The 230,686-nt window shown below is 58.7% G+C and carries 201 protein-coding genes, 5 tRNA genes, 2 pseudogenes and 1 riboswitch (1 of these 209 running past the window's edge); of the genes and pseudogenes, 134 read left to right on the forward strand and 74 right to left on the reverse strand.

Annotation, left to right across the window (positions count from 1 at the left end; translation table 11 throughout):
• A protein-coding gene (locus tag I6L48_RS10960) for a hypothetical protein (protein WP_216987203.1) crosses the window boundary here: on the forward strand, positions 1-694 show its end. It extends 1,814 nt beyond the left edge of the window; the window shows 694 of its 2,508 coding nt (coding positions 1,815-2,508); its start codon lies off the left edge, out of view; it ends in the stop codon at positions 692-694.
• A gap of 429 nt (positions 695-1,123) precedes the next feature.
• On the opposite strand, the gene I6L48_RS10965 is transcribed toward I6L48_RS10960, so the two are convergent.
• Complete coding sequence (locus I6L48_RS10965; RefSeq protein ID WP_216987204.1) at positions 1,124-2,287, reverse strand: RNase H family protein; 1,164 nt, start codon at positions 2,285-2,287, stop codon at positions 1,124-1,126.
• A 154-nt stretch (positions 2,288-2,441) separates the two neighbouring features.
• On the opposite strand from I6L48_RS10965, the gene I6L48_RS10970 reads away from it, so the two are divergent.
• Both I6L48_RS10970 and I6L48_RS10975 read left to right on the forward strand, forming a co-directional pair.
• Positions 2,442-2,711: a helix-turn-helix domain-containing protein gene (locus I6L48_RS10970; RefSeq protein WP_216987205.1), complete on the forward strand. Its 270-nt coding sequence runs from the start codon at positions 2,442-2,444 to the stop codon at positions 2,709-2,711.
• 483 nt (positions 2,712-3,194) lie between these two features.
• Positions 3,195-7,625, forward strand: a complete 4,431-nt coding sequence (locus I6L48_RS10975; RefSeq protein ID WP_216987206.1) for a hypothetical protein — start codon at positions 3,195-3,197, stop codon at positions 7,623-7,625.
• Positions 7,626-8,080: 455 nt separating this feature from the next.
• On the opposite strand, the pseudogene istB reads toward I6L48_RS10975, so the two are convergent.
• The 3 genes and pseudogenes from istB to I6L48_RS10990 all read right to left on the reverse strand — a co-directional run.
• Positions 8,081-8,557: pseudogene (istB, locus tag I6L48_RS10980) on the reverse strand (IS21-like element helper ATPase IstB); the annotation flags it as partial.
• A 354-nt stretch (positions 8,558-8,911) separates the two neighbouring features.
• Complete coding sequence (locus I6L48_RS10985; protein WP_216987207.1) at positions 8,912-9,397, reverse strand: hypothetical protein; 486 nt, start codon at positions 9,395-9,397, stop codon at positions 8,912-8,914.
• Positions 9,398-9,599: 202 nt separating this feature from the next.
• Complete coding sequence (locus I6L48_RS10990) at positions 9,600-9,848, reverse strand: hypothetical protein (protein ID WP_216987208.1); 249 nt, start codon at positions 9,846-9,848, stop codon at positions 9,600-9,602.
• 210 nt (positions 9,849-10,058) lie between these two features.
• On the opposite strand from I6L48_RS10990, the gene I6L48_RS10995 reads away from it, so the two are divergent.
• Positions 10,059-10,502: a hypothetical protein gene (locus I6L48_RS10995; protein WP_216987209.1), complete on the forward strand. Its 444-nt coding sequence runs from the start codon at positions 10,059-10,061 to the stop codon at positions 10,500-10,502.
• A 47-nt stretch (positions 10,503-10,549) separates the two neighbouring features.
• A complete protein-coding gene (locus I6L48_RS11000) occupies positions 10,550-10,903 on the forward strand; it encodes a hypothetical protein (protein WP_216987210.1) in 354 nt (117 codons plus the stop codon).
• Here I6L48_RS11000 and umuC read toward each other — a convergent pair.
• A pseudogene (gene umuC / locus I6L48_RS11005) lies at positions 10,875-12,146 on the reverse strand (translesion error-prone DNA polymerase V subunit UmuC). The gene I6L48_RS11000 and the pseudogene umuC sit on opposite strands and share 29 nt — an antisense overlap.
• Complete coding sequence (gene umuD, locus I6L48_RS11010; RefSeq protein ID WP_244077486.1) at positions 12,143-12,574, reverse strand: translesion error-prone DNA polymerase V autoproteolytic subunit; 432 nt, start codon at positions 12,572-12,574, stop codon at positions 12,143-12,145. The pseudogene umuC and the gene umuD overlap by 4 nt, the downstream one beginning before the upstream one ends.
• A 154-nt stretch (positions 12,575-12,728) precedes the next feature.
• Between umuD and I6L48_RS11015 the strand changes: the two genes are divergently transcribed.
• The gene (locus tag I6L48_RS11015; protein ID WP_216987211.1) at positions 12,729-13,382 is read left to right on the forward strand and encodes an SOS response-associated peptidase; all 654 of its coding nucleotides are present in this window, start codon (positions 12,729-12,731) and stop codon (positions 13,380-13,382) included.
• Here I6L48_RS11015 and I6L48_RS11020 read toward each other — a convergent pair.
• Both I6L48_RS11020 and I6L48_RS11025 read right to left on the reverse strand, forming a co-directional pair.
• Positions 13,371-13,446 (reverse strand) — tRNA-Thr (locus tag I6L48_RS11020). The two genes, I6L48_RS11015 and I6L48_RS11020, sit on opposite strands and share 12 nt — an antisense overlap.
• Before the next feature lie 87 nt (positions 13,447-13,533).
• Positions 13,534-14,274 carry a phosphatase gene (locus I6L48_RS11025; protein WP_216987212.1) on the reverse strand — a complete coding sequence of 247 codons (741 nt, stop codon included), beginning with the start codon at positions 14,272-14,274 and terminating at the stop codon, positions 13,534-13,536.
• 468 nt (positions 14,275-14,742) lie between these two features.
• On the opposite strand from I6L48_RS11025, the gene I6L48_RS11030 reads away from it, so the two are divergent.
• From I6L48_RS11030 to I6L48_RS11045, 4 genes are all read left to right on the forward strand, one after another.
• The gene (locus I6L48_RS11030) at positions 14,743-15,396 is read left to right on the forward strand and encodes a TetR/AcrR family transcriptional regulator (protein WP_005324182.1); all 654 of its coding nucleotides are present in this window, start codon (positions 14,743-14,745) and stop codon (positions 15,394-15,396) included.
• Positions 15,397-15,443: 47 nt separating this feature from the next.
• Positions 15,444-17,768, forward strand: a complete 2,325-nt coding sequence (locus I6L48_RS11035; protein WP_042017491.1) for an acyl-CoA dehydrogenase — start codon at positions 15,444-15,446, stop codon at positions 17,766-17,768.
• A gap of 161 nt (positions 17,769-17,929) precedes the next feature.
• Entirely contained in the window at positions 17,930-20,992 is a 3,063-nt protein-coding gene (locus I6L48_RS11040) for an efflux RND transporter permease subunit (protein ID WP_216987213.1), read from the forward strand.
• 15 nt (positions 20,993-21,007) lie between these two features.
• Positions 21,008-22,051, forward strand: a complete 1,044-nt coding sequence (locus I6L48_RS11045; protein ID WP_180898804.1) for an efflux RND transporter periplasmic adaptor subunit — start codon at positions 21,008-21,010, stop codon at positions 22,049-22,051.
• Between the two features lie 68 nt (positions 22,052-22,119).
• Here I6L48_RS11045 and pyk read toward each other — a convergent pair whose 3' ends face one another.
• The gene (gene pyk, locus I6L48_RS11050; protein ID WP_041214849.1) at positions 22,120-23,559 is read right to left on the reverse strand and encodes a pyruvate kinase; all 1,440 of its coding nucleotides are present in this window, start codon (positions 23,557-23,559) and stop codon (positions 22,120-22,122) included.
• A gap of 160 nt (positions 23,560-23,719) precedes the next feature.
• On the reverse strand, positions 23,720-24,574 hold the full coding sequence (locus I6L48_RS11055; protein ID WP_029314760.1) for a MurR/RpiR family transcriptional regulator: 855 nt from the start codon (positions 24,572-24,574) through the stop codon (positions 23,720-23,722).
• Between the two features lie 348 nt (positions 24,575-24,922).
• On the opposite strand from I6L48_RS11055, the gene glk reads away from it, so the two are divergent.
• Positions 24,923-25,891 (forward strand): glucokinase, encoded by a 969-nt coding sequence (gene glk, locus I6L48_RS11060; protein ID WP_216987214.1) that lies wholly within the window; start codon positions 24,923-24,925, stop codon positions 25,889-25,891.
• A 369-nt stretch (positions 25,892-26,260) separates the two neighbouring features.
• Here the strand turns inward: glk and I6L48_RS11065 are convergent, their stop codons facing one another.
• Together I6L48_RS11065 and I6L48_RS11070 are read right to left on the reverse strand one after the other, a co-directional pair.
• Complete coding sequence (locus I6L48_RS11065; protein WP_216987215.1) at positions 26,261-27,643, reverse strand: ATP-binding protein; 1,383 nt, start codon at positions 27,641-27,643, stop codon at positions 26,261-26,263.
• Positions 27,643-28,317 (reverse strand): response regulator, encoded by a 675-nt coding sequence (locus I6L48_RS11070; protein ID WP_161470333.1) that lies wholly within the window; start codon positions 28,315-28,317, stop codon positions 27,643-27,645. Before I6L48_RS11070 ends, I6L48_RS11065 begins: the two co-directional genes overlap by 1 nt.
• A gap of 938 nt (positions 28,318-29,255) precedes the next feature.
• Here I6L48_RS11070 and rfbB point away from each other — a divergent pair.
• The 35 genes from rfbB to I6L48_RS11245 all read left to right on the forward strand — a co-directional run bounded on the left by rfbB (position 29,256) and on the right by I6L48_RS11245 (position 71,131).
• Entirely contained in the window at positions 29,256-30,341 is a 1,086-nt protein-coding gene (rfbB, locus tag I6L48_RS11075) for a dTDP-glucose 4,6-dehydratase (RefSeq protein WP_216987216.1), read from the forward strand.
• Entirely contained in the window at positions 30,341-31,207 is an 867-nt protein-coding gene (rfbA, locus tag I6L48_RS11080; RefSeq protein WP_109112227.1) for a glucose-1-phosphate thymidylyltransferase RfbA, read from the forward strand. Before rfbB ends, rfbA begins: the two co-directional genes overlap by 1 nt.
• A gap of 1 nt (position 31,208) precedes the next feature.
• Complete coding sequence (locus I6L48_RS11085; RefSeq protein ID WP_109112228.1) at positions 31,209-31,634, forward strand: FdtA/QdtA family cupin domain-containing protein; 426 nt, start codon at positions 31,209-31,211, stop codon at positions 31,632-31,634.
• Positions 31,615-32,082, forward strand: a complete 468-nt coding sequence (locus I6L48_RS11090) for an acyltransferase (protein ID WP_109112229.1) — start codon at positions 31,615-31,617, stop codon at positions 32,080-32,082. Before I6L48_RS11085 ends, I6L48_RS11090 begins: the two co-directional genes overlap by 20 nt.
• The gene (locus I6L48_RS11095) at positions 32,079-33,182 is read left to right on the forward strand and encodes a DegT/DnrJ/EryC1/StrS aminotransferase family protein (protein ID WP_202042260.1); all 1,104 of its coding nucleotides are present in this window, start codon (positions 32,079-32,081) and stop codon (positions 33,180-33,182) included. Before I6L48_RS11090 ends, I6L48_RS11095 begins: the two co-directional genes overlap by 4 nt.
• The gene (locus I6L48_RS11100) at positions 33,179-34,429 is read left to right on the forward strand and encodes an O-antigen translocase (RefSeq protein ID WP_202042261.1); all 1,251 of its coding nucleotides are present in this window, start codon (positions 33,179-33,181) and stop codon (positions 34,427-34,429) included. Before I6L48_RS11095 ends, I6L48_RS11100 begins: the two co-directional genes overlap by 4 nt.
• 39 nt (positions 34,430-34,468) lie before the next feature.
• On the forward strand, positions 34,469-35,425 hold the full coding sequence (locus tag I6L48_RS11105; RefSeq protein WP_202042262.1) for a glycosyltransferase: 957 nt from the start codon (positions 34,469-34,471) through the stop codon (positions 35,423-35,425).
• 72 nt (positions 35,426-35,497) lie between these two features.
• Positions 35,498-36,808 (forward strand): hypothetical protein, encoded by a 1,311-nt coding sequence (locus tag I6L48_RS11110; RefSeq protein ID WP_216987217.1) that lies wholly within the window; start codon positions 35,498-35,500, stop codon positions 36,806-36,808.
• A gap of 54 nt (positions 36,809-36,862) precedes the next feature.
• A complete protein-coding gene (locus tag I6L48_RS11115) occupies positions 36,863-37,648 on the forward strand; it encodes a glycosyltransferase (RefSeq protein ID WP_216987218.1) in 786 nt (261 codons plus the stop codon).
• An 8-nt stretch (positions 37,649-37,656) separates the two neighbouring features.
• Positions 37,657-38,412, forward strand: a complete 756-nt coding sequence (locus tag I6L48_RS11120) for a glycosyltransferase family 2 protein (protein WP_109112234.1) — start codon at positions 37,657-37,659, stop codon at positions 38,410-38,412.
• A 257-nt stretch (positions 38,413-38,669) separates the two neighbouring features.
• Complete coding sequence (locus tag I6L48_RS11125) at positions 38,670-39,941, forward strand: sugar transferase (RefSeq protein WP_216987219.1); 1,272 nt, start codon at positions 38,670-38,672, stop codon at positions 39,939-39,941.
• A gap of 5 nt (positions 39,942-39,946) precedes the next feature.
• Positions 39,947-40,864 carry a dTDP-4-dehydrorhamnose reductase gene (gene rfbD / locus I6L48_RS11130; protein ID WP_216987220.1) on the forward strand — a complete coding sequence of 306 codons (918 nt, stop codon included), beginning with the start codon at positions 39,947-39,949 and terminating at the stop codon, positions 40,862-40,864.
• 141 nt (positions 40,865-41,005) lie between these two features.
• On the forward strand, positions 41,006-41,545 hold the full coding sequence (rfbC, locus tag I6L48_RS11135) for a dTDP-4-dehydrorhamnose 3,5-epimerase (protein ID WP_109112239.1): 540 nt from the start codon (positions 41,006-41,008) through the stop codon (positions 41,543-41,545).
• 75 nt (positions 41,546-41,620) lie between these two features.
• Positions 41,621-42,787 carry a nucleotide sugar dehydrogenase gene (locus tag I6L48_RS11140; RefSeq protein WP_202042416.1) on the forward strand — a complete coding sequence of 389 codons (1,167 nt, stop codon included), beginning with the start codon at positions 41,621-41,623 and terminating at the stop codon, positions 42,785-42,787.
• Positions 42,788-43,491: 704 nt separating this feature from the next.
• Positions 43,492-44,586: an LPS O-antigen chain length determinant protein WzzB gene (locus I6L48_RS11145; protein ID WP_216987221.1), complete on the forward strand. Its 1,095-nt coding sequence runs from the start codon at positions 43,492-43,494 to the stop codon at positions 44,584-44,586.
• A 649-nt stretch (positions 44,587-45,235) separates the two neighbouring features.
• Positions 45,236-46,315, forward strand: a complete 1,080-nt coding sequence (gene wecA / locus I6L48_RS11150) for a UDP-N-acetylglucosamine--undecaprenyl-phosphate N-acetylglucosaminephosphotransferase (protein WP_216987222.1) — start codon at positions 45,236-45,238, stop codon at positions 46,313-46,315.
• 97 nt (positions 46,316-46,412) lie between these two features.
• Complete coding sequence (locus tag I6L48_RS11155; protein ID WP_216987223.1) at positions 46,413-47,648, forward strand: oligosaccharide flippase family protein; 1,236 nt, start codon at positions 46,413-46,415, stop codon at positions 47,646-47,648.
• Positions 47,649-47,652: 4 nt separating this feature from the next.
• Positions 47,653-48,180, forward strand: coding sequence for an acyltransferase (locus I6L48_RS11160; protein ID WP_042076719.1), 528 nt, complete (start codon positions 47,653-47,655; stop codon positions 48,178-48,180).
• 25 nt (positions 48,181-48,205) lie between these two features.
• The gene (locus I6L48_RS11165) at positions 48,206-49,654 is read left to right on the forward strand and encodes an O-antigen polymerase (protein WP_216987224.1); all 1,449 of its coding nucleotides are present in this window, start codon (positions 48,206-48,208) and stop codon (positions 49,652-49,654) included.
• 48 nt (positions 49,655-49,702) lie between these two features.
• A complete protein-coding gene (locus I6L48_RS11170; protein WP_216987225.1) occupies positions 49,703-50,767 on the forward strand; it encodes a glycosyltransferase in 1,065 nt (354 codons plus the stop codon).
• 34 nt (positions 50,768-50,801) lie between these two features.
• Complete coding sequence (locus I6L48_RS11175) at positions 50,802-51,965, forward strand: glycosyltransferase family 4 protein (RefSeq protein ID WP_216987226.1); 1,164 nt, start codon at positions 50,802-50,804, stop codon at positions 51,963-51,965.
• Between the two features lie 28 nt (positions 51,966-51,993).
• The gene (locus I6L48_RS11180) at positions 51,994-52,878 is read left to right on the forward strand and encodes an ATP-grasp fold amidoligase family protein (RefSeq protein ID WP_216987227.1); all 885 of its coding nucleotides are present in this window, start codon (positions 51,994-51,996) and stop codon (positions 52,876-52,878) included.
• A 19-nt stretch (positions 52,879-52,897) separates the two neighbouring features.
• Positions 52,898-54,007 (forward strand): glycosyltransferase family 4 protein, encoded by a 1,110-nt coding sequence (locus I6L48_RS11185; protein ID WP_216987228.1) that lies wholly within the window; start codon positions 52,898-52,900, stop codon positions 54,005-54,007.
• Positions 54,008-54,035: 28 nt separating this feature from the next.
• Positions 54,036-55,049: an NAD-dependent epimerase gene (locus I6L48_RS11190; protein ID WP_216987229.1), complete on the forward strand. Its 1,014-nt coding sequence runs from the start codon at positions 54,036-54,038 to the stop codon at positions 55,047-55,049.
• Between the two features lie 12 nt (positions 55,050-55,061).
• A complete protein-coding gene (locus I6L48_RS11195) occupies positions 55,062-56,228 on the forward strand; it encodes a nucleotide sugar dehydrogenase (protein WP_103859177.1) in 1,167 nt (388 codons plus the stop codon).
• 330 nt (positions 56,229-56,558) lie between these two features.
• Positions 56,559-57,674, forward strand: coding sequence for a polysaccharide export protein (locus I6L48_RS11200; protein ID WP_069652513.1), 1,116 nt, complete (start codon positions 56,559-56,561; stop codon positions 57,672-57,674).
• 63 nt (positions 57,675-57,737) lie between these two features.
• Positions 57,738-58,166: a protein tyrosine phosphatase gene (locus I6L48_RS11205; RefSeq protein ID WP_216987230.1), complete on the forward strand. Its 429-nt coding sequence runs from the start codon at positions 57,738-57,740 to the stop codon at positions 58,164-58,166.
• 54 nt (positions 58,167-58,220) lie between these two features.
• The gene (locus tag I6L48_RS11210; protein WP_216987231.1) at positions 58,221-60,398 is read left to right on the forward strand and encodes a polysaccharide biosynthesis tyrosine autokinase; all 2,178 of its coding nucleotides are present in this window, start codon (positions 58,221-58,223) and stop codon (positions 60,396-60,398) included.
• A 154-nt stretch (positions 60,399-60,552) separates the two neighbouring features.
• Positions 60,553-60,780 (forward strand): hypothetical protein, encoded by a 228-nt coding sequence (locus tag I6L48_RS11215; RefSeq protein WP_216987232.1) that lies wholly within the window; start codon positions 60,553-60,555, stop codon positions 60,778-60,780.
• 31 nt (positions 60,781-60,811) lie between these two features.
• Entirely contained in the window at positions 60,812-61,522 is a 711-nt protein-coding gene (locus I6L48_RS11220) for a YjbF family lipoprotein (RefSeq protein WP_216987233.1), read from the forward strand.
• Between the two features lie 47 nt (positions 61,523-61,569).
• A complete protein-coding gene (locus tag I6L48_RS11225) occupies positions 61,570-62,274 on the forward strand; it encodes a capsule biosynthesis GfcC family protein (protein WP_202042275.1) in 705 nt (234 codons plus the stop codon).
• Positions 62,271-64,355: a YjbH domain-containing protein gene (locus I6L48_RS11230; RefSeq protein WP_216987234.1), complete on the forward strand. Its 2,085-nt coding sequence runs from the start codon at positions 62,271-62,273 to the stop codon at positions 64,353-64,355. Before I6L48_RS11225 ends, I6L48_RS11230 begins: the two co-directional genes overlap by 4 nt.
• Before the next feature lie 156 nt (positions 64,356-64,511).
• Positions 64,512-66,161, forward strand: a complete 1,650-nt coding sequence (locus tag I6L48_RS11235; protein ID WP_254203210.1) for a PglL family O-oligosaccharyltransferase — start codon at positions 64,512-64,514, stop codon at positions 66,159-66,161.
• 261 nt (positions 66,162-66,422) lie between these two features.
• On the forward strand, positions 66,423-67,076 hold the full coding sequence (locus I6L48_RS11240) for a YceH family protein (protein ID WP_039040218.1): 654 nt from the start codon (positions 66,423-66,425) through the stop codon (positions 67,074-67,076).
• A gap of 218 nt (positions 67,077-67,294) precedes the next feature.
• Positions 67,295-71,131, forward strand: a complete 3,837-nt coding sequence (locus I6L48_RS11245) for a DEAD/DEAH box helicase (protein WP_216987236.1) — start codon at positions 67,295-67,297, stop codon at positions 71,129-71,131.
• A 78-nt stretch (positions 71,132-71,209) separates the two neighbouring features.
• Here I6L48_RS11245 and I6L48_RS11250 read toward each other — a convergent pair whose 3' ends face one another.
• Positions 71,210-72,103, reverse strand: a complete 894-nt coding sequence (locus I6L48_RS11250) for a DNA replication terminus site-binding protein (RefSeq protein ID WP_113070024.1) — start codon at positions 72,101-72,103, stop codon at positions 71,210-71,212.
• 530 nt (positions 72,104-72,633) lie between these two features.
• On the opposite strand from I6L48_RS11250, the gene I6L48_RS11255 reads away from it, so the two are divergent.
• The 7 genes from I6L48_RS11255 to I6L48_RS11285 all read left to right on the forward strand — a co-directional run bounded on the left by I6L48_RS11255 (position 72,634) and on the right by I6L48_RS11285 (position 78,475).
• Positions 72,634-72,843 (forward strand): DUF1127 domain-containing protein, encoded by a 210-nt coding sequence (locus tag I6L48_RS11255; protein WP_010675316.1) that lies wholly within the window; start codon positions 72,634-72,636, stop codon positions 72,841-72,843.
• Between the two features lie 269 nt (positions 72,844-73,112).
• Complete coding sequence (gene astE, locus I6L48_RS11260) at positions 73,113-74,132, forward strand: succinylglutamate desuccinylase (RefSeq protein ID WP_041213176.1); 1,020 nt, start codon at positions 73,113-73,115, stop codon at positions 74,130-74,132.
• Positions 74,133-74,403: 271 nt separating this feature from the next.
• Complete coding sequence (pdhA, locus tag I6L48_RS11265; RefSeq protein WP_041214862.1) at positions 74,404-75,492, forward strand: pyruvate dehydrogenase (acetyl-transferring) E1 component subunit alpha; 1,089 nt, start codon at positions 74,404-74,406, stop codon at positions 75,490-75,492.
• On the forward strand, positions 75,489-76,475 hold the full coding sequence (locus I6L48_RS11270) for an alpha-ketoacid dehydrogenase subunit beta (protein ID WP_139736365.1): 987 nt from the start codon (positions 75,489-75,491) through the stop codon (positions 76,473-76,475). Before pdhA ends, I6L48_RS11270 begins: the two co-directional genes overlap by 4 nt.
• Positions 76,476-76,569: 94 nt before the next feature.
• A complete protein-coding gene (locus I6L48_RS11275; RefSeq protein ID WP_216987237.1) occupies positions 76,570-77,670 on the forward strand; it encodes a dihydrolipoamide acetyltransferase family protein in 1,101 nt (366 codons plus the stop codon).
• 206 nt (positions 77,671-77,876) lie between these two features.
• A complete protein-coding gene (locus I6L48_RS11280; protein WP_005302803.1) occupies positions 77,877-78,086 on the forward strand; it encodes a cold-shock protein in 210 nt (69 codons plus the stop codon).
• 77 nt (positions 78,087-78,163) lie between these two features.
• Positions 78,164-78,475, forward strand: coding sequence for a hypothetical protein (locus I6L48_RS11285; RefSeq protein WP_089503662.1), 312 nt, complete (start codon positions 78,164-78,166; stop codon positions 78,473-78,475).
• Here I6L48_RS11285 and I6L48_RS11290 read toward each other — a convergent pair.
• Positions 78,462-78,710, reverse strand: coding sequence for a TIGR02647 family protein (locus I6L48_RS11290; RefSeq protein WP_010675310.1), 249 nt, complete (start codon positions 78,708-78,710; stop codon positions 78,462-78,464). The two genes, I6L48_RS11285 and I6L48_RS11290, sit on opposite strands and share 14 nt — an antisense overlap.
• 246 nt (positions 78,711-78,956) lie before the next feature.
• Between I6L48_RS11290 and I6L48_RS11295 the strand changes: the two genes are divergently transcribed.
• On the forward strand, positions 78,957-79,505 hold the full coding sequence (locus tag I6L48_RS11295; protein ID WP_045524136.1) for a hypothetical protein: 549 nt from the start codon (positions 78,957-78,959) through the stop codon (positions 79,503-79,505).
• A gap of 94 nt (positions 79,506-79,599) precedes the next feature.
• Positions 79,600-79,992, forward strand: a complete 393-nt coding sequence (locus I6L48_RS11300) for a DUF2750 domain-containing protein (protein WP_010675308.1) — start codon at positions 79,600-79,602, stop codon at positions 79,990-79,992.
• A gap of 89 nt (positions 79,993-80,081) precedes the next feature.
• Here the strand turns inward: I6L48_RS11300 and I6L48_RS11305 are convergent, their stop codons facing one another.
• Positions 80,082-81,932, reverse strand: a complete 1,851-nt coding sequence (locus I6L48_RS11305) for an extracellular solute-binding protein (RefSeq protein WP_041214867.1) — start codon at positions 81,930-81,932, stop codon at positions 80,082-80,084.
• Positions 81,933-82,022: 90 nt separating this feature from the next.
• Positions 82,023-82,916 (reverse strand): EamA family transporter, encoded by an 894-nt coding sequence (locus I6L48_RS11310; protein ID WP_010675306.1) that lies wholly within the window; start codon positions 82,914-82,916, stop codon positions 82,023-82,025.
• A 178-nt stretch (positions 82,917-83,094) separates the two neighbouring features.
• On the opposite strand from I6L48_RS11310, the gene I6L48_RS11315 reads away from it, so the two are divergent.
• The gene (locus I6L48_RS11315; RefSeq protein ID WP_042017535.1) at positions 83,095-83,283 is read left to right on the forward strand and encodes a hypothetical protein; all 189 of its coding nucleotides are present in this window, start codon (positions 83,095-83,097) and stop codon (positions 83,281-83,283) included.
• On the opposite strand, the gene I6L48_RS11320 is transcribed toward I6L48_RS11315, so the two are convergent.
• Complete coding sequence (locus I6L48_RS11320) at positions 83,280-84,470, reverse strand: HD-GYP domain-containing protein (RefSeq protein WP_041214868.1); 1,191 nt, start codon at positions 84,468-84,470, stop codon at positions 83,280-83,282. The genes I6L48_RS11315 and I6L48_RS11320 overlap by 4 nt on opposite strands.
• A gap of 172 nt (positions 84,471-84,642) precedes the next feature.
• Here I6L48_RS11320 and rsuA point away from each other — a divergent pair, with 172 nt between their 5' ends.
• A complete protein-coding gene (rsuA, locus tag I6L48_RS11325; protein WP_124244230.1) occupies positions 84,643-85,335 on the forward strand; it encodes a 16S rRNA pseudouridine(516) synthase RsuA in 693 nt (230 codons plus the stop codon).
• A 97-nt stretch (positions 85,336-85,432) separates the two neighbouring features.
• On the opposite strand, the gene I6L48_RS11330 is transcribed toward rsuA, so the two are convergent.
• The gene (locus I6L48_RS11330; RefSeq protein WP_010675302.1) at positions 85,433-86,335 is read right to left on the reverse strand and encodes a DMT family transporter; all 903 of its coding nucleotides are present in this window, start codon (positions 86,333-86,335) and stop codon (positions 85,433-85,435) included.
• A 290-nt stretch (positions 86,336-86,625) separates the two neighbouring features.
• Here I6L48_RS11330 and I6L48_RS11335 point away from each other — a divergent pair, with 290 nt between their 5' ends.
• Entirely contained in the window at positions 86,626-88,263 is a 1,638-nt protein-coding gene (locus I6L48_RS11335) for a peptide ABC transporter substrate-binding protein (protein WP_216987238.1), read from the forward strand.
• A 10-nt stretch (positions 88,264-88,273) separates the two neighbouring features.
• The gene (yfcE, locus tag I6L48_RS11340; protein WP_041214869.1) at positions 88,274-88,816 is read left to right on the forward strand and encodes a phosphodiesterase; all 543 of its coding nucleotides are present in this window, start codon (positions 88,274-88,276) and stop codon (positions 88,814-88,816) included.
• 43 nt (positions 88,817-88,859) lie between these two features.
• Here yfcE and I6L48_RS11345 read toward each other — a convergent pair whose 3' ends face one another.
• The 3 genes from I6L48_RS11345 to flgA form a co-directional block, all read right to left on the reverse strand.
• Positions 88,860-89,276 (reverse strand): flagella synthesis protein FlgN, encoded by a 417-nt coding sequence (locus I6L48_RS11345; RefSeq protein WP_216987239.1) that lies wholly within the window; start codon positions 89,274-89,276, stop codon positions 88,860-88,862.
• The gene (gene flgM / locus I6L48_RS11350; protein ID WP_010675298.1) at positions 89,273-89,593 is read right to left on the reverse strand and encodes a flagellar biosynthesis anti-sigma factor FlgM; all 321 of its coding nucleotides are present in this window, start codon (positions 89,591-89,593) and stop codon (positions 89,273-89,275) included. The genes I6L48_RS11345 and flgM overlap by 4 nt, the downstream gene beginning before the upstream one ends.
• A gap of 94 nt (positions 89,594-89,687) precedes the next feature.
• On the reverse strand, positions 89,688-90,293 hold the full coding sequence (flgA, locus tag I6L48_RS11355) for a flagellar basal body P-ring formation chaperone FlgA (RefSeq protein ID WP_039040281.1): 606 nt from the start codon (positions 90,291-90,293) through the stop codon (positions 89,688-89,690).
• A gap of 237 nt (positions 90,294-90,530) precedes the next feature.
• Here flgA and I6L48_RS11360 point away from each other — a divergent pair, with 237 nt between their 5' ends.
• The 14 genes from I6L48_RS11360 to mgtE all read left to right on the forward strand — a co-directional run bounded on the left by I6L48_RS11360 (position 90,531) and on the right by mgtE (position 105,064).
• Positions 90,531-91,442, forward strand: a complete 912-nt coding sequence (locus tag I6L48_RS11360; protein WP_010675296.1) for a chemotaxis protein CheV — start codon at positions 90,531-90,533, stop codon at positions 91,440-91,442.
• Positions 91,443-91,459: 17 nt separating this feature from the next.
• Positions 91,460-92,284: a protein-glutamate O-methyltransferase CheR gene (locus I6L48_RS11365; RefSeq protein WP_010675295.1), complete on the forward strand. Its 825-nt coding sequence runs from the start codon at positions 91,460-91,462 to the stop codon at positions 92,282-92,284.
• A gap of 61 nt (positions 92,285-92,345) precedes the next feature.
• Complete coding sequence (gene flgB / locus I6L48_RS11370) at positions 92,346-92,747, forward strand: flagellar basal body rod protein FlgB (protein ID WP_010675294.1); 402 nt, start codon at positions 92,346-92,348, stop codon at positions 92,745-92,747.
• Positions 92,744-93,163, forward strand: a complete 420-nt coding sequence (gene flgC / locus I6L48_RS11375) for a flagellar basal body rod protein FlgC (protein ID WP_005329775.1) — start codon at positions 92,744-92,746, stop codon at positions 93,161-93,163. Before flgB ends, flgC begins: the two co-directional genes overlap by 4 nt.
• Positions 93,164-93,253: 90 nt before the next feature.
• A complete protein-coding gene (locus I6L48_RS11380; protein ID WP_010675293.1) occupies positions 93,254-93,991 on the forward strand; it encodes a flagellar hook assembly protein FlgD in 738 nt (245 codons plus the stop codon).
• A 10-nt stretch (positions 93,992-94,001) separates the two neighbouring features.
• Complete coding sequence (gene flgE, locus I6L48_RS11385) at positions 94,002-95,348, forward strand: flagellar hook protein FlgE (protein ID WP_042017542.1); 1,347 nt, start codon at positions 94,002-94,004, stop codon at positions 95,346-95,348.
• A 146-nt stretch (positions 95,349-95,494) separates the two neighbouring features.
• Positions 95,495-96,241, forward strand: coding sequence for a flagellar basal-body rod protein FlgF (gene flgF / locus I6L48_RS11390; RefSeq protein WP_216987240.1), 747 nt, complete (start codon positions 95,495-95,497; stop codon positions 96,239-96,241).
• A gap of 14 nt (positions 96,242-96,255) precedes the next feature.
• On the forward strand, positions 96,256-97,044 hold the full coding sequence (flgG, locus tag I6L48_RS11395) for a flagellar basal-body rod protein FlgG (protein ID WP_010675290.1): 789 nt from the start codon (positions 96,256-96,258) through the stop codon (positions 97,042-97,044).
• Between the two features lie 16 nt (positions 97,045-97,060).
• Complete coding sequence (gene flgH, locus I6L48_RS11400) at positions 97,061-97,732, forward strand: flagellar basal body L-ring protein FlgH (RefSeq protein ID WP_010675289.1); 672 nt, start codon at positions 97,061-97,063, stop codon at positions 97,730-97,732.
• Between the two features lie 60 nt (positions 97,733-97,792).
• Positions 97,793-98,890, forward strand: a complete 1,098-nt coding sequence (locus I6L48_RS11405) for a flagellar basal body P-ring protein FlgI (protein ID WP_010675288.1) — start codon at positions 97,793-97,795, stop codon at positions 98,888-98,890.
• Positions 98,891-98,936: 46 nt separating this feature from the next.
• A complete protein-coding gene (gene flgJ, locus I6L48_RS11410; protein ID WP_113736223.1) occupies positions 98,937-100,037 on the forward strand; it encodes a flagellar assembly peptidoglycan hydrolase FlgJ in 1,101 nt (366 codons plus the stop codon).
• Positions 100,038-100,040: 3 nt separating this feature from the next.
• The gene (gene flgK / locus I6L48_RS11415; RefSeq protein WP_216987241.1) at positions 100,041-102,038 is read left to right on the forward strand and encodes a flagellar hook-associated protein FlgK; all 1,998 of its coding nucleotides are present in this window, start codon (positions 100,041-100,043) and stop codon (positions 102,036-102,038) included.
• 3 nt (positions 102,039-102,041) lie between these two features.
• Positions 102,042-103,250: a flagellar hook-associated protein FlgL gene (flgL, locus tag I6L48_RS11420; protein WP_201890785.1), complete on the forward strand. Its 1,209-nt coding sequence runs from the start codon at positions 102,042-102,044 to the stop codon at positions 103,248-103,250.
• A 177-nt stretch (positions 103,251-103,427) separates the two neighbouring features.
• Positions 103,428-103,597, forward strand: a riboswitch (M-box (ykoK) riboswitch).
• Between the two features lie 123 nt (positions 103,598-103,720).
• Positions 103,721-105,064: a magnesium transporter gene (mgtE, locus tag I6L48_RS11425; protein WP_041213161.1), complete on the forward strand. Its 1,344-nt coding sequence runs from the start codon at positions 103,721-103,723 to the stop codon at positions 105,062-105,064.
• Positions 105,065-105,123: 59 nt separating this feature from the next.
• Here mgtE and ppx read toward each other — a convergent pair whose 3' ends face one another.
• From ppx to I6L48_RS11440, 3 genes are all read right to left on the reverse strand, one after another.
• Positions 105,124-106,614: an exopolyphosphatase gene (ppx, locus tag I6L48_RS11430; protein WP_041214872.1), complete on the reverse strand. Its 1,491-nt coding sequence runs from the start codon at positions 106,612-106,614 to the stop codon at positions 105,124-105,126.
• Entirely contained in the window at positions 106,604-108,673 is a 2,070-nt protein-coding gene (ppk1, locus tag I6L48_RS11435) for a polyphosphate kinase 1 (protein WP_010675282.1), read from the reverse strand. Before ppk1 ends, ppx begins: the two co-directional genes overlap by 11 nt.
• 76 nt (positions 108,674-108,749) lie before the next feature.
• A complete protein-coding gene (locus I6L48_RS11440; RefSeq protein ID WP_010675281.1) occupies positions 108,750-109,262 on the reverse strand; it encodes a glycine cleavage system protein R in 513 nt (170 codons plus the stop codon).
• Positions 109,263-109,520: 258 nt separating this feature from the next.
• On the opposite strand from I6L48_RS11440, the gene I6L48_RS11445 reads away from it, so the two are divergent.
• The 5 genes from I6L48_RS11445 (at position 109,521) to I6L48_RS11465 (ending at position 115,432) form a co-directional block, all read left to right on the forward strand.
• Positions 109,521-110,360 carry a DUF2726 domain-containing protein gene (locus I6L48_RS11445; protein ID WP_216987242.1) on the forward strand — a complete coding sequence of 280 codons (840 nt, stop codon included), beginning with the start codon at positions 109,521-109,523 and terminating at the stop codon, positions 110,358-110,360.
• A 239-nt stretch (positions 110,361-110,599) separates the two neighbouring features.
• Positions 110,600-112,018, forward strand: coding sequence for a sigma-54 dependent transcriptional regulator (locus tag I6L48_RS11450; RefSeq protein WP_053288347.1), 1,419 nt, complete (start codon positions 110,600-110,602; stop codon positions 112,016-112,018).
• A gap of 105 nt (positions 112,019-112,123) precedes the next feature.
• Positions 112,124-113,158, forward strand: coding sequence for a PAS domain-containing sensor histidine kinase (locus I6L48_RS11455; protein WP_043153839.1), 1,035 nt, complete (start codon positions 112,124-112,126; stop codon positions 113,156-113,158).
• Between the two features lie 70 nt (positions 113,159-113,228).
• The gene (locus I6L48_RS11460; RefSeq protein ID WP_052815405.1) at positions 113,229-114,563 is read left to right on the forward strand and encodes a sigma-54 dependent transcriptional regulator; all 1,335 of its coding nucleotides are present in this window, start codon (positions 113,229-113,231) and stop codon (positions 114,561-114,563) included.
• Between the two features lie 107 nt (positions 114,564-114,670).
• Entirely contained in the window at positions 114,671-115,432 is a 762-nt protein-coding gene (locus I6L48_RS11465; RefSeq protein ID WP_010675276.1) for a Nif3-like dinuclear metal center hexameric protein, read from the forward strand.
• Between the two features lie 114 nt (positions 115,433-115,546).
• On the opposite strand, the gene purN is transcribed toward I6L48_RS11465, so the two are convergent.
• Positions 115,547-116,185: a phosphoribosylglycinamide formyltransferase gene (gene purN / locus I6L48_RS11470; RefSeq protein ID WP_216987243.1), complete on the reverse strand. Its 639-nt coding sequence runs from the start codon at positions 116,183-116,185 to the stop codon at positions 115,547-115,549.
• On the reverse strand, positions 116,182-117,219 hold the full coding sequence (gene purM, locus I6L48_RS11475) for a phosphoribosylformylglycinamidine cyclo-ligase (protein WP_216987244.1): 1,038 nt from the start codon (positions 117,217-117,219) through the stop codon (positions 116,182-116,184). Before purM ends, purN begins: the two co-directional genes overlap by 4 nt.
• A 176-nt stretch (positions 117,220-117,395) precedes the next feature.
• Here purM and upp point away from each other — a divergent pair, with 176 nt between their 5' ends.
• The 3 genes from upp to hda all read left to right on the forward strand — a co-directional run bounded on the left by upp (position 117,396) and on the right by hda (position 119,995).
• A complete protein-coding gene (gene upp, locus I6L48_RS11480; protein WP_005302745.1) occupies positions 117,396-118,022 on the forward strand; it encodes a uracil phosphoribosyltransferase in 627 nt (208 codons plus the stop codon).
• Positions 118,023-118,162: 140 nt separating this feature from the next.
• Positions 118,163-119,191 carry a DUF2066 domain-containing protein gene (locus tag I6L48_RS11485; protein ID WP_042864114.1) on the forward strand — a complete coding sequence of 343 codons (1,029 nt, stop codon included), beginning with the start codon at positions 118,163-118,165 and terminating at the stop codon, positions 119,189-119,191.
• Between the two features lie 102 nt (positions 119,192-119,293).
• Complete coding sequence (gene hda / locus I6L48_RS11490) at positions 119,294-119,995, forward strand: DnaA inactivator Hda (protein WP_010675272.1); 702 nt, start codon at positions 119,294-119,296, stop codon at positions 119,993-119,995.
• Positions 119,996-120,088: 93 nt separating this feature from the next.
• Here hda and aceA read toward each other — a convergent pair whose 3' ends face one another.
• The 4 genes from aceA to I6L48_RS11510 form a co-directional block, all read right to left on the reverse strand.
• Complete coding sequence (gene aceA / locus I6L48_RS11495) at positions 120,089-121,402, reverse strand: isocitrate lyase (RefSeq protein ID WP_041214877.1); 1,314 nt, start codon at positions 121,400-121,402, stop codon at positions 120,089-120,091.
• Between the two features lie 69 nt (positions 121,403-121,471).
• Entirely contained in the window at positions 121,472-123,079 is a 1,608-nt protein-coding gene (gene aceB / locus I6L48_RS11500; protein ID WP_216987245.1) for a malate synthase A, read from the reverse strand.
• Positions 123,080-123,771: 692 nt separating this feature from the next.
• Complete coding sequence (locus I6L48_RS11505) at positions 123,772-123,912, reverse strand: hypothetical protein (protein WP_010675269.1); 141 nt, start codon at positions 123,910-123,912, stop codon at positions 123,772-123,774.
• Between the two features lie 258 nt (positions 123,913-124,170).
• Positions 124,171-124,247 (reverse strand) — tRNA-Pro (locus I6L48_RS11510).
• Between the two features lie 385 nt (positions 124,248-124,632).
• Between I6L48_RS11510 and tadA the strand changes: the two genes are divergently transcribed.
• From tadA to I6L48_RS11555, 9 genes are all read left to right on the forward strand, one after another.
• The gene (tadA, locus tag I6L48_RS11515) at positions 124,633-125,181 is read left to right on the forward strand and encodes a tRNA adenosine(34) deaminase TadA (protein ID WP_080770013.1); all 549 of its coding nucleotides are present in this window, start codon (positions 124,633-124,635) and stop codon (positions 125,179-125,181) included.
• Between the two features lie 168 nt (positions 125,182-125,349).
• Positions 125,350-127,587 (forward strand): ABC transporter permease subunit, encoded by a 2,238-nt coding sequence (locus tag I6L48_RS11520; protein WP_216987246.1) that lies wholly within the window; start codon positions 125,350-125,352, stop codon positions 127,585-127,587.
• Positions 127,588-127,604: 17 nt separating this feature from the next.
• Entirely contained in the window at positions 127,605-129,254 is a 1,650-nt protein-coding gene (gene pstA / locus I6L48_RS11525) for a phosphate ABC transporter permease PstA (protein WP_045524164.1), read from the forward strand.
• A gap of 104 nt (positions 129,255-129,358) precedes the next feature.
• Positions 129,359-130,177, forward strand: a complete 819-nt coding sequence (gene pstB, locus I6L48_RS11530; RefSeq protein WP_010675264.1) for a phosphate ABC transporter ATP-binding protein PstB — start codon at positions 129,359-129,361, stop codon at positions 130,175-130,177.
• Positions 130,178-130,365: 188 nt separating this feature from the next.
• On the forward strand, positions 130,366-131,076 hold the full coding sequence (phoU, locus tag I6L48_RS11535; RefSeq protein ID WP_029314752.1) for a phosphate signaling complex protein PhoU: 711 nt from the start codon (positions 130,366-130,368) through the stop codon (positions 131,074-131,076).
• 241 nt (positions 131,077-131,317) lie between these two features.
• Positions 131,318-132,637 carry a hemolysin family protein gene (locus tag I6L48_RS11540; protein ID WP_041213150.1) on the forward strand — a complete coding sequence of 440 codons (1,320 nt, stop codon included), beginning with the start codon at positions 131,318-131,320 and terminating at the stop codon, positions 132,635-132,637.
• A gap of 18 nt (positions 132,638-132,655) precedes the next feature.
• The gene (locus I6L48_RS11545) at positions 132,656-133,198 is read left to right on the forward strand and encodes a hypothetical protein (protein ID WP_039040256.1); all 543 of its coding nucleotides are present in this window, start codon (positions 132,656-132,658) and stop codon (positions 133,196-133,198) included.
• 294 nt (positions 133,199-133,492) lie between these two features.
• On the forward strand, positions 133,493-134,395 hold the full coding sequence (locus I6L48_RS11550; RefSeq protein ID WP_216987247.1) for a homocysteine S-methyltransferase family protein: 903 nt from the start codon (positions 133,493-133,495) through the stop codon (positions 134,393-134,395).
• A 9-nt stretch (positions 134,396-134,404) separates the two neighbouring features.
• Positions 134,405-135,814: a basic amino acid/polyamine antiporter gene (locus I6L48_RS11555; protein WP_216987248.1), complete on the forward strand. Its 1,410-nt coding sequence runs from the start codon at positions 134,405-134,407 to the stop codon at positions 135,812-135,814.
• Positions 135,815-135,890: 76 nt separating this feature from the next.
• Here the strand turns inward: I6L48_RS11555 and I6L48_RS11560 are convergent, their stop codons facing one another.
• On the reverse strand, positions 135,891-136,730 hold the full coding sequence (locus I6L48_RS11560; protein ID WP_216988074.1) for a sterol desaturase family protein: 840 nt from the start codon (positions 136,728-136,730) through the stop codon (positions 135,891-135,893).
• A gap of 178 nt (positions 136,731-136,908) precedes the next feature.
• On the opposite strand from I6L48_RS11560, the gene I6L48_RS11565 reads away from it, so the two are divergent.
• Positions 136,909-137,280 carry a hypothetical protein gene (locus I6L48_RS11565; protein WP_041214885.1) on the forward strand — a complete coding sequence of 124 codons (372 nt, stop codon included), beginning with the start codon at positions 136,909-136,911 and terminating at the stop codon, positions 137,278-137,280.
• 123 nt (positions 137,281-137,403) lie between these two features.
• On the opposite strand, the gene I6L48_RS11570 is transcribed toward I6L48_RS11565, so the two are convergent.
• The 4 genes from I6L48_RS11570 to I6L48_RS11580 form a co-directional block, all read right to left on the reverse strand.
• On the reverse strand, positions 137,404-138,147 hold the full coding sequence (locus I6L48_RS11570) for an amino acid ABC transporter ATP-binding protein (protein ID WP_010675257.1): 744 nt from the start codon (positions 138,145-138,147) through the stop codon (positions 137,404-137,406).
• Complete coding sequence (locus I6L48_RS20895; RefSeq protein ID WP_257707084.1) at positions 138,131-138,253, reverse strand: hypothetical protein; 123 nt, start codon at positions 138,251-138,253, stop codon at positions 138,131-138,133. The genes I6L48_RS11570 and I6L48_RS20895 overlap by 17 nt, the downstream gene beginning before the upstream one ends.
• Positions 138,237-139,181 carry an amino acid ABC transporter permease gene (locus I6L48_RS11575; RefSeq protein ID WP_041201654.1) on the reverse strand — a complete coding sequence of 315 codons (945 nt, stop codon included), beginning with the start codon at positions 139,179-139,181 and terminating at the stop codon, positions 138,237-138,239. Before I6L48_RS11575 ends, I6L48_RS20895 begins: the two co-directional genes overlap by 17 nt.
• Before the next feature lie 99 nt (positions 139,182-139,280).
• On the reverse strand, positions 139,281-140,069 hold the full coding sequence (locus I6L48_RS11580; protein ID WP_010675255.1) for a transporter substrate-binding domain-containing protein: 789 nt from the start codon (positions 140,067-140,069) through the stop codon (positions 139,281-139,283).
• Between the two features lie 461 nt (positions 140,070-140,530).
• On the opposite strand from I6L48_RS11580, the gene I6L48_RS11585 reads away from it, so the two are divergent.
• Positions 140,531-141,658 carry a GGDEF domain-containing protein gene (locus tag I6L48_RS11585; RefSeq protein ID WP_111896762.1) on the forward strand — a complete coding sequence of 376 codons (1,128 nt, stop codon included), beginning with the start codon at positions 140,531-140,533 and terminating at the stop codon, positions 141,656-141,658.
• A gap of 108 nt (positions 141,659-141,766) precedes the next feature.
• Here I6L48_RS11585 and rnk read toward each other — a convergent pair whose 3' ends face one another.
• From rnk to I6L48_RS11610, 5 genes are all read right to left on the reverse strand, one after another.
• Positions 141,767-142,162 carry a nucleoside diphosphate kinase regulator gene (rnk, locus tag I6L48_RS11590; RefSeq protein ID WP_010675253.1) on the reverse strand — a complete coding sequence of 132 codons (396 nt, stop codon included), beginning with the start codon at positions 142,160-142,162 and terminating at the stop codon, positions 141,767-141,769.
• 233 nt (positions 142,163-142,395) lie between these two features.
• Positions 142,396-143,130, reverse strand: coding sequence for an ABC transporter substrate-binding protein (locus I6L48_RS11595; protein ID WP_182721638.1), 735 nt, complete (start codon positions 143,128-143,130; stop codon positions 142,396-142,398).
• A gap of 81 nt (positions 143,131-143,211) precedes the next feature.
• Positions 143,212-143,895: a hypothetical protein gene (locus tag I6L48_RS11600; protein ID WP_041215862.1), complete on the reverse strand. Its 684-nt coding sequence runs from the start codon at positions 143,893-143,895 to the stop codon at positions 143,212-143,214.
• A 50-nt stretch (positions 143,896-143,945) separates the two neighbouring features.
• Positions 143,946-145,313: an alkaline phosphatase gene (locus I6L48_RS11605; protein WP_216987249.1), complete on the reverse strand. Its 1,368-nt coding sequence runs from the start codon at positions 145,311-145,313 to the stop codon at positions 143,946-143,948.
• Positions 145,314-145,337: 24 nt separating this feature from the next.
• Positions 145,338-146,729 carry an alkaline phosphatase gene (locus I6L48_RS11610; RefSeq protein WP_216987250.1) on the reverse strand — a complete coding sequence of 464 codons (1,392 nt, stop codon included), beginning with the start codon at positions 146,727-146,729 and terminating at the stop codon, positions 145,338-145,340.
• Positions 146,730-147,070: 341 nt separating this feature from the next.
• Between I6L48_RS11610 and ylqF the strand changes: the two genes are divergently transcribed.
• Together ylqF and I6L48_RS11620 are read left to right on the forward strand one after the other, a co-directional pair.
• Complete coding sequence (ylqF, locus tag I6L48_RS11615; RefSeq protein WP_216987251.1) at positions 147,071-148,021, forward strand: ribosome biogenesis GTPase YlqF; 951 nt, start codon at positions 147,071-147,073, stop codon at positions 148,019-148,021.
• Positions 148,022-148,322: 301 nt separating this feature from the next.
• Positions 148,323-149,471 (forward strand): MFS transporter, encoded by a 1,149-nt coding sequence (locus tag I6L48_RS11620; RefSeq protein WP_216987252.1) that lies wholly within the window; start codon positions 148,323-148,325, stop codon positions 149,469-149,471.
• An 88-nt stretch (positions 149,472-149,559) separates the two neighbouring features.
• Here the strand turns inward: I6L48_RS11620 and I6L48_RS11625 are convergent, their stop codons facing one another.
• From I6L48_RS11625 to dinG, 3 genes are all read right to left on the reverse strand, one after another.
• Entirely contained in the window at positions 149,560-150,456 is an 897-nt protein-coding gene (locus tag I6L48_RS11625) for a histone deacetylase (protein ID WP_216987253.1), read from the reverse strand.
• A gap of 70 nt (positions 150,457-150,526) precedes the next feature.
• On the reverse strand, positions 150,527-151,186 hold the full coding sequence (locus I6L48_RS11630; RefSeq protein ID WP_039040268.1) for a DUF2057 domain-containing protein: 660 nt from the start codon (positions 151,184-151,186) through the stop codon (positions 150,527-150,529).
• Between the two features lie 213 nt (positions 151,187-151,399).
• Complete coding sequence (gene dinG, locus I6L48_RS11635; protein ID WP_039040269.1) at positions 151,400-153,472, reverse strand: ATP-dependent DNA helicase DinG; 2,073 nt, start codon at positions 153,470-153,472, stop codon at positions 151,400-151,402.
• A 382-nt stretch (positions 153,473-153,854) separates the two neighbouring features.
• Here dinG and I6L48_RS11640 point away from each other — a divergent pair, with 382 nt between their 5' ends.
• From I6L48_RS11640 to I6L48_RS11650, 3 genes are all read left to right on the forward strand, one after another.
• Positions 153,855-154,892 carry a porin gene (locus tag I6L48_RS11640; RefSeq protein ID WP_180911043.1) on the forward strand — a complete coding sequence of 346 codons (1,038 nt, stop codon included), beginning with the start codon at positions 153,855-153,857 and terminating at the stop codon, positions 154,890-154,892.
• A gap of 195 nt (positions 154,893-155,087) precedes the next feature.
• Positions 155,088-156,029 carry a hypothetical protein gene (locus I6L48_RS11645; RefSeq protein WP_216987254.1) on the forward strand — a complete coding sequence of 314 codons (942 nt, stop codon included), beginning with the start codon at positions 155,088-155,090 and terminating at the stop codon, positions 156,027-156,029.
• 135 nt (positions 156,030-156,164) lie between these two features.
• On the forward strand, positions 156,165-157,355 hold the full coding sequence (locus I6L48_RS11650) for an amino acid aminotransferase (protein WP_010675240.1): 1,191 nt from the start codon (positions 156,165-156,167) through the stop codon (positions 157,353-157,355).
• A 79-nt stretch (positions 157,356-157,434) separates the two neighbouring features.
• On the opposite strand, the gene I6L48_RS11655 is transcribed toward I6L48_RS11650, so the two are convergent.
• From I6L48_RS11655 to I6L48_RS11665, 3 genes are all read right to left on the reverse strand, one after another.
• Entirely contained in the window at positions 157,435-158,940 is a 1,506-nt protein-coding gene (locus I6L48_RS11655) for a helicase HerA-like domain-containing protein (protein WP_216987255.1), read from the reverse strand.
• A gap of 115 nt (positions 158,941-159,055) precedes the next feature.
• Positions 159,056-159,550: a DUF2062 domain-containing protein gene (locus I6L48_RS11660; protein WP_102948610.1), complete on the reverse strand. Its 495-nt coding sequence runs from the start codon at positions 159,548-159,550 to the stop codon at positions 159,056-159,058.
• Positions 159,544-160,062, reverse strand: a complete 519-nt coding sequence (locus tag I6L48_RS11665) for a DUF2062 domain-containing protein (RefSeq protein WP_010675237.1) — start codon at positions 160,060-160,062, stop codon at positions 159,544-159,546. Before I6L48_RS11665 ends, I6L48_RS11660 begins: the two co-directional genes overlap by 7 nt.
• Before the next feature lie 115 nt (positions 160,063-160,177).
• Between I6L48_RS11665 and I6L48_RS11670 the strand changes: the two genes are divergently transcribed.
• The 11 genes from I6L48_RS11670 (at position 160,178) to I6L48_RS11720 (ending at position 170,378) form a co-directional block, all read left to right on the forward strand.
• Entirely contained in the window at positions 160,178-162,313 is a 2,136-nt protein-coding gene (locus tag I6L48_RS11670; protein ID WP_254203211.1) for a DNA internalization-related competence protein ComEC/Rec2, read from the forward strand.
• A gap of 134 nt (positions 162,314-162,447) precedes the next feature.
• Entirely contained in the window at positions 162,448-164,217 is a 1,770-nt protein-coding gene (msbA, locus tag I6L48_RS11675; protein ID WP_010675235.1) for a lipid A ABC transporter ATP-binding protein/permease MsbA, read from the forward strand.
• Complete coding sequence (gene lpxK / locus I6L48_RS11680) at positions 164,217-165,215, forward strand: tetraacyldisaccharide 4'-kinase (RefSeq protein WP_113070053.1); 999 nt, start codon at positions 164,217-164,219, stop codon at positions 165,213-165,215. The genes msbA and lpxK overlap by 1 nt, the downstream gene beginning before the upstream one ends.
• A gap of 112 nt (positions 165,216-165,327) precedes the next feature.
• A complete protein-coding gene (locus I6L48_RS11685) occupies positions 165,328-165,525 on the forward strand; it encodes a Trm112 family protein (protein WP_010675233.1) in 198 nt (65 codons plus the stop codon).
• Positions 165,522-166,301, forward strand: coding sequence for a 3-deoxy-manno-octulosonate cytidylyltransferase (gene kdsB, locus I6L48_RS11690; RefSeq protein ID WP_049636856.1), 780 nt, complete (start codon positions 165,522-165,524; stop codon positions 166,299-166,301). The genes I6L48_RS11685 and kdsB overlap by 4 nt, the downstream gene beginning before the upstream one ends.
• 210 nt (positions 166,302-166,511) lie before the next feature.
• Positions 166,512-167,156, forward strand: a complete 645-nt coding sequence (uvrY, locus tag I6L48_RS11695) for a UvrY/SirA/GacA family response regulator transcription factor (protein WP_010675231.1) — start codon at positions 166,512-166,514, stop codon at positions 167,154-167,156.
• A gap of 110 nt (positions 167,157-167,266) precedes the next feature.
• The gene (uvrC, locus tag I6L48_RS11700) at positions 167,267-169,120 is read left to right on the forward strand and encodes an excinuclease ABC subunit UvrC (RefSeq protein WP_216987257.1); all 1,854 of its coding nucleotides are present in this window, start codon (positions 167,267-167,269) and stop codon (positions 169,118-169,120) included.
• A gap of 213 nt (positions 169,121-169,333) precedes the next feature.
• On the forward strand, positions 169,334-169,888 hold the full coding sequence (gene pgsA, locus I6L48_RS11705) for a CDP-diacylglycerol--glycerol-3-phosphate 3-phosphatidyltransferase (protein WP_010675229.1): 555 nt from the start codon (positions 169,334-169,336) through the stop codon (positions 169,886-169,888).
• A gap of 179 nt (positions 169,889-170,067) precedes the next feature.
• Positions 170,068-170,143, forward strand: a tRNA-Gly gene (locus I6L48_RS11710).
• 34 nt (positions 170,144-170,177) lie between these two features.
• Positions 170,178-170,251 (forward strand) — tRNA-Cys (locus I6L48_RS11715).
• Between the two features lie 40 nt (positions 170,252-170,291).
• A tRNA-Leu gene (locus I6L48_RS11720) sits at positions 170,292-170,378 on the forward strand.
• Positions 170,379-170,568: 190 nt separating this feature from the next.
• Here the strand turns inward: I6L48_RS11720 and I6L48_RS11725 are convergent.
• The 7 genes from I6L48_RS11725 to I6L48_RS11755 all read right to left on the reverse strand — a co-directional run bounded on the left by I6L48_RS11725 (position 170,569) and on the right by I6L48_RS11755 (position 176,534).
• Positions 170,569-171,858, reverse strand: coding sequence for a methyl-accepting chemotaxis protein (locus tag I6L48_RS11725; protein WP_161469689.1), 1,290 nt, complete (start codon positions 171,856-171,858; stop codon positions 170,569-170,571).
• A gap of 561 nt (positions 171,859-172,419) precedes the next feature.
• A complete protein-coding gene (locus I6L48_RS11730) occupies positions 172,420-173,403 on the reverse strand; it encodes an MDR family oxidoreductase (RefSeq protein WP_216987258.1) in 984 nt (327 codons plus the stop codon).
• Between the two features lie 48 nt (positions 173,404-173,451).
• Positions 173,452-174,087, reverse strand: coding sequence for a TetR/AcrR family transcriptional regulator (locus I6L48_RS11735; RefSeq protein ID WP_113070054.1), 636 nt, complete (start codon positions 174,085-174,087; stop codon positions 173,452-173,454).
• 157 nt (positions 174,088-174,244) lie between these two features.
• Positions 174,245-174,493 (reverse strand): GlsB/YeaQ/YmgE family stress response membrane protein, encoded by a 249-nt coding sequence (locus I6L48_RS11740; RefSeq protein WP_010675223.1) that lies wholly within the window; start codon positions 174,491-174,493, stop codon positions 174,245-174,247.
• Between the two features lie 128 nt (positions 174,494-174,621).
• Positions 174,622-175,347 carry a UDP-2,3-diacylglucosamine diphosphatase gene (gene lpxH / locus I6L48_RS11745; protein ID WP_216987259.1) on the reverse strand — a complete coding sequence of 242 codons (726 nt, stop codon included), beginning with the start codon at positions 175,345-175,347 and terminating at the stop codon, positions 174,622-174,624.
• A 13-nt stretch (positions 175,348-175,360) separates the two neighbouring features.
• Positions 175,361-176,047, reverse strand: coding sequence for a DUF4269 domain-containing protein (locus tag I6L48_RS11750; RefSeq protein WP_216987260.1), 687 nt, complete (start codon positions 176,045-176,047; stop codon positions 175,361-175,363).
• Positions 176,037-176,534 (reverse strand): peptidylprolyl isomerase, encoded by a 498-nt coding sequence (locus tag I6L48_RS11755; RefSeq protein WP_039041198.1) that lies wholly within the window; start codon positions 176,532-176,534, stop codon positions 176,037-176,039. The genes I6L48_RS11750 and I6L48_RS11755 overlap by 11 nt, the downstream gene beginning before the upstream one ends.
• A 191-nt stretch (positions 176,535-176,725) precedes the next feature.
• Here I6L48_RS11755 and cysS point away from each other — a divergent pair, with 191 nt between their 5' ends.
• A complete protein-coding gene (gene cysS, locus I6L48_RS11760; protein WP_216987261.1) occupies positions 176,726-178,102 on the forward strand; it encodes a cysteine--tRNA ligase in 1,377 nt (458 codons plus the stop codon).
• An 802-nt stretch (positions 178,103-178,904) separates the two neighbouring features.
• Here cysS and drt4 read toward each other — a convergent pair.
• Positions 178,905-180,533 (reverse strand): antiviral reverse transcriptase Drt4, encoded by a 1,629-nt coding sequence (gene drt4 / locus I6L48_RS11765; protein WP_216987262.1) that lies wholly within the window; start codon positions 180,531-180,533, stop codon positions 178,905-178,907.
• 1,319 nt (positions 180,534-181,852) lie between these two features.
• Between drt4 and I6L48_RS11770 the strand changes: the two genes are divergently transcribed.
• Together I6L48_RS11770 and I6L48_RS11775 are read left to right on the forward strand one after the other, a co-directional pair.
• Complete coding sequence (locus tag I6L48_RS11770) at positions 181,853-182,911, forward strand: sensor domain-containing diguanylate cyclase (protein ID WP_216987263.1); 1,059 nt, start codon at positions 181,853-181,855, stop codon at positions 182,909-182,911.
• 86 nt (positions 182,912-182,997) lie between these two features.
• The gene (locus I6L48_RS11775; RefSeq protein ID WP_042864058.1) at positions 182,998-183,285 is read left to right on the forward strand and encodes a hypothetical protein; all 288 of its coding nucleotides are present in this window, start codon (positions 182,998-183,000) and stop codon (positions 183,283-183,285) included.
• A gap of 102 nt (positions 183,286-183,387) precedes the next feature.
• On the opposite strand, the gene I6L48_RS11780 is transcribed toward I6L48_RS11775, so the two are convergent.
• The 7 genes from I6L48_RS11780 to I6L48_RS11810 all read right to left on the reverse strand — a co-directional run bounded on the left by I6L48_RS11780 (position 183,388) and on the right by I6L48_RS11810 (position 188,648).
• On the reverse strand, positions 183,388-183,666 hold the full coding sequence (locus I6L48_RS11780) for a hypothetical protein (RefSeq protein ID WP_029314742.1): 279 nt from the start codon (positions 183,664-183,666) through the stop codon (positions 183,388-183,390).
• Positions 183,667-183,946: 280 nt separating this feature from the next.
• Positions 183,947-184,669 (reverse strand): ABC transporter substrate-binding protein, encoded by a 723-nt coding sequence (locus I6L48_RS11785; RefSeq protein WP_039041220.1) that lies wholly within the window; start codon positions 184,667-184,669, stop codon positions 183,947-183,949.
• Positions 184,670-184,860: 191 nt separating this feature from the next.
• Positions 184,861-185,355, reverse strand: coding sequence for a GDYXXLXY domain-containing protein (locus I6L48_RS11790; RefSeq protein ID WP_042864057.1), 495 nt, complete (start codon positions 185,353-185,355; stop codon positions 184,861-184,863).
• Complete coding sequence (locus tag I6L48_RS11795) at positions 185,352-186,359, reverse strand: DUF4401 domain-containing protein (RefSeq protein WP_203764824.1); 1,008 nt, start codon at positions 186,357-186,359, stop codon at positions 185,352-185,354. The genes I6L48_RS11790 and I6L48_RS11795 overlap by 4 nt, the downstream gene beginning before the upstream one ends.
• Positions 186,352-187,290, reverse strand: a complete 939-nt coding sequence (locus tag I6L48_RS11800) for a DUF2157 domain-containing protein (protein ID WP_151028705.1) — start codon at positions 187,288-187,290, stop codon at positions 186,352-186,354. Before I6L48_RS11800 ends, I6L48_RS11795 begins: the two co-directional genes overlap by 8 nt.
• Positions 187,291-187,507: 217 nt before the next feature.
• On the reverse strand, positions 187,508-188,065 hold the full coding sequence (locus I6L48_RS11805; protein ID WP_010675206.1) for a TMEM165/GDT1 family protein: 558 nt from the start codon (positions 188,063-188,065) through the stop codon (positions 187,508-187,510).
• A gap of 253 nt (positions 188,066-188,318) precedes the next feature.
• Complete coding sequence (locus I6L48_RS11810) at positions 188,319-188,648, reverse strand: translation initiation factor (RefSeq protein WP_010675205.1); 330 nt, start codon at positions 188,646-188,648, stop codon at positions 188,319-188,321.
• A gap of 120 nt (positions 188,649-188,768) precedes the next feature.
• On the opposite strand from I6L48_RS11810, the gene I6L48_RS11815 reads away from it, so the two are divergent.
• Genes I6L48_RS11815 through I6L48_RS11825 form a run of 3 tightly spaced genes read left to right on the forward strand, consistent with a single transcriptional unit; the run spans position 188,769 to position 191,552 of the window.
• Entirely contained in the window at positions 188,769-188,996 is a 228-nt protein-coding gene (locus I6L48_RS11815) for a FeoA family protein (protein ID WP_010675204.1), read from the forward strand.
• Positions 188,993-191,263 carry a Fe(2+) transporter permease subunit FeoB gene (gene feoB, locus I6L48_RS11820; RefSeq protein WP_113070065.1) on the forward strand — a complete coding sequence of 757 codons (2,271 nt, stop codon included), beginning with the start codon at positions 188,993-188,995 and terminating at the stop codon, positions 191,261-191,263. The genes I6L48_RS11815 and feoB overlap by 4 nt, the downstream gene beginning before the upstream one ends.
• Before the next feature lie 46 nt (positions 191,264-191,309).
• Positions 191,310-191,552 (forward strand): FeoC-like transcriptional regulator, encoded by a 243-nt coding sequence (locus tag I6L48_RS11825; protein ID WP_039041210.1) that lies wholly within the window; start codon positions 191,310-191,312, stop codon positions 191,550-191,552.
• Positions 191,553-191,613: 61 nt separating this feature from the next.
• Here the strand turns inward: I6L48_RS11825 and tapW are convergent, their stop codons facing one another.
• Together tapW and I6L48_RS11835 are read right to left on the reverse strand one after the other, a co-directional pair.
• Entirely contained in the window at positions 191,614-192,750 is a 1,137-nt protein-coding gene (tapW, locus tag I6L48_RS11830; protein ID WP_029314740.1) for a type IVa pilus ATPase TapW, read from the reverse strand.
• A gap of 56 nt (positions 192,751-192,806) precedes the next feature.
• The gene (locus I6L48_RS11835; RefSeq protein ID WP_010675200.1) at positions 192,807-193,163 is read right to left on the reverse strand and encodes a DMT family protein; all 357 of its coding nucleotides are present in this window, start codon (positions 193,161-193,163) and stop codon (positions 192,807-192,809) included.
• 112 nt (positions 193,164-193,275) lie between these two features.
• Here I6L48_RS11835 and I6L48_RS11840 point away from each other — a divergent pair, with 112 nt between their 5' ends.
• From I6L48_RS11840 to I6L48_RS11850, 3 genes are all read left to right on the forward strand, one after another.
• Positions 193,276-194,007, forward strand: a complete 732-nt coding sequence (locus I6L48_RS11840) for an ABC transporter substrate-binding protein (protein ID WP_039041212.1) — start codon at positions 193,276-193,278, stop codon at positions 194,005-194,007.
• Positions 194,008-194,082: 75 nt separating this feature from the next.
• Complete coding sequence (gene btuC, locus I6L48_RS11845; RefSeq protein ID WP_039041213.1) at positions 194,083-195,090, forward strand: vitamin B12 ABC transporter permease BtuC; 1,008 nt, start codon at positions 194,083-194,085, stop codon at positions 195,088-195,090.
• Positions 195,077-195,850, forward strand: coding sequence for an ATP-binding cassette domain-containing protein (locus I6L48_RS11850; RefSeq protein WP_113070067.1), 774 nt, complete (start codon positions 195,077-195,079; stop codon positions 195,848-195,850). Before btuC ends, I6L48_RS11850 begins: the two co-directional genes overlap by 14 nt.
• Positions 195,851-196,080: 230 nt before the next feature.
• Here the strand turns inward: I6L48_RS11850 and I6L48_RS11855 are convergent, their stop codons facing one another.
• Positions 196,081-197,148: a 3-deoxy-7-phosphoheptulonate synthase gene (locus I6L48_RS11855; RefSeq protein ID WP_041213104.1), complete on the reverse strand. Its 1,068-nt coding sequence runs from the start codon at positions 197,146-197,148 to the stop codon at positions 196,081-196,083.
• 141 nt (positions 197,149-197,289) lie between these two features.
• Here I6L48_RS11855 and I6L48_RS11860 point away from each other — a divergent pair, with 141 nt between their 5' ends.
• Positions 197,290-197,670, forward strand: a complete 381-nt coding sequence (locus I6L48_RS11860) for a diacylglycerol kinase (protein WP_052816484.1) — start codon at positions 197,290-197,292, stop codon at positions 197,668-197,670.
• 78 nt (positions 197,671-197,748) lie between these two features.
• Here I6L48_RS11860 and serA read toward each other — a convergent pair whose 3' ends face one another.
• From serA to I6L48_RS11880, 4 genes are all read right to left on the reverse strand, one after another.
• Entirely contained in the window at positions 197,749-198,981 is a 1,233-nt protein-coding gene (gene serA, locus I6L48_RS11865; protein WP_039040384.1) for a phosphoglycerate dehydrogenase, read from the reverse strand.
• 265 nt (positions 198,982-199,246) lie between these two features.
• Positions 199,247-199,900, reverse strand: a complete 654-nt coding sequence (gene rpiA / locus I6L48_RS11870) for a ribose-5-phosphate isomerase RpiA (protein WP_216987264.1) — start codon at positions 199,898-199,900, stop codon at positions 199,247-199,249.
• Positions 199,901-200,042: 142 nt separating this feature from the next.
• A complete protein-coding gene (locus I6L48_RS11875; protein WP_039040382.1) occupies positions 200,043-200,639 on the reverse strand; it encodes a 5-formyltetrahydrofolate cyclo-ligase in 597 nt (198 codons plus the stop codon).
• 104 nt (positions 200,640-200,743) lie between these two features.
• A complete protein-coding gene (locus tag I6L48_RS11880) occupies positions 200,744-202,090 on the reverse strand; it encodes a Na+/H+ antiporter NhaC family protein (RefSeq protein WP_039040381.1) in 1,347 nt (448 codons plus the stop codon).
• Positions 202,091-202,406: 316 nt separating this feature from the next.
• Between I6L48_RS11880 and dapB the strand changes: the two genes are divergently transcribed.
• The 6 genes from dapB to I6L48_RS11910 all read left to right on the forward strand — a co-directional run bounded on the left by dapB (position 202,407) and on the right by I6L48_RS11910 (position 212,876).
• Positions 202,407-203,219, forward strand: a complete 813-nt coding sequence (gene dapB, locus I6L48_RS11885) for a 4-hydroxy-tetrahydrodipicolinate reductase (protein WP_010675190.1) — start codon at positions 202,407-202,409, stop codon at positions 203,217-203,219.
• Positions 203,220-203,878: 659 nt separating this feature from the next.
• Positions 203,879-205,015 (forward strand): glutamine-hydrolyzing carbamoyl-phosphate synthase small subunit, encoded by a 1,137-nt coding sequence (gene carA, locus I6L48_RS11890; protein WP_010675189.1) that lies wholly within the window; start codon positions 203,879-203,881, stop codon positions 205,013-205,015.
• Positions 205,016-205,031: 16 nt separating this feature from the next.
• Positions 205,032-208,256, forward strand: coding sequence for a carbamoyl-phosphate synthase large subunit (carB, locus tag I6L48_RS11895; RefSeq protein WP_010675188.1), 3,225 nt, complete (start codon positions 205,032-205,034; stop codon positions 208,254-208,256).
• A 503-nt stretch (positions 208,257-208,759) separates the two neighbouring features.
• Entirely contained in the window at positions 208,760-210,418 is a 1,659-nt protein-coding gene (leuA, locus tag I6L48_RS11900; protein ID WP_113070069.1) for a 2-isopropylmalate synthase, read from the forward strand.
• Between the two features lie 243 nt (positions 210,419-210,661).
• Positions 210,662-211,567, forward strand: coding sequence for a GGDEF domain-containing protein (locus I6L48_RS11905; protein ID WP_113070070.1), 906 nt, complete (start codon positions 210,662-210,664; stop codon positions 211,565-211,567).
• Between the two features lie 145 nt (positions 211,568-211,712).
• Positions 211,713-212,876 (forward strand): DUF1615 domain-containing protein, encoded by a 1,164-nt coding sequence (locus tag I6L48_RS11910; protein ID WP_180321002.1) that lies wholly within the window; start codon positions 211,713-211,715, stop codon positions 212,874-212,876.
• Between the two features lie 67 nt (positions 212,877-212,943).
• Here I6L48_RS11910 and I6L48_RS11915 read toward each other — a convergent pair whose 3' ends face one another.
• From I6L48_RS11915 to I6L48_RS11925, 3 genes are all read right to left on the reverse strand, one after another.
• Positions 212,944-213,186 (reverse strand): hypothetical protein, encoded by a 243-nt coding sequence (locus I6L48_RS11915; RefSeq protein WP_216987265.1) that lies wholly within the window; start codon positions 213,184-213,186, stop codon positions 212,944-212,946.
• 77 nt (positions 213,187-213,263) lie between these two features.
• Positions 213,264-214,121, reverse strand: coding sequence for a nuclease-related domain-containing protein (locus I6L48_RS11920; protein WP_180898916.1), 858 nt, complete (start codon positions 214,119-214,121; stop codon positions 213,264-213,266).
• Between the two features lie 243 nt (positions 214,122-214,364).
• A complete protein-coding gene (locus I6L48_RS11925; protein ID WP_216987266.1) occupies positions 214,365-215,333 on the reverse strand; it encodes an autotransporter domain-containing protein in 969 nt (322 codons plus the stop codon).
• A 333-nt stretch (positions 215,334-215,666) separates the two neighbouring features.
• Here I6L48_RS11925 and I6L48_RS11930 point away from each other — a divergent pair, with 333 nt between their 5' ends.
• From I6L48_RS11930 to I6L48_RS11950, 5 genes are all read left to right on the forward strand, one after another.
• Complete coding sequence (locus I6L48_RS11930; RefSeq protein ID WP_010675180.1) at positions 215,667-216,317, forward strand: DedA family protein; 651 nt, start codon at positions 215,667-215,669, stop codon at positions 216,315-216,317.
• Positions 216,318-216,562: 245 nt separating this feature from the next.
• Positions 216,563-217,858, forward strand: coding sequence for a DEAD/DEAH box helicase (locus tag I6L48_RS11935; protein ID WP_010675179.1), 1,296 nt, complete (start codon positions 216,563-216,565; stop codon positions 217,856-217,858).
• 115 nt (positions 217,859-217,973) lie between these two features.
• Positions 217,974-218,609: a DUF2913 family protein gene (locus tag I6L48_RS11940; protein WP_069652571.1), complete on the forward strand. Its 636-nt coding sequence runs from the start codon at positions 217,974-217,976 to the stop codon at positions 218,607-218,609.
• A 254-nt stretch (positions 218,610-218,863) separates the two neighbouring features.
• Positions 218,864-219,904, forward strand: a complete 1,041-nt coding sequence (locus tag I6L48_RS11945) for a M35 family metallo-endopeptidase (RefSeq protein ID WP_029314738.1) — start codon at positions 218,864-218,866, stop codon at positions 219,902-219,904.
• 44 nt (positions 219,905-219,948) lie between these two features.
• A complete protein-coding gene (locus I6L48_RS11950; protein ID WP_029314737.1) occupies positions 219,949-220,380 on the forward strand; it encodes a hypothetical protein in 432 nt (143 codons plus the stop codon).
• On the opposite strand, the gene I6L48_RS11955 is transcribed toward I6L48_RS11950, so the two are convergent.
• Positions 220,377-220,571: a hypothetical protein gene (locus tag I6L48_RS11955; RefSeq protein ID WP_113070075.1), complete on the reverse strand. Its 195-nt coding sequence runs from the start codon at positions 220,569-220,571 to the stop codon at positions 220,377-220,379. The genes I6L48_RS11950 and I6L48_RS11955 overlap by 4 nt on opposite strands.
• A 61-nt stretch (positions 220,572-220,632) precedes the next feature.
• Between I6L48_RS11955 and I6L48_RS11960 the strand changes: the two genes are divergently transcribed.
• The 5 genes from I6L48_RS11960 to I6L48_RS11980 all read left to right on the forward strand — a co-directional run bounded on the left by I6L48_RS11960 (position 220,633) and on the right by I6L48_RS11980 (position 224,145).
• A complete protein-coding gene (locus I6L48_RS11960) occupies positions 220,633-221,211 on the forward strand; it encodes an O-methyltransferase (RefSeq protein ID WP_216987267.1) in 579 nt (192 codons plus the stop codon).
• 24 nt (positions 221,212-221,235) lie between these two features.
• Entirely contained in the window at positions 221,236-221,460 is a 225-nt protein-coding gene (locus I6L48_RS20795; protein ID WP_225159958.1) for a hypothetical protein, read from the forward strand.
• A gap of 439 nt (positions 221,461-221,899) precedes the next feature.
• Complete coding sequence (locus I6L48_RS11970) at positions 221,900-222,673, forward strand: amino acid ABC transporter substrate-binding protein (protein WP_113070077.1); 774 nt, start codon at positions 221,900-221,902, stop codon at positions 222,671-222,673.
• Between the two features lie 57 nt (positions 222,674-222,730).
• The gene (locus tag I6L48_RS11975; protein WP_174217478.1) at positions 222,731-223,387 is read left to right on the forward strand and encodes an amino acid ABC transporter permease; all 657 of its coding nucleotides are present in this window, start codon (positions 222,731-222,733) and stop codon (positions 223,385-223,387) included.
• Positions 223,384-224,145 (forward strand): amino acid ABC transporter ATP-binding protein, encoded by a 762-nt coding sequence (locus tag I6L48_RS11980; RefSeq protein WP_010675170.1) that lies wholly within the window; start codon positions 223,384-223,386, stop codon positions 224,143-224,145. Before I6L48_RS11975 ends, I6L48_RS11980 begins: the two co-directional genes overlap by 4 nt.
• Positions 224,146-224,232: 87 nt before the next feature.
• On the opposite strand, the gene I6L48_RS11985 is transcribed toward I6L48_RS11980, so the two are convergent.
• Both I6L48_RS11985 and gltB read right to left on the reverse strand, forming a co-directional pair.
• Positions 224,233-225,648, reverse strand: coding sequence for an FAD-dependent oxidoreductase (locus tag I6L48_RS11985; RefSeq protein ID WP_103242941.1), 1,416 nt, complete (start codon positions 225,646-225,648; stop codon positions 224,233-224,235).
• 12 nt (positions 225,649-225,660) lie between these two features.
• Positions 225,661-230,118 carry a glutamate synthase large subunit gene (gene gltB, locus I6L48_RS11990; RefSeq protein ID WP_113070078.1) on the reverse strand — a complete coding sequence of 1,486 codons (4,458 nt, stop codon included), beginning with the start codon at positions 230,116-230,118 and terminating at the stop codon, positions 225,661-225,663.
• Positions 230,119-230,686: the final 568 nt, after the last annotated feature.

A 230,686-nucleotide genomic window follows, 5' to 3' on the forward strand; every position in this document is an offset into this window, starting at 1 on the left:
CCAGCGTCAGTACGTCAAAGACACACAGAAAGACTACAAGGAGAAGGTCGAATCTTTCCTTAAGGCCATGCAGGCTACTGCTGCCGCAGGCGAATTGTGTGCAGTGGACCGGTTGCGTCTGCGGGCATTCTTGATGGCAGTGCTGGGTGCTGGCAGTCTTAAAACGAGGTTGTTGCCCACCGAGTCGGGGGCTGTGGTCTCGCGTCGCCAAGTGCTGCCTAGCATGGGGGATGAGAGTTGGCAGAGGCTCGTGGGCCGGATGCTTTACGAGTTCTTCAACAAGGGCGCGTCACCGCTTGTAACACGTTTCAAGAACGAGGAAGCCGACACGACTGTCGCCGAAGATGTTGTGGAATGCTGGGCGACCTGTTGTTGGGCGGTCTGTGCAATACGCGTGGCGGTAAGCGACGAGCACACGCTAGGAGTGGACCTTGAGAAAACGCGCCTAATGGCTCAACGCGTCTACCTATTCTCATGGTTGGTGCTGGGGGCTGAGTTTGACGAAGGCATCGAGACAATGTTTGCAAGGCTCACACGAAGGTATGCCACACGCTTGGGAGTCGACGAGTTAGCCTTGATGCAGGAGCACCTGCGTCTGCGAGAGCAGGCTCTTCACGTGCGAAGATCGTTTGACAGTAAAATAACGCCTCCAATGGCCTCACATGAGGCCCACAAGGGCTCATTGGGATCTTAACCAATGGTCATTGGAGCCCATCTTCTGATAGGTAATTTCGGTCGCTCTTCTCATTTCTAGAGCCGTCATCCTGGCAAGTTGATGTCGCATATGCTCGAACCATTTTGCTTTTACTGATTCCCAATCATGGCGCGAAATTTAGCGAAAACCTACCGTAACTAAGGCGAACCAGGAACGACCAAACTCGCTTGATTCAACGGTTTATAACTGCCAATATCTGTCTATAACTGCTTTGCTGTGATTCAAAATCCGTCAGATGACCGGGATAGCGAAGGCAGAGGGCAAGGCGCTTGGGCGTGAAAAGGCAATTGACGATGCCGCCGTCGCTATCTGGCGTAAAGAGAATCAAATCGAGCGCACACTCTGAGACGGTACAAAGATGCCACGCTGGTGCAATCCATTATTGGCACTGACTTGGCCGGGAGTCGGTTAAAGGTCATCATTGAGTCTGGCGAACTCCGCTTCGTTGGCAGTGATCGCCAAGCTTGCTAGTTTGTCCGCTAACTCATTGCCTTCAATTCCTGCATGGCCGCGAACATGTTCAATTGAGACTTTATTTTTTATGCGTTCGAATGCTGAATACACTTCTTCGACCAACACCCTATTTCCTACTTGCTTACCACTTTTCAGTTTCCATCCTCTTTTCTTCCATCCCGGCGCCCATTTTGTCGCACAGTCTCGTGTATAGGTTGAATCTGTCAGGATACGGATCAGGCCGGTGGCTGGATGCTCGGTGAGATATGTCTGCGCCAGACTCAGGGCAAAATTGAGCGCCATCAGCTCACCGATATTATTTGTGCCGTGAAGCTGATAGCCGCCATACCACTGAGCTATAATTTTCCCTCTTTCATAGACCACCACGCCACAACCGCTTGGGCCGGGATTACCATCACAGGCACCATCACAGTAGATTGTCAGATCCGAAGGGTGTCCCTGTACTTCCCCCTCTACAACGGTGTTGCTTGGATCGTTCGATGTGGTGACTGGCAATTTTGGTACGTCAGCAAGGGACTTTTGTGGTTTTCTTCCCTCCACCAGTATCCTATTTAGCTTCTTACTGGATGTCGGAATTGAATTGGTGAAGACGACCTCGATCATATCGGCATATGGCTGATGCCTAAGTATTAGTGCTTCAATCACTTCCCTGTGTCGCACAGGAGTACCGCTCTTAGTGTGCCAGCCATTAGCTACCCAACCCTTATGCCATTGATTAATACAGTTTGTCGCGTACTCGGATGATGAGTAGATCTTGATCGGTGATGTGCCTACCGAACCATGCTGATTTATCAATGTTGCTGCTATTTCAATGGCATGTGACAGCGCGAATAGATCTATCTGAGGTTTGCTCGTTTCCGGCAATTCGATATTGGCGTAATAATGGATCTCTTTGAGCCCTTTTTGGCAGATAATAAAAGCCGCATCACCTCGTCTATAGTCGCATATATACTCAATTTTCGGACCATTAACATCAGGGTCCTTACGCTGAGTGTGCTTCTGAACGGTATTGCTCTTTTTGGGGGTTTTATGCTCTTGCCGTTTCCCGCGTTCCTTTCGTACTTGGCTCAGTGGTAGCGGTTTTTTCTCTGCTGGCATTACTCACAGCCTCGTATATGTATTTGGATATTTGCTACTTGTGCAGTCTTCAATGACGGCTTCTGTGGGTGAACACCGACTTCATGATTGAGATTCAAAAGCAGTAGATTGATGGTCTGTAGATGCTAACACGGTGAAGGGTGAGGATCTATGCATGACCAAGACCCTTACCAAACAGTCAGCTCGCCAACGTGTTTCCTACAATCTCAAGCGCTTGAGAAAAGCGCAGGGACTGAGTCAGGAAAAGGCCGCCGAGCTTGCCGATTTTCATCGGACTTACGTCTCTCAGTTAGAGCGCTGCGTAACCAACATCAGCATTGATGGTTTGGAGCGTTTAGCACAGGCTTTGGGGGTTGATATAATAGAGCTATTGAGCCCTTTTGAGACTGATCACCAAAGCGAGCGGCATCCAACTACTTTGTAGTTTCCCAACTGATATACATGTAAGCCCGAAAGGGTGCGGTGCCCCTAAAAAAGTTCTGATTTAGGGAAGATGTGAACAAGTCCCTGATGTGAGGTCATCAGGCCCTCTTGGCATCAGGAACAAGGCCCAACGCGAGCCACCAACTGACATTTGCTGACTGCGGGTTCAACGGAAAACGCCATCAGCTCGATATATAGGTTTTCCTGCCACAGATGGAGCAACAGCTCGCCATAGCCTGTGATGCTCTCCGTCATCGAGCCTGTCCATCCCAAGGCTGGATACGCCCACACTACCTACCAGTCCATCCCTGCCAACATCAGGGTTATTTCCAACAGAAAGTCTCTAGTCCTATGAATGCCTCATCCGCTAAAGTATTCGACTGAGCACGCACCCAACCGTAGTTGGAGCAGGTAGTACATATCGGAGGCGGAGTTGCCGTTACGCATAGATTTCACTGAAATTCGAGAGCACCGAGGTTCTCAGATGACAGGGTTCGAAGAGCTCTGCTGCCAACTGGCCGCTTTGGAGGACTCTGCCGAGGGCTCACGTTTTGTTCGGAAAGGCCCTGGAGCGGATCAGGGGCTGGAATGCTATCGAGTGTATGTGGACGGGAACGAGGTTGGCTGGCAAGCCAAGTATTTTATTAATGAGTTTGAATCGACCCAAGTAGAAAACCTTACCGATTCCTTGCAGCGCGCAATGGCCGCTCACCCGCAGTTGAATAAATTCATTGTCTGCTTGCCTATCGATCTCAAAGATAACCGCTCAGGTAGGAAGCTTAGCCAAGTTCAGCGATACGAGAACTGGCGCGATAAGAGCATCCTCGCAGCTTCGTTGCAGGGGCGTACTCTGGAAATTGATCTTTGGAGCGCATCAAGTATCACGGAACGGCTTTGTCGCGACACACCAGCCTATTCGGGACGGGCCCGGTACTGGTTCGACACCGTGCACTTCAGTTCGGCCTGGTTTCGCGAGAAGTTCGAGGTCCAGCGCCGTAATCTCGGCGAGCGTTACAGCCCCGAGAGTCATGTCGACTTGCCTATTCAACAAGCCTTGGGAGCTATTGCACGCGCCCCTGAACTGTTGCAAGAGCCAAACTCCTGGGCTGCAGAAATCACGTATCGGCTGGATGAAGCTGCCCGCAGCTTAGGGCGGGGAGGTTTGACATCCGAGGCTGATCAGATAAAGCAAGCTTGCGAGCGGCTAGTCGATGCCCTCACGGGTTTCTCGGCGACTCTGGATGCTTACATCCCCTTGGATACTTGGGCCACGTTGTCGGAGGTTAGCGTACAGAGTGTCTCAAGTGCACTGGCCAAGCTTCAAGATAAGGTCGCCGAAAATGACCGTGCTTTTGTTCGCCGGGACCTGTTCGATCTGTATTCATCGGTAGACCATGTTCGCCACGAGCTCGCAAGCGCGCGTTGGGGGGTGGTGAACAAGCGGGAGATGGTTATCTCTGGGCAAGCTGGCATAGGCAAGTCGCATCTGCTGGCTGACTTCGGAGTAAAGCAGCTCGAACTGACACGACCCTTCGTCCTAGTTCTGACCGGAACTCTGATAGAGGCCGACCCGTGGGAGCAAATTCGAGCTCAGTTGGACCTAGCGCAGATCAGCACCAACGAGTTTCTCGGAGCTTTGGATGCTGCAGCTGAGGCTGCTGGCTGCCGAGCGATGATAGCAGTAGATGCCCTGAACGAAAGGCATGGAGTTGACCTATGGGAAACACGCCTGCAAGGCTTCATTGCCCACATACACAGATTCCAGCGCTTGGCCTTGGTCCTGACTGTGCGCGACACATACCAGCGCTACCTCCCTCTGAAAGGAATTGAGCTCTTGGTTCACCGCGGGTTTGCTGGCCATGCCGGGGCTGCGGCCAAGACATATCTGGATCGACGTGGCATTGCACGACCCAGCTCGCCAAATCTGGCCCACGAGTTCGAGAATCCCCTGTTTTTGCGTACGTGCTGCACATACCTGGATTCGGAAAATCTCAAGCAGCTCCCCAAGGGCTTGGAAGGAATCACGGCCATTTTCAACTTCTACTTGTCGGCGGTCGCGAGGAAGGTGGAATCAGAGCTACGGCTTATGCCCCAGCAGAAGATTGCGCACAAGGCGCTTGATGGCTTTTTGGTTGCTTCCACTACTTACGGGGATGGCGGCAGTTTGCCACTTGATACTGCGATCGAGCTATTCGAACGCTTCCTCAATTCGGGGGGGCGAGTGGATAGTAGCCTTTTGTCGGCATTCCTCTCTGAAGGTGTGCTTACCCAGGAAATTGAGCGCCACGAAGGTAAAACTGTCGAAACCATCAGATTTACGTTCGAGCGAATGTCTGACCACCTGCGAGCTAGACATCTCATCGCTCAAATTGACCCAACCGACCTTCAGGGTTCGATCCAACAGGAGCCGTTGGCCACCTATTTTAGCCCCAAAGCATCTTGGCGCTTTGCTGGGGTCATCGAGGCCCTTGCGGTCCAGTTTCCCGAGAAGTTCGGGTACGAACTGTTTGATATGCTGCCCCAAAACGCAATCAACGATCAATCACTAGCTAACGCGTTTATAAGGTCACTTACCTGGCGCGCTCCTAAAGCATTCACGCAGCGGACAGTCGATTGGGTGTCCGTATTCTGTGAGCTGACCGGTCAGTCTTCGTATGGGCTGCTGCTACAGGTCTGCACCGATCCAAAGAATCAGTTCAATGCCGAATGGTTGCACCGTGACCTCTGGTTGCGCCCTATGCCTCAAAGGGATGTTGTGTGGTCTGTATTTTTGGCGGAAGACGACTTGAGTGAGGGGGGAGCCGTCGAGTCTCTCATCAGTTGGGCTTGGGAGGTAAATTCCTGTGAAGTAGAAGAACAGCGTCTATGGCTGGCAGCAGTCACGTTGACTTGGTTTTTGTCGACTAGCAACCGAGCAGTGCGGGACAGAGCGACGAAAGCATTGGTAAATCTACTGTCCTCCAGACTCAGGATAGCCTCTACCCTAATCAGCAAGTTCGTGGACGTCGACGATCTATACATCTCTGAGCGCTTGCTGGCTGCATGTTACGGAGCTGTTATGCAGGGAGACGATCGGAATGGGTGCAGTGCTGTCGCGTCAGCCGTGTGGAAAAACTACTTCGCTGGGGAGCATACCCCGCCGCTTCACCTGCTCGCACGTGACTATGCCCTAGGAATTCTCTTGTACTCCCAAACAGCTGGTCAATTGCCCTCAGAGGTTGACATAAACGCTTGTAAGGTCAAGCTCACCTCGCCTTGGCCTTTAGAGTCGATAACTGATGACGATATTAAGGCGTTTCGCAAGAAGGGATACGGCGACTCAATTTTCTCTTCGACTGAAGAACATGGAGATTTTGGCAATTACACCTTAAGTGCTTGGTTGCATAACATTATGAGTTTGCCGCGGCAGTTCGTGGGGTATACCACACAGCAACTTTATGAACGTTGGCAGAATGATTTCGAACGTAAGGCATCACCAGTTCAACTGCAGGCCTACATACGCCTATGTCGCGCGAGTTTGAACTACCGCAAGAGACTCGATTTTGACTTTTTTGATGAGAAAGGAAGGCAAGAATCAGAGACGCTATGGGAAGCGTTGATGCAAGAAAACATAGCGATGAAGGCCGAACTCTCCCCTGAGATGCTTGCTGAGTACAGCGGTTTTGCCGAACAGTATATGCTCGAGGCGACAAGGATGAACGACGATGATAGGCGTCCGCCTGAGTTTGATCATGCGCCGGTGAGGCGTTGGATATGTGCTCGTGCGCACGCGATGGGGTGGACTGAGGAACTCTTCGAGAAATTTGATGAGGGTCCCTACATCTCCCGAGATCGTATGGGAAATCACAGGGTTGAGCGTATAGGAAAGAAGTACCAGTACATAGCACTTGCAGAGGTCACTGCTCGGTTGGCCGACAACCTTGCTATGTGCTCTGACCATGATGGTGGCAAGTTACAGGCTTTCGAGTATGGACCTACCGGCCGCGCCATGAAGAAGGATATTGACCCGTCGCTCCTTATTCGCGGGACCCAAGAGATTGGTTGGGCCTCGACTCCAGTCACCTGGTGGACGCCATTCTTTCCTAAGCTGCCATCCGGTGACACGGAGCTACTTCTTGCCTGGGTTGCGGTGGATAGTGACCTGTGCAATGGTATTGAAGAGATTGAAGTAGTGAGCCCCGATGGTTGTCAGTGGCTTGTAGTCCACGGCTCTCGTCATTGGGAAATTCCAGGTCAGAGCAGGCGCAACCATGCGGAAGCTTGGTCCCACATAACTTGTTTGGTTACTCGCTTAGGAGCTGGTCCTGCCTTGGCCAAGGAGCTGTTGAGTAAACAACGCTGTGACTCGTCAAGACTCTCTGACGCTGGGCACTTGGAGACCTTCTTGGGAGAGCACGGCTGGCGTGACTCAAAGAACATTCACCTCGCGAAGAATACCTACATAGGCATTACCACTCCCTACGCCAGCATTGTTGAGACCCTTACTGCTGAGTACAACACCGAGGATAACTCGGTTGATACGTCGTTTACGCTCCACTTACCGTCTGCAGCCGTAATGAAGCTTCTTAATCTGCGTCTTCTCAGCGGGAAAAAGCCGGAATACGTTGATGATGCTGGTGTTCTTCGGTGGCAAGATCCGTCTCTACACACGCGTGGTGCTGGAGCCGGCGTCGTTTCTCGAGACTACTTTTTAGAGCACCTCGCTCGAGCCGGACTCGAGCCTGTGTGGGTTCTGGCTGGTGAGAAGAATGTGTATGCGGGCCAGGGGCTTACAGGTGGCAATGGGTTTGGGGGGCGTCTCTACCACACAACAGTGTTCACAGTTAGCGACGGGACTTTGAAGCCGGTTGGTCAGAAAATTGATTTTCTCCAGCCCAGCAAAGAACAGTTGAAAGCGCTCCGGAAGAATCGATAAAGCATTGAGGTCATGGTTTGGAGCCAAGCCATGGGGTACGCGACAGCAGTGTGTAGCGACTCTAAATTTGGGCCACTCTAATGTTGGTCCAGAAGCTATCAGTAGAGATCAAGAGGTTAGCCAGTAAGGAGACTAATAGACTTGATGGAGCATCTGGTTGATGGGGGCGCCGACGCCAGTCCCTCGCCAACAATGAACAAGGTCATTGTACGACCCTGTACCTGGCGGCAAAGCTATCATTGGAGCGCAACTACATACGGTCGAGTTCCCAAAGGCTGTCTGTTCCCCGCAGTTCTACCGGAGGAGCGATCCGCGATCTGGAATTGAGCCGCCTGCACGGGAAGGCCGTCGACAAGGTATGCCCGCGCTGTGGTGGAACCGGGCTACGCCCCATCCCCGGCATGTCAATCAGCATCGAAAAATGACCAGGGATCAGCGTCCAAAATTGACCAGGGTTAGCTGGCTGATTTCATCCTCTGTTTGAAGCGGTAGGAGTCGTTTCCTGTCTCGATGATCTCGCAGTGATGGGTGATCCGATCCAGCATCGCCGTTGTCATTTTCTCATCCGTAAACACCTTGCCCCATTCGCTGAAGGTCAGGTTGGTGGTCAGGATCAGGCTGGTGCGCTCGTACAGCTTGCTGATCAAGTGAAACAGCAGGGCTCCACCGCTTTCGGCAAACGGCAGGTAGCCCAGTTCGTCCAGGATCACGGCATCGACATTGACCAGCCGGTTGGCAAGCTGCCCGGCTTTGCCGGCGGCCTTCTCCTGCTCCAGCTGGTTGACAAGATCGACCACACCGTAGAAACGCACCCGCTTGCCCCGGCGCACGGCATTGCGCCCCAGGGCGATGGCCAGGTGGGTTTTACTCGTCCCGGTTCCGCCGATCAGCAGCAGATTGCGCTTCTGTTCCAAGAAATCCCCGGCACTCAGGTGCGCCGCGCCATCGAGCCATTGCTGGGTACGTTGTGTCGCGGCGAGTGGGAGCGGCAGTGGTACCCGCTCTATCAGGCGGTGTTGGCCTAGTGCCATGTGCAGGAAAGCGAGGTGGCGGCGTTCTACAAGCAGGTGACGGTCGCTTGATACGCCAACTGGTCGGACCACTTGTGTGATAGTATTCTATTATAATTTTCTCGTCGATACTGACCGGAACCCCTTGGGGGTATCGATGTCGGAGCCATAAATTTGTGGTTCTCCCAGCCTGTGAGCGGGGTAAATAGACTAGGCCGGATTACTTTCACTCCTTTTGAGTGGCAAACAAAGCGCTTTATGCGCTTTTTTTGTTTTCTACAATGCTGGTAGGTTATTATTTCTCCTACTAAGTATCCAGCTGACCCTCTTTGCTTTCCCCTTTGGAACTGTATCCTTCCCCCATTGGTCGAGGTCATATGCTGATACTACTTTCAGCTTCAACTTGTCTACAGTGCCTTCCGGTTTGTTGATATCAAAGAAGATCGCGTAGTTGTGGGCTTCCATGTAGTGGTATTGTTCATTCCTCTTCTTGTTAAGATATGGAATGGCATAAGAAGAAATAAAATTTGTCTCAATTAGGCCTCTCAATCTAAAGCTAGCTTGGTACCTTTCTTCTGACCAGTACCTTTCCTCATACCTAAATGGCATGCGAAATCCGCCTTTTTCATCTGTAAAACAATGACTTAAAAAGCTTACGGTAAGTTCTATATCCCTGCTATCAACATTTACAATCATGGTGAAGCTACCAAGATGTGACAGATCTTTGAACTCCCCATCGATGTCAAATCCCCTCCAAGCCACTGTTTTTAATCCCTTTAATCATCGTGTTTTGATATGTGCGCTAGTATATCTCAGGCTTGTTGCGCTGCGTAACTGCTGTTGGGTAATCGTGAGCATGGGCCTTGTACAGTCATGATGCCCCGTGAGCGGATGTGCAGAGGTAACATTCGCAGCAAAAAATGTGAAAAGCCCGCAATTGCGGGCTTTGTTTCATTTGTCACGCTTATAACTTCGCGTGGATCTTGACGGCAAACTGCCTAGCAGCGGCAGAAATGTCACTTGGGGTTCCGAGCATGGCAGGCAGATGCTCTACGCGTCTGATGATCACCTGTTCCAATTCTTCCACGCTAGGGGTCGTAGAGAGCTGTTTCAGTTGTCTCATGGCAAGGCTGAATTGCTGCTGATCTGATGGGTGGGAGCTGAACCAAGTTGGTCGGGATAACCAGGGTTCCAGTGCTTCTTCGATCGACATTTTCATCTCCTTTGGGGTGACACTGCTTCAGTTGCGCATACATACTACCCCCGTACTTGGTTGTGCAACAATTGGCTCCGGCTGTAGGTGATTGCCGCTATCTTAGTGCACAGTAATGATGTGCATTACAGCGCATAGATGGCCCGATTGGGTTATGCAATACGGCTGGCTATGGGGCGAGGGCTCCATCGTATGATCAGAGGAAAACGTATGTCTAAACGCATTGGATATGCAGTCTACAGTGAGATTGAAAGTGGGTATTTGGTCACTGCATCCCCAAGCAATTATCTCTGGGATCCGGCAGCTGCCCTGCTGTACGAGACTACGGCCAAGGCGTGGGCGTCGGCGAACCGCCGGGGCCCCGGATATGCGGTTGCAGTTGCCATCGTGCGCGATGAGAGCGGAAAGCTGCAACATGAGGAACTGCCTATTCCAATGAAGGCAGCACCCGGTAGCTGGATTGTCCGCATCAAGGATGAGGAACTACCGATCGGCCTCTTCTATATCTCAAGCCTGAGTCGAGATGGTAAAACTCGTGCATCCACAGAAATTCGCGATGCTAGAGGGTTTAGCCACGAACAGGCTGTTGAGTTAGCAGCCAACTTCGAAGGAAAGCAAGGTAGAAAGGCTAGTGTGGAGCAAGTACCGAGCTGAGTGGTGGTTGGTATTGGGCTGCAAGAGGGAGGGAAAGGCCACAACGCATGGATAGCAAGTTGAAAGAGCCTGCTCTGAAGATGGCTGGTTGGGGACTACTGCACGGAGATTTCTTCGACCTCTACGACGTCGCTGAGGTGCTTGAGATACCCAGTGGTCTGGCGGGTCAACTCATGATTTACCTGTGCACGATACACAGTGTGGAGCTGGTGGCCGAAGTCCATGCAGGGTTGAAGGAGCAGGGGAAAGCCCACAAACGGATTTTCATCAAGGTGCTCTGCATTCATCCAGAAGCTCCGCCAAGGCCTCAAAAATTGCCGCCAGCGCCAAAGTCGGCGTCTCTCCAGCAGCAGTTGACCAAGCTGGTCAAACTCATGCCTTCACCGCGGGGAGCTCGCTGATAGAGGTGGTGTAGCGGGGGCTGAGCTGCTCTCGCTTCATCATCTACGCCGTTGTGTCCCGGCCCCTGGCGGCAAAGTAGACTTTCCCCAACCGCCCTTGGTTAATCTGGTCGATCACCTGCATCAATGCCTCGCCGCGGGGATCCTGCTGCCGGTCAGCGAAAAGATCTCCCTGGTGCATGCTGGCCGGGGTGAAATCAGCCAGCATGACCCCTCCCTTCTGATAGCGGACATCATCCCGCCAGATCCGGCACAGCAGCGGCTCTACCAGGGCAAGCAGGTCGCGGGTGTCTGAGGTGGGGGCCGGCAGCCGGGTAGAGATCTGGTTGCCGTAGTCGGTTTCCCGCTCCGAAAAGGGGCTGCTGCGGATAAAAAGGGTCACATAGCAGCACCGTTGCCCCTCGGCTCGTAGCTTCTCGGCTGCCCGCTCCATATAGCCAGCCAGAGCCTCACGCATGGGGCCCATGGTGGTGATACGCTCGCCGAAACTCCGGCTGCAGATGATCTGTTGCTTGGCCTGGGCGAGCTGTTCCAGCTCGGTACAGGGTTGCCCCCGCAACTCCTGTACCGTTCGCTCGACAACGACACCATAGCGGCGCCGTAGACTTTTGGCATCGGCCGCGACCAGAGCGGCCACGGTGTTGATCCCTTGTGACTCCAGCTTGGCCGTGAGGCGCCGCCCGATCCCCCACACTTCCTCCACCGGCGTGATCGCCATCAGTCTGGCGCGGCGGCCCTCATCACGAAGGTCGACCACCCCACCGGTGGCCGGCCACTTTTTGGCGGCGTAGTTCGCCAACTTGGCGAGGGTCTTGGTGGGCCCGATACCGACCCCGACGACAAGGCCAGTCCACTGCTGTACCCGCTCGCGGATCTGGCGTCCGTACTCCACCAGGTCACCGGCCCAGCTTTCACTCAGTTCGATAAAGGCTTCATCGATGCTGTAGACCTCGACCGTTGGCGCCATGCCTTCCAGGGTGGTCATCACCCGGTTCGACATGTCGCCATAGAGGGCGTAGTTGGAGCTGAACCAGATGCCGCCCTGTGCTTCATATACCTCGCGGATCTGGAAGTAGGGGACCCCCATGCGAATCCCCAACCTCTTGGCTTCTGCCGAGCGGGCGACCACGCAGCCATCATTGTTGGAGAGCACAACAATCGGCACCCCCTTAAGGTCGGGGCGAAACAGTCGCTCGCAGGAGGCGTAGAAGTTGTTGACGTCGACCAGAGCGATCGATGTCATCGGGTCACCTTCAAGGAGTGCACCACGAAGGCAACCACTCCAAACATTTCGGCGTTGCTCCCATCATCGAGCAGGATAGGCGGGTAGTCGTCGTTCTCGGGCAGCAGCGCTGGCTGCGGCAACAGCTGCAAACGCTTGACAGTGAACTCTCCATCTACCGAGGCGATCACGACGGCGCCGTGAACGGCCCGCATGCTGCGATCGACAATCAGCAGATCGCCATCGTGGATACCGGCCCCCAACATGCTGTTCCCTTTGGCGCGCACATAGTAGGTTGCGGCTGGGTGGGAGACACAGAGTTGGTTGAGGTCGATGGTCTGCTCCACATAGTCTTGTGCCGGGGATGGGAATCCACACACGGCAGGGCTGAGAAACAGGGGAATCTCGACGAGAGGTGCATCGGCGTTGTGGGGAATCATGGTAAGCATCACTGTATGAACATACAGTTATTTTATCTGAGGTATCCGGAAAGATCACTGGTTGGCGATCGGGTCTTGGCAGGGCGAGTTGTGCAGTGGCGAATTATGCTTGGCAGAAGCCGGCCTGGTGAGCTTGAGCTCTCATACGATGGAGGCGCCGCGCATGTGCATCAACTACATACCGCCCACCAAAGTGGTGCTGATGGATTTTTTTCGAGTCGATGACCCTGATGATGATTGGAAAGAGGAAGCGTGGCAGGACTATCAGGCGCCGATTTTGATCCAGCGCGACGGCAAGCGCCAAACACTGATCGCCAACTATGGATTGGTACCAAAAAGCAAAATCCCGCAGGGTAGCAAGCACTTTTCAACGATGAACGCCAGGGCCGAGACGGTGGGTGAAAAGCCGACGTACCGCCGCGCTTGGCAGCATGGCCATCTCTGTCTGGTGCCTATGACCGGTTTCTTTGAACCCTGCTACGAGAGCAGCAAGGCCGAGCGTTGGCGGATCAGCATGGCCGACGGCTGCCCATTTGCAGTGGCCGGTATCTGGCGGGCATGGCAGGAGGAACAGGGTTACACCTTCAGCTTCTCCCAGCTCACCATCAACGCCGATATGCACCCTTTGTTGCGCCGGATGCACAAACCTGGGGACGAGAAGCGGAGTCTGGTCATTGTACCAGAGAAGGACTATGACACCTGGCTGGGATGCCGATGCCACTTGTACGCCGGGGCTAACGTTAGCCCAGTGTTAGCCCAGGCAAGAAATGAACAAGGCTCGCATCGCTGCGAGCCTTGCTGTATCTGGTGCCGATAAGAGGAGTCGAACCCCCGACCTTCGCATTACGAATGCGCTGCTCTACCAACTGAGCTATACCGGCGGCTTGATGTTCAGAGTCGTGAAAAAAGCCGGACAAGTCAATTGAGCCAACTCGATTTTATGAGTTGGCTCATGATGTTAAGGCATATCAGAGGTCAACGAACTCCGGGATGTGAGCACGGCCGCGGCTCTCGAGAAAATCGAGCAGGGCGCGGGGGGAGCGGGCCAGGATCCGCTCATGTGGGAAGTTGGCTTCGGTGACCAGACGATGGCAGTGATCAAAGTCGCCGAGGCTGAATGCCACGTGGGAGTCGGAGCCGAAAGTGAGGTAGGCACCCAGATCGCGCGCCGCCTCGACGATGGCGCGGCAGTTGCTTTCGCTGCCTGCACGAGAGTGGCTGAACGAGGAGTTGTTGACCTCCAGTGCCACTCGATACTCTGCCGCTGCCTTGACCACCGCCTGAATATCGATGGGGAAGGCGGGATTGCCGGGGTGGCTTATCATGTCGACCCGGCCACTTCGAATGGCGTTGATCATGGCCTGGGTATGGGTCGCCTGATCGCAGGGGGGAAACACCGGTTCGTGAAAGCCCGCCATGATCATGTCGAGCCGGGACTCGTAGCGCTCGGGGAAGTCTATTTCACCGTCGATGTTCTTGATGTTGGCTTCGATGCCGCGCAGGATGCCGACCCCGTCCACGACCCTGGGCAACACGTGCAGATTGACGAAATGCCAGTAATGCGGGGCATCTGCCATGTCCGGGCCATGGTCCGTGGTGGCGAACAGCCTGATCCCCTTGGCTTTGGCGATGGGCAGGTAATCGTGAATGGTACTGTAGGCGTGGGTGCTGGCGACGGTGTGCGTGTGGGTATCGACCGTATACTTCATCTTCTCTCCCCTCTGGCATGAGGCGACAGCATAGCAAGATTGGCGAAGCCGGGCCATGTGGCTGGTTGCCATACTTTGTCACAATTTGGGTCTGTGCTGACAAAGTCTGATGACGTTTCACTGCGAGGATGGCGACATCGATGCAAGCCTGAACACCCATCGATGGGTCGACACTGGATGGTCGGACCCGTTTTCCCCGCCGTCGCCCCTGCGACGGTTTTTTTTGGTTCTCTGTCGGCGCATCGGGTGACGGCAGGCCAAAAAAATGCCCAACTAGCATGACGCAGGTTGGGCGAGACTTAATGTTTAATTGCAGTGGCATAGATATAGAGTGCCGTCTCGCCGCGAAGTTCCCGCCATCTTCCCTCTTTTTTGATTAAAAACATTTAGCCAACACTTGTTCACATTCTCTTGACATGGGTGGGCGTGAAACGTACTTTTTAAACATTCGTTTAAGTGAGGTGTCCAGTGAGTAAAATCGATACCAAGAACCGTATTCTCGACGCCGCCGAGGTGCTGTTTGCCGAGCGGGGGTTCGCCGATACCTCGTTGCGTCTGATCACCAGCGAGGCCGATGTGAACCTGGCTTCGGTCAATTATCACTTCGGCTCCAAGAAGGAGCTTATCCAGGCGGTGCTCGACCGTTATCTGAGCCTCTTCATGCCGGCACTGGACGGGCGGTTGCAGACGTTGATGGCGCAGGATCAGCTGACCCTGTTGCAGGTGTTCGAGAGCTTTGTCGAACCCCTGATGAAACTGTCGGCCGTCAGGGCGAATGGCCCGGCGCTCTTCATGCAGTTGCTGGGGCGCGGCTATATCGACAGTCAGGGTCACCTGCGCCGCTTTATTACCACCCATTATGGGGCGACCCTGCACGGGATCACCCAGGCCATCTCCAAGGCCAATCCGGATTTGTCGCCAGCGGATCTCTTCTGGCGCCTGCACTTCACCCTGGGCACCGTCGTCTTCACCATGGCCTCTGCGGATGCCCTGCGTGACATCGCCCAGGCCGATTTTGGCCAGCAGCTCGATGTGGAAGGGCTGGTGCGCAACGTCATTCCTTATCTGGCGTCCGGTGTCGGGGCGCCCGTGGAGTCGACCAGGCTCTCCCTGGCCGTGTAACACCTAACAATAATCAACGGAAACAGTGAAATAGAAGGAACTTCGGTATGATCACATTGCTTGTCCTGCTGGTGCTGGCGATAGCCGTGGTGCTCGGTGTCCCCGCCATCCGTAAAAAGGTGGTGACCCGCCCCGTGTTCGGCATCTTCAAGAAGATATTGCCGCCCCTGTCGGCCACCGAGCGGGAGGCCATGGAGGCCGGCTCCGTCTGGTGGGACGGGGAGCTGTTTCGCGGCAACCCGGACTGGAAGAAACTGCACGGCTACGGCAAGGCCGAGCTGAGCGCAGAAGAGCAGGCCTTTATCGACAACCAGGTCGAAACCCTGCTCGCCATGGTTGACGACTTCAAGATCGTCAACGAGACCAAGGACCTGCCGGAGCCGGTGTGGGACTATCTGAAGAAGGAAGGCTTCTTCTCCTTGATCATCCCGAAATCCTACGGCGGCCGCGAGTTCTCGGCGATTGCCAACTCCACCATCGTCACCCGTATCGCCACCAAGAGCCTGAGCGTCGCGGTCACCGTCATGGTGCCCAACTCCCTCGGCCCGGGTGAGCTGCTGATGCACTACGGCACCCAGGCCCAGAAAGATTTCTGGCTGCCGGGGCTGGCCAACGGCAAGGAGGTGCCCTGCTTCGCCCTGACCGGGCCGGAAGCGGGCTCCGATGCGGGCGCCATCCCGGACAAGGGGATCGTCTGCAAGGGGATGCACAAGGGGGAAGAGGTGCTGGGCATTCGCCTGAACTGGAACAAGCGCTACATCACCCTGGCGCCGCGCGCCACCGTACTGGGGCTGGCGTTCAAGCTCTATGACCCGGAAAAACTGCTGGGTGACAAGGAAGAGATCGGCATCACCTGCGCGCTGATCCCGACCAGTCACCCAGGCGTGCGCGTCGGCGATCGCCACTACCCCATGGGGCTGGCGTTCCTGAACGGCCCGACCTTCGGCAAGGATGTGTTCATTCCGCTCGACTGGATCATCGGCGGCCCGGATTACGCCGGCCGCGGCTGGCGCATGCTGGTGGAGTGCCTCTCCGCCGGTCGCGGCATCTCGCTGCCTGCCCTTGGCACCGCCTGTGGTCACATGGCGAGCCGCACCGTGGGCGCCTACTCCTACGTGCGCAAACAGTTCGGCATGTCCATCGGCAAGTTTGAAGGGGTGCAGGAAGCGCTGGCCCGCATTGGCGGCCTCACCTATCAGCTCGAAGGCGCTCGTCGCATGACCGCAGGTTCCCTGGATTTGGGTCAGGCACCGGCCATCGTCACCGCGATCTCCAAGTACCACATGACCGAGATGGCCCGCCAGGTGATGGATGACTCCATGGACATCCACGCCGGTCGCGCCATCCAGCTGGGCCCGAAAAACTACACCGGCTACGCCTACATGGGCATTCCAGTGGCCATCACGGTGGAAGGGGCCAACATCCTGACCCGCAACCTGATGATCTTCGGGCAAGGGGCCACCCGCTGCCATCCGTATGTGTTTGCCGAGCTGGAAGCGGCGGCCGACACCGATGTGGAGCGCGGTCTCGAGAAGTTTGACGCCCTGTTGATGAAGCACATCGCCTTCGGTACCGGCAACTTCTTCGGTGCCCTGTTCCAGGGGCTGACCCTGGGCCAGTTCAACAGTGCCCCGGTGGCTGGCGAAACCGCCCGCTACTACAAGCAGCTCTCTCGCATGAGTAAAGGGCTGGCGCTGTGCGCCGACGTCTCCATGCTGATGCTGGGCGGGGATCTCAAGCGCAAGGAGATGATCTCCGCCCGTCTGGGTGACGTGCTGAGCCACCTCTATCTGGCCTCCGCCACCCTCAAGCACTACGAGGATCAGGGCCGCATGGTCTCTGACCTGCCGTTCGTGCAGTACGCGGTGGAGCGCAACCTCTACCTGATTGGCAAGGCGTTCGAGGGCTTCTTCCAGAACTTCCCGAACAAGGTGGTGGGTGCCGTACTCAAGCGGGTGGTGTTCCCGTTCGGCGTCGGTTACAAGATGCCGGCGGACGATCGCTGCCATGCCATCTGTCTGGCCATGATGACGCCGGGCGAGTTCCGGGATCGTCTGACCGCGCTCTGTTATGTGGGCAAGGACGAGGCGGATCCGGTGGGGCTGATGGAGCGTGCCTTCCAGGCCATGGTCTCGGTGCAGCCCATCGAGAAGAAGCTGGTGCAGGCCCAGAAAGAGGGCAGACTGCCCCGCAAGCTGGCGCTGCCGGAGCTGGTGGCTGCGGCCCTGTCCCAGTCCATCCTCGGCAAGGAGGAGGCGGACAAGCTGCTGGCCGCCGATGCCCTGCGCTACGAGGCTATCCAGGTGGACAACTTCGCTCCTGGCGAGCTGGAAGGATTGTCTCAACCGAACACGGTCGAGCATGCAGCCTGACCCCGAGCGTAAACCGACAACCGGCCCTAGTGGCCGGTTTTTTGTTGTTTAACCAGGCATTTACAAGGTCGATTAATTCCAGTTTAATGCAATGGCCCCCACCCTTGGGGCAGGAAGCAAGGCCATCGGAATGGCCGATAACAACAACTCAGGAAGAGTGAATGAACCTCGCCAAAACGGCGATCGAACGCCCCATCTGGGTGGCGGTCTCGGTCGTGCTGATTTTTTTGCTGGGCCTGCTCAGCATCCGGGGACTGCCCGTCCAGCTGTTCCCCGACATAGACCGTCCTCACCTCAATATCACGGTGGACTGGCGCTCGGCCTCGCCCCAGGAGATGGAGTCGGAGATAACCGATCCCATCGAGCAGGAGATGCAGGGGGTACAGGGGCTCAAGAGTCTCAGCAGCAACAGCTACCCCGGCTTCACCGAAATCGACATGGAGTTTGCTCTCGGCACCGACATGCAGCGGGCCCAGCTTGACGTCATCTCCCGCCTGAACCGGGTCTCGGGGCTGCCGGACAACATCGGTGGTCCTTACGTCAACAACTACAGCAGCAACGACACCCTGACCTTCTTCTTCATCCAGCAACTGCCCGGCGCCAAGGGGGAGATAGACGATCACCAGGCGCTGATCGAGGCGAGGGTCAAGCCCGAGCTGGAGCGGATCCCCGGGGTGTCCACGGTCGACATTGAGGGGATCAACGAGCGCCAGATCCAGATCCGCTTCGACCCTTACCGCGCTGCCGAGCTGGGGGTGGAGATCCCGGTGCTCGCCAGCCGGGCAACGACGGGCTGGGATGTGTCGGCCGGGACCCTCGACATCGGACGCTGGGAGTACAAGCTGCGCTTTGCCGGTCGCTATGACGTGGCGGCCCTGGGGGACAAGGTGGTGGACTGGCGTGACGGCCTGCCCATCTATCTGCGGGACGTGGCCGAGATCAGAGTGGCCCGGGAGGAGAACCCGGTGCTGCGCATCCAGAACGGCAACACCGCCATCGCGGCGCAGATCTTCAAGGAGAGCGGCGCCAATGCCCTGGCGGCGCTCGAGGGGATCAAGGCCAAGGTCGGGGAGCTCAACCGGGAGGTGCTGGAGCCGGTCGGCCTGCACATGGAGCAGTCGTTTGACGCTTCTCTCTACATCAACCGGGCGGTGAGCATGGTGACCGCCAACCTGGGGCTCGGGGTGCTGCTCTCCTGCGCCATCCTCTGGGTCTTTCTACGCCAGCTCAAGGCGACCCTGATGATCGCGATCGCCATCCCCATCAGCATCATGCTCACCTTCTGCCTGCTCAAGGTGATGGGGCGGACCCTCAATATCATCTCCCTGGCGGGCATTGCGTTTGCGGTCGGCATGGTGCTCGACGCCGCCATCGTGGTGCTGGAGAGCATCTACCGGCGCCATGAGCGGGGTGACATCAGCAAGGGAGAGGCGGCGCTGGAGGGCACCCGCCGGGTGTGGACCGCTCTGGTAGCGTCCACCCTGACCACGGTCGCCATCTTCCTGCCGGTGCTCCTGCTCAACGACGTGGAAGGGCAGTTGTTTGCCGATCTTGCGCTCACCATCGCCTGCGCGGTGACCGTCTCCATGGTGGTGGCGGTGACTGTGTTGCCTGCGGTGGCGGCGCGCTGGATGGGGCACGAGCGGCTGATTGATCCCTTTGAGCGCCTGTGGTGCCGCGTCACCCGCCATGTGATCCGCTGGACGGCCACCGCCCCCAGGCGCTGGGCCATCATCGTCCTGATGATGACAGGGCCTGTGCTGGTGAGCTGGTTGATGTTGCCCAAGATGAACTACCTGCCGGATGTGAAGCGGGACGCCATCGACGTCTGGATGAGTTTCACCCCCGGGGTCAATTTCAAGGCCCAGCGGGAGGAGGTGATCGATACCCTGATTGCCCGCCTCGACCCCTATATGAAAGGGGAGAAGGAGCCTGTCCTCAAGAACTACTACATCCTGCGCTACCCGGGCGGTGCCCAGATCGGGGTGCGGCCAAAGGAGGATAACCAGATCAAGGTGCTGGAGCAGCTCTTGATGAAGCAATTGCTGGTGGGCATTCCCGACACCCGGGTGTTTGGCGGTCAGGGGTCCCTGTTTGGCGGTTTTGACAGTGAAAACAGCATCTCCCTGCTGATCCAGGGGGGTGGGCTGCCCGAACTCTATCAGGCGGCCAGGGAGAGCATGACCATAGTGCAGCGGGACTTGCCCGGCGCCCAGGTCAGGCCAGAGCCCGGACTCGATTTCACCGCTCCCGAGCTTCGGCTGGTGCCCCAGGACAGGCGCCTCGCCGAGGTGGGCTGGGATCGCTCCCCCATGCCCGCCATCATCCAGACCTTCGGCGATGGTCTGCGGGTCGGCGAATATTTCGACGGGGATGAGCGGCTCGACATCCTGCTGATGGGGCAGGCCTCCGCCAACCCGGACGAGCTCAAGGCGGTGCCGCTTGCTACCCCGTCCGGGCGCATCGTTCCCCTTGGGGAACTGCTGCGGGTGGAGCCGCAACTCGGGCCTGAGAGCATCTTCCGATCCGATGGGCGGCGCAGCATCAGCCTGCAGATATCGCCCCCGGCGGGGATGAGCATGGAGCAGGTGCTCGACACCCTGCAGCACAAGAGCTTTGCCGCCATCCGGCCGTTGCTGCCGGCCGGGGGGGAGCTGCGGGTCGCCGGCAATGCCGACAGCCTGCAGCAGGCGCTCGGCAACCTCGGCAGCATCTTCCTGTTCGCCGTGATGATACTGCTCATTCTGCTGTGGGGGGTCTTCGCTTCCCTCAAGGATGCCGTGCTGGTGCTGCTCACCTTGCCGCTCGCCACCGTAGGCGGCGTGCTGGCGCTGCACCTGAGCGGACTGGTGGCGCCGCTGCCGATGGACTTGCTCACCATCATCGGCTTCGTCATCCTGCTCGGGTTGGTGGTCAACAACGCCATTCTGCTGGTGCACCAGACCAGGATGGCCGAGCGGGAGGGGATGAGCCGACAGTCGGCAGTCACCGATGCTCTGCAAAGCCGGATGCGTCCCATCGCCATGACCAGCCTCACCAGCATCTTCGGCATGCTGCCTCTGATGTTGAGTCCGAGCGAGGGGAGCGAAATCTACCGGGGGCTGGCCACCGTCATCGTCGGCGGCATGAGTTGCAGCACCCTCTTCACCCTGATCCTGTTGCCCGCCTTCCTGCGGTTGGGGGAGCAGACCGACATACCGCACGCCCTTCGGCAGCGTGCCTGAGCAAGGAGCTCATCGATGACACAAGGTTTCACAAGGATAGTGGTGGGGGCTCTGCTGCTGGCTGGCGGGCTGCCTGCGCTTGCACAAAGCAAGATGGTGACGCTGGCGGAGGTGGCCCAGGGAGAGGGGGGGGCCAGCATCTGGGTCAGCGGCACGGTGGCGAGCCGCCAGCAGGCGGCGCTCAGCGCCGAAGTGAGCGGTCGGGTGGAGTGGATAGCCGAGTTTGGCAGCCGGGTGAAGGCGGGGGACGAGTTGCTGCGCCTGGACAGCGCGACTCTGCGCCTCTCGCTGGAGCAGGCGAGGGCGGAACAAGCCAGAGAGGGGAGCAACCTGCGTTACGCTCGCGCCGAGTTCCAGCGCCTGGATCGTTTGCACCAGCAAAAGAGTGCTTCCCAGAGCCAGTATGACAAGGCGCGCTATGACGTGGAGCAGGCTGAGCTGGCCGATCAGCTGGCGCGGGTGCAGGTGCGCCAGATTGAGGAGCAGCTGCGCAGAAGCCGCATCTTTGCCCCGTTTGACGGAGTGGTGAATGAACACTTCATCCAGCCGGGGGAGCATGTGGATGCGGGCGAACAGGCGCTTGAGCTGGTCAATCCGGACCAGCCGGATATCCGGTTGCGTGCACCTATTGCCTGGGCCCGGCAACTGGCCACCCAGACCCGGTTGCGGGTGGAAGGGGAGCAGCTCAGCAGCCACGCCATCTATTACCAGCGGGCGGCGAGCGCCGATCCCAAGTCCCGGCTCATCGAGCTGCGCCTCAAGCCGGAAGCGGGCACGTTCATCATTGGCTCGCCAGTGCGGGTGGCGCTGCCGATGGGAGAGCAGCACACCATGTTGCTGCCACGGGATGCCCTGGTGCTCGGCACCGAGGGAAGCGTGGTCTATCAGGTGGAGCAGCGCGGCGAGGCGCTCACGGTGAACCGGGTGCCGGTCACCGTGCTGTTCGGGGACAGCCGGGAGGTGGCGGTGAGTGGCGCCCTCAAGCAGGGAGACAAGGTGGTGGTGCGCGGCGCCGGCAGCCTGCAGGATGGGGACAAGGTGGAGCTGTTTCGCGGTTGAACCTGGGGCTGATCCCATAAAAAAACGGCTCCCGCGGGAGCCGTTTTTGTTGCAGGGAGGAGGGGCGATTACTCGACCATCATCACCTTGCAGGTGTTGGTGCTGCCGACGGTCTCCATCTTGTCGCCGTGGGTGAGCAGTACCATGTCGCCGCTTTGCAGCAGTCCCTTGGCCTTGAGCACGTCCAGCGCGTCGCGGCACACCTCGTAGACCGGCTTGGTCTCGTCGCCATCAAACAGCACGGGGGTGACGCCGCGGTAGAGGTTGGCCCAGGCCAGGGTCTTGTTGTGAGGAGACATGGCGAAGATGGGCAGGCCGGAGCTGATGCGGGACATCAGCAGCGGGGTGGTGCCCGACTCGGTCAGCGCCACGATCGCCTTGACCCCTTCCAGGTGGTTGGCCGCATACATGGTGGACATGGCCACCGCCTCTTCCACCGAGGTGAAGGTGTAGCTCATGCGGTGGTTGGAGACGTTCAGGCTCGGGTGCTTCTCGGCGCCCACACAGACGCTGGCCATGGAGGTCACGGTCTCGATGGGGAACTGGCCGGCGGCGGTCTCGGCGGAGAGCATCACCGCATCGGTACCGTCCAGCACGGCGTTGGCCACGTCCATGACTTCGGCACGGGTCGGGAGCGGCGCGTTGATCATGGACTCCATCATCTGGGTCGCGGTGATGACCACGCGATTCAGGCGACGGGAGTGGCGAATGAGCTTCTTCTGTACACCCACCAGTTCGGGGTCGCCGATTTCGACACCCAGGTCACCACGGGCCACCATGACGGCATCGGAGCCAAGGATGATGTCTTCCATCGCCTCGTCGCTGGCGACGGTCTCGGCGCGCTCGACCTTGGCCACGATCTTGGCGTTGGAGCCGGCTTCGCGGGCCAGTTCGCGGGCGTAGCGCAGATCATCGCCGCTGCGGGGGAAGGAGACCGCCAGGTAGTCCACGTTCATGCGGGCGGCGGTCTTGATGTCTTCCTTGTCCTTCTCGGTCAGGGCAGGGGCGGAGAGGCCGCCACCTTTCTTGTTGATGCCCTTGTTGTTGGAGAGCGGGCCGGCCACGGTCACCGTGGTGTGGATGCGGGTGCCTTCGACCTGCTCGACCTTCAGTTGCACGCGGCCATCGTCCAGCAGCAGGATGTCACCGGATACCACGTCCTGCGGCAGGCTCTTGTAGTCGATGCCGACCTGCTCCTGGCAGCCTTCTCCCTTGCCGAGGGCGGCGTCGAGAATGAACTTGTCACCGATGGCGAGGTAGATCTTGCCATCCTTGAAGGTGGAGACGCGGATCTTGGGGCCTTGCAGATCGCCCATGATGGCCACGTGGCGGCCCAGCTTGGCGGCGATGTCACGCACCTGGTTGGCGCGCTGGATATGATCTTCAGGAGTGCCGTGGGAGAAGTTCATCCGCACCATGTCGGCACCGGCGCGAATGATCCCCTCGAGAATGCCGTCGCGATCGGTCGCCGGACCGAGTGTGGTAACAATCTTTGTACGTCTTGGCATGAAAGACTCCAATGTGAAGTTGATATGACTTGAAATACTGCCCCGTCAAGCATGTGGCATGGCGCCAACTGGCAGGCCATCTGAGTGGCCTTGTTTGATTGAATTTCGATACTACACCAAGCCCGTTGGCATAGACAGTCGGGGGCGGACCCCCGAATGATCAGGAGGAGTGCGGGGTATCAAAGCGGGATTCGCGCAAACCTTCTTTGACTTTCTTCAGGTTTTCGCGAAATTTCATGCCACGGCGCAGGGTGAAACCGGTGGCCAGCACGTCCACCAAGGCGAGCTGGGCGATGCGCGAGGCCATGGGCATGTAGACGTCGGTGTCTTCCGGCACGTCCATGGAGAGCACCAAGTTGCATTCGCGGGCCAGGGGAGAGTCCTTGGCGGTCATGCCGATGACGGTGGCATCGTTTTCCCGGGCCAGCGCGGCAATTTCCACCAGGGCCTTGGTGCGGCCGGTGTGGGAGATGAGGACCACCACGTCCCCTTCGCTGCTGTTGATGCAGCTCATGCGCATCATGACGATGTCATCGAAGCTCACCACGGGGATATTGAAGCGGAAGAACTTGTTCTGGGCATCCCGGGCGACGGCGGAGGAGGCGCCCAGACCAAAGAAGCTGATCTTCTTGGACTGGGTCAGAATATCGACGCAGCGGTTGATGGCCGAGATGTCCAGGCTGTTCTTGGCGGCATCGAGGCAGGCCATGGTGGATTCGAAGATCTTGGCGGTATAGGTATCCGGGCCGTCTTCCGCTTCCACGTGGCGGTTCACATAAGGGGTGCCGTTGGCCAGACTCTGGGCCAGGTGCAGCTTGAAATCGGGGAAACCCTTGGTATCGAGGCGACGGCAGAAACGGTTGACGGTCGGTTCGCTCACATCGGCCAGCTTGGCCAGGGTAGCAATGCTGGAGTGAATGGCGGTCTGGGGTGAGGCCAGGATCACTTCAGCCACCTTACGCTCTGATTTACTGAAACTTTCCAGATTGTTCGTAATTTTATCGAGGGTATTCATCATTACCACCAGGCATTTTTGTAATTTAACTTCAGTGTCTGTGCACTAAATTCACAGCTCAAGCAGGTTTCCAGTCTCCGCGATGACTATACAAGACAAGCGCTTATCGGAACTAATCTCGGCCCTGCAAAGTATGACTCATGTCTAATTATTTCGTGTTTTTAGTTGCAAACTTCCATTTACGTCTTGAAAACGCTTACAAATGTTGCAAAGCAACAACACTGTGAGCGGGCGCACACTTGTCTGCATAAATCGCGCAGCCCGGCTGCGGGCTCGAGTAGTATTGCAGCCAAATAATAATGTCGGGACGGTAAGGGCCGCCCCGAGTCGGTAACGAAGGAGTTTGTTATGCAGCATACCCATGCGCTGGTGGGCGACGTTGGCGGTACCAATGCCCGGCTGGCCCTCTGCGAACTGGCGACGGGCGCCATTTCCCAGGCAAAAACCTATTCGGGGCTGGCCCATCCCAGCCTGGAGGCCGTGGTGCGCCTCTATCTCGAAGAGCACGATGCCACCGTGGGCGAGGCGTGCATCGCCATCGCCTGTCCCATCAATGGTGACTGGGTCGCCATGACCAACCACAGCTGGGAGTTCTCCATCCGCGAGATGCAGGCCAACCTCGGCCTGGCACGCTTGCAGGTGATCAACGATTTCACTGCCGTCTCCATGGCGGTGCCCGTGCTCGGCGAGAGCGATCGCATCCAGCTCGGGGGCGCGGCCCCAGTCGCCGGCAAGCCCATCGCCATCTATGGCGCAGGGACCGGCCTTGGCGTTGCCCACCTGGTGCAGGCCGGTGAGCAGTGGCTGAGCTTGCCGGGTGAGGGCGGTCACGTGGACTTCGCCGCCAACACGGAAGAGGAAGATGCGGTGCTGCAGGTGATGCGCGGCGAGCTGGGCCATGTGTCGGCGGAGCGTTTCCTCTCGGGCCCCGGGCTCGTCAATCTCTATCGCGGCCTGGTCAAATCCGATGGCCGCGAGCCCGAACCCTTTGCCCCCAAGGACATCACCGAGCGCGCGCTGGCGGGGGATTGCCTCGATTGCCGTCGCACCTTGAGCCTGTTCTGCGTGCTCATGGGTCGCTTTGCCGGCAACCTGGCCCTCAACATGGGCACCTTCGGCGGTGTCTACATCGCCGGTGGCATAGTGCCGCGCTTCCAGGAGTTCTTCATCGGATCGGGCTTTCGGGTCGCCTTCGAGGACAAGGGGCGCTTCAAGCCTTATCTCAAAGACGTTCCGGTCTTCCTCATCACCCATGAAGGGCCGGGGCTGCTCGGGGCGGGGGCTTATCTGCGCCAGTCCCTCGGGATCCGTCTCTGAGCCTTGCCAGGGTGAACATGGTTCAGTCCCGATTCAGTGACCGGGGCGTAAAGTGAACCTACGTACTCAAGAGGACGGGGCTTCATAGGGAATTGAAACCGGTCTTCATCCGCTGGGTGCGCATTGTCACCTGACAAGCCTGAACTGTTTTACCGGCCCTCGCGGCCGGTTTTTTTATGCCTGTCGTTTCTGCGCGAGCATGGGGCTGAGGGGAGCGGCAGGCCAGCGTCTGATGGGGGGGCAAGCTCGTCAGCCTCGCTGCCATGTGCTTGGCCTGGTCGAAGCATAAGGAGTGAGGCGTGAGACAGAGAAAGCACCGGGATGGCAATGCCCGAATGCGGCAGGAGCCAGGTACTGGCTCCTGCGCTGTCAGGGGAGGGTGATGTGGAATCTCGCGCCGCCGAGCTGGGAGTCATCCACCCGGATCTCGCCGCCGTAGCTGTGCACGATTTCGGTCACCACGGCGAGGCCAATCCCCTGGCCGGGGGAGCTGTCAGCCCGCACGCCGCGCTGGAAGATCTGCTGCGATTTGCCGGGGGCGATGCCGGGGCCGTCGTCTTCCACCACGATGAGCAGGCCGCTCTCCCGGTGGCGGACATGAACCCGGATCTCGCTGATGGCGAACTTGCAGGCGTTGTCCAGCAGGTTGCCCATCAGCTCCATCAGATCGCCCTGCTCGCCGTGAAAGAAGACATCGTCGTCAAACTGGAAGCCGGTCTGCAGCTTCTTGTGGCGATAGACCTTGGCGAGGCTGGCCAGCAGCTTCTCGATAAGGGGAACCGGTTCGGTGCCCTTGCTCGCGAGGCGCTTTCGCCCGGTGACGGCGCGGCGCAACTGGTACTGGATGATCTGATCCATGGTGGTGATCTGTTCATTGATGTTGTCATGGATGTCGTGGCCGAGCTTGAGCTCCTGGGCGGTGATCTGGATGAGCGCCAGCCGGGTTTTCAGGCTGTGGGCGAGATCGTTGAGGGCGTGCTGGTAGCGCTGGGTCTGCTGGCGTTCGTTCTCCAGCAACTGGTTGACTGAGCTTGTCAGGGGGGTCAGCTCGCGCTCGTAGTCGTTTGACAGTGCCTCTCGCGTACCGGCGCGGATCTCGTCAATCTGGCGTGCCATGGTACGCAGGGAGGAGAGGCTCCAAAAACTGGTGAGCAGCAACAGGGCGCCCAGCAGACAGTAGGCGAGCAGCGCCTGGCGAATGCAGCGGTAGAGGTAATCGCGGGTCTGGGCCTGATAGCGCCTGGCGGAATCGACCATCACCACGTAGTAGGTGGTGGGGCCGGCGCCATGATTGCGCAGGAAACGCAGGCTGTAGATGAAGTAGCTCTCGCCGTTCTTGATGGTATGCAGCTTGAAGAAATAGTCCTGATCCAGTCCCCCCAGGTATCTCATCAGATCCCGGCAGATGGTCTCCTTGATGGAGACCACCTCCGGCATGTGCAGGCTGGACCAGCTCAGCGCCCCGTCGGCGCGGCAGATCAGGGTATCGAGATTGGGATCGATGGCATCCGGGGTGAGCTTGCCTAGATCCGTCATGGCGTGGGGCTCTGGCTGCTTGGACGAGAACAGCTTGGAGAGGTTCTCCTGCATGCGGACACTGGCTTTCTGGGCCTGCTCCTCGGCATGGCCGAGGTAGAGGATGTAGACGGAGAAGGCCATGATGAGCGCGATGACCAGCATGGCACTCAGCATCAGCTTGAGGTGCAGGGAGCGGCGGATCAGGGTCAGGGGATGCAGCATGGCAAGGCGCATCAGCTGCAGGCGAGGTTGAAGATGTAGCCCTGGCGGCGGATGGTGGAGATGGGCTGGATGCTCCCTTCCGGATCCAGTTTTTTGCGAAGCCGGCTCACCATCACCTCGATGGTGTTGGGATCCCCTTCACCATCCCCATAGAGCTGATCCAGCAACTGCTGTTTGGAGACTACCTGACGGGCATTTCGCATCAGGTATTCCAGGATCAGATATTCGAAACTGGTCAGCACGGTGACCTCGCCGGCGATGGTCAGCTCCTTGCGGGAGAGATCCAGCTCGTAGTCACCCGCCTTCACTCTGGGGGAGATGAAGCCGGCGCTGCGGCGTACCAGCGCATTGAGACGGGCCAGCAGCTCGTCCTTCTGGAAGGGTTTGACCAGGTAGTCGTCCGCCCCGGCCTCCAGTCCTTCCACCTTGTCCTGCCAGTTGCCTCTGGCCGTCAGCACAATGATGGGAAAGGGGATCTGCTGCTCGCGCAGGCGGGTGATGAGCTGAAGGCCGTCCATGTCAGGCAGGCCCAGATCGATGATGGCGACATCGATGGGGTAGTCGGCTGCGTAGTGCAGCGCCACCTGGGCATTGTCCGTGCCGTAAACCTGGTTCTGGGCCTCTGTCAACAGGGTGGAGAGGTGGTGATTGAGCAGCTTGTCGTCTTCAACCAGTAGGATTTTCATAAGATGCATGATGATGAGGGTCCAGGCTGCCAATTAGAGGGTCAACAAGAGGGAGAGTCAATCCGGATCCTACCTGACCCCGCTGTATCGGGACTGAATCATCCCAGACTGAACTCCTCAATAGAGTGTTTAATAAGATGCCAAAACTCTGTGACACGAAGCGATTTACATACGGTGACAGCAGTATGCGACCGTTATGATCGCAGTGGAGGGGTAGTAAGGTACGTTAATGGATCAACAGAAGAGCTCACTCTTGATCTCTTGGAAGCTGATGCCCAAGAATGAAGCGATCAGAGCATACATGCTAGATATGTTGTTTCTATTTTTCATCGAGAGGTTTCAATAGAGGATTATGAGTAGAAACATCGGTGATGCTGATGTCAGTTGAGGTTAGTGGGAATGCTGTTTAATCCTTATCCTATTCAGGGTCTTTCACACCTTGTGACTATTCACTCTTGGGTTAAACAAGATAGAATCTGATCCGCGATCGGGTTTGGGGCACAAAAAGCCCTAGATGTGAGCAATGCAGGTTCCGGACGGCTGCTACGGCAAGGGAATGCTGCTAAATTGTTAAACATCAATCAAAACAAGAAGCTGGAGGATCTGATGGCCAACAGCACGGACAATCAGGTTAAAAGCAGCATGTTGGGAGCTGTAACCCAAGGGCGGTAGCGTTTTCGTTTGACAGTGAGTGCATAATTTTAGTTACCATCCCTCCTAAATCTCACTATAAATGAGAATTATTTCTTTTTTATAGAGTCTATAGACTTTCAAAAAACAACCAACTTTGTACCTCCATAGATGCCTTTAAGGTACTAGAAGCATTAACATTCAACGTTGAGTGTCCGGTTTAAGCAAAACTTGTAGTGATAATGCTTGAACGCAAATATCAAATTAATATCTTGCAATTTCGTTACCTTGAAATTGGGAACCCTTGAATGAAGATCCTTGTGACAGGCGGTGCCGGCTTTATCGGTTCAGCCGTTGTTCGCCATATTATCCAACATACCCAAGACTCAGTGATCAACCTCGACAAGCTAACCTATGCGGGCAACCTGGAATCCTTGGTCGCTGTCTCTGCTAGCGATCGCTATGTGTTTGAGCAAGTGGATATCTGCAACCGCTCCGAACTGGATCGGGTGTTTGCTACCCATCAACCCGATGCCGTGATGCACTTGGCCGCCGAGAGTCACGTTGATCGCTCCATCACCGGCCCGGCCGACTTTATCGAAACCAATATCGTCGGTACTTATATGTTGCTCGAAGGGGCTCGCGCCTATTGGAACGGCCTGGACGAGATGCGCAAGTCTGCTTTTCGCTTCCATCATATCTCTACTGACGAGGTGTATGGCGATCTGCCCCATCCGGATGAAGTCGCTGCAGGTACTGAGCTGCCACTGTTTATCGAAACCACGCCTTACGCCCCAAGCAGCCCCTATTCAGCCTCCAAAGCTTCAAGTGACCATCTGGTGCGCGCTTGGCGCCGCACCTACGGCCTGCCCACCATCGTCACCAACTGCTCTAACAACTACGGCCCGTACCACTTCCCCGAGAAGCTGATCCCGTTGGTGATCCTCAATGCGCTGGATGGCAAGCCACTGCCAGTTTATGGCAAGGGTGACCAAATTCGTGATTGGCTCTATGTGGAAGACCATGCGCGTGCGCTCTACAGGGTAGTGACCGCGGGAGTGGTAGGGGAGACCTACAACATCGGTGGTCACAATGAAAAGCAAAACTTGGAAGTCGTGCATACCATTTGTGACCTGCTCGATGAAATGGTACCGAAAATGGGCTCCTATCGTGAGCAAATCACTTATGTGGTGGATCGCCCCGGCCACGATCGTCGTTATGCCATCGATGCCCGCAAAATGAGCATTGAGCTGAACTGGCAACCTCAAGAGACTTTCGAGTCTGGTATTCGAAAAACTGTGCAGTGGTATCTGGAAAATCAGCAATGGGTAAATAATGTCAAGAGCGGAGCCTACCAAACGTGGATAGTTCAACAATATGGGGATAGAAAATAGTGAAAGGTATTATTCTTGCCGGCGGCTCTGGCACACGTCTTTATCCAATTACCATGGGCGTCTCAAAACAGCTTTTGCCAGTTTATGATAAACCTATGATTTACTACCCCTTGTCTGTATTGATGCTGGCAGGCATTAGGGATGTACTTATTATTACCACTCCAGAAGATCAGGCTAGCTTTCAACGTCTTTTAGGCGATGGTAGTCAATTTGGCATTGAACTGGAATATGCCGTACAACCAAGCCCAGATGGGCTTGCACAAGCATTTATTATCGGTGAGAAGTTTATTGGAAATGATTCGGTATGCTTGATCCTGGGGGATAATATGTTTTGGGGGCAAGGATTCTCACCGATGTTACGTGAGGCTGCCAAAAGGGAAAAAGGTGCAACAGTGTTTGGCTATAAAGTTCAAGATCCAGAACGATTTGGAATCGTTGAATTTGATGATAAGCAAAGTGTTCTTTCTATTGAAGAAAAGCCAACACAACCTAAGTCGCACTTTGCTGTAACTGGACTCTATTTTTACGACAGTCAAGTAGTCAGCATTGCCAAGCAAGTAAAACCGTCCAAACGAGGAGAGCTAGAGATAACTAGTATTAACCAAGTGTATTTGGAGCAGGGACAGCTGAATGTAGAGTTATTGGGGCGAGGTTTTGCCTGGCTTGACAGTGGAACACATGAAAGTTTACTCGAAGCATCGAATTTTGTGGCAACGATTGAAACTAGACAGGGTTTCAAGATTGCATGTCTTGAAGAAATTGCATTACGAAATAATTGGTTAAGTAGAAATGAAGTAGCTGTTACAGCAGAACGCATGGCTAAAAATAGCTATGGTCAATATCTACTAGATTTGATAAGGAATTAAAATGAACCTTATTAAACTAATTGAGTTTCCAATGCTCGGTGATGAGCGAGGTTCTTTGCTATCATTGGAAGGAAATAAGAATATCCCTTTCGAAATAAAACGGGTTTATTATATTTTCAATACAGTAAAAGGCATATCTCGTGGATATCATGCCCATAAAGCACTAAAACAGGTTGCTATTGCGGTGTCTGGATCTTGCCGTTTTGTCCTTGATGATGGAATGGTCAGATCAGAAGTTATTCTTGATAGACCGACAAAAGGGTTGTTAATAGAGTCTTTTATGTGGCGTGAGATGCATGATTTTTCTGAAGATTGTGTCCTGATGGTATTGGCTGATCAAGAATATGATGAATCTGACTATATAAGAAACTATGAAGATTTCTTGTGCCTAGCTAGGAGAAATATAAATGTTTATTCATCATCTTAGCGACGTGATGTCAAATAATATAGGTGATGACACTCGTATTTGGCAGTACTCGGTTGTATTGCAAGGCGCAAAAATTGGTAAGGAATGTAATATATGTGCACATACTTTGATTGAGGGGGACGTCACAATAGGTGATCGTGTCACGATCAAATCTGGTGTGTATGTCTGGGATGGTATCACAATTGAGGATGACGTTTTCATTGGTCCTTGTGTTGCATTTACAAATGATAAACATCCTCGCTCTAAAGTTTACCCAGTACAATTTCCTAAAATGATAATAAAATGTGGCGCATCGTTAGGTGCCAACGCAACTATATTACCTGGGATCACAATCGGAAAATATGCAATGGTAGGCGCTGGTGCCGTTGTCACCAAAGATGTACCAGATTATGCTGTTGTCGCTGGAAATCCAGCTAAAATAATTCGTTATGTTGAGATGGAAAAATGATTAACTTCCTCGATTTGAAAGCTATAAATAATCAGTATAAAAATGAACTGAAAGATGCCTGTGCCAGAGTCATTGATTCTGGATGGTATATTATGGGGCATGAGCTTGCTCTATTTGAAAAAGAATTCTCTCACTATTGTGGAACCAAGCATACGATTGGTGTAGCAAATGGACTAGATGCTCTTAATTTAGCACTGAGAGCATGGAAAGAACTTGGTAAGTTACAAGCTGGCGATGAGGTCATAGTACAAGCAAATACATATATTGCTTCCATTTTAGCAATAACTGAGAACGACTTGGTTCCTGTTTTGGTCGAACCCAATCCAGAAACTTTTAATTTGGAGCCAGCCCAAGTGAGAGAGGCTATCACACCTAGAACTAAAGTTATACTACCTGTACACCTGTACGGCCAGTTATCTCCTATGCCAGAACTGATGACAATTGCTACGGAGTTCAATTTATTAGTGTTGGAAGACTGTGCCCAAGCACACGGAGCTGAAATCCATGGAAAGCGTGCTGGTAACTGGGGAGATGCTGCAGGTTTCAGCTTCTATCCAGGTAAAAATCTAGGTGCTTTAGGAGACGCCGGTGCTGTGACAACCAATGATGATGAATTGGCGCAGACAATCAGTGCACTGCGCAATTATGGTTCACATAAAAAGTATGAAAACTTGTATCAAGGAGTCAATAGTCGGTTAGATGAAATTCAGGCTGCTATGATGCGCGTGAAACTACCTTATCTGGAAAAGGAGACTGCTCGTCGTCAGAATATCGCTCAATCTTATCGTACAAGAATTAAAAACCCTTTAGTGAAATTACCTAATGTGGAAAATGAAGGTGCACATGTGTGGCATTTATTCGTTGTACGCTGCGATGTACGCGAGAAGCTTCAGCAGTGGTTATTGGAACAAAAAATCCAAACTCTGATCCACTATCCAATACCTCCTCATAAGCAACAAGCATATCCACAGTATCGGGATTACCTATTGCCAGTGACAGAACGCATTCATCAGCAAGTACTTTCCTTGCCTATGGATCCTACCATGAGCGATGAGGCAGTGACACAGGTGATAGATGCGGTAAATGGCTTTACAGCATGAGACGCTTGCTAAAAGTGACTGCTATGACAGGGCTTTTAACATTGCTCAAAATGGCGATGGGTTTTGTTATTGCAAAGGTTGTCGCTATATATACAGGCCCTACTGGTATGGCTATGTTAGGCCAAGTACAAAGTCTGGTGGGCAGCCTCAATGGAATTATTAATGCTCCTGTTGGTAGTGGTGTAGTACGTTATACCGCTGAAAATAAACAGCAGGGTTTTGAGTCTTGTGCACCTTGGTGGCGAGCATCACTGCAGTGGGTTTTAGTCATTTCTGCTCTACTCATCCCTAGTGGACTGTTATTGGCTGAGCATATCGCTAACTGGCTGTTCCAAGATACGAAACTGGCTTGGGTTGTGATGGCTACTGTGTGTGTTTTGCCTTTATCTGCTGTAGGCACACTTTGTAATTCAGTTATAAACGGTCAGCAATTTTATCGTCGCTATGTTTTACTGGGTATGTTATCGGTAGTCATATCCAGTAGTGTGATGTTGATGATGATTGTGATGGCGGATATCCGAGGTGCCTTATTTGCAGCGGCAGTACAAGCCGGACTGATAGGGTTGGTTATGTTGATCGCGAACTTCCATCAAGCCTGGTTTCGAGTACAGTATTGGTGGGGGGGGACAAGTGTTGAGGCAAGGAAATCAATTGGTGGATATATGCTGATGGCGATCACCAGTGCCTTAACATTTCCAATATCACTCATCTTGGTCAGGACAATTTTAATCAAATCAGTTGGATGGGAGGCTGCTGGGTATTGGCAAGCAGTGTGGAAAATATCTGAAGTTTATCTTGGTGTTATCACGATGGCTCTAAGTACATATTACCTTCCACGTTTGTCATCTTTAGTTGGTGTTGATGCCATTGTCGATGAAATTCATAGAACTGCTCGGGTTGTAATCCCTGCTGTAGCAGTGATGGCATTGGTAGTTTATTTGTTACGTGATATAGCTATTTGGCTTCTTTTCACTGCAGAGTTCAGTGCTGCACGTGATTTATTTGCCATTCAGTTGTGTGGTGACATAATGAAAATCGCCAGCTGGTTGTACGCATATCCCATGTTGTCCCGTGGTGCTACCAGAATTTTTATTACGAGCGAAATATTATCCTCAATGACACTTGTGGCTTTATCGTATTCGCTTATCAGTGTTATAGGGGTTGAGGGAGCACCTATGGCATATCTAGTTAATTATTGCATATATTTTATTTTTGTTTTTTTCAATGTAAGAAAAATATCCAAGTGAATTGCATTAATTATCATCACCGAGACTAAATATATAGCCATGAAAAAAACAATATCTGTTGCTGTTATAACTTACAATTCAGCAAATACTGTTACTGAAACATTAGACAGTATCTATAGTCAAACGTATGGTGCGGAAAATATTGAATTGATAATTTCCGATGATGCATCACCAGATAATACTGTGGCAGTTATTCATGACTGGTTGACACTACATGAGTCTAGTTTTAACAGAGTTGTCTTTTTCGAAAACAAAAAAAATGGTGGTGTTTCAAAGAATATCAATGTTGCATGGACTGCATCTACTTCAGAATGGATAAAAACTATTGCGGGAGATGATATACTCTTGCCAAATTGTCTCGATGACAATATTGACTATGTTCTTGATAAAGGAAACCATGAAGTTGGTGCTGTCTTCTCATTAATGCAAGTTTTTTATGTTGATGAACAGTCTAATAAGATCAACTCTCATTTAATGCCATCATCAGCGTATCATCACTTTTTTGATCTGACTTCTGAAGCTCAGTATGACTATTTGAAAATTAATGGTATTCCCATCGCTCCCTCATCCTTTATTAAAAGAAGTGCATTGATATCGGTAGGCTACGCAGATGAACGATTCAGATTAATAGAAGATTACCCGTTATGGCTTAAACTGACAAAGCATGGTTACACGCTTAGATTTTTTAAAAAAACCACTGTTCAATACCGTAAATCTGATAGCATTAGCAGCAGTCGATCAAAAATCATCAATGAACATTACTTCAATGAGATGGCATTAATTGATGACATAGTTGTAATACCTGACCTGAAGAAAAGTCAGTATATTTTAAAGTTAAGAAAAAAAGCATGGCCAAAAGCGATGGTGTATGTAGCCAGGATTTTTAATAATACTCCCAATGCCATTTCCAATATCATTGTTGGTTTGATTAACTTCTTGAAGCCAGGATTTATATCTCTTCAATTGAGGAAGTTTAAAATATATATTGGTTGTTAATTTTCAATGCTTGTTATTGAATGCAGTTGAAATTTACTATGTGTAACTTACTTCACAACTAAGGACTAAATAATGGTTAGTGAGGTTATCATAGCAGTTCTAGTTGGGGTGCTTTTTAGTATACTGGTGATAAGCATGCTCCAACGAAAAGAGCAAAGCATGTCTTGTTCTATATTGATAGCATTTAATATTTTCTTTACCTCTTGGCTTTCTACAGTGCTGGTTGTATTTGTTCCAGATATATCGGCTAGACTAGATGGGTTCAATAAAGAACTCATACATAATGTTTATTACATGACATCGTTTTCAGTAATTATTATTTTAACAGGGTTGCTCGTATACTTTTTTTCAGTAGATAATAAAAGAGTTTCGTTACATGACCAAGCGGAAGTTAATGAAGCTGTATATATCATCAATCCATTATCTTTACTTTTTATTATATACTGCTTGGTAAAATTTATACTTTTTTATCAACAATCCCCACTCTACTATGTTGCGATAGGTGATTATACGCAAGCTGCATTATCTAGAGCTTCGATTCAGAAAGGGGATGTTTTTGTGGATATCCCTTATATCGGGAAAATATTTTATTTCTTCTGTTTTTATATAACAATATCCACGATGATATTGGTAAGCAATAATAAAGCATCTAGAGCGAGACTATTCCTTATTATTGTAATATCTTCAATTCAGCTCACGTTTGATGGTCAGAAAGCACATTTATTCTTGCTCTTTATGATGATGGGAGTGACGTATTTTTTGCTATCTAAATCAGTATTTAAAATCGTCATTTTTTTGATCGTCTTCGCTTTTTCTAGTGGTTTAATTTATTCTACGATGATGTCTGGGGATGGGAACGCCTTAGTCAGAATTCTTGATCGAAGTATATTTGGTCAAGCGCAAGGTATGTACTATATCATGCAGTATTATAAACCCCAGCTTACAGGAGTATTCTCTGATTTACCATTCTCACATCTTCTTGGATTAAAAGAATTAAAGCCAGATGAATGGATAGTTCCATATATATATAATGATAGCGGACATGTAATCAACTCTAACACATTTGTTGTTGGTGAGATGTGGGCATACTCTGGAGAGTCAGGAGTGTATTTGTTCTCTTCTTTCATATTATTCTCATTATTGGTCTATCTGATATTCTTTCGATGGTTGACATCGCTGAACAATATAGTTTACTGGCCAATTTCACTTATATTTTTCTCAACATTGCCAATAAACCAATCTTTACAGTTTATTATATATCAAAAGTATTTTTTATATGTTTTGTTTTTTTTGGTTTTGCCAATATACACTGTTGGTGCTCTAAGGTATTGGGGATGTCATAAAGTAAGTGATAATAGTGATCAATCAATGCTAATAAAATGACGTGATACAATCTGAGCATTTTAATTAAAACATTAAACCTTTCTAAGTGATTATATGGCCTTTTTGTCAATAGCAATTTCTACATATGCTAATAGGGTTAGCAATTTAAAGCTGGACTTCAACCCAAATGTTGAATATGTGATTGTTCACCAAAAACCACATGAGGCGCTTTTGGATGTAGTCAATAAATTTAAAAATAGAGATGATGTCTCATATATCCCCACTGATACCAATGGCTTGTCTATTAGCAGGAATATAGCATTAGAAAATGCTAATGGTGAATACGTGATGATCATGGATGATGATGTCGTTTTTTCCATCGAAAAAATTCTAGACATTATCAAGAGAATGAAGAGAGATAATGCTGATGTAGGTACCTATTATCATAGGTACCTAAATGGAAGAACTACGCTAAGTACCCAAGTGTCACATAAATTAAATTTTTTTACTATCGCCAAGCCCTCATCAATTGACATCTGCTTTAATAGGGACGCCATTTTAAGTAACCAGATTAGGTTTGATGAAAAGTTTGGGTTAGGGACAGATAATCCTTCAGGTGAGGAAATGATTTTCCTGTCAGACTGTTTGAGGAATGGATTATCCATCCAGCGTTATCCTGTTGAAGTATCTTCGCACCCACCGATTACTTCAGGGGCTGACTTTTATTCAACGGATAAAAAAATAATAGCTAAGAGAAATATGTTTGTAAGAGTCTCTCCTCGCTACGGTCTATTTCTCTTTATTCTATTTGTTATGAAAAAAAGTGCTATCGCATACAAAGCTGGCTTTGGGTTTTTCTTTATCAAAACGGCACTAAAATCCGTTCTATGGCGAGGTTGAATCAGGTTATGAAAAAAACATCGCAACCCTTGGTTTCAGTTATAATGCCAACGTATAACTCATCCAATACTGTTGTTGATAGCATAAACAGTGTATCGCATCAAAGCTATGATAATTGGGAGCTAATTATTACGGATGACTGCTCTGAAGATAATACTGTGGATCTCATTGAGAAAATGGCAATAGATGAACCAAGAATTTCCATTGCTGTTAACGACAAAAATAGAGGTGCTGGTTTTTCAAGAAATGCATCTATTGAGCGGGCTAGTGGAAAATACATTGCATTTCTAGATGCGGATGATCTTTGGTCTACAAATAAGCTGGAAATGCAAATCTCATTTATGGAAAAGAATAACTATTTTTTCACTTTTACATCTTACCAGATGTTTTCACATCTTGGTGATGGAAAAATAATTAATGCACCGGAGTCTGTGTCATATAATGAGCTTCTCTATGGTAATGTAATAGGGTGTCTTACTGCCGTATATAATGCCGAGGCTTTAGGTAAACAGAGAATGCCCTTAATAAGAAAAAGGCAAGATATGGGGCTTTGGCTAACTCTTCTTACAAAATGTAGTAAAGCCTATGGTTTACCGGATATTTTGGCGAAATATAGAACTGATTCAGGTATGACTCAAAACAAAATGAATGTTGCAAAATATCAATGGGAATTTTACAGGGAGGTAGTCAAGCTAGGTTTTCTAAAATCCTCTTGGTATTTTTTCTGGTATGCCCTTAATGGGATTAAGAAGCATAAACAATAATAATCAACGCTTGATGGTTTCTGTAACTTTAACATCTGACATATAACATGCAATGTGTGATTGTTTCTTCATGGATAGATCATTCTATTTAAATTTAATCTAGAGGTTTTTACAAGTAATGTAGCTTGGGATATAACAAGAGCTGTAGTGCAAACCTTGATGACATGTGTTAAGCAATCTACACTCTAGAATTGTTATACTCCTGGCTTCCGAGCGATGTTGAATTTCATTTTATAAGAATAATCCCGAGGTAATAATTGAGCTACCAACGCCGTCACTCACGCTGGTATGAGCGTGTATTATTTAGCCAACCCTCTTTGTTTCTGTTTGGAGCCTTACTAGCCGTATGCGTCCCTGCAATTGAACGCTGGGGATGGGGTTTTTGGGGAGGACTCGATGCTGTAAGAGTCAATACCTTGGCCGGAGCCTTTGTTGCCTTCCTACTCACAGGCATCGTTCTTCATCGTTTTCTGAGATACCCAGGTGCAAGCCCTGTTGCCTACATGATCCCAACAGTGACGGCACTTTATGGTCTGCTGGTCGGAATTCTTTTCTTCCTGCGTTTACCTTACAGTCGTCAGGTTTTGTTTGAATCATATGTTGTGGCGTTGCTCTGCTGTTGGCTTGTTTATTTTATCGGCCGTCGTTATCGGACACCCAAGTATGCCTTGCTCCCATTTGGGGATTATCAGCCTCTGACCAGGCATGAGAGTGTACAGTGGCGCCTGCTGGATAAACCTGATCTGGGGGAAGTTCGTTATGATGCAGTAGTGGCAGATCTTCGAGATGAGAAGTTGGCGGGGGAATGGGAGCGCTTTCTGGCACGTTGTGCTTTGGCTCATATCCCCGTTTATCACATCAAGCAGATCAGTGAGACCCTGACAGGGCGTGTCAAGATCGACCACCTCCATGAGAACCAGCTTGGCTCCCTCTTGCCGTCACCCATCTATGCCTTCATCAAACGGGGAATGGATATTCTGGCTGCGTTGATCGCGATTCCGGTGTTTTCCCCCTTGATGCTGGTGACGGCGATCATCATCAAGCTTGAGAGTCCGGGCCCCGTGATGTTCCTGCAAAATCGGGTAGGGAAGGGGAACAAGGATTTTCGCATCTACAAGTTCCGCAGCATGTGTAAGGATTCGGAAAAAGCCGGCGCCCAGTTTGCCCAGGACGGTGACATGCGCGTCACCCGGGTGGGCAAAGTGATCCGCAAGCTGCGCATCGACGAGCTGCCGCAATTCTTCAACGTCCTTAAAGGGGACATGAGCCTGATTGGTCCAAGACCGGAGCAGCGCACGTTCGTCGATCAGTTCGAGCGGGAGATCCCGTTCTACATGTACCGTCATATCGTGCGGCCCGGGATCAGCGGTTGGGCCCAGGTCGTGCACGGCTATGCGGCTGATGCCGATGATACCCGCATCAAGATCGAGCACGATTTTTACTACATCAAGCATTTCTCCCTCTGGCTGGATGTGCTCATCGTGTTCAAGACCATTCGTACCATTCTGACCGGTTTTGGCGCACGGTAATCGCAATGAAGATCTTGTTGCTAGGGGCTCGTGGCCAGCTGGGACGAGCCTTTTTTTCTACACTGTCTCTGAATTATCCTCATTGGCCCGTGGCTGCTTTGGGCAGAGACGAGTGTGACATTACAAAGGCGGCTTCCTTGAAAGGTGCCATGAACCGCTATCACCCCGACGTGATTATCAATTGTGCAGCATATACGGCTGTCGATGAGGCACAGACCAAGACTCAGCTCGCAGAGCTCATCAATCATGAAGCTGTCGTAACTCTTGCACGAGAGGCAAGGACATACGGCGCTTTCTTGGTGCATTTCTCGACCGATTATGTCTTCGATGGCAGCGGTACCGAACCTTGGATAGAGACGGATGAACCCAGACCTCTGAATATTTACGGCACCAGTAAATATGCAGGTGAACAAGCTATTCAAGCCTTATGCCCTGACCATTTGATTGTGCGTACCAGCTGGCTTTATGGTGGCGAGGGGAGGCATTTTGCGAGCACCATACTTGGCCGAGCCAGAGAAGGACTCCCCCTCCAAGTTGTAGATGATCAATGGGGTGCTCCGACTCAAGTGCATTGGTTGGCGCGTATGGTGCTATCTGCCTTGGAGCAGGTGTCGATGGTTCCTGGCAAGCGAGGCCTCTATCATCTGAGTAGCCAGGGAGAAACGAGTTGGTATGGTTTTGCATCCGATCTGGTGCATGCAGCCTATGGGTTGGGTCTATTGGCTAAACCCGTACCGGTGAAACCCATTTCTTCGGCAATCGGGTCCCAGGTAGCTACCCGGCCTCTGAACTCCAGGCTCGATTGCGGATTATTCTCCACCACCTTTGGTATCGTTCAGCCCTCTTGGCAGGAACAGATGATGGATTGGTTGCTCAGATTGAAGGCTGAAGCCAATCCCAGGGATGAGGAACACCTCCCATAATATCCACCACATCCACCGTATTGTTGGCTATCTCTATTCGCTAGCGTTGCCTGCAATTTCCCTGTCGAGTGAATGAGGCATGTGATATCTCTCCTCCATTTGCTACAACGCAACCTCCTGATTCAACATCTGAAAAGGCTTATGAAATACCAATCTCTTGCGATTCCAGACGTCAAATTGTTGCTGCCTACTCGTCGTACGGATGAGCGTGGTTTCTTCATGGAGACCCTGCGCCAGAATGAGTTTGAACGCCAATGTGGCCCATACACCCTGGTGCAGGATAATCACACTCGCTCCTGGCAAGGCACGCTACGTGGGTTACATCACCAAGTGGATAAGCCACAAGGAAAATTGGTGAGGGTTGTTCGGGGCTGTATCTTTGATGTGGCGGTGGACGTGCGCCCTGACTCACCGTCATATGGTCAATGGGTTGGCCAAATTCTGTCAGAAGAGAATGACCACCAGATGTGGATTCCGCCTGGTTTTGCTCACGGTTTCTATGTATTGAGTGACGTGGCTGACCTGCTTTATCGGTGCAGTGACTATTACTACCCTGCGGGAGAAAGGGCCCTGCGCTGGAATTCCCCCCATCTGGCTATCGATTGGCCTCTGCTGAATGAAGTGCCATTGCGCTTGTCCGAAAAGGATGCCAATGCTCCCTGCTTCTACCCCCGGGATTAGTGTAACTCCGTATTTTTGTGGCACAATTACTGACTAGAATCAGACCCTTAATTTAATTAATCAGGTAGTCCCATGGTGAAAATTGCCGTTGCGGGAACCGGCTATGTCGGTCTGTCCAATGCCGTGCTGCTTGCCCAGCACAACGAAGTGGTTGCTCTCGATCTGGTGGCTGAAAAAGTTGAGCTTATCAATCAAGGCAAATCGCCCATCGCAGACAGTGAACTTGAGCACTATCTTGCCCATAAGGCCCTTAACCTGACAGCGACGTTGGATAAGCACCAAGCTTATCAAGGCGCGGATTTTGTCATCATTGCGACACCGACCGACTACGATGCGGATACCCACTATTTCAACACCCATTCTGTTGAGACGGTGATCCGGGATGTGATGATCATCAACCCGACTGCCGTCATGGTGATCAAGTCCACGGTCCCCGTGGGTTATACCAAGACGATAAGGGACAAGCTGGGCTGCAATAATGTCATCTTTTCACCCGAATTCTTGAGAGAGGGAAGGGCGCTTTATGACAATCTGCATCCCTCGCGCATCATCGTAGGGGAACGTTCCGAGCGTGCCGAGCGTTTCGCCGCCCTTTTGCAGGAAGGGGCCATCAGGCAGGATGTGCCGCTGTTGTTGACCGACAGCACGGAGGCGGAGGCGATCAAGTTGTTTGCCAATACCTATCTCGCCATGCGGGTTGCTTATTTCAACGAGCTGGATACCTACGCGCAGACCCATGGTCTCGACAGCCGCCAGATTATTGAAGGTGTGGGGCTGGATCCACGTATTGGCTGCCACTACAACAACCCCTCTTTCGGGTATGGTGGCTATTGTCTACCCAAGGACACCAAGCAATTGTTGGCCAACTATGATGATGTGCCAAACAATCTGGTGCGGGCTATCGTAGATGCAAACACTACCCGTAAGGACTTCATTGCTGATTCCATCATTCGTCGCGATCCCAGGGTGGTCGGTGTCTATCGACTGATCATGAAGTCGGGCTCAGACAATTTCAGAGCCTCGGCCATTCAGGGGGTAATGAAGCGGATCAAGGCCAAAGGAATAGAGGTGGTGGTGTTTGAACCTGCGCTCAAGGAACAGACCTTCTTCAACTCCCGGGTGATGGCCGATCTGGAAGCGTTCAAACAACTCTCCGATGTGATCCTCTCCAATCGTATGGCCAGTGAATTGAACGATGTGGCTGACAAGGTGTATACCCGTGATCTATTTGGCTGCGACTAGCCAGAACGCTGGTGTTCCCTCATGCAAGGGTGGGGGATTATGTCACCGCCTTGCACAAGTAGGCAGTGATCAGCATCACTAACGTCGTCAAGCGTCCACTCGTGACATGCCAGTCTGCCGTTGGTGATCAAGTGACATTGGCAATCGCAGCGATGGGAAGATTCAACGTCATGATCCTGTCCCGATAATGCTCCTGGCACAGTGTCATGCAGGTGATGTTATCGCGCGTGCAGGCATGGCTCGGCTGTTCGATGAATCTTGCGATGTGGCGTCATCCAATGACGCATCTGAACCGGCAAAATGCTTGTTCAAGACAACCCGCGGGTCTGTGCTCGCTGTCTTGGCCACATTGCTAGAAGTACATAGCAATGGTGCCATCTGGTGTCATCTTGTGTGTCGATGACCTTCTGCCTGCAGTCTGGTCTTGGCAATCAGGAGGGATTTGGTGTCACGGAGTGGCATATCCTCGTGATCGCGAAGCCAGCAACAAGCCTGCCAACGAAGCTGATGCTGCATGATAATAGGTTTGACCCCTCAGCCATGGTTGGGGATGCCATCGGCTATCAACCAAGGCTGGCAGCCAGCGGGTGTGAAAACCGGCCGCGATGGATATCGTGGCAAGAATGTTCAGCCTGACCAGTCTTGCAGACCCTCTTTTGCCGTGGGCTTGCCTACCCAGTTTCCAATCAGAGAAATGTAACAATATGAGTAATCAAGAACCGACCCTGACTCCTTCCAACGCAGACTTCCCTCAAGGCTGGGTTTCGTCCCGTCCTAGCCACTACATCGATGTGAGAGCACTGCTACTGGAGCTTTGGCGCAGCAAACTGCAGGTTCTCTGCGTGGCTGGTCTGTTTGCCGTGGCAGGTATTGCTTATGCGCTGTTGGCTCCTCAGGTGTGGATCAGCCAGGCAGAGATCAAGAAACCTACGCTCAAGGAAGTCGAATCCCTGGAACTCAACATCAATCAGCTCATGAATGCGCTGGTGCCGGCAAACGCCTTTTCTTCTTTTGAAAAGAAGGCTATCTATGATGATTTTGTTAATAATTTCAACAGCTTCAATAACAAACGCCAATTCCTGATGGCGCAAGGCTATCTGGATGCGGAAGCGACGAAGAACGATATAACGGATGAAAGGGGTAAGCGCCTGCTGCTCAAGAAGCTGACCGAAGGGATTGATGCCCGAAGCCCAGACAAGCTGAGCGAGGAAGTTACCCTCTCCTTTGCGGCAGAGTCTGCAGACGAAGCAAAGTCCCGTCTGGAGCAGTACATTGCCTTTATCCAGCAACAAGAGATAAATGCCAAGGGCAAGGAGCTAAATACCATCTGGCAGAACCGGATTAAAACCCTGCAGAGCCAGTATGAAAGCGCCCGGGCAGATACCCTCAAACAGTTGCAAGATGACATTCTGAGGACGGAATACAGCTTGCGTATCAGCCAGGCTGCCGGCATCGAGACCCCGGTGCAAAATCTGCAAAATCAAGACAGCTTTGCCATCGATCTGGGGGCCAGAGCGTTGGCAGAGAAACTCAAGGTACTCAAGGAGATCAAAAATCCTGAGTTCATGAACCCCAATATCAGTGACCTGCGTTTGCAGTTGAGCAGTCTGCAGGCCATCAAGCTGGAAGCGCTACCCTTCCAGTCCTTTGCATACCAGGCATCTCCGAGCGAGCCTTTGTCTCGTGACAAGCCCAAGCGTCCTCTGGTGGTCGTGTTGGCCACGTTACTTGGCGGAATGCTGGGGGTGGGTATCGTAGTAATACGGTACGCAATAAAAGGTCAAAAAAGTATCCACTAATAGGATGTATTCATGACTCAAGGAGGCCCAGGCCTCCTTTTTTAATGTCTGTGGCAGGGATAGCCCCCATTTCGAGGGAGAAAAATCAGCACAAAATGAGTGGGAAGATATAGAAGAGAGCCATGGATGTCTTTTGAGGCCCATAATTGAATGGTATTTCTATGTCAATGAATTTGTTGTGATTCCCCCTGATATGGGGGGGTAAAAGTTTATTCGGCAATGCTAATTGGTTGTTTTTTGGTCGATCAAAAACTGATTAGACCAGATTGGCTACCCTTTTGAGCAAACCATAGGTAGAATCACGCCCGCCGATTCAAAATTAATCTTGTATCTTCTTGTGCTTAATAGGCTCAGCATGATCATGGTTATCACGACGGATAAGCATAACGAGCGCCTCGCCGTCATGCTTGCCAAGGTGAGCAGGATAAAAACTGTCATAAATCTTTGGCAAACTTAACAATATGTGGACTGCGAGCACACTGGGAGCTGTAACTCAGGGGCGGTAGCCACTTTATTGCTTTTTTGAATCGGTTCCTATCTGGGTTGTTACGGTCAATTTTGTCATTAAATAAGTGCTGGCTGCCGTCAGGCAAATTAAAAGCAGGTCGTTCCAAGAGGCGAACCTGATAATTTCTAGGGATGAAACAAAATGGAAACGTCTGGTCTGGTTGCCTTTCTTGGGACCGCGCTGGCTATCGCTTGCTTGCGCCCATTGTCAGCTAAATTACAACTTGTTGATCTGCCGAATCAGCGTAAACAACACGTTGGTGCAGTCCCTCTGATTGGAGGCATTGCAGTGTGTCTGGGGGTTTACCTCAGCGTCTTCTTCACGATCCCCTTGCAAAGTTCGATCATCATCATGCTGAGTTGTGCCGGTTGCATGATGATGATTGGTGCCATTGACGATGCCAAGGATATCTCCCCCTGGATCCGGCTGAGCTTGCAGGCCCTCCTGATCCTGGTGCTCTGCCTCTCGACCAATATCAGCCTTCATCAGTTTGGTGATGTGCTGGGGGTCGGAAATCTCACCATCCCATTTGTGGATCTGCTGGTTGCCATAGTCGCGGTCTGCGCCGCCATCAATGCTTATAACATGATGGATGGCATTGACGGGCTTGCTGGTAGCATGGCTGGCATCTCGCTGATCGGGCTCTCCATCCTGTTTACCGACACCATGCCTGACATGGCCCAGCTCTGTCTGGTCATCACCATTGCACTGGTGCCTTATCTGCTGGTCAATCTCAATATTCCTCCCTTCAAACGAAAGATATTCCTGGGGGATGCCGGCTCCATGTTCCTGGGTTTTGTCATCGGTTACCTGGTGCTGTTCGGTTCACAACATCATGAGCTGGAACCTGCGTTTCGACCCGTGACCGCCCTCTGGCTGATCGGCCTGCCGTTGATGGACATGGTAGGCATCATGATCCGTCGTATTCGTAAAGGCCAATCCCCCCTGCGTCCTGATCGCAATCACCTGCACCATATTCTGCTTCATGCCGGCTTTACCTCCCGCGAAGCCCTGCTATTGATCGTGGTGGCCAATCTGGGCATCGTCTTCTTTGGCATTTTTTCCGAACAGGCCCAATTGCCTGAATGGCTGATGATGGCACTCTATCTGCTGCTGTTTGTTGCCTATTCCTACTGCTTGTCACATGCATGGAAGTTGGGAAGGTGGGTTAAGAATATGAAACATTTGGAAGTAGATATTAATAAAATTAAAAAAAATTAAGATATACAATTTATAATTGGAATTGATATGTCATTTGAAATTAAAGCTTATTTAATAAGTATTGATCTTTGCGTTCAAATTATCATTGGGATGATACATGAATTCTAATTATAGAAATGTAATTGTAAATTTTGTATCATTGGCTTTATTGCAAGTCGGTAACTACATAGTGCCACTTGTGCTCACTCCATATCTAATTATTAAGATTGGAGTGAAAGAGTTCGGAGTTCTAAGCTTCGCTACTGCAATTATAATGTTTTTTAGAGCAATCATATCATATGGATTCGACTTAAGTGGAACTAAAGCCATTGCAGAAGTATCTGATGACCTCAAAGAGGTTGGCAAGATCTTCCAAGAGATAATCTATGCTAAGATACTTCTTTCCCTGTTTTGCTTTGCGCTTCTAGTTAGTCTAACTCTACTTATACCTCAGTTTCATGAAGTGAAAAGTCTTTTGTTTGCCTTGTTTATTTTAGCCTTTGCGGATGTATTTTTTCCTATATGGTTATATCAAGGCGTGCAGAGAATGAAAGCTATAACCATACTAAAGTTATCCAGTCGATTTATATTTGTTGGTTTGACAATGCTGCTTGTTAACTCTAGTGACGATACATTATACATACCACTTATTGAAGGCAGTGTTGCGTTAATTTCATCATTAGTTTCTTTCTCATGGGCAATAAAAAAATTTAACATTGAGTTTCATGTGCCTAACTATCGACGTGTTATTTCTACATTGAGAGTTTCTTGGCATATTTTTTTATCAAAGTTTTCTGTTCTTTTTTATACAAGGTTTAATGTAGTTCTACTAGGATTATTATCATCACCTATCATGGTAGGCTACTATGCTGTAGCTGAAAAAATATATATGGCTATAAGAGAGATGCTTAACCCGCTAATACAAGCAGTATTTCCATATTTATCTCGTTTAAGGTTAAATAATGCGGAAGAATATAATAAAAAAATAAAACAATTCTTTTTTGTCTTTCTTATTGTATTAGTTGCCTCATCATTGTTGTTATATCTATCTAAAAGCTATATTTTAATGATGCTGATGAAAGAAATTAGTCAATATATGCAGGATATGCTTGCAATATTTTCACTGTGCTTATTGTTTTCAGTAGGTAGCGTTCTATCAACAGTATTGATTATTGAGAACAGAAGTGCGGTCTTATCAAGGATCACATTTTTTACTGTGCTGCTTAACTTGATTATCGTCTATCCATTGGTTATTAAATATGATGCTGTTGGATTAGCGATCTGCTTCTTAATTGTTCAAATAGCCCATTTTATAATGCAGTTATATGTGAACAGAATCATATTTTTCAGGTGATATCATGTCATTAATAAGTAGTTTCTATCGTAGGATTCAAAAAATATTCCTGTCCGCCAATAAGCTTGCTGAGCTAAGAGGTGTTAAGCTGGGGAAGAATTGTAAGTTAAATAAAACAGTCGATTTTGGTAGTGAGCCATACTTAATTACCCTAGGCGATGACTTCTACTGTTCAACAGGCATTAAATTTGTTACCCATGATGGGTCTGTTAATGTATTGAGAAATCTTTATCCAGAGCTAAAGAGTGCAGATCTATTTGGACGTATAAGTATAGGAAAGAATGTATTCTTAGGTTGTGATGTAATCGTTCTCCCCAACAGTTGTATTGGTGATAATGTTATTGTGGGGGCTGGCTCTATTGTTCGTGGTGAGCTTGAGGGTGGGTATGTCTATGCTGGTGTTCCTGTGAAGAAAATAATGACAATAGAGCAATATAAAGAGAAAAATTTGCCTAGAGTTTTGCTTACAAAGAATCTAAATCATAAACAGAAAGAAACTTTATTAGAGAGCAATAAAACTAATCTCATATAAAACAATTATTGGTTAATTCATTCATATGACATCTAAAATAACAATTCCCTTGCTTACGTTGCATGCAATTCTTGCCGTATCTTTTATTGCATTTTTCTTCATTCCTATTGATGTTGATTTAAACTATCAGCGACTTCTGTTAGCTTTAGTGTTTGTTGCAGCACTTTTATTTTTCAAAATCTCAAATATAAATGGAAATTGGCTTTCATTTAATGTGATATTTATATCTGGGTACTTTATAGTTTATTTTCAAATCATATTGTTACAACATGTAGGGTATTATTTGCCTGCATGGTCATATAAACAATACTGGTCCGATCCAAAAATTGAAAACTTATCTCTCGTTGTATCTGTTGTAGCAATCATATTATATATGATTGGCAATATATACGCTGGTTTTTTTAACTATAAAAAAACCAACGTTTCATTAAAAAAAGAAACTAACTCTATATTCCTATTAGTAATTATTATCTATGTATCTTATGCGGCATTTTTCTCAACTGCCGGTTCATATCGGTCAGGTGTATATTATGCTGCGGATGCTATGCCTATTTCAAATTACTTTCTTAAGTTATTTAACGCGTCCTTAACTGCTGCAATCATTGTAAAATTAACTAATATTTTTCTTTCAAAAGAACAGTTAAGTTTGTATCGGTATGTTCGCTTCTTTGGACTTCCGTTATTATTAATTATAACATGGCATTTAGGTTTTTCACTCTATATTGGTGATCGCGGTGTTATAATAGCCTACGGTTTGCTTTTTGCATCGGCTTATGTGTATAAAAACAAGAAAATTGGGCTTGTTAAGCTGATTTTTATATTAATTACAGCATCGTTTTTCTTAACAATTGTTGGTGAGGTTAGACAAAGTAAAGATAAATCATTGACTTATTATGAGCAGTTTGTGGTTTCCCTAAGTGGAAAAAAAGAAAATAGTCGATGGTATGAGGAGACGGTTCCTGGTGATAGTTTTATTGAACTTGCTCAGTCAGGCAGAACATTAAACCATTCGTTGAATAATGTTCCAAATAACTTCGATTTTAGATATGGGATCTACGCGTTAAAAAGAATTTCCGGCATTATCCCTGGTATGCAGGGCGTTATAAACAGTATTGTTGAGAACGGTGATGATAATTATCTTTCCACAGCGGAATTTATCTCATATTTGATTCAGGGTGATAACCAGACATATGGTGATGGTACATCTATTACAGCGGATCTTTATTTAGATTTTGGCATTACAGGTGTTTTTTTGGGGATGTTCATTTTTGGTTTATTTATAGGTTTTAATGAGACGAGATTTAATAGAGGGGGCGTTTCATATTTAAATATAGGCGTTGTTTCATTTTTCGTCTTTTACTCTAAGTCTCTATACCTTTCTAGATCGTCAATATTTTTAGAGCTTTCCATTATATTCATGGTCTGGCTGTTTCTTGTTATTAATAACGTTCTTTCAAGACGGTTTAGAAAATAGCTATTTAAGGCATATCACATAATATATAAATTTCAGGCGACTGATTCTATGCGTAGAAAAATCACTCTATTTATTGATACTTTTGGTACTGGCGGCGCAGAGCGAGTATGTATTACGTACGCTAATATATTGGCTGATCTGGGGTTTAGCGTATCAATCATGGTTTTTAACCAGAAAAAGAGAAGCTATCTAGATGAGTTAGATGCAGGTGTAAAAATTATCAATCTAAATGCCAAGAATGGTGTCTTTGCGTTTTTAACCCTTCTTTCATGCCCAAGAGTAATTAAACAAACAGATGTTTTTATAGCATTTAATCACCAAATATCGCTCATCTTATACATATTAACGAGAGTGTGCTTTATAAAGAAGGCCATTGTTGCTCGGAATGTAAACAATCTTAAACTTGATTTGAATGCTAAAAAAGGGAATATCTTAAAGCGTCATATAACAAAATTCCTGATGCGTTTTTTTTATAATAAAATGGATGGATATATAGCACAGTGTAATATGATGAAGCAGTCAATGTCAGATTTATATTCGATTGCGTTAGATAAAATCGAGGTTATCTATAACCCTATCGCCCCAAAGTTTAGAAAAATTGAGCTATGTAAGGATATTGATATATTATTTGTCGGCCGATTAACTCAGCAAAAAGGCATTGACAATCTTATTGAAATATTAAAGAGGATGAAATCCACCATTTCATCTTTTAATATTCATATTGTTGGTGTTGGTGAGTTACAAAGCTTACTCTTGAATGAGTTAGATGAATATGGAATTAAATACACTTATGAATATAAATGTAACGATATGGTAACCCTTTATAATAGGGCTAGAGTCACTATTCTTACATCTTATTATGAAGGCTATCCCAACGTCTTAGTTGAATCCATTGCCTGTGGTACACCAGTAGTTTCTTTTGATTGTGAGAGTGGCCCCTCAGAAATAATTGATAATGAGAAAAATGGTTTTCTGATACCGCGATTTGATCTTGATATTTTCACCTCTAAGGTCGCTTATATCTTAAGAAGTGATTTCCAGATAAATGCGGAATTGGTTAATAACGATCACAAAGATAGATTAATAAATGTTATTAATTCTTCATGTTATTAATAATTGTTAAAGTTAAGAGAGGGTTTCTGAAATAATGAAAAGTAGGTTGCTGTTTATAGAGCCTTTTTCTGGGGGGTGTGCAGGCGCTCAGAAGGTTAGCTTAAATGTATTGGAGTACTTGAATACCAAGTTTGATCTATATGTTATACACAGAGACAGCAACGGAAGTTATGAGAGAAATTTTATAAATTATAAAAAGACGGGAGTTCTCCCTATAGAATCACTATTAAAAAAAATATTTGGGTCTGGTGATTTCTTTGGCAATCTTTCAGTAATAAACTTTTCTTATTTTATACTTTCTGTATTGATATGTAATATTTACTCTTTAGTGAAAACAATAAAATTAAGGCCCAGTTATGTTTACACCTATGATCCAAGAGGATTACTCCTTAGTTGCCTCTTTTTAAGACTATTTAGAGTAAGGGTAATTTGGCATTTACACTCAGAGCTACCTAAGAGTAAAATTTTAAAAAAATTTCTTATCTCACTATGTTCACGCATAATTGTGCCATCTGAAGCAATAGCAAAAAGTTTCTCTGATACAGATAAAGTGTGCGTAATCTATAATGGATTTATATTTGATGAAGAAATTAGATGCTCTGTACCTAAAAATCCCAATATAAAGAAACTGATATTTTTAGGAACCCCATTTCCACATAAAGGGGTGCATAATATTATCCAGGCAGTTACTCTCCTAGAGCAAAAATCCATACCGTATGATCTATGCTTGAATATATATGGTGCTTTTGAACAGTGTAGTTTGGAATATAAAAATCTATTAGACTCTCTTCTCACAAGAATCAAGAAAACAGAAATTAATTTCAAAGGTTGGACTTGTCATTCTAGACAGGAGATTGCGAATAGTGACCTTTTAGTTTTCCCTAGTGTAATTGAACAGAAGATACAGCTTGGTGATAATTTACAAACCATAAGATCGAGTGAAGCATTACCTACTGTACTTATCGAAGCTCTATCTGTCGGAGTCCCTGTAATAGCTACTAATACCCCAGGTGTAAGTGAGATAATTTCAGATAAATGTGATGGTATAATAATTGAAGAATCAGAGCCCGTTTTTATCTCGAATGCAATACTCGAGATATTTGATAACGTGAGTCTATTTAAACCGGATAAAGAAAAAATAATCGGGATGTTTTCTCAATCCAGAATGAGAGAGCAATTGGATAAAATATTTTTGTAATAAAAATCTGAAAGATAAGAAGAATATGATGTCAAAAAAAATCAAGTTTATATTAAGGGATTCTTTACGTTTATTGTTAGGTGTTAAATGGTATAATAAAATAAGGTTTTTTATTACTCACAGATACTTACTGAACACTGATAAGCCAGTTTCATTTTCTGAGAAAATAATATACAGGAAAATAAGCACCGCTCCCGAGTTGTATTCAAAATATGTTGATAAGTATGCCGTCAGGAAATATGTTTCAGAAACGATTGGCGCTAAGTATCTCATCAAGCTTTTAAAGGCTGTTGATCATATTGAACCATGTGATTTCGATGATCTTCCGGATTCATTCGTGATTAAAACTAGTAATGGTGGTGGAGGAGAGAATGTACTAATAGTAGAAGATAAATCAAAGTTAAATCTGCTAGAAGTATGCAATACATTTAACTCTTTCCTTAGTATAAAGATGGGAGTTATAGTTGATGAGCATTTTTATGATATAGAAACACCAAAAATAATCTTTGAAGAATTAATGAAGCATAATGATGGTCGTTATCCTTCGGATTACAAAATCCATATTTTTAATGGCGGTGATATTACGAAATTATATATCCAAGTTGATGCTGATAGATTTGGGAATCATAAACGTACAATTTACAATGAGGACTTAACGCCAGCTGGTTTCTCTATTCAGCCCAAGTATGAATCTGTCGATATTAACTTCACTTTTCCATCTAATATAAAAGAGCTTCTTTATTTAGCAAAAATACTTTCAAAAGATTTTAAATATGTACGTGTTGATATGTATAGTGTTGATGATAGAGTTTATTTTGGAGAAATGACATTCTGTCATGGCAGTGGCTGGGAACCTATATCCCCTAGAACTGCTGACTTCATGCTTGGTAAGCTTTGGGATGAGTTTAAATAAACTGCTATCAGGTATAGATGTGAAAACAATAGCCATATCAGCCAACACCAGTTGGTATTTATATAACTTTAGAAAAAACACCATTACTGCTCTTATTGAGCTAGGTTACCAAGTTATTGCAATAGCACCACATGATACCTATGCAACTAAATTAGAAGAACTGGGCGCTAGGTTTATTCATGTTGATATAGATCAAAGTGGTACCAATCCAATTAAGGATATAAAAACTCTATACTCACTCATTAAAGCGTTTTACAAACACAGAGTTGATATTGTTCTTAATTTTACACCAAAGAATAATATCTATGGTACTTTAGCTGCAAAAATCAGTGGAACTAAATCTATCAATAATATTGCGGGTCTTGGTACATTGTTTGTCAATGAAACATTGACATCCAAAATTGCACGTATGCTGTACAAGGTTAGCCAGTGTTATGCGCATAAAATATTTTTCCAAAATGAAGATGATAGAGCTCTTTTTATTAATTCTGGTATTGTAAGAGCTGAGTTTACCGACCGCTTACCAGGCTCAGGCGCTGACTTGACACGTTTTTCTATCACTCCTGCGATTGATGATGGTGTTACCCGTTTTTTGTTGATTGCAAGAATGTTATATGAAAAAGGTATCAATCATTATGTCGAGGCAGCAAGAATTTTGAAGAAAAAGTATGGCCTGCGAGTTGAATTTTCATTGTTGGGTTTTTTGGACGTAAATAACCCATCTGCTGTTTCTAAAGCAGAAATGCAAGCGTGGGTTGGTGAGGGTATAATAAATTATCTTGGCACCACTGATACGGTTGAGAACGAAATAGCTAAAGCCGATTGCATGGTCTTGCCATCCTTTTATCGCGAGGGTGTACCTAAATCATTACTTGAAGCCGGTGCCATGGGGAAACCCATTGTAACGACGAACAACATTGGATGTAAGGAAACTGTTGATGATGGTGTAAATGGTTTTTTATGTGAACCACGTAATACCTTGAGTCTTGTAGATGCATTAGAAAAGATGATTGTGATGGGCCATGCGCAGCGGCTGACTATGGGTAATAATAGTCGTAAAAAAATGGAAAATGAATTTGATGAGAAAATAGTTATTGATAGGTATATTGACGCCGTGTTGAAAATATAGCATTTAAAGTGCATGCAAGGAGAATCTCGTGAAGTATTTAGTTACGGGTGCAGCAGGATTTATTGGCTGTGCCGTCAGTCAGCGGCTTTGCCAACAGGGTCATACCGTTATTGGTATCGATAACCTGAATGATTATTACGACGTTTCGTTAAAAGAGAGCCGTCTCGCCCGGCTGGCGGGTGAAGCCAATTTTGATTTTCGCAAACTTGATCTGGCCGATCGGGCAGGCATGGCCGAATTGTTTGCCAAGGAGCAATTTGAACGGGTTATTCATTTGGCTGCGCAGGCCGGTGTGCGTTACTCCCTGGAGAATCCCTTTGCCTATGCTGACAGCAACCTGGCAGGGCATTTGGCCATCCTGGAAGGGTGCCGTCACAACGGTGTCAAACATCTGGTCTATGCCTCTTCCAGCTCTGTGTATGGCATGAATGGTAAAATGCCGTTTGCCACCCAAGATGCCGTCGATCACCCCGTATCACTCTACGCCGCTTCGAAAAAGGCCAATGAGCTGATGGCGCACACCTATTCCCATCTGTACGGCATTCCAACCACAGGTCTGCGTTTTTTCACCGTCTATGGACCATGGGGTCGCCCTGATATGGCGCTGTTCAAGTTCACCAAAGCCATGCTGGCTGGCCAGCCAATCGATGTGTATAACAACGGCCAGTTGAGCCGTGACTTTACCTATATCGACGATATTGTTGAGGGTATCTTGCGCATTGCCGATGTGGTACCGGTTGCCAATCCTGACTGGCAGTCAGAGAAAGGTTCGCCCGCTGACAGCAGTGCCCCTTATCGTATCTTCAATATCGGTAATGGCAGTCCTGTCAAATTGATGGACTTTATCGATGCCCTGGAAAAGGCGTTGGGCATTGATGCCATCAAAAATATGTTGCCAATGCAGGCTGGTGATGTGTATGCCACTTGGGCCGACACCGAAGATTTCTTCGAAGCAACAGGGTATCGTCCTGTCATGTCTGTTGAAAAAGGGGTTCAGGCCTTTGTCGAATGGTATAAAAACTATTATAACGCGCAGCGGTAAGCGAGGTTTGTTGTGAAAATTGCGATTTGTGGTACGGGTTATGTCGGTTTGTCCAATGCGGTATTGCTGGCACAGCACCATGAGGTGGTGGCCGTTGATGTGATTGCCAGCAAGGTCGAGATGATCAATCAGGGCCGCTCTCCCATCGTGGATAAAGAGATAGAAAGCTATCTGGCCAGCCGAGATTTGAATCTGCGTGCCACGCTGGATAAAGAGGCGGCTTATCAGGGCGCTGCCTTTGTCATCATTGCCACGCCGACCGATTATGATCCAGAGACCAATTATTTCAACACCAGTACCGTGGAGTCCGTGGTCAAGGATGTGATGGCCATCAATCCTGATGCAGTCATGGTGATCAAATCGACGATTCCGGTGGGCTTTACTGCTCGGCTGCGGGAGGAGTTGGGATGTGCCAATCTGATTTTCTCACCAGAATTTTTGCGTGAAGGGCGCGCACTTTATGACAACCTGCATCCTTCGCGCATCGTAGTGGGGGAGCGTTCAGAGCGGGCTCAGGTATTTGCCAACCTGCTGCTGGAAGGCGCCATCAAGCAAGATGTGCCGGTGCTTTTCACTGACAGCACAGAAGCAGAGGCGATCAAGCTGTTTGCCAATACCTACCTTGCGATGCGAGTGGCATTTTTCAACGAGCTCGATACCTATGCCCAACTGCACGGGCTGGACAGTCGGCAGGTGATTGATGGCATCGGCCTCGACCCACGTATTGGCAGCCATTACAACAACCCCTCCTTTGGTTATGGTGGCTATTGCCTGCCAAAAGACACCAAGCAGTTGTTGGCGAACTACAACAATGTTCCCAATAACCTGATCCGTGCCATTGTGGACTCCAATACCACACGCAAGGATTTCATTGCCGATTCGGTGATCCGTAAAAATCCATCCCGTGTCGGTGTTTATCGACTGGTGATGAAAGCGGGGTCGGACAATTTCCGTGCGTCTGCCATTCAAGGGGTCATGAAACGGATCAAGGCCAAAGGCATTGAACTGGTGGTCTATGAACCTAGTCTGACAGAATCCGAATTCTTCCATTCCCGGGTAATGACTGATCTTGCCGAATTTAAAGCAAGCTGCGATGTGATTCTGGCAAACCGCATGGTCGATGAGCTGAGTGATGTCATGGACAAGGTATATACCCGCGATCTGTTTGGTAGTGATTAATCCCTGACACAGGCTGCCCTTTGGGGCAGTCTGTCATGGCGCGTTTATCAAGCATCATCCGTCGCTCATATCGGATCGTCCATCATGTTTTCATCATGGGACCCTGCCACTGGACCTGGCAGGGTCATGACCCGATATAGGAAGCGATTGGGTTGGGGGTTGTTGATGGGCATGTTATGCATGTGGTTACTTCGTGCTTGATGCCTTGTGTCTTCAGACGATCTATCCGTTTTTCTTGGTAAATATTCCTCATGATTTTCCCTGAACTCCGCTATCATACGGCGATTTTTTTCAGTCAGTTTTTGATGGCAAGCTAAATAAGGTGTGGAAGTGAAAAGGATTCAGCTCATCCCTCTGTTGTCGGCCGTGGCTCTGCTCAGTGCATGTACTGTGGTGCCGGGTACCAATCTTTCAACCAGCGGCAAGACCGAGGTGGCTACCGGAACGGTTGATGTTGATCAACTGGCCGATGTCTACCCGGTGACGCCAGCACTGGTCAGCGAATTGCGCAAGGCGCCGGTGGTGGGCAAGGCCAACCCTGAGCTCAATCGCCAGATCAGCAGTTATGAGTACCGTATCGGGGTTGGCGACATCCTCAATGTGACGGTGTGGGATCACCCGGAGTTGACCATTCCTGCCGGCTCCTACCGCAGCGCGAGCGAGGCGGGTAACTGGGTACACGCAGATGGCTCCATCTTCTACCCCTATATCGGCAAGGTCGCCGTGGTGGGAAAAACGGTATCTGAAATCCGTGTGGATATTGCCAAGCGGTTGGCTCAGTTTATTGAAAGCCCGCAGGTCGATGTCAGCATTGCCGCTTTCCGCTCCCAGAAGGTCTACATCTCCGGCGAAGTAGCCAAACCTGGCGCGCAGCCCATCACCAATGTGCCGATGACGCTGCTCGATGCCTTCAATCTGGCCGGGGGCTTGAGCCCGACGGCGGATTGGCATCATGTGGTCCTGACTCGCCAGGGCAAGGAATACCCGCTGTCGCTGCAGGATCTTTTGCAGTATGGCGACCTCTCTCACAACCAGCTGATGCGCGATGGCGACATGCTCTATGTGCCGCGCAATGATGCCCAGAAAGTGTTTGTCATGGGGGAAGTCAACAAGGCTTCAACCCTGACCATTGGTCGTGAGGGAATGAGCCTGACGGAAGCCCTGAGCAGTGCCGAGGGCTTGAACCAGAATGCTGCCAATGCCACAGGTATTTTCGTATTGCGCCCGGCAGGCAAGTCACAGCAGAAAGCCGCCATCTATCAACTTGATTTGAGTGATGCCACTGCGCTGGTGATGGGGACGGAGTTTGCGTTGCAACCCTATGACGTTGTGTATGTAACTACCGCACCTGTGACGCGCTGGAACCGCGTGTTGAGTCAACTGGTTCCCTCCATCACTGGCTTTAACGAGTTGACGGAAGGTATGTTGCGGGTTCGCAACTGGTAACGCTCAATGGATATTGACTCGGGGCCGTTGGCGTCGGGTTGAAGATGAAAGAGTGACAGTAATATGTTTGAGAAAATTCTCGTCGTGTGTGTGGGCAATATATGTCGTTCCCCGACGGGTGAGCGTCTGCTGCGGGAGTGTTTGCCCGGTCGTGATATCCGTTCTGCCGGAGTGAACGCCCTGGTCGACAAGCCTGCTGATCAGGTCGCTAGCGAAGTAGCCCTGCAACATGGGGTTTCTCTGGAGGGGCATGTTGCGCGTCAGCTTAACCGCGCGTTGTGCCAGGAGGCCGATCTCATCCTTGTCATGGAGAAAGGGCATATTTCCGCCGTGACCGCTATTGATCCTGGCGCCCGCGGCAAGACCATGCTCTTTGGCCACTGGCTTGGTGAGTGCGAGGTGCCAGATCCCTATCGCCTCAGCCGGGAAGCCTACGAACACGTTTACCAACTGCTGGTGCGTGGGGCCGATGCCTGGGTAAAAAAACTGTAACCACAGCCTGTGCCTGTGTTCGGGTTATCTGACAATAAAAATGGACTCTGTGTAATGACGACTTCTTCTGTTTCGTCCCGGCAAAATAGTGCTGCGGTGGAAAACGATGAGATCGATCTGGGGCGCCTGCTGGGCTACCTGATCGATGGCCGTTGGTGGATTGTATGTATCACCGGCTTCTTTATGGTGATGGGGGTTGCTTACGCCTTGCTGGCGACACCTGTCTTCAAGGCCAATGCCCTGCTGCAAGTGGAAAAAAAGGCCAGCGGCACCGCTCTTCTCGGTGATATGGCAGATATGCTGGGTGGCGAACAGGCTGATGCCGCCGCTGAGATAGAACTCTTGACCTCGCGCATGGTGCTTGGCCGCACAGTGCAAGAGCTCCATCTTGATACCGTGGTGACCCCCGATTTCTTCCCGCTGGTTGGGCGTGGTGTGTCTCGTTTGATGGGCCAGCCCTATCCCAAGATGGCGATTAGTCGTTTTGAGGTGACCCCAGAGCTGATTGATACACCCTTCACTTTGACATTGACCGGAGAAAACCGTTTTACCCTGGAGGTGGAAGGCCGGGTGCTGGAAGGACAGGTGGGCAAGCTGCTGGAAAAAGAGGATGTGATCCTGCTCGTAGCAGACGTTGCCGCACAAGATGGCCAGGAATTTACCCTGGTCAAGCAGCCGTTGCTGGATGTGATTGGCGAGCTGCAGCGGGATCTTCAGGTCAGCGAGAAGGGCAAGAATACCGGGATCATTTCTCTGGCGCTGGAAGGGGAAGACAAGGGGCGCATTCGCGCTGTGCTCGATAACATCAGCCAGAACTATCTCCAGCAGAACGTGCTGCGCAAGACTGAAGAAGCCCAGAAGAGCCTGGATTTCCTGCAGACCCATCTACCCCAGGTCAAAGATGACTTGAACCGTTCGGAAGAGCTGCTCAATACGTATCGTCAACAGAACGAGTCGGTTGATCTGTCGCTCGAAGCGAAAGCGGCACTGGACACCATGGTAGGGATTGAGAAACAGCTCAATGAGTTGACCTTCCGTGAAGCCGAGTTGCAACAGCTCTATACCCGTCAGCACCCGGCCTATATCGCATTGATTGAAAAGCGCCAGACCCTGCTCAACACCAAGAACAACATCAACAAGTCGATCAAGCGTCTGCCGAAAACCCAGCAGGACATCTTGCGGTTGACCCGTGATGTGCAAGTGGGCCAGGAGATCTTCGTCCAGCTGCTCAACAAGCAGCAAGAGCTCAATATCATGAAGGCGGGGACCATCGGCAATGTGCGTATCATCGATGATGCGGCGGTCGAAACGCAAGCTGTCAAGCCCAAGAAGCCGCTGATCGTGGTGCTGGCGACGCTGCTTGGAGGCATGTTGTCAGTGGGCCTTATCCTGGTGCGCGCTGCATTCCACCGCGGTGTCGAGAGCCCCGAACAGTTGGAAGAGATGGGGCTGTCCGTCTACGCCACTATTCCCTATTCCGAAGATCAGGCCAAGATAGAGCAGCAGCAGAAGAAGAAAGGTCGTAAAGCGATGGCTCTCAATGAAGCCTTGCTGGCCGCCCGTAATCCGGCCGACCTGGCGATGGAGTCGCTGCGCAGTCTGCGTACCAGCCTGCATTTCGCCATGATGGAGGCCAAAAACAACATCGTAATGATTTCGGGCCCTGGTCCTGGTCTCGGTAAAACCTTCGTGTCTACCAACTTTGCTGCCACCTTGGCCATGGGTGGCAAGAAGGTACTGGTCATCGATGCGGACTTGCGCAAGGGCTATATGCAAAAAGTCATGGGGCAAGAGATGGGGGCGGGCTTGAGCGCCTATCTGGCGGGTCAAAGCGAGATGATGCAGGTGATCAGCAAGACCAGCTTTGATGGGCTCGATTTTGTCTGTCGTGGCGCCGTGCCACCCAACCCCTCAGAATTGCTGATGCATCCTCGCTTCAAAGCGCTGCTGGATTGGGCCGCCGAGCATTACGACTTTGTGATCGTCGACTCCCCGCCGATCCTGGCGGTCACGGATGCGGCCATCGTCGGCCAGCATGTCGGGGCATCCTTGTTGGTGGCTCGTTTTGCCAAGACGGCTGTGAAAGAGGTGGAAGTGGCGATTCGTCGCTTCGAGCAAAATGGTGTGGTCATCAAGGGTATTCTGCTCAACGCGGTAGAAAAGAAAGCCAGCAGTTATTACGGTAATTACGGATATTATCAATATAGCTATGGTGATAAAACCAAAGCCTGATCCGGCTGCAGATGATAGGTAAGGGATTAGTAATATTCAGGGAGGCGAAATTGAAGGTTCAATTGATGCCTCCTTTGAGTAATACTAGATAAGACTGAGAGCGTTAACCTTCTCAGTATTATGTTTTAGCTGTGTCAACAAAAAGGAAGATAACATGAAGAAGACTGCGTTTGTTTTGGCCGCCCTGCTGGCTGTCTCTGCTAATGCCATGGCTGCCGAAGAAGCTGGCGGTGCTGCAGGTGCGGGTGCGAGCGGCGCTGCTGCGGGTGTGGCTGGTACCACTATTGCAGTGGGTGCTGCTGCTGCGCTGGTAACTGTGGTTGCGGTATCTGAATCCAACAACCGCAACAACAACACCAGCACTACCACCTCAACCCGATAATATTCAACAAGGCTGCTCTGTTTGAGCAGCCTTGTTTTTCTTCTTATCCCTCATGGATGGTGTATTGCGCGTGGCACAGTATTTATCTTATTTCCCCTCCCGATTATTGGCATGGTCAGCCACATTGTTATTGGCTGGCTGCAGCACCTCGACCCATCAGACGATCGAGACTCTGGGTTATGTGTTCAACAAGCCTGATGATATTGTACTGACCTCATCCGAGCTGAGAGCGCTACCCTATGCGAGTGCCTATATCAAGGTGGGCGACCTCCCCCAGGCGTTGGTTGTACTGGCATATGTCAATGGTCCGCGCATGTCATGGATGAGCGCCGATGGTGTGATGTTTGTGACCCAGCATGGGCGCTTGATTAAAACAGTGGGTTTGCCAAATGATTTACGCTATCTGGGGAGTCTGGATAAGGATCCGCTGAAGACTTCACGGTTAGACAAGACACCCTCGATGGTGTGGTATAGCGTCGCTGAGTGGTCGAAAAAATACACCAGTGGCTATCCCTTGAGTATGCATTACACGCAGATGGGGAATGAGGTTCTGAATATTATGGACCGCCCCTATAAAACGACGATTGTAGAAGAGCATGTCGTTACCGCCCCGAATGAAGAGCGATGGCTGAATCATTTCTGGATCGATGAGCAGACAGGTCAAGTTCGTAAATTCCAGCAGCAATTAGGCCCTTCCTTGCCAATGATCGAAATGACATTCCTTAAGCCCTATTCATCATGAAAATAATATATAGCTTATTGCTCGCAACCTTGGGGGCTGCCCCCGTTATGGCAGAAGTGTCCGTGTCTGTTTGGTGGCAAGGTCAACCGACAGCAACAATGACTCATCCCCAGTCCATGCTGTTGAGTGACGCGTTGTTAAACTCGGCAGTCTCTCAGTACGATAATTATTGGCCTGTCGCTCATATTTCTACTCCTGCGCGCCAAAAAGACATTGAGTATCAACAGGAAGCCGTGCTGAAGGATCTCAGATTGCTGGCAACGTACTGGCAGCAGCATGATGAAGTTGAACTCGCCCATGCCGCTTTACAGTTGAATCAACAGTTACAGCAGTTGCATTTGACAGGGCGTTTCGAATTGCCTGTGGATCCGGATATCAGCCTGGTGCCATCAGGTGCCAACCCCGTATTGCAGGGGGATTATCAGCTGTATCTTGCCCCTCGCCGTTCGCAAATCTATCTGGCCGGCTTGATTGGTCGCCCTGGCGAGGCCCCGGTTTTGCCTGCGGCAGGGCTGAGAGAGTACTGGAAAAAGCTGGATCGCTTGTACGGAAGTGATGACACCGGCGCGTATCTGATTTCCCCCAGTGGCAAATCTGAGTGGATCCCCGTTGCCATCTGGAATGAACGCCATGTTGAAGCCATGCCTGGTGCCACTCTGTTTGTCGGTTTTGCTCCGAGTGTGCTGCCTGAGCAATATACAGACTTGAATACACGCATGTTGACGTTGTTAGCGAATCGGATGCCCAAATGACCTATCCAAGACTCTCACTGATTGCCCTGCTGGTATCCTTTGCAACACACGCTGATGCCGACATTTTTGAGCCGTTGGGTCCATCACAAAGTGACTTCGGCGGCGTTGGCTTGCTGCAAATGCCAACCGCCAGAATGGCCAAGACGGGTGAATTCAGTGCCAATTATGTTGATGATGATCAGTACCGTCGCTGGTCTATGTCAGTGCAGCCGTTCGACTGGCTTGAAGCCACTTTGCGTTATACCGACGTAAGAACTCGCCTTTATAACGCGAATCCCGACTTCAGTGGTGACCAGACTTACAAAGACAAGGGCATGGATGTCAAAGTCAGGTTGCTGGAAGAGTCTACCTGGATCCCGAATCTCTCTCTGGGTTTTCGTGACCTGATGGGGACGGGGCTGTTTGACAGTGAGTACATTGTCGGCAGCAAGCGTGTTGGCCCGTTTGATTTCACCCTTGGTATGGGCTGGGGAAATATGGGGGAGAGCGGGAACATTACCAATCCTTTTTGCGAGTGGAAAAATGATTGGTGTTCACGAGATAATGGCTATTCCAGCGGTGGTGGCAAATTTGAAACAAAAAATATGTTCCACGGTAATGCTGCCTTGTTTGGGGGTGTTGAATACCAGACACCTTGGCAGCCACTTCGCCTGAAGCTGGAATATGATGGCAATGATTACAGTAATGAATTTGCCGGGAAAATTGATCATTCATCTCCTATCAATATAGGTGCTGTTTATCGTCTGTTTGATTACATGGACACTCATCTTAGTTATCAGAGGGGAAATACTCTGATGTGGGGTGTTACTCTTCGGACCAACTTTAATGATTTACGTCAGAATCATTTAGATGAGCCTCGCCCTGTGTATACCGCTGAAAAGGCCCCGATAGACTCGTCACACGTTGATTGGCCTGTCATGGCAGGACAGTTTGAAAGCAATGCTGGTTGGAATACAGCATCACTTTATAGTGACCAGTCCACTGTAACCTTGCTGGGTCAACAGCACAAATATAGGGACCAGCAAGAAGCGATCGATCGTACTGCTCTGGTTGCGATTAATCATCTGCCTGACACTGTCGAAGAGTTGAGAGTCATTGAGCGCCAGCGAGATTTCCAGTTGCAAGAGACGGTGATTGATCTCGACTCTGTGCGAAAGGCGAACCAGCCCCAGGTTCTTGGGCAGGAGGCAGTGGTAGAAGAGCATCAAAAAGTACCTGCTCCTGTTCAGGGAACGCTCCGTTACCAATCTGAACCAGAGTGGTTCTCTTATTCATTTGACCCGGCCCTGACGCAATCTTTTGGTGGTCCTGAATCATTTTATATGTATCAGATAGGCATTAATGCTAACAGTGAGCTGCGTCTTTCCGATAAGGATTGGTTACAGGGTACGTTGTTCTTCAATATTGCGAACAATTACGACAAATTTAATTACAAAACACCACCTGCCGACACGGATGCGTTACCGAGAGTACGCACTTGGGTGAGAGAGTATGTCGACTCTTCCAATATTCTGCTGAACAACCTCCAGTTAACACATATGGAGCAACTTGGTCAGGAGTGGTACGGCCAGGCATACGGCGGCTATCTGGAAATGATGTACGCCGGTGTCGGGGGAGAGGTGCTTTATCGTCCTTTCGGTCAGTCATGGGCTCTGGGTCTGGATACCAACTGGGTCAAGCAGCGTGATTGGAACAACACCCTGAAGATGGCTGATTACGACGTTGCTACGGGTCACTTGACTGGCTATTGGCAGTTGCCTTTCATGGACAATGTCACTGCCAAGGTAGCTGTCGGGCGTTATCTGGCTGGTGACCTGGGGGCCACGTTTGATTTCTCCAAGCGCTTTGACTCCGGGATTGTGATGGGAGCATACGCGACCTTGACGGATGTGTCGGCCGAAGAGTATGGGGAAGGCAGTTTTACCAAAGGTATCTACATCACGATTCCCTTTGACTTGATGTTGATTCGTCCCACAACATCCAAGGGAACAATTGGATGGGTTCCTCTGACAAGAGATGGGGGGCAGATGCTCAGCCGAAGCCATACCTTGTATGACATGACTGAACGTCTGCCGTTGTAAGACTCTTCTCGGTATTGATTCGTTAGTCTAATGAGCCGTGATAGTGTTTTTACTGTCACGGCTTTTTTTATGCATGATGAGGCATAAATGGGAAGAGAGTGCAGTTTGGTTCATAAGGTTTTTTGGGGAACATCAGTCTTGTACTGGTTGCTTGGCATGCATTTTTTCATGCACAACCCGGGCGGGGCAGGGCTCTATCTGCCGTTCAATGCCTGGGGTTGGATCTTCGCCAGCCTGGTGATGGCCCTGGGGCTGTGGCATGTGACCCTCAGCCAGCGACTGGTGGTCTCGCCGCTGCTGACGGCCCAGTGGCTGGGGGGGATCTTGTTGTTGCTGCCCATGGCCTATCCGGGATTCGAGCTCAAGGACTATGCCATTCCCCGGCTGCTGGGGCTGTTTGCCGGCCTGCTGTTTCTGGCAAGCCTCTATCAGTGGCGATTCGGCCGCGAGGCGCGAGACAGGCTGCTCTATCTGCTGCTGGGGGCCGTCGCCATCGAGGCGCTGCTCGGCCTGGTGCAGTACTACCTGCTGGTGCCGGGCAACTGGATTGGGTACGACACCCAGACTAACCGCCCCTATGGCATCTTCCAGCAACCCAACGTGATGGCGAGCTTCATGGCGACCGGCCTGTCACTGGCCATCTGGCTGGAGCTGCGCGGTGATGCCAACCCTTGGCTCAAGGGGCTGCGCTATGGGGTGATCCTGGCCACTTCTCTGCTGCTGGTGGTCCTGCAATCACGGGTCGGGCAACTGGGCGGCGTGATGGCTCTCTTGCTGCTGTCTGCCCAGCTGGGGCGTGAGCGGCGGCTGGGCCGGATGCTCGCGCTGGTGGCTCTGGGCATTCTGCTCGGGCTGACCTCGCAATACCTGATGGCCGGTGCCAGACGAGGGCTGGAGATCTACCAGTCCGGCGGCATGCGCTCCATCTACTGGCCCTACGCCGCCAAGCTGATTGCCCAGATGCCCTGGACCGGTTGGGGCTATGGCAGCTTCGAGTCGGTGTTTCTCCATCACTACATGGCCGACAAGGCGCTGAACCCGGCCATGGTGCAGATCGAGTACAACCTGGATCACCCCCACAACGAGTTTCTCTACTGGGCGGTGGAAGGGGGTCTGGCCCCCATGCTGGGCATGGTGCTGATGGGCGGGGCCCTGCTGTGGCGTTTGAGCCGGGCTGGCTGGGTCAAGGGCGCCGCCTTGCTTGCGCTGGTGACCCCCATCTTGCTGCACACCCAGACCGAGTACCCTTTTTACCACGCCATCGCCCTGTGGTGGGCGCTGCTGCTGCTCCTGTATGCGATGGATGCGGAGGTGGAGGAGCAAGACCACGGCAACTGGCGCGACCATCTGTGCCGCCCCAGGTTGCTGCTGCGCTTCATGGCCATCGCCATTCCCCTGATCGTCATCCCCTTCATGCTGACCGCCCTGCATACCGCCTGGGTGGTGACCAAGTATGAGCGGGGCGGTTACAAGCAGCCTGCGCTCCTGCTCGACATCGTCAACCCCATGGCCTGGCTGACCCGGGTGGAGTTCGACGTAAACGCGGTGCGCCTCACGGTCGGTCTGCAGGCCAACAACCAGGCGGAGCTTGAAGCCTACCTCGACTGGGGACAGGCCTTCGTGCGCCATACCCCGAGGGCTAACATCTACGCCAACATGGTGATCGCCCTCAATGCCCTGGGGCGCACGGCGGAGGCGGACAACCTGCGGGCAAACGCCCTGTTGCTCTATCCGGGTGAACCTTTGCTCACCGTGTCGGCCGCAAGAAAGGTGGCCGCGACCCTGGAGCGCAAGCCCTCTTCGTGAGGGCCGTTTCAATCTGTCTACCATCACGGCCGCCTTTGCGGCCGTGATGGTTTTTTGCCCGCCTCGTTGAAGGGGGAGGGGGCTGGTTGCCAAAGAGGTTCCCGGCCATCCCTTCACCTCGCCGCGCACCGCGGCCGTTTTGCTGTACAAGGTTGCAGCAAGGGTTTCATCGGCTCGCAAAAATGGGGTTATCTGCTGGACGGCGCAAGCGCCTTGGTTAAGATAACCGTCTTAACGTCTTGTTTGGCAAGGGAGTATGACATGGAGATAGTACTAGGCCCATTAGAGGCCCGCGTGATCGGCTGCCTGATTGAGAAAGAGATCTGCACGCCGGATCAGTACCCTCTCTCGCTCAATGCACTGGTCAATGCCTGCAACCAGAAGAGCAACCGGGAACCCGTGCTGGAGCTCGCCGAGCTGGATATTCGCGCCGTGATCGACGAGCTGATCCGCCGCCGTCTGGTGGTCAATACCGCCGGTTTCAACGCCAGGGTGCCCCGTTATCAGCATCGTTTCTGCAATACCGAGTTCGGTGAGCTGAAGTTCTCGGCCCAGGAGCTCGGCATTATCTGCGAACTCTTGCTGCGTGGCCCGCAGACCCCGGGTGAGCTGCGCTCGCGCACCAACCGGCTGTGCAGCTTTGACGATGTGACCGAAGTGGATGCCGTGCTGGCCACCCTCATCGAACGGGGGCCCTATGTGGTCAAGCTGCCCCGTGAGCCGGGCAAGCGGGAATCCCGCTACGCGCACCTGTTCAGTGGCGAGGTGGATCTGCAGGCGCTGGCCGACGCGGCGCCCGCTGGCAACCTTGTGTCACCGGCGGCAGACAGACTGGCAGCGCTCGAAGAAGAGGTCGAGCACCTCAAGGGGCAGTTGCAGGGGCTGGAAGCCCGTCTGGCCCGGCTGGAAGGCTGAGCCAACAACCTGTCTCCAGAAGGCGCTGCGGCGCCTTTTTTGATGACCGCGCCCCTCCTGCGGCCCGTTGCCCGGTGGCAGGGGCGAGTGCCCTGTCAGCCCTGTCGCTCGCGTACCCATCAAAGGCGCTAGCTTTTTTGCACTATTTCGCGCTTAAGGGTCGAGCCGCCGCCGCTTTCCCGTTAAAATTCCGCCTTTGCACTTGCCCGTGAGTTCTGATGTCAGCCTTCACCCTCTCTTCAGATTGCCATGCCCTGCTGTGCGAGCTGCAATTGCAGCGCGCCGCCAGCACTCGTTACCTGCAAGACACCCTCTATGCCCCGGGCGCACCCGGGCGTGCGCTGCTCGACACCCTTGATCAGTTGCAGCAGTGGGGGCTTGTCCGTCAACGAACGGAGCAGCAGTGGAGTCTGACGGCAGAGGGAACCCTGACCCTGATCCTGGCGGTGCGTGCGGGGGAGTGCCCCATGCCGCAGTGGTCCCGCATCCCCTCGGTCACGGGCCTGGAGCGGGCACAGGAGGTGGTGCGCGAGCTCTGTCTGGGAGACGCGGGGCAGATCCCGGCCTATTACCAGAGTGCCGAACTCCTGAGCCTCCTGGATCTCCCCGATGCTCCCCGCCTGCTGGCAGGCTCCAGCCCCGCCTGGCAGGCCCTGCTGCTCGAACACTTCGCCCTGCAGGCCCTGCTTGACGCAGAGCCTGACGAGGGCTGGCCGCTGGCTACGCTGGTCACCTCCTGCTCCCCGGCGCTCTCTGGCCAGATCCAGGCTCGCGCCCGAGAATGGGAGTGGCTCTGCGGTTCCTTTGGGGGCGAGGTAACCACTCACTGGCCTGCACTGCAACAACTGGCGCAGCAGGGGGATGAGCAGCCCCTGGCCGAGCGGCTGCTGGGGGCGCTTGGCCAGTGGCAGGGGCAAGAGGCGTCGCCTTGGCCCCGGATGTTCAGCGCCCTGCTCTGGCTCGGCTGGTTGCAACAGGCAGATCCGGTGCAGGGGGGCGAGCAGCGCAAGAAGTGGCAGCGCAGTCTGGGCCATCACTCCCCCCTGCTGGCCGATCTGCTGGGGCAGTGGGCCGGAGATCGCCACGGCCAGGCGGTCGGCCTGTTCGATACCCTGCAACTGCCGCTGGAGGAGCTCCACTGGGGTTACCTCTGGCTCGATCTCTGCGCCCTGGCGCGCCACGGCGAGCAGAGCCCCCAGGTGACCATCTTGCACAAGTGGGACCTCTCCCACGTGCTTGACGCCGAGCCCCGGCATCGCCTGATGGCCTTCTGCCAGGATCTGCTGCGACTCCTGCTTGGCCGGGAAGCCGCCCATTGGCCCCTGCGCGCGTTGCGTCCTGCTCAAGGGGAGGAAGAGGATGCCACCGAGGAGGAAGGCAAGGCCCCCGCCTCGGCAAGCTGGCTCAACTGGCTGCAGGGGTTGGGACGCTCGAGCGGGGTGCGCAAACCCCAGGAGCGGCTGGTCTGGCTGCTCCACGCGGAGGGGCCTGAGCTTGAGTGCAAGATCCAGAAGCAGAGCACCAAGGGGGAGTGGACCGCCGGGCGAAGGGTCGATCCGGCCCTGCTTTCCACCCAGTACGCCAGCCTGCTGGACGAGGCGGACTGGGCACTGGTGCGCACCCTGCCGCGCAACATGGGCAAGCTGCCCCGGGATGCCTGGGTGCCCCTGGCAAACCATCCTCGCCTCTTCAATGCCAAGGGACAGAAGCTGCAACTGGCCGTCAGCGCCCCCCTGCTGCAACTGGTACAGAGCGGGGAGGGCATGAGCGCCAGACTACATCCTGCTCCCGCCGCCCGCGGTACGCACATCGTCCCCCTGGCTCAGGATTTGTGGCAGCTTATTCTGACACCGCAGGCACTGCTGGACAGATTACCGGCCCTGGAGGCCATTCCGGCATTGCCGCCGGCCGGGCTCGAGGAGCTGCAACGCACGCTGGATGCGATCCCCGATCTCCCCTGGCACAGCCAGGTGGCGGGGCTCAGGGGCAATGCCGAGCTGGCCCCCTGGCCCGGCGTTCCCTCCGTCCTGCTCGACTGGCAGGAGGGGCAGCTCGTGGTCCAGCTGGTGACCCGGGAGGGGGACCTGCCGCCCTTGCCTCTGGGCAAGGGGGAGGCCATCGTGCGCCAGGGTATCCGGGAGTATCACTACTGGCAGCGGGATCTGGCTGCCGAGAAGGACGATGCCCAGCGCCTTCGCAACCAGTTGCCCATCGGCCTGCCCGGCAACGAGTGGAAGCTGGACGGGGAGCAGGCGCTCACCCTGGTCAACGCCCTGCCCGAGCTGGTGGACGCCGGTGTGGTGGTGCACTGGCACCAGGACAGCGCCCGCCTCAAGAGCCTTGATGAGGCAGCCCTGAGCCTGCGCATCGAGCGGCGTCAGGACTGGTTCCAGGTGGAGGGAGCGCTCTCGCTGGACGAGCACCAGATCCTCGATCTTCGCCTCATCCTGCGCCAGCTGACTCCGGGCCAGCGCACGGTGCAGCTCGACGAGAAGACCAGCCTGATGCTGAGCGACAAGCTGGTGGAACGCCTCACCGTGCTCGGCGCCATGCTGGACAACGAGCAGCGCATCAACAACAAGCTGGCCTATCCACTGGCCCGCCTGCTCTCCGTCATCACCACCGAGGGGGATGCCGCCTGGCAGAACCTTCAGCAGGAGTGGCAGCAGGAGGTGAGCTGTCCCCCCGAGCTGCTGACGGCGCTGCGGGACTATCAGAAGGAGGGGGTACGCTGGATGGCGACCCTGGCCCATCACGGCTTTGGCGCCTGTCTGGCCGATGACATGGGCCTGGGCAAGACCTTGCAGGCCCTCATTGTGTTGCGCATGCGTCAGCACCTGGGCCCGGCGCTGGTGGTGGTGCCCAAGTCAGTGGTCACCAACTGGCAGGAGGAGGTGGCCCGCTTTGCCCCCGAGCTCGAGGTGGTGGTGTTCGACCATCCCGCCGAGCGGGAGACCCTGATCCAGGGGGCCAGGGCCGGACAGATCGTCCTGGTCAACTACGGCATGCTCGGCAGTCTCTCCCAGGCGCTCAAGTCCCGCCGCTGGTCGAGCATGGTGCTGGACGAGGCACAGCAGATCAAGAATGCCGGTACCCAGCGCGCCAAGCTGCTGTTCCAGCTCGACGGGGATTTTCGCCTCGCCCTCTCCGGCACCCCCATCGAAAACCATCTGGGGGAGCTGTGGAGCCTGTTCAGCTTCATCAACCCCGGCCTGCTCGGGAGCCTCGGGGAGTTCAAGCGCCGCTTTGGCAAGGCGGTCAAGGATCCCCAGCACATGGCGATGCTGCGGGCGGTGATCAGCCCCTTCATCCTGCGCCGCCTCAAGCAACAGGTGCTGACGGAGCTGCCGGACAAGACCGAGATCATCCATCACATCAGCCTCTCCCCCGAGGAGCGTCAGCTCTACGAGGCGACCCGGCGCGAGGTGGTGCAGCAGGTGCAAAGTGCCGATGGCCGTGCCCTGATGCATGTGCTGAGCGGCCTGACCCGGCTGCGCCGACTCTGCTGCTCCCCCCAGCTGGTGATGCCGGAGTGGTCCCAGACCAGCAGCAAGCTGGACGAGGCGATGGCGCTGCTGGACGAAGCCATCGATGGTGGCCACCGGGTGCTGGTGTTCAGCCAGTTTGTCGATCTGCTGAGCCTGCTGCGCAGCCGTATCGAACAGCGGCAGTGGGACTACTGCTATCTGGATGGGGGCTGCTCGGCCAAGTCCCGTCAGGAGTCCATCCTGCGTTTTCGCCACGAAGCGGTGCCGCTCTTCCTCATCAGCCTCAAGGCAGGGGGGACGGGCCTCAACCTGACCCAGGCCGACACCGTGCTGCACCTCGATCCCTGGTGGAACCCGGCGGTGGAGGATCAGGCGAGCGATCGGGCGCACCGCATGGGCCAGACCCAGCCGGTGACCGTCTATCGCCTGGTGTGCGAGCAGACGGTGGAGGAGAAGATAGTGGCGCTGCACGACGAGAAGCGGGCACTGGCCGACGGCCTCCTGAGCGGCCAGTCCGAGGTGAAGGGGCTGGATGTGGAGAGCCTGCGGGCACTGCTGATGAGCTGACGGCGGGCTGTCGCTCGATGTGACAAGGGGAGCATCCGTGATGCTCCCCTTGTCGTTTGTGGCGGTGCCGAGCCTGCGCTACCCCTGATAGAGGTAGAGGTGCAGCCGCTCTATGATGGGGTCACCGCCAATCTTGCGATCCCGGCGTGCCTGGCGCAACTTGGGCGGGTAGTGGCCCAGATGGGTGACGGCCGGCTGGGTATCGGAGCAGAGCAGCAGGGGAAGGCTCGCCTTGATCTGCTGCTTGCGGGGCTCCCGGTCCTGCCAGAGCAGGTTGATCATGGGGTGGGTCTTGACCGGCCTGCGGATCCGCAGGGCGGCATCCGCCGGCAGGCGGCGAATGTCGTATACCTCCTGATCCACCATCTTGCTCCACTCTTCGTTGTCAAAGAGCGCCGGTACATACCGGCGGCTGCGCTCCAGCATCTCCAGTACCTGCTCCCGGCTGAGGCGGCTGATGCTCTGCTTGTCGGCCCAGGTGAAGCCCAGCGAATGGAGATCCCCCTGAAGCCAGGTCAGCTTGCGATAGACCTGCAGGGTGATGACGCCGGGCAGGGCACCGTGCACCAGCTCGAACTTCTCGTCCCGTCCGCCCGCCGCCTGCACCATGGCCTTGAAGGCGAGCTTGTGCGCGTTGATCTCCTCGATGACGGGGGCCAGCTCCCTGGCGCAGGCGGCAGGAAAGCGCAGCCAGCCGGGCAGACGGTGGGTCGCCTTGGTGGAGCAGCCGGGGCGGGCGCTGTGGTCCTGAAAGGCGGCGAGGGTGGCGGCAAGGGCCGCCTCGCCCGAGAGATAGCCCACCTCGATGGCCTCGATGGGCTCATGCTCTTCCCCCTGGGCCACGGCCGGGAGGGGATAGACATGAGCCTCCAGCAGCTCGAGCTGGCCCAGTTGCCGGGCAAGGCGTGCCAGCGACGCCTCCAGCAGGGCCATCTGTTGACGCAGGGCGGCGGTGGGGGTAAAGGTGTCCATCGGCAGATCCTGTGTGTGCCGCTCCCCTGTTCAGCATGATATTGGGGCAGTGTGGGGAGGCAGCATGATAAACTACTGTATAAATAACCATACCAGTATGATGGCAGGGTGCCAAGTGTCCGGTGCCACCCTGACGATGGGGGTGACATGGGGGGCATCCGGTTCAGGTTGCCTGTTTGTATCTTTTTGTTAAATAACGATCTTGTTGCGATCTATTTGTTAACAAATCCTGGTGGCCGAGAGTTTGCACCCTGCTGACTCGCCGTCGTGCCGTGCATAGCTAGCGTGGGAAAGTGCATAGTTAGAAGTGGGTGGCGCAGGAGAAAATGCTGTCAGGCTGCCAGGGGGAAAGTTTCAGCATTATTTCATTTTAAAATCATATGGTTATGGTTATTGCCCTGGCGATATCAACCATTACTTTTACTAATGTCATGTATCAAAATTCGTCAATTGAGGCACCTCCCCGCCCTGACTAAGCTTTGCGCATCAAATCCGAGCCTTGCGCAGAACGAGTAGAGAGGAGCCATATCATGGCCAACATGACTTATACCGAAGCCGGTTACCAGCATTCCAGCGAATCGAATCTGGTTGCTCGCGTCAAGATGACCGTCCTGACCTGGCTGGAACGCAGCCGCAGCCGTCGCCAGCTCTCCGAGCTGCCCGCCTACCTGCTCAAGGACATCGGTCTGAACGAAGCCGACCGCTATCAAGAGACCACCAAGCCGTTCTGGCGTGGTTGATCAGCCGGGCATGGATGCCTTGTTTTTCTGCTGATACCAGGGGCATGATGCCCACCCGTCTGCCGAAGGCATGCTGCCTTCACCTGCCGATACCCGTTCACTGATTTCCCTCTTCCGTGTTTCCCCCCGCTTGATCCTGTTGCATGAGTTGTCACTCATTCTCGCCACTTTTGTATCCTTACTGTTTGAATTTGTTTAAAAACTGATTTTAAGCCCGGTTGCCTTGCGTATAATCCGGCCATGGCATTCCAGACTAAAGGGTGAGACGGATGATTCCCCAGCATGACTTTTTGGCCCTGACGCGCCGCCATGAGTGGCAGCTCGAGCCTTTCGCCTTCAATCTGACCGACGGTACCCGGGTGAGCGTGTGGGATACCGGCGTGATCTGCCTGGAACCCGCTTCCGAGGCGGGGCAACCCGGGCACAAGGACATCGTCCTCTCCTGCGGCATCCACGGCAACGAGACCGCCCCCATCGAGATCTGCAACCAGTTGCTGACCCGGTTGCTCGCAGAGGAGCTCAAGGTTCGTCACCGGGTGCTCTTCCTCTTTGGCAACCCTGCCGCCATGAACCAGGGGGTGAGGGAGGTGGAAGAGAACATGAACCGCCTTTTCTCGGGCGCCCACAGCAAGGGGGAGGGGCTGTGCAACCGGGAGCGCATCCGCGCCATGCGTCTGGAGCAGTATGTGAGCCGCTTCTTTGCCGACTCGGGCAGGCCCCGTTACCACTACGATCTCCATACCGCCATTCGCGGCTCGCGCCACGAGAAGTTTGCCGTCTATCCCTTTCCCCACGAACGCCCCCACTGCAAGGAGCAGGTACGTTTCCTCGGTGCCTGCGGCGTGCGCACCATACTGCTCTCGAGCGGCCCGACCACCACCTTCAGCTATTACAGCTCGCACCAGCACGGCGCCCATGCCTTTACGGTGGAGCTGGGCAAGGTGCGGCCCTTCGGTGAAAACGACATGACCCGCTTCATCGAGGTGCGCCAGACATTGCAGGAGCTGGTGACCCGGGATGAGGTGGCCCTCGAGCCATGGCGAGCCGATGACTTCACCCTTTTTGCCATAGATCGGGTGATCAACAAGCAGTCGGAGCAGTTCCGCTTTCTGTTTGCCAGCGATGTGGACAATTTCACCGAATTTCCCCAGGGTTTTGTGCTGGCAGAAGATGGGGATCGGCAATACAGGGTAGAGAAACCGCGGGAGGCGGTGGTCTTCCCCAACGCCAACGTGGCCATCGGACAGCGCACCATGCTGCTGGTGGTACCCACCCGTTTGTGGGAGTGAATTGACGCCTTTTTGTCATGCTGATCCTGCGCCACGGGCGGTGGCAAGTAGCATGGCGGTGATGGGTATGATCCCGAACTCGATATGACAGGGAGCCTGAACAGGCTCCCTTCTTTGTTTATGCTCGCCGAAAATTCCGATTACCTTCGAAAATAAAAGAAGTTTCTACTGGTCTTACCTGGATGAATCTCGTTGCCCTTTGGTTAACATGTTGTTTACATTTTAAATGTCACCTCATGGTGGTGACGCTGACAACGGCAAGGAGCCAGTTATGACCCATGTCGACATCCCCTTCCTTCGTTACCTCGATGAGGAGGGGCGCCCGGTCGCGACACTGCCGACCTGGCTGGACAAGGCGATGCTGCACACCTTCTACCGCAACATGGTGATGGTGCGCAGTTACGACAAGAAAGCGATAGCACTGCAGCGAACCGGCAAACTCGGCACCTTTCCCTCCCATCTCGGGGCGGAAGCGGTGGGGATCGGGGTCGGGCTCGCCATGCAGCCAGAGGATGTCTATGTGCCCTACTACCGGGACATGCCCACTCTCTACGTGAGGGGCGTGCCCATGGAGCAGAACCTGCAGTATTGGGGCGGCGATGAACGGGGCAGTGTCTTCTACAAGGCCGATGGCGAGTTGTCGGAAGACTTGCCCATCTGCGTTCCCATCGCCACCCAGATCACCCATGCTGCCGGCATCGCGGCCGCCTTCAAGCTGCGCAACCAGCCCAGGGTCGCCGTGGTGACCATCGGCGATGGCGGCACCTCCAAGGGAGACTTTCTCGAGGGGCTCAACTGTGCCGGTGTCTGGCATCTCCCCATGGTGATGATCATCAATAACAACCAGTGGGCCATCTCGGTGCCGCGCAAGTTGCAGTCGAGCGCGCCCACCCTGGCCCAGAAGGGCATAGGAGCCGGGGTGCGCAGCCTCCAGGTGGACGGCAATGACGTGGTGGCGGTCTATGAGGCGACCCGCGCCGCCGTCGAGCGGGCTCGCAGCGGCAAGGGGCCGACGCTCATCGAAGCCGTCAGCTACCGGCTCGGGGATCACACCACCGCCGATGATGCGACTCGCTATCGTGACGGCGCCGAGGTGGAAGCGGCCTGGGCCAGGGAGCCTGTCAAGCGGCTGCGCCAGTTCATGTTTGAACGGGGCTGGTGGGACGAGCAGCAGGAACAGGCGCTGCTGGCAGAGGCGGGCCGGGAAGTGGAACGCGCCGTTGCCGCCTATGAGGCCATCACGCCCCAGGCGCCGGAGACCCTGCTCGATTACCAGTTTGCCGAGCTGCCGAAGGCCTATCTTGCCCAGCGCCAGCGCATCATCGCCAAGGGCATGCAGCAGAGCGGGGAGGGACTATGAGCGATATCACGCTGCTCGAAGCGATCAATCTGGCGTTGCACCACGAGATGGCACGCGATCCTGATGTGGTGGTACTGGGGGAGGATGTGGGGGTCAACGGCGGTGTGTTTCGCGCCACTGTGGGGCTTCGCGATAAATTCGGGTTCAAGCGGGTCATCGATACGCCGCTGGCCGAAGGACTCATCGCCGGGGTGGCGGTGGGCATGGCGACCCAGGGGCTCAAACCCGTGGCCGAATTCCAGTTCCAGGGCTTCATCTTCCCGGGCATGGAGCAGATCATCTGCCAGGCGGCACGGATGCGAAACCGGACCCGTGGCCGCATCACCTGTCCCATCGTTTACCGCTCCCCCTACGGCGCCGGCATCCATTCACCCGAGCACCACAGCGAGAGCGTCGAGGCCCTGTTTGCCCATATCCCCGGGCTGCGGGTCGTGATCCCTTCGAGCCCGAAGCGGGCTTACGGCCTGCTGCTGTCGGCCATTCGGGATCCGGATCCCGTGATGTTCTTCGAGCCGGATCGCATCTATCGCTCCATGAAGTCGGATGTGGTGGATGACGGCATCGGCCTGCCGCTGGATGTCTGCTTCACCCTGCGTCCCGGCCGGGACATCACTGTGGTGGCCTGGGGTGCCTGCATCCAGGAAGTCATGCGTGCGGCGCACCTGCTGGCGGAGCAGGACATCCAGTGCGAGGTGCTGGATCTTGCCACCATCAAACCCCTGGACATGGAGAGCATCCTGACCTCGGTACGCAAGACCGGGAGGCTGCTGGTGGTACACGAAGCCTGTGGCAGTTTCGGGGTGGGTGCCGAAATCGTGTCCCAGGTGACCGAAGAGGCGATGACTGCCCTCAAGGCGCCGCCAAGACGCCTCACCGGCGTGGATGCCGCCGTCCCCTACTATCGCAACGAGGAGTATTACCTCATCACCGAGCAGGAGATCGCGCAGGCGGCTCGGCAACTGATGGAGAACCAGTGGCTATGACGCACGACAGGTACGGATGCGCAAGTGCCAGGGCCACAGGGCTCCATGGTGTCTGTCAATGTTTGGTGATGTCCCAGCAGAGGGAGAGCAGGTCATGAAATTTTTCAAATTGCCGGATCTGGGCGAAGGACTGGCCGAGGCCGAGATCGTCGAGTGGAAGGTGAGCGCCGGTGATACGGTGCAGGTAGATCAGGTACTGCTGTCGGTGGAGACAGCCAAGGCGCTGGTGGATGTGCCCTCACCGGTGGCCGGGGTCATCGCCAGATTGTGCGGGCAGGAGGGGGACATCCTCCACATCGGGGCACCGCTGGTGGAGTTTGAAGGGGGCGAGGATGACGGCACCGTCGTTGGCAAGGTCAGCGCCCATCAGCAGCATATCGAGGATCATTTCGTGGTGGGGGCCATGGCGCCCGGCGGCACGCTGGTGCAAGCCATGCCAGCGGTCCGTCTGCTGGCGCAAAAACTGGGGCTGGACATCGACAAGGTCAAGGGAACCGGCAGCGCTGGCATGGTGACCGAGCAGGATGTGCAACAGGTGTTCGAGGCCCAGCAGGAGAGCGGCAACGAATTCCTGAAAGGCTCGCGCCGGGCCATGGCCAAGGCGATGGAGCTCTCGCACCGGACTGTGGTTCCGGTGAGCATCACCGACGAAGTGGACTTGCGCCACTGGCGCCCGGATGAAGATGTGACGGTGCGCCTCATCAAGGCGATCGGCGTGGCGTGTCGGGCCGAACCCTCCATGAACGCGTGGTTTGACGGAGAGACCCTGTCGCGGCGTCTGTTCAGGGAGGTCAATGTGGCCATCGCGGTAGACTCCAAGCATGGGCTCTATGTGCCCGTGATGGAGAACGTGGCAGAGCGGGACCATGCTGACATACGGCAGGGGCTGGATCGGATGATCGCCGATGTGAAGGCCCGTGCCGTGCCGCGGGAAATGCTGCAGGGGGCAACCATCACCCTCACCAACTTTGGCGCCATCGCTGGCCGTTACGCCAGCCCCATCGTCACACCACCCCAGGTGGCCATCATAGGAGCGGGCAAGTTGTTCGAGAAGGTGGTGTTCATCCACGGCGAGGCGCGCCCGGTGCGTGCACTTCCCCTGTCGATGACGTTTGACCACAGAGCCTGCACCGGTGGAGAGGCTGCTCGCTTCCTCAAAGCCCTGGTTCAGGCACTGGAGTCGGCACAGGTCTAAACCGCTGTACCCCGCCGCTGGCGGGGTACAAATTTGTTTGCGTAATCGACAAAGGCACGTATAATCTCAACCAGCTTGAAAAGGCGATAGTTATGTCAATGAATATGATGTTTTACATCTTTTCCTGTTGTTCATAAGTAATCCCGTTTTTTGAGCTTTATCCGCTGAAAAGCATAAGTAATTATTTTGAATACAGGTTTAAAGATATGTCTAACATGATCACCGGTACCGTTAAGTTTTTCAACGAAACCAAAGGTTTTGGCTTCATCCAGCAAGAAAACGGCCCGGACGTTTTCGTTCACTTCAGCGCCATCCAAGGTAACGGCTTCCGTACCCTGGCTGAAGGTCAGCGCGTACAGTTCTCTGTGACCCAAGGTCAAAAAGGCCCGCAGGCTGAGAACGTAACTGCTCTGTAATTCTTGCAGAATTTAAAAAAGCCGTGGTACCTCTGGTGCCACGGCTTTTTGTTTTCATGGCTTCATCAATACGCGTCATGACCCTGCTCTCCTCCCTCTTGCTGACCGTGGCGTTGACCGGTCAGGCCAGCCCGCCAACGCCGGATCCTGCGGTGAATGATGCCGTGTCCGTGTGTCAACAGTTTGTACATGTTCGTCTGGGAAACGCGGTGAAACCCGATGAGATCAGGGTACAGCCGGTGCCAAAACGGGCGGGAGAGTGGCTGGTCGATGGCAAGATAAAAGGACCCGAAGGTCCTTTGCTGTTTGCTTGTCTGCTGCGACAAGGAGAGCGCTGGGAGTTGCTCAACTTCTCGCTCTGGGCACCACAACCGCTCAATTCGGCTTGAGTGCGACCAGCAGGTGTTGGAGATGCTCCAGCATGGTCATGCCGAAAGGGGTCAGATAGCCGCCATCTGCCGCGGTGATCAGGCCCTGGCTGTGCAGGCGCGCTGCCGCCTGGCAAAGCGCTTCCGACATGTCGCTGCGCAGCTTGATCCCCAGGCTCATGTTGGCCGGATCAAAACACGCCAGTATTTTCAGCTCATTCACAAAATCGTCAGAAACCTGGTTGATCCCACTCATGGATGCACTCCTTACGCTAAAGATGTATGCAACCTAGCATCCCCGGTGCCTCTTTAGTGGGCGCTGGTTCAAACAATTGGCCTTTATCGGGGCCGCTCTGGTTCAAACGCTGCTTTTTTGGACGCTATCTATCCCTGGTCCGGCTGGACGCAAACGCCCCCAGCAAGGCAAACATGCTAGAATGGCACCCTCGTTCACCCTCATGACCAGGCGTGATGCCAGGTCATCTTGTTCAAGGCGCGTCTCATGATCACTGTTACTCTGGTCTCTCTGCTGCACTCTCTGGGTCCCCGTTTTCCTGTTTATGCTCCCTCCTTGCTGCTCCCTCTCCTGGCGCAACATCAAGGAGATCTCTGGCTGCCGGCCATTCGTGGGGAAGACGTGACAACCCTGCGTCAGCATGGCAAGGATGCCCAGAGTCTGGCTACCTTGTCGGCAGGCTGGTGTGAATTCGCGGCCCAGAGCAAAGAGACGCCGGAGCTCGATGCGCTGGCAAGCTACGATGAGGAGATGCTGGACAACCTGCAGATGTACTGGCGCCACCCGAGCAAGATAAACAGCCCGATCACCGATAACCTGTTCGAGCTGCGCCGCGAGGTGGTGGACGAGGCCCATGGCGGCAAGCTGGTTGCTGCCTGGAGTGCCGCCCAGCAAGCACGGCTTGAGCAGATCATGGTGGGGGTCGCTGCGGGGCGGGATCAGCTCTGCTTTGTGGAAGTGGAGTCCGCCTATTGGCTGAGGGAGCGACTGGGTGAGACCGCGGGACTCCGGCTGTTGACCCCCGAGCTGGGGTGAGGCGATGGAAAGACGGATGACCCATTACTCCTGCTGGACAAGGGGTCGGCAAGATGTGAACATGTCGCCCTTTATTGAACGAGAGACTTGACCGATGAGCTATGAACTTAGCGACACCGAGCGCAATGCCGCGCTGCAACTGAACGCCGATTACCGCTTTGATCACTTCATCAGCAAGCTGGTCGAGCACGAAGAGCTGTTTGTCCTGACCGACGAACACGGCGTCATGATGCTGACGACCGAAGAGGAAGACTGCATCCCGGTATGGCCGCATCCCGACTACGCCAAGGCCTGGGCCGAAGGGGAGTGGGCCGAGTGCAAGCCGCAATCCATCACCCTCAAGGTGTGGCTGGATCGCTGGGTGGACGGCATGGAGCAGGATGATCTCTGCGTGGCCGTGTTCCCGACGCCGGATCAGGAAGGCATTGTGCTGGACCCGGCCGACGTCGCCGACGCCATTGCGCAAAAGCAGGCCAAACGCGGCTGAATGCCCTCTGCCTGGTGCCATCCCGGTTGTAACAAAGACCCCGCCAATGTGCGGGGTCTTTTGTTTTGGGGATGACGGTGCCAGCTGCCCTATTTTTGCTGGTAGGTGGTATCCGTGATGGTCACTGACGGGAAGGTCTGCCCCTCTTTGATGGCGGCCTGGGTCTGCGCCTTTGCTGCTTCGTCAATCCAGAGCAGGCCGCCGAAGCTGTAACCCGAGTTGGAGCCGTCGAGGGGCCAGTAGAGCAAGTCGCTCTGGGGGGTTGCCGGCACCTTGGGCAGGCGTACCCAGCGCCAGGCGCCGGCCCGGGTATAGGGCACCTGATAGGCGGGGACGAAGCTGGCGAGCTCATAGAGTCGCTGCTGGATCTGGCGGGAGAGGTCGGCCTTCTTGCCGAAATCGAACGCCTTGTCGTATTGCTCCACCAGGGCCGAGATCCTGTCGTCATCGATGTTCATGATGTTGTTGGTCTGGGGCTTGTTGGCATTGACCTTGTGGAAGTGTTCCCAATAGGCGGGATAGCGACCACCGCTCCAGGCCATCCAGGCACTCTGGTGCTTTTTCTCCAGCATGGATTTGAAGCCGGCAGACGCATCCATCAGATTGAGCTCGAGGTTGAGCCCCGCCTTTTTCGCCTCTTCCCGCAGCAAGGTGAGGCGCTGTGCATGTTCCGCCGTGGTGTAGGTGATGCTGAGGGAGAGGGGCTGGCCCTTGTCGTTTCGCAAGATGCCATCCGGTCCGGTCTTGGTGAAGCCCGCCTTGGCAAAGAATTCGCGAGCAAGGGCGGGATCGAAGGGGCGCGCCTTGAGGTCGGTATTGGTAAAATCTCCCTGGCCCGAGCCATAGGTGTTGAGACGCTGGTAGTCCCCCCGCAGCAGGGTCGCGATCATCTTGTCCAGGGCGAGGGCGTGCTGGATGCCGAGTCTGACGTCGAGATTGCTCAGCAAGGGATCGGCGGTGTTGAGATAGAGCCCCATGGGGGGCTGAGGCGTCTGGTTGTAGAACCAGAGCCGCTCGATATAGCCCTTCTCGAATTCGGCGGTCTTGCTCTTGTCGTGCCACCAGTTGGGCATCACGAGGGGGAAGGTGTCGAGCTCACCGCGCAGGAAGTGCTGCCAGGCGATGTTCTGATCCCTGAGCACCTTGATCTCGATGCGATCCGGGTTGAAGCGGTGCTGGAAGTAGCGCTCGTCGTTCCCCCACCAATCCTTGACCCGGTCGAAGGTAACCGACTTGCCCTTCTTGAGCTCGCCAATCTGGTAGGGGCCTGTGACCGGCAGCACCTTCCAGTTGTACTCCTTGACCCAGTTGGCGGTCAGCTTGATGGCGTGGCTGGGCTCCGGGGTGAAGGGGAGAGCTTCGAGCAGATCTTCCCGGCTCTTCTCGGTGCCGCTGGTGATGGCGAGAGTGTGATCGTCAAACTTGGTCACTTCGCTTATCTGGGTGCTGTAGTAGTTGTTGTACCAGGGGTCGTTGATCTCCTTGCTGCGCATCATCTTGAGGGTGAAGACCCAGTCGTCCGCAGTGACGGGCTGGCCGTCCGACCAGCGGGCCTTGGGGTTGATGCGAAAATAGAGCGTCTTGTTATCCGCGCCGAAAGCCCACTGATTGGCCAGCATGGGGATGGGATTGCGCGTCACGGGATGGGTGCTCAGGAGCGGCAGGTTGGTCTCGCGCACGTAGGCTGCAAAACCGCCGTTGGAATCCGGCCCGTATTTGCGCAAGGTGAGCGGAAAGCTCGACATGAAATCCCGGAAGGTGCCGCCTCGCTTGGCCTCGGGGTCTGCATAGACGGGATCGGTGTCGTTGCTCTCCCATTTGAGATCTGCCGGCAGGGTGGCACTCCAGCCGAACGGGCTCCAGCAGAAGGGGAGCAGCATGGCCGTGACCCGCATGATGCCTGGTAAAGAGGGAATGATCGAAAGTGACGGATGACGCATGTCCTTGCTCTCCTGATGATGGCGTCCTGCCGAAATAACGGGGTGGGCCCAAGAGGGCCTGACCCATGATGGGAAGTTTCCCGGGCGAGGTCAATCCTCGGTTTGGGTCTTCAAGAAGCGCATCTTGCCCCCCAGCAGATGCACCACGAAGCCGAGCAGCACCAGACCCGAGCCCAGCCATTGCAGGGGAGTGGGGTGTTCATCGAGCAGCAGGGCGGCGGCCACCATGCCGACACAGGGCACCAGCAGGGAGAGGGGGGCAACCTGGGCCACCGGATAGCGCATCAGCAGCCTCCCCCACAGGCCATAACCGAGCCAGGTGGCGATAAACGAGAGATAGAGCACGCACAAGACGCCCTGCCAACGGATGTTGAGCAGGCTGCTCGCGATGAGTTCGGGCCCCTCGAACAACCAGGAGAGCGCGAAGAAGGGCAGGATGGGCACCAGCCCGCCCCAGGCGACCAGGCTTGGCAGAGAGGTGCGATAACGCAGACCTATCTGGCGATTGATGACGTTGCCAAGGCCCCAGCAGGCGGCTGCGCACAGCGTCAGCACAAACCCGATGAGGGTGAGGTTGCCCTCGCCATGGGTGGCGATGAGATAAAGACCTGCTCCCGCCAGCGGCAGTGCCACCCAGTGGTGGGGCTGCCAGCGCTCTCCCAGCCAGATCATGGCGAACAGCAGGGTGAAGACCACCTGGGATTGCAGCACCAGGGAGGCCATGCCGGCGGGCATGCCGAATTTCATGGCGCAGAACAGGAAGGCAAACTGGCCCAGGCTGATCGCACCGCCATAGGCCAGCAGCCAGCGCCAGGGCATGGCAGGCCTGGGGACCAGCAGAATGGCGGGGAAGACGACTCCGACGAAACGCAGTGCTCCCAGCAGCAGTGGGGGGATGCCTTCCAACCCCCACTTGATGGCAACGAAGTTGAGTCCCCAGCAGAGAATGACCAGGGCGGCCAGACACTTGTCCTTGGTTTGCATGCAGCATCCTTGTTTGAGCGGCGCCGGCACAGCAGGGCGCCGAAGGGGTCGAGCATACCTGCTACAGGGTGGGCACCGTCAAGGGCGCAGGTGTCTGCCGGGCGAGTGCGGGCGGGCTAAGCTAAAAGTGAGAGCCCGGATTGACGGGCTGGCGTCGATGGCTGACCGGAGGTATTCCATGAGCGACCATACCCTGCTGCCCCATGGTGAAGACTTGCGCCGCGCGGTGCGCTGGCTCAGCGAACACCATCAACACGACATCCGGGCCATCGAAGAGGCCTGCCTGCGCTTCGATCTCTCCCCGCTGGATGAGGAGTTCCTGATTCGCCATTGCCGCGAGCAGCCGCCAACAAGCCGGATAGGTTAGACGAAGTTGGCCAGGTTGATGCCAAACTCCTTGGGGTCCACCGTGCTCTCTATGGTCTCCTGAACCCCGTTTTTGGCGAGATCCAGCCACTGCACCTCGAGATAATGGCGATGGCCTGCGTGATAGATCACCTTGACCACGGGCTTGAGCGGTTGCTGTTCGTTGCGCTGCATCACGATGGCCAGGCGCTGGTTGGAGAGCTGCACCAGGGTACCCACCGGATAGACCCCCATGCACTTGATGAACCTGGTTACCAGGTCGGCATCAAAATGCAGATCAACCCCCTTGAGCAGAATGCGAAACGCCTGGGTTGGCTGCATGCCCTGTTTGTATACCCTGTCTGCCGTCACCGCATCGTAGACATCGACGATGCCGCTCATGCGGGTGTAGAGGGAGAGCTGATCCCCCTTGAGGCGCCGCGGGTAGCCGGTGCCATCGATCCGCTCGTGATGGTTGGCGGCCACCTCCAGCATGATGGGGGTGATGCCGGCGGTGGCGGCCAGGATGTCGTGGCTGTGGACCACGTGCTCGCGCATCACCTCCAGCTCCTCATCGGTGAGCTTGCCCGGTTTGTTGAGCACCTCGTCCGGGGTCATGATCTTGCCCACGTCGTGGAGCAGGCCACCCAGGGTCAGCTCCTTGAGCACGCTGCGATCCAGCCCCAGGTAGCGGCCGAAGTTCGCCAGGAGGATGGCGACATTCATGGAGTGCTCCATCAGGTAGGCATCCTTGGCACGGATCCGCGCCAGACAGAGCATGGCATCGCCGTGGGTGAACATGGTATCGACCATCTCTTCGGCCACGGCGGCAAGGGGCGTGATGTCGATGGGCTCTCCGGCCTTGAGATGGCGAATGAACTTGCCCTGGAGTTCGCGCGCTTCCTGATAGAGCCGACGGATCTTGAGCTCGCGCCCTTCACCACTGCCGATCTGACGAGAGGAGCCCGCCCCGTTTGTCACCACATCCGCCGGGCTTGCCGAGCCCCCTCCCGGTAGCTTGCTGCGGGCAAGATCCACCCGCACCGTCAGCACGCCGCGCCGGATCAGCGCCTCCACCTGCTGGGGGTTGGTCACCATGCCGGTCTGGGCAATCTCCATGGCGCCGGTCTGGCTGGCAATGGCAATGACGTACATGCCAGGTTTTAGCTGGCTGACGGGGATGACGGGGTGAGACTTCGTCGGCTTCATGGGTACATCCTGGGCTTATTATTATGTGTGATGTCGGTCTGCTGACGGCAGTCTATCACTGGCACATCATGGCGTCAGGCGCCATCTTGAGTCCCTGTCGCTTAGTACTGGTGTTGTCGGGTCTGACCGATATAATGTCGCCCCCAATCATGATGGATTCCGAGGTTTTTGCATGCGGCTCGACAAATTTCTTTGCGATTGCTCCGATTTGACCCGTTCCCAGGCGGGCAAGCTGATCCGTCAGGGGGAAGTGCTGGTAGACGGCGTGCTGGTCAAGCAGCCCGCCTTTCACATCAATGAGCAACACCAGATCGAGTTTGACGGTGTGACCTTGACCCTGAACCTGCAGAATCGCTACTTCATGCTGCACAAGCCGGAAGGATATGTCTGCTCCAACGAGGACCCGGATCACGCCACCGTGTTCCACCTGCTCGACGAGCCGGCCATGGGCAAACTGCACGTGGTGGGGCGCCTCGATCTCGATACCACCGGGCTGGTGCTGATCACCGATGACGGCCAGTGGTCCCATCGCATCACGTCGCCCCGGCACGAGTGTGCGAAGACCTACCACGTCTGGCTGGCTGATCCCGTGAGTGAAGAGGCCATCTCGCTCTTTGCCGACGGTATCTACCTGCGCAACGAGAACGACAAGACCCGCCCTGCGGAGCTGGAAATCCTTGACGAGCGGGAAGCACGCCTGACCATCCACGAGGGCAAGTATCACCAGGTTAAGCGGATGTTCGCCGCCATCGGCAACAAGGTGATCGGGCTGCATCGGGAACGCATCGGCGATCTGGCTCTGGACGATGAGCTGGCACCGGGGGAATACCGGGAGCTGACCGAAGAGGAAGTGGCTCTGTTCTAGGGGCGCGCTCGCTTCTCTCCCTGTCCGGCGCGGGGGAGCATCGGCGGCTCAGTGCCGCCGATGGGCGTGTTGGTCCTTCCAGCAGGATAGACGGGGCTCAGTTCCCCATTCCCAGCACCAGGGCCGTGCCCAGGGTGGCCAGCAGGGCACCGGCCCAGGCGGGGAGCGAGGGACGCATCCCCGAGTGCCACCACAGCAAGGGCAGCAGAATGACCGGTGTGGTGGAAGACAAGATGGCCACCATGCCCACATCTCCCTGACGCAGGGCCACCAGGATCAGGGTCATTCCCAGCGTCATCGCCAGAAATCCGTTGATGCCTATCATGCCGAGCACCTGCCGGTTGATGGGGTTGTGCGGCATGGCGAGCGGCAGGCGCAGCGCCCGCAAGACGCAGTGTGCCAAGAGGGCGCTGCCCATGCGCACGCCGGAAGCGCTCACCGCGTCCACGGTGCCGCTCATCATCACCGGCTTGGCGATGATGGCTCCGAGGCTCTGGCACAGGGCTGCGGTGAGGCCAAGGGCTATGCCGACCACGAGGCGGCCGCGCACCTGCTCCCATTCGTTCTGCTGATTGTCGCCACGACGACCAAACAGGATGGCGAGCATGACCCCGGCCAGGACCAGCAAGGCGCCCGGCAGGCGCCAACCATCGAGCCGCTCGCCAAAGAGCCAGAGCCCGAGCAGGGCGGAGAAGAGGGCGTGGCAGGAGAAGAGCAGACCGCTGCGCCTGGGGCCGAGTCGGTTCATGCAGGCAAAGAGGGCGGTGTCGCCGACGAAGATGCCGATGAGGCCGGAGAGGGCCAGCAGGGGAAGGGCGCTCTCGGTGAGGGTCTGCCAGCCTCCCGTCACCAGACTTGCGCTGGCCAGCATCAGGCTGACCAGGAACATCCGCCAGCGACTGTAGGCAAAGGCCCCCAGATGGCGAGCCGGTTTGACGGAGATGAGGGCGGCGATCGCCCATAAACTGGCGGCAGCCAGCGCCAGCCATTCGTAACCCATAAAGACCCCTGAAACGGTAGACGACAACCGGACTTGCAGGCGACACATCGCCCCGGGCCGATTGCCAAGGGGGCAGGGGAGTGCGCCTTCTGGCGATTGCGCCCACCCGTGGCGGCCGTGTCGTCATAAAACCTTGAAAAAAATAGCCCGAAAGACTCCCTCTATCGGGCAGGCCCGATACAATACGGGTCGTCTTCGGGGATAACAAGCGCGGCATGATGCATTCGGTTCCAGGCGCGCCGCCGGCCTTCCCCCCATTGCAGTCAAAAGAATTGAACGAGGTTGATGTCATGTTTTACCGTTTCGCCGCCAGGCCAGCCCGCCGCTGGCTCTCTCCCTTGCTGTTCGGGTTGATGGCGGTGCCGCCGCTTCAGGCCACTACCGTGGTGCAGCAGCCCGTGCTGTCGGACAGGCAGACCCTGGTCAAGGGCAATGGCGCCGAACCCGAGTCCCTCGATCCGGCCCTGATCCGCTCCGGTTTCCCGGGGGAGGTGGTGCTGGTGGACCTGTTCGAGGGGTTGGTGAGCGAGGATGGTCAGGGCAAGATAGTGCCCGCCCAGGCCCAGCGCTGGGAGACCAGCGAGGATGGGCTGGTGTGGCGCTTCTTCCTGCGCCCCCAGCTCAAATGGTCCAACGGCGAGCCCCTCACCGCCCGGGATTTCGTCTACGCCTGGCGGCGGCTGCTGAACCCGGCGCAGGCTTCCCCCTCCGCCGGCCTGCTGCTGGCGACCGGCATCAACAATGCCCAGTCCATCTATGCCGGGGCGCTCGACCTCGATGCCCTGGGGGTGGAGGCAGAAAGCGACCAGATCCTGAAAGTGACCCTGGAGCGCCCTGTTCCCTTTTTCCTGCAACTGGTCAGCCAGCGCCCCTTCGTGCCGGTCAACGAGCGGGTCATCGCCCAGTTTGGCAAGCAGTGGACCCAGCCAGGCAAGATGGTGAGCAATGGCCCCTACAAGCTGGCGAGCTGGGTGGTGAACGAGCGCATCGAAGCCGAACGCAACCCCCAGTACTGGGATGACGTCCATACCCGGATCCAGCGGGTGACCTACCTGCCGCTCGCTTCCCAGCATGGGGAGCGGCTGCGTTACGAAGCGGGGGAGATCCAGCTCACCAACAAGGTGGCGCTGGAGTACTACCAGAAGACCATGCAGGAGGCACCGGAGCGGATCTGGGGTCTGCCGCTGCTTGGCACCTATCTTTACACTTTCAATCTCAATCGCCCCGAGTTGCAGGATGTGCGGGTGCGCCAGGCGCTCTCCATGGCCATCGATCGCCACCTGCTGACCGAGAAGGTGAGCGGCCAGGGGGAGCGCTCTGCCTGGTCACTGCTGCCCGCCATGCCGGGTTATGACGAGCTGGATATCCCCCTCTCCCGGGAAGACCAGCCGACCCGGTTGGCCCGGGCCGCCGCGCTGTTGACCCAGGCAGGCTACAACAGCGCCCATCCCCTCAGGCTGACGCTGACCTATAACACGTCGGAGAACCACAAGAAGCTGGCCCTGGCGGTGGCGGCCATGTGGAAACCGCTGGGGGTCGAGGTCTCCCTCAACAACATGGAGTGGAATGCCTATCAGGTGACCAAGGACAGTGGTGATTTCATGCTGGCTCGTTCATTTTTGTTTGGTGATTATGTCGAGCCATCGTCCATGCTTGGCAGTTTCCGCTGCCAGGATCCCCAGAACGAGAGCGGCTACTGCAACCCCGCCTTCGATGGTCTGCTGCAGCAGGCCTCCGAGACCCTGGATGCCAACGCCCGGTCCGGGATCTATCATCAGGCCGAGCAACTGCTGATGGAGGAGGTGCCCGTCATCCCCGTCTATCACTACAACCAGATGCGACTGGTGGACCCGGCACTGCGCGGCTTGCCGAGCCGCAACCTCAAGGGCGCCATCGCCACCAAGGATCTCTATTTCAGCCAGCCATGAGGAGTGTGGAATGAAGATTGCCATTATCTCGGATCTGCACGGCAGTCTGACTGCCCTCGAGCAGGTGCTGGCGCAACTTGTTCCCTGGCAGCCTGATCACTATCTGCTGCTCGGGGATCTGCTCAATCACGGGCCGCGCAATCCGGTGCCGGCGGGGTATGATCCTGCCGCCGTGGCGGCAAGGCTCAACGAGCTGGCCCCCCGCATCATGGCGGTGCGTGGCAATTGTGATTCGGAGGTGGACCAGATGCTGCTCCACTTCCCCATCACTGCGCCCTACAACCAGCTGCTGGTGGATGGGCGGCGCTGGTTTGTCAGCCACGGTCATCTCTATGAGCCCGGCAACGTGCCCCTGCCAGCAGGGAGCCTGTTCATCAGCGGTCATACCCATGTGCCTGTGCTGCGCCAGGAGGGAGAGATTTTCCTGATGAACCCGGGGTCTATCTGTTTTCCAAGGGACGAGTGGGTGGCCAGTTATGGGCGCTATGACGAGGGCTGCATGAGCATCCATGCCTGCAAGGATGGAGAAACCCTGATGCAGCTGGTGCTCTGACTAGGGGCTGACAAGGAGAGGAAATCAGAAGGGGGAGAGGAGATCAGGCCTTGATCCCGAAAGAGCGGGTGCCTGAGCGGGTATTGCCCTTGGCGTCATAAGTCAGGGAGCTGCTGTCTCTGAGCTTGCTGAGGAAGCTGGCGAGACGGCGATTGGAGACAATGCTGAGTTCGAGCAGACGACCGTTGAGGTTGTTCTGCTCCTGACAGGCTTCCAGCTTGGCTTGCAGGGCCTGCAATTGGGTCGGGAAGGCGCCCAGCTGTTGCAGCAGGTCGGGTAGCTCCGCTAGAGTCTTGTCCAGCGTCTCGATGGCCACCAGCAGTTGCTGCTTGCGATCGGCGAGTGCCGGCAAGGCAAGGGCCCGGTGAGCCTTGAGCAGGTCGAACTCCTCTGCCAGCAAGCCTTGCATCTGGGAGAGGTTGTCGTCCTGAGCGCGCAGCAGCGAAGGGAGGTCCATCATCCCAACCGTTTATCCAGATCGGCTTCGAAGCTGAACATCTTTCTGGCCACGGCTTCGCTGTTGACCTTGTACTCCCCACTGGCCACGGCCTTCTTCAGGCTCTCGACGCGGCTCTCGTTACCGGTGGAGGCGGTGTTGAGGGTCTTCTGCATCTGTTGCAATTGCTGCGCCTCACTGGTCAAGGAGACAGAGTCGCTCTTGACGGTCGTCGCACGGCTGCTCTCGCTGGAGGTCGCCGACTTGGTGGCTACACCTTGACTGCTTCCGCTGTTTTGCAGGCGGTTGTTAGCCAAGTTGTTGATATTGTTGATAGCCATAAGGTTTACCTTCGTCTGCTTTGCTGTTCGCTTACCTGTATATCGGTGACGGCGGTCAGAACTTTAGAAAAAAATTGCGCAGTGCATTCATGTGTCAGAATGTCACGACCACGGAGCCCACTGCACTGACCTGGCCTTGCACCGTTCTGCCCGAGCGCGTGTTGACAAGCCGGATCATGTCTCCGAAGCTGCCATCTTGCAAGGCGCGGGCCATGGTTTTGATCTGCATGCTGCTGTTTTCGGCGCTCAGGGTGACCTGGTCCCCCTTGCAGACCACGCATACCTGGGTGAGCCTGATTGGCTGGCCCGGTTTGAGCTCACGCTTGCTGCGTACTCCGATGAGGGCGGTCGGGTCGGTAAGGTAGTCGCCACGGATCAGGGTCTGGTCCTGGTATGCCAGGGTCAGCATGGGTTCACTCAGAATGTCTCCCTTGGCAACCGGGACGGCGACGGTGACATAGGGTTTCTGGATGCTGACCCGGACCGGTAGATAGAGATCCCAGGATTTCTCTCCCTCGCACTTGAGGTAGACGGTGGTGTTGCGACGGATCTCCATCCTGGCGGGGAGGGAAATGGTGAGGGCATCTTCGCAGCGCGTGAGGGGGAGGCGCTCGTCAATGGTACCGGCCTTGACGTCGGCCTGTGCATCGAGGGGAATATCGAGCTGGTCGAGCACGAACGCCTGTGCCTGTTCTTGCAGATAGTCGGTGACCTCGGACGCCATGGCGTGAGACAGACTGCAAAACGGCAGTAAGATAAGGAAAAGTCTACTAATCATTTTTGCTTACCGGTCGATAAGTTATTCACGTATACCACCGTAGTTAACTATGCTTGCTCCAGAATTATTCGGTTGTTGAAACAACGATGATCTGATGCAAGCCAATGTGCATGCATAATGACATGCACGATCAGTGCCAAGCATTTTTAGGGAGTGTTTATGGCGAGTATTCTGGACTCGGTCAACCAGCGAACCCAGCTAGTGGGACAAAACAGGCTGGAGCTGCTGTTGTTTCGTCTCAATGGACGTCAAAGATTTGGCATCAACGTATTCAAGGTACGCGAGGTGCTGCAGTGTCCCCCTCTGACCGTCATGCCCAAGCTCAACTCCTGCATTCGCGGCGTGGCACATATCCGTGGCCAGACCATCTCGGTGATCGATCTCAGCATGGCGATGGGCAAACGCCCCATCCAGGACCTCTCCAAGTGCTTCATCATCATCTCCGAGTACAACCGCTCCATTCAGGGGTTCCTGGTCCACTCGGTCGAGCGCATCATCAACATGAACTGGGAGTCCATCCTGCCGCCACCCAAAGGGGCAGGTCGCATCAACTACATGACGGCGGTGACCGAGGTAGATGGTGAGCTGGTGGAGATCCTGGACGTGGAGCGCATTCTCAACGAGATCTCGCCGGTCTCCACCGAGGTGTCCACCGAACTGGTGGAAGCAAGCGTGGAGCGCAATCCTCACGGGCGTCCCGTGCTGGTTGCGGACGACTCTTCGGTTGCGCGCAAGCAGGTTCAACGGGCACTGGAGGCTATCGGGGTGCAATGCGTGCTGGCCAAGGATGGACGGGAAGCGCTCAACATGTTGCTGGAGATGTCCAAGAACGGTCCCATCAAGGATCAGATAGCCCTGGTCATTTCGGACATCGAGATGCCGGAGATGGACGGTTATACCTTCACCGCCGAGATCCGCAACAATCCCAACCTCAAGGATTTGCATGTTATCCTGCACACTTCCCTCAGTGGGGTGTTCAATCAGGCCATGGTGCAGAAAGTCGGAGCGAACAATTTCATTGCCAAATTCCAGCCGGATGAATTGGCCAAGGCCGTACAAGGCGCTCTCTAATCAAGAAGAACAACTGCATGAAGACACTTTCGGACGACTTATACAGGCAATTCAGCAATTTTCTGGCGCAACAGAGCGGCATAGTGCTGGGTGACAACAAACAGTATCTGGTCAAGAGCCGCCTGTCGCCCTTGATGACTCAGTTTGGTATCGAGAGTCTGTCTGATCTGGTCACCCGGGCGATGAGCGTGCGCGAGCGGGAGCTCAAGATGGCGGTGGTCGATGCCATGACCACCAACGAGACTCTGTGGTTTCGCGATACCTATCCGTTCCAGCTGCTGAGCGACAAGATTTTCCCGGAGCTTGGCAAGAGCGGTCGTCCCATCAAGATATGGTCTGCCGCCTCTTCATCCGGGCAGGAACCCTACTCCATCGCCATGACGGCGCTGGAGCAGCAAGTCAAGCGGCCGGGTACCTTGCCGGGCGGGGTGCAGATAGTGGGGACCGATATCTCCAGCACCATGCTCAACCAGTGCAAGGAGGGTGTCTACGATAGCCTGGCGCTGGCTCGCGGGCTCTCCCCCGAGCGCAAGCGACTCTTTTTCGAACCCTGTGGCGACAACAAGATGCGGGTGGTGGAGCGTGTCAGAAAATTGACCAGCTTCCGTCCCCTCAACCTGCTGGAGAGCTACAGCCTGCTCGGCAAGTTTGACATCATCTTCTGCCGCAACGTGCTCATCTACTTTGCGCCCGAAGTGAAATCCAAGATCCTCAACCAGTTCGCCAGCAGCCTCAATCCTGGCGGCTACCTGATGCTGGGGGCCTCAGAGTCTCTGGCCGGCCTCACCGACAAGTTCGAGATGATCCGCTGCAACCCCGGCATCGTCTACAAGGTCAAATAAACCCGCTCAATACCCTCTTGGCACACCTCTTGCTAAATATTCATGAAGCAGGAGGTGTGCTATGGCAATTTCATTCGACAAGGCATTCGGTGTTCATCAGTACACGCTGAGCGTGCGCGCCAAGCGTGCCGAGGTGTTGTCCAGCAACATCGCCAATGCGGACACGCCGGGCTTCAAGGCCCGTGACATCGACTTCTCACAGGCGTTGCAGGATGCCCAGGGCCAGCAAGGGTTCGGGCTCAGCACCACCAGCGAGAAGCACTTCGCCTTGCAGATGGATACCCCGGGCACGACCCAGTACCGCAATCCCCTGCAACCGGATACCGGTGACGGCAACACGGTGGACGTGCAGCAGGAGCGCAGCGAGTTCCTGCGCAACAGCCTCGAATACCAGGCCTCCCTTGAATTCATGAACAGCAAGATAAGCGGCCTGCTCAAGGCACTGAAAGGAGAGCAAGGATGAGTTTGTTCAAGGTCTTTGACATTGCAGGCTCTGCCATGAGCGCGCAGTCCGTTCGCCTCAACACGGTGGCGAGCAACATGGCCAACGCTGACAGCGTCAGCTCCAGCGTGGAAAAAACTTACCACGCCAGGCGGCCAGTCTTTGCCGCCCAGCTGGATCAGGCCATGTCCGACAAGCAGGCCTCGGTCGGGGTGGATGTGAAGGGCATCGTCGAGAGTGATGCGCCCCTGCTCAAGGAGTACAACCCGAATCACCCCATGGCGGACAAGGATGGCTTCATCTTCAAGCCCAACGTCAACATGGTGGAAGAGATGGCGGACATGATAGCGGCGTCGCGCAGCTACCAGACCAACGTCCAGGTGGCCGATGCGGCCAAGAAAATGTTGCAGCAGACCCTGGGTCTGGGCAAGTCCTGACAGAGGTGAACCCGGATGAGAGTGACCCGTGATCGCCTGCCAGGCGGCAACAATCGGCCCAGTGGGCACGCCCTAGAGGGGGGAGCATAAGTGGCAGATACCTATGACAGCCTGCTGGGCGTCAACCGGACGACGTCGGCCCAGACCAGTACGGTCAACACCAGTACCCAGAAAAAGGAGCTGGATCAGGAGTCCTTCCTGAAGCTGCTGACCATGCAGCTCTCCTATCAGGATCCGTTCAAACCGGTGGACAACGCCCAGATGCTTTCCCAGATGACCTCGATGTCGACGTCTCAGGGGATCAGCAGCCTCTCCACCCAGATGGAGAGCCTCAACAGCCTGATGACTTCCAGCCAGGCGCTGCAGGCCTCCGCGCTGGTGGGGCAGAACGTGCTGATCCCGTCCAACACGGGTTACGTGGAGAAGGGGGGCACCCTCACGGGGGTCATCGCCACCGGCGATGGCGGCAGCAACATCAAGGTGACGGTGAAGGACGAGAGCGGCCAGGTCATCAGGGAGTTCGCCATCGAAGGGAGCCACAAGGGGAACGTGGCCTTTGAATGGGATGGCAAGGACAAGTCCGGCAACCAGGCCAAGAGCGGCAAATATTCGATAGAGGCGCATGCCACCGTCGACGGCAAGTCGGAGAGCGTCCCCGCCCTGACTTACGCCAAGGTGGAGAGCGTCACCCTGGGAACGAGCACCAACCCCAGCACCCTCAAACTCAAGGGACTGGGCGGCATCTACCTGACCGATGTATTGGAAATTGGCGCGACGACCGGCAAGACCACCACCCAGTCGGCTTCGTCCTCTAACGCAGTGATCTAAGGAGAAAGACATGTCATTCAACAATGCCCTCAGCGGCATCAATGCGGCTCAAAAAGACCTGAACGTCACCGCGAACAACATTGCCAACGTCAATACCACCGGCTTCAAGGAGTCCCGTGCCGAGTTTGCCGACGTCTACGCCAACTCCATCTTCGTCAACGCCAAGACCCAGGTCGGCAACGGGGTGGCGACTGGCGCTGTGGCTCAGCAGTTCCACCAGGGCGCGCTGCAATTCACCAACAACGCACTGGATCTCGCCATCCAGGGCAACGGCTTCTTCGTGACCTCGGACGGCCTGACCAACCTGGATCGCACCTACACCCGTGCGGGCGCCTTCAAGCTCAATGAAAGCAGCTACATGGTCAGCAACTCCGGCGGTTATCTGCAAGGGTACGAGATCAACTCTGACGGCACCCCCAAGGCGGTGAGCATCAACGCCACCAAGCCCATCCAGATCCCGGACAAGGCCGGTGAGCCGGTGCAGACCACGACGGTCGAAGCTGGTTTCAACCTGCCTTCCAGCACGAAAACGCTGATGGATGTCAATGCCTCCAAATTCGATCCCACTGACTCGACCACCTACTCCTCCTCCACCTCCGTGGTGGTCTATGACTCCCTGGGCGAGCCACACACCATCACCCAGTACTTCACCAAGGAAGCTGATCCGGCCGATCCTACCCAAGCGGCGGTGCCGACTGCCTGGCGCATGTACCTCTATGAAGGGGACAAGCCCATCGACATCGTAGGCGGTACGGCCACCACCATGGCGACCGGTCTGAGCCAGGCTCCCCTGAGCGCCCGGGTGACCTTCGATGCCTCCGGCAAGATGGTCACACCCACCACCCCGGCGGTCATCAAGACGGAACCCCTGGGGGCGGCGGGGGCCGGTATCATCACCAATGGCGCCGATGGCACCCAGGAGATTGAGTTCAAGCTCGGTACCGTGACCCAGTACGCCTCCCCCTTTGAAGTGAGCAAGCTGACCCAGGACGGCTCCACCGTCGGTCGCCTGACCAAGGTGGAGATCGGGGCGGATGGCATAGTCTCCGCCACTTACAGCAACGCCACCACCGTCAAGGTGGCCATGGTGGCCATGGCGAAGTTTGCCAATGCCCAGGGTCTCACCCAGGTCGGCGACACCTCCTGGCGCCAGTCCCTGCTCTCTGGCGATGCCTTGCCCGGCACCCCGAACTCCGGCACGTTCGGCTCCATCAAGTCGTCGGCACTGGAGCAGTCCAACGTGGATCTCACCACCGAGCTGGTCGATCTCATCACTGCCCAGCGCAACTTCCAGGCGAACTCCCGTTCCCTGGAAGTGAACAGCTCCCTGCAGCAGAACATACTGCAGATCCGCTAAGACGGCGGGTAGTTGGCAGGGGCGCTTCGGCGCCCCTTGTCATTTCCGTCCCGCCTCATTTCCTCCTTTCTTTCCGTCTTCGTCATCTCTCTTGGCATTCAACTTGCAGTTGAGCTGTGAGAGTCATCTGTTTGACGGAGGATCCCATGGATCACCTGCTTTACATCGCCATGTCCGGGGCCAAGGAGAACATGAACAGCCTGGCTGTTCGTGGCAACAACCTTGCCAACGCCAACACCATTGGCTTCAAGTCCGACTTCGAGCAGGCGCGCAGCATGCAGGCGTTTGGCGAAGGGCTGCCCACGCGGGTGTTCGCCATGACCGAGCGGCCGGGCCAGAACCTGCAGCACGGCATGCTGATGACCACGGGTCGGGATCTTGACGTTGCCGTCGATGGGCCGGGCTGGATTGCGGTGCAGGATCCCAACGGCGCGGAAGCCTATACCCGCATGGGCAACCTGCAGCTCAATGCCACCGGCAATCTGCAGACTTCCACCGGTCTGAATGTGGTGGATGATGCCGGTCAGCCCATCGTGCTGCCCCTGCCCATGGAGAAGATCGAGATCAATCGTGACGGTACCATCAGCGGCCGCCCCGAGGGGGCAGCCGCCAACCTGCCGGAAGATTTCCAGCGTATCAAGCTGGTCAACCCGGCGGCAGATGCGGTGCAGAAAGGCCAGGACGGTCTGTTTCGCCGCAAGGATGGCCAGAGTGAGGCCGCGTCTGCGGATGTGGGCCTGATCGCCGGCTCCCTCGAGGGGAGCAACGTCAACGTGGTCGACGAGATGACCAACCTTATTCGCTTGCAACGCCAGTTTGAAACTCAGGTCAAGATCATGAAGACCGCCGAGGAGAACGACGAGGCACAAACCCAGCTGCTGCGTATCAGCTAATCAAGGAGCACACCATGAATCCTGCACTCTGGATCAGCAAGACCGGCCTCGATGCCCAGCAGACCAACATATCGGTCACCTCGAACAACCTGGCGAACGCCAGCACCGTGGGCTACAAGAAGGCGCGGGCCATCTTCGAGGATCTGCTTTATCAGAACATCAACCAGCCTGGCGGTCGCTCCTCGGCGGACACAGAGCTCCCTTCCGGCCTGATGCTGGGGGCGGGGGCCAAGGTGGTCGCCACCCAGAAAAACCACAGTCAGGGCAACGTCCAGACCACGGACAACTCCCTTGACCTGATGATCAGCGGTCGCGGCTACTTCGAAATCCAGCTGCCCGATGGCAGCGCCGCCTATACCCGTAACGGCCAGTTCACCCTGAACGACGAGGGGACCATCGTCACCCCGGGCAACGGTTACCCGCTGCAACCGGAGATCCAGATCCCCGAGAACGCCCAGAGCGTCACCGTGGGGGAGGATGGCCAGGTCTCCGTCCAGCTCAAGGGAGATGGCCAATCCCAGGTGGTGGGCCAGATCAACACCACGGACTTCGTCAACCCCACCGGCCTGCAGCCCATGGGGGAGAACCTCTTCCTCGAGACCCAGTCCAGCGGCGCCCCCATTCAGGGGACAGCCGGTGCGGACGGGCTGGGGGTGATCAAGCAGGGGATGCTGGAGACCTCCAACGTCAACGTGACCGAGGAGCTGGTGAATCTCATCCAGGCTCAGCGGGTCTACGAGATGAACTCCAAGGTCATCTCCGCCGTCGACTCCATGATGTCCTTCCTGACCCAGCGGACCTGATGAAAGGAGTGTCATGATGAAAGCCATATGGATGCTGGGACTGCTGACGCTGGCGGGTTGCACCAGTACCCCCAATACCGCCAAACCGGATGACCCGGATTTCGCCCCCGTCTACGGGGAGTCGGAGCCGGTGTCGGTGCGCCCGACCGGTGCCATCTTCCAGCCCGAGCAGGTCAACGGCATCTACTCGGACATCAAGGCGCACCGGGTGGGTGACATCATCACCATCCAGTTGGCGGAGTCGACCTCGGCGTCGAAAAAGGCCAACACCCAGAGCGGCAAGGACAACAAGCTGGCGCTCGACCCCGTCACCCTGGGTGGCGTGCCGGTCACGGCGGGGCCCTACGATCTGTCGGCCTCCATCGGCCAGAACAGTGCCTTCAAGGGGCAGGCCAAGGCGGATCAGAGCAACAGCCTGCAGGGCAACATCTCGGTCAGCGTGGTCAAGGTACTGCCAAACGGCAACCTGCTGGTGCGCGGCGAGAAGTGGATCATGCTCAACAATGGCAACGAATACATCCGCATCACCGGTCTGGTGCGCCCGGAGGACGTGAGCTCGGAAAACAGCGTCTCCTCCCAGAGGGTGGCCAATGCGCGTATCTATTACGGCGGTACCGGGGATCTGGCGAACACCCAGGAACAGGGCTGGCTCACCAGCTTCTTCAACGGCCCCTGGTGGCCCATTTAAGACTCAATAGTCCGGGGCGTTCACGGGCCCTGGATCAGGAAGGTTTTGTTAGGAGATGTCATGAACCGATTCCGTCTGCTTGCCCTGCTGTGCTGCCTGCTGCCCTTCGGGCTGGCGCACGCATCCCGCATCAAGGACCTCGCCTCGGTGGAAGGAGTGCGCAGCAACCAGCTGATCGGTTACGGTCTGGTGGTGGGCCTGCCCGGCACGGGGGAGAAGAACAACGCCTTCACCGAGCAGACCTTCAGGACCATGCTCAACAACTTCGGCATCAAGGTGCCTGACAACATCAAGCCCAAGATCAAGGACGTGGCGCCGGTGGCCATCCACGCGGATCTGCCCCCCTTCTCCAAGCCGGGCCAGACCATAGACGTCACCGTCTCCGCCATCGGCGAGGCGAAAAGCCTGCGTGGCGGCACCCTGCTCCAGACCTTCCTGAAAGGGCTGGATGGCCGCGTCTATGCGGTGGCCCAGGGCAGCCTGGTGGTCGGTGGCCTCGGGGCCGAAGGGGCGGACGGCTCCAAGGTGGTGGTGAACACGCCCACAGTGGGGCGCATCGCCAACGGGGCGACCGTGGAGCGGGAGGTTCCCAACTCCTTCAGCCAGGGCGACACCATCACCTTCAACCTGAACCGGCCGGACTTCACCACCGCCCGCCGTCTGGCGGACGTGGTCAACGATCTGGTGGGTCCGAACACCGCCCAGGCGATGGACGCCACCTCCATCAAGGTATTCGCACCGAGGGATCCGGCCCAGCGGGTCTCCTACCTCTCCACCATCGAGAACCTGGAAGTGGACCCGGCGAGCGAGTCCGCCAAGATCATCGTGAATTCGCGCACCGGGACCATCGTCATCGGCAGCGAGGTCAAGCTGCGCCCGGCGGCCATCAGCCACGGTGGGCTGACGGTCACCATCGCCGAGAACCAGCAGGTCTCCCAACCCAATCCGCTCGCTGGCGGGCAGACGGCGGTCACCAACAACTCCACCATCAACGTGCAGCAGGATCCCGGTCGGATGTTCAAGCTCGATACCGGCGCGACCCTGGACGATCTGGTGCGGGCGGTGAATCAGGTGGGGGTCGCCCCCGGGGATCTGATGGCGATCCTGGAGGCGTTGCAGCAGGCGGGCGCGATCCAGGGCCAACTGGTCATTCTGTAATTTCGTGAGCGGCAAGCGGTTGCCACGGGCGGCAAAGAGGTAGGTTATGGCAGAGTTCGACACCCAGAGCGGCATCAATATTGGCATGGTGCAGGACGTCCAGAATCTGGACAAACTGCGCCAGATGAGCCTGAGCAAGGAGGGGAAGCAAGGGGCCCTGATGGCGGCTGCCCGCCAGTTCGAATCCATCTTTACCCAGACCCTGTTCAAGGGGATGCGCCAGGCCAACTCGGTGCTCACCGAGGGCAACCCGATGAACAGCAGCTACACCCAGTTCTATGAAGGGATGCTGGACGAGCAGCGGGTTGCCGACATGTCGAGCAAGGGGGGGCTGGGCATCGCCGAGATGGTGGCCAGGCAGCTCTCACCCGAGCAGACCTTCACCCATCAGGATGGCCGGGTACTCAAGCTGCCCCAGCGTACCGAACGGGTCTACAAGCCCTATCAACCCCCCAGTGCCTCAAACGATCTGATTGCAGCCTCCAAAGTTGGCAAAGATTTTGCTGATAACGAAATGAAGGGTGAGCTGAATGGGGCCGAGCGTACGCTGGCCATGCCAAGACGCCCCCACCGCACCGTGCCGCCCATGGGCAGCAGCCAGAGGCCTTCGGCCCTGGATGGCAGCGCCAAGGTGTTTGACAGCCCGGAAGAGTTCGTCGACAGGCTGATGCCGCTGGCCAAGAAGGCGGCGGACAAGCTGGGGTTGAGCCCGGCGGTGCTGGTGGCCCAGGCCGCCCTTGAGAGTGGCTGGGGCAAGCGGGTGATCAAGGATGCAGACGGAAACGTGACGCACAACCTGTTCGGCATCAAGGCCGATCCACGTTGGGAAGGCCCCAAGGCGGTGGTGAGCACCCTGGAATACGAGCAAGGGGTGGCCTCGCGCCAGAAGGCGGCGTTTCGCTCCTACGAGTCGTTCGAAGAGAGCTTCAACGACTATGTGGATTTCCTGACCTCTGGGAGTCGCTACAAGGGGGCACTGGCCAAGGTGGACAGCCCGGAACGTTACTTCGAGGCGTTGCAGCAGGCCGGTTATGCCACCGATCCCCAGTACGCCAGGAAACTTAAACAAGTGTTGCGCAGTGATGCCATCGCCGGTTACTCGACGCCCGGCAACATTGCAGACAGGAACACAGAGATGGAGCTGTAAGCTATGGCAAGCGATCTGCTTGGAATTGGGACCTCGGGTGTGTTGGCCCAGCAGCGACTGCTGCAGACCACCAGCAACAACATAGTGAACGTCAATAGCCAGGGCTATGTACGTGAACGCACCCTGATCTACACCAATTCCGTCGGATTGGGGACGGGCGACATGGTGAGCGATCGCATCATCAACGCCTATGCCCAGGCCGAGGTGCGCCGGGATACGTCCGCCTATCAGGCGGCCAACACCCGCTACGATCAACTGTTCCAGCTTGACAGCCTGCTTGGTGATGCCAGCAACAGCGTGGGGACCACCATCACCTCCTACTTCAAGGCTTTCCACACCGCCAACGAGTCACCGTCCGAGATCGGAGGGCGCAAGACGACCCTGAGTGAACTGAGCGGCATGGTGGACAGGTTCCATACCCTCTCCGCCCAGCTCGACAAGCAGTCCGATACCATCAACGCCACCATAGGGGACGAGACGGACAGGGTGAACAGCCTGCTGAACAGCATCAACGATCTGAACCAGGCCATCGTCCGCACCCAGGGCTCCCCTGAAGAGAACCTGATGCTGTTCGATCAGCGGGATGAGGCCATTCGCCAGCTCTCCGAGAAGATGGAGATCCGCACCGTGACCCAGCCCAATGGCAGCATGCTGGTCAACATGAGCACAGGGCACTCCCTGGTGCTCGATGGCGGCGTGGCCCAGTTCAAGGTGGTGCCGGGGGATCCGGATTCCCGTGAGCCTTCCCTGCAGCTGACCCTGGGCAAGAACCAGGCCAGCATCAACGACAAAGATATTGGCGGTGCCATCGGTGGCCTCTTCACCGCGCGCCGGGATCTGGAGCCCGCCAAGCGGGAGCTGGGGCAGCTGGCCGTCGCCCTGGGGGATGCCATGAACCAGCAGAACCGGCTGGGGATGGATCTCGACAACGAGCTTGGGGGGGATCTCTTCACCCTCAAGGGAAGCCAGGGGCTGCCCTACGCCAGCAACCAGGGTAACGGGGCGGCCAGCGTCAACTTCGTCCCCGGCAAGGGGAGCGAGGTGACCACCTTCGACTACGAGGTGCGGTTCAACAGCGCCACCGGTTACGAGGTATTCGCCATCGACGGCAGCGGGCAGCGTACCTCGCTTGCCACGGGGACCACGCCGCCAGCCACCTTCGAGGTGGCGGGGCACGGCATCGAAATCGATCTCTCCGGCACTCCGGTCGCGGGTGACAAGATCTTGTTGCAACCCACCCGGAATGCGGCTGCCAACCTGGAGCAGGCGATCACCCGTCCCGAGGATATCGCGCTGGCATCCCCCCTGAAGGCGGACAAGGGATCCCAGAACCTGGGCTCGGGCGAGATAACGCTGGGCGGTGTCTACAACACCGGCACGGGCTCGGGTTTTGGCACCAACACTCTGGACCCGAGTGCCCCCCAGGTCATCAAGATCGACGGCAGCGGCAACTACGAGGTCTATGACAAGAACAACAACCTGCTCGGTGTGGCCCCCGCCTCCAGCAAGGGAAAGAACCTGATGGCCGCCCTCGAGAGCCCCCTGGGGGGGCCCAAGGTCTACGCCGATCCGACCCAGAGCCCGGGCTATGAGTTCAGCATCACCGGCAAGGTGGAGGCCAACGACAGCTTCACGCTCAGCTACAACAAGGACGGCTTCGCGGACAACGCCAACGGCCTGGCGCTGGCGGAGCTGCAAAACAAGGAGCTGGTGCGCAAGAACAACAACGCCGCCACCAGCAACGACAAGATGACCTTCAACGATGCCTACTCGGGTCTGGTGAGCGGCATTGGCAACAAGACCAGCCAGGCCAAGACCCTGCTGCAGGCCAACGAGGCGAAGCTGACCCAGAGTACCGCCATCTTCGAGAGTGTCTCCGGCGTCAATCTGGAGGAGGAGGCGGCCAACCTCATCCGCTTCCAGCAGTCCTATGCGGCCTCGGCCCAGATAGTGAACACCGCCAAGACCATCTTCGACACCCTGCTCTCCTCCGTGAGGTAAGTCATGCGCATCACCACCAACATGATCTATGACCGCAACCTTGCCTCCATGAGCAAGGTGAGCGAGCGCCAGAACACCGCCTACAACCAGTTGATGACGGGGGATAAATTCTCCCGTTCCGGGGAGGACCCGGCCGGCATGAGCCAGAAGATGGCGCTGACCAAGGAGATCGATCTCTTCAAGCAGTACGGCGTCAACGGCAGCCTGCTGGAGAACAGCCTGGGCCACGAGGAGACGGTGCTCACCTCCCTCAACAACGCCATGCTGAGTGCCCAGACCCTGATCCAGAAGGCGAACAACTCCGCCATGGGCTCCGAGGAGCGCAACGCCATCGCGAGCGAACTGGAGGGGCTGCAAAAGCAGATGTTCGACCTGATGAACAGCAAGAACTCCCAGGGGGAGTACATCTTCGGCGGCAATCAGAGCAAGACCCAGCCCTTCGTCAAGGATGCCAGCGGCAACTATGTGTTCCAGGGGGACACGGGGCAGCGCAACATCCAGGTCTCACCCACGGTGCAGATCCCGGCCAACGACTCCGGTTTCGATCTGTTCGAGATAGTGGCGACCCGGCGCACTGCCAGCGCCGCTAGTGGCAACATCCAGGTGTCGGTGGCGGATCAGGGGAACTTCGAGAGCTTCTATCGCAACAACTATGACTCTTCCCTGCCGAGCAACCAATATGCGGTCAGCACCCTGGCCGGGCCGCCGGACACCTACGAGATCCGTGACAGCGGTGGCACCCTGCTGCAAAGCGGCGACTATGTGGCGGGCAACAAGATCCCCTTCAACGGCCTGGCGCTCACCCTCGACCTCCCTGCGGGGTCGGCGACCCAGAACTTCGTGCTGGATACCCCGAAAAACGACAACATCCTCAATGGCATGTCCGATTTCATCTCCGCCATGCGTGATCCGACCCTGTCCGAGAGCGATTTCCAGCTGGCGGTCTCCGATGCCACCACCCACATGAGCAACGCCAGAACCAAGATAGACCGGGGACTGGGGGAGCTGGGGGGAAGGATGAACAGCCTGGAGCAGGTGATGAGTTCCAACGATGGACTCAGCACCCTGAACCAGCAGGCGCGGGCCAAGGTGTCCGAGGCGGACATGTACGAGGTGATCGCGGCCCTCTCCAAGGAGGATGCAGCCATGAGCGCCTCCCAGCTCGCCTTCAGCAAGATAAGCAAGCTGACCCTATTCGACTATATCCGCTGACGTTCGTCCGTTGACCGCAGGCTCCCCCGTGCCACGCACGGGGGAGCCTCGTTTCATGAAGGGCCCGCCGTCCGGCCAATTTGTAACAACCCGTTGCCAGGGGCCCGTTTGCCTTGACTCGACCTGCGCCTGGGCAGATGATGCCGCCCGCACGGTAGCGCCGTGCAATCAATGTTCGCAGCATCTCGTTAGGCGAGGCTCCTGCATAAACACAGGCCACTGATCTCACGACGTCCAGAGACGCCCAAGATCAGGACAGTTTTCATCGGATTAAGGTGTCAACCCAAGTGGCTTCCGGCATGCCGGATACGTTATGCAGTGCTAAAGCTGGTACGTGGGGATGAAAACACGCCGGACGGCGTCATTTCCTGCCTGTTACTCGTCAATCAAATTGCTGTTTTCTTGCCGTTGCATCCGGCCAGGTGCCGGAGGCGTTCAGGTTCGCCTGAAATCACATGAGGACATCTGTGATGAAGAAAACACACACCCTGCTCAATCGTCATCAACTGCTCGACCCGGTTGCCCTGCGCAACTGGCTGGCGCACAACCTGGATCCGGTGGCCCGTGCCGATCAGCTTCTGACCCTGCGCCCGGAAGAGCTCAACTGCATCTTCGATACCCTCTCCATGCCGGAAGGGGCGTCCTTGCTCGCCTCCCTCCCGGCGGAGTGTGCCGGCCATCTGCTGCTCAGGCTGCATGGCAGCATCGTGGGAATACTGCAGGGCACCCTGGCCCGTCGTGACCTGCTGGCCATCCTGCGCAGGCTCGACGAGCACGATCGCAAGACCCTGCTCGCCCGGCTGCCGGAGCCCGCCCGCAAAGCCTTCCAGTCCCTGCTGGCCTGGCCGAACGAGTCGGTGGGGGCCAACATGCGCCACGAATACCTGGCAGTGGAGGCCGATGCGACGGTGGAAAGCGCCAAGCAGCTGATCCACGGCGCCTGGGATCAGGCCAGGCTGTTTGGTCATCTCTATGTGGTTGACGGCGAGCAGCGCCTGCTTGGCAGCGTCTCCCTCAAGTCGCTGCTGATCGCCGATCCGCTGCTGCCGGTAGGGGAGCTGATGGAGGGGGAGGCGGTGCGCATCAACGCCCGGGCGGATCAGGAGCTGGCGGCCCGCCTGCTCATTGACCGCGACCTCTCGCTCCTGCCGGTGGAAGATCAGGGGCGTCTGGTGGGGGTCTTCCACGTGGACGATGCCGCCGACATCCTGGAGCTGGAGTCCACCGAGGATGCGGAGCTGCAAGGGGGCTCCTCGCCGCTGGATACCCCCTATCTGCAGGCCACCCCCTGGCAGTTGTGGCGCAAGCGGGTGGGCTGGCTGCTGATCCTGTTCGTGGCGGAAGCCTACACAGGCACCGTGCTGCGGGCCTTTGAAGAGCAGCTGGAGGCGGCCATCGCCCTGGCCTTCTTCATCCCGCTCCTCATCGGCACCGGTGGCAACAGCGGTACCCAGATCACCACCACCATAGTGCGCGCCATGGCGGTGGGGGAGGTGAGCCTGAAAAACCTCGGCACCGTGCTGAAGAAGGAGATCTCCACCGGTCTGCTCATCTCGGCCGCCATCGCGCTGGCGGCCTGGGTGCGGGCCTGGAGCCTGGGAGTGGGGCCCGAGATCGGCATGGTGGTGACCCTGACCATCGTCGCAATCGTGCTCTGGAGCGCCACCGTCGCCTCGGTGATCCCCATGGTGCTGCGTCGCTTTCGCATCGACCCGGCGGTGGTCTCCGCCCCCTTCATCGCCACCCTGGTGGACGGTACCGGCCTCATCATCTACTTCGAGATAGCCAAGCTGATCCTGCCGGATCTGCAGTAGGAAAAGACAAGAGACAAAAAAAGGCAGCCATCGGCTGCCTTTTTGCACAGAGGGGCGGGTTACCCGAGCTGGAACAGCAGGGGCCAGCCCTGCTCGTGGCAGTAGCGGTGCTCCTTTTCCAGGTTCTGCATCAGCAACTTGTTCTCGTCGCACCAGTCGAGCGGCAGGGTGACCACCAGCTGATCCCCGGCGGCCTGCACGTTCCACTCGGGCAGCAGGTTGTCCTGACGCCTGTGGTGGGCCGCCACCGCGAGGCGCAGGATGCGGATGCAGCGCAGCACCGTCTGCTCGTCGTGATTGGGCAGGGCCGGCAGCTCGGAGAGCTTGAGCCCCTTGCGATGAAAGCGCACCAGGGCCGCCAGCAGGGCTTGATCGTCCTGATTGAAGCCGGGCAGGTCGGTGTTTTGCAAGATGTAGGCGGAGTGTTTGTGGATGCCGCTGTAGTTGATGGCAAGGCCGATCTCGTGCAGCCGCGCCGCCCAGCCGAGGATGGCGCGATAGGGCTCTTCCGGCATCTCCCAGGGGCCGCTCAGGGCGTCGAACAGGGAGAGGACGCTGCTCTCTACCCGGGTAGCCTGGCGCTTGTCGATGCGATAGTGGGTGCTGAGGGCAAGCGCGGTACGTTCGCGAATGTCGTGATGCTGCAGGCGCTCCTCGAACTCGTAGAGCAACCCTTCGCGCAGGGCGCCGTCGGAGTACTCCATCCGCTCGATGGGCAGGGAGGTGAAGAGCCCGAGCAGGATGGCCACCGCGGCGGCAAAGACCCCCTGACGCTCCTCGGTGAGGCCCGCCAGCTTGAGCTGGTCGACCCGCTTGTGCTTGAGCATCTCTTCCTTCAGCCGCTCGAGTCCCGCCAGGGTGATGGCACCATCGGTCCACTCTTCCCCCTGCAACACGTCGCGCACGGTGCGGATGGAGCCAGAGCTGCCGAGGCAGCTCTGCCAGCCCAGCTTGCGGTACTGGTTGATGATGGGGGCGAGCTGGTGCTGGGCTTCCAACACGGCGGCGTTGAAGGCCTTCTCGCCGAGCTTGCCGTTGCCAAAGAAGCTCTGGGTGAAGCTCACGCAGCCCATCTTGCGGCTGGTGAGCGCCTTGTGCTCAAACCCTTCGCCAATGATGAGCTCGGTGCTGCCGCCGCCGATGTCCACCACCAGCACCTGGCCCTCGATGTGCTGGGTATGAGCGACCCCCTGATAGATGAGGCGGGCCTCTTCCTGGCCGCTGATGATCTCGATGGGGTGGTTGAGCACCTTGGCCGCCTCGCGCACGAAGTCGCGGGCGTTGCTGGCGCGGCGCAATGTGTAGGTGCCGGCGATGCGGATCTGATCCGGCTTGATGTTGGTGAGCCGCTCGGCGAACAGGGCGAGGCAGTCCAGCCCGCGCGCCATGGCCTCCTGGGACATGCGGCGCTGCTCATCCATCCCTTCGGCGAGGCGCACTCGCTCCTTGATGCGATCGATGATCTGCATCCGCCCCTCGGTGAGGCGGGCAATGACCATGTGGAAGCTGTTCGAGCCCAGATCGACAGCGGCGTACAGACTATTGTCCATGGTTTGACTCTATGCGTTTGAGGTAGTCGTAAATCGCCACCTGGGAACGGACCTTGCGGCGGTTGCCCCGCTTCACGTACTCGTTCTTCTGGTCGGCATCGATCACCCGCGCCTTGCAGGTATCACTCAGTTGTAGCTCGAGAATGTCGAGGATGCGCTGCTTGAGCCGCTCGTCATAGATGGGGGTGCCCACCTCGATGCGACCGTCGATGTTGCGGCTCATCCAGTCGGCACTGGAGATATAGAGCTGGGGATTGCCCTTGTTGTGGAACACCATCACCCGCGGATGTTCGAGGAAACGGTCGATGATGCTGATGACCCGGATGTTGTCGCTCAGACCCGGCACCCCCGGGCGCAGGGCGCACATGCCCCGGATGATCATCTGGATGGGCACCCCGGCCTGGCCGGCGGCATAGAGCCGGTTGATGAGGTCTCTGTCCACCAGGTTGTTGATCTTGAGGGTGATACCGCTGGGTTGCCCCGCCTTGGCGTTGGCCAGCTCGTTGTCGATGAGGCGATAGAGCTGGCGGCGGCTGTTGATGGGGGAGACCAGCAGGTGGTTGAACTTGTAGCGCCGGTACGGGTACTCGATGTACTCGAACACGCTCTCCACCTCGGCGGTGATGTCCGGATGGCGGGTCAGCAGGGAGAAGTCGGTGTAGATCTTGGCGGTCTTCTCGTTGAAGTTGCCGGTCCCGATATGGGCGTAGCGCACCGCCTCGCCGTTCTCGTGGCGGGTGATGAGGCAGAGCTTGGAGTGGATCTTGAGGCTGGGCACCCCGAACACTACCTTGACGCCTGCGTCGGTCAGGATGTTGGCCCAGTCGATGTTGGCTGCCTCGTCGAAGCGGGCGCGCAGCTCCACCACCACGGTCACCTTCTTGCCGTTGTTGGCGGCGTCGATGAGGGAGTGGATGATCCGCGACTTCTTGGCCACCCGGTAGATGTTGATGCGAATGGCGCTGACCGCCGGGTCGAAGGCCGCCTGGCGCACCAGCTCGGTGAAGTGGTGGAACTTGTGGTACGGGTAGTAGAGCAGGATGTCCTGCTTGGCGATGGCGTCGAAGGCGTTGACGAAGCCGTCAAAGTCGCGGCAATCGAGGGCCGGCAGCTTGGGGTTTTCCAGGTAATCCCGGCCCACATTGGGGAAGCCGATGAAATCCTTGAAGTTGTGATAGCGCCCACCGGGCATGATGGCGTCGTAGGAGCTGATCTGCAGCTTGAGCTTCAAGAAGCTTATCATGGCCGCCGGCATCTCCCGCTCGTAGACGAAGCGCACCGGCATGGCGGTGAGGCGCTGTTTCAAGCCGTCACTCATCTTGTCCACCAGGCTGAGGTCCAGCTGGTCGGAGAGGTCATATTCGGCATCTCGGGTCAGCTTGACCGCGTAGGCGGCAATCTCGTCGTAGTCGAAGAAGCCCTTGAAGATCTCGTCCAGACAGAAGCGGATAACGTTGTCCAGGATGATGATCTGCTTCTTGCGACGGGTGCCCTCCGGCGGTAGCTGGAAGAAGCGGGGCAGATCGTCGGTGGGCACTTCCACCAGGGCGTACTGGATCACCTGGCCGTTCTTCTTCATCTCGATGGCGAGATAGGTGTGCTCGTCTTTCAGGAACTTGACCGGGTTGACCTCCTTGTTGAGGAGGATGGGGATGATGTGGCGCAGCACCTTTTCCCGGAAGAAGATCCGCAGCCACTGCTGGATGGACTCGGAGAGCTGGCTTTCGTTCACCAGGAAGATGTTGTGGCGGGCCAGCGCGATCAGCAGCTCCTTGTAGGTGTTGTCGAACGCCTCGCCGAGCGCCATCACCTTCTGCTGGATGGCGCGCAGCAGCACCTTGGCCTCGTCGTCGCCGCCGTGGACTTCGTTGATGAGGATGCGGCGCTTGACGTCCGACACCCGTACCTTGAAGAACTCGTCCTGATTGGAGGAGAAAATCCCGAGGAAGCGGACCCGCTCGATGAGGGGTACCGTCTTGTCCATCGCCTCTTGCAACACCCGTTCATTGAATGAGAGCCAGCTAAGCTCTTTCTCTTCATACTGCTTGTCGGTGCTCATCTGGTGCCTCTTTGCTCTGGTTGCGTCTGCGCGGAAGTTATGGCGTCAAACCATGACAAATTTATGACAGGCGACACTATTCGCTCAGATCCTGATCGATGTCGACGACGAGGTCGTCGGAGAGGGACTCCAGGGCCGTGACGAGATCGTCCAGTTCGAGCTGCGGCGGCAGGGCCACCAGGGCGTGGGCATAGAAGAGAGGGGCGCCTGAGTGGGGCGCAGGTTCGCAACCTGTGGTGAGGTCGGCGACGTTGATGTTGAGCTGGCGCAGGATGCTGGCCACTTCGTGGACGATGCCCGGTCTGTCGTTGCCGGTGACGCTGAGCATCACCTGATGGGCCGGTTGCGGGCTCAGCTGCCCTTCGGCGAAGCTCACGGTGAGGCCAGGCAGCATCACCAGGGCCTCGCACAGGCTGCGGTAATGCTCGTCAGGCACGGCGACGTGCAAAATGCCGGCAAATTGCCCCGCCAGCTCGCTCATGGAGCTGGCCAGCCAGTTACCCTGCTGCCGGGTGATGGTATCGGCCAGGCTCTCGACGATCCCGGGTTTGTCTGCGCCGATCACGGTGACGACCAATTGCTTTTGCATCCTGCTCTCCTTGAATGGGGCTGCGTGGGGTCCGTTGACGCCTGGCGGCGACGGGGTGCGCGCCAGAACGTCCATGGGCTCTAGCATTGTGCCTGCTGTGACAGGCCATATGAAGCCCGCCTTGCGCAAATTCAGTGAAAAAACGCGAATGCCGGGACGGGCTTGATTTCTGCGCTGCCTGAGTCGCTTTCCCCGTGGTAGAGTGTGCCCCTTCCTTTGGTGTGAACTGAATTTGTCTTGTAAACGGGATGTGCGTGTATGAATAGCCTTGTCGTATCAGGAGCCGTGTTGCTGGGGTTGCTCCTGCTGGTGATCGTCTGGCGCAGGGAGAAAGAGGGCAAGGCCGAGCCCTATGATCTGCAGGAAACCTTGATGAGCCCAGCCGAGCGCACCTTCTTCGGGGTGCTGGATCAGGCGGTGGGGGACAAGGCCCGTGTCTTTGCCAAGGTACGAGCCTCCTATGTATTGACGCCCGACGCGCACCTTGGCAAGGGCAAGCGCCAGCAGGCGCTCGGCAAGATAGGGGAGAAGCACTTCGATTTTCTGCTCTGCCACCCGGCGGATCTCTCTTTCCTGTGTGCCGTGGAGCTGGATGACGAGGGGCACCGCCACCAGAAGCGCAAGTCGCGGGATCTCTTCCTGAAGGCGGCCTGCGATGGCGCCGGCCTGCCGCTGTTGCAGATCCCGGCCAGCAGCCACTACCAGGTCGACGAGTTGCGGGAGCAACTGCTGCCCCTGCTGGCGAGAACGACGGCGCCGGTGGATGACCTGCTGCCCGGCGAGCGCCGCGAACCGACCTTCAGCCCGCTGCTGCTCGATGGTGTCGATCTGGGCACGTCACACCCGGGGGCTGCCAGGGAGCCCCAGGTGCCGCCCCCCCAGGCCGGAGAGGCAATGCCCGTGTTGATGGAGGAGAATCCCTTCCTCGATCCGGATGAGGAGGAGCCCCGGGAGACGATCCCTCATTGCCCCCGCTGTGCCGCGCCCCTGGTGGCACGGGAAGCACGAAAGGGTCCCCATGCCGGTCGCCTGTTCCTCGCCTGCAGCCGGTTTCCCGAGTGCCGCTATGCCGCTCCCCAGGAGAGCGTGAAACACTGATCCCTCCTCTGACGCCGCACCCTGTCGGCGTCATTCTTTCCCCTTCGCTGGTTTTCATCCGATACTCAATCTGGCTGGAAGCGTGATCCCCGTCCCGCCAGGGTCCGGGAGGATGTGACAAGTTTTGACAATCCGCCATAATTTTGGCACTTTGTCCCCCTTATGACACAGTGCGAAATTGGTTTTAATAAGCACTTAAAAAACAATAGTTTGGCGTCAGGTGTGAAAATATGGATAGGATGGCTATGGGTGTGCTGCTTGTTGATGCCGATGATGTGCGGCGCCAGCAACTGGGGACTGTGCTCTCCTTCATGGGGATCCCCTGGCAGGAGGTGGTTGAGAGCGATCTCGATGTGGCCATCGAGACTGCCGGGCCCTTGCAGGGGATTCTGGCCGGGGAACTGCGCGAGCGCGCCCTGAGTGAGCTGCTTGCCGCCCATCCTCGTCTGCCCTTCCTCTCCCTGATGCCGGCGAGCCATGGTTGCAGCAACTTCATCGGGGTGGCCGAGGCGCCCTTTACCTATGAGTCCCTCACCCGTCATCTGCACTTCTGCCAGGCCTTCATCTCCCTGCATCCCCGTCATCAGACCCACGACAAGGGTCAGACCCTGCTGCGCCTGCTGGTGGGCAAGGGGAGGGGCATCCAGGAGGTGCGCCGTCTTATCGGCCAGGTGGCCGAGACCGACGCCAACGTACTGATCCTCGGTGAGTCCGGAACCGGCAAGGAGGTGGTGGCTCGCGCCATCCACGAGCTGTCCGCCCGAAGCGCGGGCCCCTTCGTGCCCATCAACTGCGGCGCCATTCCGGCGGAGCTGCTCGAGAGCGAGCTGTTCGGTCACGAGAAGGGGGCCTTCACCGGTGCCATTGCCGCCCGGCGCGGCCGCTTCGAACTGGCCCAGGGGGGCACCCTCTTCCTCGACGAAATCGGCGACATGCCGCTGCCGATGCAGGTCAAGTTGCTGCGGGTGCTGCAGGAGCGCCAGTTCGACCGGGTCGGGGGCGGCAAGGCCGTCCAGGCCGATGTGCGGGTGATCGCGGCGACCCACCGGGATCTGGAAGCCATGATCCGCACCCTGGCATTTCGCGAAGATCTCTACTACCGCCTCAATGTGTTCCCCATCGAGACGCCCCCCCTGCGGGATCGGGCCGACGACATCCCGCTGCTGCTGCAGGAGCTGCTCAATCGCCATGCCGAACAGCACAAGGGGATCATCCGTCTGACCCAGCGCGCCATGGAGTCCCTGATGCAGTACGCCTGGCCCGGCAACGTGCGCGAGCTGTCCAACCTCATCGAGCGCCTGCTCATCCTCTATCCGAACCAGATCGTCGATGTGGCGGATCTGCCCGGCCGCTATCGCCTGCTGCCCTGCGAGCCACGAGATGAGCGGCTCACCGAGATGGACGAGCGGGACGCCCTGGCTGCCGTGTTCCAGTCCCCACCAGAGCTGGATCCCGGCATCGCCATGCCCCTGCCCATGCAGTTGCCTCAAGAGGGGGTCAACCTCAAGGAGATGCTGGCCGACCTCGAGGTGGAGCTGATCCGCCAGGCCCTGGAGTCCCAGGACGGGGTGGTGGCCCGCGCCGCCGACCTGCTCAGCATGCGCCGCACCACCCTGGTGGAGAAGATGAAGAAGTACGGCATGAGCAAGGACAATTGAGGTCAATGCTTTGACGCATTGACCCAATACATTGATAAATAACGTCTATTTTGCTGGCATGGAAATTGAATAAGCTGACTCAATCGCCAGTTTGAGGTCAGCTTTATGACAATCTTGCAGCAGGATGTCCCCCTCCAGTCACATGAAGTGAGTCAGCTTTACGCCATCTTCACGGCGCTGCCGACCGGCGTGCTGCTGCTCGATGGCGAGGGGCTGATCACCCGTGCAAACCCTGCCGCCCTGGCGCTGCTGGGAGAGCCACTGGAAGGCCTCTCCTGGCGCCAGATCATTGCCCGCTGCTTCGAACCCCGTGAGGATGACGGTCACGAGATCTCCTTGCGAGACGGTCGCCGGGTTCAGCTGTCGACCCAGCCGCTGCCGGATCAGCCCGGCCAACTGGTGTTCATTACCGACTTGACCGAGACCCGCCAGTTGCAGGACAGGGTCAACCACATGAAGCGTCTCTCCGCCCTTGGCAACATGGCGGCTTCCCTGGCGCACCAGATCCGCACCCCGCTCTCCGCCGCCATGCTCTATGCGGCCAACCTGGCCAACCGCACCCTCAAGCCTGAATCCCGCAGCCAGTTCCAGCAAAAATTGATGGCCAGGTTGCAAGACCTGGAAAAACAGATCAACGACATCCTGCTGTTTGCCCGCAATGGCGACAACCAGGTGGTGGCGCCCCTCTCGGTGCAGGGCTTGCTGGCGGAAGTGCAGGCGGGGGCCGAAGCCTTCTGCCAGCAGCAGGGCTGCGCCTTGCATCTGGAGGCCCCTGAGCCCGATCTCTGTCTGCTTGCCAACAGCAGTGCCCTGGCGGGGGCCATCAACAACCTCATCGCCAATGCCCGGCAGGCCGGCGCCGATTCGCTCCTGGTGAGCGCTGTGCGCAGCGGCAACCGGGTGGAGATGCGGGTCATCGACAACGGTAAGGGGATGGCCCCCTCCCTGCTCAACCAGATCTTCGAACCCTTCTTTACCACCCGATCCCAGGGTACGGGCCTCGGTCTTGCGGTGGTGCAGTCGGTGGTACGAGCCCATCAGGGGGAGGTGAGCGTGGCCTCGGTCCCTGGCGAGGGCACCTGTTTTACCCTGTCCTTCCCCCTGCATCAGCAACAGGTTCAGTTGGGGGGCGTGGCATGAGCCACGCAAAAGCCGGAGCGCCGGTGAAGATGATTCTCGACAAGGCCATGTTGGTTGTAGGAGGTGTGGCATGACCCAGGCTCGCATTCTGGTGGTGGAAGATGACAACGGCCTGCGCGAGGCGCTGGTGGATACCCTGCTGCTCGGTGGCTATGAGTGCCGCGAGGTGGACAGCGGCGAGCGGGCCCTGCTTGCCCTGTCCCGTCAGCGCTTTGACATGGTGATCTCCGACATCCAGATGGGGGGCATGGATGGTCTGACCCTGCTCGCCAACATTCGCCAGCAATATCCCCAGGTGCCGGTGCTCCTGATGACTGCCTACGCCAACATCGACGGGGCGGTGCGCGCCATGCGCGAGGGGGCGATCGACTATCTGGCCAAGCCCTTCTCCCCCGAGGTGCTGCTCAACCAGGTCAGCCGTTATGTGCCGGCCCAGAAGGTGGAGAAGCGTGCCGTGGTGTACGGGGACCCCAGGACTGCGGAGCTGTTCCAGCTGGCGACCCGGGTGGCGAGAAGCGAAGCCACCGTCATGGTGACCGGCCCGAGCGGGACAGGCAAGGAGGTGCTGGCTCGCTACATTCACGACCACTCCAGCCGGGCAGAGCAGGCCTTCGTCGCCATCAACTGCGCCGCCATTCCGGAGAACATGCTGGAAGCGACCCTGTTTGGCTACGAGAAGGGCGCCTTCACCGGTGCGGTGCAGGGGTGCCCTGGCAAGTTCGAGCAGGCTCAGGGAGGAACCCTGCTGCTCGACGAGATCACCGAGATGGATCTGGGGTTGCAGGCCAAGCTGCTGCGGGTCTTGCAGGAGAAAGAGGTGGAGCGGCTCGGCAGCCGCAAGATGATCCCCCTGGATGTGCGGGTCATTGCCACCAGCAACCGGGATCTGAAAAAAGCGGTGCAGGACGGGTTGTTCCGCGAGGATCTCTACTACCGCCTCAACGTCTTCCCCCTGCGCTGGACGGCGCTCTGGGAACGCCCGGGTGACATTCTTCCCCTGGCGGAGCATCTGCTGGCGCTGCATGCCAGCCAGATGGGGCTGCCGACGCCGCAGCTCGCAGAGGACGCCCGAGAGCGTCTGATGGCTCACCCCTGGCCCGGCAACGTGCGCGAGCTCGACAACGTGGTGCAGCGCGCCCTGATCCTCTGTCCAGACGGCCTCATCGACTGTGAGCACCTGATCCTGGAGGAGACGGACGAGACCCTGGTGCGGCCGCTTGAGCGGCTGTCAGGGGAGGGGCTTGGCGGCGAACTCAAGCTGCAGGAGCACCAGATCATTCTGGACACCCTGCAGGAGTGCAACGGCAGTCGCAAAGCGGTGGCCGACAAGCTCGGCATCAGCCCGCGCACCCTGCGCTACAAGCTGGCCCAGATGCGTGACGCCGGCATCGAGTTGCCCGCCTAGGCCTGACAGGCGCATGGCCTTGCCGGTCCGGCTCGATTATCATGGGCCCTGACGATCGGAATCCGGCTCCCCGCACAGTACGTGGGGAGCCCAGCTAGGAGACCCCCATGATCTCTCATCGTAAACTGGAAAGCCTGCTCAACCACCTGCTCGAACCCCATGCCATCAAGGATTACTGCCCCAACGGCCTGCAGGTGGAGGGGCGCGAGCGCATTCGCAAGGTGGTGACCGGCGTCACCGCCAGCCAGGCCCTCATCGATGCCGCCGTGGCCGCCGATGCTGACGCCATCCTGGTTCATCACGGCTACTTCTGGAGCGGCGAGCCGGCCCAGATCACCGGCATGAAGCAGCGTCGTCTCAAGACCCTCTTGACCCACGACATCAACCTGTTTGCCTACCACCTGCCGCTGGACGTGCACCCCGAGGTGGGGAACAACGCCCAGCTTGCCAGGCTGCTCGGCATCAAGGTGCGTCGCGGTCTCGAACCCTGGAACAGCAAGAGCGTGGCCATGGTGGGCAAGCTGGAGGAGCCCATGAGCGGCAGCGATTTTGCCAAGCTGATTGCCGAGCGTCTCGGTCGCGAGCCGCTTCATTGTGGTGACAGTGGTCCCGAGCTCATCCGCTCCGTGGCCTGGTGCACCGGCGGTGGCCAGAGCTACATCAGCCAGGCGGCGGAGCAGGGCATCGATGCCTTCATCTCCGGCGAAGCCTCCGAGCAGACCATCCACACCGCCCGCGAGATGGGCATGCACTTCTACGCCGCAGGCCACCACGCCACCGAACGTTACGGCGTCAAGGCGCTGGGAGAGTGGCTCGCCACCGTACACGGGTTGGAGGTGACCTTTATCGATATCGACAATCCGGTGTAGGGCCGATTAGCCGCGCAGCGGCGTCATCGGACGTGATGACAGCCATTGCGCTGGTCGATGGAAATGACAAGGGAGGCCTAAGCCTCCCTTGTTGTGTCTTACTGCTGCTCGCGGTTACTCGCTGGCATAGCCTGCCAGGCCAAGCTGCTTGCCATCGAGGAAGGCAGACCCTTCTCGCATCTGCAAGCGCCCTTCACAGAACCACTGCACCACCAGGGGGTAGATGCTGTGCTCCTGTACCTGGACTCGGGCGGCGACCTCGTCGGCACTGTCCCCTTCGAAGATGGGGACCCGTGCCTGGAGGATAACCGGGCCGCCGTCGAGCTCTTCGGTGACGAAGTGGACGCTGGCGCCGTGCTCGTCATCACCGGCCTCGATGGCGCGCTGGTGGGTGTGCAGACCCTGGTATTTCGGCAGCAACGAGGGGTGGATGTTGATCATCCTCCCCGCGAAGTGACGCACGAGGTCGGCGCTCAGGATCCGCATAAAGCCGGCCAGCACCACCAGGTCGGGCTGATAGTCGTTCATCAGCGCCAGCAGGGCGGCGTCATACTCCTCCCGACTAGCAAACTGCTGCTGGGCCAGGATGGCGGTGGCCACCCCCGCCTTTTTGGCGCGCACCAGCCCGTAGGCATCGGCCTTGTTGCTGATGACGCCGACCACCTGACCGGCAATCTTGCCGTCGGCGCAACTGTCGAGAATGGTCTGCAGGTTGCTGCCGTTGCCAGAGATAAGGACCAGGATCCGCATCATTGGATGATGACCTGCTCCTCACTATCGGCCGCCTTGGCGATATGGCCGATGTGCCAGGCGTTCTCGCCTTCGGCCTTGAGCAGGGCCAGGGCCTTGTCCAGCTGATCCGCCGGCAGGGCGATGATCATGCCGACGCCGCAGTTGAAGGTGCGATACATCTCGTGGCGGGTGACGTTGCCTGCCTGTTGCAGCCAGCTGAACACCGCCGGCCACTGCCAGCTCTGCTCGTCGATGACCGCCTGGGTGTTGGCGGGCAGCACGCGCGGGATGTTCTCCCAGAAGCCGCCGCCGGTGATGTGGGACAGGGCGTGGATCTCGCACTCCTTGATGAGCTTGAGCACGGGCTTCACGTAGATGCGGGTCGGCTCCAGCAGGGCGTTGGCCAGGGTGGTATCACCCAGCGGCTGCTGCACGTCGGCCTTGGAGACTTCCAGGATCTTGCGAATGAGGGAGAAGCCGTTGGAGTGGGGACCGCTGGCGGCCAGGGCGATCAGGGCATCCCCTTCGCCAACCTTGCTGCCGTCGATGATCTCGCTCTTTTCCACCACGCCGACGCAGAAACCGGCGATGTCGTAATCTTCCCCTTCATACATGCCCGGCATCTCGGCAGTTTCACCGCCGACCAGGGCACAGCCGGACTGTTCGCAGCCGGCGCCGATGCCGGTGACCACGGCAGCGGCAGTGTCCACGTCCAGTTTGCCGGTGGCATAGTAGTCGAGGAAGAAGAGGGGCTCGGCGCCCTGCACGATGAGGTCATTGACGCACATGGCGACCAAGTCGATCCCCACGGTGTCGTGCTTCTTCAGGTCGATGGCCAGACGCAGCTTGGTGCCCACCCCGTCGGTACCGGAGACCAGTACCGGTTCCTTGTAGCCAGCAGGGATTTGACACAGGGCCCCAAAGCCGCCAAGACCACCAAGGACTTCAGGACGACGAGTGCGTTTTGACACGCCCTTGATACGTTCAACCAGTGCATTGCCGGCATCGATATCTACGCCAGCATCCTTGTAGCTCAGTGAGGTTTTGTCAGTCACGCGTATTCCCCGTCATATAAAGAAGTGGAGGGTAAAATTCGGGGCGTATTCTACCAGCGGGCACGAAAAACCAGAAAGAAAATCGTTTGCGCGTTTTTGAATCGAAAAGCTCTACAAGCCGTGGCTTTTGTTGTATGATTCCGCGATTTTTTTGGCGCCGGTTAGAGGAGATAATAATGAAAGTCGTTGAAGTCAAACACCCCCTGGTCAAGCACAAGATCGGCCTGATGCGCGAAGGCGACATCAGCACCAAGCGTTTCCGTGAACTGGCCAAGGAAGTGGGCAGTTTGTTGACCTACGAAGCGACCTCTGACTTCGAAACCGAAAAAGTGACCATCGATGGCTGGAACGGCCCTGTGGAAGTCGACCAGATCAAGGGCAAGAAGGTCACCGTCGTGCCCATCCTGCGCGCCGGTCTTGGCATGATGGACGGGGTGCTTGAGCACATGCCGAGCGCCCGCGTCAGCGTGGTCGGTATCTATCGCGATGAAGAGACCCTGCAGCCTGTCCCCTACTTCGAGAAGATCGTCAGCAATATCGAAGAGCGTCTGGCCCTGGTCATCGACCCCATGCTGGCCACCGGCGGCTCCATGATCGCCACCATCGATCTGCTCAAGAAGAAAGGTTGCCAGTCCATCAAGGTGCTGGTGCTGGTTGCCGCGCCGGAAGGCATCAAGGCGCTGGAAGCCGCTCACCCGGACGTGGAGCTGTTCTGTGCCTCCATCGACCAAGGGCTGAACGAGAAGGGCTATATCGTCCCGGGTCTGGGGGATGCTGGCGACAAGATCTTCGGCACCAAGTAAGCATTACCCCATCGCCGCGCCCAAGGCGCGCAAACGGAGCCGGCACCCTGCCGGCTCCGCTGTTTCTCCCCCCTTTGCTTGCTGCCATGCGCGCCTTGCCGCTACCATAAGCACCATCCCCCATTTCGAGAATCTTCTTTATGCTGAAACGCTTAGCGACTCTCCTCTGCTGCTGTCTGCCACTCGTGGTGTCGGCCGCCCAGGTAACCGACCTCTATCAGGGCAAGGCTCCCACCAGTGGCGACATGACGGCCGCCCAGTCCCAGGCGCTGGGGGATGTGCTCGTCAAGGTGACGGGCAAGCGCGATATCCTCACCCAGCCGGATGTGGTGAAGGCCCTGGCGGCGCCGGCGGATTACGTGCAGCAATACAGCTATCAGGACATCGGCTCGGTCAAGTTTCTCAAGGCGGATTTCAATGTGGCCAAGGTGAACGCCCTGGTCGGCCAGAGCAAGTTTGCCCTGCTGGGCCCGGTGCGGCCGCAGGTCGCCATCTGGCTGGTGGTCGACGAAGGGGAGCGGCGCATTCTGCCGGATCAGTCCGGCGATGGCTGGTCCGAGGCGCTGCGTGCCCAGACCCAGGCCATGGGGCTGCCGGTCAGTCTCCCGCTGATGGACTTGGATGACAACATGGCGGTCAATGCCACCGATGTCTGGGGCCGCTTTGCCGATCCCGTGCTCAAGGCGAGCCAGCGTTACGGCGCCGAAATGGTGGTGCTCGGCAAACTGAGCCCGGAGGGGGAGGCCTGGAGCATCGACTGGGGTCTTTATGGTACCAAGCCGGGGGCGCAGGCAGGAGAGCTGACCGAGCTGACCAAGGGCTCGGGTTCAGGTACCCAGGCCGAGGTGGCAAAGGGCTTTGCCGATGCCCTTGCCGGTTGGCTGGTACAGCAGTACGGTACCCGTCTCTCCGGTGTCGCCTCCAGCCAGACCCTGGTGGTGGAGGGGCTGTCCGATATCGATGGCATGATCCAGATCCAGAAGCTGCTGCAGGGGATGGCCAGTGTCACCAAGGTGGCCATCGGCAAGTTGGAAGGGGACAAGGTGACCTTCAACCTCTCGCTGCAGGGGGACAAGGCCGAGCTGGTGAGGGGGTTGCAACTGGAGAGCCGCCTGCATCAGGTGGAAGACAACGAGAGCGGCCTGCGCTATCAATGGTCGCAGCCCTGATCCCGGGGAAGGATCCTGACCGCCCGGCATGGTCCGGGCGGTTCTCTATCTGCCCCGCTGGTGATACACTTGCCCGCAAATATCACAGTCAAAGCCCAACGAGTGAAGCAACCGGCCCAACTGTCTTTAGCCGTACAACTACCGGATGATGAAACCTTCGTCAGTTTTTATCCCGGCAACAACGCCCATCTGATCACCGCCCTCAAGAATGCGGCCATCGGTCAGGGCTCGCCCTTCCTCTATTTCTGGGGAGCCAAGGGGTCGGGCCGCTCCCATCTGCTCCATGCTACCTGTGCCGAGGTCAACGCCCGCGACGCGGCGGCGGCCTATCTCTCCCTCGATCAATTCGAACAGCTTGACCCCAGCATGCTCGATGCCCTGGAGAGCCTGCCCCTGGTCTGTCTCGACAGCCTGGAGGCGATCGCCGGCAACGCCCTGTGGGAGCGGGCCCTGTTCGACTTCTACAATCGCTGGAAGGAGAAGGGGGAGGGGACACTCATCGTTACCGGCTGCAGCGCGCCACGCAAGCTGGGGCTGCAACTGCCGGATCTCGCGTCCCGTCTCGACTGGGGAGTGAGCTTCCACCTCGACGAGCTGGACGACGAGGGCAAACTCAGCGCCCTGCAACTGCGCGCCGAGCTGCGGGGTTTCAAGCTGCCCATCGACGTGGGCCGTTTCCTGCTCAACCGCCTCTCCCGCGACATGCGCACCCTGCTTGCCACCCTCAATCGTCTCGACAACGCCTCCTTCCGTGCCAAGCGCAAGCTGACCATTCCCTTTGTCAAAGAGATACTCGAGCTCTGAGCCCGTCAGGCTGGTTTGAGGCTCGGCAACGCCGAGGCCACGAATAAAAAGAAACCCCGGCACCAGGCCGGGGTTTTGCTATCTCAATGTCTATCAGTGGAACTGATCTTCTTCGGTCGAGCCGGTCAGCGCGGTCACCGACGACTGGCCGCCCTGAATGACGGTGGTCACCTTGTCGAAGTAACCGGTACCCACTTCCTGCTGGTGTGCCACGAAGGTGTAGCCCCGCTCGGCGGCGGCGAATTCCGGCTGCTGCACCATCTCGACATAGTGCTTCATTCCCTCGCCACGGGCGTACTGGTAGGCCAGCTCGTACATGTGGAACCACATGTTGTGGATACCCGCCAGGGTGATGAACTGGTACTTGTAGCCCATGTCGGAGAGCTCCTGCTGGAAGCGGGCGATGGTGGCATCGTCCAGGTTCTTCTTCCAGTTGAAGCTCGGGGAGCAGTTGTAGGCCAGGATCTTGTCCGGGTACTGGGCCTTGATGGCCTCGGCAAATTTGCGCGCCTCGTCCAGATCGGGCTTGGCGGTCTCGCACCACACCATGTCGGCGTAAGGGGCGTAGGCCAGGCCGCGGGAGATGGCCTGCTCGATGCCAGCCTGCACCTTGTAGAAGCCCTCGCTGGTGCGCTCACCGGTCAGGAAGCCGGCATCGTAGGGGTCGGCATCCGTGGTCAGCAGATCCGCTGCGTTGGCGTCGGTGCGGGCGATGACCAGGGTGGTGGTGCCGCAGACATCTGCCGCGAGGCGGGCTGCGATGAGCTTTTGCACCGCTTCCTGGCTCGGGACCAGTACCTTGCCGCCCATATGGCCGCACTTTTTCACGGACGCGAGCTGATCTTCGAAGTGCACGCCGGCGGCGCCCGCTTCAATCATCCCCTTCATCAGCTCGAAGGCGTTCAGCACGCCGCCGAAACCGGCTTCCGCATCCGCTACTATGGGCAGGAAGTAGTCGATGAAGCCCTTGTCCTCTGGTCCAACCTTGTTGGCCCACTGGATCTGGTCGGCCCGGGCGAAGGAGTTGTTGATGCGCTCCACCACGGAGGGGACGGAGTTGGCCGGGTAGAGGGACTGATCCGGGTACATGGTGGAGGAGAGGTTGTTGTCCGCCGCCACCTGCCAGCCGGAGAGATAGATGGCTTCGATGCCGGCCTTGGCCTGCTGCACCGCCTGGCCGCCAGTCAGGGCGCCGAGGCAGTTTACATAGCCCTTCTTGGCGCCGCCGTGGATCAGCTCCCACAGTTTGTCGGCGCCGCGTTGGGCCAGAGTGTGTGCCGGCTGCAGGCTGCCACGCAGGTTCACCACGTCCTCGGCGCTGTAGCCGCGCTTGATCCCTTTCCAGCGGGGGTTTTCTGCCCAGTCTTTCTCGATAGCCTGGATCTGTTGCTCACGGGTCAGTGCCATATCAGTTCCCTCTTTCATTGATTTCACGTTTCCATTGACTTGTTATGGGGGCCGTTACCGGCCCGGGTCTCACAGCCGCTCGTAGCCGGGCAGCGTCAGAAAATCGATGAGTGTGTCGGCGCAGGTGATCTCGTCCATCAGGGCGCTCGCCTCGGCGAAACGGCCGGATTGCCAGCGGGCCTCGCCCACTTCGCCTCTGACCACCTCCTGCTCCTCGGCCAGCATCTGGCGGAACAGCGCCTTGGTCACCACCTGACCGTTGGAGAGGGTCTTGCCGTGGCGGATCCACTGCCAGATGGAGGTGCGGGAGATCTCGGCGGTGGCGGCATCTTCCATCAGTCCGTAGATGGGCACGCAGCCGTTGCCGTTGATCCAGGCTTCCAGGTATTGCAGGGCGACGCGGATATTGGTGCGCATGCCCGCCTCGGTGCGCTCGCCCTCACAGGGGGCCAGCAGGTCGGCGGCCGTGATGGGGGCATCCTGCTCGCGCAGCACGCCGATCTGGTTCTGGGCACCCGCCGGAATGGTGGCGTTGAACACCGCCATGGCGGTATCGACCAGACCGGGGTGGGCGACCCAGGTGCCATCGTGGCCGTTGTCGGCCTCGCGCTGCTTGTCTGCGTGCACCTTGGCAAACACCTGTTCGTTGACTGCCGCGTCCTTGGCCGGAATAAAGGCAGCCATGCCCCCCATCGCCAGCGCGCCGCGCTTGTGGCAGGTCTTGATGAGGAGTCGCGAGTAGGCAGAGAGGAACGGCTTGTCCATGGTCACCACCTGACGATCCGGCAGGACGCGATCGGGATGGTTCTTCAAGGTCTTGATATAGCTGAAGATGTAGTCCCAGCGACCGCAGTTGAGGGCAACGATGTGATCCTTCATCTGATAGAGCAGCTCGTCCATCTCGAATACCGCCGGCAGGGTTTCGATGAGCACGGTGGCCTTGATGGTACCGCGGGGCAGACCGAATTTGTCCTCGGTCCAGGCGAACACCTCGCTCCACCAGCGCCCTTCCAGATGGCTCTGCAGCTTGGGTACGTAGAAGTAGGGACCGGATCCCTTGGCCAGCAACGCCTTGTGGTTGTGCAGGAAATAGAGGGCGAAGTCGAACAGGCCGCCGGGAATGGGGGCACCATCAAAGGTGACGTGTTTCTCCGGCAGATGCAGACCGCGCACCCGGCAGATGAGCACGGCCGGGTTGGGATTCAGGGTATAGGCCTTCCCCTCCGGGCTCTGGTAGGCAATGGTGCCGTTGACCGCATCGCGCAGGTTTATCTGGCCCTCGATCACCTTGTTCCAGGCCGGGGCCAGGGAGTCCTCGAAGTCGGCCATGAAGACCTTGACGTTGGCGTTGAGGGCATTGATCACCATTTTGCGCTCGACCGGGCCGGTGATCTCCACACGGCGGTCCTGCAGATCGGCGGGAATCCCGCGCACCGTCCAGTCACCATCGCGAATGTGGGCGGTCTCTGGCAGGAAGTCCGGCAACTCGCCGCCATCGATACGGGCCTGGCGTGCGACTCGCTGCTTCAGCAGCTCATTGCGTTGGGGAGCGAAACGTTCCACCAGTTCGGACACCAGGGCCACCGCATCCGGCGTCAGGATCTGCGCGTAATCGGGAAGCATCTCGCCTTGAATGCGCAGGCGGGTGCTGCTGATGGTCTGGGCCGGTGCCGACATAGTGGGTACTCCTCCAAAAGTTACATTTTGAATTTATTAACTACGACTAACGTCTATATCCCTTTCTTTCAAACTCCCCGTAACAGCGGGGTAACACGATTCATAAGGTGCAAAAGAATGGCGGATTCGTCAACTTGATTTTTAAAACAGGTGTTTTTTGATGATAGTTAAGATGCTGTTTTAAATGGATTTATGTGATTAGTGCAAAAGCTCTTTGCAGATGGTTATGCTCTTGGGTTGCCGGGGCGGCAGGGGGGAGGATTTCGGTAGAGGGGATGGGTTAAAAATGTAATTAATTACGTAATAAAATTACAAATGCAAAAACAAATCCCGACATTACTCCAAGCTTTGCAAAAACAGCTGTATGAAATGTCTTCGTTCAATCCAGCCTGCATGGGGGCTATGAAGTGACCGGGTAGTGAACTGATGTTTAAAACTAAAATGTCAAATTGGGTCAAAATGGCGAAGGCGAACAGGAGAGAGGGAAATGACGAGCAATAACGTAGGTTTGTATCAAGGCGTGTCCATGAAGGAGAGGGAGGTTGGAACGCAGCGGATGGTCAATTAAACTGATTTTTGAACAAAAACTAGCATTTTGTCGTTATTTGCGGTGGCGGTCTGTTGGCCTGGGTCAAGGGCGGTGCCGGACAGCAAAACCGGCGTCTTGAACCGCACTATGGCACGGGCTCGTCTCAGTAATCTTCATCCGGGGCGGCGAGATCGATCACATCGAGGTGCACTGAACTGCCAAACCCGTGCTCTGCGGAATCGAGCTCGGAGGGCGTGGGGGAGATCAGGGGCTGAACGGGCTGGGAGTCAACAGCTTGGGTCATGGATGCTTGCCTCATTGATTGCAAGCCGGTCGGTGATTCCATCACCCTAGTGTCCACCTCCCTGTTTTTATGGCCGGCGGAAAAGTTGCGTATCCTAGCGGCACTTTATGAAAGCCTCAAGTGGTTCTGTATAAAATTCATGCCAATAAAAAGCGGCGACCCGATGAACGGGGGAGGCGAGAGGAAAAAGAGGCAAGCGTCGGGCGTGCAGGCAAAAAAAATAGCCCAGTCGTTTGACTGGGCTATTCTCGGGGAATTTGGTCGGTGTGAGAGGATTCGAACCTCCGACCCTCTACACCCCATGCAGATGCGCTACCTGGCTGCGCTACACACCGACGGAGTCAGCTCGGCTGACGGGGAGGAAGTCTAATCGGATGATTTGGCGGGCGCAACTCCTTTTTTATCAGGGAGATGCCGACTGCTTCTTTATTGTTCAGCCAAGATGCAACTTGGGCCCTGGCCGGAGTTTTGGCATAATCGCCGCCCCCTTAGGCGGGCACTGGGTGGCGAACACCCAACTCGGGGCGTTCCGATGTCGCCGGGGCCTTTGGCCTCTCTTTCATTGACAGCATCTTCTGCCGTGGGCTACCGGCTACCGGCTAGCGCGAGGGGGAAGGGGCCCGGTGTGCCCAGGGCCGGGACGCAGCAATCCGGGAGTGCGCGGCCGATGCCGTGCAGGGGCCAGGCAAGCCGACATCATATCGACGAGAGGATCAGGGCGTGAAACCATCTGAAGTTGCAGCACAGATCAGCCAGCGCGAGCAGGACGAACGCTGGATGCGCCATGCCATGGCCCTGGCCGCCAGGGCGGAGGGGATAGGCGAGATCCCGGTAGGCGCCGTGCTGGTGCTGGGGGACAAGATAGTGGCAGAGGGGTGGAATCGCTCCATCAGCGAGCACGACGCCTGCGCCCATGCCGAGGTGATGGCGCTTCGGGAAGCGGGCAAGCAGCTTGAAAACTATCGCCTGCTCGACACTACCCTCTATGTGACGCTGGAGCCCTGCTGCATGTGTGCCGGCGCCCTCATCCACAGCCGGGTCAAGCGGGTGGTCTATGGTGCCCGGGATTTGAAGACGGGGGCGGCAGGCTCTGTGTTCGACATCCTGCTGGATCCCCGCCACAACCACCAGGTGGCACTGACGGGGGAGGTGCTCGCCGACGCCTGCTCGGCCCAGCTGTCGGATTTCTTCAAACGGCGCCGCGCCGAGAAGAAGGCGGCCAGACTCGCCGCGAAAGAGGCGCTTCCTCAAGATGACAGCGGGGCCTGATGGCCCCGTTTGCTTTTATTTCACTGCCAGACCGGCGGCCTGCTTCCCTCCGAATACCAACTGCCACCCCCCCGATGGAGCCTGCGCTCTTTGCCGCTGTTGATGTAACAAAACTGTCATGCATCCGCCATATAATGCCGCCAAGCCTAGCTCACATTGAGGTCTTGCATGTCATCGGAATCGTTAAATCTGGTCATGGCGGGCAGTCGAAAACGCCGGATCAAGGATAAATTGGCCAAATATGGCGTCACCACAGGGGGAGCCCTGGTGCTGGTGGCGCTGCTGCTCATCTTCTTCTACCTGCTTTATGTGGTGAAGCCCATCTTCAATGGCGCCAGCATGGAGAGCACCGCTTCCTTCACCCTGCCCATCAAGGGCAAGACCGCCTGGCTCGGGGTCGAGGAGCAAAACGAGATAGGTTACCGCTTCAGCGACCAGGGGAAGGTCAAATTCTTTGCCGTGCAACCGGATGGCAAGATCAAGACCGGACAGGTGATTGGTGAGGCGCAGGTGGACGGCGAGATCACGGCGGTCGCGCCGCCTGCGCCGGGCCAGAAACTCATCGCCTATGGGTTTGCCGACGGCAAGGCCCAGGTGGTGCAACCCTATTTCAAGATCTCCTATCCCAATGACGTGCGCGTCATCGAGCCCAGCCTGCAATATCCCTTCGGCGAGACCCCCGTGGTGATCGATCCCCAGGGCAAGGCGCTGACGCGCATGGTCTTCGAGGCGACCAAGGACAAGATGGCGACCGCGGCCGTGACCGAAGATGGTCGTGGTGTGCTGATGGTGATGAGCGGCGAGGAGAACTTCCTCTCCGGCGAAATCGAGTGGAGCAACCAGACCTACACCATTCCGTCCCTGCCACGCCATGTTGACCAGATGCTGCTGACCCCGAACCTGCGCCTGTTGTTCGTGCGCGAGGGCAACCGCCTGTCGGTCTATGACATCCACAACCTGAGCGACATCTCCCTGCGCAATGTCATGGAGATCAACGCCCCCAATGCCAGCGTGACCCAGGTGGCCCTGCTCTCCGGTGCGTCCTCCCTGCTGGTTGGCAACGACAACGGCGTCATCTCCCAGTGGTTCGAGGTGGCAAAGGATGGCAAGCGCCAGTTCACTCAGATCCGTGACTTCAAGGGTGACGCGCCGGTCGCCCTGCTGACCCCCGAGCACTTTCGCAAGGGCTTCATCAGCGCAGGCAGCGACGGCACCATCAACTTCTTCCATGCCACCGGCGAAGCCAAGCTGCTTGGCGAGAAGGTTGACGGGGGCAACCTGGCTGCCGTTGCCATCTCTCCTCGCCACAACCTGCTGTTGACCCAGCAGGGGGATGACTTCAAGGTCTTTGACGTCGAGAACGATCACCCCGAGGTAACCTGGTCTGCCCTCTGGCAACAGGTATGGTATGAAGGCTATCCCGAGCCCCAGTACGTGTGGCAGTCCACCTCCGCCAGCAACGACTTCGAAGCCAAGCTGAGCCTGGTGCCCCTGGTGTTCGGTACCCTGAAAGCCTCCTTCTATGCCATGGTGTTCGCGGTGCCGCTCGGCGTCGCCGGTGCCATCTATACCGCCTACTTCATGTCGGCGGGGCTGCGCAAATACGTCAAGCCGACGGTGGAGATCATGGCGGCGCTGCCGACCGTCATCCTCGGCTTCCTGGCGGGTCTGTGGCTCGCGCCCATCATCGAAGGGGCCCTGCCCGGGGTGATCCTGCTGCTGATCCTGCTGCCCATGGGCATGCTGCTCACCGCCCTGGTGTGGAACTATCTGCCGGAGCGCGGCCGCACCTGGCTGCCGGAAGGCTGGCACGCCATCCTGCTCATCCCTGTGCTGCTGTTCATCGGATGGGGCGCCTTCGCCTTGAGCCCCATCATCGAGAACGCCTTCATGCACGGTGATTCGCGCATCTGGCTGACCCACGACATGGGCATCAAGTTTGACCAGCGCAACTCCCTGGTGGTCGGTATCGCCATGGGCTTTGCGGTCATCCCCACCATCTTCTCCATCGCCGAAGACGCGGTCTTCTCGGTGCCCAAGCACCTGACCCAGGGCTCGCTTGCGCTGGGGGCGACCCCGTGGCAGACCCTGAGCCGGGTGGTGATCCTCACCGCGAGCCCGGGCATCTTCTCGGCGGTGATGATGGGCCTTGGCCGCGCCGTGGGCGAGACCATGATCGTGCTGATGGCCACAGGCAACACCCCCATCATGGACTTTTCCATGTTCCAGGGGCTACGGACCCTGGCGGCGAACATTGCGGTGGAGATGCCGGAATCGGAAGTGGGCAGCTCCCACTACCGGGTGCTCTTCCTCGCCGCCTTCGTGCTGTTTGTGTTCACCTTCTTGTTCAATACCCTGGCCGAATTCGTCCGCCAGCGGTTGCGTGAAAAGTACAGCTCTCTGTAAGGACTAAGGAATCGACAATGGGTAAGTGGTTTAAATCGGGGGCCCCCTGGATCTGGATGACGGGGGGCGCCGTCAGCCTGAGTCTGGTGGCCGTACTGGGTCTGTTGTTGCTGATTGGCTGGCGTGGTCTAGTCTATTTCTGGCCCCATCCTATCTATGAGTGGCAACTTGAAGATGCAAGCGGCAACAAGAGCGTCCTGATTGGCGAGATCAACGACCGGGAGCTGGTGCCGGTGGAGCGCCTGCGCGCCGCAGGCCAGGCGCTGGAAGGGGAGGATCGCGAAGAGATTACCCGTTATCTGGTCAAGACCGGCAACCGGGAGTTCGTGGACCTCGATTTTCGCTGGGTGCTGGAGACCGATATCAAATCGCGCGCCCAGCCGGCGGAGCTCGCCATGGTGGAACGCGCCACCAACGGCAACTTCTATGGTTACATCACCTCGGTGAAGGAAGATGGCCAGGAGCTGACCACGGATCTGCATCCCGCCTTGCAGCGGGTGCTGGCCCGTGCCAACGGCCTCTCAAGCCAAGCCAACGACTTGCAAAAAGGGGCCATCGGCAGCATCAACTATCAGCTGGAGCGCCTGCGCCTGAAAGAGCGCAAGGCCGAGCTGGATGACAAGCTGACCGATCAGCTTAAAGCCGAGCTGGCGAGCGAGCGTCAGGCCCTCAACGACCGTTACCAGGTGCTGGAGAAAGAGCTCTTCTCCCTGCGTACCCAGGCGGACAGAGACAGCATCACCGTCAAGGACATGCGCGGCGAGCTGGTGACCATGCCCATGTCCCGGGTGCTGGATGTGGTCTGGCCCAACGACATGAGCCTGATGGCCAAGGTGGGTCACTGGTTCCACCAGATTGGCAAGTTCGTCTCCGATGACCCCCGGGAGGCGAACACCGAGGGCGGCGTCTTCCCGGCCATCTTCGGCACCGTCTTCATGGTGATCCTGATGGCCATCATCGTGACCCCGCTCGGGGTGGTGGCGGCGGTCTACCTGCACGAGTACGCAGGCAAGAACAGCCTGACCAAGATCATCCGCATCGCGGTGATCAACCTAGCGGGGGTGCCCTCCATCGTCTACGGCGTGTTTGGCCTGGGCTTCTTCGTCTACACCCTGGGGGGCAGCATCGACCGCCTCTTCTACCCGGAAGCGCTGCCGAGCCCGACCTTCGGCTCCCCTGGTGTCATCTGGTCGGCGCTGACCCTGGCCATCCTGACCCTGCCGGTGGTGATCGTCTCCACCGAAGAGGGGCTGGCCCGGATCCCGAGCACCATTCGCCAGGGTTCGCTGGCGCTGGGTGCCACCCAGGCCGAGACCCTCTGGCGCATCGTGCTGCCCATGGCCAGCCCGGCCATCATGACCGGCCTTATCCTGGCCATCGCCCGTGCGGCGGGCGAGGTGGCGCCGCTGATGCTGGTGGGGGTGGTGAAGCTTGCTCCCACGTTGCCGATGGACGGCAACTTCCCGTACCTGCACGTGGAGCGCAAGTTCATGCACCTGGGCTTCCACATCTATGACGTGGGCTTCCAGAGCCCGAACGTCGAGGCGGCGCGTCCTCTGGTCTACGCCACCTCCTTCCTGCTGGTGACGGTGATCGTCGGCCTCAACCTGACGGCGATCGGTATTCGTAACCACCTGCGCGAGAAATTCCGGTCGCTGGAACATTAATCCAGCCATTACAAAGACGGGCAGGGGGCTTCCCTGCCAACCAGATATTCCGGCAGCGGGCAAGACGTTTGCCCGCTGCCACCAAGAGAATTTGAGGTAAACAGATGATCAACGTAACACCGAGTTCGGCCCCGCACACCGCCACCGACCTGCTCAACCTGACCCCGGAGCAGACTGCGCTGGAGGTGAAGGATCTCAACCTGTACTACGGCAACAAGCAGGCGCTGTTCAACGTCAACATGAAGATCCCCAAGGGTCAGGTCACCGCCTTCATCGGCCCGTCCGGTTGCGGCAAGTCCACTTTGCTGCGCTGCATCAACCGGATGAACGATCTGGTGGAGATTTGCCGCATCGAGGGGGAGATCCAGCTGCACGGCCACAACATCTACGACAAGAGCGTGGATGTCTCCGCCCTGCGCCGTCAGGTGGGCATGGTGTTCCAGCGCCCCAACCCCTTCCCCAAGTCCATCTACGAGAACGTGGTCTACGGCCTGCGCCTGCAGGGCATCAATGACCGCCGTACCCTGGACGAGGCCGCCGAGCGTTCCCTGCGCGGTGCTGCCCTGTGGGAGGAGGTGAAGGATCGTCTGCATGACAACGCCTTTGGTCTCTCCGGCGGTCAGCAGCAGCGTCTGGTGATTGCCCGTGCCATCGCCATCGAGCCGGAAGTGCTGTTGCTCGATGAACCGACCTCGGCGCTGGACCCCATCTCCACCCTCACCATCGAGGAGCTCATCAACGAGCTCAAGAGCCAGTTCACCGTGGTGATCGTGACCCACAACATGCAGCAGGCGGCGCGGGTCTCGGATCAGACCGCGTTCATGTACATGGGGGAACTCATCGAGTACTCGAATACCAACACCATCTTCACCACCCCGGCCAAGAAGAAGACCGAAGACTACATTACCGGTCGTTACGGCTAAGGGATGCCGGTGATTGAGATGAGCAAGATGAGCAAGATGGGCATCAACAAACAGATTGGCAGTCAGTTCAACGGCTAAGGCATGTTGGTGCAACAAGGGTGATTGAGATGAACAAGATGGGCATCAACAAACAGATTGGCAGTCAGTTCAACGGTTAAGGCATAATCGGAGCAACAAGGATTACTGGTATGGACAATATGAACCTCAACAAACACATCTCCGGTCAGTTCAATGCCGAGCTTGAGAGCGTGCGCAATCAGGTACTGGTGATGGGGGGGCTGGTGGAGAAGCAACTCACCGACGCCATCGCCGCCATCCATGGCCAGGATCTGGATGCGGCGCGCAAGATCGTGGCCAACGACCACAAGGTCAACGCCATGGAAGTGGCGATCGACGAGGAGTGCACCCGCATCATCGCCAAGCGTCAGCCCACCGCGTCCGACCTGCGGCTGGTGATGGCCATCATCAAGACCATCACGGATCTGGAGCGGATTGGCGACGTGGCGGACAAGATTGCCCGCATGCTGACCGACAACGCCAACAAGCCCCAGCCACCGCTGGTGTCGCTGGAGAACATGGGGCGTCGCACCATCAAGATGCTCCACGACGTGCTCGACGCTTTCGCCCGCATGGATCTGGATGCCGCCCTGGCGGTCTACAAGGAAGATGACAAGGTGGACCGCGAATACGAGTCCATCATCCGCGAGCTGATGACCTACATGATGGAAGATCCCCGCACCATCCCCCAGGTGCTCAACGTGCTCTGGGCGGCACGGGCCATCGAGCGGGTCGGCGATCGCTGCCAGCACATCTGCGAGTACATCGTCTACTACGTCAAGGGCAAGGATGTGCGTCACACCAAGGCCGATGACCTGAGCGATCTGCTGGGCAAGGGCTGATGGGGCGCCTTGGGTGGAGCTCCCGTCGCGGCTGCACGACGGGAATCCAACCCTGATTGAATAAAAAGGCGCTTTGAGCGCCTTTTTCATTGTATGGCACGGCAGTTCAAGATAACGCCACCCGGCGGGCGCTTTTCTGCTAGAATATGGCCCCTGTGTGAGTCCCGGATGGAGTCACGGTCCGGTTTCCCGGGCCCAGTTTGCCGTCTTGTGCTAAGGCGGCTGTAGCAATAGGTTAATCATGAGTTTTGCCGATAGTTTGTTCTTTCTGATGCTGCTGGTCGCCGGCAGCGTGTTCTTCTCACTCTCCGAGATCTCCCTTGCCGCCTCCCGCAAGATCAAGTTGCAGGTGATGGCCGACGAGGGCAACCGCCACGCCGAGAAGGTGCTGGCATTGCAGGCCCAGCCGGGCAACTTCTTTACCGTGGTGCAGATAGGCCTCAATACCGTCGCCATCCTCGGCGGTATCCTGGGGGAATCCGCCCTCAATCCCGCCATCAGGGAGCTGATAGCCGGCTTCTACCAGGGGCCCTGGCTCGGCCAGATTAGCTCCGCGGCCTCGTTCGTCTTCGTCACCGGCATGTTCATCCTGATAGCGGACCTGATGCCCAAGCGCCTTGCCATGACCATGCCCGAGCGGATCGCCGTGGTGGTGGTGCGTCCCATGATGCTGTGCGTCACCTTGTTGATGCCGCTGGTGTGGCTGTTCAACGGCATGGCCAACGGCCTGTTCCGGCTGATGCGCATCTCCATGGTGCGCAACGACGAGATCACCTCCGACGATATTTATGCGGTGATGGATGCAGGTGCCGAAGCCGGTGTCATCCAGCGCGAGGAGCACCAGCTCATCGAGAACGTGTTCGAGCTCCAGTCTCTGGGTGTCACTTCCGCCATGACGGCGCGGGAGAGCCTCATCTACTTCACCCTGCAAGAGGGGGAGGAGAGCATCAAGGCGAAGATCGCCGAGCACCCCCACAACAAGTTCCTGGTGTGCGACCACAACCTCGACAGCATCAAGGGGTTCGTGGATGCCAAGGAGCTGCTGATCCGCGTCATCAGCGGCCAGAGCATCGATCTCAACAGCGGCTCCCTGGTGCAGAACGTCATCATCATTCCCGACACCCTCAACCTCTACGAGGCAATGGAGTACTTCAAGAACCATCGCGGCGATTTTGCGGTGGTGATGAACGAATACGCCCTGGTGGTGGGCATCGTCACCATGAATGACCTGATGAGTACCGTCATGGGGGAGTGGGCCACCCACGTGGTGGAAGAGCAGATCGTCCAGCGGGACGAGAACTCCTGGCTGGTGGACGGGGTGACCCCCATCTCCGACGTGATGCGCGCCTTCGACATCGAGGAGTTCCCGGAAAACCAGAACTACGAGACCATCGCCGGTTTCATCATGTACATGCTGCGCAAGATCCCCAAGCGCACCGACTCGGTCAAATATGCCGGTTACAAGTTCGAAGTGGTGGACATCGACAGTTACAAGATTGACCAGTTGCTGGTCACCCGGGTAGAACCTGCGAGCAATGAGAAGCCCGCTCAGGAATCCTAAAGGAGTTCGTTAGCAATCATGAAGATGAAGACTCATTCCCGTGCGCTGGCCTGTGTGGCGCTCGCCCTGGCACTGGGTGCCTGCAGCCAGAGCGCACCGCGCAAGCCGGTGACGCCTGCCAAACCCGTCGCTCCCCAGCCTGCCGTGGTGGTCCCGCAGCAGGATCCCGATGCGGTGGTGCAAAGCGCCGTGGCAGAGCCCAGCCCGGTGTTCGACGAGGAGTATCACGGCCCGGATCAAGGGTCGCTTGAATCGGTCACCGCCCTGTTTGCCCGGGGTTACATCGAATCCGCCATGCGCGAGACCATGCTGGCGGCGGTGCACAGCGACTATCCGCTGCTCGGCATGCGGGACGTGCGTCTCACTGACCCTGTTGCCAAGTTCCTCACCTCGGCCCAGGCACGCACCACGGCCCACGACTACCTCTATGCCGGGGTGCAGCGTCGGCTGGGCCGTCCGCTCAGCCCCGCCCAGTGGGAGCAGATCTGGCAGGGCTATCCCCAGCAGGGCCGGGTCTCCGACTGGGTCAAGCAGACCAAGCGGGTGCTGGCCGGGCGCTGAGCCCCCTGGTTATCGGCGGCTGTGCCCGCCTTGATCCCCTGTTTCACAAGAGGTCACCCCCCAGGGTGGCCTCTTGTCGTTTCAGTGTCTGGCCAGGTGATGCCTGTGCCGGGTAGACCTCCCTTTGCCGCCATCATCCTGAGCTTGCCCGGATTTGTTCGTAGCCCCCGATTGCCTCTTGTTCTACTTTGGGTCATGATATTTGGGATTTCTAGCCGTCTAGATGTTTTGATGGCTTAATGTGGTTTCACACAATAAACACCCGTCATGGCGGGGAGACGCAGAGAGACAGAGATGGACAAGCAGGATTTGTGGGTACTCGATGGCGGTATGGGCCGTGAACTGGCGCGGCGTGGTGCGCCGTTCCGTCAACCGGAGTGGTCGGCACTGGCGCTGATGGAAGCGCCCGAGACGGTGCGCGAGGTACACCAGGCTTATGCGACGAGCGGTGCCCGGGTGATCACCACCAACAGCTATGCCCTGGTGCCCTTCCATATCGGCGAGGCGCGCTTTGCCGCCCAAGGGGAGGCACTTGCAGCCCTGGCCGGGCAACTGGCTCGAGACGTGGCCGACGAACAGGGAGGATCCGTCAAGGTGGCCGGTTCCTTGCCGCCGCTCTTTGGCTCCTATCGTGCGGACCTCTATCAGGCCGAACGGGTGAGCGAGCTGGCGACACCACTTATCCGGGCCCTGTCACCCCATGTGGATCTTTGGTTGGCGGAGACCATGAGCCTCATCGCCGAGCCCCTGGCCCTCAAGGCCCTGCTGCCCGAGGACGGCAAGCCGTTCTGGGTCTCCTTTACTCTGGAAGACGAGGCGCCGGGCAGCGAGCCCACCCTGCGCTCCGGCGAGCGGGTGGCGGATGCCGTGACCGCGTTGGCGTTGGCCGGAGTGGATGCCATCCTGTTCAACTGCTGCCAGCCCGAGGTGATTGAAGGGGCGCTCAAGGTGGCCGTCGCCGCGTTGCAGGTTCAGGGGCGCACCGACGTTCGCCTCGGCGCCTATGCCAACGCCTTTCCGCCCCAGCCCAAGGAGGCGACTGCCAATGACGGTCTGGACGAGATCCGTGGCGATCTGGGGCCGCTGGATTACCTCGGCTGGGCCGAGCGCTGGCGCAGAGCCGGGGCAAACCTCATCGGCGGCTGCTGCGGCATCGGCCCGGAACACATCGAGGCGCTGGCCAGCCGGCTGCGTTAAGGAGCGCCCATGAAAGAGAGCAAGATCGGGCTCTGGTCCCTCACGGCGCTGGTGTTCAGCTCCATGGTGGGGGCCGGCATCTTCAGCCTGCCCCAGAACATGGCCGATGTGGCGGGCGCCCGCGCCGTGCTGATCGGCTGGGCCGTCACCGGGGTCGGCATACTGGCGCTGGCCATGAGCTTCCTCTACCTGTCGCGGCTCAAACCCGAGCTCGACGGCGGCATCTACAGCTATGCCCGAGCCGGCTTTGGCGAGCTGGTGGGGTTCTTCTCCGCCTGGGGATACTGGCTCTGTGCCACCATCGGCGTGGTGGGGTATCTGGTGATCGCCTTCGCGGCGCTGGGCAGCTTCGTCGACACGCCGGAGCGGGTCTGGTTTGGCGAGGGCAACACATTGGCAGCTTTTGTCGGCGAGTCCTGCATCCTCTGGGCGGTGCACCTGCTGGTGGCCCGAGGCGTACAGCAGGCGGCCCTGTTCAATCTGGTGGCGACCCTGGCCAAGAGCCTGCCGCTGCTGCTGTTCATCCTGTTCGCCTGCTACTGGTTCGATCCGATCACCTTTGCGGCGGATCAGGAGGGCAGCACCCTGGCGGTACCGGTCTCCGAGCAGGTGCGCAACACCATGCTCATCACCCTCTGGGTTTTCACCGGCATCGAAGGAGCAGCGGTGCTCTCGGCCCGGGCGAGAAACAAGCGGGACGTGGGCACCGCCACCGTGCTCGGCGTGGTGCTGGCGCTGCTGCTCTATGTGCTCATCTCGGTGCTGGCGCTCGGAATATTGAGCCGCCCGGAGCTTGCGGCCCTGCCCAACCCCTCCATGGCGGGATTGATGGCCCAGATGACGGGTTCCTGGGGCAAGTTGCTCATCAGCGCCGGCCTCATCGTGTCGGTGCTCGCCTCCTACGTGAGCTGGACCCTCTTCTCGGCCGAGGTGCCGTTCAGCGCGGCGCGTCACGGGGCCTTCCCGGCCATCTTCCGGCGCGAGAACCGCAACGGCACCCCCATCGCCTCGCTCTGGCTCACCAGCCTGACCGTGCAGGGCTGCTTGCTGCTGGTGTGGCTGCTTGGCAAGGGGTACACCAACCTGCTGCTCATCTCCACCTCCATGATCCTGGTGCCCTACCTGCTCATCGGCCTCTTCCTGCTCAAGCTGGTCTTCAGTGGCAAGGGGGGGCAGGGCCGCAGCCTGATGCGGGTGGTGGCGCTGGTGTCGAGCGGTTATGGTTTCTGGCTGCTCTACGCCGCCGGGGTGGAGTACCTGCTGCTGTCGCTTCTGCTCTACGGGCCGGGTCTGCTGCTGTTTCTCTACAGCCGTCGCCAGCTCGGCGCCGAACAGCGGCTCAGCGGGCGCGAACGGCTGCTGGCCGGGGTGACGCTGCTGAGCCTGATCCCCGCCGTCTGGTCCTTCGTTCACGTCTGACCCGGGGGGGGTTCCTGTCATGAAAAAGAGCGCCCTGGGCGCTCTTTTTTGTCTGCTGATTGCCTACAGTGCGTGCTCAGCGGCTGGCGGGACCCGCAGGTTTGCCAAACAGCACGGCGAGCTTTTGCCGCCATGGGAGGCCCCGGGCCTCTTGCAGCATGTCGCGCCACTCGTGGAAGGTGAGGGTGAGGGGGTTGAAGCTGTGAATTGGCTTGGTGATGCCGAAACGGCACGGCTCGCCCAAGTCTTCTTCCACGAAGGTGCCAAACAGCCGGTCCCAGATGATGAGCACGCCGGCGAAGTTGCGATCGATGTATCTGGCATTGCTGGCGTGGTGCACCCTGTGGTGGGACGGGGTGTTGAAGATCCATTCAAGTTTGCCCAGCTTGCCCACCACCTGGGTGTGGACGAAGAACTGAAAACCCAGGCTCAAGAGCACGGTGGCCACCACCGCCTCGGGGGGGAAGCCGATGAGGATCATGGGGATCCAGAACAGCCACATGCCGGAGACCGGGTACATCAGGCTCTGGCGAAAGGCGGTGGAGAGGTTGAGCCGCTCCGAGCTGTGGTGCACCACGTGGGAGGCCCAGAGCCAGCGCACATGGTGGCTTGCGAAGTGGAACAGCCAGTAGCAGAGATCCTGCAACAGAAAGAGCAGCAAGAGGCTCCACAGGTTCAGCTCGATATCGAATAGTCGCCAGCCCCAGAGGATGTCATAGAGACAGGCGATGGCAATGGCGGCCAGGGCATCGCCCCCCTGATGCATCAGTGCCAGGGTGGCATTGGCGAAGAGATCCTTCCACTGGTAGCCCGCCGTGGGATAGGCGGCGCCGTGTTTTCGCAGGTAGAGCATCTCCCAGCCGATGAAAACCAGAAAGAGGGGCGAGAGGTAGAGCAGGAGCAGTTGCACATCCATGTGAGCCATCCGGTTGGACCAGTTGGATGTCAGCATACCGGATGATGTTAAAAACTCATTAACATTTGATGGTGATCCTCCTGTCTGACGCGGCCCGGCCTTGCCCTCCCTGTTTACACTGAAGAAGGAGCGCGCGCGGCATCTACCGCAAGCGGCAGTACCTTGGGAGGGAGAGAAAATGAACGGGACGCCTGTTTGTCTCATGCTCGGCCTGCTCAGTGCGAGTGCGATGGCCAATGACAGTTTCAACAGCGAGTTGAGCCATGTTGTCGGTGGTGCGGCCATGGGGGCGGGCTTTACGGCCATCGCGGATCACTATGGCTATAGGGAGCACAGGGGCTGGATTGGTTTTGGCATCTCGACCGGCATCGGCATCGCCGCAGAGCTGATCGAGCGGGCCAGTGGTCAGGGGCCCTTCTCCGCCCTGGATGCGGGGGCCAATGCGCTGGGGGCCGCCGCCGGTGCCTACGGGACGGATCGCTGGCTGCTGGCACCCGTGGTGCTGCCCGAGCAGCACTTCGCCGGCCTGACGGGCATGTATCGATTCTAGGGCGAGCCACCTGGAACAAAAAAGGGAGCCTGGGCTCCCTCTTCTTGATTTGCATGACACCGCTGCGCGGTTGATCGAGCCCGGGTTTGCCCCTTTACCGGATTGCCAATATCGGTGCGCTCGTCAGAGTACCTGGCTCAGGAACTGGCGCAGGCGCGGGGAGGGGGGATTGTCGAAGAAGTCGGCGGGTTTCTCGTCCACCAGCAACTCGCCGCTCTCCATGAAGAGCACCCTGTCCGCCACTTCCCGGGCAAAGCCCATTTCGTGGGTCACCACCACCATGGTCATCCCTTCGCGGGCCAACCCCTTCATGACGTCCAGCACCTCTCCCACCATTTCGGGGTCGAGGGCGCTGGTGGGCTCGTCAAACAACATGATGCGCGGCTGCATGGCGAGCGCCCGGGCGATGGCCACCCGCTGCTGCTGGCCGCCGGAGAGCTGGGAGGGGTAGCTCTGGGCCTTGTTGGAGAGACCGACCTTGAGCAACAGGGCCTTGGCCCGCTCCTCTGCCTCCTGGCGAGAGAGCCCTCTCACCTTCTGGGGGGCCAGCGTGATGTTGTCCAGCACCGTCAGGTGAGGGAAGAGGTTGAAGGACTGGAACACCATGCCCACCTCTTCCCGCAGCTTGTTGACATCCCCGGGTTCGGTGAGGCTGATGCCGTCGACCACGATATTGCCATCGTTGATGGTCTCCAGCTGGTTGAGGGTGCGCAGGAAGGTGGACTTGCCCGAGCCGCTCGGCCCCACGATCACCACCACTTCCCCTTCGGCCACCTGGGTGCTGACGTTTTTCAGGGCGTGCACCTCGGTGCCGTAGAACTTCTCTACACCGGTCGCCTTGATGATGGGATCAGTTGCTGCGCGCATAGTTCACCTCCAGACGACGCACCGGGAAGGGGCAGGGAGTGCCGGTGATGGCAGAACGTTTCGACACCGATGGCGCCTTGATAACGGGATCAGTTGCTGCGCGCATATTTCACCTCCAGACGACGCACCAGGAAGGAGAGAGTGCCGGTCAGCACCAGATAGAGCAGGGCCACGGTGAACCACACCTCGAACGGGCTGAAGGTGGAGCTGACCACTTCGCGCCCCGCCTTGGTGAGATCCGTGATGGAGATGACGGAGACCAGAGAGGAGTCCTTGATGAGGTTGATGAACTGACCCGCGAGCGGTGGCAGCACCCGTTTGAAGGCCTGGGGCAGGATGACGTAGCGCATGGTCTGGGCCGAGGTCATGCCAAGGCTTCTGCCCGCTTCCATCTGCCCCTTGTGAATGGAGCTGATGCCGGCGCGCACGATCTCCGCCACGTAGGCGCCGGTGAAGACCGCGAGCGCCGCCACACCAGCGGTGAATCGGTCGAGGTTCAGCACGGTGCCGATAAAGAAATAGACGATGAAGATCTGCACCAGCAACGGGGTGCCACGGATGAGCTCCACATAGGTCACGGCCAGGTTGCGCAGGGCCGGATTGGGGGAGAGGCGGGCGAGCCCGGCCAGGGTGCCAAGCAGGATGGCGAAGATGCCCGCCACCAGGGAGAGCTTGACCGTGACCCAGACTCCCCAGGCAATGGGGCCGGCGGTCCAGCTCAGTTGCACATCCAGGGTATCGCCGAGGAAGACGGTATCCCCTTCAGCCAGCTGGGAGCCCTTGGGAGCGATGGCCTGACGGCGGCTGGGGTCGAGGTCGTCTTGCAGGAAGAGCTGTCCCTTGTCCGCGACCACGGTGCCGTCAAACTCGGCATAGTGTTTCTGTTCTGCCTGATAGGCGATGTACTGGGGAATGCGTTCCCATCGCCAGGTGTAATCCACTGCCTGCACTGCCTTGTAGATGCCGAAAATGGCGGCCAGCACCAGCAGCAGGAAGATCCCGTGCCAGAGCAGCTGATTGGGCTGTTTTTCCATCTGTCTTGTGAGTTTGGGGTTGATCACTGTCACAACCTCTTTTGTCGTTATCGTGTGGGGAGTCTGCGTGAAGGGGCGGCATGCCGCCCCTTTGAGAGGTTATTTGAGCTGGTTCAGCCAGGCGGTGGATTCAAACCACTTCTTGTAGAGACGGTCGTAGCTGCCGTCGCCCTTGATCTGGCGCAGGTAGTTGTTGAACCAGTTGAGGGTGTCCTGATCCCCCTTGCGGATGGCCCAGGCCAGCGGCTCGAAGGTGAACGGCTTGTCGAGGTGTACCACGGCGCCCTGGTTCTGGGACGCGAAGATGGCGTTGTAGGGCAGGTCGTAGACGAAGGCATCCACCTTGCCGTTGATCACTTCCAGCTTGGCGTCATCCTGGGTTTCAAACTGCAGCAGGGTGGCCTTGGGGATCATGCGCTTGACCGCTTGCTCACCGGTGGTGCCGAGTTTGACCGCGATCTTGTATTTGGGATCGTTGAGGTCCTGGAAGGATTTGATTTCGCCCGCCTTGTCCTTGCGAAGCACGATGGTCTGGCCGACGACGATGTAGGGATCGGCAAAGTTCACGCGCAGGTTGCGCTGGGGAGTGACGGTCATGCCGCCCATGATGACGTCGAACTTGTCGGTCAAGAGCGCGGGGATGATGCCGTCCCAGGCGGTGTTGACGAACTCCACCTTCACGCCCATCTCCTTGGCGACCATCTTGGCGAGATCCACGTCAAAGCCGATGTACTGGCCCTGCTTGTTGGTCATCTCGAAGGGTTGATAGCCGGCATCGAAGCCGACCCGCAGCACACCGCGCTCCAGCACGGCATCCAGGGTGGAAGTGGGCGCGGCGTTGGCCAGCCCGCACAGCAGCAGGGTAGAGAGAATGAGTTTTTTGATCATAAATGACGTCTCTGTCGTAAATGTGGTCGGCCTTGAACCTGCTCCCGTGCGACTCCATGGCACAAGAGACTGCTGCATCCGGCAGCAGGCAAGACAGGATTATTGTCTTGGTCGGGGCAAAAGCCCCATATGAGATTCTATGAATGGTTCGTTGGATGAAAAATGTACCAAAACCTGTTTGTGCCAGAAGACTCAATAAGTTATGGAGACTTTTATCCGTCGTGGTGACTCATAAAACCACATGAAAACAACATATCTATCTAATGGCGCCGGTTCAAGTGCAAAATATCCGGCGGCCGTCTCGGTGGAAAATCCGGGCACAGACAGGGCGTTGTCCGGCACGCTTCACGGGGAATGGGGGGTGCGAGCCGGGCAAATATTTTTGCCCGGCCCATAGGCTCCCTCTGTGTCTTGTCATGGGCTTCCCATATACTCAGCCATCTCCATTGGAAGGTTCGGGAATGGACGCCTCAATTCTGCTCAATCTGGACGTATTTACCCTGATGTTGATGGCCCTCGGGGGCTACAGCCTGGGATTCATCACCCTCTCCATCATCTGGTCGACCCACAGGGAAATACCCGGTCTCGGGCTCTGGTGGTGGTCCAGCCTCTGTGCCCTGGCGGCGCAATCGCTCTTCTTCATGCAGGCATTTTCCCCCCATATCGCGGGGATCTGGCTGGCCAACCTGCTCATCACCTTCTGCCTCGCCCTGATGCCACTCGCCATCCAGCGCTTCTTCGGGGAGCCGCCAAACTGGCGGGCATTCACCCTCTTCATGCTGGTCTATCTGCTGATCCTCTGCTGGAGCGTCATCTTCAACGACAAGATGGCCCCCCGGGTGCTGCTGGCCTGCCTGAGCTACATGATGGTGGGGGCGGTGATTGTCTGGCTCATCTGGCGCCATGGCTACCCTGACTATCTGCCTGCGGTGCTGGTGTTCACCGTGGTCAACATCCTGCTCTACGGTTTCAATCTGGTGCGCATGGGGGCCCTGCTCGGCGGCGAGGTGCGGGTCCTGATGGATCAGCATGCGGTCAATGTGCTCCCCTTCCTCTCCATGCTGATGGGCAACTATCTGTCGACCTTCGGGGTGCTGCTGCTCTGTACCCAGTACCGGGCCCTGGCCCTGCGTCGACAGGCCAGCCAGGATCCCCTGACCGGCCTCCTGAACCGGCGCGGCTTCATGGATCACTGCGTGACGATGGCAAGGCAGGGGGCGCTGGTGGTGCTGGATCTCGACGACTTCAAGCAGATCAACGATCGCCACGGTCACGAGACCGGGGACAGGGTGCTGGAGGCGGTGGGTCGCTATCTTGCCGGCCAGCGGGATCTGGTGGCCAGCCGCTTCGGCGGGGAGGAGTTTGTGCTGCTGTTGCCCGAGCGGGACCCCCTGGCCCAGCAGGCGCGCTGCGAGCAGATCCGCCAGGGGATAGAAACGCTGGGGCTGAAGGGGGTCCGGGTGACGGCCAGCCTGGGGTGGGTGCCCAGCGCCCGCGAATGGCACTTTGACACCCTGTTCAGCCAGGCAGATCGCGCTCTCTATCAGGCCAAGCGGGAGGGCAAGAACCGGATTTGTCAGGGGGCCTGATCCCCCGTCAGGTCATGCCCGGCCGGTGGCCGTCGGCGCCGACCGGACAAAGGCATACCGAGTCAGCCACCTGGTCGCATCAGACCAGAATGGCAGCCTGTCAGCTTGTCAGCGGTGCAGCTCCCCCGCGCGTTCTGGCTGATAGACCACTTCCAGGATCTCCACCTGGATGGTGCGACCGGCCGGCCCCGGCCAGGCGATGCTGTCACCCACCTTGAGCCCCAGCAGGGCGCTGCCCACTGGCGCCAGCACGGAGATCTTCGATTCGTCCCCCTGCACATCCTTCGGATAGACCAGCGTCAGGCAGAAGTCGTTGCCGCTGTTTTGCATCTTGAAGCGCACCGTGCTGTTCATGGTCACCACGTCCGGCGGCATGTCGGCGGGTTCGCGGATCTCGGCGCGATCCAGCTCCTCTTGCAGGGCAAGGTGCTGGGGGTGGTTGCCAAGCAGCTGTTCGATGCGATCCAGATCCAGGCTGGAGATGACGAGATGAGGCTGTTTCATAGGGTATTTCCTTATCAATGACTGAAGGGACCAGGATGACGGGCAGACTGGTCGACAAAAAACGGTGCAAGGGTAAAAAGCAGACAGCAACAGCGATGCCCCCGAGCGACTCGCGTAGCGGGGCGAGGGCGGGGGCTCAGCGGGGTGTGAGCGTACTGGAAAAAATCATGATTGCTTTCATGGAGATACCATAACCATTCTGGGGTGGTTTGGCAATTGGACTGACTGTCTCATCAGGGAGCCTGGTAATCGTACTGGTGCAGGATGCGCGCGAGACTGCCATCCTCCCTCATTTCCTGAATGACCCGGCGCCAGCGCAGCGCCTCGCTGCGGGAGAAGCGGGGGCTGGCGGCCAGGTAGAGGGTGCTCTGCTGCAAGGTCTCGCCCCGCACCAGATCCGGGAGCGGCAGACCCGCCCGCTGCTGGTTGTAACGGGCGGTGTTCCAGGCCACCGCCCAGGCCTGGATGCGGCCGCGCGCCAGCTTGCTGGCGTTGCTGACCTCCTCGGTGACCAGCTCCCGGGTCACTCCTGTCAGCGGCTGGATCAGGCTCTGGCTATGGGAGCCACGCATCACGCCAACGGTGAGGCCAGGCAGCGTCTTCATGGAGAGCGGCGTTGGATGGTGACGGCGATGGCTGACCAGCACGAAGGCCTCCTCCAGCAGGGGAGCAATCCAGAGAAACAGTGGTTCGCGCTGGGGGTTTCGGGCCGGGGGCAACAACAGGACATCCGGGCGGTGGCTGGCCTGGCTGAGGGCGCGAGCCAGCGGCATCAACTCGATCTCGAGCGGTTCCCCGAGGCGGCGGGCAGCCTCCTCCAGCACCTCGATGGCCATGCCGCTCGGCGCACCCTGCTGGGCGCGGATCACATAGGGGGGAATGTCCGCGGCCACGACGACCACGGCACGGGCCGAAAAGGCGCAGACGATCAGAGGGGAGAGCAGCAGAAGCAGAGTAACAAGGCGCATGGATGTTCGGGTCCGGGATGAGTACAGAGAGTGTAACATCCCGTTACGCCATGTCAGCCAGGCGATTGCCGCCTGGGGGGATCAGTCGAAGAAATCCCGCAGATCCAGGGTCTGGTACCCTGCCAGTTGCTGCCAGGGGAGGGTCTTTGGCAGCGTCTTGAGCGTCACCTCCATCCGGTAGCTGCGATAACCGTCGAGGCTTGCCGACTCCACCACCAGGGGCAACTGCCAGCGGCTCGACCAGAGGATGCGGGTACGTTGGCGACCTTCACGGGTCTCATACCAGTTCGCCTGGTCGGGGGCGGCCTCATCCAGTGGTGTCATTCCCTCTAACAGGGAAGGGTTGATGAGGTGGCGGATCCGCGCCCACTCCGGCTTGAAGGCCACCTGGCCGTACTCCTCCTGCGGCACCTCCACCAGCTGGTTGTGCCAGGCATCGGCGTAGCGCAACTGGAGTGCGTCTCCCTCGCTGCGGGTGACCCAGCGTGCCGCCATCTGGTGAGTGAAGTGTTTGTGGCCGGGGCGGGCATCGTGGGTGGCGTGATAGGCACGGGCCAGGGGAACGGGAATGAGCCGCTGGCTCCACACCTGGTCACCGACCCGCAGCCACTTCTCCTGCCACTGGCTCTCCCGGGTGATGCCGTCGCTGCCGGTCACCCTATCCACGTAGCGGATGCGGGCGGCCAGATCGGGCACCTCGTCGGCCAGGAGGGGGAAGGAGAGGGCGCTGCCCAGCAGCCATAAAGAAAGCAGATATTTCATCATCGTCTCTCGCTCGACGGAAAAGGTGCCCGGCGCGGTGCCGGGCCCCTTTATCACAGGCCGAGGGCCTCCCTGAGCTTGCCGAACACCCGGGTGTTGTCGAGGGTGCCCTTGAACTGGCTGCTGCCTGCGCCGCCCGCGAACAGCATCACATCGCCGCCGCCGTGAGTCTCGGAGCCGAGCTTGACCCCGGTCTCCTGCAGGTAGTCATCCGCCATTACCTCATCGCTGGTGAGGGGGGGGCGCTGGTCCTGGCGGTTGGGGCCGTTGCCGAATACCAGGGTAGTGAACGGCTTGCCGTCCGCGTCGTTCTGGGTCGAACCATCGGCGTTCTTGACCAGATCCAGCACCTTGTTGCCCTTGGCGGAATAGCCGTTGATGGTCATGGTGTGGTCGTGGTCGGCGGTGACCACGATCAGGGTATCGCTCAAATCCACTTTGCCGAGGGCCGTCTTGACCGCCTCGTCCAGCGCCACCGCATCGGTCAGGGATCGCTTGGCGTTGGTTGCATGCAGGGCGTGGTCGATACGCCCCCCCTCCACCATCAGGAAGTAGCCCTGGCTGTTCTGGCTGAGCAGATCGATCGCCTTGGCGGTCATCTCGGAGAGGGACGGCTGGGTACTGGCCGCCCCCTTGGCGACGCGGTCCAGTTCGTAGTCGAGGTGGGACTTGGTGCTGAACAGCCCCAGCACCTTGCCCGAGTTGACGGCAGAGAGCTCATCCTTGGTGGTGACATAGCGGTAGCCCCGGGCGGTCAGCTCGGCGGTGAGATCCCGGCCGTCGGCCCGGCCGCCCTTGTTGCTGGCGCTGTAGGGCGTCCAGTGGTTGGCGCCGCCCCCCATCAGCACATCGACCCCATCCCCCAGCGCCTGGTTGAAGCCGGCTCCGCCCGGTACCGCCTGCTCGGCGATGGCGTAGGCCGCATCCCGGTGGCAGATATGGGAATAGGTCGCCGCCGGGGTGGCATGGGTGAGCTCCGTGGTCGTGACGGCTCCCACCGACTTGCCGGCTGCCTTGGCCAGCTCGAGAAGGGTGGGCACCGGGCTTCCGTTGTCGCTGGTGCAGTTGTTGATGCCCTTGTTGCCGTTGGCATCCTTGGACGGTGCCACGGCCCTGGTGTCGCTGCTCATGGCGATCACCTCGTTGTTCATCTTGACGCCGGTGGTGTAGGCCGCCATGGAGGGGGCGGAGTCCGTGGTCTGGGCATCGTGGGAGAAGGTCTTGATGCGCGCGCTCTGGGGCAGTTTCATCATCTCGAGATCCCCCTCTTCCCCCACCTTGAACAGGCGGGTGGCGGTGAGCACGGTGGGACCCATGCCGTCACCGATAAAGAGGATGACGTTCTTGGCATCGGCGGCGTGCGCCTGGGAGAGGCCGCCAAGCGTGCCGAGCAGGGCGGTGCAGACCAGCGTCTTTTTCATGGTGATGTTCATCCTGATAATCCCTTACAGCTTGGCCGCAGCCTTGATCTTGCCGAACACGGCGGTGTTGTCGAGAGAGCCGTGGAAGCGCTCCGCTCCCTGGCCGATGGCGCCGAGGAAGACATCGGTACCGCCGTGGGTTTCGTTGCCTATCTCGCCCACCTTGACCACTACCTCCTGGTGATAGTCGTCGGCGGAGACGGTGGCGTCGTCGAGGGCCGCCACGCTGCTGCGCGGGCCGTCCACCCGGTTGTAGCCGTTGCCAAAGCCGATGATGGTGTAGGGCATGCCATCGCTATCCTTGCTCGGCTCGCCGGTCTCGTAGTTTCTCACCAGCCCGAGCACGCCCGCATTGCCTGCCGTGGTCTTGCCGGTGCGCTTGGCGTAGCCGTTGAGCACAAGCGTGTGGTCATGGTCGGCGGTGACCACGATCAGGGTGTTTTTCAGCTCGGGATCGGTTTTCTTCACTTCATTGATGGCGGCCTGGATGGCGTTGTCGAAGGCGAGGGTATCCTGCAGGGCGCGCTTGGCGTTGGTGTCGTGCAGGGCGTGATCGATGCGCCCCCCTTCTACCATCAGGAAGTAGCCCTTCTCTTTGCCCTTGAGCTGTTTGATGGCGGCCAGGGTCATCTGGGCCAGTGACGGCTCGCTGGCGGGCCGGTCCAGGTCATATTTCATGTGGCTTGAGCCAAACAGGCCCAGCAGCGGCTTGCTCGCATCGGCCTGGTTCAGCTCGTCCAGGGTGGCGGCAAACTGATAGCCCTTCGCCTTCATCTCGTCGATGAGGTTGCGGCCATCGGTCCGCTTGCCCTTGTCGGCACTGGGCAGGAAGAAGCCGCTGCCGCCGCCGAGCACCACGTCCAGCCCCTCCTTCAGGGCGCTGTTGTAACCGCTGCCCCCCGGCACCATCTGGACGGCGATATCAGCCTCCAGATCCCGGTTGCAGATATGGGCATAGGTGGCGGCCGGGGTAGCGTGGGTGACCCGGGTGGTAGTGACCACGCCGGTGCCGCGGCCATCGGCCTTGGCCAGCTCCAGCAGGGTGGTCACCGCTTTGCCGCCGCTCTGGCTGCAATCGCTCTCCTGGGTGGCGTCGCTGTCCATGCTGATGACGCCGTTGTTGCTCTTGACCCCGGTCATGTAGGCCGCCATGGAGGGGGCCGAGTCGGTCACCTGAGCATCGTGGGAGAAGGTCTTGATGAAGGCCGTTTCCGGCAGGGTGTCGATGGTGAGGCTGCCCTCTTCGCCGACGCCATAGATCCGGGAGGCGGTCAGGGTGTTGAGACCCATGCCGTCGCCGAGGAAGAAGATCACGTTCTTGGCGCGGGGTTCCGGGGTGTTGCTGTCGTTGTTGGAGTTGCAGCCGGCGGCCAGGGCGGCGCCTATCATCACTGCAAGTCCTGCCATCTTTCTCATTGGGGTTCGCTCCTTGTGAAACCTGAGCGCAGCCTAGAGGGGGCAGATGACACTTTTAGTGAAGAGAGATGACAATACGGTGAAAGCGCCTTGCAAATGTTATCTTATATCAATGGGTTATGTTGATTGTGTTCTGCCACTCACCTCCCGGTGGCGTGGCGGGCATCCGGCCACCCGGGTGACAACACCCGGCCAGAATAGCCTGTCAAATCGGGGCCGCAGCAGGTAAAATGCGCCCCCTTGCGATGAGTGCCAGCGGTCTGGCGCATCACCACGCACCCGCAACCCCGAGCGCCCGCAGCCCCGAGAGGGGACCGCATGCCAATGAGAGAGTAACGGATATGTCCATCAACTGGTTCCCCGGCCACATGCACAAGGCCCGCAAAGAGATTGCAGAGGTCATGCCCCAGGTCGATGTCATCATCGAGATGCTCGACGCCCGCATCCCCTTCTCCAGCGAGAACCCCCTGGTGCCGGAGCTGCGCGGGGAGACGCCGGTGATCAAGGTGCTCAACAAGGCAGACCTTGCCGACCCCGAGATCACCGCGCTGTGGGTGGCCCACATGGAGCAGGAGAAGGGGATCAAGGCACTGCCCCTGACCCAGCAGGAGCAGGAGAAGATCAAGCAACTGCTGACCCTGTGCCACGAGATGCTGCCGGAGCGCAACTTCGAGCTGCGCGGGGTGCGCGCCATGATCATGGGCATCCCCAACGTGGGCAAGTCCACCCTGATCAACACCCTGGCGGGGCGCATCATCGCCAAGACCGGCAACGAGGCGGGGGTGACCAAGTCCCAGCAGCGGATCAAGCTCGACAACCACGTCATCCTGACGGACACCCCTGGCTTCCTGTGGCCCAAGCTCAACCCGCCCTCCTGCGGTTATCGACTGGCGATCACGGCGGCCATCAAGGATACCGTCTTCGATTACGCCGACATCGCCATGTTTGCCGCCGACTACTTCATCAAGGCCTATCCGGAGCGCATCAAGGCACGCTACCAGCTGAGCGAGCTGCCGGAGACCGAGATCGAGCTGCTGGATCTCATTGCCCGTCAGCGCGGCTTCATGCGCAAGGGGGGGCTTGCGGATCTGCACAAGGCCTCGGAAATCCTGGTCAATGAATTCCGGTCCGGCATGCTGGGGCGGATCTCCCTGGAGACGCCAGAGATGGTGAGCGTCGAGATAGTGGAAGCCCAGGCCGAGGCTGAGCAGAAAGCCAGGGAGAAGGCGGAGCGGGAAGAGGAGCGCCAGGCCCGGGCTCGTCGCAAGTACGCCAAGAAGCGCCAGCGCTGACCGGCGTTGTGCACGATAGGTTGTGCTTGTTAGAAAGAAGAGGCGGCCCAGAGTCGCCTCTTCTGGTCATGGCGCTCTGGCGTGAGGGAGGCACAGGGTCGATATTCAACCGCCCGCTTCTCCTCATCATGACCAAGGTGCCGGCCAATCAAGGGGATGAGGCTCCCGTCAGGGGAGGGCCGTGCCGCGTTGCCATCACGGTGGGCAGAAAAACCTTGCGACCCGGCCTCAGTGCCGATTGACAAAGGCACAGGCGGTGGCATGATGCGCTCGCATTTTGCCTCTCCCCACGGTTCTATCCATGACCACATACTCCCGCCCGGTGCTGCTCCTGCTCTGTGGCCTGCTGTTGCTGACCCTGGCCATCGCGGTATTGAATACCCTGGTGCCGCTCTGGCTCGCCCATGAGCATCTGCCCACCTGGCAGGTCGGCATGGTCGGCTCCTCCTATTTCACCGGCAACCTGCTGGGAACCCTGCTGGCGGGCAGACTCATCGCCCGCTGCGGCTTCAATCGCAGTTACTACCTGGCCAGTGCGCTCTTTGCCGCAGGCTGCGTCGGGCTCGGCATTACTGTGGCTTTCTGGAGCTGGCTCGCCTGGCGATTCATCGCCGGGGTCGGCTGCGCCATGATCTGGGTGGTGGTGGAGAGCGCGCTGATGTGCAGCGGCAACGCCCGCAATCGAGGGCGCCTGCTGGCCGCCTACATGATGGTCTATTACGTGGGCACTGTGCTTGGGCAACTGCTGGTGAGCAAGGTACCGACGTCGCTGATGGCGGTACTGCCCTGGGTGACCGCCCTGGTGTTGACGGCCATGTTGCCGCTCTTGTTCACCCGCATCGCCAGTCCGTCAGGCAACCACCAGGCCAGGACTCCGGTCTGGCCGATGCTGCGCCTGCGTCAGGCGCGTCTGGGGGTGAACGGCTGCATCCTCTCCGGCATCGTGCTGGGGGTGCTTTATGGTCTGATGCCGCTCTATCTGAACCACCAGAGGGTGAGCGACGGGGCCATCGGCTACTGGATGGCGGTGATGGTGAGCGCCGGCATCCTGGGGCAATGGCCGGTGGGGCGTCTGGCAGATCGTTTCGGGCGCCTGCCGGTGCTGCGGGTACAGGTGCTGGTGGTGATCCTGGGGGCCATGGCGATGCTCGGCAACGCGGCCATGGGACCGACGCTGTTCATTCTGGGGGCCGCGGGCTTCACGCTCTATCCGGTGGCCATGGCCTGGGCCTGCGAGAAGGTGGAGCAGCATCAACTGGTGGCCATGAACCAGGCGCTGCTGCTGAGCTACACCATCGGCAGCCTGCTCGGGCCGACCCTGACGGCGCTCTTGATGCAGCACTACTCGGATCATCTGCTGTTCATGGTGATTGCCGGGGTCTCCCTGGTCTATCTGCTGATGCTGCTGCGCAAGATGGGCGAGCACCCGACGCCGATGGCCCATGCCTGAGGGCAGACGGCGTCATCATCCCTGCGCACGTATATAGAAGAGGCGACCCAAGGGTCGCCTTTTTTCATCATGGGCCGGGTGGTGCCGCTCAACCAAACCGGTGTCTTGCTACGTCAAAGAGCGAGAGGTGCAGCGGGATCAACTGCTGCCAGTCTCGCCGGTAACCCCCTCCCGGTACGGCGGTGATGGGCAGCCCGTGGCGAAGCGCAGAGTCAAAGACCATGGCATCGCGCTGGCGCACGCCTGAGTCGCTCAGGGAGAGGTAGCCTAGCTCGTCGTCCCGGTGCACATCCACCCCGGCCTGATAGAGGATGAAGTCGGGGGCGTAGAGGCGATGAGCCAGGGCGAGGGCCTGGTTCAGGGTCTCGAGATAGGCGTCGTCCTCCATGCCGCTTGGCAGGGGAAAGTCCAGATGGGAGGCCGGCTTGTGGCGGGGGAAGTTGTGTTCCCCGTGCAGGGAGAGGGTGATGATGTCACGGCTGCCCGTGCACAGGGCGGCGCTGCCATCTCCTTGATGGACATCGAGATCCACGATCAGCACCCGCTCGCAGAGTCCTTCGTCCAGGCAGGTTCGCGCCGCGATCACCAGATCGTTGAAGAGGCAGAAGCCGCTGCCAAACCCCCGGTGTGCGTGGTGGTAGCCGCCGGAGATCTGCAGTCCGCAGCCCTGCGCAAGGGCGTGGCGGCTGGCGGCCAGGGTGGCGCCGACCGAGTGCAGGGTACGTTCAATCAGCAGGGAAGACCAGGGAAAGCCGAGCCGGCGAATGGCCCCTTCATCGAGGGTGCCGGCGAGGGCGGCCTGTACATAGGCCGCATCGTGCACCTTCTCTATCTGCTCACGGCTGGCAGGGGCGGCCTGTGCCAGCGGATAGTCGAGGGCGACGAGGCGTTCAAACAGCGCCTGGTACTTGGCCAGGGGGAAGCGGTGACGCTCGGGCAGCCTCAGGGCGGAGTAGTGGGGGTGATAGAAGATGCGCAGTGACATGAAGCATCGGCCATGAACGGGTATGAAAAAGGGGAGCCAGGCTCCCCTCGATGCAGGCGTGCGATGCGCCTTACTGCTGCTGGATCACCCAGATCTGGAAGGCTTTGCGGGTCTCCGCATCGGCCTTGTTGTACCAGCTTTGCAGCTGGGTCAGGGCTTCCGGGTTGCTCATGGCCTTGCTCGGGGCCACTTCCACCGGTGCGCTGGCGGCAGCCATCACGGCGGCGGTGGAGACGGAAACGGTCTTGGGCTGGTTGAAGGCCTTGCCCATCTTCAGCAGCTCCTGCTGATAGTCACGGGTCAGCTGGAAGCCACCCACGGTCGGCATGACGAACTGCTCGGATTTCAGAACCTGGCCGGTGGATTTGTCTTTCAGAACGACGTTCTGTTCCTTGACGAAACGCTTGGCTTCTTCTTCCTTGCGGGGCTTCTTGAAGTCGAGGAAGAGTTGCTGGTTGTCGGCGGCGGTGAAGTTGATCACCAGGGGCTCGGCGGTGACCAGCTTGGTTTCACTGCGGCTGGAGTAGTTGCCCTCGAAGGCGACCACGACCTGGTGCCTGCCGGGCTCCAGGGAGAAGACGGTGGCTTTGTCGAGCAGCTGGGGGTTGACGGGTTCGCCATCGAGCAGCTGGATGACATAGGGATTCGTAATTTCCAGTTGGCTAGCGGCCAGGGCGCTACCTGCCCACAACAGACCAGCCAGGGCCGGTACCAGAACAGTCAGTTTCATTTCATCTCCTTGAACAGTCAGGCAATTGCCCACTGAAAAATAGGGGGTCATTTTTACAGGTTTGCCCCACAGCGGCAATAGCCGTTTATGGCGCCTTCCGGTGTGCGGGGTGTGGATCCCGCTGCCCCGAGTCCTGCGGGCAGCGTGCTCTTCTATCTTCCTGCCCCCTCCTGACATGAGGGTCAGGGGAGCGCATGGCGGGCGTCAGCCGTGTCACTCGATGCGTCGGGTGAAGGGGGGGAGGGCGTCCAGCAGGCCCTTGCCGTAGCGCTTGGTCAGCAGGCGCCGGTCCAGGATGGTGACCCGCCCCCTATCCGCCTCTTTTCGGATGAGGCGGCCACAGGCCTGGATGAGCTTGCGCGACGCCTCCGGCACCGTCAGTTGCAGGAAGGGGTTGCCGCCGCGCTGCTCTATCCACTCGGCGGTCGCCTCTTCCACGGGGGAGTTGGGCACCGCGAAGGGGAGCTTGGTGATCACCAGGTTGGTGAGGTAGTGGCCGGGCAGATCCAGCCCTTCCGAGAAGCTGCCGGTGCCAAAGAGGATGCTGGCCTGGCCGCCGTCGCACTTCTGTTTGTGCAAGAGGAGCAGGGCGCTGCGGGACGCTTCCCCCTGTACCAGGAGCGACATCCCCTTGGCCCGCAGCCCCACCGCCACCTCGTTCATCTGGCGATAGGAGGAGAAGAGCACCAGGCTGGCCTCCTTGCCTGCCAGCAGGCGGGGAAGGGTATCGATCAACTCCTGGGTGAAGGCGGGGGCACTGGGTTCATGGGCCATCTTGGGCAGATAGAGTTCGGCCTTGTGGTAGTCGAAGGGGGAGCGAAGCCGCAGATAGCGGGTGCCGTCATGCTCCTTGAGCCCCACCTGGTGGCGAAAATAACTGAAGGAGGAGAGGGCGGTGAGGGTCGCCGACACCAGCACGGCCCCGAGACAGCGGGACCAGAGCCACTCCTCCAGCAAATACCCCACCTCGATGGGGGAGGCGTGCAGCCAGATGTCCCCGTCCTCGCTTCTGGCCATCCAGCGGGCGAGGGGGGTCTTGCCGGTGGGAACATGGCGGCTCAGCATCTCCCAGAGGGCGCAGAAGCTCTCGAGCCGTTGCAAGTGAAAACCGCTCTCCGCTAGCAGAGGCTCGGCCTCCTTGCGACGGATTTCGCCATCCTTGAGCGCCTCGCCGATGGCCCCCTGCATTCTGTCCAGCGCCCGCAACGCCTTCTTGCTCGCCTCCTTGAGGTTTTCCGCCAGCATGGGCAGGGGATCCGGCAGCACACCATCGGCGAATCTGTGGTGGGGCTCGCCGCCAAAGAGGTGGTCATTGCTGGTGAGCCACTGCTCGAGGGCCTTGAGATCCGGCTGGAGAGAGGCCAGGGCATCCTGCAGTTTGAGCTGGGGGTCGAGGAGGCTCTCCTTGTTCAGCGTCCTGGCCAGCTTGCCAGCGCTTTGCACCAGCTTTTCCAGCCAGCGGCGGGATCCCTTGATGCTGGCGCTGGCGGCGCCGTGATCCCGGGCGATGGTGGGCAGGTGATGGGCTTCGTCCAGCACATAGATGCACTCGTCCGGTGGCGGCAATATGATGCCGCCACCCATGGTGAGGTCGGAGAGCAGCAGGGCGTGGTTGACCACCAGCACATCGGCCGCGTCCATGTCGTTGCGGGCCCGATGGAAGGGGCAGTGCTGATGGTGGCTCAGGGCCTTGTTGCAGGTGTGGCGGTCGGCGGCGATGCGATCCCAGCAAGGGTCCGGAATGGGTTTGGGCCAGTTGTCCCGATCCCCGTCCCACTTGCCTTCTGTGTAGGCCTGCCACAGCCCCTGGTAGCACGCTTTGTCAGCATCCGATGGCTTGTGTTTGCTCAATGCGCCGAAGTCGAGTTCGAAATTGGCCATCTCGCTGCCGTTTGCCGCCTGCTCCAGCAGGTGCTCGCAGCAGTAGCGCTGGCGCCCCTTGACCAGCATGAAACGAAACGGCAGCTCGCTGTGGCGGTGATAAAAGGGGAGATCCTTGTGGATGAGCTGCTCCTGCAGGGCCACGGTGGCGGTGGAGATCACCAGCTTCTTCTGGGTCAGCCGTGCCACTGGTATGGCCCCCTGGGCATAGGAGAGGGACTTGCCGATGCCGGTGCCCGCCTCGGCCACCAGGATGCGGCGACTCCTGTCATATTCTCCCGTCAGGGTCTTGGCGATTTCGGCAACCAGGAAATTCTGCTCCTTGCGCGGCACAAAACCGGGTAAACCATCGGCAATCTGGCGATAGGTATTGCGGATGGTGGCTTTGAGGCGAGTCGATAGCATAAAGAAGGTGTGGCCGTGTCGGTGTGGATGACAACAGGATACCCGCAACAGGCGGCCCTGGTCGAGGCAGGGGAGAAGCAGCCGGGTCAGCCCCGGCTTTGCACATATGTTATGAGGGAACAGGGGGTTGCAATAAACCACCAAAAAAGAGGGATTCAGGCAGAGAGTATCGCTGTAAACGTTTTCCCTGATGGGGCAAACATTGTGAGATTCAGCTCACAAATTTTCCCCTGTGACTATGGTTTTCATAAAAAGTTCCAAGTTTTTTCATTGCGGATTCGAAAACCCGGTGATAGTCTCGGCGCCATAGTGATGCAAAGAACATCGCTAACACAGGGAATAACAAGGACTTAGTGTTTAATTACAGTAGGCATTGGAAACTATGAAAAAGACAATTCTGGCTATTGCTATCCCGGCTCTGTTCGCATCCGCAGCCAACGCTGCTGTCGTTTACGACAAAGACGGCACCTCCTTTGACATCTACGGCCGTGTTCAAGCCAACTACTACGGTGAACACGACGACACCGACGCTGAACTGGTTGGTTCCTCCCGTCTGGGCTGGTCCGGCAAAGTCGGCCTGAACAACACCTGGTCCGGTATCGCCAAGACCGAGTGGCAAGTATCCGCCGAAAACTCTGACAACAAGTTCAACTCCCGTCACATCTATGTCGGCCTGGACGGTACCCAGTACGGCAAGATCATCTTCGGCCAGACCGACACCGCGTTCTACGACGTGCTGGAGCCGACCGATATCTTCAACGAATGGGGTGACGTAGGTAACTTCTACGACGGTCGTCAAGAAGGCCAGATCATCTACTCCAACACCTTCGGTGGCTTCAAGGGCAAAGTGTCCTACCAGACCAACGATGACGTAGCCGTCAAGGTTACTGACATCGGTCAAGGCATCAAGGAAACCGACGTCTACGGTCCGAACGTCAAGCGCAACTACGGCTACGCCGCTGCTGCTGGCTACGACTTCGACTTCGGTCTGGGCCTGAACGCCGGTTACGCTTACTCCGACCTGGAAAGCACCGTCAGCACCGCTTCTGGCGACAAGAAAGAGTGGGCCCTGGGCGCACACTACGCCATCAACGGTTTCTACTTCGCCGGTATGTACACCCAGGGTGACCTGAGCTACGACAACACCACCCAAGGCAACAACAAGGACAAGGGCCGTGGCTACGAGCTGGCTGCTTCCTACAACGTTGACGCCTGGACCTTCCTGGCCGGTTACAACTTCGCCGAAGGCAAGGTACTGTCCAACTCCGCCGGTTCTTCTTACGAAGACATCGTCGACGAAACCCTGCTGGGCGTGCAGTACAACTTCACTTCCAAGTTCAAGGCGTACACCGAGTACAAAATCCAGGGTATCAACGACAAGGACGACGAGTTCACTGTTGCCCTGCAATACAACTTCTAATCTAGCCTCTGCGCTGATTTAGTTGATGAACGGCCAAGCTTGCTTGGCCGTTCTGTTTTTTGGCCCCTTCACTACTTTTCGTCCTCTGGCCCTGTGCCATATCACGTTGTCTTCCTTGCCCCCTTGGTTCTCCTCTGGTAAATCGCTAGATTATTCAATTTGTTGAAGCAGATTGGCCGACAGGGAAGGATGCCTTTGATCGATTTCACCCACCCCGAGTGGCGCGCGCTGGCACAGCAGTTGCTGAGCGGCGGCCCCCAGGCTGTTCGCGGTCGTCAATGGCAGCCGCTCATCGGCATGCTTCGGGACAACCAGTTGCTGCTGGCCCTTGGCAATCATCACTATGCGCTCACCCCTGCCGGGCACCGCTATCTGACCCGGGAGCTGATGCTGGCGAAGATGGCCAGTGCCCCGCCGGAACCCGAGGAGTGGCTGCAATCCCACGGCTGGCAACTGGGGGAGAGGGTCAACGAGCGGGTGCTGGCGGCCCTGTATCGCAAGGGGGAGGGTCATTTCAGCCCCATCGAGCAGATCGACTTCGAAGACAAGGGGATCCGGCTTTGCAGTGATCTGCCCCTTCGTCTGCGGGCCGCACGGCCGTTCAGCCTGTTTCTCAGCGGCGGCACCCTGCTGGATGCCGCCCCCTGGCTCCAGACGCTGGGGGAGGTGGCGCTGCCAGCCCGCACCCTGGCGCAGCTTGGCAAGATCCTCTGGGGAGAGGGGGAGATACAGCGGGTGATCACGACCGATGCCGTCGGCGCCTTCGCCGAGTTGCCACTGCCCGCCGACGCGCTGCTGGTCTGGTATCCCGCCGAGGATCCCGGCACGCTGGAGCCCCTGATCGCCGCCTTGCCGCCCCAGACCCTCTGGAGCCACCTCACTGCCCTGGATCCGGCCGGGGTCGACAGGGTACTGGCATTGGCCCAGCGGTTGGGGAGACCGGCGAGCTGGTGGTTGCCCCGGGATCTGTTGCCCATCAAGGCGGCTTACGGGGCTCCCCTGGGGGATGGCCGGCCCTGGGAGCCGAGCCGTATCCCCCGTGCGCTGCTGGCGCTGTGCAATGATCTGGTGGAGTCGAATCGGGGTCTGTCGGTCGAGGTGTGTGCCCTGGCACCGGATTGGCACGGGATTGGTTGAGGCGGCGCCGAGAAAGCGGTTTTCCCCTATGGAAGGCAGTGGTATAAAGAGCTGACGAAGCGCTCCCTGGACGGGCGCTTTTGTTTGCCAACCTACTTTGCCAGCCAACGAACTCAACGGACTACAGGGAATACCATGTTTGAAAAGGTTGTTGCCGCCCCAGCGGATCCGATCCTGGGCCTGACCGAAGCCTTCCGTGCCGACACTCGCAGCCACAAGATCAATCTGGGGGTCGGTATTTACAAGGATGAGACCGGTGCCACTCCTATCCTTCACTGCGTCAAGCAAGCCGAGCAGAAGCTCTTGACCGACGAGAAGACCAAGAACTACCTCGGTATCGAAGGCAATATCGAATACGGCCGCATCGTGCAGCAACTGCTGTTCGGCCGTGATGCCGCCCTGGTGACCAGCGGCCGCGCCAAGACGGCGCAGGCGCCGGGCGGTACCGGTGCCCTGCGTATCGCCGCCGAGTTCGTGGTACGCAACAATCTCGCCAAGACCATCTGGATCTCCGATCCCACCTGGGCGAACCACGTCAGCGTGTTCCAGGCGGCTGGCTTGACCGTCAAGTGGTACAAGTACTACGACGCCGCCACCAAGGGGCTCGACTTCGCCGCCATGCAGGCCTCCCTGTCTGACGCGCAGGCGGGGGATCTGGTGCTGCTGCACGGCTGCTGCCACAACCCGACTGGTATCGACCCCACCACCGAGCAGTGGCGCGCCCTGGCCAGGCAGAGTGCCGCCGCCGGCTGGCTGCCGCTCTTTGACTTCGCCTATCAGGGCTTCGCCCGGGGTATCGAAGAGGATGCCGAAGGCCTTCGCATCTTCGCCGAGTGCCACGACGAGCTGCTGGTGGCGAGCTCCTTCTCCAAGAACTTCGGCCTCTACAACGAGCGGGTCGGCGCCTTCACTCTGGTCTGCGCGACCAAGGCGGTGGCCGACGTCGCCTTCACCCAGGTGAAGACCGTCATTCGTGCCAACTACTCCAACCCGCCGTCACACGGCGCCGCCGTTGTCACCACCGTGGTGAGCGACCCGGCCCTCTATGCGGAGTGGGTGGAAGAAGTGGCCGCCATGCGGGTGCGCATTCGCGAGATGCGCGAGCTGCTGGTGGAGAAGCTGGCCGAGCGGGGGGTGAACCAGGATTTCAGTTTCATCCGCGAACAGAACGGCATGTTCTCCTTCTCCGGTCTCTCCAAGGATCAGGTGGAGCGCCTCAAGAGCGAATTCGCCATCTACATCGTCGGCTCCGGCCGGATCAGCGTGGCCGGTATCACCCGCGCCAACATTGATCCCCTCTGCGATGCCATCGCCAAGGTGTTGTAAGAGAGACGCATCTGCGCCCAGCGCCTTGCTTCAGCCATAAAAAGCCCGCCGTATCGGCGGGCTTTTTCATTTTCCGGCATCAGCGGCGCCGCTTGCTGCTTCCCAGCAGGGAGCCGAGCACCCCGCGCATCAGCTGGCGTCCCACCTCGTTGCCGAGGGTGCGGGCCACGCTCTTGGCGGCGGTCTGCACCACCCCGTCATGCTGGCCACCACGGGGGCCGGTGCGACCGAACAGGATGCCATTCAAGGCATCCAGCAGACCGCCGCCCTGGTCGGTCTGTGGGGAAGCGGTCTCGTCACCGGCGGCGGGCGATGTCTCTTGAAGTCGCTCGAACGCGGACTCCCTGTCCTCCTGGGTGTCGTATCTGCCGTAGAGCAATGAGCCCTGAATAAGCGCCTGGCGCTCGGCCGCGCTCAGGGGGCCGATGCGGCTGGCCGGGGGCGCGATGAAGGCGCGATCCACCACGCTGGGCCGCCCCTTCTCGTCGAGCAGGGAGATGAGCGCCTCCCCGACCCCCAGTTCAGTGATGGCTCCGGCGGCGTCGAAGGCCGGGTTGGCCCGCAGGGTGTTGGCGGCGATGCGCACCGCCTTTTGATCGCTCGGGGTGAAGGCGCGCAGGGCGTGCTGCACCCGGTTGCCAAGCTGCCCCAGCACGCTGTCGGGGATGTCGGCCGGACTCTGGGTTACAAAATAGACGCCCACCCCCTTGGAGCGGATGAGGCGCACCACCAGCTCAATTTTCTCCAGCAGCGCCCTGGGCGCATCCTTGAACAGCAGATGGGCCTCGTCGAAGAAGAACACCAGCACGGGCTTTTCCGGATCCCCTATCTCGGGCAACTGTTCGAACAGCTCGGAGAGCAGCCAGAGCAGGAAGCAGGCATAGAGGCGGCTGGACTGGGTGAGCTTGCCGGCGGCCAGTACATTGATATGGCCGTGGCCCGCCTCGTCGGTCTGCATCAGATCCTGGATGTCCAGCATGGGCTCGCCGAAGAAGTGATCGCCGCCCGCGCTCTCCAGGGTGAGGAGGTTGCGCAGGATGGCGCCGATGGAGGCGGTTGACACATTGCCGTAGCGGGTGGTGAGGGTCTTGGCGTGCTCCCCCGCAAACTGCACCATGGCCCGCAGGTCTTTCAGATCGAGCAGCAGCAACCCCTCGTCGTCCGCCACCTTGAACACCAGCTCCAGCACCCCGCTTTGGGTGTCGTTGAGGCCGAGCAGGCGTGCAAGCAACAGAGGCCCCATGTCGGAGACGGTGGCCCGCACCGGGTGGCCCTCTTCGGCGAAGAGATCCCAGAACAGGGTGGGGCTGGCGGCAAAGTCGGGTGCCTGAAGGCCGAGCTGGGCCAGACGGGCATCCAGCTTGGCAGAGGGGATGCCGGCGGCGCCCAGGCCGCTCAGATCCCCCTTCACGTCTGCCAGAAAGACCGGCACGCCGAGGCGGGAAAACCCCTCCGCCAGCACCTGCAGGGTGACTGTCTTGCCGGTGCCGGTGGCCCCTGTGATAAGGCCGTGGCGATTGGCCATGGCGGGGAGCAGGGAGAGGGGGTTGCCATTGGCATGGGCCAGCGTGAGCGATTCGGCCATGGTGGGCTCCTTGTTTCGAATGGGGGTCGAAAAACAACGGGTTACAAGGAGTGTGGTGGCAGAGGCAGACGATGGCAAGGCACGCCGCCCGAGACAAGGACGGCGTGCTGGCAACCTAGCGGGGGCGGGCCAGTTTGCCCAGTTGCAACAGCAGCAGGGTGAGCAAGGCGCCAGCGGCAGCGCTCAGCACCGCCAGCAGCAGGCTGCCGAGTAGGAAGGGGGGCACCAGGATAGCCGCTTCCTGCTCCAGCCAGTGCAGGGACCAGGTGAGATGGAAGGGGGCTGGCGTCTCGTTCAGCACCAGGCAACCGGTACGATAGGCGTAGAGGTACATGAAGGGGAGTGTCAGCGGGTTGTTGAACCAGACCGCCAAGAGGGCCAGCGGCAGGTTGAAGCTGAAGGCCAGCACCAGGGCGACGGCCACCAGGGAGTGCATGGGCATGGGGACCCAGCTGGCGAACAGCCCGGCCGCCACGGCGCCACAGAGGGCCCGTGTTCCCCCTTGCCAGAGGGCGGGGGTCAGCAGTCGCTCGCCAAAGAGGGCGAACCACTTCTGTTGGCGCAGGGTATCGGGGTCAATCTTGAAGCGGGCCAACCAGCGATTCAGCATGGGCGCGCCACCTTGCGTTTTTGCCACTGGCGCACCGTGCTCAGGCGCCAGCCCGCGCGAACCAGGACATAGCCGACGAGGGCGCTCAGCAGGGCAAGCACCAGGGAGCCCAGCAAGAGCGGCGGGGCCACCGTCTCGAACACCGACACCAGCCAGGCCCAGGTGAAGGTGATCTCGATGTGCTGGGAGGGTTGCCCCAGCAACTGGCAGCCCACCAGATAGGCGCCATAAAACAGCGGTGGCATGGTCAGGGGGTTGGAGAGCCAGACCAGGGCTACCGAGAGGGGCAGGTTGACTCGGCAGGCGATGGCGCCGCCAGCGGCCAGCAGCATCTGGCAGGGGAGGGGCACCCAGGCCATGAAGAGGCCGACCGCACAGGCACCGGCGGCGGAGCGCCGGTTGAGATGCCAGAGGTTGGCATCCAGCAGCAGCTTGCCAAAGAGTCGCAAGTGCTTGTGTTCCTTGAGGGTCGCCGGGTCGGGTAGCCAGCGCTGTATGATTCGTTTGGGCATGTTCTGAACCTTGCTAAATACTTGCTCCATGGATCTGCGTCTGTTGTCGTTTGCCCTGGGGGCAAGCTCCTCACTGCTTTGGCCATGGCTGCCTTCATGGGAATGGGGTGGCCTGATGCTGCTGCTCGCGCTCCCCCTCGCCGGTGGTCGTTGCTGGCGGCTGCTGTTTCTGCTGCTCGGCATCCTCTGGATGCAGGTGAATTTGCACTACCGGCTTGCCTGGCTGGATCAGCTTGGCAAAAAAACGAGCCACATCATAACCGCACACGTGCAAAGTACGGAGTCTTCGGGAGAGAAAGAGGGGGATAAATTTGCGCGCCTGCTGCTGCGCCTCGATACCTTGGACGATCGCCCCCTCATCGTGCCACCCCTGGTGCGGGTCAATGCCTATCAGGTGTTGCCGCCGTTGCCTGCCGGCAGCCGCGTCACCCTGGTGACCTCTCTCAAGCCGGCCCATGGCCTGGCCAACGAAGCGGGGATGGATGGGCGGCGCCTGCTCCTTGGCAAGGGAATCACCGCCACCGGCAACCTGCGCCGGGTCATCGCCCTGGATGCCGTGCCCCCGGGTGTGCGCGATCGCTGGCTGGCGGCGGCGAGTCGCGCCTGGGAGGGGATGGCGCAGGCCCCCCTGCTGGCGGCCCTCACCTTCGGGGAACAGGGAGGGATCACGGATGCCCAGTGGGAACTCTTTCGCGGCAGCGGCCTGACCCACATCATCGCCATCTCGGGCCAGCATATCGCTCTGGTAGCGGTGCTCGGCTGGTGGCTCGGGCGGCTGTTCGGGCTGCGCGGGGCTATCTGCGTGTCACTCCTGTTCGCGGCCACCTACAGCTGGCTGGCGGGGTTTGCGGTGGCCACCGAGCGTGCCCTCATCATGGTGCTGGTGTGGAGCCTGCTGCGCTGGCTAAAGCGGGACTGGCCGAGCCACCGGATCTGGCTGTGGGCCTTTGTGGTGCTGACATTGTGGGACCCTTTCGCCCTCTATTCGGCGGGGTTCTGGCTCTCTTTTCTGGCGGTGGCCCTGCTGTTGCTGGCGAGCCTGTTGCACGATCGCCCCGGCCTGGTGCGGCTGCAACTTCTGCTGCTGCTCGGATTGCTGCCCCTGCAACTGCTGCTGTTCGAGGGGATGGCGCCCCTGGCGTTTCTGCTCAATCTGCTGGCACTGCCGTTGTTCTGCCTTGTCATCATTCCCCTGGCGCTCATCGGCGTGCTGGTGGCGCCCCTCTCCACGTTGCTGGCCCACGGCCTGCTCTGGGTCTCCGCCTTTGGCCTGGAGTGGGTGCTGTGGGGGCTCACGCAGCTGGCGGATCGCCTGCAGCTCTGGTGGCCGGTGCCCGGCTGGCTGATGCCCGCCAGCGCCCTGCTGATCCTGCTGTGGACGGGATGGCACCTGCCGGGAGGGCGCGCCCTGGGGGGACCAGTGGCGGCGGCCCTGCTGCTCGCCCTCTGGCCTGCTCCCGCTGCCTGGCAGGTGCGGGTGCTGGACGTGGGGCAGGGGCTCTCGGTGCTCGTCACCCGGGGGGATCGGGCCATCCTGTTTGATACCGGGGATCGCTACCCCGGGGGCTACAACATGGCGGATGCGGCCATCCTGCCCCTGCTCAACCGGCTCGGCATCCGGGTGATCGACACCCTGATCATCAGCCACAGAGACAGGGATCACGCGGGCAACCGGCAGGCTCTGCTGCAGAGCATGGCGGTGCGCCGGGAGCTCTCCTCCTTCCCCTTTGGACCGGCTACCCAGGCCTGCCGCCGAGGTCAGCAGTGGCATTGGCAGGGACTGGATGTACGGGTGCTCTGGCCCCTGGCAGCCGGGGCGGGGCGCAACAACGACAGTTGCGTGGTGCAGCTGGACGACGGGCGCCATCGCCTGCTGCTGAGCGGCGACATCGAGCAGCAGGCGGAGCGCCGCCTGCTGGCGCTGGAGGAGGTGGAGGGCGCGGGGCTGGCCAGCACCCTGCTGGTGAGCCCGCACCATGGCAGTCGCACCTCCTCCACGGCCCCCTTCGTGGTGGCGGTGAAACCTGCCTTCGTGGTGCACAGCGCAGGCTTCATGAACCAGTGGGGCTTTCCCCGCCCCGAGGTGGTGGCGCGATACCAGGGGGCGCGGCAGTGGGTCACGGGGGAGGCGGGCGCCATCCTGATCGAGCCGGGGGACGCGGGGCTCAGGATCCGGGCCGAGCGGGAGCAGGGGCCCTGGTACCGGCGTGGCGGCCCCTGGTGGCAGCCGCAGGTATGGGGAAGTGAGTGAGGATCCGGTGAGCCAGCCCGGCAAGGGGCGGCCTTCATTTGTGACCCGGGTTGTAGCCATCGCGCCAGCGGCGCTTGGTGTAGCTCCAAGGTTTGGCTAGAATAGCCCGTCATTTCCCTTATTAACGGCTATTCATGCAACAAGAAACCTCACAAGAGAGCTGGACCGTCTTCAAGCGCCTGCTCGGTTATGTCCGGGATCGCAAGCTGGGTCTGGTGGGCGGCATCATTGGCATGCTGGGTTACGCGGCCGTGGATACCACCTTCGTCTACTCCATCAAACCGCTCATCGACCAGGGGCTCAACGGCAACGACAGCAGCGTGCTCAAGTGGATGCCCTTCTTCGTCCTCGGCATCGTGGCTCTGCGCGGCTGCGCCGCCTTCCTCTCCAACTACTGCATGGCCTGGGTCGGCAACCACGTGGTGATGCGCCTGCAGCAGCAGGTGTTCAGCCACCTGATGGCCATGCCCATGAGCTTCTTCGACCGCCAGAACACCGGCAACCTGCTCTCCAAGGTGACCTATGACGCCGGTCAGGTGTCGTCCGCCGCGAGCTCGACCCTGGTCTCCCTGGTGCGGGAAGGGGCCACCGTCATCGGCCTGCTGGGCCTGATGTTCTGGCACTCCTGGCAGTTGTCGGTGATCTTCCTGGTGGTGGGGCCCCTGGTCGGGATCCTCATCAGCATCATCAGCCGACGTTTTCGCAAGATAAGCCGCCACATCCAGCAGGCGGTGGGTGACATCACCACCTCCACCGAGCAGATGCTCAAGGGGCACAAAGAGGTGCTGATGTTCGGGGGCCAGGAGGTGGAGGACAAGCGCTTCTACCAGGTGAGCAACCGGATGCGCCAGCAGACCATGAAGATGGTCGCCGCCGACGCCATCGGCAGCCCCATCGTCCAGATGGTGGCCTCCGTGGCCCTTGCGGTCTTCCTCTATGTCGCCACCATCGACAGCGTCAAGGCGACCCTGACCGCGGGCACCTTCACCGTCATGGTCACCTCCATGATGATGCTGCTCAAGCCGCTGAAAAGCCTGACCGACGTGAACAACCAGTTCCAGCGCGGCATCACCGCCTGCCAGAGCCTGTTCGGTCTGCTGGACTCCACCCCGGAGCAGGACACCGGCACGCGCACTCTGGAACGTGCCCGAGGTGAAATCGAGTTTCGCAACGTCACCTTCACCTACCCGACCAAGGAAACACCGGCGCTGCGCAACATCAGCTTCAAGGTGGAGGCGGGCAAATCGGTGGCCCTGGTGGGTCGTTCCGGCTCCGGCAAGAGCACCATCGCGAGCCTTCTGACCCGCTTCTATGACATCGAAGAGGGGGAAATTCTGCTGGATGGCGTCAACATCCGCGAATACCGCCTGAGCGAGCTGCGCAAGCAGTACGCCCTGGTCTCCCAGCACGTGCACCTCTTCAACGACTCCGTGGCCAACAACATCGCCTACGCGGCGGAAGAGAAGTACAGCCGCGACGAGATCAAGCAGGCGGCCCGCATCGCCCATGCGGACGACTTCGTCAGCAAGATGCCGGAAGGCTATGACACCGTCATCGGCGAGAACGGCGCCTCCCTCTCCGGCGGCCAGCGCCAGCGCATCGCCATCGCCCGCGCCCTGTTGCGGGACTCTCCGGTGCTGCTGCTGGACGAAGCCACCTCGGCCCTGGACACCGAGTCCGAGCGTCACATCCAGGCGGCCATCGACGAGCTGTGCAAGGCGCGCACTTCCCTCGTGATCGCCCACCGCCTCTCCACCATCGAGAAGGCGGACGAGATCCTGGTGATCGACGAGGGACACATCGTCGAGCGCGGCAACCACCAAACCCTGATGGACATGCATGGTACTTATGCCCAGCTGCGGGCCATTCAGTTTGGTAATACAGCCACGGGTAACAAGGGCTGATGCTGGCCAGACTCTGGTACGGGAACAGCCTCTGGCGCTGGGGGCTGGCCCCCTTCGCCCTGCTGTTTGCCCTGATCAGCGGCGTCCGCCGTCTGGGGTATCGCCGGGGTTGGTTCCGCGCCTATCGGGCCACCCTGCCGGTGGTGGTGGTGGGCAATCTCTCGGTGGGGGGCAACGGCAAGACCCCGGTGGTGGTCTGGCTGGTGGAACAACTCCAGGCCCGGGGCTGGCGCCCAGGCGTGGTCAGCCGCGGTTATGGCGGCAAGGCGCCCCATTACCCCTATCGACTGGATGAGAGCAGCACCCCGGCCGAGGCCGGGGATGAGCCCGTGCTCATCGCAAGGCGCTGCGGCTGCCCCGTGGCGGTGGCCCCCAGACGGGCCGATGCGGTGCGGTTGCTGGAGCAAAGCGGTGAGGTGGACATCATCGTCACCGACGACGGCCTGCAGCACTATGCCCTGGCCCGTGACATCGAACTGGTGGTGGTGGACGGGGCGCGCCGCTTTGGCAATGGCTGTCTGCTGCCCATGGGGCCGCTGCGCGAGCCCACGACCCGCCTCAAGCGGGTGGACGCCATCATCTGCAACGGCGGCGAACCCGCCCGTGGCGAGTACGCCATGCGCCTGGTGCCGGATACCCTGCGCCGGGTGTGCGACGATGCGCCTCTCACGGCCCCCCTCTCGGGGCCGGTGGATGCCCTGGCGGGCATCGGCCATCCCCCTCGTTTCTTCGCCACCCTGACCGCCCTTGGTTACGAGCTGGTGCAGAGCGTCGGCTACGGGGATCACCAGGCGTTCGACGCCGCCGAGCTGCTGGCTCGCTTCGGCCAGCGCCCCTTGCTGATGACCGAGAAGGATGCGGTCAAGTGCCGCCCCTTCGCCCCGGACAACTGGTGGTATCTGCCGGTCAGCGCCGAGCTGCCCGATGCCTTGGGGGAGGCGCTGCTGCGCACCCTGGGCCCGCAGCCCGGAAGAGGGGACGGGCACCAGGCGCCCTGACCGGGCGCCACCGGATTGGAACAGACGGCCAGCGCCCGGACTCGGGGGCTGGCCCTGCACATTGACATGCCAGGCAAGATCGCCTGTGGGAAATCGTTAAAGGAGTTTCGTTGTGGCACTGGATATTAAACTGCTCGACATCATCGCCTGCCCGGTCTGCAAGGGGAAACTGCACTATCAAGCGCACGCCGAGGGCCCTCAGGAGCTCATCTGCCGCTTCGACAGACTGGCCTATCCCCTGGAGGAGGGGATCCCGGTGCTGCTGGAGAACCGGGCCCGTCACCTGGCGCTGGAAGAGCTGAAGCCATGAGTTTCGTCGTCGTCATTCCTGCCCGTTACGCCTCCACCCGGCTGCCGGGCAAGCCGCTGGCCGACATTCACGGCAAGCCCATGGTGCAGCACGTGGTGGAGAAGGCCCTGCAATCGGGCGCCGATCGGGTGATCGTCGCCACCGATGACGAGCGGGTGCAGCAGGCTCTGGCTCCCTTTGCCGCCGCTGCCGGGTTCGAGGTGTGCATGACCTCACCGGATCACCAGTCCGGCACCGAGCGTCTGGCCGAGGTGTGCCGTCACTACGGCTTTGCCGCCGACACCATCATCGTCAACGTGCAGGGGGACGAGCCCCTCATTCCCCCCGTCATCATCCGCCAGGTGGCGGACAACCTGGCCGCGGCCAGCGCGCCCATGGCGACGCTGTCGGTGCCGATCAGGGATGCCGAAGAGGCGTTCAATCCCAATGCCGTCAAGGTGGTGACCGACCGGGAGGGGTATGCCCTCTATTTCAGTCGCGCCAGCATCCCCTGGGATCGGGACCGCTTTGCGGCCAGCGATCGCGTTGCGGGGAGCCGCGAGCAGATTGGCGATCACTACCAGCGCCACATCGGCATCTACGCCTATCGCGCCGGCTTCATCCAGCGTTACGTGGACTGGGCGCCGAGCGTGCTCGAGCAGGTCGAAGCCCTGGAGCAGCTGCGGGTGCTCTGGTACGGGGAGAAGATCCACGTGGCCCAGGCGCTGCAAGCCCCGCCGGTGGGGGTGGACACCCAGGCCGATCTCGACAAGGTGCGAGCGCTGTTGGCCGGTTGAGGCTGGCGGAACGGCTTTGATGCAATACGGCGCCCCAGGGCGCCGTTTTTTAATTGATTCTTTGTATAATAATTTGATTTAAAACGGATTTTACGAGCAATTTCAAACTTTTCCCGGCCATGGTTTGCCAAATCATCGAGTTTGGTTATGATGCAAGACGCCGTGTTAACCCTAACTGGCATATAACGAGATAAAAAACGGGGTGTTTGGGTGATTAATGTATTCCTGGTCGATGATCATGAGTTGGTGCGTACAGGGATAAGACGCATTTTGGAAGACGTCCGCGGGATCAAGGTGGTGGGCGAGGCGCAGAGCGGGGAAACCGCGGTGGCCTTCTGTCGGCAACATCACCCCGATGTGATCCTGATGGACATGAACATGCCGGGCATCGGCGGTCTGGAAGCGACCCGCAAGATCCTGCGGATCCGCCCCGATGTACGCATCATAGTGCTGACCATTCATTCAGAAAATCCGTTCCCCACCAAGGTGATGCAGGCGGGCGCCGCCGGGTACCTCACCAAGGGGGCCGCGCCGGACGAGATGATCCACGCCATTCGCCTGGTTCACTCCGGTCAGCGCTACATCTCCCCGGAGATCGCCCAGCAGATGGCCCTGAGCCAGTTCGCCTCCGCCGACGAGAACCCCTTCAAGTCCCTCTCCGAGCGGGAGCTGCAGATCATGATGATGATCACCAAGGGGCAGAAGGTGACCGACATCTCCGAGCAGCTCAACCTGAGCCCGAAGACGGTCAACAGCTACCGCTACCGCCTGTTCAGCAAGCTGGGGATCAACGGTGACGTGGAGCTGACCCATCTGGCCATTCGTTATGGCATGCTGGATGCCGATACCCTGTAACGGGGGCGTGTGGACACCAAAGGCGGCACCGGCCGCCTTTTGCTTTTTGCAGGCTGTGGGCAGTATGCTCTCCCCGTCTTTTTGCATTCATCCGTTGAGTCGAGTTGCCGATGACCCTCTCTCCCGAGCCCCATTTTGACAGCAAGGCATTTCTGAGTGCCGTCACCCACCAGAGCGGTGTCTACCGCATGTACGACAGCGGCGGCACCGTCATCTACGTGGGCAAGGCCAAGGATCTCAAGAAACGGCTCGCCTCCTACTTTCGGGCCAATGTCGACAGCATCAAGACCCGCACCCTGGTGCGCCAGATTGCCGATGTGCAGGTAACGGTCACCCACACCGAGACCGAGGCGCTGATCCTCGAGCACAACCTCATCAAGCAGTACCAGCCCCGCTACAACGTGCTGCTGCGGGATGACAAGTCCTACCCCTGGATCATCATCACCGACCATCGGCACCCGCGCATCGGCGTTCATCGCGGCGCCCGCAAGGTGAAGGGGGAGTATTTCGGCCCTTACCCCTCCGGCGGCGCGGTACGCGAGAGCCTGCACCTGATGCAGAAGATCTTCCCGGTGCGTCAGTGTGAGGATGCCGTTTATGCCAACCGTACCCGCCCCTGCCTGCTCTACCAGCTCAAGCGCTGCGCCGGCCCCTGCGTGGCGGGGCTGGTGAGCGAGGCCGAATATACCCAGCAGGTGGCGCTGGCCAAGCTGTTCCTCGCGGGCAAGAACCAGCAGGTGATCGGCGAACTGGTGGGCAAGATGGAGTCCGCCAGCGGCGATCTGCGCTTCGAGGAGGCGGCCCGCTACCGGGATCAGATCCAGGCCCTGCGCCGGGTCACCGAGCAGCAGTCGGTGAGCGGCAACGTGCTGGACGAGCTCGACGTGGTGGGGGTGGCCTTCGAGCAGGGGACCGCCTGCATCCACGTGCTCTTCATCCGCCAGGGCAAGGTGCTGGGATCGCGCAGCTACTTCCCGAAAGTGCCGGCCGATACCCCGCTTGACGAGGTGGTGCAATCCTTCCTGCTGCAGTTCTATCTGTCGGGGCAGGGGGGACGGCAGATCCCGAGCGAGGTGCTGCTGGACGTGGCGCTGGAGGATGAGAGCGTCATCGCCGACACCCTGAGCCAGACCGCCGGCTACAAGGTGCGGGTGGTGAGCCGGACGCGCAGCGAACGGGCCCGCTTCATCAAGCTCGCCTCCATCAATGCCCAGACCGCGCTGCGCTCGCGCCTCGCCCACAAGAGCACCATCACCGCCCGTTACGATCAGCTGGAGGAGCTGCTGGAGCTCGAGAGCCCCATCGCCCGCATGGAGTGCTTCGATATCTCTCACACCATGGGGGAGCGCACCGTGGCCTCCTGCGTGGTGTTCAACCGGGAGGGGCCGCTCTCCTCGGAATATCGCCGCTTCAACATCGACGGCATCACCGGCGGGGATGACTACGCCGCCATGGAGCAGGCGCTGGAGCGTCGCTTTGGCAAGCAGCAGGAGCCGGACAAGGTGCCGGATGTGCTGTTCATCGACGGCGGTCTCGGCCAGTTGCGCCGCGCGGAGGAGATCCTGGCGCGCCAGCTGGAGTTTCTCGGCGGCAAATACCCGCTGCTGGTGGGCATCGCCAAGGGGGTGACCCGCAAGGCGGGGTTGGAGACCCTGATCCTGGGGGACAGCCACGAAGAGCTGCATTTGCCGGCGGACATGCCCGCTTTGCACCTCATCCAGCACATTCGCGACGAATCCCACCGCTTTGCCATCACGGGCCACCGGGCCAGGCGGGCAAAGGCCCGCACCACCAGTACCCTGGAAGAGATTCCCGGGGTGGGGCCGAAACGGCGGCAGGCGCTGCTCAAATACCTGGGTGGCTTGCAGGAGGTGAAAAAAGCCGGGGTGGACGAGCTCGCCAAGGTGCCCGGCATCAGCCAGGAGCTGGCCCAGTCCATTCACGACGCATTGCACTCGCTCTAGCGCTGCCTTTGGTGTGAAGGAGGTCACGCCAGGGGGCATCAGGGCGTGCTGCCTGCGCACAAGAGCCGTGACGCAGGGGGCTCCCAAATGCCATAATGACCGGCATCCTGAGGTTATTGATGGATTAATGGACCAAGGCGGGCGCCAGTTCGGTTGCATCCGCGATCGGCTTGGGGCTACCATGTAGCGGCATACAAGAAGTGGCTGAAAATAATGACAAATATTCCTAACCTGCTGACGTTCTTTCGGATTTTGCTCATCCCCGTCTTCGTCATCCTGTTCTACCTTCCCTATCAGTGGTCCTACATGGCGGCGGCCATCGTCTTTATCCTGGCGGCCGCAACCGACTGGTTTGACGGCTATCTTGCCCGCAAGCTGAACCAGTCCACCGCCTTTGGCGCCTTCCTCGATCCGGTGGCCGACAAGATCATGGTGGCGGCGGCCCTGGTGGTCATCGTCGAGCACTACAACACCGTCTGGGTCACCATCCCCGCCATGACCATGATTGGCCGGGAGATCATCATCTCCGCCCTGCGTGAATGGATGGCCGAGCTTGGCAAGCGCTCCTCGGTGGCCGTCAGCTGGATTGGCAAATGGAAGACCATGATCCAGATGGTGTCGCTCACCGGCCTCATCTGGCAATACGACATCTGGATGGTGTGGCTCGCCTATGTGCTGCTCTACGTGGCCACCGTGCTCACCTTCTGGTCCATGTTCCAGTACATGAAGGCCGCCTGGGGCGATCTCAGCTACCACTCCCGGTTCTAGCCCCGACGGGAAGATGGCCGTTTCTCTGCCACTGGCGCCGAGAAACGGCCATGAGCTGCAAAAGTGTGGAAAAAGGGTAAAAAACACCCGAACGATCAGCGTATTAAATGTTTTTGGTTGACTGGGCGGGGAACATCGCTAGAATGCGTTCTCACAGTCAGGCAGTCAGCCAGACCGATGCGGGAATAGCTCAGTTGGTAGAGCACGACCTTGCCAAGGTCGGGGTCGCGAGTTCGAGTCTCGTTTCCCGCTCCAAATTCAGACAATAGAGAGTTCCTCTCTTTTGCATGGCGCGTTAGCAAAGCGGTTATGCAGCGGATTGCAAATCCGTTTAGTCCGGTTCGACTCCGGAACGTGCCTCCATATTGACAAGCCCGCCCGCGGACTTGATACCGATTGCGGTGCCTGAGTGGTGAAATCGGTAGACACAAGGGATTTAAAATCCCTCGACGTTCGCGTCGTGCCGGTTCGATTCCGGCCTCAGGCACCATTAAAATCAAAGACTTAATAAGGCCACTAGCAATAGTGGCCTTTTTGTTTCTAGTTGATTGACTGTCAGAATGGCCGCGACCTGAAGAGCCGGTTCATCTCTTGAATCTGCAAGTGCCAAGCTACGGCCCCTGGTGTGAACATCAAAGAGCCTGCTCGATGGCAGGCTCCGGAGTGCTTCCCAGAATTCTCTAGAGTTCCGAGATGATGGTCGACACCTCTTCTGCTCCGTGTCTTATCTCCTCCATCACTTTTGCAACGTCATCGATCTGCTTTTGCCCGTGGATGGCGCCGTCTGCCGCGGACTGGATCTGCTCGCTGACCTGCCTGGTGAGCTGCTGATTCTGGCTGACGACATTGGCTATTTCGTTGGTCGATAGGGAGGTTCTTGCCGCCAGTTGACGAACTTCATCGGCCACGACGGCAAAGCCTCTGCCTTGTTCGCCGGCTCTCGCCGCTTCGATGGCGGCATTGAGCGCGAGCAGGTTGGTCTGGTCTGCAATGCTGCTGATGGTGGATACGATGGCGGTGATATTCTGGGATTGAGCGTGGAGCTTGCTCATCAAGGTGCTGGCATGTTCCATCTGTCTGACAATATTGTCCGAAGTGGAGACGACGGTGGTCAACATGTCCTCTCCTTTGATGGCGGAGGATTTGGTTGTGACAGATGTTTCATTTGCCACCTTGGCCACATGTTGTACGGCCTGATCTTTGCTGATCTGCGGGGTGATATTGGAGGCAAACTTGATGACCTTGATCACCTTGCCATGGCTGCCCCGCACAGCGTTGTAGGTTGCCTCCAGCCAGACTTCATGGCCTTTTTTATCAAATCGCTGAAAGCGTCCCGATTTGAACGTCCCCTGAGCCAGCTCCTGCCAGAAATCGGGATGTTCCCGATAAAACAGCTCATCACAAAACATGCGATGTTGATGGCCTTTAATTTCATCAAGTCGATAGCCCATGGTATCCAGGAAATTACGGTTGGCGGAAATAACAACACCAGTCGGTTCAAACTCGATGACGGCAAGGGAGCGATCCAGTGCCTCAAATATTGCTTTTTGAGTCATGAGCAGATCATGTTGCACTGTCACATCTGACGCTATTTTGATGATCTTGATTATTTTTCCGCCCTGGCTGACGGGGAAATAGGTGGCTTCCAGCCATATTTCCTTGCCTTGTTTGCCAACCCGGTGGAAGGTGCCATGCTGGCTGTGCCCATTTGCCAGATCTCGCCAGAATTCCCGATAGGAGGGGGAGTCGGTATCTTCTTTCATGCAGAACATGGCGTGATGCTGCTGCACGATCTCATTGAGGGAGTAGCCGACGGAATGAAGAAAAAGCGGGCTGGCATCGAGAATATAACCATCGGTGGTGAATTCAATCATGGGAAGATGATCGTGCATGGCATGATCCAGTGCCTCGCTTTTCAAGGCCCTCTCTCGTTCTGCTGCCAGCTCTTTTTTAAGTTTCGAGTCGAACATAAGCACACCCCAGCCAAGAAAATAGAATCATCCGACATCTCTTCGTTGACGAACCCTTCACACTTTCTGGGTATGAAGCGTCGTTTTGAGTGTAATGCACCCCTGTCATTTGATTCGGTCTTTTCCATACAAAAAACAGGTTTAATACAAGATGATGCGCCCTTTTTATATGCGGTGATAAATAAAACGTATTCCTATTCTGAATTATTTGTTCGATGCATCGATTGTTTAACGGGGGTCTGTCAGTGGGCAAGACAATGGTTCGCAGTCGTGGGCGAACAGGGCTTCATTTCGGCGAATACGGGTATCCAGGGCAGGGGCTTGTCGGTGAGGCGTGACGGTTGTCTGCATCGATGGGGGAGGGCGCGCAGCGGGAAGGTGCGGCATATAGAGGTGTTTCGGTCCCTCTGTCCGGGAAACCTGCACTTGAGTGTTTGAACGCATCTGTTGTCCATTGTCATGGACGATGGGAAGGAGGGGTGACGTTCCGTGTAGCTGCGAAATGCCCTGGAGAGGCTCGCCTGACCTGGTCAGGCGAGCCGGCTCATATCGCGTCAGTCATCACCCCTGGACATTGACCAGGATCCGGCCGCGCACCTGGCCTGCCAGGAAGGCATCCCCCAGGGTCACGACCTGGGAGAGGGGCACTTCCCGGGTGAGGAGGTTGAGGCGGGTCAGGTCGAGATCCTCGGCCAGTCGGGCCCAGGCCTGCTGGCGCTGCGGGCGTGGTGCCATCACGCTGTCGATGCCATAGAGGGTGACGCCGCGCAGGATGAAGGGCATGACGGTGGAGGGGAAGTCCATCCCTCCCGCCAGACCGCAGGCGGCCACGGCGCCGCCGTAGCGGGTAGTAGCGCAGGCATTGGCCAGGGTGTGGCTGCCGACGGTGTCGATGACGCCGGCCCAGCGTTCCTTGCCCAGCGGGCGTCCCGGCGCGGCCAGTTCGGCGCGATCGATCACCTCGGCGGCGCCGAGGGACGTCAGATAGTCGGCCTCGTGCAGCCGCCCGGTGGCGGCCACGACCCGATAGCCCAGCTTGGCCAGGAGGGTGATCGCCACGCTGCCCACACCGCCGTTGGCGCCCGTCACCAGAATGTCACCGTCACCGGGGGGGATGCCGTGTTTCTCCAACGCCATCACGCAGAGCATGGCGGTGTACCCTGCGGTGCCGATGGCCATGGCGTCCCGGGGCTGGAAGCGCTCAGGCAGGGCAACCAGCCAGTCGCCCCGGACCCGTGCCCGCTCTGCCAGCCCGCCGCTGTGGGTCTCGCCCACGCCCCATCCGTTGAGCACCACCTTGTCGCCGGGGTGCCAGTCGGGATGCTGGCTCTCCAGCACGGTACCGGCAAAGTCGATACCGGGGATCAGAGGGAAGCGGCGTACCACGGGGGCGGCGCCGGTGAGGGCCAGGCCATCCTTGTAGTTGAGGGAAGACCACTCTACCGCCACGGTCACATCCCCGGCAGGCAACATCTCCTCGGAGAGGCTCTGGTAGCTGGCGCGATAACCCGCCTCGTCTTTCTCGATCAGAATACCGTTGAACATCTTGTCTACTCCCATTAATTGGACTGACTATTAATCTTCGTAAAAAAATCACTTTGCTAACTTCATGAAAAAATTGAGAAAGGAGAGCATGGGCTCGGTATCGCCCACCAGGCGTGCGCGCAGCACGGCCCCTTCCCAGCCGATCCAGAACTGATGGGCGAGGGCAGGGCAGTCACAATCAGGGGGCAGCTCCCCCGCCGTCACCGCGTCCCTCAGGCAGCGGGCGAGCAGCGCCTCCCAGTCGAGGAGGATCTGCTCAAGGCGCAGGCGCAGCTCGGGGGACAGTTGCACCACCTCCTGACCCAGATTGCCCACGAGGCAGCCCCGCTGGAACGCAAACCGGGTCATGCCCCGGCAGGCGCTGTCGACGAAGGCAACAAGGCGGGCCAGGGGGGGCAGGCTCTCATCCTCCAGATAGCGCGTCAGCTTGCGGCAGAAGTAGTGGTGATAGGCATCCATGACCGCCAGAGTGAAGTCGTGCTTGGTGGCGAAGTAGTGATAGAAGGAGCCCTTGGGGATCCCGGTCGACTGCAACACCCGCTCGATGGAGGTGGCGGCGATGCCCTGTTCGGTCAGCAGCTCCATGCCCCGGCGGATCAACAGATCCCGGGTATCGGCATAGGTGTGCCCGTGCTGGGCAGGGCGGCCGCGAGGGCGGCGCGGCAGGGGGTCATTGGTCTGCATGGGGCTTATTAGACGCCTCAACTAGAAATAATGCAAGCGCGGCACCGAAGGGACGAAACGAGTGGATGAGATCGGGTGGTCGCAGCAAGTTGGCGCCAGCGGGGCTGAAAACAACGAGGGCGCCAGTGGCGCCCTCGCATCGATGGGTGGCTGCGTCTCAGCTGCGCAGCTTGTTGTAGACAAACAGCACGATCAGGGCGCCAACGGTGGCGATGATGATGCTCGGCAGGTTGAAGCCGGTGACCGTTCCCATCCCGAGCAGGGTGCTGACATAGCCCCCCACCATGGCACCGACCACCCCCAGGATCACCGTCATGAAGAAACCGCCGCCATCCTTGCCTGGCATGATCCATTTGGCCAGGATGCCGACGATCAGCCCCAGTACCACCCAAGTAAGAAATCCCATGGTCATCTCCTCGTTGTGTGCAGAGAACCAGAGTATATGCAGGGATCCTGCTTGTATCCCGCCGCAGCACGGCGTGAGTCAGAAACGGTCATATGAGACTCGCTCCTGACCATGGCAGGCAGAGGGCCTCAGCCGAGCGCGCGGGTGTCGAGGCGCTGCCCGGCGGGGGAGCACACCAGCACCGACCCCTGCTCGAACCAGTCCCCCAGCACGATGCGCCGCGCCGCACGCCCATCCAGGGTGAAGTCGTGGATGGCGGGTCTGTGGGTGTGGCCGTGGATCATCAGGCGGCAGCAGTGCTGGCGCAGCATCTCGTCCACCGCCTCCGGAGTCACGTCCATGATGATCTGGCTCTTGTGGGCATTCTCCATCTGGCTCTGGCCGCGCATCTTGTGGGCGATGGCCTGGCGGCGCGAGAGCGGCAGGCGCAGGAAGAGCCAGCGTAGCCATTTGAGTTGTGTGATGCGGCGAAACTTCTGGTAGCCCTCATCCCGGGTGCAGAGCAGATCCCCGTGGCTCAGCAGCACCCGCTCGCCGTACAGCTCGATGACGCAGGGGTCGCCAAGCAGGGTCATGCCGGCCCGTTTGGCAAACTGGCGCCCCAAGAGGAAGTCGCGGTTGCCGTGAATGAAGTAGAGGGGCACCCCTTGCTGGCTCAGGGCGAGAAAGGCATCGGCCACCTCGCGGTGGAGCGGGTTGGGGTCGTCGTCCCCAATCCAGAATTCGAACAGATCCCCCAGCACATAGAGGGCGTCGGCACCGAGCGCGTCTTCGGCCAGAAAGCGCACCAGGGCCGCCGTCATGTCGGGCCTGCCTTGGCTGAGGTGAATGTCACTGATAAAGAGGGTGCTCATGAGTTCCTGGGCATCATGGTAAGAGAGTCCCGCCTGGGGGCGGACAAGGCCTGTGACCTTGCTCGTCGAGCGGGTGGGGGAGGGAAGGGCAGCAGAGCCCCGCAAGGTTGACGCCCTCCAGGGTCAGCAACGCCTCGTAAGGGTCGCCGGACAGGCCCAGCAGGCGGCACATGGCCGCTTCCCCCTTGAGCCCTTCATCAAAACGCAGGCGCAGCACCTCCCGGTGGAAGGGGGCGCCAAAGCGCTCAAGCAGGGCGGCCATCAGGTTGAGGTGGCGCCAGCCATGACACATCTCGAGGGGATCAGGGGTGAGGTAGAGCTCGACTGGCCAGCACTGGCCATCTGGCCCGTGGCGTCGCTGCTCGGCGATCCAGACCTGCTCGCCCTTGCTTCGCACCTGCCAGCCTTGTGCTGCCAGTGTCGCGGCAAGGAAGGCCGGATCCGGATGCTGGCAGAGGATGTCGAGATCGCTACCGGGCCTATCCAGCCCGATGGCGATCGTGCTCACCAGGGCCAGATCGTTGCACAGGGGGCCAAGCTCATCCCACAGGCCGCCGCTCAGCAGGGCGTGGGCCGAGCGCTGACGTTCGTTGCCCTGGGCCAGATAGTCGAGGCGGCGCCAGTTGGGGGCGGCAGATGGAAAAACTGCGGCCGGGGCCGCAGTGGTATCAGAGCCTGGCCGGCAGGGATTACTCGGCAAGGGTCACCTTGGTGATGACGACGTCTTCGGTCGGAACGTCCTGGTGCATGCGGCCGTAGTTGCCGGTCTTCACGCCCTTGATCTTGTTGACCACGTCCATGCCGGCGGTCACTTCACCGAACACGCAGTAGCCGAAGCCCTGGGTGGTGGCGGACTTGAAGTCCAGGAAGTCGTTGTTGTTCACGTTGATGAAGAACTGGGCGCTGGCGGAGTGCGGCTCCATGGTGCGGGCCATGGCGATGGTGCCGATCTTGTTGGACAGACCGTTGGCCGCCTCGTTCTTGATGGGAGCGCGGGTCTCTTTCTCTTCGAAGCCCGGGGCATAGCCGCCACCCTGGATCATGAAGCCGTCGATGACGCGGTGGAAGATGGTGTTGTCGTAGTGACCGTCACGGCAGTATTGCAGGAAGTTGGCCACGGTCTCCGGGGCTTTTTCCGCGTTCAGGGTCAGGGTGATGTCGCCGTGGTTGGTGTGCAGAGTAACCATGAGTTGTCCTTTCATTTTGACGCGGGCAGCAAGGTGCCCGCAGGTGTATGGCATAAAGTGGTGGCAATTCTAGCCCATCAAGGCTCTGCGGCATAGATGGCAGGGGGGAGAGGGGGCTTTTTCTGCCTCGTTTTCTATACCGGATGCGGTTAGAATGGCAGGCCATTTTACTCACAGGCAGTGGTCATAAGATGCTGAAGATATACAACACACTCACTCGTCAAAAAGAAGAATTCAAACCTATCCACCCGGGCAAGGTGGGCATGTATGTGTGTGGCGTCACTATCTATGATCACTGTCATATCGGCCACGGCCGTACCTTCGTCGCCTTCGACGTCGTCGCTCGCTACCTGCGTTATGCAGGATACGACCTCACCTATGTGCGCAACGTCACCGACGTGGACGACAAGATCATCAAGCGCGCCGCCGAAACGCACGTGACTTGTGACGATCTCACCGAGCGCCTCATCGGCGACATGCACCAGGATTTCGACGCCCTCGGCATGGTGCGTCCGGACATCGAACCCCGCGCCACCCAGCACATCGGCGAGATCATCGCCCTGGTTGAAACCCTGCTGGAAAAAGGGCACGCCTACGTGGCGGACAACGGCGATGTGATGTTCATCGTCGAGTCCTACGCCGACTACGGCAAGCTCTCCGGCCAGGATCTGGAGCAGTTGCAGGCCGGCGCCCGCGTCGACGTGGTGGATGCCAAGCGCAATCCGCTCGACTTCGTGCTGTGGAAGATGTCCAAGCCCGGCGAGCCGACCTGGGACAGCCCCTGGGGCCCGGGCCGTCCTGGCTGGCACATCGAGTGCTCCGCCATGAACTCCAAGCACCTTGGCAACCATTTCGACATCCACGGCGGTGGCTCGGATCTGCAGTTCCCGCACCACGAGAACGAGATTGCCCAGTCCTGCTGCGCCCACGGCGGCGACTACGTCAACACCTGGATGCACAGCGGCATGGTGATGGTGGATAAAGAGAAGATGTCCAAATCCCTTGGCAACTTCTTCACCATCCGCGATGTGCTGGCCCACTACGACGCCGAAACCGTGCGCTACTTCCTGATGTCCGGTCACTACCGCAGCCAGCTCAACTACTCGGAAGATAACTTGAAGCAAGCCCGCGCCGCCCTGGAGCGCATGTACACCGCCCTGCGCGATCTGCCGGCGGCGGCCGCCGCCGGTGGCGACGAGCAGGTGGCTCGCTTCAAGGAAGCGATGGACGACGACTTCAACACCCCGGAAGCCTACTCCGCCCTGTTCGACCTTGTGCGCGAGATCAACCGCCAAAAAGCCGAAGACATTGCTGTTGCCGCCGCGCTGGGAGCCCGCCTGCGCGAGCTGGGCGCCGTGCTCGGCATCCTGCAACAGGATCCGGACGCTTTCTTGAAGGGTATTGAGGCGGACGAAGAGGTCGCCGAAATCGAGCGCCTGATCGCCGAGCGCAATCAGGCCCGCGCCGACAAGAACTGGGCCGCGGCGGATGCCGCCCGTAACCGCCTCACCGAGATGGGCATAGTGCTGGAAGACAGCGCCGGCAAAACCAGCTGGCGCCGTGCCTAAGTCCGGTGGCGCTGCTGGCGCCAACCGGTTGAGCCAATAAAAAAACCGCAGCCTTTGGGTTGCGGTTTTTTTTGTAGCCTGCCGAAGCCTCGGCATCCTGCGGTTTGATCCCCTCGCCCCTTGGGGCAGAGGGCAAGGGTGAGGGTAGCTAACGTCATTCCTCGGCTGAATGTCGTCCCACGCCTTAATGGCATGGCTTCGCCATGCAGGACACGAGGGCCTTGCCCTCGACAGGATTTCGCCCGCCCTTCGGGCCAAGGCGAGTGACTTTGGAAAGACCCAAAGTCACCAAAGGTCTTCTCCCCCCGGCAATCCGCCCGCTTCGCGGGTTCCCTCGTCTCGTCCAACGGGTCGGACGGAGCGCCGCAGACGGCACATCCCTGTGCCGACTGCGGCTGCGCCATCATCCCTGATGGCGCTCCTGACCCGTTGAACTCGACTCGGCGGTTTGCAGGGGGAACCAATACCGTGCCCGCCCGTGGCTTTAGCGTTCAGATTAACTGCCTTTTCCACTGAAAGGGGAGAGCAGTGCAAGGGGTGGGGGAATTGGTTTAGGTTTGATCAAAGCATGTTTGGGGAATAGAAATATAAACCGCAGCTCAAGGCTGCAGTTTTTTTGTTTGAGTGAAAATACCATTCTTGATGGTGTTTCACTGCTGCAGCGCTGTTTGGCAAGTGGTTTTTGGAGACCAAACAGAATTAGCCAACGGAAAATATTTTGTTGGTTTCCGTTCTGATCTTTAGTGCCTATCACACTGTAGGTGTCGAATAGATAAATGTGAAATCTATGATTGATGGGGGGTTAAAACTCAACAGGTGTGTTTGAAAAAATATCTTTGAGTTGTTCAACTTGTATCGCTCTGAGAATTTCATCACATTTCTCTTCATGTTTAGTTTTAGAGTTTCTAGGTATGAAGTTTACGTTATGTTGTTTTAAAGTCTTAAAGACAGCATTTTCCTCTATTTCTTGGTACGGTGCATTAATTATTCCCTTGAAATACAATTGATATAGCAGTAGCCAATAGTTATCTTTAGTATATAGATCTGATGATATTATTTTGTTTGTAAAATCAATAATTTTATCGTTGTGTTCATTTTGCTCTAACAATAGAGATAATGCGGCACAGTCTTGGCTTTTTATAATTTTATCTGCAGTTGCTTCATCGCATATTAAATTATGTTTCAACATTATGTGTAATGGCCAGCACATACCATCTGACCGTCTTGAAAGTGCATTAACATCGATTATCCTATTCAGTTGTTCTAGTATCTGTTCAGCAGGATAGTTTGTTAGGTCAAGGATTCTATCAATTAAGGGGACTAAAACGGGGTAGTGCCAAGATAAATTTATAACAGAATCTAGTAAGTTGATTGCAGCATAATCATCAATGTGATTAAGAATGATGCTTATGGCATATTTCAACACGCTACCATCAGGCGTCGTTTTATTTAAACGAATCGCTTGATTTATGAATGTCAACGTTTCTGATGTTGTTAATTTATTTTCACCGTCGTGTTCATTGGCCAATCTGCTAGGGAGGAATGAAATTAATGTTAATATCCATTCATCTTCTGTTGGGGCTGGTAATGTTTCAATCCATGTTTTCTTTAAGTTTAGGGTAAGTTTGTAGATAGATAAGTAATTTTCTAGATCCAATATGAAGTCATTAGCATGTTCATTTGTATCACAATAGCATGTGTAGTCATCGATATACCTTATGAAGTGATATCCTTTTCGATTTAGCGCTTCATCTACAGATTGTAAAATAACCTCTACCAAGATACTTGATGTAGCAGGGCCAATTGGTATACCTTGAGTTTCATTTCTTTTGGTTCTTCTTTGATGAAAATCTAAATCTTCAGGCCAAGATTTTTTCTCGTTGTCTTTAAGTCGTCTTTTAGATTCTTCAACACCAATAATGGCCCATGGAATTGCATGTGTGTATATACTGTGAAAACAATTGCTAATATCTGCATGTACTCTAAAACGCTTTGTAAACTCAGCACATAGGGCTCGTCTAATTTTTTCTGATGGGTCGTCGTAATTCATGACGAGTAGGCGCTTTTCATTGTGATGAAAAGTTGGCTTTATTTGGCTGCAATGATTTTTGGTTATTTTTCTTATTTCATCCCAATTCTCGTGAATACAGTTTGCAAGATGTGAGTAAGCTTTTGGATGAATGATTCCAAGTAATCTAGGAATGTTATTGAATCTTGTTGAGCGATACTCTGTAAGACTATACCCTAAAGTTTTTCTTGCTTTTGCTGCTGGTAATTTAACGAGAGAAGTCAGGACTTCTGGAGTAAACTGTCTAGAGTCAAATGATGGAGGTAGTTCACTTAACCCTAATCGTTGATTGGGGAAATAATTGTATCTAGAAAGAGCCTCAATAAGTAATCTTTTTTCTTCTTGGCCACCTTCAATAAACATATTGAGTTTCCTGTATAAATAGGGGACGTAGGTTCGATTAGCGAAGCGTAATCGGACGTTCGCGAAAAAATATCATCATCACTTAAAAGCATTCACTATCGGGCCTTCAATATAAAACCGCTCACCGATAGATATCTGCGCCGCTTGCAGCTCTGTACACCATGATTTTTTCACCTATGCAACCATCTTGATGAGGTCTGTTGCATAGGTGAGACAATCTGCTCTCGTCACGGGGTGGGCGAGGGGGGGCTGTGAGATAACAACCCGCCCGATCTGTGCTCCGAACAGGCTGGATACGGTTACCGAGGTGCAATGCGCTGCGCTTGGTGCACCCTACGCCTGTTAACCGGCCTCGGTGCCGCGGGTTGGGTGTTGCCCCCTGTTGTTCGCTGAGGTGAGCCCGTTTGTCCAGGCCGCGAGGCAGGACGCCGAGCGAGCGCCGCTGGGCCAGGGATGGCCCATCGGCGCGTGCCGTGGGACAAACGGGTGAACCGAGGGAACCCGACGCAGGAGGGCGAACAAGCGGGGGAGAAGACCTTTGGTGACTTTGGGTCTTTCCAAAGTCACTCGCCCAGCCGCGCAGCGGTGGCGAAACCCCGTCGAGGACGGAGTCCTCGCGTCCTGCGCGGCGAAGCCGTGCCATTGAGGCGTGGGGCGGCATTTGCCAGGCAATGACGTTACCGACCCCTCACCCTAGCCCTCTCCCCCAAGGGGAGAGGGGATCAAGCCGAAGTCTCCGAGGCTGGCGGGCGAAACCCCGTCGAGGGCCGCGCCCTCGCGTCCTGCGCGGCGAAGCCATGCCATGGAGGCGTGGGGCGGCATTCGCCAGGCAATGCCGTTACCGACCCCTCACCCTAGCCCTCTCCCCCAAGGGGAGAGGGAATGGTTACCGCGGACGATTACGCTGCGCTAATCGACCCTACACGCTTATTGCACCCAACAGGCTTATTGGCACCTTACCCCTTTCCCGCATAAGGGAGAGAGGACGGTTACTGCGCGGCGAAGCCATGCCATTCACAGGTGGGACGACATTGCACCAGGCAATGACGTTACCCACCCCTCACCCTGACCCTCTTCCCCAAGGGGAGAGGGGATGGTGACCGTGGGCGAATACGCGGCGGGAATCGAGCCGGCACCCAGGGGCGAGGGCAGGGTTGTGTCCCTGTGTTCCGCATGGCGACGCCGCTTGGGGGCCGGTTATGCCAAAATGTGAACAAATCGATCTTTCCCCCGGTCAATCGTGGTCTCCCGCTTGTCGGGCCCGCCCCGAGTTGGCTAAGGTGGTCGCCCATTACATGCACGCAGTTGTGGAGGTAGGCATGGACAAGTTATTGCTGGCGCTCTCGGAGCAGGTGATCAAGGCGCGGGATCTGGAGAGCCTGACCCGCCCTTTGCTGGAGATGCTGGAGTCGGTGACCGGGCTGGAGTCGACCTATCTCACCGAGATTGACCTCGGGCAAAGCAGCCAGCATGTTCTGTTTGCCCGCAATGCGGCCGGGCTGCAGATCCCCGAGGGGATGACGGTGGAGTGGAGCGATACCCTGTGTCGCCGTGCCATCGACGATGAGATTGGCTACACCGACGACGTCGCCGCTCTGTGGGGGGACTCCCAGGCGGCCAGCGAGCTCGGCATTCGCTCCTATCTGAGCAGCCCGGTGCGCACCTCTACCGGCTCCCTCTATGGCACCCTGTGCGGCGCCAGTACCGAACAAAAGCCCGCGGTGGCGGGGGCGCAGCAGCTCATCGCCTTCTTCGCGCACCTGATTGCCGAACAGGTGGAGCGGGAGCAACTGCTGCGGCAATTGCAGCAGGCCAATGACGAGCTCTCGCGCCTGGCCCTCTCCGACCCCCTCACCGGGCTTCCCAATCGCCGTGCCCTGATGCTCGAACTCACCCGCTTGTTCTCCCTGTCGGAGCGGGCGGGGCATCCGGTGCTCATCGCCTTTGTGGATCTCGATGGCTTCAAGGCCATCAACGATGAGCATGGCCACGAGGCGGGGGACAGGCTGCTCACCGCCATGGCGCGGCAACTGAGCGAGACCCTGCGCGGCGGCGATCTGCTGGCCCGCTTTGGGGGGGACGAGTTCGTGGCCGTGGGCATGGGGCCTTTCCCGTACGCCGACACGCTGGACGGGGCGGTGGCGGCGTTTCGCCAGCGCCTGTTCGAGCACAGCGTGCTGTCACTGCCGGTGGGGGACAAGGTGATCCACTATCCCGGTGCCAGCGTGGGGGCGGTGGCCGTGATGCCGGCCGAGGTCAGCGTCGAGGAGGCGCTGAACCGGGCCGATGCGAGCATGTATGCGGTCAAGCGCCAGCGCCGGGCCGCAGGGGAGGGCGGTAACCCGCCCCCTTCCAGTCAGGTGTCTGCCCCGCGATAGCAGCGGGGCGGGTTGAGAGGGCACAGGGTGGCGCGTCCACCCGGGTGCCAGTCTGTTTTCCCTTTTATCAGTTCGGAGCCCATACCATGGTTCATCTTCTTGTCCGCCGTGTGCGCGCCCTGGCCGGGCGGGCGGCCACCCTGGTGGCCGGACTCTGCGAGTTTCAGCAGCGCATCTGGGTGGTCAGCATCGTCAAGGAGTCCTACACAGATACCTTCGTGGTCAACGAAGGGGGCTTCGAGGAGCCCTTGCAATGGATGCGCCGCAAGGGCTACAGCGCCGAGATGCTGGCCAGGGTGGAGGCCATGGCCCGATCCCAGGTGCTCCAGCTCGAGTGCGCCGGGCAGCATCACCGTCTGATGCGGGTGAAATAGGGGCGAAGCCGCCCCCGGATAGCCTGGGCGGCATCGCCGCCCGGGCATTGACCACATATCCTGCCGCCCTCTTCGTGTCAGACGGGGCAAATGGGTCGCCAGTCATGATTTTTCCGTGGTTCTCTCCGGTTTCAGACCACCTGAGTAGACGCAAATCGCGGAGTTGTAGCTGTTGAAGGTGACCGCGTAGTTGAAATCGCAGAAATAGGCCGGGTGCTTGGTGGCGACAATGTCCCCCGCCTTGCACTTGTCCTGCATCCCCTCCACCAGGGTGTCGTTGTTTGACCCGAGACAGGCCTTGCCGGTGGTCTTGTCACCGCCGCAGGCCATCAGAAGGGCGCAGACCGAGAGACTCATCAACCATTTCGCTGTGTTGTGCATGTGTATTCCCAAGAGATCGGAGAGATGGCGGGGAAGGGCGTGAGCGCGGCGCTGCCCGATGAAGGCGGCCAGCGGGCACGCTGCCGCCCCTGACTGTCGCTGCCACCGTGCGCCCTGCCCCTTGCCGTGAAAAAGGGGCCAACAGGCTCCTGCGCCCTATATTACGGACCCGGGACGGTCTGCGTCACCCCTTGTCGTTGCAAGTGGTGAACATTAAACGGGTTTCGTGCGCTGGCTCAAAGGCGGGCCGGGGCCTTGGCGGCACCGGCGGGGGAAGAGGTCAGGGGGAGGGGAAGTATTTGTGCTGGAGCTGCTGGAAGTCGCTGCTGGCCAGCACCTGGGTCAGGCCGATCTGGAACTCCCTGACCAGGGCATCGTCAACCGGGTGGCTGAAGGCGAAGCAGTACTGCTCGGAGCTCAACATCCAGCGCACCTCGAACTGGGCAGGATCCAGCTGCTGGGTCTTGATGAGATCCAGCAGGGTGGATTTGTTGCTGGAGATCAGCTCGACCCGGCCCGAGGTGAGCATGCGCAGGGCCTGGGAGAGGCGGTTGGCGGTCATGATCTTCTGCTCGTCGAAGCCTGCGTTGAGCAGCAGTTGCTCCCCCACATCGGATCGCACGGCGCCTATGGTGTAGCGCTGGGCATCTTCCAGGCGGGTCAAGGTCAGGGGGCGACTGGCGAGCCCCATCAGCACTATCTCGGCATAGCCGATGGGGCAGGCCCACTTGAACAGGGGATTGCGCGCCTCGGTGCGGGCGGTGGAGAAGAGCACCACATTGGGTTTCTGGGTCAGCAGGTAGTAACCCCTGGCCCAGGGGAGGATGCTGACGGGCTGGACAGGGGTGCCGGTCTTTTGCCACACCAGGTGCAGCAGGTCGATGGCAAAGCCGGTCGGGGCGCCATCCTCCCCGGTGAAGTTGTAGGGTTTGTACTCTTCGGTGAGGTAGTGCAGGCTGGCGAGCGCCGGGCTGGCCTGGGTCACGGGAGTGCCCCAGACCATGGCCGCGAGGGCGGCGCAGGCGACCAGTCTGCGAAGGGGGACTGCAATGTCTATGTTCATCCTGACCGTCCTGCTGCCGAGTGCCCAGTTTCAAGTGTTGCCAAGTCACGGCGTTTCGCCACCCGGCGAAGACGTTATCCGCCGGGGGCCGTCATCATCTTGCCACTCACAACCGTGTCGGCGCCCCCTTTTCACCAGGCCGGACGGGTGTGACCCAGGGGGGTGAACGCCTCATCCCTCAGCCCCACCAGCAGGGTGCTGCCATCCTCTTGCAGACGAAACTCGCCGTAGCGGGCCGACTCATATTGATCTCCCGTGCCCTCTTCGAAGAAGAAGGCGTCAGGCCCGATAAACCACTGGCCGTCGCGCTGGCGTACCTTGAGCAGACGCTCCCCCGGGCCCGGGGCCTCGGGCTTGCCCCCTTCCACCCAGTGCACCACCTGATGTTCATCCAGGCGAACGACCAGGGTGTGGGGGCCGACGGCGGCCTGGCGGCCCGCCAGCTGGCGGGCGAGGGCGTAGTTCAGGCGCATGTAGTCCCCCTGCATCAGGGAGCGGGGGTCGACCGGTGCCAGCTCGATCAGCACCACCTCCCCCTGGCTCATGGCGTGCTCGAAGCGCCAGACGGCGGCGTTGATGCCGGCGAGCAGGGCTAGACCGGTCAGCAAAAAGGCGAGGCGTCTCATGAGGGGCTCCCGTTGTGAAGGTGCTTGAGCCACTGACGGGTACCGAGCAGCAGGGCCCCCGAGGCGAGCAGCAGCCAGGACTTGGTCATCAGGGTCAGCCCCAGATCGTAGTAATAGAGGGAGCCAAAGCCGAGCAGCAGGAGGCCTGCCAGGGTCATCAGGGCCAGGCTGCCGGCGTAGAAGCCGAGCACCAGCACCAGGGCGCCAGCCCCCATGCCGGGAATGATGGCGCTGATCACCACCAGCGGCAGCCCGTAGCGCAGCGGCAGCCTGAGGCGAACCATGACAGCGAGCAGCAGGGCGGCGCAGAGCAGGGGATTGAGCCAGAGAGGCAGGCGGGAGCTGCCGAGCTCATTGAGCACGCTGGTGCCTCCCTCCCACAGGGGGTGGTGCAGCCGTCCCAGCACCAGCAGGGAGAGTGCCAGCCCCAGGGTGAGGGATTCATAGAGCAGATGGCGGGCGGGATCGCGCTCCGCCTGCAGCCAGCACAGGGCGACGGCGCCCATCACCAGCGGCAGGGCCAGCAGGTGCATGCCGAGGCAGGCGAGGGCGAGGGTGAGCAGGATGGCGGCGGCGAAGCTGTGGAACAGCCTGATCAGCCAGTGCTCGAACAGGGCGGCCACCCCGAGGGAGAAGGCGGTCAGACCGAACCAGAGCCACGCGACGTTCAGATCCAGCCTGTCCAGCAGGCCGTAGAGCAGCCAGGCATCTGCCGCCAGCGCCAGCGCCAGCACGAACTGATCCCAGAGATCGCTGCGGGTCGCCATGCGGTTGAGACCGAGGGCGGCGGCCATCAGCACCATCCCCATGGTGAGGGCGTTGTTGGGGTCGCGGGTCAGCTGCTCGAAGGCCATGAAGAGGAAGAAGAGCAGGAAGAGGGCGGCTATCCAGCCCACCATGCCGAGCAGAAAACGGCCCGACCAGTGGGGCTGTTCATCCCGGGGGGCATCCCCTTCCACAAGTTGGGCAGCACGCAGGCGCTCCCAGGGGGTGAGATCAGACATGCAGCCTCCGTTGTTGTTGCAGCCAGCGGCTGGCCATCACCGACAGGCCGATGGCGATGAGAGCCAGCAGCAAGAAGCCGTTCATGTCCGGTTCCATCCACTTGCCAAGGGCCGCGAGGATCACGGCGATGAGGCTCAGGCACCCCATGGCGAGCCCGGCGATGAACCTGTGGTGCCAGCGCAGGTAGGCGGCGCCGAGCCAGGCGAGCCAGGCAGGCCAGACCCAGGGAGAGGCGGCATCGAACAGGGCCAGCAGGGTAAGCAGGGTGATGCCGAGCCCCGCGGCCAGCCCCGCGAGCCAGGAGGGCATCAGGGCGTAGCGGGCGGGCACCAGGATGAGCAGACCCCAGAGGGCGGCGTTGAGCAGGGTCAGGCACCAGCCGAGGGCCTCCTCGTTGAAGGAGAAGAAGAGATCGAGAAGGCCGAGCCGCCAGTAGAGCACCAGGGCGAGCTGACCGAGCAGCCAGGCCAGGGTCCAGAGCAGCGGGCTTCTGCCAAGGGCCGCCAGCGGCAGCAGCATCAGGGCCCAGGTGGCGAAGAGCTGCCAGGGGTCGGCGCCGGTCTGGTAGGTCTGGCCCACCAGGGCGAGCAGGGCGCCGAGGTTGAGGGCCAGGGCCAGCAGCAGGGCCTGGCGCGGGGTGTCACTCATGGGTTTTCGCCAGAGCACCAGGAGCATGGCGAGCAACGGCAGCTCCAGCAGGGCGAGACGTGAGAGGCGCCCCAGGGCCTGCCAGTTGAAGGCGACGAAGAAGACGAGGCCGGCGCCAAGGCAGAGGCAGCCGAGCCAGAGCAGCAGCCTGTCGAACAGCCACTGCCAGCGGGCAGGGCCGGGGGGCAGATCGCACAGGGCCAGGGCGGCAGGCAGCGAGGCCCGTGGCAGGCGGCCGCGCCTGACCCAGTCGAGCAGGGTCTGTCTTGAGGTGAGGTGCATGGGGGCTCCTGAAGCCGTGATGCCTGAAAGATAAGGCATTATGGCACGGCGCCGCGTCTCGGGGCAGGGGCGCCGTCGGCGCTGCGACACAGGTCGCGGCACGGGGCCATGTCTTTGCACTAAAAAGGCCCCCGCCGTGAGGAGGGGGCCTGAAGGACATCCGGGGCGGCGGTGGCGATCAGTGCTCACGCTGATCCCCCGCCGGCTTCTATGGAGGTCAGGCGAAGATCAGGGTGGAGATGCCAAGCCCCGCAAAGAGGATGGCGCAGGCAATGCGGATCCCCTTGAGGGGGAGCTTGTCGGCCCCGAGCTTGCCGAGCAGCACCACGGGCACGTTGGCCAGCATCATGCCGAGGGTGGTACCGGTGATCACCTGGATCAGGGAGTCGTATTTGGCTGCCAGCAGCACGGTGGCTATCTGGGTCTTGTCACCGATCTCGGCGATGAAGAAGAGCACGAAGGTGGCCATGAAGGGGCCGTACTTGTCCAGGGAACTCTCTTCATCGTCCATCTTGTCCGGCACCAGGATCCAGGCGGCCATGGCGATGAAGGCGCCAGCGACCAGCCAGGTCATCACCTTGGGATCCATCCAGCGACTGATGAATTCCCCTATCCAGGCGGCACCCGCGTGGTTGAGCAGGGTGGCAGCCAGCATGCCGGCGATGATGGGCCAGGGTTTGCGAAAACGACAGATGAGCAACAGGGCCAGCAGCTGTGTCTTGTCGCCGATCTCGGCGATGGCAACGCTGATGGTGGAGGTTAACAAGGCTTCCATAAAAATGACCGGGGGACGGAATTGTTATAAACCAAAGACAAGCCTGCGCCATCCGTCCCCGGTTTTGGCACTGGCCCGTCAAAGGTCTTGTCAAATCCGGCATTGCCCGGATCACCCTGACCATGGTGAGTTGGCACCAAGTATGTTGATCAGGATCGCGCACGAAACGGGTCCGTGGCGAGACTACTCCCCCTCGATGGGAGCGGGCATTCTAGGGAAAACCCCCCGGTGAGGCAAGGCGCGGGATGGGGAATTATCCCCCCACCAGCTTGACCTGAAAGCCGGCCTTCTCCAGTTCGGCCTTGATAAGGTCCCGTTTGTCCCCCTGGATCTCGATGATCCCCTCCTTGAGACCGCCGCCGGTACCGCACTTCTTCTTGAGCAGGGTGGCGAGGGCCTTCTGCTGGTCGACGGGAACGCCGTGGATGCTGATGACCCCGGCCCCCTTGCGTCCCTTGGTCTCGCGGCGGATGCGCACGACCCCGTCGGCGGGGAAGGGGGAGGCGTGCTGGGCGGGGGCGGATTCCTTGATCATGCCGCCGTCCGTGCTATAGACCAGGCGGCTGTTGTTGTCGTGACTCATGGCAATACTTTGTCGGTTAGCTAAGCGGAGTTTGATTTTACGCAAATAAATGTTGAGGGCACAGCTTATAATCCCCCCCATTAAAAGCGAATTATTCTTGTTTAACTTCAGGAGCCCGTCATGGTACTCACAGAGCTGTCGCCGGGACAGAGCGCTCGCATCACGCACATGAACCACCTTGGCCGCGCCTTGCGGCGCAAGCTGATGGTGATGGGGCTGCTGCCCCAGACCGAGATCCTCTATCTACGGGCCGCCCCCCTGGGGGACCCGCTCCAGATCCAGTGCCAGGGCATCTGCCTCTCCATGCAGCGGAGTCTGGCCCAGCAAATCGAGGTGGAGCCGGTATGAGCTACAACCTGGTCACAGTGGGCAATCCCAATAGCGGCAAGACCTCCCTGTTCAACGCCCTGACCGGCTCCCGCCAGCAGGTGGGGAACTGGAGCGGGGTCACCGTCGACAAGAAGATGGGGGCCTTTGCTGCCCGCGGGCAGGAATACACCCTGGTGGACCTGCCCGGCATCTATGCCCTGGCCAACCAGGAGGCGAGCCTGGACGAGCAGATCGCCAGCCGCTTCGTCCAGCGCCAGCAGCCGGATCTGCTGCTCAACGTCATCGATGCCGCCAACCTGGAGCGCTCCCTCTACCTCACCCTGCAACTGCGGGAGCTGGGGCTGCCCATGGTGGTGGTGCTCAACAAGATGGATCTGCTGCAAAAGCGGCGCATCACCATCGACGAGGCCTTGCTCGCCAAGGCGCTGGGGTGCCCCGTGGTGTCGCTCTCGGCCCACAATCGCCAGCAGGTGGCGGCCTTCAAAGAGGGGATCCACCAGTTTATCGGCCAGTCCCAGCCCGCCCTGGTGCTCGACTACGGTCAGCCCCTCGAGGGGGACATCGCCGAGCTGGAGACCCTGCTCGCCCCCCATCATCTGCATCGCCGTGGTCGCGCCCTGCGCCTGCTGGAGGAAGACATCGCCATGCAGGAAACCCTGGCGGCGGGGCAGCAGGCGGCGGCCGACAACGTGGTGAGCCGCGCCCACCACGCTCAGGACATCGACCTGCAACTCGCTGATTTGCGCTACGGCCATATCCACCACTGGTGCCAGCAGGCGTGCCGTCATCAGGACAAGCTCACCGTCGCCCAGAGCGAACGGCTGGACAGGGTGCTGCTCAACCGCTGGGTGGGCATCCCCTTCTTCCTGCTGGTGATGTACCTGATGTTCATGTTCGCCATCAAGGTGGGTAGCGCCTTCATCGATTTCTTCGACATCCTCGGGGGGGCCCTCTTCGTGGACGGGGTGCACCACCTGCTGGGGCTGATGAGTGCCCCCGACTGGCTGGGGGCCGTGCTCGCGGACGGCGTGGGTGCCGGTTTGCAGACGGTGGCGACCTTCATCCCCGTGGTGGGCTGCCTCTTTCTCTTCCTCGCGGTGCTGGAGAGCTCCGGCTATCTGGCCCGCGCCGCCTTCGTGGTGGATGCCCTGATGCGTCGCCTCGGCCTGCCCGGCAAAGCCTTCGTCCCCATGCTGATGGGCTTTGGCTGCACCGTGCCCGCGGTGATGGCGACTCGCACCCTGGGGTCGGAGCGCGAGCGGCTGATGACCTCGGCCATGGCACCCTTCATGTCCTGCGGTGCCCGTCTGCCGGTCTACGCCCTGTTCGCGGTGGCCTTCTTCCCCGAGTCGGGGCAGAACCTGGTGTTCGGTCTCTATCTGTTCGGCATCCTGGTGGCGGTGCTCACCGGCCTCTTCCTGCGCAGCACCCTGCTGCCGGGCAAGAGCGACTCCATGGTGATGGAGATGCCCGATTACGAGTGGCCCCGTCCGGTGGACGTGGGGCTGCGCACCTGGCAGAAACTCAAGGGCTTCATCTTCGGCGCGGGTAAGACCATCGTCCTGATGGTGGCGGTGCTGAGCGTGCTCAATTCGCTGGGCACCGACGGCAGCTTCGGCAACCAGGATCAGGAGAACTCGGTGCTGAGCAAGCTGAGCCAGTCCGTGACCCCGGTGCTGCATCCCATAGGCGTGCGGGACGACAACTGGCAGGCCACGGTGGGCATCCTCACCGGCATCTTTGCCAAGGAGGCGGTGGTCGCTACCCTCAACAGCCTCTACGCCGGCGGCGCCGGTGATGAGGAGGAGAGTGAATACTCCCTGCTGGGCAGCCTGAAAGCGGCGCTGGCCACCATTCCCGCCAACCTGGCGGACATCGACCCCGCCGATCCCATGGGGCTCAAGGTGGGGGATCTGGAGGACAAGCAGGCGGCAGCCGAGGCCCAGGAGGTGGACACCTCCACCTACGGCAACATGCAGACCCACTTCGACGGCGTGGCCGGAGCCTTTGCCTACCTGCTGTTCGTGCTGCTCTACATGCCCTGCGCCGCCGCCATGGGGGCTCTGGTGCGAGAGACCGGTCGCCAGTGGGCCCTGTTCACCGCCGCCTGGTGCAACTACGTCGCCTTCCTGTGCGCCACCCTCTTCTATCAACTGGCGACCTTCGCCGCCCACCCGGCGCAGAGCCTGGTCTGGAGCCTGAGCTATCTGTTCTCCCTGGTGCTGCTCTGGTGGCTGGGGCGTCGTCACGGCGACATCGTCGCCCGCAAGGTGGTGACCCTGTGAAGGGGCTCATGGTCAGGGGCGAGTGCGCCGAGAGGGAGGGTATTCTGTGATCCTGCGTGAACTGGGGGACTATCTGGCCCTTCACAAGAAGGTGAGCCGGCGGGCGCTGGCCCGCCACTTTCACACCTCCGAGGATGCGGTAGAGGCCATGCTCGGGGTCTGGATGCGCAAGGGGCGCGTCGCCAAGCGGGAGAGCCGCCTGTGTGGCGGCTCCTGCTGCGGCAAGCACGAAGAGGTGACGTTCGAGTGGTGCGAGCCCGGCCAGATAGGGCTGGTCCAGAAGGGGTGATGCCTGCCCATATGCAAAAGGGAACCCGAGGGTTCCCTTTTTCGTGGCCGCCGGGCCCGTCTCAGAAGAGGTCGCCCTCGTCCTTGGTGGGCTCCAGGCTCCAGCCGCTCGCCGCCGCACTGTTGCCAATCTGGCCCTTCTCCCGCCAGAGTTTGATCTTGAGGCGCAGGTTGTTCTGGGAGTCCGCGTTCTTCACCGCCTCCTCCTCGTCGATCACCCCCTCGACCACCAGATCGAACAGAGTGCTGTCGAAGGTCACCATGCCAAGGGCCCTGGATTTTTCCATGATCTCCTTGAGGCCGCCAAACTCGCCGCGCTTGATGAGATCGCGCACCGTGTGGGTCCCGAGCATCACCTCCACCGCCGCCCGGCGCCCGCCGTCCGTGGTCTTCACCAGCCGCTGGGAGACAAAGGCCTTGAGGTTGTTGCCAAGGTCGTTGAGCAGCTGGGGTCTGCGCTCTTCCGGGAAGAAGTTGATGATGCGATCCAGCGCCTGGTTGGCGTTGTTGGCGTGCAGGGTGGAGATGGCCAGATGCCCGGTCTCCGAGAAGGCGAGGGCATGCTCCATGGTCTCCCGATCGCGGATTTCGCCGATGAGGATGACGTCCGGTGCCTGGCGCAGGGTGTTCTTCAGGGCCGCGTGGAAGCTGCGGGTATCCACCCCCACCTCCCGCTGGTTGATGATGCTCTTCTGGTGGCGATGGACGAACTCCACCGGATCCTCGATGGTGATGATGTGGCCGCCGCTGTTGCGGTTGCGATGATCGATGAGGGCCGCGAGCGACGTGGATTTGCCGGACCCCGTGCCGCCGACGAAGAGCACCAGACCCCGCTTCTCCATGATGGTGTCGAGGAGCACCGGAGGGAGTTTGAGATCCTCGAAGCGGGGGATCTCGGTCTTGATATTGCGCGCCACCAGGGAGACTTCATTGCGCTGCTTGAAGATGTTGACCCGAAAACGGCCTATCTGGGGCAGGGAGATGGCGAGGTTCATCTCCAGCTCTTTCTCGAACTGCTGTTTCTGCTCGAGATCCATGATGTCGTAGGCGATGCGGGCCACCTCGCCCGGCCCCAGGGGCTCCTGGGTGAGGGGGCGCAGGGCGCCGTTGAACTTGGCGCAGGGGGGGGCGCCGGTGGAGAGATAGAGATCGGAACCGTCCTGTTTGGCCAGGATCTGCAGCATGTCTCTCAATTCCATGAGGGGCCTCGTCGCTCAAAGGGCTGGGGGATGATGAATGGCTTGAGTGTACAGCCTCAGGCGCCGGTCAGTTTTTCGCGGAACACAAAAAAGACCGCGCCCAGGATGCACAGACCCGCCCAGAGGTAGTCCCACTTCAGATCTTCTTTCAGATAGAAGATGGAGAAGGGAACGAACACGGTGAGGGTGATCACCTCCTGCAGGATCTTGAGCTGGCCGACGGAGAGCACGGTGTGGCCGATGCGGTTGGCGGGCACCTGCAACAGGTATTCGAACAGGGCTATCCCCCAGCTCACCAGGGCGGCGATGATCCAGGGTTTGTGATTCATGCTCTTGAGATGGGCGTACCAGGCAAACGTCATGAAGACGTTGCTGCAGATGAGCAGGCCGATACTGGTCATGATGGGGTTCATTAGGTTCTCCTTTTAAATCAATGCATTTTATCTCGACTCCATGGGTTTTCATAAGTGGTGCTTGAGGGTATTTTTAGCTCACAAGGATGTAACAAAAGAAGGCGAAAGCTGGATGGGCAAGACAAGCTGGGGTGCGCTTTGTCTGTTGTTTGCCTGCTGGGCGCAAGGTGCGCCGACCCTGACGGTGGCCACCGATGTCTGGCCGCCGTTTCGCATGCTGGCAGAGAACGACGACTTCCAGGGGCTGGATATCGACATTCTGCGCCAGTTGCAGGCACGCAGCGGCATTGTGCTCACCCTCAAACGGGTGCCCTGGGGACGGGCACTCAAACAGATGCAGACCGGTCAGGCGGATCTGATGATAGGGCTGGCTCACACCGAGGAGCGGGCCGCCTTCATCGACTACCTGCAGCCGTCCTATTACCAGTGCCGGCCTGCCTTCTATGGCAAGCCCGCCGCCGTGGCCGGCCTCAGGCGCTACGAGGATTTGAGGGGCCGCGAGATTGGCTATGTGCTCAACTCCGCCTACTTCCCCCCCTTCGATGGCGACACCCAGCTCGACAAGCACGGGGTCCCCACCGAAGACCAGTTGCAGCGCATGGTGGAGCGGGGCCACCTGCCCCTGATGATAGGGACCGACTGCCAGGTGGATTACGCCCTGAGCCAGCGCAACGACGCCGGCCTCGTCAAGGCGCCCTTCCAGCCCCCCAACCCGGTGGTGCTCTACCTCGGGATGAGCAAGCACTCACCCCACCACGAGCTGGGCCCCAAGCTGGCGCAGGCGTTGCAAGCCATGGTGGAGAGCGGCGAGATAGCGGCGCTGGCCAAGCCCTACCAGCCTTGACCTTGGGTGGTAACGCGCTGTTATCATGCAGCTTTCCTGCCTGCCCCCCGGCGGGCCTCGCTTCTTGGGGATCCCGTGTATCTCGCTCTCATCCGTCGCCAGCAGCGCTGGCAGCGCCGCTGGCTGCTCCTGCTGTCGCTGCTGACCCTGGCCCTGTTCCTGCTCTCCCTCGCCCTCGGGGAGTTCGTGCTGCTGCCCTGGCAGCCGCTGGGGGATCTGGAGCTGCGCATCCTGCTGGAGTTGCGCCTGCCGCGCGCCCTGCTGGCCCTGCTGGCGGGGGCCTCCCTTGCCTGCGGCGGTGCCGTGCTCCAGGTGATGCTGCACAACCCGGTGGCGGAACCCGGCCTGCTCGGCGTCTCGAGCGGCGCTGGGCTGGCCGCCATGGTGGCGATGGCGGTGGCCAAGGGGCTCGGGCTCTATCTGCCGGGCTGGGGGCTGTCGCTGGCGGCCTTTGGCGGTGCCCTGGTGGTGACCATGCTGCTCATCCGTCTCGCACGCCGGGCACGGCTCGGCCATGGGCGGCTGCTGCTGTTCGGGGTTGCCATCGGCATCCTTACCAATGCGGCCATGACCTGGCTGATGTATTTCGCCGACGACGGCGCCTTGCGGGAATTCATGTTCTGGATGATGGGCAGCCTCGCCTACGGCAGCCAGCAGCTCGCCTGGTGGTGGCTGGTGCTGCCCCTCACCCTCGGCTGGCTCTGCTGGCAGGGGCGGGCACTGCAACAACTGCTGCTGGGAGAGACCCAGGCCCGCCTCATGGGGCTGAACGTGGACAGCATGCGGGTACGCCTGGTGCTGGCGGTCTGCCTGCTCACCGGGGTGGCGGTCTCCCTGTGCGGCGTCATCGGCTTCGTCGGCCTGGTGGTGCCTCACCTGCTGCGCCTGTGCGGTGGCAGCGATCAGCGCTTCCTGCTGCCCGCCTCGGCGCTGGGGGGCGGCGCCCTGCTGCTCGGGGCCGATCTGGTGGCCCGCTCGGCGCTGCACGCCGGTGAACTGCCCATCGGGGTCATCACCGCCTCGGTGGGCGCCCCGCTCTTTATCTATCTGCTGCTGAGGCAAGATGCCGATGTGTCCCGCTGATCCCGCCCCTTGGCGGCTGGAGGCCCGCGCCCTGGCCATCCCCCATCGCCTCGCCCCCCTGGATCTCGCCTGGTCCGGCGGTCAGCTGGTGGCCCTGCTCGGCCCCAACGGCAGCGGCAAGTCCTCTCTGCTCGGGGCACTGGCGGGCCTGCTGCCCGCCGATGGCGCCGTCTTGCTGGGGGGAGAGGCCATCACGACCCTGAGCTGGCCCGAGCTTGCAACGCGGCGCGCCATGCTGCCCCAGCGCCAGCCCCAGCTGTTCCACATCCCGGTGTTCCAGGTGCTGAGCCTGGGGCTGGAGGAGGGGGGCCCCGATGCCCAGGCGCAGGCGGTGGCGGATGTGTGCGACGCCCTGGAACTGGCGCCCTTGCTGGCACGGGACTTCAGCCGATTGTCCGGGGGGGAGCAGCAGCGGGTGCTGATCGCCCGCACCCTGCTGCAACTGTGGCCAAGCCTCAATCCGACCGGGCGGGTGCTGCTGCTGGACGAACCCCTGGCGGGGCTGGATCTGCATCACCAGATGGCGCTGCTGCGGCTGCTCAAGCAGCTGGCCGCGCAGGGATTGCTGGTGGTGGTGGCCATCCACGACATCAATCTGGCCATCGACTGGGCGGATCGCGTGCTCTGCCTGCAACAGGGCCGCGTGGTGGGGGAAGGGGACGTCGGGATCATCGACGAGGCGCTGCTGGAGCGGGTGTTCCAGATCCGCACCGATCGTATCGAGGCGGCCGGCCGCACCTGGTTTATGCCGATTCTTTGAGAACGGGGCGAGAGATAGCGTTTGTAGGGTCGATTAGCGAAGCGTAATCGGCCGCCTGCAAGAATAAGGGGCCAGTATCAGGAATACTGGCCCCTTTGCTTTTATTCGCTGTTCAGCCCAGCTTGTCCAGATGTACCTTGGCCGCTTCGGCCAGCATGGCGAGCAGGGTCTCGGTGTCTTTCCATGACAGGCATCCGTGATGCTCTGGCCGAAGGATGATGGCGCAGCCGTTAACCCTGGCGGGTTTTCTCCAGCCGCACCTGGGCGGCTTCTGCCAGCATGGCCAGCAGGGTTTCGGTGTCACTCCACGACAGACAGGCATCGGTGATGCTCTGGCCGAAGGTGGCGGCACAGCCGTTCTCCACGTCCTGACGCCCTTCCACCAGGAAGCTCTCGGCCATGATGCCGGCGATGCCGGTGCGGCCGCGGCGCAGCTGATCGCAGATATCCTGGGCCACCAGCAGTTGGCGGCGGTGATCCTTCATGCTGTTGCCGTGGCTGAAGTCCACCACCAGGCGCTCCGGCAGGCCCACCTGGGCCAGAGCCTCGCACGCCTCGTCGATGCTGGCGGTGTCGTAGTTGGGACGGTGGCCGCCGCGCAGGATCACGTGGCCGTAGGGGTTGCCGGCGGTGCGGTAGATGGTCATCTTGCCGTCCTTGTCCGGGGAGTAGAAGATGTGGCTGTGACGGGCGGCGCGCACCGCATCGATGGCAATGCGGGTGTTGCCGTCGGTGCCGTTCTTGAACCCCACCGGGCAGGAGAGGGCGGAGGCCATCTCCCGGTGAACCTGGGATTCGGTGGTGCGCGCGCCGATGGCGCCCCAGGTGATGAGATCGCTGATGTACTGGCCGGTCACCATGTCGAGGAACTCGGTGGCGGTGGGCATGCCGGTCTCGTTGATGTCCACCAGCAGCTTGCGGGCCAGTTTGAGCCCTTCATTGACGTCGAAACTGCCGTCCAGGCGCGGATCATTGATGAGCCCCTTCCAGCCGACGATGGTGCGAGGCTTTTCGAAGTAGGTGCGCATCACGATGCACAGGCTCTCTTTGTACTCTTCACGCAGGGTGTTCAGACGCAGAGCGTATTCGTGGGCGGCGGCGGGATCGTGGATGGAGCAGGGGCCGACGATGACCAGCAGGCGCTGATCCTCACCGGACAGAATGGCTTCCACTTGGCGGCGGGCATCCAGCAGGTTCTGGGCGATGGTGTCGGTTAACGGGAAGGCGTGCGCCAGCTCGCTGGGGGTGATCAGGGCCTCCAGGCGACGGGTGCGCAATTCATCGGTGTGAATGGACATACGACTCAATTCTCGAGTGGATAAGGTGGGCGGGATGCCAAAATGCAAGGGAATAAAATAAAGCAAAAGTCACCCGATGGAAACCTTGGGCGGCTCTGATAGGATGTGAACCCAAAAGCCATTTCAAATGAGGTAGTTATCGTGGCAAAGCCAGGCGCGACCGGGATCACCCGCATCATCAACGCAACCGGTTACAGCATGAAAGGTCTCAAATCGGCCTGGGTCAACGAGGCCGCCTTCCGTCAGGAGCTGCTGCTCATCCTGCTGCTGATGCCGCTGGCATTCTGGATAGGTGACTCCCTCAACGAGATCCTGCTGCTCGTCTGTATCAGCTGGCTGGTGGTGATCGTCGAGGTGCTCAACTCCGCCGTGGAGGCGGTGGTGGATCGCATCGGCTCCGAGCATCACGAACTCTCGGGCCGCGCCAAGGATCTGGGCTCCGCCGCCGTCTTCATCGCCCTGGCCCTCAATGCCCTGGTGTGGGGCGCCCTGGTGGGCCGCAACCTGCTGGGCTGGTGGTAGGTTGCGAGAGCAACCTTTCTCCTGACATAAAAAAGCCCGTCATCACGACGGGCTTTTTGCTGCGCAGATAAGGGCTTATCAGTGCAGGATCCGGGCACGGATGGTCCCATTGATCTCTTTGAGACGGGCCAGGGCCTTCTCGCTGTGCTCGGTTTCGACGTCGATGACCACGTAACCGATCTCGCTGCTGGTCTGCAGGTACTGACCGGCGATGTTGATCCCCTCGTCGGCGAAGATCTGGTTGATCTGGTTCATCACGCCGGGCTGGTTGCGGTGAATGTGCAGCAGGCGGCTGGAGCCCTTGTGGCCGGGCAGGGAGACTTCCGGGAAGTTGACCGCGGAGAGGGTGGAGCCGTTGTCGGAGTATTTGACCAGCTTGTTGGCCACTTCCAGACCGATGTTTTCCTGGGCTTCCTGGGTGGAGCCGCCGATGTGGGGGGTCAGGATCACGTTGTCCAGGCCGCGCAGCGGGGTGAGGAACTCCTCGTCGTTGGACTTGGGCTCCACCGGGAAGACGTCGATGGCGGCGCCGGAGAGGTGGCCGCTCTTGATGACGTCGGCCAGGGCATCGATGTCCACCACGGTGCCGCGGGAGGCGTTGATGAAGATGGCGCCCGGTTTCATCATGCGCAGTTGCTCTGCACCGATGAGATCCTTGGTGGAGGCGGTTTCCGGTACGTGCAGGCTGATGACGTCAGACATGTTGAGCAGCTCCACCAGGTTCGGCACCTGGATGGCGTTGCCAAGGGAGAGCTTGTTCTCGATGTCGTAGTAATAGACCTTCATGCCGATCATCTCGGCGATGATGCCAAGCTGGGTGCCGATGTGACCGTAGCCGATGATGCCGAGCTTCTTGCCGCGGGCTTCGACGCTGCGGTTGGCCAGCTTCTCCCAGACGCCGCGATGGCACTTGGCGTTCTTCTCGGGAATGCCGCGCAGCAGCAGCAGGATCTCCCCCAGTACCAGTTCGGCCACGGAGCGGGTGTTGGAGAAGGGGGCGTTGAAGACGGGGATGCCGCGCACGTGGGCGGCGTCGAGGGAGACCTGGTTGGTGCCGATGCAGAAGCAGCCGATGGCCACCAGCTTGGTGGCGGCATCCAGCACCTTCTCGGTGATCTGGGTGCGTGAACGCAGGCCCACGAAATGCACGTCACGAATGCGCTCGATCAACTCCTCTTCCGACAGGGACGTCTTCAGATATTCCACATTGGTGTAGCCGGCTGCCCGAAAGGTCTCCACCGTATTGGGATGGACTCCCTCCAGCAGCAGTACCTTGATCTTATCCTTGTCCAGCGAAAACTTGGCTGTCATGACGTTCCCTCTATTGTTTTGAAAAATGCGTTCAGGCTTGCAGTGTGAAGAAAACCGTAAAGTAGCAAAAACGTTTGGGAGAGGGAATATTTGTGACGAAAGTCAAATTCTTTGAAGTTATCAACGATTGTTGCAGATGTGCTGCTACAAGCCATTGAGGGATAACCAGAAACGGCGCCATGAGGCGCCGTTTTCCATTTGGGGCAGTCAGATTGACTGACCGGGGCGGGGGCTTGCCCGGAGGGAGAGGTCCGGGGAGCGGGCCTTAGTTGGTGATCACACCCTCGGGGGTGCCGATCAGCACAACGTCGGCGCCACGGTGGGCGAACAGGCCGTTGGTGACCACGCCCACGATGCTGTTGAGGCAGGTTTCCAGAGCCTTGGCATCGGTGATGGCCATGCCCTTGACGTCCAGGATGATGTTGCCGTTGTCGGTCACCACCCCTTCACGCCACACCGGGTTGCCGCCAAGGGCGCGGATCTCGCGGGCCACGTATTCGCGGGCCATGGGGATCACTTCCACCGGCAGGGGGAAGGTGCCCAGCACGTCGACGGTCTTGGTGTTGTCGATGATGCAGATGAACTGGTCGGCCACGGCGGCGACGATCTTCTCGCGGGTCAGGGCGGCGCCGCCCCCCTTGATCATGTCGCGGCTGGCGTTGATCTCGTCGGCACCATCCACGTAGACGGAGAGGGCATCGATGTCGTTGAGGTCAAACACCGGGATGCCGAGACCCTTGAGGCGCTCGGTGGAGGCGATGGAGCTCGACACCGCGCCCTTGATCTGGTCTTTCATGGTCGCCAGTGCGTCGATGAAGTGATTGACGGTAGAGCCGGTGCCCACCCCGACGATGGTGCCGGGTACCACGTATTTGAGCGCAGCCCAACCGGCCGCCTTCTTCATTTCATCTTGAGTCATGATGGATCCTTATGGAAAAAGCGGGCGCATTATATCCAAGCATCCCCCCCAGAGCGACCATGGTGCTCACGTTCCGGCGCAAAAATCCTCAAGATGTAAATCGTTTGCCTGTTTATTGAACCGAAGGGGGCGGCCCGTCTGATCAGGCAAAGTGCCAGCTGCGGCTGGGGGTGATGATCTGGGGGAGCGGCACGTCCCACTGCTCCCGGGGGACGGCATCCACCTGCTGGCAGTCGTGGGCGAGCCCCAGAGGTCTTGGGCCGAGCTGGTGCTCGTGCCAGCAGGCGAGGGTGCGATCGTAGTAGCCGCCCCCCATGCCGAGGCGGTTGCCAGCCTCATCGAAGGCCACCAGCGGGGTGCAGATGATGTCCAGCATGCTGTGGGGCAGCACCTGCTGCACGTCGAGCTCGGGCTCGGCGATGCCGTAGCGGTTGCGGGTCATGGGGGTGGTGGCGGTGTAGCGCAAGAAGAGCAGGTGACCCGGGGTGAAGGGGTGTAGCACCGGCAGGTAGACCTCCTTTTGCCGGGCCCACAGCCAGTGGATGGCGGGCAGGGGATCGAGCTCCCCGTCGTTGGCCAGATAGAGGGCGATGCGCCTGGCCGCGAGGATGCCGGGGTGTTCCTGGAAGCGTTCGACCAGCTGTTGGGCCGCCGCCTGCTGCTCGGCCTGGCTCAGGCTTTTTCTGCGCTGGCGAATGAGCTGGCGCAGGTTCTGGCGTTCGGGTTGGGTATCCGGCATGGGGACTCCTGGGCAAAGGTGGGCTGGCGCTACCTTAGCAAGGGGCCGACGGGATGAAAAGCCGATGGCGGGGCCGCCAGCCGGGCGGCCCCTGAGGTCGGGCGTCAGGAACGGTGGGGGGCGGGAGCCACTGCACCCATCTGGTGCTTGAGGAAGACGGCCACGATGGCGGCCAGTGCCAGCGCCATGGGGTAGAAGCTCATGCTCACGACCAGGATCGGCGAGAGGGCGAAGATGGAACCCAGCAGCAGCGCCTGGGCGCCCCAGGGAATCAGCCCCTGCACCACGCAGGAGAAGATGTCCAGCATGGAGGCGGCGCGGCGCGGGGTGACCCCGTGATGGTCCGCCAGATCCCTGGCCACCTTGCTCGCGACTATGATGGCCACGGTGTTGTTGGCGGTGCACAGGTTGGTGAGGCTCACCACGCCGGCGATGCCGAGCTCGGCCGCCTTTTCGTTCTGCTCGCCATCGTGGTGGCGGGTGAAGCGGGCAATCAGGGCGGCGATGCGCTCACTTATCCATGCGAGCCCCCCCTGGCGTTCCATCAGGGCACCCAGACCGCCGATGAGCATGGAGAGCAGGAAGATCTCCTGCATGCTGGTAAAGCCCTGATAGATGTCCTTGCTGAACTGGCCGAGGGAGTAGCTGCCAAGCAGCCCCACGCCACCGGCCGCCAGGATGCCGAGCCCCAGTACCATGAAGACGTTCATGCCAGAGAGGGCCAGCACCAGGATCAGCAGGTAGGGGGCAACCTTGAGCAAGTCCGCCTCGGCGGTGGGGGCCGGCGCTTCACCGGTGGAGCCCAGCACCAGATAGAGCAGGATCACCAGCACGGCGGCGGGGGCGGCAATCTTGATGTTCTCGCGAAACTTGTCCTTCATCTCGCAGCCCTGGCTGCGGGTGGCGGCGATGGTGGTGTCGGAGATGATGGAGAGGTTGTCCCCGAACATGGCGCCGGAGAGGATGGTCCCCGCCATCAGCATCGGATCGATGCCGGCGGCCTGGGCGACGCCCAGCGCCACCGGTGCCACGGCGCCGATGGTGCCCATGGAGGTACCCATGGCGGTGGCAATGAAGGCAGAGATGAGGAAGAGCCCCGGCAGCAGGCACCAGCCCGGAATGAGGGAGAGGCCGAGGGCGACCGTGGCATCCACCCCGCCGGTGGCCTTGGCCACGGTGGCGAAGGCGCCCGCCAGCAAATAGATGAGGCACATGGCCATGATGTTGCTCTCGCCCACCCCCTTGAAGAAGGTCTCGAGGTTCTTGTTGAACCCCTCGCGTCCCATCAGCAGGGCCAGCATGACGGCAGGCAGGGCGGCAACGGGGGCGGGGAGCTGGTAGAAGGCGAACTCGACCCCCTGCAGGGTCAGCCAGGTACCGGTACCGATGAAGAGGGCAAGAAAGACCAGAAGGGGCAGCAGGGCTCTGGCACGGGGTTGGGTCTGGATCATGTGTTCCTCGAAACTTGAACAATGACCTCCTGTCGTTGCCTGTGGCGCCTCCAGGGCGGGCACAGGGCGGGCATCCTGCCACCATGGGGGGCCAACAGTAGTGAGTCGGCCCGCCCGGGTCAAGATAGCCGTCCAGATGGATAGGGCTTTTTGCTTCGTGATTCTGACTTGTCTGGTTATTCCGTTATTTATTCTGTTTTTAATGGATTTATCGTTTAAATGTCGGGGTGGTTTGGCGGGCCAGATCGGGCTTTTCAAAGGGGGCGCGGGCTGGTAAAACGGTCTCTTTCCATAATAAAGAGATGAGAGGGTGGAGATGGACAATCCGATCCGTGTGGCCGTGATGGGCTGTAATGGTCGTATGGGCAAGGTGCTGCTGGAGGCTATCGCCAACGCCGAGGGCGTGGTGGTGGGAGCGGCGCTGGAACGACCGGGCTCTGCCGTGATCGGTCTGGATGCGGGTGAACTCAACGGCCTGGGGCGCCTTGGCGTCATCATCAGCGACAGTCTGGAGAAGGTGAAGGACGAATTCGATCTCATCATCGACTTCACCCGCCCCGAGGTGACCCTGGCGAACCTCGCCTTTGCACTGGCTCATGGCAAGCAGATGGTGATCGGCACCACCGGCTTTGACGAGGCGGGCAAGGCGGCCCTGCACGAGGCGGGCAAGCAGATCGGCATCGTCTTCGCCTCCAACTACTCGGTCGGGGTCAACCTGGTGTTCAAGCTGCTGGAGCAGGCGGCCAGGGTGATGGGGGAGTACACCGACATCGAGATCATCGAGGGGCACCACAGACACAAGGTGGATGCTCCGTCCGGCACCGCGCTCTCCATGGGAGAAGTGGTGGCGAAAACCCTGGGCCGGGATCTCAAAGAGTGCGCCGTCTATGGCCGTGAGGGGATCACCGGTGAACGGGATCGCAACACCATCGGCTTTGCCACCATCCGCGCCGGGGATCTGGTGGGGGAGCACACCGTCATGTTCGCCGACATCGGCGAGCGGGTCGAGATCAGCCACAAGGCTTCCAGCCGTCTGACCTTCGCCAACGGTGCAGTGCGGGCGGGCAAGTGGCTCGGCCAGCAAGGGGCCGGTCTCTATGACATGCAGGATGTGCTCGGTCTGAAATAAACCGTCTTCAGGGGGAGTGCAGACTCCCGTACTGGTTGCCAAACCCCGGTCCGCCGGGGTTTTTTGTCACTTTTTTGTAGAAATAAGCCTTAATCATCACTTTTTGAGTGAACCTCGCTAAATCCTGCCATTCTTACAAGCCTGCCACCCTCTTGCGACATAAATGTCATCAAGGGGTAACGGCTTTGGGTCTCAATATTCCCCTGCGGGGGGCATTTTGCCCTGATGTGAAATAGACTAAAAATGCAATCAAAGAAAAACGTTTTCCATTCTTTGTGTTCACTTTTCTGGCTTCAAATGGTGTTTTTGCTGTTGTGTTGTTTATTTTTTAATTTTCTATCTTGCTGTTTATTAAGTGGTAAATTTGGATTTTTGTACGTTGCATGGCATCGGGTGCCGCTTTGTTGTCTGTGTTTGGCTTTTCTTTTTGAAGAGGGGGTTGCAAAGCGAGTGAGTGCATAGATAATGGGTAATGTTGCTTGTTTATTGAATTTAGATGCATTTCAAACGAGAAAAGACGTTGAAATGAGATCGTTTTTAAGTAGAATGCGCCCAATTTGCCAGAAATCTGCCGGGTTCGAGTCCTGTCAAAGACCGGAACCGAGCCCGCAACACCCAGGTAAATTGCTGAATTTAAAGCTAAATAACTGGAGGTTGTCTTGAATCACACTGCATTGCTAGTGCTGGAAGATGGAACTGTGTTCAAAGGCGTGTCGATAGGCGCCGAGGGATGTTCCGTTGGTGAAGTGGTTTTCAACACGTCGATGACGGGTTATCAGGAAATCCTCACAGATCCCTCCTATTCCCGTCAGATCGTTACCCTCACTTACCCCCATATAGGCAACACCGGCACCAACAGCGAAGATGAAGAGTCCAGTCAGGTCCATGCTCAGGGCCTCATCATCCGGGACCTTCCGATACTGGCCTCCAACTTCCGCAATCAGCAATCCCTCTCCGATTACCTCAAGTCTCACAACATCGTTGGCATCGCCGACATCGACACCCGCAAGCTGACCCGCATCCTGCGTGAAAAAGGCGCCCAGGCCGGTTGCATCCTGGCCGGCAAGCAGCTCGATGAAGCCCATGCCCTCGAACAGGCCCGCGCCTTCCCCGGTTTGAAGGGGATGGACCTGGCCAAGGAAGTGACCGTGAGCGAATCCTACAGCTGGACTGAAGGCAGCTGGCAGCTCGGCAAGGGTCACGTCACCCCGGCGGCCGATGAGCTGAAATACCACGTGGTGGCCTACGACTTCGGCGTGAAGCGCAACATCCTGCGCATGCTGGTGGACCGTGGCTGCCGCCTGACCGTGGTGCCGGCCAAGACTCCGGCCGCCGAGGTACTGGCGATGAACCCGGATGGCATCTTCCTCTCCAACGGCCCCGGCGACCCCGAGCCGTGCGACTACGCCATCGAAGCTATCAAGGCTTTCCTTGATACCAGCACCCCGGTGTTCGGTATCTGCCTGGGCCACCAGTTGCTGGGCCTGGCCTCCGGCGCCAAGACCATCAAGATGAAGTTCGGCCACCACGGTGCCAACCACCCGGTGAAGAGTCTGGACGACAACACCGTGATGATCACCGCCCAGAACCACGGCTTTGCGGTGGACGAGCAGACCCTGCCCGAGTGCCTGCGTGCCACCCACGTCTCCCTGTTCGATGGGTCGCTCCAGGGCATCCATCGCACCGACCGTCCGGCCTTCAGCTTCCAGGGTCACCCCGAAGCGAGCCCGGGCCCGCACGATTGTGCCGGTCTGTTCGACCACTTTATTGAATTGATTAAGCAGTATCGCGCCTAAGAGGATAAAGAGAGCCATGCCAAAACGTAACGACCTACAGAGCATCCTGATCCTCGGCGCCGGCCCCATCGTCATCGGTCAGGCCTGCGAATTCGACTACTCCGGCGCCCAGGCGTGCAAGGCCCTGAAAGAAGAGGGCTACCGCGTCATCCTGGTGAACTCCAACCCGGCCACCATCATGACCGACCCGGAGATGGCCGACGCCACCTACATCGAGCCCATCACCTGGGAAGTGGTGCGCGAGATCATCAAGAAAGAGCGCCCGGACGCCATCCTGCCCACCATGGGTGGTCAGACTGCGCTGAACTGCGCCCTGGCGCTGGAGCAGCATGGCGTGCTCAAGGAGTTCGGTGTCGAGATGATCGGCGCCACCGCCGACGCCATCGACAAGGCCGAAGATCGCTCCCGCTTTGACAAGGCCATGCGCAGCATCGGTCTCGAGTGCCCCCGTGCCGGCATCGCCCACAATATGGAAGAGGCCTGGGGCGTGCAGCAGATGGTAGGCTTCCCCTGCATCATCCGTCCTTCCTTTACCATGGGTGGCTCGGGCGGCGGCATCGCCTACAACACCGAAGAGTTCGTGGAGATCTGCGAGCGCGGTCTGGATCTCTCCCCGACCAAGGAGCTGCTCATCGACGAGTCGCTCATCGGCTGGAAAGAGTACGAGATGGAAGTGGTGCGGGATCGCAACGACAACTGCATCATCGTCTGCGCCATCGAGAACTTCGACCCCATGGGCATCCACACCGGTGACTCCATCACGGTCGCGCCAGCTCAGACGCTGACCGACAAGGAGTACCAGATCATGCGCAACGCCTCCATGGCGGTGCTGCGCGAGATCGGTGTCGAGACCGGCGGCTCCAACGTCCAGTTCGGCATCAACCCCAAAGACGGCCGCATGGTCATCATCGAGATGAACCCGCGGGTGTCGCGCTCCTCTGCACTGGCCTCCAAGGCGACCGGCTTCCCCATCGCCAAGATCGCCGCCAAGCTCGCCATCGGTTACACCCTGGACGAGCTGATGAACGACATCACCGGTGGTCGTACCCCGGCCTCCTTCGAGCCGGCCATCGACTACGTGGTGACCAAGGTGCCGCGCTTCAACTTCGAGAAGTTCGCCGGTGCCAACGACCGTCTGACCACCCAGATGAAGTCCGTGGGTGAAGTGATGGCTATCGGCCGCAACTTCCAGGAGTCCCTGCACAAGGCCCTGCGTGGCCTCGAGACCGGCAAGACCGGCTTCGACCCCATGGTTGACCTCAACGCCCCCGACTCTCTGACCCGCATCCGTCACGAGCTGCAGGATGCTGGTGCCGAGCGCATCTTCTACATCGCCGACGCCTTCCGCGCCGGCCTCTCCATGGACGGCGTGTTCAAGCTGACCAAGATTGACCCCTGGTTCCTGGTGCAGATTGAAGAGCTGGTGAAACTGGAAGAGCAGGTGAAAGAGCGCGGCATGGCCGGTCTTGACGCCGACTTCCTGCGCGCCCTCAAGCGCAAGGGCTTTGCCGACGCCCGCCTGGCCAAGATCCTCGGCGTGGCCGAAGGGGAAGTGCGTAAATTGCGTGCCCGCCACAACATCTTCCCGGTCTACAAGCGGGTCGATACCTGCGCCGCCGAGTTCGCCACCAATACCGCCTACATGTACTCCAGCTATGACGAGGAGTGCGAGGCCAACCCCACCAACCGCGACAAGATCATGGTCATCGGTGGCGGCCCGAACCGTATCGGTCAGGGCATCGAGTTCGACTACTGCTGCGTACACGCGGCCCTGGCCCTGCGTGAAGATGGTTACGAGACCATCATGGTCAACTGCAACCCGGAAACCGTCTCCACCGACTACGACACCTCGGATCGTCTCTACTTCGAGCCGGTGACCCTGGAAGACGTGCTGGAAATCGTGCGGGTCGAGCAGCCCAAGGGTGTCATCGTCCAGTACGGCGGCCAGACTCCGCTGAAACTGGCGCGGGCATTGGAAGCCAACGGCGTGCCGGTCATCGGGACCAGCCCGGATGCCATCGACCGCGCGGAAGATCGCGAGCGCTTCCAGTCCGCCGTTGAGCGCCTGGGGCTCAAGCAGCCGGAAAACGGCACTGTCACCGCCCTGGAGCAGGCCGTGCAACTGGCCACGCGCATCACCTACCCGCTGGTGGTTCGCCCCTCCTACGTGCTGGGTGGCCGCGCCATGGAAATCGTCTATGACGAGCAGGACCTGCGCCGCTACTTCGCCGAGGCAGTGAGCGTCTCCAACGAGTCGCCGGTGCTGCTGGACCGCTTCCTGGACGACGCCACCGAGGTGGACGTGGACGCCATCTGCGACGGCGTTGACGTGGTCATCGGCGGCATCATGGAGCACATCGAACAGGCCGGTATCCACTCCGGTGACTCCGCCTGCTCCCTGCCGCCCTACACCCTGTCCAAGGCCATCCAGGACGAGATGCGCGAGCAGGTGCGCAAGCTGGCGCTGGAACTCGGCGTGGTCGGTCTGATGAACGTGCAGTTCGCGGTGAAAGACAACGAGATTTACCTCATCGAGGTGAACCCCCGTGCCGCCCGTACCGTGCCCTTCGTCTCCAAGGCCACCGGTGCCCCGCTGGCGAAGATCGCCGCCCGCGTCATGGCCGGTCAGAGCCTGAAAGAACAGGGCTTTACCACCGAGATCATCCCGCCCTACTACTCGGTGAAGGAAGTGGTACTGCCGTTCGCCAAGTTCCCGGGTGTGGATCCGCTGCTGGGGCCGGAAATGCGCTCCACCGGTGAAGTCATGGGGGTAGGCAGCAGCTTCGCCGAGGCCTATGCCAAGGCGCAGCTGGGTGCCGGTCACCAGGTTCCGAGCGAAGGTCGCGCCCTCTTGTCCGTGCGCCACGGCGACAAGGAACGGGTGGTCAACCTGGCCGCCAAGCTGCTGGAGCTGGGCTATGACCTCGACGCCACCCACGGCACCGCCGTGACCTTGGGCGAGGCGAGCATCAACCCGCGTCTGGTCAACAAGGTGCACGAGGGTCGTCCGCACATTCTGGATCGCATCAAGAATGGCGAGTACACCTACATCGTCAACACCGCCGAGGGTCGTCAGGCCATCGAGGATTCCAAGCAGCTGCGCCGTGGCGCCCTGCAGCACAAGGTGGCTTACACCACCACGCTGCATGCGGCCTTCGCCACCTGCATGGCCATCAGTGTCGATGCCACCGCCAATGTGAACTCGGTGCAGGAGCTGCATGAGAAGGTGAACAACCGCTAAGAGCACCGGCAGCACACTGCCCGCTCGATGTACGCAAACCCCGCCAGCGATGGCGGGGTTTTTTATTGCCTGCGCCCTGCCACTTCCGGGGGGGCGCCAGCAAGGAAGATGGGTGAGATGGCGAATAATCCATCAGGGGTGGTGATATTCACCCCGTTATTGGGTATTCACTGCATCCATATTGCTTAATTGACATGAAATGGTGCAATCTTCGCAATCTCTCGCCCCCACGACCTCCCTATACTGGATGCTCATACAAACAAGGTCGTCTGCGCCGACACACCGAAAGGTGGCGTGCGAGAGGATCAGCGCCCGCAGCCCGATCCGGCTGCCGTGGCCGGCCCCGGTGACCGACGGGGGCCGCAGGAAAACCGGTCGCGGGGTTACCGCCGCGCGACTCGTCAGGGACGGTGTTACCGCACCAACCCGCTTCCCCTCCTTGCCCCACCCGCCTGTCGGCCCGGTCGTCCGGCGCCTCGCCCATCCGTCAAGGGAATCTGAATATGAGCTTCGATCATCGCAAATACCGCCGTGCCCCCGTGATCAACCTGGCGGATCGCCAGTGGCCCAACCGGGTACTGGAGCGGGCACCGCTCTGGTGCGCCGTGGACCTGCGCGATGGCAACCAGGCGCTGGTCGAGCCCATGACGGTGGCCCAGAAGCTGCAAATGTGGGCGCTGATGACCCACATCGGTTTCAAGCACATCGAGGTGGGCTTCCCGGCGGCCTCCCAGCCCGACTTCGATTTTGTGCGCGAACTCATCGAGCGCAACCTCATCCCCGATGACGTCACCATCCAGGTGCTGGTGCAGGCGCGTGAAGATCTGATCGCCCGCACCTTCGAGGCCCTCAAGGGGGCGAAGCGGGCCATCGTTCACGTCTACAACTCGGTCAACCCGACCCAGCGCAACTATGTGTTCAACTCAGGCAAGGACGGGGTCAAGGCCATCGCCGTGCAGGGGGCGCGCTGGGTGCGGGAGTATGCGGCCCGCAATCCGGGCACCGAGTGGAGTTTCCAGTATTCTCCGGAGAGCTTCAGCAGCACCGAGGTGGAGTTCGCCGTCGAGGTGTGTGACGCCGTCATCGACGAGTGGCGTGCCGCTGCCCGTCCCATGATCCTGAACCTCCCCGCCACGGTGGAGGTGAGCACCCCCAACGTGTTTGCGGATCAGGTGGAGTGGTTCTGTCGACACCTCAAGGCGCGACCCGAGGTGAGCATCTCCATCCACACCCACAACGACAGAGGCTGCGGGGTGGCCGCCGCCGAGCTGGCGGTGCTGGCGGGGGCGGATCGCATCGAGGGCACCCTGCTCGGCAACGGGGAGCGCACCGGCAACATGGACATCGTCACCATGGCCATGAACCTCTACAGCCAGGGGATTGACCCCGAGCTGGACCTGTCCGACATGGATGCCATCGTCGCCACCGTGGGGGCCTGCACCCAGATTGCCCTGCACCCGCGCCACCCCTATGCCGGCGAGCTGGTCTACACGGCGTTTTCCGGCAGCCACCAGGACGCCATCCGCAAGTCTCTCGCGGCAGAAAAACCGGATCACTACTGGGACGTGGCTTACCTGCCCATCGATCCTGCCGATCTCGGTCGCAGCTACGAGGCGGTGATCCGCATCAACAGCCAGTCCGGCAAGGGAGGGGTGACCTATCTGCTGGAACGTGACCTCGGTCTGCAACTGCCGCGCTGGCTGCAAATCGACTTCAGCCGCCGGGTGCAGGCCGAGGCTGAGGCGAGCAGCAGCGAAATCAGCCCGGAGCAGATCCGTACCCTGTTCGAGCAGCACTATCTCGAGCCTGCCCACGGCTATCGCATCGGGCGCTTCCAGCTCGGTCATGACAGTCAGGAGAGCCTGCGCCTGGAGTTGCAGACCCCCCAAGGCACCCTGCAACTGTGCGGTGAAGGGGAGGGAGCCATCACCGCCCTGGTCAACGGCTGGCAACGTCAGACCGGCATGCACATCGATGTGCTGGATTACTCCGAGCATGCGCTCACCGCCGGCACCGAATCCCGCGCCGCCGCTTATGTGCTGCTGAGCGTCGAGGGCACCCGGATGTGTGGCGTCGCCGTCGGTCGCGACGTGGTCAACGCCTCCCTGCAGGCGGTGATCAACGGCGCCGCCCAGCATCAGGCCCTGCGCCAGAGCGCCTGAGGCGGCACTGCCCGCCTGCCGTGAGGGCGAGCAGGGAAGGGCCGCCCGCCCGGATTCACGGCAGATCGCGCCGTCACCGTTGCAACAATCCCCTGACCCATATGGTGAGGGGATTGTTTTTTATGGAAAAATCGGCCCACAATATCAGTGATTTGCCACCAGGAATGCCGTCGGGGTTCGCTGGCGATGGCAGCCAACGGCTGCCATTCGGGATAGAAGACATGCGCGCTTGGAGCCCAAAACATGATGAAGACTCCCCTCAGGTTATCCGTTCACCCCGCCCGGTTCTTCTCGCTTCCTCCCTGCCGTCGTCTCGCGCTGGTGAGCCTGCCCTGTCTGCTGCTGCTGACGGGGATCCTGGCCGGGGTCAGCTTTGATCCCCTGGCAGAGCACAACCTCTATACCGTCGGGGCTCTGGCCGAAGCGCTCAACGTGCTGACCCTGATGTTCATGTTCTGGGTGGTGCAGTGTGCCCAGATCACCTTGAGAACCTATCTCTCCCTCACCGGCGGGCTGACCCTCTGGCTCGTCTCCGGCGTCATCGATCTGATGGATGAGGTCTATTTCCAGCCCTGGTGGCTCTCCACGGTGGAAGACAGCCTGCGCACGATCGGCATGCTGGCCTCGGCCTGGGGTGTGCTGCTGATGGTGCAGCAGATGTATGGCACCCAGATGCGGCTCTCCTCCCTCGCCATGTCAGACGAGCTGACCGGGCTCTCCAATCGCCGGGCGTTTCGCGCCGTGCTGGAGGCGCACGGAGAGGAGGGGACGCCGCTCCTGCTGCTGGATCTCGATCACTTCAAGCTGATCAACGATCGCTATGGCCATGCGATTGGCGACAATGTACTGCGTGAATTCAGCACCCTGCTGCGCCAGCTCTGCCCATTGGATGGGGTGGTGGCACGCCTTGGGGGAGAGGAGTTTGCCATCTGGCTGCCCGGCATGACGGGTGACAAGGCCCGTGCGCTGGCGGAGCAGATAAGGTGCGCGACCGAAGAGCTGGTCTCAGGTGACGGGGTAAGATTCACCGTGAGCCTTGCCCTGGGTATCAGCCAGAGCGGGGAGGGGGTGGATACTCTGCTCCAGCGCACCGATCTCGCCCTCTATCAGGCCAAGCACCTGGGACGCAACCGGGTGGAGCTGGCGTGATGGCGCCAGGGGATGCCGCAGCCAGCGGGCCAGCAGGTTCATCCGCCTTCATCTTGTCAGACTTGTTCCCTACAATGTCCGCCTCCATGCATTCGAGCCCTCTCATTCGCGATGAGGGGCAGGTCCCGCTCTTCAGGAAGCCTTCATGATCCCCTCTCACTCCTTGTTTGATGTCCATTGGCGCTGGTTGTCACTGTTTTCCCTTGCCCTGCTGTCGGGTTGTGCCAGCGAGCCTCCCGCCCCGACCAGCCCGGCGACGCCGGCGGGGCGCCCCATTCCCAAGGCGATGCAGCCGCAAAAACCGGCCGATATGAAGAGCCGCATCGTGCGCTTCCTGCCGCGCAACGTGGTGGACAAGCCGGGCTGGGCCAATGACGTGGTGACGGCGCTTACCACCCAGGGGCTGACGGTGAGCGATCACAACGTCTGCAGCGTGCTGGCGGTGGCGGAGCAGGAGGCGACCTATCAGGCGGACCCCGTGGTGCCCAACCTCAACAAAATTGCCTGGAAGGAGATCAATGCCCGGGCCAGCAAGCTGCTCATCCCCGAGTTCATGGTGCGCACGGCCCTCTCCATCCAATCCCCCACTGGCAAGAGCTATGCCGAGCGCATCGACAAGCTTCGCACCGAACGGGAGATGAGCGAGATCTTCGAAGACATGATAGGCAGCGTCCCCATGGGCAAGCAGCTCTTTGGCAACCTCAACCCGGTGCGCACCGGCGGCCCCATGCAGGTGAGCGTCGCCTTTGCCGAAGCCAACGCCCGTGGCTACCCCTATCCCGTGAAGGAGTCCATTCGCCACGAGGTGTTCACTCGTCGCGGCGGCATCTGGTTTGGCACCAAACACATCTTCGGCTATCCCGCCGACTACCCGGATACCCTCTATCGCTTCGCCGACTTCAATGCGGGCTGGTACGCGAGCCGCAATGCGGCCTTCCAGGCGGCGGTAAGCCGGGTGAGTGGCAAGCCCCTGGCCCTGGACGGGGATCTCATCCGCTACGACTCGGATTTGCCCGGCAAGACCGAGCTCGCAGTGCACAGCATCGCCAGCCGCGTCAACATGAGCAAGCAGGCCATTCACCAGAGCCTGAAGCTCGGGGACACCAGCGACTTTGCCAAAAGCGATCTCTACCACAGGGTCTTCGCCCTGGCCGACAAACAGGCCGGGACACGGCAACCCCGCGCCATCTTGCCCGGTATCCAGCTAAAGAGCCCCAAGATCACCCGCAACCTCACCACCGCCTGGTTTGCCAAGCGGGTGGATGACAGGGAGCAATCCTGCGTACGGAAGATGGCGACAATTAAGTGATGAGGCGTTTGGTCAGTAAGAAATATAACAGCCGGTTGCCATGATTAATGACAACCGGCTGAAGTCATTAATAGGCTCTCCAGCGATACCCCTTGGCCTGCATACAATCGGTGATGACTTCGTTTTTTTCCTCATCAGAGATATTGTTCAGACGGATCTCATATTTGCATTGAGACAATGCAGTGAGAGTGTCATCGTGTGACACGCCCTCTTTTCTCCATGTTGGCTGCGGGTCAGATGCGCAGGATGTCAGAAATATACTCATGCTGGCGATCACCATTGTTACCGATATTTTTTTATGCTCATTCATCAATTCCTTTTAATAGAGATTATCTGGGTTTGTGATTATGGCCCCATGGTTGCCAGGTCTGTACCGCGGTTATTTTTCTAGCGTGTAATTTTGAATGATGTCATCCCCCTGCATTTTGGATATCCGCTGCATCCCCAAAACTGGGTGCCTTTATGCTCCCCTCGGCTGGCGGTACGCAATACCATAAGGTTGCCACATCGGGGGCATGCAGGACTCTGCTCCGTGGGAGCAGGCAGGATGCGAGAGGAGGCAGTCGTGTTGTCAGCCAGAAGGGTAGCAGAGGGTGATTTTCGTGAGGGCGCCAGGTGGCGCGCCTTTAGTTGTGCAACATGTTGTCTGTGGGTCTGCCAGTTGGGAGTCAATCGTGTTTGCTGGATGGTCTTGACCACCTGGATGATGTCTGCAGGGGTCAATACCTGTGTGGTCTTCTCCTTGATATATCGGATCAATCCACGGTTCATGACGTTGTCCGGCATTGGCGTCTTGAAAGTACAGTCGCCAATAAAGTAAATCACTGAGTGCAGTTGCTGATCCGCTAGGCCCAACAGGGCCTTCAGGGTCATGACGTGCAGATGATTTTGATGCAGCGGGTTTTGAAAGTGGTGCCTGCGGCGATATATCTGCTGAGTCCAGCTTTTATGGGCCGGATTGCCGAATATCCATCCTTTCATGTTTTTTGTTTCGATCACGAACAGGCCAAACCGCGAAACAATCACATGATCTATCTGGGTAGTGCCCTGAGAAATCGGCAGGGTCACATCCTTGAGCAGGTGATATTCCCGTTTGTCGAGAAAGAGCCCGAGGCAGAGATTGAGAAACCACTCCCCGGCCATCCCTTTGAACCAGGGGCTTTTGACTATCGCGGCCAGCAACAGCAAGGGGAACACAAACCAGAGTTTGGTCAGCAACGGTGCCAGCAGACTGGTCACATCCATCTCATTCCTCCTCGGCTGTCGAAGCCATATCCGGCGCTACTAGCCAGTCCTGTTGGCTGGCAATGAACATGGGGCCCACTGGTGCCAGATGGAGTTGAGTGGGCGACAAAGCATGACTGTAGTGAGTGGTGTGCAGGAACGAAGAACAATCTTTATCAACTGGGCGGTACATCACGCAATTTTTGGCTCCAGAGGGGCATCCACCATGGCGTACAGGCAGAGAAGGCCAATGGCGTGAGAGGGCTAAAAACTCATCGCCAGTCCGATGGAGTAGCCGCTGGTACTGTTGCTGAACATATAGCGGGCCACCAGCCGGGTGCGGGTGATGAAGATGTCGTACTTGCTGCTGTCGAGTTCGAGGCCAAGTCCCAGGGAGTTGAGGCTGTTGAAACCGAGCAGCCCCCGTTGCTGCCCCAGGTATTCGGTTCTGGCTCCTTCCAGCACGTAGCGAAGGGGCCTGTCCAGCAGGGTCCAGTGCCACAGGGGGGCGCGGCGGCGCAGGTAAAGCCCGAGGTTTTCCGCATCGGCCTGACCGCTGACGCTCTCGGCGGTGCCGGTGAAGCTTTGCAGATGCTGGTAGGAGTAGCGCAGCTCGGCATCGATGTCCTGGGCGGCGGAGAAGAGCTCATAGTCCAGCATCAATGAGCCGCCGAGGCCATAGACATTGAGGTTGCCGCCATCGAGGAAGTCCAGATTCTTGCCGCTTCTGTGCTCGAGCAGGGCGGCCCCGATGCGAAGGTCGCTGGCCACCGTGCCCAGGGTGACATTGGCGATGGGCCGCAGCACCAGATTGCCACCAAAGCGATCCCGGTGGACGCTGACATCCCAGCCGATGCCGCCGGTGGCGCTCAGGCTGTTCCATTTGGTGGGAATGGTGCGGGTCTCGTTGCCATCGGTGAACACGAACTGGGGATCGTAGCGGCTGTAGCCCAGGGTGCCCTCCAGATAGAGGGGAACATCCTCGCTCAGGGTGGCGCCACCCCCGAGCTGGGTGATGGTGAGGGCAGAGGTGTCGTTGGTGCCGCTGCCGATATTCAGGTTGCTGGCGGTGATATCCGGCACCACGGCGTAGCTCATCAGGGAGACGACGGCGTTGGCGCGCTGTTGAACCAGGCTCTCGTCGCTGGCACGGGCCTTTGTCACAAGACCGGCAGAGACACCGGCAATAACCGCCAGCAAGGAAAGTGTGTGAGAAGAGAGCTGTCTTGCCATACCTGGCTCCATGAGTACCCCGTCCATCGGGGCATGTTCACACTGTAACGGGTTTCATCTGGCTTGGCAGCCTGGCAAGGGCCGACCCGTCCTGTTTTGGGGCGTGCGCATTGGCCTGATGGGCCAAGCTGCCCTTGCTTTGGCGGGGGCAGGGGGGGGGTGAGAAGGGTGAGCCGCTGGGCAGAAATCACAGACATTAATTTATTGTTCAGTTCCCCGGGTGTATAAGAGGCCTCCCATACGAACATTGGGGTGGTAGCAGGGATGGATTACCAGACGGGGCCTTCGGGTCATCATGACGAATGCGCATTACGTTGATGGGAGTCACACCAGATGCAGGACATGCTGCTTGCCATATGGCATCAGGATTTTGATCAGCTTATACAAATGCAGGCAATCGGTCTGCTCGTCACCTGTCTGGTGGTGATCCTCTTCCTTGAATCGAGCTTCGTCTTTCTGCCCCTGCCCGGTGACAGCCTGGTGCTGCTGGCGGGCGGTCTGGTGGGCATGGGGGTGCTGGGGCCCGAGGTGACCTTGCTCTATCTGCCGCTCGCGGCCGGGATAGGGAGCGTGCTCGCCTACTGGCAGGGGCAGGCACTGCATGGCACCCGTTTCATGGGCCATGTGGAGCGAATGATCCCGGAAGGGAGTCTGCCCAGGGCCTCCCGGCTGCTGGATCGTTACGGCTTCTGGGCCATGTTCGTGTCCCGTTTCATCCCCTTCGTGAGAGTGTTGACCCCCATGTTGATGGGAGTCTCCCGCCTGCACCTGCTGCGGGTGGCCGTGGCGAGTTTTGCGAGCGCCTTCCTCTGGTCCCTGGTATTGAGCATGGTCGGCAAGATGGTGATGGCGACCCCGGTCTTTGCCCATCATCAGGAGCTGCTGACCAAGTGCCTGCTCGTCACCTCTTTCGGGCTGTTCGTCATCGCGGTGGCGGCCATCGGCATGCGGCTGCTCAAGCGTCCGAGCAAGCGGGTGCGCTGATCTCACTGCCCGGGCAGCGCCTGCTGCCGCGTCTGGCGGGCACAGCCCCCGAAAAAATACAGGCCATTTGAGGCGGCATTCCTGCCGCCTATCTGTTACACTTCGCGCCCGCCATTTTCCGGCTCATCTTCTGATCTGATGTCAGACCCAGCCGTCCTTGGCTCCACGCCTCGCCGATGCCAGGCCACACGCCGGCCCAGGCCACCCACGCCAACTACAGCTCCGCTGGAACACAGGAACCCAACATGAGATTTGAATCGTTCGATTTTGCCCCCGAGATTTTGCGCGCCATCTCAGATTGCGGTTATCAGGAGATGACCCCTGTGCAGAGCCAGGCCATCCCGGCCATTCGCCGTGGCCGCGATGTGCTGGCCAGTGCCCAGACCGGTACCGGCAAGACCGCCGCCTTTGCGTTGCCCATCCTGCAACGTCTGGTAGACAACCCGGCGCCGGTGCAACCTTCCAATGCCCGCGTGCTGATCCTGACCCCGACCCGCGAGCTGGCGGCCCAGGTGGCGAGCAATATCAACGATTTCGCCAAGTATCTTGATATCACTACCCTCACCATCGTGGGTGGCGGCAAACAGGATGTGCAGGCCAAGAAGCTCAAAGCGGGCGCACACATCATAGTGGCCACCCCTGGCCGTCTGCTCGAGCACCTCACCGCCTGCAACCTGAGCCTCTCCGGGGTCGAGACCCTGGTGCTGGACGAGGCGGATCGCATCCTCGACATGGGCTTTAGCGCCGATGTGCAGCAGATCCTGCAGGCGGTCAACAAGACCCGCCAGAACCTGCTCTTCTCCGCCACCTTCTCCGAGGCGGTAAAAAAGCTGGCCAACCTCATGCTGGACAAACCCCAGGTGGTGGCCGTCGACAAGCAGAACTCTACTGCCGACACCGTGAGCCACACCGTTTATCCGGTGGAACAGAAGCGCAAACGCGAGCTGCTCTCCGAGCTTATCGGCAAGCAGAACTGGCAGCAGGTGCTGGTGTTTGCCAGCACCCGCGAGAGCTGCGATGAACTGGTGGAGGAGCTCAACCTCGACGGCATCAAGTCTGCCGTGGTGCACGGTGACAAGGCCCAGGGGAGCCGTCGCCGTGCCTTGCGTGAATTCACCGAAGGCAAGCTGCGGGTGCTGGTGGCCACCGAGGTGGCCGCCCGCGGCCTGGACATTCCGAGCCTGGAATACGTGGTCAACTATGATCTGCCGTTCCTCGCGGAAGATTACGTGCACCGTATCGGCCGAACCGGTCGCGCTGGCAAGAGCGGCATGGCCATCTCCTTCGTCAGTCGCGAGGAGGAGCGCACCCTGCTGGAGATCGAGGCCCTCATCGGCCAGAAGATCCGCCGCATCATGGTGCCGGGTTACGAGGTGAGCAGCCGTGACGACCTCATCAAGCAGTTGCAGGAGCGCCGCCGCTTCGGGAAGCGCCCGCAGCGTGAAGACAATGCCGCCGCCCAGGCCATGGCCGAGGCGAAACTGCAAGGTCAGCGCCTCAAGCGTCTGGCGGCGGCCAAGAAGCCCCGTCAGCCGAAATAAGGCAACGTCGCACCCTCCCGGTCGGGGAGGGGCGTTTACTCTCCAAAGGCGCCACTGGCGCCTTTGTGCTGTCGATGACGCGGCCCCTTGGCCGCCCCGTTTCAGAGGATCCGAGATGACCCTTCCTGCTTACAATCAGGCCCTGCTCGAGATGGCCCGCCAGAGCCTGGCGGAGCTGGAGCGCACCGCCGCCCAGAAGACGGGCAAACGCACCCCCGCCCAGGAGAGCCACTTTCTCTGTACCTGGATGGCGGATTCTCTCAAGGAGAAACGCTTCTCCCGGCTGGTGATGGAGGATCTCAAGACCTGGGTGCAACTGGGGCGGACGCTGGGGGCGGGGGCAGATCTCAAGGGGCTGCTTGAGCGGGTGCAGCGCCAGTATGAGCGTGCCATGCATGAGCCGGTACAGCTGGGGGCGCGCCTGGCCGATCTGCTTTTGGCGCTGGAGGGGGCGGGCTGGCTGGTGTTCACCGACAGCGAACTGAACACCCGGCAGCGGCTGCTGAGCCAGGGGCAATCCAGCCTGATCATCTCGGCCAGCGAGTATCAGGGCCATATCGAGGGAGGTGAGCTGGTCAAGCCCCTCACCCTCTATGTGCGCGGGGACGAGCAGGTACTGGCCGAGGCGGCATTTGCCCGGGGCCTGCTGCTGAGCCAGGGCAACAAGAAAACCACCTTGGTCAAGCACCACAAGGCCTATCGGCTGATGCCTGGCAACGCGCAGCCTGCCCTGGCGCTGCTGTCCTCCTGATCCCGCCTTCTCATCCCGACACCCGGCCCTGCGCCGGGTTTTTTTATGGCAAATGCACCCCACGGGGTTGCCTGCACGCCCGTGGCCGGGCGGGCAATCTTTGTCGCAGCCAAGGGGCTCCCCCTCTGATGGGGGGCGTCCCCCATATGGAGGGATGGTGGGGTGGTGCTTCTGCTCTAGGGTGGATGGGCCCCAAAGAGGGCCTTAAAGGAAGCAGACCGCCTGACAAGGCGACACTCAATGAATGAGGAAACATGATGAAAGCGACTCCAATTGCCCTGTTGCTGGCCGGCGTGCTGGCGTCCCCGCTCTGCGCCGCCGGGCTCGATGCCCGGCTCACCCTGGTGGAGGGCAGCACAGACGATGTGCGCGTCAACCTGACCCTGACCAACACCGGGGAGAAGCCGGTTCGTCTGCTCAAATGGCAACTGCCAGGCAGCGAGGATGCTCCCCTGTTCCAGGTGGAGCGTGACGGCCAGCCGGTGGATTACGAAGGGGCCCTGATCAAGCGGGCCGCCCCGAGTGACAAGGACTACCAACTGCTCAAGGCAGGCCAGAGCCTGACAGTCCAGGCGGAGGTCTCCGGTCTCTACGACATGAGTGCCCAGGGCCAGTACAGCATCCGTTACCTGCTGCCGACCGTGGCGCAGGAGGGGAAAGCGGCCAAGGCCAAACAGGCCCAGGCGAGCGAGTCCAATGCCGTGACCCTCTGGGTGGACGGGGTGAGCGACGATCGGGTGCTGGCCAAGGCGGCGGTGGCCGAGCCCCAGGCGGTGAGCGCCTCGGTCAGCTTCAGCGGCCGTTGCACCAATACCCAGAAGAGCGACATCCTGGCGGCGCTCGATGCCGCGAGTGGCATCGCCAACAACTCCAGCAGCTACCTCGCGGTGGACAAGCCGAATGGGCAGCGCTACCGCAGCTGGTTTGGCGCCTATGACGCCACCCGCTGGAACCAGGCCGAGACCAACTTCAGCAAGATCAAGGATGCCATCGACAACAAGCCGCTCACCTTCGACTGCGGTTGCAAGCAGAGCTATTTTGCCTATGTCTATCCGGACCAGCCCTACAAGGTCTATCTGTGCAAGAGCTTCTGGACTGCGCCGGTCACCGGGACCGATTCCCGCGCCGGCACCATTGTCCACGAGCTGAGCCACTTCAACGTGGTGGCGGGCACCGACGATCTGGGATACGGTCAGGCCAATGCGCGCAATCTGGCGAGCACGGATCCCCAGAAGGCCCTGAACAACGCCGACAACCACGAATATTTCGCCGAGAATACCCCGAGCGAAAATTGAGTTGCAAACAGGGGCCGGATGGCCCCTTTTTTGACGGAGGCACCATGATGACACTCTTGCTCACCACCCTGGCACTGGCGCCCTTGCAGTGCGAGCTGTCGGTCAGCGCAGAGAGCGGGGTGAACGAACCCCTGCCCCTGGTGATGACCCTGACCAACCGGGGGGAGACGCCCCTCGAGGTATTGACCTGGTTCACCCCCTTCGAGGGGTGGTTTGCCGATGCCATCGACCTGACCCGCGATGGGCAGCCGCTGGACTATCGAGGGCCGCTTGCCAAGCGAGGTACCCCCGGGGACGGCGACTTCCTGCACCTGGGGGCGGGGGAGCAGAGCCAGGCCGATGCGGATCTGGCGCAGGCCTATGATCTGTCCCAACCGGGCCGCTACCGGCTCAGCTATCGTGCCCAGCCCCTGACGCTGACCAAGGGCGTGGCGCCCAGTTGCCCCGCCGTCGACTTTACCCGGGTGGCCCCCTAGGCGATCTGCGGCTTGCCCTTGGTATCCAGCAGCCCGACGGCGCGGGCGTCCACCGCCAGACCGGGTGACGATTGGCTTTCCCGCCAGCAGCAGTGCACCAGCGTGATCACATGGTGAGCCAGGGTGTTGTCTTTATCCGGATGACGCAGGGGATGGGCCACCGAGTGGGTCGATAGCAAAATGATGAACATGAGGGGCGGTCCAGCCATGCCATGCACCGGGCCGACTCGTTTACACCGTCAAGGAGGAGACATGGCACTGGAACAACTGAAACGGGAGCTGGAGCGCTTTGGCGAGCAGAATGACGGAGCGCAACACTCCCGTGGCAGCAAGATGCTCAACATTACCCGCGACACCGGCGAACTGCTGGCGGTGCTGGTGCAGACGAGGGGGGCGCAGGCTGTGCTGGAGATCGGCACCTCCAACGGTTACTCCACCCTCTGGCTGGCCGAGGCAGTGAAACGGCTGGGGGGCCGGGTCACCACCATCGAGCTGGACGAGGGCAAACGGACCATGGCGGCGACCAACTTTGAGCGGGCCGGGCTCACTCCCTGGATTGAGCAGTTGGCGGGGGAGGCCGACAGCCTGTTGCCCTGCCTGCCGACGGCGGGCTATCAGCTCATTTTTCTGGACTCCGATCGCCGCCATTACCAGGCCTGGTGGCCCGAGATCCAGCGCCTGCTTGCCCCTCGTGGCCTGCTGGTGGTGGACAATGCCATCTCCCATGAGGACGAGATGAGGGAGTGGATGGCACAGGTGCGGCGTGACCCCGATTTCCTGACTTCCCTGGTGCTGGTGGGCAAGGGGGAGTGGCTGGTGGTGCGGTTGTAGGGGAAAGGCATGGAAAACAGGACCATGGAACCAAAAGCAGTTGTGGAGGCCTACTGGCAGGCCATGCAAAGCAACGATTTCGTCAAGACCCCCAGGTGGCTGAGCGATGACTTCCTCTGTGACTGGCCAACGTTGGGGGAGCGGCGCGCGGGGCGGGTCAACGTCGTCGAGATCCATCGGCGCTACCCGGCGGCCGGGCCCTGGAATGTCGACATCGTCCGCCTGCTGGAGCAGGGCGGGAGGTGGTGACCGAAGGGGTGATCACTGATGGTGACGTCAAGGCGCGCGCCATCGCGCCTTTACCTTCCACGTGGTGCGTGGCAATCCCATTTGCCATCAGACTGAATTTTGGCCCGATTGATACGTTATGTCGTGATTGGGCCACTGCCATCCCGCGGGAGCTGCAACCCGCCTGATATGGTTTCCGCTGACGGAGCGCCGCCAGCGGGGCAATTCCTCGGCTAGCCCGGCCATTATTTATTCGTTATCCATTATTTCGCTAAATATCCCCGTATTTCATGGTTGGGTCATGCCATGAGCCACGTTATGTTTCATCCATACCGCCAGCAAGCACTATGAAGGTTATCTCTGCCGATAATTAATTTAAATTAAACATGATAACCGGCTGGTTTTATTTTGTGGTGGTTGGCAAGCGCTCTGGATGTTCATAAATATAACGAGGTGAATAATGAAAAAACGGCACTCCCTGTTTTTAATGGCGGCACTTCCGCTGGCACTGATGACACCGGTACAGGCACAGTCAAGCCTGGCCGAGATCCAGCGGGCCGGAGTGATCAAGATCGGCACCGAAGGGACCTATCCTCCCTTCACCTACCACGACAAGAGCGGCAAGCTGGTGGGCTTTGACGTGGAGATAGGCGAGCTGATTGCAAGCGGTCTGGGCGTGAAGCCGCAGTTCGTCGAGGGCAAGTGGGACGGGCTCATCGCCGGGATGGACGCCAAGCGCTACGACCTGGTGCTCAACGAAGTGGCCATCACCCCTGAACGGCTGAAAAAATATGATTTTTCAGATCCCTACATCACCTCCAAGGCGGTGATTGTGGTGCACAGCGACAACCAAAGCATCAAGAGTTTTGCCGATCTGAAGGGCAAGAAATCCTCCCAGTCCCTGACCAGCAACTTCGCCCAGCTGGCGAAATCATCGGGCGCCGAGGTGGTGGCCACCGAGGGATTCAACCAGTCACTCGAACTGGTGCTGACCGGGCGGGTGGATGCTACCATCAACGACAGCCTCTCCTTCCTCGACTTCAAGAAACAGAAGCCGGACGCCAAATTGAAGGTGGCGGCCAGCGAGGCCAAGGGGGATCAATCTGCCGCCCTGCTCGCCAAGGGGCAACCCGAGTTGCTGGCTGCGATCAATCAGGCGCTGCGCAATGCCAAGCAGGATGGCGCATATCAGAAAATATCGCAGAAATATTTCGGCACCGACGTCTCGCAATAATATCGTGGCAACATAATAACAACTGAGGATATTAACGTGCCGGCCTGGTTGCAGTTAATGATCGACTCTTTTTGGCCCCTGCTCAGTGCGGGGCTTATTTTTACCGTGCCACTCACTCTGATTACCTTCGTGCTGGGAATCGTGCTCGGCTTGTCGGTGGCGCTGGCCAGATTATATGGTCCGGCCCCGCTGGTGATGCTGGTCCGCTTCTATGTCTGGCTTATTCGGGGCACGCCGCTGCTGGTGCAGCTGTTTCTGATCTTTTACGGTCTGCCGAGCGCCGGCATCGTGCTGGACGCCTTCACCGCCGCCGTCATCGGTTTCACCCTCAACATCGGTGCCTACAGCTCGGAGATCATTCGTGCCACCCTGGCGGCCATCCCCAAGGGGCAGTGGGAGGCAGCCTACTCCATCGGCATGAACTGGCCCCAGGTCATGTGGCGGGTGATCCTGCCGCAGGCGGCGCGCATCGCGGTGCCACCGCTCTCCAACACCTTCATCTCCCTGGTCAAAGACACGTCGCTGGCGGCGGCGGTGACCGTGCCCGAGCTGTTTCAGGCGGCCCAGCGCCTCGCCTCCGTCACCTATGAGCCGCTCATTCTCTATATCGAGACGGCCCTCATCTACCTGATGTTCAGCTCGGTGCTCTCCACCCTGCAAGACAGGCTGGAGCAGCGACTGGCTCACAAAGAGACCCGGGAGGTCGCCCTATGATCCGCTTGAGTGGCATCGAGAAACAGTTTGCGGGGCAGCGCGTGTTGAAAGGGGTGGGGCTGGCGATGGCCGCGGGCAGCGTCACCGCCCTGATCGGTCCCTCCGGCAGCGGCAAGAGTACCCTGCTGCGCTGCGTGAACCTGCTGGAGCGACCCGATGCAGGCCAGCTGGTGCTGGGGGGCAGCGAGCTCGACTTTACCCGGCATCTGTCACGGCAAAGCGTGCTGGCCCTGCGCCAGCAGACCGGCATGGTGTTTCAGAATTTCCAGCTGTTCCCGCACATGACGGTGCTGGAGAACGTGATGGAAGGGTTGGTGACCGTGTTGAAGTGGCCCAGGGAGAGGGCAGTGGCGCGCGCCCTGCAACTGCTCGACAAGGTGGGGCTCAGGCACAAGGCCGAGGCGGTGCCTGCCACCCTCTCCGGCGGTCAGCAGCAGCGGGTCGCCATTGCCCGGGCGCTGGCGCCATCCCCCAAGGTGCTGCTCTGTGACGAGCCCACCTCGGCGCTGGATCCCGAGCTTGCCCAGGAGGTGGTGGCCGTGCTGCGCCAGCTGGCCAGTGAGGGGACCACCATGCTGATCGCCACCCATGACTTGCGCCTTGCAGCCCAGATTGCGCAGCAGGTGATCTTCCTGGAGGCCGGGGAGGTGGTGGAGGCGGGCAGTGCGCGCCAGATGTTCACCACCCCCAAGCGGGCACGTACCTTCGAATACATCTCCACCCTCACCGAACGGCTGCCGGAGAGCTGGAGTATCTAGCCGGTTCTGGCGGATTGAGAGCGAGATAAAAAAAACAGCCCCGCACGAGCGGGGCTGTTTGCATGACAGCGTGGTTGCGACGGCAGATCACACGGCCAGGTAGTCCATGATCCCTTCGGCCGCCTTGCGACCCTCATAGATGGCGGTCACCACCAGATCAGAGCCGCGCACCGCGTCACCACCGGCGAACACCTTGGGGTTGCTGGTCTGGAAGGCGTACTCGGCCTTCTCGGGCGCCTTGATGCGATCCCGGCCGTCGAGCTCGACGCCGTGCTCTGCCATCCAGGGCTGGGGGTTGGGCTGGAAGCCGAACGCCATCACCACCGCATCGGCAGCCAGCACCTGCTCGGAGCCTTCAATGACCACAGGATTGCGGCGGCCATTGGCATCGGGGGCGCCGAGCTCTGTGCTCACCACCTTGATGCCGCAGGTGCGGCCGTGGGCGTCCAGCTCCACGCCGATGGGCTGGAGGTTGAACATGAATTCCACCCCTTCCTCCTGGGCGTTTTTCACCTCCCGCTTGGATCCTGGCATGTTCTCGGCATCCCGGCGGTAGGCGCAGATCACCCGATCGGCCCCCTGGCGGATGGCGGTGCGCACGCAGTCCATGGCGGTGTCGCCGCCCCCCAGCACCACTACCTGCTTGCCGGCGAAGTCGATGTAATCGGCTTGCGCCTTCTCAAAGCCCAGCAAGCGATTGGCGTTGGAGATGAGGTAGGGCAGGGCGTCGTAGACCCCCGGCGCCTCTTCGTTGGCAAAGCCGCCCTTCATGTACTTGTAGGTGCCGACCCCGAGGAAGACCGCATCGAACTCGCCGAGCAGGTCGGCGAAGGTGACGTCACGGCCCACTTCGGTCTCGAGGCGAAACTCCACCCCCATCCCCTCGAAGATCTCGCGGCGGCGCTGCATCACCTCTTTCTCCAGCTTGAAGGAGGGGATACCGAAGGTGAGCAGGCCACCTATCTCCGGGTACTTGTCGAACACCACAGGCGTCACGCCATTGCGTGCCAGCACGTCGGCACAGGCAAGGCCCGCGGGGCCCGCGCCAATGACGGCGACCCGCTTGTCGGTCTTGACCACCTTGGAGAGATCCGGGCGCCAGCCCATCTCGAACGCCTTGTCGGTGATGTATTTTTCGATGTTGCCGATGGTGACGGCGCCGAATCTGTCGTTGAGGGTGCAGGCACCCTCACACAGTCTGTCTTGCGGGCAAACGCGGCCACATACCTCCGGCAGGCTGTTGGTCTGGTGGGAGAGCTCCACCGCCTCCAGGATGCGTCCCTCGTTGGCCAGCTTCAGCCAGTTGGGGATGTAGTTGTGTACCGGGCACTTCCACTCGCAATAGGGGTTGCCGCAGTCGAGGCAGCGATCCGCCTGCATGCCGACCTGGGCTTGGTTGAAGGGCTCGTAGATCTCCACGAACTGGATCTTGCGGATCTTGAGCGGCTTCTTGGGCGGGTCGACCCGCTGGACATCGATAAACTGGAATACGTTCTGGCTCATAGGGTTCCCTCCTTATTGCGCCTGGATTCTGAGTTCTGCACTGGAACGGCTGGTGTGGCCAAGCAGCGATTTGACGTCGCTGGACTTGGGTTTGATCAGCCTGAACTTGGGCACATAGGAGTCGAAGTTGGCCAGGATCTCCTCGGCACGCGAGCTGCCTGTCTCGTTGAGGTGCGCCGTGATGATACCGCGCAGGTGCTCCTGGTGGATGGCCAGATCCGCCACCTCCAGCAGTTCGACCAGCTCGGGGTTGGTGCGCTTGGCAAAGTTGCCGCACTCGTCGAGCACGTAGGCGAAACCGCCTGTCATGCCCGCCGCGAAGTTGACACCGGTCTTGCCGAGCACGGTGACGATGCCGCCTGTCATGTATTCACAGCCGTTGTCGCCAATCCCCTCGACCACCGCCAAGGCCCCTGAGTTGCGCACCGCGAACCGCTCGCCTGCGGTCCCTGCGGCATAGAGCTTGCCGCCGGTGGCGCCATAGAGGCAGGTGTTGCCGATGATGGCCGCCTCGTGGGATTTGAACGCCACGCCGACGTGGGGTTTGATCACCAGCTTGCCGCCGGTCATCCCCTTGCCCACGTAGTCGTTGGCATCCCCGGTGAGGATCATCTCAAGGCCGCCGGCGTTCCAGACGCCGAAGCTCTGGCCGGCGGTGCCGTTGAAGTGCACCTTGACCGGATCGGCCGCCATGCCCTGGTTGCCGTGGCGCTTGACGATCTCGCCGGACAGACGCGCACCCACGGAGCGGTCGGTGTTGCGGATGTCGTAGCGGAACTCGCCGCCACTCATGTTTTCCACCGCCTCCAGCAGGTCTTCCACCATCTTGAGGTTCAAGGGCCCCTTGTCGAAGGTGGGGTTGTGCTGCTGGCTGAACAGGCTGGAGCCTGCCGGTGCAACCGGGGCCGCCAGGATGCCGGACAAGTCCAGCTTGGCCTGACGGGCGGTGAGGCCGGGCAGGGCTTCCAGCAGGTCGGTACGACCGATGAGGTCGGTGAGCTGGGTGACGCCCAGCTCGGCCATCAGCTCGCGCGTCTCCTCGGCGATGAACTTGAAGTAGTTCATCACCATTTCCGGCAGGCCGGTGAAGTGTTCGCGGCGCAGCTTCTCATCCTGGGTGGCGACGCCGGTGGCGCAGTTGTTCAGGTGGCAGATACGCAGGTATTTGCAACCGAGTGCCACCATGGGGCCGGTACCGAAGCCAAAGCTCTCGGCACCGAGGATGGCCGCCTTGATGATGTCGAGACCGGTCTTGAGACCGCCATCCACCTGCAGACGCACCTTGTGGCGCAGGCCGTTGGCCACCAGCGCCTGCTGGGTTTCGGCCAGGCCCAGCTCCCAGGGGGAGCCGGCGTATTTGACCGAGGTGAGCGGGCTTGCGCCGGTGCCGCCGTCGTAGCCGGAGACGGTGATGAAGTCCGCATAAGCCTTGGCCACGCCACAGGCGATGGTGCCGACGCCAGGTTCGGACACCAGTTTCACCGACACCAGGCAGTTCGGGTTGATCTGCTTGATGTCGAAGATGAGCTGGGCCAGATCCTCGATGGAGTAGATGTCGTGGTGCGGCGGCGGGGAGATCAGGGTCACGCCGGGCACGGAGTAGCGCAGCTGGGCGATTTGCGCGGTGACCTTGTCACCGGGCAGCTGGCCCCCTTCGCCGGGCTTGGCGCCCTGGGCGACTTTTATCTGCACCACGTCCGCGTTCATCAGGTAGTGCGGGGTGACGCCAAAGCGACCGGACGCCACCTGCTTGATGCGAGAGTTCTTCTCGGTACCAAAACGCTTGGGATCTTCACCGCCTTCGCCGGAGTTGCTCTGACCGCCGAGGCGGTTCATGGCGATGGCCAGGGCCTCGTGGGCTTCAGGGCCCAGGGCGCCGATGGACATGGCCGCGGAGTCGAAGCGGGGGAACAGCCTGGCGGCTGGCTCCACCTGCTCCAGCGCAACCGGGGTGGTGCCCTGTTTGAGCGACAGCAGATCCCGCAGGGTCGCCACCGGGCGCTCGTTCACCAGACGGGCATACTCCTTGTAATCGGCGTAGTTGCCGGAGCGCACCGCCACTTGCAGGGTCTGCACCACGTCCGGGTTGTAGGTGTGGTACTCGCCACCGTGGACGAATTTCAAGAGGCCGCCCTGGGTCAGCGGCTTGCGGCCGAGCCAGGCCAGACGGGACAGATTGATCTGATCCTGCTGGATGTCGGCAAAGTCGGCACCCTGGATGCGGCTCGATACGCCGCGGAAGCAGAGTTCGACAACAGCCTTGGAGAGGCCCACCGCCTCAAACAGCTGGGAGCAGCGGTAGCTTGCCACCGTGCTGATGCCCATCTTGGACATCACCTTGTAGAGGCCCTTGTTGATGCCGTTGCGGTAGTTGAGCATGGCCTGGCGCAGGCTCATCTTGAGCACGCCTTCCTCTACCTGCTTGGCGAGGGTCTCGTAGGCGAGGTAGGGGTAGATGGCGGTGGCGCCAAAGCCCAGCAGCACGGCGAAGTGGTGCGGGTCGCGCACGCTCGCGGTCTCCACCAGGATATTGGCGTCGCAGCGCAGGTTGTTGTCCACCAGGGTACGCTGCACCGCACCCACCGCCATGGCGGCCGGGATGGGCAGGGTATCCGGGCTGATGTCCCGGTCTGACAATACCAGCAGCACCGCGCCGCTGCGGGCCGCTTCAGCTGCCTCGTGGCAGAGGCGCTCGAGGGCGGCTTGCAGCCCCTCTTCGGGCAGGTAGTTGAGGCTCAGCACCGCATGGCGGTAGTGCTCCCCTTCCAGGGCCAGCAACTGATGGAAGTCGGAGTAGAGCAGGATCGGCGACTGGAACAGCACCCGGTGGGCGTGACCGAAGGTCTCGTTGAACACGTTCTGTTCGCGGCCGATACAGGTGGCCAGGGACATGACGTGATTTTCCCGCAGGGGATCGATGGGCGGGTTGGTCACCTGGGCGAACATCTGGCGGAAGTAGTCGTACAGGGTACGCTGGCTGGAGGAGAGCACCGCCATCGGGGTGTCATCCCCCATGGAGCCCACTGCCTCCTGGCCATTCTCGCCGAGCACGCGGATCACCTGATCCAGCTCTTCAAAGGAGTAGCCGAACAGCTTCTGGTAAGTCTTGAGCCGGTCATCCGGGAATTCGCGCGACCCCGTGCTGGCATCGTCCATCTGCTCGAAGGGCACCAGGCGCTTGCAGTGCTTGTCCATCCACTGCTTGTAGGTGTGACGGCTCTTGAGATCGTCGTCAATTTCGAAGCTGGTCCAGATCTTGCCGTTGCTGGTATCGACCACGAACAGCTCCCCCGGGCCGACACGGCCCTTCTCCAGCACTTCGTCCGGGGTGTAGTCCCAGGTGCCCACTTCGGAGGCCAGCGTGATGAACTTGTCCTTGGTGATGACGTAACGTGCCGGACGCAGACCGTTTCTGTCGAGTGCGCAGGTGGCGTAACGACCGTCGGTCATGACGATGCCGGCCGGGCCGTCCCAGGGCTCCATGTGCATGGAGTTGAAGTCGTAGAAGGCGCGCAGGTCGTCATCCATGTTCGGGTGCTTCTGCCACGCAGGCGGGATCAAGAGACGCATGGCACGGAACAGGTCCATGCCGCCGGCCAGGAAGAGATCCAGCATGTTGTCGAGGCTGGAGGAATCCGATCCCGTGGTGTTGACGAAGGGGGCGGCCTCTTGTAGATCGGGGATCAGCGGGGTGGCGAACTTGTAGCTGCGCGCCTTGGCCCACTGGCGGTTGCCGGCAATGGTGTTGATCTCGCCGTTGTGGGCGAGGTAGCGGAACGGCTGCGCCAGCGGCCAGCGTGGGCTGGTGTTGGTGGAGAAACGCTGGTGGAACACGCAGATGGCGGCCTGCATGCGGATGTCGGCCAGATCCAGATAGAAGCGCGGCAAATCCACCGGCATGCACAGTCCCTTGTAGACGGTGACCAGGTTGGAAAGGCTGACCACATAGAAGTAGTCGTCGCTGATGCGCTTCTCGATGCGGCGGCGCACGATATAGAGGCGGCGCTCGAGATCCTTGTCGACCCAGCCCGGGGGCGCGTTGACAAAGACCTGTTCAATGCTGGGCAGGGACGCCTTGGCGATGGAACCGAGTACGTTGGTATCGATGGGCACCTTGCGCCAGCCGACCAGACTCAGGGTCTCTCTTTCCAGCTCCTCGTCGATGATGTCGCGAGTGGCCTGGGCCAGGATGGGATCGGGGTTGAGGAACAGCATGCCGACCGCGTAGTTGCGGCCCAGGTGCCATCCCTTCTCTTCGGCGACCGCTCTAAAGAAGCTGTCGGGTTTTTGCAGCAACAGGCCGCAGCCGTCGCCGGTCTTGCCATCGGCGGAGATACCGCCGCGGTGCTGCATGCGAGCCAAGGCTGACATCGCGAGACGGACAAGCTTGTGGCTGGCTTCCCCTTCCATGTGGGCCAACAGGCCGAAGCCACAGTTATCCCTCTCCAGCTTTGGATCATATAGTGACATTGCATTTCTCCCTTGCTCGGCCTTCCATCGCACTGTCATCAACAGACTGCATAAATTGCGATTGGCTCTTGTGGTTCCGTCCGCCTGAGGTGGCGAATCTCCAAACTAATGGGATTTTCGGGCAAGGTCAATTGGACATCCCGCTTGTTTGCAATGTTACATCGCCATAACAAAATGTGGGTTTTTGAGACTCAATCAGCATTTTTGTGTATTTATGACTGCTTTTTATTTATTTGTTGGCTTTATGTTCTGGTTATGGACGGTTTGGTGGTTGACTGCATGGTGGCGGAAAACTGTAGTAATTTTACAAAGTCATCTCTGGTGTGCTTGGCGGGGATCACATTTCAGGATCCTGCGTCTTGCATTTGTCCATAAGCAGACTAAACAGGATTTTTTCAGTAGTTACAGCCGGTTATGGGCGAGAGGTTATGACACTATTCTCCAGGTTGCAGGAGTGACAGGTTGTCAAAAGTGACCGTGAATGCCGACTGTTGGGTATTTATCGCATCTAACGTGAATATTTATATGATTTTTGGGTAGAGAGCGGGATTGATCCAGCGCAGCCTGC

The organism is Aeromonas sp. FDAARGOS 1418 (genome assembly GCF_019048585.1).
Classification (GTDB): domain Bacteria; phylum Pseudomonadota; class Gammaproteobacteria; order Enterobacterales; family Aeromonadaceae; genus Aeromonas; species Aeromonas caviae.

Coding starts and splice junctions, on each gene's coding strand:
- I6L48_RS11660 (WP_102948610.1), bottom strand. CDS start 159,550: ATGCTGAATCGCTGGTTGGCCCGCTTCAAGATTGACCCCGATACCCTG.
- I6L48_RS11070 (WP_161470333.1), bottom strand. CDS start 28,317: ATGAAAATCCTACTGGTTGAAGACGACAAGCTGCTCAATCACCACCTC.
- I6L48_RS11255 (WP_010675316.1), top strand. CDS start 72,634: ATGGCCAACATGACTTATACCGAAGCCGGTTACCAGCATTCCAGCGAA.
- ppk1 (WP_010675282.1), bottom strand. CDS start 108,673: ATGAGCACCGACAAGCAGTATGAAGAGAAAGAGCTTAGCTGGCTCTCA.
- I6L48_RS11055 (WP_029314760.1), bottom strand. CDS start 24,574: ATGAATACCCTCGATAAAATTACGAACAATCTGGAAAGTTTCAGTAAA.
- I6L48_RS11785 (WP_039041220.1), bottom strand. CDS start 184,669: ATGGTCTGGGGCACTCCCGTGACCCAGGCCAGCCCGGCGCTCGCCAGC.
- I6L48_RS11650 (WP_010675240.1), top strand. CDS start 156,165: ATGTTTGAAAAGGTTGTTGCCGCCCCAGCGGATCCGATCCTGGGCCTG.
- I6L48_RS11605 (WP_216987249.1), bottom strand. CDS start 145,313: ATGAAAAAGACGCTGGTCTGCACCGCCCTGCTCGGCACGCTTGGCGGC.
- I6L48_RS11725 (WP_161469689.1), bottom strand. CDS start 171,858: ATGTTCGACTCGAAACTTAAAAAAGAGCTGGCAGCAGAACGAGAGAGG.
- rfbB (WP_216987216.1), top strand. CDS start 29,256: ATGAAGATCCTTGTGACAGGCGGTGCCGGCTTTATCGGTTCAGCCGTT.
- I6L48_RS11290 (WP_010675310.1), bottom strand. CDS start 78,710: ATGAGTGGGATCAACCAGGTTTCTGACGATTTTGTGAATGAGCTGAAA.
- I6L48_RS11560 (WP_216988074.1), bottom strand. CDS start 136,730: ATGGATGTGCAACTGCTCCTGCTCTACCTCTCGCCCCTCTTTCTGGTT.
- I6L48_RS11595 (WP_182721638.1), bottom strand. CDS start 143,130: ATGCGCCTTGTTACTCTGCTTCTGCTGCTCTCCCCTCTGATCGTCTGC.
- I6L48_RS11575 (WP_041201654.1), bottom strand. CDS start 139,181: ATGGAAAAACAGCCCAATCAGCTGCTCTGGCACGGGATCTTCCTGCTG.
- I6L48_RS11155 (WP_216987223.1), top strand. CDS start 46,413: ATGAATTCTAATTATAGAAATGTAATTGTAAATTTTGTATCATTGGCT.
- I6L48_RS20895 (WP_257707084.1), bottom strand. CDS start 138,253: ATGCGCGCAGCAACTGATCCCGTTATCAAGGCGCCATCGGTGTCGAAA.
- tapW (WP_029314740.1), bottom strand. CDS start 192,750: ATGGAATTGAGAGACATGCTGCAGATCCTGGCCAAACAGGACGGTTCC.
- I6L48_RS11035 (WP_042017491.1), top strand. CDS start 15,444: ATGATCACATTGCTTGTCCTGCTGGTGCTGGCGATAGCCGTGGTGCTC.
- I6L48_RS11880 (WP_039040381.1), bottom strand. CDS start 202,090: ATGATCCAGACCCAACCCCGTGCCAGAGCCCTGCTGCCCCTTCTGGTC.
- I6L48_RS11270 (WP_139736365.1), top strand. CDS start 75,489: ATGAGCGATATCACGCTGCTCGAAGCGATCAATCTGGCGTTGCACCAC.
- I6L48_RS11960 (WP_216987267.1), top strand. CDS start 220,633: ATGGCACTGGAACAACTGAAACGGGAGCTGGAGCGCTTTGGCGAGCAG.
- I6L48_RS11335 (WP_216987238.1), top strand. CDS start 86,626: ATGTTTTACCGTTTCGCCGCCAGGCCAGCCCGCCGCTGGCTCTCTCCC.
- I6L48_RS11915 (WP_216987265.1), bottom strand. CDS start 213,186: ATGAATGAGCATAAAAAAATATCGGTAACAATGGTGATCGCCAGCATG.
- I6L48_RS11235 (WP_254203210.1), top strand. CDS start 64,512: ATGCATTTTTTCATGCACAACCCGGGCGGGGCAGGGCTCTATCTGCCG.
- astE (WP_041213176.1), top strand. CDS start 73,113: ATGATTCCCCAGCATGACTTTTTGGCCCTGACGCGCCGCCATGAGTGG.
- rnk (WP_010675253.1), bottom strand. CDS start 142,162: ATGAAACAGCCTCATCTCGTCATCTCCAGCCTGGATCTGGATCGCATC.
- I6L48_RS11945 (WP_029314738.1), top strand. CDS start 218,864: ATGATGAAAGCGACTCCAATTGCCCTGTTGCTGGCCGGCGTGCTGGCG.
- I6L48_RS11755 (WP_039041198.1), bottom strand. CDS start 176,534: ATGGTTACTCTGCACACCAACCACGGCGACATCACCCTGACCCTGAAC.
- I6L48_RS11770 (WP_216987263.1), top strand. CDS start 181,853: ATGGACAAGTTATTGCTGGCGCTCTCGGAGCAGGTGATCAAGGCGCGG.
- I6L48_RS11365 (WP_010675295.1), top strand. CDS start 91,460: ATGAAGACACTTTCGGACGACTTATACAGGCAATTCAGCAATTTTCTG.
- lpxK (WP_113070053.1), top strand. CDS start 164,217: ATGCTGGCCAGACTCTGGTACGGGAACAGCCTCTGGCGCTGGGGGCTG.
- I6L48_RS11855 (WP_041213104.1), bottom strand. CDS start 197,148: ATGTCCATTCACACCGATGAATTGCGCACCCGTCGCCTGGAGGCCCTG.
- phoU (WP_029314752.1), top strand. CDS start 130,366: ATGGACAATATGAACCTCAACAAACACATCTCCGGTCAGTTCAATGCC.
- I6L48_RS11950 (WP_029314737.1), top strand. CDS start 219,949: ATGATGACACTCTTGCTCACCACCCTGGCACTGGCGCCCTTGCAGTGC.
- I6L48_RS11740 (WP_010675223.1), bottom strand. CDS start 174,493: ATGGGATTTCTTACTTGGGTGGTACTGGGGCTGATCGTCGGCATCCTG.
- I6L48_RS11120 (WP_109112234.1), top strand. CDS start 37,657: ATGAAAAAAACATCGCAACCCTTGGTTTCAGTTATAATGCCAACGTAT.
- I6L48_RS11570 (WP_010675257.1), bottom strand. CDS start 138,147: ATGCGCGCAGCAACTGATCCCATCATCAAGGCGACCGGTGTAGAGAAG.
- I6L48_RS11665 (WP_010675237.1), bottom strand. CDS start 160,062: ATGCCCAAACGAATCATACAGCGCTGGCTACCCGACCCGGCGACCCTC.
- I6L48_RS11555 (WP_216987248.1), top strand. CDS start 134,405: ATGAAAGAGAGCAAGATCGGGCTCTGGTCCCTCACGGCGCTGGTGTTC.
- I6L48_RS11085 (WP_109112228.1), top strand. CDS start 31,209: ATGAACCTTATTAAACTAATTGAGTTTCCAATGCTCGGTGATGAGCGA.
- I6L48_RS11165 (WP_216987224.1), top strand. CDS start 48,206: ATGACATCTAAAATAACAATTCCCTTGCTTACGTTGCATGCAATTCTT.
- I6L48_RS11100 (WP_202042261.1), top strand. CDS start 33,179: ATGAGACGCTTGCTAAAAGTGACTGCTATGACAGGGCTTTTAACATTG.
- I6L48_RS11160 (WP_042076719.1), top strand. CDS start 47,653: ATGTCATTAATAAGTAGTTTCTATCGTAGGATTCAAAAAATATTCCTG.
- I6L48_RS11485 (WP_042864114.1), top strand. CDS start 118,163: ATGCTGAAACGCTTAGCGACTCTCCTCTGCTGCTGTCTGCCACTCGTG.
- I6L48_RS11780 (WP_029314742.1), bottom strand. CDS start 183,666: ATGCACAACACAGCGAAATGGTTGATGAGTCTCTCGGTCTGCGCCCTT.
- I6L48_RS11445 (WP_216987242.1), top strand. CDS start 109,521: ATGAATAGCCTTGTCGTATCAGGAGCCGTGTTGCTGGGGTTGCTCCTG.
- I6L48_RS11245 (WP_216987236.1), top strand. CDS start 67,295: ATGTCAGCCTTCACCCTCTCTTCAGATTGCCATGCCCTGCTGTGCGAG.
- I6L48_RS11360 (WP_010675296.1), top strand. CDS start 90,531: ATGGCGAGTATTCTGGACTCGGTCAACCAGCGAACCCAGCTAGTGGGA.
- I6L48_RS11840 (WP_039041212.1), top strand. CDS start 193,276: ATGGGCAAGACAAGCTGGGGTGCGCTTTGTCTGTTGTTTGCCTGCTGG.
- umuD (WP_244077486.1), bottom strand. CDS start 12,574: ATGCTTACCATGATTCCCCACAACGCCGATGCACCTCTCGTCGAGATT.
- I6L48_RS11775 (WP_042864058.1), top strand. CDS start 182,998: ATGGTTCATCTTCTTGTCCGCCGTGTGCGCGCCCTGGCCGGGCGGGCG.
- I6L48_RS11450 (WP_053288347.1), top strand. CDS start 110,600: ATGGCTATGGGTGTGCTGCTTGTTGATGCCGATGATGTGCGGCGCCAG.
- I6L48_RS11315 (WP_042017535.1), top strand. CDS start 83,095: ATGAGCGACCATACCCTGCTGCCCCATGGTGAAGACTTGCGCCGCGCG.
- I6L48_RS11550 (WP_216987247.1), top strand. CDS start 133,493: ATGGACAAGCAGGATTTGTGGGTACTCGATGGCGGTATGGGCCGTGAA.
- I6L48_RS11210 (WP_216987231.1), top strand. CDS start 58,221: ATGACGACTTCTTCTGTTTCGTCCCGGCAAAATAGTGCTGCGGTGGAA.
- glk (WP_216987214.1), top strand. CDS start 24,923: ATGCAGCATACCCATGCGCTGGTGGGCGACGTTGGCGGTACCAATGCC.
- I6L48_RS11440 (WP_010675281.1), bottom strand. CDS start 109,262: ATGCAAAAGCAATTGGTCGTCACCGTGATCGGCGCAGACAAACCCGGG.
- pstB (WP_010675264.1), top strand. CDS start 129,359: ATGATCAACGTAACACCGAGTTCGGCCCCGCACACCGCCACCGACCTG.
- I6L48_RS11025 (WP_216987212.1), bottom strand. CDS start 14,274: ATGAAGTATACGGTCGATACCCACACGCACACCGTCGCCAGCACCCAC.
- I6L48_RS11405 (WP_010675288.1), top strand. CDS start 97,793: ATGAACCGATTCCGTCTGCTTGCCCTGCTGTGCTGCCTGCTGCCCTTC.
- purN (WP_216987243.1), bottom strand. CDS start 116,185: ATGATGCGGATCCTGGTCCTTATCTCTGGCAACGGCAGCAACCTGCAG.
- kdsB (WP_049636856.1), top strand. CDS start 165,522: ATGAGTTTCGTCGTCGTCATTCCTGCCCGTTACGCCTCCACCCGGCTG.
- flgL (WP_201890785.1), top strand. CDS start 102,042: ATGCGCATCACCACCAACATGATCTATGACCGCAACCTTGCCTCCATG.
- I6L48_RS11805 (WP_010675206.1), bottom strand. CDS start 188,065: ATGGAAGCCTTGTTAACCTCCACCATCAGCGTTGCCATCGCCGAGATC.
- I6L48_RS11205 (WP_216987230.1), top strand. CDS start 57,738: ATGTTTGAGAAAATTCTCGTCGTGTGTGTGGGCAATATATGTCGTTCC.
- I6L48_RS11240 (WP_039040218.1), top strand. CDS start 66,423: ATGGAGATAGTACTAGGCCCATTAGAGGCCCGCGTGATCGGCTGCCTG.
- I6L48_RS11600 (WP_041215862.1), bottom strand. CDS start 143,895: ATGATGAAATATCTGCTTTCTTTATGGCTGCTGGGCAGCGCCCTCTCC.
- pgsA (WP_010675229.1), top strand. CDS start 169,334: ATGACAAATATTCCTAACCTGCTGACGTTCTTTCGGATTTTGCTCATC.
- carB (WP_010675188.1), top strand. CDS start 205,032: ATGCCAAAACGTAACGACCTACAGAGCATCCTGATCCTCGGCGCCGGC.
- I6L48_RS11585 (WP_111896762.1), top strand. CDS start 140,531: ATGGACGCCTCAATTCTGCTCAATCTGGACGTATTTACCCTGATGTTG.
- I6L48_RS11955 (WP_113070075.1), bottom strand. CDS start 220,571: ATGTTCATCATTTTGCTATCGACCCACTCGGTGGCCCATCCCCTGCGT.
- I6L48_RS10975 (WP_216987206.1), top strand. CDS start 3,195: ATGACAGGGTTCGAAGAGCTCTGCTGCCAACTGGCCGCTTTGGAGGAC.
- flgG (WP_010675290.1), top strand. CDS start 96,256: ATGAATCCTGCACTCTGGATCAGCAAGACCGGCCTCGATGCCCAGCAG.
- I6L48_RS11815 (WP_010675204.1), top strand. CDS start 188,769: ATGGTACTCACAGAGCTGTCGCCGGGACAGAGCGCTCGCATCACGCAC.
- I6L48_RS11930 (WP_010675180.1), top strand. CDS start 215,667: ATGCAGGACATGCTGCTTGCCATATGGCATCAGGATTTTGATCAGCTT.
- I6L48_RS11065 (WP_216987215.1), bottom strand. CDS start 27,643: ATGCGCCTTGCCATGCTGCATCCCCTGACCCTGATCCGCCGCTCCCTG.
- I6L48_RS11790 (WP_042864057.1), bottom strand. CDS start 185,355: ATGAGACGCCTCGCCTTTTTGCTGACCGGTCTAGCCCTGCTCGCCGGC.
- I6L48_RS10970 (WP_216987205.1), top strand. CDS start 2,442: ATGACCAAGACCCTTACCAAACAGTCAGCTCGCCAACGTGTTTCCTAC.
- yfcE (WP_041214869.1), top strand. CDS start 88,274: ATGAAGATTGCCATTATCTCGGATCTGCACGGCAGTCTGACTGCCCTC.
- I6L48_RS11520 (WP_216987246.1), top strand. CDS start 125,350: ATGTCATCGGAATCGTTAAATCTGGTCATGGCGGGCAGTCGAAAACGC.
- msbA (WP_010675235.1), top strand. CDS start 162,448: ATGCAACAAGAAACCTCACAAGAGAGCTGGACCGTCTTCAAGCGCCTG.
- rpiA (WP_216987264.1), bottom strand. CDS start 199,900: ATGACTCAAGATGAAATGAAGAAGGCGGCCGGTTGGGCTGCGCTCAAA.
- I6L48_RS11670 (WP_254203211.1), top strand. CDS start 160,178: ATGCTGCTGCTCGCGCTCCCCCTCGCCGGTGGTCGTTGCTGGCGGCTG.
- I6L48_RS11640 (WP_180911043.1), top strand. CDS start 153,855: ATGAAAAAGACAATTCTGGCTATTGCTATCCCGGCTCTGTTCGCATCC.
- flgC (WP_005329775.1), top strand. CDS start 92,744: ATGAGTTTGTTCAAGGTCTTTGACATTGCAGGCTCTGCCATGAGCGCG.
- I6L48_RS11460 (WP_052815405.1), top strand. CDS start 113,229: ATGACCCAGGCTCGCATTCTGGTGGTGGAAGATGACAACGGCCTGCGC.
- I6L48_RS11730 (WP_216987258.1), bottom strand. CDS start 173,403: ATGTTCAACGGTATTCTGATCGAGAAAGACGAGGCGGGTTATCGCGCC.
- I6L48_RS11110 (WP_216987217.1), top strand. CDS start 35,498: ATGGTTAGTGAGGTTATCATAGCAGTTCTAGTTGGGGTGCTTTTTAGT.
- feoB (WP_113070065.1), top strand. CDS start 188,993: ATGAGCTACAACCTGGTCACAGTGGGCAATCCCAATAGCGGCAAGACC.
- I6L48_RS11935 (WP_010675179.1), top strand. CDS start 216,563: ATGAGATTTGAATCGTTCGATTTTGCCCCCGAGATTTTGCGCGCCATC.
- flgF (WP_216987240.1), top strand. CDS start 95,495: ATGGATCACCTGCTTTACATCGCCATGTCCGGGGCCAAGGAGAACATG.
- gltB (WP_113070078.1), bottom strand. CDS start 230,118: ATGTCACTATATGATCCAAAGCTGGAGAGGGATAACTGTGGCTTCGGC.
- I6L48_RS11465 (WP_010675276.1), top strand. CDS start 114,671: ATGATCTCTCATCGTAAACTGGAAAGCCTGCTCAACCACCTGCTCGAA.
- I6L48_RS11345 (WP_216987239.1), bottom strand. CDS start 89,276: ATGATGGACCTCCCTTCGCTGCTGCGCGCTCAGGACGACAACCTCTCC.
- I6L48_RS10990 (WP_216987208.1), bottom strand. CDS start 9,848: ATGTCGATCGAAGAAGCACTGGAACCCTGGTTATCCCGACCAACTTGG.
- I6L48_RS11215 (WP_216987232.1), top strand. CDS start 60,553: ATGAAGAAGACTGCGTTTGTTTTGGCCGCCCTGCTGGCTGTCTCTGCT.
- I6L48_RS11795 (WP_203764824.1), bottom strand. CDS start 186,359: ATGTCTGATCTCACCCCCTGGGAGCGCCTGCGTGCTGCCCAACTTGTG.
- pstA (WP_045524164.1), top strand. CDS start 127,605: ATGGGTAAGTGGTTTAAATCGGGGGCCCCCTGGATCTGGATGACGGGG.
- I6L48_RS11905 (WP_113070070.1), top strand. CDS start 210,662: ATGATGAAGACTCCCCTCAGGTTATCCGTTCACCCCGCCCGGTTCTTC.
- leuA (WP_113070069.1), top strand. CDS start 208,760: ATGAGCTTCGATCATCGCAAATACCGCCGTGCCCCCGTGATCAACCTG.
- I6L48_RS11980 (WP_010675170.1), top strand. CDS start 223,384: ATGATCCGCTTGAGTGGCATCGAGAAACAGTTTGCGGGGCAGCGCGTG.
- I6L48_RS11285 (WP_089503662.1), top strand. CDS start 78,164: ATGACCCTGCTCTCCTCCCTCTTGCTGACCGTGGCGTTGACCGGTCAG.
- I6L48_RS11800 (WP_151028705.1), bottom strand. CDS start 187,290: ATGCACCTCACCTCAAGACAGACCCTGCTCGACTGGGTCAGGCGCGGC.
- dinG (WP_039040269.1), bottom strand. CDS start 153,472: ATGCTATCGACTCGCCTCAAAGCCACCATCCGCAATACCTATCGCCAG.
- rfbC (WP_109112239.1), top strand. CDS start 41,006: ATGAAATACCAATCTCTTGCGATTCCAGACGTCAAATTGTTGCTGCCT.
- mgtE (WP_041213161.1), top strand. CDS start 103,721: ATGAAGAAAACACACACCCTGCTCAATCGTCATCAACTGCTCGACCCG.
- flgE (WP_042017542.1), top strand. CDS start 94,002: ATGTCATTCAACAATGCCCTCAGCGGCATCAATGCGGCTCAAAAAGAC.
- I6L48_RS11625 (WP_216987253.1), bottom strand. CDS start 150,456: ATGTCACTGCGCATCTTCTATCACCCCCACTACTCCGCCCTGAGGCTG.
- I6L48_RS11835 (WP_010675200.1), bottom strand. CDS start 193,163: ATGAACCCCATCATGACCAGTATCGGCCTGCTCATCTGCAGCAACGTC.
- I6L48_RS11015 (WP_216987211.1), top strand. CDS start 12,729: ATGTGCATCAACTACATACCGCCCACCAAAGTGGTGCTGATGGATTTT.
- I6L48_RS11970 (WP_113070077.1), top strand. CDS start 221,900: ATGAAAAAACGGCACTCCCTGTTTTTAATGGCGGCACTTCCGCTGGCA.
- I6L48_RS20795 (WP_225159958.1), top strand. CDS start 221,236: ATGGAACCAAAAGCAGTTGTGGAGGCCTACTGGCAGGCCATGCAAAGC.
- I6L48_RS11940 (WP_069652571.1), top strand. CDS start 217,974: ATGACCCTTCCTGCTTACAATCAGGCCCTGCTCGAGATGGCCCGCCAG.
- I6L48_RS11310 (WP_010675306.1), bottom strand. CDS start 82,916: ATGCAAACCAAGGACAAGTGTCTGGCCGCCCTGGTCATTCTCTGCTGG.
- I6L48_RS11300 (WP_010675308.1), top strand. CDS start 79,600: ATGAGCTATGAACTTAGCGACACCGAGCGCAATGCCGCGCTGCAACTG.
- I6L48_RS11105 (WP_202042262.1), top strand. CDS start 34,469: ATGAAAAAAACAATATCTGTTGCTGTTATAACTTACAATTCAGCAAAT.
- I6L48_RS11230 (WP_216987234.1), top strand. CDS start 62,271: ATGACCTATCCAAGACTCTCACTGATTGCCCTGCTGGTATCCTTTGCA.
- I6L48_RS11735 (WP_113070054.1), bottom strand. CDS start 174,087: ATGCAGACCAATGACCCCCTGCCGCGCCGCCCTCGCGGCCGCCCTGCC.
- ppx (WP_041214872.1), bottom strand. CDS start 106,614: ATGGACAATAGTCTGTACGCCGCTGTCGATCTGGGCTCGAACAGCTTC.
- upp (WP_005302745.1), top strand. CDS start 117,396: ATGAAAGTCGTTGAAGTCAAACACCCCCTGGTCAAGCACAAGATCGGC.
- I6L48_RS11280 (WP_005302803.1), top strand. CDS start 77,877: ATGTCTAACATGATCACCGGTACCGTTAAGTTTTTCAACGAAACCAAA.
- flgM (WP_010675298.1), bottom strand. CDS start 89,593: ATGGCTATCAACAATATCAACAACTTGGCTAACAACCGCCTGCAAAAC.
- I6L48_RS11580 (WP_010675255.1), bottom strand. CDS start 140,069: ATGATCAAAAAACTCATTCTCTCTACCCTGCTGCTGTGCGGGCTGGCC.
- I6L48_RS11985 (WP_103242941.1), bottom strand. CDS start 225,648: ATGAGCCAGAACGTATTCCAGTTTATCGATGTCCAGCGGGTCGACCCG.
- cysS (WP_216987261.1), top strand. CDS start 176,726: ATGCTGAAGATATACAACACACTCACTCGTCAAAAAGAAGAATTCAAA.
- I6L48_RS11655 (WP_216987255.1), bottom strand. CDS start 158,940: ATGGCCGAATCGCTCACGCTGGCCCATGCCAATGGCAACCCCCTCTCC.
- I6L48_RS11925 (WP_216987266.1), bottom strand. CDS start 215,333: ATGGCAAGACAGCTCTCTTCTCACACACTTTCCTTGCTGGCGGTTATT.
- rsuA (WP_124244230.1), top strand. CDS start 84,643: ATGCGGCTCGACAAATTTCTTTGCGATTGCTCCGATTTGACCCGTTCC.
- I6L48_RS10995 (WP_216987209.1), top strand. CDS start 10,059: ATGTCTAAACGCATTGGATATGCAGTCTACAGTGAGATTGAAAGTGGG.
- I6L48_RS11180 (WP_216987227.1), top strand. CDS start 51,994: ATGTCAAAAAAAATCAAGTTTATATTAAGGGATTCTTTACGTTTATTG.
- I6L48_RS11000 (WP_216987210.1), top strand. CDS start 10,550: ATGGATAGCAAGTTGAAAGAGCCTGCTCTGAAGATGGCTGGTTGGGGA.
- I6L48_RS11810 (WP_010675205.1), bottom strand. CDS start 188,648: ATGAGTCACGACAACAACAGCCGCCTGGTCTATAGCACGGACGGCGGC.
- ylqF (WP_216987251.1), top strand. CDS start 147,071: ATGTCCATCAACTGGTTCCCCGGCCACATGCACAAGGCCCGCAAAGAG.
- I6L48_RS11170 (WP_216987225.1), top strand. CDS start 49,703: ATGCGTAGAAAAATCACTCTATTTATTGATACTTTTGGTACTGGCGGC.
- I6L48_RS11320 (WP_041214868.1), bottom strand. CDS start 84,470: ATGAAGCCGACGAAGTCTCACCCCGTCATCCCCGTCAGCCAGCTAAAA.
- I6L48_RS11275 (WP_216987237.1), top strand. CDS start 76,570: ATGAAATTTTTCAAATTGCCGGATCTGGGCGAAGGACTGGCCGAGGCC.
- I6L48_RS11295 (WP_045524136.1), top strand. CDS start 78,957: ATGATCACTGTTACTCTGGTCTCTCTGCTGCACTCTCTGGGTCCCCGT.
- I6L48_RS11095 (WP_202042260.1), top strand. CDS start 32,079: ATGATTAACTTCCTCGATTTGAAAGCTATAAATAATCAGTATAAAAAT.
- I6L48_RS11610 (WP_216987250.1), bottom strand. CDS start 146,729: ATGAGAAAGATGGCAGGACTTGCAGTGATGATAGGCGCCGCCCTGGCC.
- I6L48_RS11250 (WP_113070024.1), bottom strand. CDS start 72,103: ATGGACACCTTTACCCCCACCGCCGCCCTGCGTCAACAGATGGCCCTG.
- I6L48_RS11045 (WP_180898804.1), top strand. CDS start 21,008: ATGACACAAGGTTTCACAAGGATAGTGGTGGGGGCTCTGCTGCTGGCT.
- I6L48_RS11505 (WP_010675269.1), bottom strand. CDS start 123,912: ATGACCCAAGCTGTTGACTCCCAGCCCGTTCAGCCCCTGATCTCCCCC.
- pdhA (WP_041214862.1), top strand. CDS start 74,404: ATGACCCATGTCGACATCCCCTTCCTTCGTTACCTCGATGAGGAGGGG.
- I6L48_RS11565 (WP_041214885.1), top strand. CDS start 136,909: ATGAACGGGACGCCTGTTTGTCTCATGCTCGGCCTGCTCAGTGCGAGT.
- serA (WP_039040384.1), bottom strand. CDS start 198,981: ATGACAGCCAAGTTTTCGCTGGACAAGGATAAGATCAAGGTACTGCTG.
- I6L48_RS11115 (WP_216987218.1), top strand. CDS start 36,863: ATGGCCTTTTTGTCAATAGCAATTTCTACATATGCTAATAGGGTTAGC.
- dapB (WP_010675190.1), top strand. CDS start 202,407: ATGGACAATCCGATCCGTGTGGCCGTGATGGGCTGTAATGGTCGTATG.
- I6L48_RS11850 (WP_113070067.1), top strand. CDS start 195,077: ATGTGTCCCGCTGATCCCGCCCCTTGGCGGCTGGAGGCCCGCGCCCTG.
- aceA (WP_041214877.1), bottom strand. CDS start 121,402: ATGGCACTGACCCGTGAGCAACAGATCCAGGCTATCGAGAAAGACTGG.
- I6L48_RS10965 (WP_216987204.1), bottom strand. CDS start 2,287: ATGCCAGCAGAGAAAAAACCGCTACCACTGAGCCAAGTACGAAAGGAA.
- lpxH (WP_216987259.1), bottom strand. CDS start 175,347: ATGAGCACCCTCTTTATCAGTGACATTCACCTCAGCCAAGGCAGGCCC.
- I6L48_RS11975 (WP_174217478.1), top strand. CDS start 222,731: ATGATCGACTCTTTTTGGCCCCTGCTCAGTGCGGGGCTTATTTTTACC.
- I6L48_RS11920 (WP_180898916.1), bottom strand. CDS start 214,121: ATGGATGTGACCAGTCTGCTGGCACCGTTGCTGACCAAACTCTGGTTT.
- I6L48_RS11040 (WP_216987213.1), top strand. CDS start 17,930: ATGAACCTCGCCAAAACGGCGATCGAACGCCCCATCTGGGTGGCGGTC.
- flgJ (WP_113736223.1), top strand. CDS start 98,937: ATGGCAGAGTTCGACACCCAGAGCGGCATCAATATTGGCATGGTGCAG.
- I6L48_RS11630 (WP_039040268.1), bottom strand. CDS start 151,186: ATGAAACTGACTGTTCTGGTACCGGCCCTGGCTGGTCTGTTGTGGGCA.
- I6L48_RS11620 (WP_216987252.1), top strand. CDS start 148,323: ATGACCACATACTCCCGCCCGGTGCTGCTCCTGCTCTGTGGCCTGCTG.
- flgB (WP_010675294.1), top strand. CDS start 92,346: ATGGCAATTTCATTCGACAAGGCATTCGGTGTTCATCAGTACACGCTG.
- wecA (WP_216987222.1), top strand. CDS start 45,236: ATGGAAACGTCTGGTCTGGTTGCCTTTCTTGGGACCGCGCTGGCTATC.
- I6L48_RS11145 (WP_216987221.1), top strand. CDS start 43,492: ATGAGTAATCAAGAACCGACCCTGACTCCTTCCAACGCAGACTTCCCT.
- drt4 (WP_216987262.1), bottom strand. CDS start 180,533: ATGTTTATTGAAGGTGGCCAAGAAGAAAAAAGATTACTTATTGAGGCT.
- I6L48_RS11330 (WP_010675302.1), bottom strand. CDS start 86,335: ATGGGTTACGAATGGCTGGCGCTGGCTGCCGCCAGTTTATGGGCGATC.
- I6L48_RS11545 (WP_039040256.1), top strand. CDS start 132,656: ATGAAGATGAAGACTCATTCCCGTGCGCTGGCCTGTGTGGCGCTCGCC.
- rfbD (WP_216987220.1), top strand. CDS start 39,947: ATGAAGATCTTGTTGCTAGGGGCTCGTGGCCAGCTGGGACGAGCCTTT.
- I6L48_RS11875 (WP_039040382.1), bottom strand. CDS start 200,639: ATGCCGGATACCCAACCCGAACGCCAGAACCTGCGCCAGCTCATTCGC.
- uvrC (WP_216987257.1), top strand. CDS start 167,267: ATGACCCTCTCTCCCGAGCCCCATTTTGACAGCAAGGCATTTCTGAGT.
- I6L48_RS11225 (WP_202042275.1), top strand. CDS start 61,570: ATGGCAGAAGTGTCCGTGTCTGTTTGGTGGCAAGGTCAACCGACAGCA.
- I6L48_RS11455 (WP_043153839.1), top strand. CDS start 112,124: ATGACAATCTTGCAGCAGGATGTCCCCCTCCAGTCACATGAAGTGAGT.
- I6L48_RS11090 (WP_109112229.1), top strand. CDS start 31,615: ATGTTTATTCATCATCTTAGCGACGTGATGTCAAATAATATAGGTGAT.
- flgH (WP_010675289.1), top strand. CDS start 97,061: ATGAAAGCCATATGGATGCTGGGACTGCTGACGCTGGCGGGTTGCACC.
- I6L48_RS11910 (WP_180321002.1), top strand. CDS start 211,713: ATGATCCCCTCTCACTCCTTGTTTGATGTCCATTGGCGCTGGTTGTCA.
- pyk (WP_041214849.1), bottom strand. CDS start 23,559: ATGCCAAGACGTACAAAGATTGTTACCACACTCGGTCCGGCGACCGAT.
- aceB (WP_216987245.1), bottom strand. CDS start 123,079: ATGTCGGCACCGGCCCAGACCATCAGCAGCACCCGCCTGCGCATTCAA.
- I6L48_RS11305 (WP_041214867.1), bottom strand. CDS start 81,932: ATGCGTCATCCGTCACTTTCGATCATTCCCTCTTTACCAGGCATCATG.
- I6L48_RS11540 (WP_041213150.1), top strand. CDS start 131,318: ATGAGTTTTGCCGATAGTTTGTTCTTTCTGATGCTGCTGGTCGCCGGC.
- flgK (WP_216987241.1), top strand. CDS start 100,041: ATGGCAAGCGATCTGCTTGGAATTGGGACCTCGGGTGTGTTGGCCCAG.
- I6L48_RS11175 (WP_216987226.1), top strand. CDS start 50,802: ATGAAAAGTAGGTTGCTGTTTATAGAGCCTTTTTCTGGGGGGTGTGCA.